Here is a 225,561-nt window from a genome sequence, read left to right on the forward strand (position 1 = left end):
GTGCCCGTTGCCCAGGGTGGCCAGGATCGAGGCCACCGCCGGCTTGCACACCGCGCACCCGGATCCGCTGCCGTACCGCGCGATCAGCTCGCTGAACGTGGAGATCCGGGTGGCCCGGACGATCTCGAACAGCTCGGCGCGGGACCGCGGGAAGTGCTCGCAGACCGCGGTGGACTGCTCCACCCCGCACAGGTCGAGCAGCTTTCCCAGCATCGGCACGCAGGACCCGCAGCCGGTGCCGGCGCCGGTGCAGGACTTCAGCGCCGGCACCGAGTCGCAGCCCTCGTCGCGGACCGCGCCGGTGATGGCGCCCTTGGTCACCGCGTTGCAGGAGCAGATCTGCGCGTCGTCGGGCAGGGCCTCCACGCCGACCCCACCGCCGGCACTGTCGGCACCGCCGGCCGGGGCGAGGATGGCGCCGGGCTCGCCCGGCAGCGTCCGGCCGACCAGCGGGCGCAGCAGGTTGTAGTCGCTCGCGTCGCCGACCAGCACCCCGCCGAGCAACGTCCGCGCGTTGTCGGACACCACGAGCTTCTTGTACGTGCCGGCCACCGCGTCGTTGACCACCACCTCAAGCGCGCCCTCGGTGGTGCCGTGCGCGTCGCCGAAGCTGGCCACGTCCACGCCGAGCAGCTTGAGCTTTGTCGACATATCGGCACCCGGGAAGGTGGCGGGCCGGTCGAGCAGCCGCGCCGCGACCACCTCGGCCATCGCGTAACCCGGCGCGATGAGGCCGTAGCAGCGGCCCTCCACCGCGGCGCACTCGCCGACCGCGTAGACGTCCGGCGCGCTGGCGCGGCACGCGTCGTCGACCAGCACCCCGCCACGCTCGGCCACGGCGAGCCCGGCGGCGCGGGCCAGCTCGTCACGCGGGCGGACCCCGGCGGAGAACACCACGAGGTCGACGTCCAGCTCGGTGCCGTTGCCCAGCCGGGCGAGCAGCCGCTCCCCGTCCCGGTCGATCCGCTCGGTCCCGGTGCCGGTGTGCACGGTGACGTCGAGCGCGGAGACCAGCCGGCGCAGCAGGCTGCCGCCGCCCTCGTCGACCTGCAGCGGCAGCAACCGCGGCGCCAGCTCCACGACGTGCGGCGACAGGCCGAGGTCGCGCAGCGCCTTGGCCGCCTCCAGGCCGAGCAGGCCGCCGCCGACCACCATCCCGGCCGCCCGGCCGCGCACCGCCGCCGCGTGCTCCGCGGCGGCCCGGATGCCGTCGAGGTCCTCGATGGTCCGGTAGACGAAGCACCCGGGCAGGTCGTGCCCCGGCACCGGCGGCACGAACGGGCGGGAGCCGGTGGCCAGCACCAGCGCGTCGTAGGGCTGCCGGTGCCCGCTCGCCGTGGTGACCACCTTCCGGTCGGTGTCCACCGCGGTCACCGGGTCGCCGAGCCGCAGCTCCACGGCGTCGTCACCGACGTAGTCCGCGTTCGGCAGGACCAGGCTCGCCGCGTCCCAGCTGTCCACATAGGAGGAAAGGGCGACGCGGTCGTAGGCGGGGCGGGCCTCCTCGGCGAGCACGACCACCCGCCACGTCCCCCCGGTGTCCTCGGCCCGGACGGCCTCCACCAGGCGGTGGCCCACCATCCCGTGCCCGACGACCACCAACGTTCGACTCATCGACACACCTTCCGCCACTCGTGCCGTCATACTCGCCAGTGCTCGTGTCCGCGCTGCTGCTGCCGCGTTGCGCCGGTGTTACGAACGGCTCCGCGCCCCGCCCGCCGCTCGGTGCGCCTCAGACGCCGGCGTGGGCCAGGCTGGGCGCACGCTTTACGGCGAAGCTGCGGCGCAGGTAGAACCACCAGGTGGTCACCACGCAGACCGCGTAGAACGCCAGGATCGCCACCAGCGCGGAGGTCAGGCTCCGGTCCGTGCCCTCGAGGGAGAACTTGAACACCAGGTTCACCAGCACGCCGCCGAAGGCCCCGACGGCGCCGGCGACCCCGACCACCGCGGCGGCCTGCCGCTTGGCCGAGGCCATCGCGGTCTCGGCGTCGGCACCTGGCTCCGCCGCCATCCGGCGCCCCTCCGCCGCGAAGATCATCGGGATCATCCGGTACGTCGAGCCGTTGCCGATCCCGGTGAGCACGAACAGCAGCACGAACGAGCCGAAGAACAGCGCGAAGTCGTGCCGCGCCACGCTCACCAGCACCCCGACCGTGCCGGCCGCCATGCCGAGGAAGTTCAGCAGGGTGATCCGCGCGCCGCCCACCCGGTCGGCCAGCCAGCCGCCGAACGGCCGGCTCACCGAGCCGATCAGCGCGCCGAGGAAGGCCAGCCCCACGAAGCTCTGGAACCCGACGAAGCTGATCTTGATCAGTGACGGGAAGGCGAACGAGAAGCCGATGAACGAGCCGAACGTTCCGATGTAGAGCAACGACATCACCCAGGTGTGCTTGTTGCGCATGGCCAGTCGGTAGGACGTCCCGTCCGGCTTGGCCTGGGTGAGGCTGTCCATGAACAGCCACGAGCACGCCGCCGACAGCACGATCACCGGCATCCACATCAGCGCCGCGTAGGCCAGATTCACCCCGGTGCTCGTGCTGATCACGATCGGCACGAACAGCTGGGTCACCGCCACGCCGAGGTTGCCGCCGGCCGCGTTCAGTCCCAGCGCCAGGCCCTTCTTGCCCTCCGGGAAGAAGAACGAGATGTTGGCCATCGACGACGAGAAGTTGCCGCCGCCGAAGCCCATCGCCGCCGCGGTGAGCAGGAAGAACCAGTACGGCGCCTGCGTGGTCACCGCGATGAGCAGCATCGCGCACGGGATCAGCAGCAGCGAGGCGCTGGTCGTGGTCCACGCCCGCCCGCCGAACCGGGGGATGGCGAACGTGTAGGGCACCCGCAGCGCCGCGCCGACCAGGTTGGGCAGGATGAGCAGCCAGAAGGTCTGGCCGACGCCGAACGAGATGCCGACGTCGCCGAGGCTGACCACGACGATGCTCATCAGGATCCACACGTTGAAGCCCAGGTGCTCGGCCAGCACCGAGAAGCCCAGGTTGCGCCAGGCGATCCGTCGCCCGCCGCCCGCCCAGAACTCGGGGCGCTCCGGCTCCCAGTGGTCGATCCACCGTCCTTTCCGGACTTTCGACGGCCGGTCGGTGGGCTGTTCCGCCACGACGGTCATGCGGAATCTCCTCTCCTGGCGGGACTCTCGGGGCGCCCGGGCAGGGAGCCGGGCCGTGGTCCGCGGCGGCGGCGACGCGGGGGCTGGAACACCGGGCAGCGCGCCCGGCGTTGGTCGTTTCGGGTGGTCGTTCGGGGTGCTCAGGCGGTGTTGATCAGGCGGTGGTGGCCAGCCAGTCGGCGATGCCGCAGACGGCGTCGGCGCAACTACCGCAGCCGGTGGTGGCCCTGGTCGCCGCGGCCAGCTCGGGGACGCTGGTCGCGCCGGCCCGCCACGCGTCGACGAGGCGTCCCTTGTTCACCGAGTTGCACCGGCAGACCACCGCCGAGGCGGGCAGGTCCACCGGGCTGGCGGCCACCGGGGTGCCGGTCGGCAGAGCCCGGCCGAGCAGCAGGCCGAGCCGGTCCTCCGGCACAACCGTGCCGCGGTCGTAGAACTGGGTGACGGTGGCGGCCGCGTCCGGCGCGCCGAGCAGGATGGCGCCGGTGACCCGGCCCTCGCGCAGCACCAGCTTGGCGTAGCGGCCGCGGGTCGGGTCGGTGAGGCACAGCACCTCGGCGGTCTCGTCGGCGACCTCGGTGTGCGTCTCGCCGAACGCGGCGAGGTCGATGTCCCTGGCCTTGAGCCGGGTGAGCACCGGGGTTCCGCGGTAGCGCGCGGCGGTGTCGGTGCCGGTGAGCAGGTCGGCGAGCACCTCGGCCTGCTCCCACGCCGGCTGCACGAGGCCGGACACCGTGCCAGGGTGCCGCGCGCAGTCACCGAGCGCGAAGATCCGGCCGTCGCTGGTGCGCAGCGCGTCGTCCACCAGCACACCGCGGTCCACGGCCAGCCCGGCGGCCTCGGCCAGCGCGGTGTCCGCGCGCACCCCGGCGGCCACGACCACCAGGTCGGCCTGCACGTGCGACCCGTCGTCCAGCTTCAATCCGCCCGCGCTGCCTGGCCCGACTCCTCCCAGCTCCGCTCCTCCCTCGCCGGGGCTGGGTCGGTGCTCGCTGGTCGTCGTCGGGCCGGCCAGATACCGGGCGGCGGTGACGCCCAGCCGCAGGTCGATGCCCAGCCCGCCGAGCGTGCGGGCCAGCACCCGGCCGGCGCCGGGGTCGAGCTGGCGCTCCATGAGGTGGCCCACCGGGTGGACCACGGTGACCAGGTTGCCACGGCCGGCCAGCCCGCGAGCGGCCTCCAGGCCGAGCAGGCCGCCGCCGAGCACCGCCACCGGCGCGCCGACCCTGGCGGCGTCGAGGATGCGCGCGCAGTCCTCCAGGGTGCGGAACGGCACCACACCGGGCGCGGGGTCGCCGGCCTCGTCGCACAGGTCCTCGACCGGTGGCAGCCACGGCCGGGCGCCGGTGGCCAGCACCAGCGTGTCGTAGTCCACAGTGGAGCCGTCGGTGAGCTCGACGGTCCGGCGCTCCCGGTCGATCCGCAGGGCGCCTACCCCGAGCCGCAGGTCGACCCGGTTCCGGTGGGCCCAGTCCGGCTCGTGCAGCCGCACCGCCTCCGGGCGCATGGTCCCGGCGACGACCGCCGACAGCAGCACCCGGTTGTACGCCGGCTCCGGCTCGTCGCCGACCACGGTCAGCGCGACCCGTTCGCCGGCGGGGTCCCGGCGGCGGATCTCGTCGGCCAGCCGCGCACCGGCCATCCCGTACCCGAGCACCACGATCCTGTGAGGACTCATCCCACTTCCTCCACTGTGGTCTTCTTGGGCTCGGCCTGGGCGATCCGGACCGCGCAGACCTTGAACTCGGGCATCCGGCTGGTGGGGTCGAGCGCCGGGTTGGTCAACAGATTCGCCCGCTGCTCGCCGGCGAAGTGGAAGGGCAGGAACACCACGTCCGGCCGCAGCGACGGCACGCACCGCACCCTGGCCGTGGCCGCGCCCCGCCGCGAGGTGATCCTGGCGAGGTCTCCCTCGGCGAGCCCGGCCCGCGCCGCGGTGTCCGGATGCACCTCCACATAGGACTCGGGGACCGCGTCGACGAGCTCGGCCACGTTGCGGGTCTGCGCCCCGGACTGGTAGTGCTGCAACACCCGCCCGGTGGTGGCGTACAGCGGGAAGTCGGGGTCGGGCGACTCGGCCGGCCCGGTGTGGTCGACCGGCACGAACCGCGCCCGGCCGTCCGGGTGGGCGAACCGGTCCAGGAACATCCGCGGGCTGCCAGGGTGGTCCTCGGCCGGCACCGGCCAGTACAGCGCCTCACCGGCGCGCAGGCGGTCGTAGCTGACGCCGGAGTAGTCGGCGGGGCCACCGCGCGAGGCGGCGCGGAGCTCGGTGAACACCGTCTCCGGGTCGGTCGGGAAGTCGGTGGCCGACCGGTCGAGCCGGGTGGCCAGCCCGGCCAGCACGTCCAGGTCGCTGCGCACGCCCTCCGGCGGGTTCACGGCGCGGCGGCGCAGCAGCACCCTGCCCTCGAGGCTGGTCATCGTGCCGTCCTCCTCGGCCCACTGCGTGACCGGGAACACGACGTCGGCCAGCGCCGCGGTCTCCGACAGCACGATGTCGGCGACCACCAGCAGGTCCAGCGCGGCCAGCCGGTCGGCGACGTGCGCGGCCCGCGGCGCGGACACCACCACGTTGCTGCCGAACACCAGCAGCGCGCGGGGCCCGGTGGCGGTGCCGAGCGCGTCGAGCAACTCGTAGGCCGAGCGGCCGGGGCCGGGCAGCGAGTCGGCGGGCACGCCCCAGACGTTCGCCACGTGCGCGCGGGCGGCCGGGTCGTCGATGCGCCGGTAGCCGGGGAGCTGATCGGCCTTCTGCCCGTGCTCGCGGCCGCCCTGCCCGTTGCCCTGCCCGGTGAGGCAGCCGAAGCCGGAGCCGGGGGTGCCCGGCAGGCCGAGGGCGAGCGCGAGGTTGATCCACGCACTGACCGTGTTCGTGCCGTCGGCGTGCTGCTCGGTGCCGCGCGCGGTGAGCACGTAGGCGTTGCGGGCTCCGGTGAGCACGGCGGCCACCCGGCGCTGGTCGGCGGCGGCGACCCCGGTGACCCGCTCGACCCGCTCGGGCCACCATGCGGCGACCGTGCGCCACATCTCGTCGAATCCAATGGTGCGCTTGTCCACATAGGATCGATTCAGGAGACCGTCGGCCGCGGCTGCGTGCAGGATCCCCAGCGCCAGCGCGAGGTCCGTGCCGGGCGCGGGTCGTAGGTGGAGGTTGGCCTGTTCCGCCGTCGGGGTGCGCCGGGGGTCGATCACCACCAGCCCGCCGGCCGCCCGCGCGGCGCGCAGGTGCTGGACGAACGGCGGCATGGTCTCGGCAGGGTTGGCGCCGACCAACAGCACGGCGTCGGCGTCGGCCAGGTCGGTGAGCGGGAACGGCAGGCCACGGTCGAGGCCGAACGCGCGCACGCCGGCCGCGGCGGCCGACGACATACAGAACCGGCCGTTGTAGTCGATCTGCGAAGTGCCCAGTGCGACGCGGGCGAACTTGCCGAGCAGGTAGGCCTTCTCGTTGGTGAGCCCGCCGCCGCCGAAGACCGCGGTGGCGTCCGGGCCGGAGGTGGCGCGGATCTCCCGTAGCCGGCGCGCCACGAGGTCGAGCGCGGTGTCCCAGCTCGCCGGGCGGAGCGTGCCGGAGGCGTTCCGGACGAGCGGGGTGGTGAGCCGGGCTGGCGAGCCCAGCAGGCTGGCGGAGGTCCAGCCCTTCTGGCACAGCCCGCCGGCGTTGGTCGGGAACTCGCGCGGCGCGACCGTCGGCGCCGCGGCCGCTTCCGTGTCGTCCGCGGCGTCCGTGGCTCGGGCGGTCACCGACATCGCGCACTGCAGGGCGCAGTACGGGCAGTGGGTGGCCGCGCCACCCGCCCGCTCGGTGCGGTCCGCGGTCAGCGTCACGGGTGCTCCTGCCGGTGTCGGGGATGTTCGAGGCCCGACGGTAGGCAGGTGGTGTTACCGGGAAGGGGCGGAATGTTTCAGGCATGCGACATTGCCCCGGGGTTCGACCGGTGTCGCGGTGAGATCCCGCGGGGTCACGCCGCCCCGAACCGCGCGGCGAGCCGGGCGTGCCGGTGCCGGAAGAGCCGGGCGACGGCGGTGCGCAGGATCGGTCCGGTGGCTGACCACCGGGGCTCGAACGTCACGCGGTCGGTGAGCCGGCAACCGCCGGCCGTGTCCTCGATCACCCGCTCGTGCTCCCAGTGGCGGGCGGAGCGCAGGCGGGACCGTTCCAGGAACCGGCGCGGCGGGTCGAACGCCACGAGCCGGATGTCGTCGACGTCCACCGGGAGGACGCCGAAGAGCAGCAACAGACTCGGTCCCAGCGCGACCGGCGGCTCGACGTCGATGGCGGCGGTGGCTCGCAGCCGGGGCGGAATCGTCATCCGGAGCAACGGGCGGAGTTCGTCGTTGATGCCAACGAAGCCGGTGATGAAGGACCAGACGTGCTCGGCCGGCGCGGCGAGCGCGACGCTGGCGTGGACGGTACGGCGGCGCGGGCTCACACCAGCTCGCTGACCTCACGCGCGGCGTGGCGCAACCCGTCCAGTGCGGCACGGGTGGAGCGGGGGTCCAGTGCGTGTGCCGCGAGCCGGAACAACATGGCGCGGAGCAGCAGCTGCGGCCACTCCGGCAGGTGTGCCCAGCGGCGGAGCAGCTCGCCGTCGGCACCACCCCAGGCGAGGGCATCGACGGCGGCCACGGCGGCGCCCCACTCGGCGGGGCGGAAGAACGGCACGAAATCGACCACGCCGGGAGGAGCGTCGCCGTCGAACAGGACGGTGCCGAACAGCTCGCCGTGCACCACCTGGTCGGGCACGCGGACCGGGCGGCGGGCGGCGGCGAGCACCTCGAACCAGCGGCCGCCCTTGTGCTCGTCCAGCTCGACCTCACGCTCGGCCCAGGCCACCCGGTCGGCGACCGCGGTGATGTCCTCCCTGGCGGCCAGGAACGGCGGCCGGGGCAGGTCGGCGGTGGTCTGGTGGAGCTTGACCGCGGTGAGCAGCACGTCGTCGTAGCGGTGCTCGGTCGCGCCGGACAGGTAGCGGAAGGCGGACCAGCCGCCGACCAGCCAACGCCCGTCGGTCGACTGGACCGGCCGGGCGATGCGCAGGTCCGGCACGCCGAGGGCGGCGAGGGTACGGGCGACCCACACCGCGCGGGCCCGGTCGACCACCGGTTTGAGCACGATGCCCGCGTACCGCCACGCCGAGCCGCCGGGCAGCGGCTCGGCGTCGGCCGGCGACGCCCCGAACGCGGCGCACACGTGGGCCGGCGGGCGCTCACGGCTGGTCGTCACGACCGGTTACGTTACCGCGCCGGCAACGCCACGAAGCCACCTTCATGGCGCCACTCGTCTCCCCCACCGCCCGAACGGAGACGCTGCGCGTCACTGTGCTCGTTCAACGCCTCCCCTACCGCGCGAGCTTCGCCGTTTCGCGCGCGGCGGGGCCACCGGTGGGCTTCGTGGCGGATGTCAGTAGGTGGGCAGGCTGGTGTCGATCTGCTTGGCCCAGGCGAGCACGCCGCCGCCGAGGTGGGTCGCGTCGCGGAAGCCGGCGTGGTGCAGCGCCGCCAGCGCCTCCGCCGACCGCCCGCCCGACTTGCAGTGCAGCACGATCGGCTTGTCCTGCGGCAGCTCGGCCAGCGCCTCACCGGACAGGATCCGGTCCTTCGGGATCAGCTTGGCGCCCTTGATGTTGACGATCTCGTACTCGTGCGGCTCGCGAACGTCGATCAGCTCGAAGTCCTCCCCCGCGTCGAACTTCGCCTTGAGCTCGGCCGGGGTGATCGTGTGCCCGCTCGCCGCCTGCTGGGCCTCGTCGGACACGACCCCGCAGAACTCCTCGTAGTCGATCAACTCGGTGATCCTCGGGGTGGCCGGGTCCTTGCGGATCCGCACCTCGCGGTACCTCATCTCGAGCGCGTCGTAGCTGATCAGCCGGCCCAGCAACGGCTCACCGATGCCGGTGATGAGCTTGATCGCCTCGGTGACCATGATCGAGCCGATCGACGCGCACAGCACGCCGAGCACCCCACCCTCGGCGCACGACGGCACCATCCCGGGCGGCGGGGGCTCGGGGTAGAGGTCGCGGTAGTTCAGCCCCTTGCCGTTCGGCGCGTCCTCCCAGAACACGCTGACCTGGCCCTCGAACCGGAAGATCGAGCCCCACACGTACGGCTTGCCGAGCAACACGGCCGCGTCGTTCACCAGGTACCGCGTGGCGAAGTTGTCGGTGCCGTCCAGGATCAGGTCGTAGTCGCGGAAGACGTCGAGCGCGTTGTCCATGGTGAGCTGCTCGGTGTGCAGCCGGACGTCGACGAACGGGTTGACCTCGGCGATCGACTCCTTGGCGGAGACGGCCTTCGGCTTGCCGACGTCGGACTGCCCGTGGATCACCTGGCGCTGCAGGTTCGACTCGTCGACCACGTCGAAGTCGATCACCCCGAGGGTGCCCACCCCGGCGGCGGCGAGGTAGAGCAGCGCCGGGCTGCCGAGCCCACCCGCGCCGATGACCAGGACCTTGGCGTTCTTGAGTCGCTTCTGCCCCTCCATCCCGACATCCGGGATGATCAGGTGCCGGCTGTACCGGGCCACCTCCTCCTTGGAGAGCTCGGCGGCCGGCTCGACCAGCGGCGGCAGCGTGCCTGACATCGGTCCTCCATCTCGCGACGCTCGCGACGGGTGCGTTGGCGGCTTCCAGTATCCACAACACCCCCAGGCGCGCGGACCTTCCCTGTCCCACCTGCTGGACACCACGAACTACCGTGTCCGCGCGTCATGCGCACGTGTCGGCGCCGCAGGACGCCAACACACGTACACAGACCGCGGACACGCGTACAGGTTTCGGTCAGCGGGCTTGGGGGTTGGGCCAGGCGTTGGGCTTGCACACCTTGCCGTCGGCCGGGACGGCGCCATAGTTGCTCGGGTCGACCTTGTTCAGGTCGGCGACGTAGTCGTTGGACACCCCGAAGCTCTGCTGCATCATCACCGGCGCCAGCGCGCCGGCCTCGGCGCACCCCTCGTGGCCCTTGCCGAGCGCGTGCCCGACCTCGTGGTTGATGGCGTACTGGCGGTAACCGGTCAGGTCACCGCTGAACGCCAGCGCGCCGCGTACCCAGCGGGCCAGGTTGATGATCACCCGCTTCTTGCCCGAGAGGTTGCACGACGACTCGTACTTGATCTGGAAGCCGCAGTAGTCCGGGCGGTGCGCGGTGTCGGGCGTGGTGAGGCTCACCCGGAAGTCCGGCTCCGGCGCACCGGCGTCCACGCGCTGCAGCGCCACCTGCCCGCCGCCGGTCCAGCTCCGCGGGTCGGACAGGATCCCCTCGACCGAGTTGGCGAAGGCGTCGTCCCCGCCGTAGCTCGCCGGGTCGATCCCGTCCTCCACCTCCACGGTGTAGGTGTAGAGCCGGCTCCCGGTGCCGGCCTTCTCTCCCCGGCCCTCCGGCACCGGCACCACGTGCCACGTGCCCTGCCCGCTCTGCGTGTACTCGCCGCCCTCCGGCAACTCGGCCGTCGGAATCGTCAGATCCACTGGTTCCGCCGGGTTCTCCTTCACCAGCGGCGTCTCCCCGCCGGGTACCGCCGCGCCGGAGTTGGCGGTGGCGGCGCCCTCGGCGGGCGTGGGTGGCGTCGTCGCGGTCTCGAACACCACGAGGGCGGTCAGCGCCACCAGGATCGGCAGGGCGTAGATCCGCCAGCCGTACGTGGAGGCCACCCGACGCAGCCGCGACTGGCGTGGCCGCTTCCGCTCCCCCGCGGGCCGCTCCGGATCGGTCTTGGGCCGCCACGACGCCCGCAGCGGTTCGGCGGCGGTCCGCCGGGTGCCGGGCCGGTAACGGTCCTCGACGCCCCGCGAGCCTCCCGCGCGCGCGAAGGGGTCGCGGCGGGTCAGCGGGTTCTCCACCCGCTGACCATCCCCACCCACGCCGTTGGTCACGCGCTCCACGGCCCCAGGGTGCCACACGCGCACGGTGACGGTCGGGGCAACCGGCGGGCCACCGGGCCTTTCCCCTCACCCGAACAGCGCAATCTCACCCGCTCGTGTCAACCGGCCGCACCCGCGCCGGACCACTCACCACCGGTCGGCGGCCACGCTCTCCCACATGCCCAGCACCGCCCTGGCCACGGTGACCGGCCGCTCCATCTGCGCGACGTGCCCGGTGCGCGGCAGCACGAGCAGCCGGCCGCGGGGCAGCAGCCGCGCGGTCCGCGCCGCCCGGCGCACCGAGATCACCTTGTCCTCGGTGCCCCACACCACCAGCGTCGGCGCGCGCACCTCCGGCACGACCGCCCACAGCGACCGGCCGCCCCGCCGGCACCAGGTTCGCAGGATCGCGACCGTGCTGCGCGCCATCGCCGGGTTGGCCCACGCCAGCCCCGCCCGCGCGCCGTGCTCGGCGGCGAGTTCGTCGAGGCGGTGCGGCGGGAACGAGTCGGGGTTGGCGAAGCACAGCCGGATGACCTGCTCGGCCCGTTCGCGCGGGCCCATCGCCGCCAGCCGCCTTCGGGCCCGCCGCCCCACGACCGGCAGGTAGGCCAGTGCCATCCGGGGGTCGGAGAGCCGGCGCGGGTCGGGTCGCAGGTCGGGCACCGCCGGCGAGACGAGCGTCAGCGTGCGCACCAGGTCCGGCCGGCGGGCGGCGAGCAGCACCGCGACCGCGCCACCCATCGAGTTGCCCACGAGGTGCACCGGGCCGGCGTCCAGCCCGGCGACGAACTCGGCCAGCGTCTCGGCGTGCGCGTCGAGGCTGAAGTCGAAGTCCGGCCCCGGCTCGGACAGCCCGAACCCGGGGAGGTCCACCGCCACCCCGCCGGACCACGGGGCGAGCAGCCCGGCGAGGTCGGTCCAGTTGGTCGACGAGCCACCGAGCCCGTGCACGTAGACGGTGGTGGCCTCGTCCGCGCCGGGGGTCCGGCGAACGTGCAGCCGCACCCCGCCGACCGACTCCTCCGCGCCGTGCCACGGCGGCCGCGTCCGGTCCAGCGGCGGCAGCGGTGTGGTCGACAGCGGCACGTGGGTCAGCGGCGGCCGGTCGCGCCCGGGGGCGCGGGTGCCGGCCGGTAGGGCGAGCATCCTGGACATCACCCCAGCATGCCTGACATGCCCCGGGCTTGGCGCGCCGGCTCTACCGGCGAGTAATCTCGACCCTGTTTCGCGTCGACGGTGACCCCGCCGGCGCCGGCGCCATACTGGAGGCACTATGACGGAGACGGCCAGACTGCACTCGCAGGGCGGTGAGAGCGCCGGCCCGGCGCAGGTCGGGCGTGGGGTTCGGCTGCCCCGCCTCGAGCGCCGCGCCCAGCTGCTGGCGGCCGCGCAGCAGGTCTTCGCCGCCAACGGCTATCACGCGGCGGCCATGGACGACATCGCCGAGCAGGCCGGGGTCAGCAAGCCGGTGCTCTACCAGCACTTCCCCGGCAAGCTCGACCTCTACATCGCGCTGTTGGAGAGCCACGTTGACCACCTGGTGAGCCGGGTGCAGGACGCGCTGAGCTCCACCACGGACAACAAGCAGCGGGTGCAGAACGCCGTCGGCGCCTTCTTCGACTTCGTCAACGGTGACGTCGGCGCGTTCCGGATGGTGTTCGAGTCGGACCTGCGTGGGGAGCCGGCCGTGCAGGCCGCCGTCGACAGGGCGACCTCGGCCAGCGTGGACGCGATCACCGAGACGATCACGGCCGACGCCGGACTCGACGAGGAGAAGGCGCGGTTGCTCGCCGTCGGCCTGGTGGGGATGAGCCAGGTGAGCGCGCGGTTCTGGCTGGCCCACCACAGCTCGATGAGCCGCGAGGAGGCGGTCGCGCTGACCTCCACCCTGGCCTGGCGCGGCATCGGCGGCGGCTTCCCACTGCAGCAGCAGGGCTGACCAACCCCGGGGCGACCCGCGGCGTCGACGTTGCGACGGAACCGCAAGTAACCATCCCCCACCCGATCCCGGGGGCCGGCCCCACGTCCATTTTACCGCTGGTCAGGGCGCTGGAGGGCCGCCGCGGAGAACTGTGGACAACTTCGGGGGTCGCGGCGGCGCGAATGGTCGCCTCGTGCCGAGTTTCCTCCGGTGGGGTGAAGAGCCGGCAGGGTCGCCCAGAGCCCGAGCGCGACCCGGGCCGCGGTGGCGCGGGAGTGCGGGAGTGGCGCGGGAGTGCGGGCGACGGCAGAACCCACCCGGCTACCGCCCGTCCTCGGGGTCCTCGGGGTTGTCGGCTCCCTCGCCACCGGCGGCGGAGTCGTCCTCGTCCTCCGGCGGGCGCTGCCGGCGGGCGACCGCGATCAGCACGGCGATCACCAGCACCGGGCCGGCGACGATGGCGATCTCGTCCCAGCCGCCCTGGTGCATCATCACCACGCGGGTCGCCAGCCGCATCCCTCACGCTCCCGAGACCAGCGCGATCCCGACGGTGGTGTACCCCACCATGACCGCCAGCATCGGGAACTGGCCCACCTTGACGTAGGCGGGGCGCAGCACCTGCAGCGCCCGGTCGTGCGCCGCGGCCACGCCCACGACGTGACCGATCACGATACCCGCGACCTGCACGAACGCGATGGTCGACGCGGACACGACCGTGTAGTCGATGCCGGCGCCCGACCCGAGCAGCAGGTACCCGGCCTGGCCCTGGAACACGGCGAACGAGAAGTAGTGCGCCACCGTGTACCCGACCGCGATCGGGATCAGCGAGTGCGCGAACGACCCGTACGGCTCGACCCCCTTGCGCAGGTAGGGCCGGGTGAGCCGGATCCCGCCGGCGTAGGCCAGCGCCACCACCGCGACGGCGCCAGCCAACCCGGCCGTGCCGAGCAACATCCCCGCCGCCCGCCCGGTCTCCCGGACCAGGTCGGTCCACACCGGCAACCGGGTCACCCCGTCGAACGCGGTGGCCCCCAGCAGCACGAGCACCACCGGTGTCAGCCCCCGCCCGCCACCGGCGACCAGGCCGTCCAGCGGGTTGCGCAGCACCAACCGCCCTTCCGTCCCGCGGCCGACCGGGGCGAGCCGCGCCAGCAGGTTCGCGTAGACCTCGAAGCCGTCGCCGCGGCCGAACCACCGCGACCCGTACACCGCGCCGGCCGCCACCTGCACCAGGGTGTAGCCGGTGAGGAACACGGCGATCGCGCGTGGCGAGTCCGACCGGTCGTACACCAACTCCAGCCAGAGGAACGCGAGCAGGCCGGCCACCGCCGGCCAGTACCCGAGCCGCGCGGGCAGCGGCAGGAAGGTCCGCCGCGGCACCAGCGCGGCGAGCGTGCGCAGCGGGTTGGCCAGCCGCCACGCCGGCCCGAACAGCAGGGACAGCGGCACCAGGCCGACCCAGAACCAGACGTAGAACCACGTGCTGGCCGGGTTGATCGCGGAGCTGTCCGGCCCGAGCCACGCCGCGGCCAGCAGCACCAGCCAGCCCACCAGCCCGGCGCCGCGCAGCACCCGGCGGGTGAGCGGCGCGTCGGCCACCCGCCGCACCCCGCCGGGCAGCGGGTGGCCGGCCTCGGCGCCGCGCAGCTTCGGCCTGGTCCAGAACGCGGTCAGCGCGAAGAACGACACCAGCACCGCGAACGCGCCGGCGTAGAGCGCCAGCCACAGCGGCACCGGCAGGTCGGCGCGCCCACCCAGCCCGTGGGCCAGGATCACCCGCCCACCCGCAGCTGGGTCAGCAGGAGCTCCTGGTGGTGCAGCTCGACCTCGAACACCCCGGGGATCTGCGCGGTGAACGCGACCCGCGCCGGCACGCCGGGAACCAGCTCGGCGGTGCGGTCGTAGCCGTGCACGTGCAGCTCGTCGGCGGTGTCCGAGGTGACCTCGATGAGCACGTCGGCGCCGACCGGCACCTCGACCCGATCCGGCCCCTCGGCGCGGGCGCCGCCCCGCACGGCGAACCGGGCGGTGGGTGCCTCCTCCTGGACCGTGGTCGTGGTGGTCGCCGCCGGTGGCGTGGAGGTCCCCGGTGACTGCCCCGCGGAGTCACCGGAGTCCCCGCAGCCGCTCAGCGCGAGCAGGGCCACGGCCGTGCCCGCCGCCATGCCCGCGAGGAATGCCCTACGCACGCCGTCCCTGCCTCTCGGCCACGGTGCGCACCAGTGTGACCAGCCGGGCGGCCACGCCGGCGGCCCGCTCGTGGGCCAGCATGTGCCCCGCGCCGGGGTAGCGGACGAACCCGGCCTCGGGCAGCTCGGCCGCGATCGCCTCGGCGTGCGGGAGCGGACAGAGCCGGTCGCGGTCTCCGGCGAGCACCACCGCCGGTTTGCCCCGCAGCCGCGCCAGCGCGACCCGCCGGTCGTGCCGGGAGATCGACTGCTGGAAGCCGCCCACGCTGGCCGGATGCGCGACGAGCAGCTGGGCCGCCACGTCCCGCACGTCCGCGCGCCGGGGGCGGCGGCCGAAGACCAGCAGCCGCGTCCCCGGGTACACGGTCGCGGGCCGCAGCGGCAGCCGGTCCTTGCGATGCCGCAACAGCAGCGCGGCGAGCCGGCGCTCGAACGCCGCCGCGCCGGTGCCCAGCACACCGGGAAGGCCGAGGGTGATGCGGTCCATCGAGCCACACGAGGTGGCCACGAACGCCACGCCGGCGACCCGCCGCTCGACCAGCTCGGGGTGCCGCTCGGCGAGCGCCATGATCGTCATGCCACCCATGGAGTGCCCGGCGAGCACGAGTGGGCCGTCCGGCACCCGCGCGGCCAGCAGCTCGGCCAGGTCGTCGGCCAGCTGCTCGATGGTCGCGGTGCCAGGGCGCGCGGGTGCCGAGGCGCCGTGCCCGCGCAGGTCGTAGCGCAGCATCCTGGCCGGGGTGTCGCCCATCCGGTCGAACTCGTCGACCACCCTGTCCCACGTGCGGTGGTCCTGGGTCCAGCCGTGCACGAGGACGAGCGTGAGCGGGGCGGCCGCCGGCCCGCTCGACCTGACGTGCAGCGCCGTGCCGTCGCTGGTGACGAAGCGGTGCTCGCGCACCGGGTCCCAGGGGGCCGGTGGCCGCCCGGCGACCGGCCTCGCCTCGATCGCGGTCATCGTCGACCTCGCCCCGCTACGTCGCCGGCAGCAGGTGCGAGTGGCGCCACAGGTGCATTCCCGGCGCGCCAACCAGGCCGTTCTCCTGCAGGAACGGCATGATCTTGCCGCCGGCGTAGCGCATCGTCTCGTGCATGTGCGGGTTGCTCCACGCGGTCCGGAACCCCTCCCGCGGGCTGATCCCGACGGACAGGTACACCCGCGGGTTGATCAGCGACCGGGTGATGGCGAACGACACCAGCGCGATGAGGTAGCGCTGGTAGAGCAGCTCCGGCTTGCTCAGCTTCGCCATGCCGCGCTCGACCTCCTCGCGGGCGAAGGTGACGTGCCGGGCCTCCTCGAGCACGTGGATCCGGTTCACCATCCGCACGAGCGGCTGGATGTCCGGGTCGTTCATCTGGTCGCGCTGGAGCCGGTCGAGGATCTCCTCGGCGACCAGGATCGAGCCGTACAGCGCCGGCCCGTAGCCGATGGTCGGCAGCACCTTGGCCACCTCGCGCAGGAACCGCGTCGGGCCGTACACCGGTACGCCGAGCCGCTCGGACATCCGCCCGAACATCGTGGAGTGCCGGCACTCGTCGGCGACCTCGGTGAGCGCGTACTGCGCGTGATTGGTGGTCGGGTCGCTGTTGTAGACGACCTTGAGCAGCATCTGCATGAGCAGCACCTCGAACCAGATGCCCGAGGTGGCGATGCTGGCGAGCTCGTGCTTGCCCAGCTCGATCCGCTGCTCGGGGGTGAGCCGGTCCCACAGGTGCGTGCCGTAGAGGCTGCAGCGGTGCTCCGGGATGAAGTGTTTGCCCTCCACCAGCGGCGCGCCCCAGTCGATGTCGACCTCGGGGTCGTAGAACTTGTTCGCCGAGGACTTGAGGAGTCGCTCCGCGGTCCTCTCGCGGGTGGGGTCCTTGAGCGTCCGCGTCAACGCCGACACCGCCTTCCAAGAGTTTCGACACCCAGATCGTGTGTAACCTCTGGTAACAGTTACCTCTGGTAGCATGCTGCCTCATGGTCGACCGTGTCAAGCGCAACAGGAAGCAGGCCAGCGCCCGCGACGGCGTGCCCACCGGCGACGCCCGCAAGGACCGCTGGCGCAAGCACCGCGTCGCCCGACGGAAGGAGTTCGTCGAGGCCGCGCTGCGGGCACTGGACGAGCACGGACCCGACCTCGGCATGGACCACGTCGCGGCGGCGGCGGGGGTCACCAAGCCGGTCTTGTACCGGCACTTCGAGGACAAGGCCGACCTCTTCGTCGCGCTCGGCCAGCGCGGCACCGAGATCCTGCTGGAGCGGCTGATCCCGGCGATCAACACCGAGCTGGCGCCGCTGCCGCGGATCCGGATGGCCATCGACGCCTACTTCACCGTGATCGAGGAGCACCCCAACCTGTACCGGCTGCTGGTCCGGAAGTCCTTCGCCGAGAAGCCGGTGGACTCCGACATCGTCGCCGAGGACAAGGAGCTCATCGCGACCGCGCTCACCGCGCTGTTCGGCGACTACATGCGGATGTTCGGGATGGACTCCGGCGCCGCCGAGCCGTGGGCGTACGGCGTGGTCGGCATGGTGCAGAACACCGGCGACTGGTGGTTGGAACGCCGGTCGATGAGCCGGGACAGCGTGGTGGAGTACCTGACCCAGATCATCTGGGCGGCCATCGACGGGCTCACCCGCGCCCAGGGCGTGGTGCTCGACCCGAACGTGCCGCTGGAGGAGAACAAGGTCGTCCGGATGAGCCGGCAACGCGACCGGACCGACCAGAACGACCAGACCGAGGCCGGCTGAACCCCGGCGAGCGGGCCCCGACGAACGACCGAGGAGACGACGATGAGCGAGCACGACGAGGACGGCTACACCGGGCCGGCGACCCTGGTCGTCGAGGACACCGAGATCCCGGTGGAGGTGGAGCTGCGCGGCCACTTCCAGCCGATCGACGGCTACTACCACTGGTACGGGCGGGTGAAGGCGAACGACCGGTTGGCCGAGCTGGCCGGCGGCCGCAAGAAGCCGGCGGAGATCCACACCCCGGAGGGCAGCGCGAAGGGCGAGGTGTCCGACCCCGACCCGTGGGACCGCTACCGGATCATGGGCACCAGCACGCCCCCGTTCGCCGTGCCGCGCTCGCTGGACGAGATCGAGGCCACCGGGTAGGGAAACGGCGCGTGCCCGGCCGTCGGGGACGGCCGGGCACGCGGGGATCGAGGAAGCCTTCTGGTGACGGCCTGGCTAGTTGCCGACGACGAAGCCGACCTTGCGCACGTTCGACGGCGCGACCTCGACATAGGCGATCCGGTCGGCGGGGACGAGGAACTTCCGGCCCTTGTCGTCGGAGAGGCGGAGCAGGGCGTCGCCGCCGCTCAAGGCCTCCGAGACCAGCGCCTCGACCTCGTCTTGCGACTGGCCGCTGGACACCACCAGCTCGCGCGGGGTGTCCTTGATCCCGATCTTGACCTCCACGTGCAACCTCCGCCTGAGAACATCCGTGCCGGTACAGGCTATCCGAGCCCGAGCACCTGCATCCGCTTGGTGTGACCCTGCTGCAACCGCCGGAACAGCCCGGCTATTCCGGACAGGTCCCCCGAGCCGGCCACGATCAGCTCGGCGAGGCCGTCGCGCTCGGCCACCACGTACTGGGCCTGGGTCAGCGCCTCGCCGAGCAGCCGACGCCCCCACAGGGCGAGCCGGTCGCGCTGCTTGCCGTCGGCGGCGATCGCGGCGGCGACCTCCCGTTCGGCGAACGCCGAGTGCCCGGTGTCGGCCAGCACGGTGAGCACGAGCTCCTTGGTCTCCGGATCGAGCCAGTTGGCGATCTCCCGGTACAGGTCCGCGGCCAGCCCGTCACCGACATAGGCCTTCACGAGTGATTCCAGCCACGATCGCGGCGCGGTGGAGGCGTGGAACGAGTCGAAGTGGCCGACGAACGGGCGCATCGCCTCCTCCACGTCGACCCCGTGGTCGGCGAGGTAGCGCTCCAGCAGCCGGTAGTGGCCGATCTCGGCGGCGGCCATGGACGCCAGCGCGGCACGTCCACCCAGCGTGGGGGCACCGCGCGCGTCCTCGGCCAGCCGGTCGAACGCGGACAGCTCGCCGTAGGCCAGCACGCCGAGCAGGTCCACCACACCCTCGCTGATGTTCGCCGCTGCCTCGCTCACGGAAGCCACCGTAGAGCAACTCCGCGCACCGGCGATCACCGCGACGCGCGCGCCGGCTCACCGCGTGCCGCCACCGTCGCGGTACACTGCACGTGATATTGACCGAGCTTCCACGCTGCGGCTCCTCCTTCGTCCGGGAGAGACACCCGACGAGGAACGTCGACATGGCCCGCGGCATGGAGACAACGTGGGGACGACCGGCCGCCGGCAGCAGACCTGCATCCGCCCGGACCGGACGAACCCGCCGCGCGGACCCGCGCCGGGCGACCCCACAGGAAGACAGTGCGCGTGCACGCCTCGAACGGCATTCCCGCCGGCGGTGGCCCGGCTCCTCGACGAGCCGGCACCCGGGTGGTCGAGTGTCGCGCGACGACTGGCCGTGCGCGCTGGTACCGAGAGAGGCGATCACCCTGACCGCGAACACCCCACAGCCCGAGCAAGATCCCACCATCGACCCGGTCGAGCTGGAGCACAGCGAGATCGGCGTCCCCGACACCGACCCTTCGCACCCGCTGCGGGCCGACGCCCCGGTGGAGCCGCAGGCCCCCACCTTCGAGTCGTTCGGCGTGCGCCCGGAGATCGTCCGCGCGCTGCGCGAGGCCGGCATCGAGCGCACCTTCGCCATCCAGGAGCTGACCCTGCCGCTGGCGATGGGCGGCGAGGACGTCATCGGGCAGGCCCGCACCGGCATGGGCAAGACGCTCGGCTTCGGCGTCCCGCTGCTGCACCGGCTCGAGCTGCCCGGCGACGGCACCCCGCAGGTGCTGGTCGTCGTGCCGACCCGCGAGCTGTGTCTGCAGGTCACCCACGACCTGACCGACGCCGCCAAGCACCTCGGCGTGCGCACCCTGGCGATCTACGGCGGCCGCCCGTACGACACGCAGATCGCCGCGCTGCGCAAGGGCGTCGAGGTGGTCGTCGGCACGCCGGGCCGGCTGCTCGACCTGGCCGAGCAGCGGCACCTGGTGCTCGGCAAGATCAAGGGCCTGGTGCTGGACGAAGCCGACGAGATGCTGGACCTCGGCTTCCTGCCGGACATCGAGCGGATCCTGCGGATGGTGCCCGAGCAGCGGCAGACCATGCTGTTCTCGGCGACCATGCCCGGCCCGATCATCACGCTGGCCCGCACGTTCCTGCACCAGCCGACGCACATTCGCGCCGAGGAGAACGACGCCGGCGCGGTGCACGAGCGCACCACGCAGTTCGTCTACCGGGCGCACTCGCTGGACAAGCCCGAGGTGATCGCGCGGATCCTGCAGGCCGAGGACCGCGGCCTGACGATGATCTTCACCCGGACCAAGCGCACCGCGCAGAAGGTAGCCGACGACCTGGCCGAGCGCGGGTTCGCCGCCGCCGCCGTGCACGGCGACCTGGGACAGGGCGCCCGGGAGCAGGCGCTGCGCGCGTTCCGCAACGGCAAGGTGGACGTGCTGGTCGCCACCGACGTCGCCGCCCGCGGCATCGACGTCGATGACGTGACGCACGTCATCAACTACCAGACGCCGGAGGACGAGAAGACCTACGTGCACCGGATCGGCCGCACCGGCAGGGCGGGCAAGACCGGTGTCGCCATCACCCTCGTCGACTGGGACGACGAACCGCGGTGGAAGCTCATCTCCGACACGTTGGGCCTGGAGATCCCGGAGCCGGTGGAGACCTACTCCACCTCGCCGCACCTGTACTCCGACCTGGGGATCCCCCCGGACGCGACCGGGCGGCTGCCGCTGGCCAAGCGCACCCGCGCGGGCCTGTCCGCCGAGCACGAGGAGGACATGGGTGGCCGGCGGCGTGGCCGGTCCGGCCCCGACACCCGGTCCCGCTCGCGGAGCCGGCGCCGGACGAGGGGTGGCGGCGAGTCGACCGCGCGGGCCGAGTCGGCCGAAGGGGCTCCGGAGCAGCGCGGGGACGGCGCCGGCTCGGGGGAGCGCCGCCGGCGGCGGCGGACCCGCGGGGGCGCCAGCAGCAAGCCGAACGGCGAGCCGTCGAGCGGGCCCGACAAGGCCGAGGCCGGGTCCGGGGAGAGCGCCGAGCGGCCGGCACGGCGTCGTCGGCGCCGGCGGCCGGAAGCGGCCAACAGCGCCAACACATCGCCCTCGGCAGACTGAGCGCGTCAAGCGTCGTCCGGCGTCAGGGGTAGGTGTTCGGTGAGCGGGTGGAGGCGTGAACCCGACGGCACCAGGGCCACCACTGGCTCGTCGACCGGGCGGCACCGGGCCCCGGTCCGGCGCGTGCCGCGGAACGGGCGGTCGCCGTGGAACCGCCGGCGCGACCGGGTGTTCGCCGCGTTGATCGTGGTGGTGTGCCTCGGCGCGGCCGTGGCCGTGTGGTCGGTGAGCGACCAGCGCGGCACGGTCCAGCGGACGGCCGCGGCGCCCGCGCCGCGGCCCCCCGCGCCCGGTTCGGTGCCCGGCGCGCTCACCGAGATGTGGTCCGCGGCCAGTCCGGCCACCCCGGTCCCGGTGGCCCAGGGACCGACCGTGGTCAGCGCCGAGGGCGGCGAGGTGCTCGGCCGGGACGCGGTGACCGGGGAGGTGCGCTGGCGCTACGCGCGGGACCTGGAGCTGTGCACGGTCGCGCTCGCGTGGAAGCGGGTGCTCGTGGTGCACCGCAAGGAGCTCGGCTGCAGCGAGGTGACCCAGCTCGACCCGGACACCGGCCGGCGGACGGCGCAACGCAACAGCGACGCCGAGCTGGGCACCCGGCTGGTGGACGGCCGCGGTCAGGTGACCACCACCGGGCGGAGGTTGCTCGTCTCCTGGCGCGACGACCTGGTCAAGACCAACGAGTACGGCGAGGTTCCCGCGCTGGTGAACCCGGGCCGGCAGCCGCGTACCGGGTGCACCTACGGGTCGGTCGCGGCGACCAGCGGGCGAATCGGCGTCGTCGAGCGGTGCCCCGAGGACCCCGGTGACCGGTTGACGGTGCTGAAGGCCGTGCCGGAGAAGAGCGACAAGCCGGAGCAGGTGTTCACCGCGGTGCTCGCCGGGCGCGACGCGAAGGTGGTCGCGATGTCCGGTGATCACACCGCGGTGGTGCTGCCCGAGCAGCGGCTGCTGGTGATCTACGGCGCGGAGGGCGACCAGCGGGCCGCGTACCCGCTGGACCTGCCGGCGGCCGACCTGGGGGGTGACCCGAAGGGCGGGGTGGTGCCCACCAACGAGGGTGCCGTGGGGATGTTCTGGTTCACCGGGTCGACCACGGTCGCGCTCTCGCGGTCGGACCTGACGCCACTATGGACACTGCGTGGCACGCTCGGGCCGGGCACCCGGTTCGCCGGGCAGTACGTGCTGCCGATCGAGGGCGGGCTGGCCGTGGTGGACGAGGGCACCGGCGCGACCGTGCGCACGGTGGGGGTGGATCGGCACGGTTACGCTGGTCCGGTGCGACTCGACTCGACCGGGCCGGTGGTGCTGGAGCAGCGCGGCGACCAGCTGGCGGCACTGAAGTGACCCGGGCCGCGGTGATCTCGGCTGCGGTGACGGGGGCCCGACCGGTGTGGTCCGGGCCGGGGTGACCGGGCGATGACGGAGGCGCGTCCCGGTCAGGTGGCCAGCCAGCTGACCGCGCACCATGGTGACCGGGTGGAGCTGCCCGGCCGGTACGGGCCGGTGGCCGCGCTGCGCGGGCCGCGGCCGAGGCGGCCGCTCGCGACGGTGCTGCTGGTGCCGGGCTACACCGGGTCGAAGGAGGACTTCGCGCCGCTGCTGGATCCGTGTGCCGAGGCGGGCTTCCGGTGTGTGGCGATCGACCTGCCGGGGCAGTTCGAGTCGCCGGGACCGGACGAGGAGGAGGCGTACCTGCCGGCGCCGCTGGGTGCGGTGGTCGCCGAGCTGGTGGAGCGGATCGCCGGCGAGGGGCCGGTGCTGTTGCTGGGGCACTCCTACGGCGGGTTGGTGGTGAGGGGCGCCGTGCTGGCCGGCGCGCGGGTGGCCGGGTTGACGTTGCTGGACAGCGGCCCGCACCGGTTGCCGCCGGGGTACCGGCTGACCGCCTTGGAGGCCGGGGAGCCGGTGTTGCGGACCGAGGGGGTCGCGGCGGCGTACGCCGTGCGCGAGGCGGTGTCCGCGCAGTTCCCGGCCTGGGCGACGATGGCGAGCGAGCTCAAGGAGTTCTTCCGGGACCGGTTCGTCGCGTCGAACCCCGCCGGCCTGCTGGGCATGGCGCGAGGGCTCCACGACGAGCCCGATCGGGTGGCCGAGCTGGCGGAGACGTTGCGCCGCGGGGGCATCCCCTGCCTGGTGGTGGCCGGTGAGCACGATGACGCGTGGAGCGTGCCGGCCCAGCGTGACATGGCGGAGCGGCTGGGCGCGCCGTTCGCCACCGTCGCCGGCGCGGCGCACTCCCCCAACACGGAGAACCCGAGTGGCCTGCTGAAGGTGCTCCTTCCCACCTGGCGCGGCTGGGTGACCGGCACACCCGACCGCACCGGCTGAGCCCCAGCCGCCCGCCGCGGCCGGCCGACACGGCGACGCGGCCGGCGAACACAGCGACGGGAACGACGAACACGGCGACGGGAAGCGCAAACACGCGCGCACAGCACGCGGACACACGCGCACGGGGTGGGGGGGTGGGGGGTGGGGGTTACTGCCACCAGAAGAGGGTGAGGGTGAGCAGGGTCAACAGCGCGACCGTCGCTCCCGCGGCGCCCGCCGGGGTGCCGCGCCGGCGGTCGGCGACGTACTGGGCGGCGAGCGCGAGTGCCGCCGCGACGCAGTGCCCGACGACCGGAAGCGCACCTGGTCCCGCATAGCCGCCTGCCCAGGCGATCACCTGCGCGACGAGCACGCCGACCGCGAGCAGCGCGAGCCCGGCGGCGAGCGCGCCGGTCAGCCCCCGCCACCAGCGGCGGGCCGGCCGTGGCTCGGCCGGCACCGGGTTCCCGATGGAGCCGGCCGCGGGTACGCGCTCGAGCTTCGTGGTGTCCGGTCCGTGCATTCGACCCCCGATCGCTGTCCGTCTCCCGATCCCGCCGGCGGCTCGCCCGTCCGCCGAGTACCCCGCGTTGCCCTTCTCGACACCGCCGATCCCCACCGGCGCCGGTCCCACCGGCCCCGACCCCGAATCCGGCCGCTGCCGATCCCGGCCAGCGCCGATCCCGGCCAACGCCGGCCTGGCGGCGTCCAGCCCTACCTGCCCCGAACCCGACCGTCGCCGGAGCCGATCGGGGCAGAGCCAGGCCACCGACGAGACCGACCGGAGCAGGCCCTACCGGCGACGAGTTCAACCACCACCGAAACCCTACCGGCGCCGGGCTCGCCACCGCCGCCATCGGCTGCCGCGAGCCCACCGGCGCCGCGACCGGCCACCACACGCCCACCCAGCACCCGGTTCGGCCACCACAAGCCCACCAGCGCCAGAGGAGGCGACCCACCCCGGGATCGGTCGCTGCCGCGGCGCTACCGCGTGCGGACGCCGCCACCACCGGCTTCGGCGCGCGCCGACACCCCGCCGGGGACGAGCACCGCCGAGGGGTCGGCGGCGCGGCACCGCCGCGTCGACCGTCCGCGCCGCGTACTCCGCCGGCACCCGCCGCACCACCGCCCGGCACACCGCCGTGCCGGGTCAGCGGGACGAGGTGTCCGCCCGATCGGCCGGGTGCCCGCCTCCGCGCTCGGCGGCCGGCTGCCCACCCCGGGGCTCGGTCCCGGCCACGTCCTGCTCGGCCGGGTGCCGCGTATCCCGCTCGTCGGCGGGCTCCTGGCTGGCCAGCAGGTCCCACGATCGGGCGGCGGGCGCCGCCTGCTGACCCGCGGGGCAGCTCGGCCGGAAGTCGCACCACGAGCAGTGCGGCCCGGTGCGCGCCGGGAACACCTCGTCGGGGGCGCCGCCGGCGGCCAGGGTGTCCGTCGCCGTCTGGAGGTCGGTGGCGGTCTCCTCGGCGCGTCGCAGGTGCCGGGCCAGGCTCTCCGGGGTGTGCTCGGCCGCGGCGACCGTGCCGGTCGGCACGTGGTGCAGCTCGACCAGCCGGCACGGCCGGCGCAGCGTGCGGGCCGCCGCGACCGCGTACATCGCCAGCGCCTGCGCCCCGCGCGCGTCGTAGGAGTCCGGCGGCCGACGCCCGGTCTTGTAGTCCACCACGACAAGCTCGCCGTCCCGCTCGTCGATCCGGTCGGCCCGACCCTCGACGATCATCGACGGCGGTCCCTGCGGGCCCTGCCCGCTCGCCGGCGCGGACACCCACCGCTCGACACCCACCGGGTCGCCGCCGAGGTCGTGCCGGTCGACGTACTCGGCCACCCACTGCTTGGCCCGCTCCCGGTAGCGCGCGGCCTGCCGCTCGTCGAGGAAGCCGGAGTCGCTCCACTGCTCACCGACCAGCGCCGCGGCCCTGGCCGGGGTGCGCCGGTCCGGTGGCAGGTCGAACAGCGCCCGCAGGGCGTTGTGCACCACCGCACCCAGCGTGCTGTGCGCCCACGGCCCGGTGCGTTGCGGCGGCGGCCGGTCGAGGTAGGCCATCCGGTAGCGGCGCGGGCAGTCGTTGAAGGTGGCCAGTCGCGCCGGCGTGACCCTGATCAGCCGCCGCTGCTGGACGCCGAAGTCGAACCCCAGCTGTGCCATCGGTCCAGCCTATCCAGTGACCCCGACACTACGCTCCGATGATGAACCCGCGCACCGAGTCGGCGATCAGCTCGACCGCGATCGCGGCCAGCAGCAGACCCGCGACCTTCGCCAGCAGTGTGATGCCGCTCTCCCTGATCACCCGGATCACCACGCCGGAGTACCGCATGAACAGGAACAGCGCGAGGTGCACGGTGACGATCGCCAGGCCGAGCGCGATGTAGGCGCCGGGCCGGCCCTCGGCCTGCCGGACGAACACGATCGTCGCCGCGATCGCGCCCGGCCCCGCCAGCAACGGCGTGCCGAGCGGCACCAACGCGACGTTGACGTCCTCGGTCGCCTCCGGCGAGGCACTGTTCTTGCCGGTCAACAGGTCGAGCGCGATGAGCAGCAACAACAACCCGCCCGCACCCTGCAGCGCGGGGATGCCGATGCCGAGGTAGGCCAGGATCGCCTGGCCGGCCACCGCGAACAGGGTGATCACCAGCAGCGACACCAGGACGGCCTGCCGGGCCGCCCTGGCGCGGGCCGGCACGGGCTTGCGCCCGGTGAGGCTGAGGAACACCGGCACCGTGCCCGGCGGATCCATGATCACCAGCAGGGTGATCGAGGCCTCCATGAACAGCTTGGCGTCGAAGAGGTCCTGGACGTTCATGCGCGCACCGCGATCGTGGCCCCGGTGGCCCGCTCGACCAGCCGCGCGAACACGTCCGGGTCGGTCGTCTCCGCGCCGAGCTCGATCGCCTTGTTCGTGCCGTGGTAGTCGCTGGAGCCGGTGCGCAGCAGCCCCAGCTCGCCGGCGAGGCCCCGCAGCTCGGCCCTAACCCGCTCGTCGTGGAGGGGGTGGTCGACCTCGATGCCGGTGAGCCCGCGCGCGGCGAGCTCCGCGATCGTCTCCGGGCCGACCGTGGGGCCGCGCACTCCGGCGAAGGGATGCGCGAGCACGGTGACTCCGCCGGCGGCGGCGATCATGTCGATGGCGTCCTCGACCGGCGTGTCCTCGCGTGGAAGGTAGTACCCGCGGCCGTTGCCCAGGTAGGTGGCGAACGCGTCGTCGACCGACTCGACCACCCCGGCCCGCACGAGCGCCTGCGCGAGGTGCGGCCGGCCGGCCGGCGCGTCCGGGTCGAGCAGGCCCATCACCTCGTCGGGGTCGACCGGCAGGCCGTCGGCGGCCATCCGCACCGCCATCGCGCGCAGCCGAATCCGCCGCTCCTCCCGCAGCCGCCGCTGCTCGGCGACGATGGCGGGGGAGCCTGGGTCGAACAGGTAGGCGAGCAGGTGCACGCTGATCGGCCGCCCCGGCTCGGCCACGGACACGCAGGACAGCTCGGCGCCCGGCACCAGCCGCAACCCCGGCGGGAGCGCGGCGATCGCCGGCGCCCAGCCGGCGGTGGTGTCGTGGTCGGTCAGCGCGATGACGTCGAGGCCGGCCCGTGCCGCGGCAGCGACCAGCTCGGCCGGGCTGTCGGTGCCGTCCGAGACCGAGGAGTGGGTATGCAGGTCGATGCGCACGGGCTCATTCTGGCAACCCGGTGGCCGGGCCGCCCGGGCCGGTGGGACGCGGCGAGCCGGGTCAGCCGACCATCTTCTTGCCCCGGGCCGCCCGCTGCGCCTTGATCATGGAGAACCGCTCGGCCTGCTTCTGCTTGTCGCCGAAGACCAGGTCGGAGATGGTGTCGTAGAACTCCTCGGGGTTGGGCAGGTAGGAGATCCGGTTCAGCGCCTGGATCTGCCCGGCCGACTCGACGACCATCGTGCCGTAGCCGAGCATGCGCCCCCAGAAGGAGCGCTCGTAGGTGAGGTCGGTCACCTTGGTGATCGGCATCATCAGCACCTTGGTGGTCCACACGCCGGTGGTCATGATGAACCGCTTGTCGGTGACCACCAGGCGCTCGACCCACCACTCGATCACCGTGTAGGCGAACCGCAGGACGATGAGGAGCGCGACGTACCAGAGCAGGTTCTGCAGCACCCACCACGAGGGTGGCAACAGGTACGACACCATCACGCAGATGGCGATCAGCGCGATGGCCTCGAAGCTGTCCCAGGCAAGGCTGGCCCAGTGCCGCCGGATCCTGATGACCCTGCGCTCGGTCTCGAGAAGGTACTCGTCCGGATCCCGTGGCGCGAACATGGTCGAAGACTAGCGGTTGTCAGGTGAACACGGTGCTGACGAAGGTGATCACCGACTCGGCGGCGTCCCGGAGGAACCCGAGGATGTTGGTCACCAGGCCGGCCGCGTCCTGGGGCCGGGCGATCACGAAGAAGAGCACCAATCCGATCCCGGCAATAGTGAGGAGCTGCTTCATTTTCACGTCGCTCCGTCCCGTCTTGTCGAAGTTGACCTGCGCTGTCGGTTGGCTGTCGGACGTAACCAATATGTTTGTACCGCACCGCGCTCCGTTACGGGAGACAAGTCCCGCGCATGGGTCAGCCGGCAGCGGACATCCTGCCAGATCACGACGCTCCGTGATCAACTGGCGGGGTGGTCGACGCGAGCAGCGCGGCGCTCCGCTCGGCGGCCTCCGGAGTCAGCAGCCCGACGAGGAACCGGCGGATCAGCATCGAGCTGTCGGCGCGGACCCGCGGCTTCGCCTCCTCGCTCGCCTCGGCGAGCTCCGTGCCGGCCGCGCCGAGCAGGGCGAACGCGTACCGAGTGGTCAACGCGAGCGGGACGGACCTCAGGTAGCCCGACTCGACCAGGCCCCGCACCAACCGCTCGGTCACGCCATAGGCGTACCGCTCCTCCAACTCGATCCAGCGGTGCCAGCCCAACGCCAGCGGGCCCTCCCGCCAGCACAGCCGGCCGTACACCGGGTCGCAGCAGTGGTCGAGGAACACCTCGAGCCCGACGAGGGCCGCGCGCAGCGCGTCCGGCCCCGCGGTGGCCCTGTCCAGGACGTCCTGCACCACCCGCAGCTCGACGCGCTCCAGCACCGCCTCGAAGAGCACCTGCTTGCCGGCGAAGTGGTGGTACACCGCGCCGCGGGTGACCCTCGCGGCGGCCGCGACGTCCTCCAACGTCGTGCCGGTGAAGCCCTGCTCGTAGAACAACCGGGTCGCGGCGTCGAGCAGCGCCGCGCGGGTCGCCTCCGAGTACTCCTCGCGCCGGCTCTTCGCTTGTGCCATGCTGGGAGTGTATTACATACTCTGAGTATGTGACAGTCGCAGTGACGGTTGCCGGCACCGGTTCGGGTCGGTGGTGCGCGCCGTTCGGCGAACAGGAGGCAGCCATGACCGAGGCCACCACCGGGGAGCAGTTCGTCTTCGATCCGTTCCAGCCAGGGTTCACCGACGACCCGTACCCGCACTATGCCGAGCTGAGGGAACGCGCGCCGGTGCACCGCCACCCGTTCGGGTTCTGGGTGCTGTCCCGCTACGCGGACATGTTCGCGCTGCTGCGCGCCGGGCTGTCGGTGGACCTGCGCCACGTCTCACCGGACACGCTGCCCGACGGCCGCGACAGCGTCACGGGTGCCGTCGAGCCGGTCAGTGGGCTGTCCATGCTGGACGTGGACCCGCCGGACCACACCAGGCTGCGCCGGCTGGTGTCGAAGGCGTTCACCCCGCGCGCCGTGGCCGCGCTCGAGCCGGAGATCGAGGATCTGGTGGACGGCGCGCTGCGGGAGATCGCCGGTGCCGGCCGGGTCGACCTGGTGGAGGCGCTGTCGTTCCCGCTGCCGTTCACCGTCATCTCCCGGATGCTCGGCATGCCCTCGACCGACCACGAGCGGCTGCGCGAGCTCTCCGGCACGCTGGTCCGCTCGCTGGAGCCGATCGTCGACACCGAGCTGGCACGGGCGGTCGAGGCCGCGGACGCCGAGATCGCCGCGATGACGGCGGAGGCCATCGCGTGGAAGCGCCGGCACCCCGCGGACGACCTGCTCACCGCGCTCATCGCCGCCGAGGACGGCGGTGACGTGCTCAGCGACGACGAGCTGGTCGCCCAGGTGGTGCTGCTCTACCTCGCCGGTCACGAGACCACGGTGAACCTCATCTCCGGCGGGGTGCTGGCCCTGCTGCGCGCGCCCGACCAGCTGGCACTGCTGCGGCGGGAGCCGGAGCTGGCCGGCAACGCCGTCGAGGAGCTGCTCCGCTACGACAGCCCGGTGCAGAGCAGCCGGCGGATCACCCTGCGGCCGTACGAGGTGGACGGGCGGGAGATCCCGGCCGGGTCGTTCGTGATGGCCAGCCTGGCCTCTGCCAACCGGGACGAGGCATTCTGGGGGCCGGACGCCGAGCGGCCGCGGCTGGACCGGGAGGGAGCCCGGCAGCACCTGTCGTTCGGCGGCGGACCGCACCACTGCCTCGGCGCGTCGCTGGCGCGGCTCGAGGGCCGGGTGGCGATCGGCCGGCTGGTCGAGCGGTTCCCGCGGCTGGAGCTGGACGGTGAGGTGGAGTGGAACGGTCGGATCAACCTGCGCGGACCCGAGCGGCTGCCGATCCGGGTCTGATCCGCTGCGTCGGCGCCGTGGTGCACGACGCGGCCGGGCGGTTGCTGCTGGTCCGGCGCCGCCGTGCACCGGGGCGCGGGCGGTGGTCGCTGCCCGGGGGGCGGGTTGAGCCCGGGGAGTCCGACGCCGTCGCCGTGGTCCGCGAGGTGCGCGAGGAGACCGGGCTGCTCACCGAGCCCGACGCGCTGGTGGGCACGGTGGTGCGCGGGCCGTACGAGATCCACGACTACGCCTGCGTCGTGCTCGGCGGCCACCTCGTCGCCGGCGACGACGCCGACGCCGCCCGCTGGGTCGACCTGGCCACCTTCACCGACCTCGACGCCGCCGACGCCCTCGCCCCCGAGCTCGCCGAGACCCTCCGCACCTGGAACACCCTCCCCCGCTGACCCGCCCCACCCCACGCGTCCGCGCCCCGTGTACGCGTGTTTGCGCTCCCCGTCGCCGTGTTCACCGTTCCGTCGCCGCGTTGGCTGATGGCGTCGAGGCGAGGAGTGCTACCGCTCAGGACGTTCGAGCTGACCTATCCCTGCACCCGCGTGTCGCGGCCGGACCACTCGCGCTCGCGCAGCTGGAACTTCTGGATCTTGCCGGTCGAGGTCTTAGGGAGCTCGGGCACGAACTCGACCTCGTCGGGCACCTTGTACCGGGCGAGCTGCCCGCGCACGTGCTCCCGCAGCTCCTCCGCGTCCACGGCGGCGCCCTCGCGCGGCACGACGAACGCCTTCGGTCGCTCGCCCCACCTCTCGTTCGGCACGCCGACCACCGCGACCTCCAGCACCGCCGGGTGCGAGTCGATCGCCGCCTCGACCTCGATCGTGGAGATGTTCTCCCCGCCGGACACGATGATGTCCTTCGCCCGGTCCCGCAGCTCGACGTAGCCGTCCGGGTGCCACACGCCGAGGTCGCCGGAGTGGAACCAGCCGCCGCGGAAGGCGTGCGCGGTGGCCTCGGGGTCGGCGAAGTACCCGGACATCACGTTGTTGCCGCGCATCACCACCTCCCCCATCGTGCTGCCGTCCCTCGGGACGTCGCGCATCTGCTCGTCCACCACGCGCACCCCGTCGGTCACGACCATCCCGACGCCCTGCCGCGCCAGCAGCCGGCTCCGCCGCTCCACGTCCAACCGCGCCCAGCCGTCCTGGTACTCGCACACCGTGTACGGCCCATACGTCTCGGTCAGCCCGTACACGTGCACCAACCGCGCCCCCAGCGCCTCCATCCGCCGGATCACCGTCGGGCTCGGTGGCGCCCCCGCGGTCGTCACCAGCACCTCCCGCTCCAGCCGGTGCGCGTCGGGGTGGTTGGCGATCGTGTTGAGCACGGTCGGGGCGCCGTTGAGATGGGTCACGGCCTCGGCGTCCAGCAACCGCCAGATCCGCCCGCCGTCCACCGCGCGCAGACACACGTGTGTCCCACCGACCGCGGTGACGCCCCACGTCGTGCACCACCCGTTGCAATGGAACATCGGCAAAGTCCACAAATACCGCGACTCCGTGGTGTGCCGGGAGTGGACCACCTCGGCCAGCGCGTTCAGGTACGCCCCGCGGTGGTGATACATCACCCCTTTGGGCTTGCCGGTGGTGCCGGACGTGTAGTTGATCGAGATGGTGTCCCGCTCGTCGGCGACGGCCCACGGCAACGGCTCGTCCGAGCCGGCGGCGAGCAGCTCGGCGTAGGAGGTCCCGCCGACCGCGGCGTCCGGCTCCGCGCCCACCGCCGGGTCGGTCACCGTCACGACCTCCAGCCCGCCAAGGTCGCCGAGCACCGGCGCGACCGACGGGTGCAACGCCGCGTCCACGACCAGCACCTTCGCCCCGGAGTGGGCCAGGATGTACCGGATCTCGGCCGGCGCGAGCCGGGTGTTGACCGCCACCAGCACGGCACCGGCCAGCGGCACCGCGAAGTGCGCGACCAGCATCTCCGGGATGTTCGGTAGCAGGTAGGCCACCCGGTCGCCCGGCCCGACGCCACGGGCCCGCAGCGCGTGCGCCACCCGCGTGGCCTCGGCGGCGAACTCCCGGTAGGTGACCCGCCGGTCGCCGTGCACGATCGCGGTCTTGTCGGCGAACACCTCCGCGGACCGCGCGAGGAAGGACAGCGGGGTCAGCGGCGTGTACCAGGTGGCGTCGTTCCCGGCCATGTGGTCATCCTCATCGCCGCCGGCCGCCGCGCGCAATCTCTCCCTGGAGACCCGGAGGTCCCACGAAGGTCAGGGCACCCAGGTCATCCGCTGCCCGTGCGACGACGTGCGGGCCAGCACCTGCGCGCGCAGCTCCCCGTCGACCCACGTCGCCAGGCCCAGCACCGACCGCCCGGTCCGCGCGAGCGCCAGGTCGTCCCGCCCGGGCAGCACGTGCGCCATCGCCGCCTCGTAGCCCTCGTCGCTGATCCACCACAGCGGCCGCCGGACGGCCAGGTCGCGCAACGCGCCGACGAACTCCACCCGGCGCCGCTCCGGCAGGTACGGCAGCACATGGCTGGTGATCACCAGCAGCGGCAGCTCCGCCGGCAACCGCCCGGCCGCCGCGGCCAGGTCGTCCACCGCGTCCCCGGCGACCAGCTCCGGCGGGTCCTTCCGCTGCGCCAGCGCGGCCGTGCGCAGCAGCCGGATGCGCTCGGGCTGGTCGGCCCACACGCATGCCTCCAGCCAGGCGAGCTCCTCCTCGTCGCCGGCGTCCACCGGCGCGCGGTCCAGCCCGAGCCGCGCGCCCACGGACAGCTTCTTCGGCAGCTTCGGCGGCGCCGCCCCGCCGGCCACCTCCAGCGCGCAGTGCAGGCCGACCGCGGCCTTGGCCGGCCCGGCCACCAGCTGCTCCCCGCCGGGGCAGTGGTACCGGTAGTTGAACCGGTCCAGCCCGAGCAGCAGCCCGGCGCTGCACCCGACCTCCAGCAGCGCCACCCGGCCGCCGGCCTGGCGGGCGGCCAGCGACACGGCCGGGTACAGCAGGGCGGCCCTGCGCACCTCGTTGGTCTGGGTGAACCGGGTGGACACCAGCTCGCGCACTTTGTCGGCCCGTTCCAGCAGGAACGCCCGGAACAGCGGCCAGGTCTGCCCGTCCACCCCGTCCGAGCCGCCGAGCGACGGGTAGTACCGCGACAGCGGGTGCGCGGGCTCGGCCTGGACCAGCCGGTGTGCCGCGGCCAGTAGCAGCGTCGGCCGGGCGTCGGCGGGCGGCGCGGCCGCGAGCAGGCTCGCCACGGCGTCGTCCTCGGCGGCCCGCTCGGCCAGGTGCTCGTACAGCGGCGAGGCCCCGGCCGCCTCGGTACTGGCGAACTCCCGCAGCCGGTGTCGAATCTCGGCGAGCAGGTCACTCATGGGGCACCGGACGGCCCGGTTGCTCGCCGCCCCTGGCCTCGCCGTAGGAACGTCTCGGCACCATCACCTTCCGCCGGAAGGTGCACACGACCGTGCCGTCCTGCTTGTAGCCGCGGGTCTCGACGTACACGACCCCCCGGTCGTCCTTCGACTTCGACGGCGTCTTGTCCAGCACCTCGGTCTCGCCGTAGATCGTGTCGCCGTGGAAGGTCGGCCTGACGTGCCGCAGCGACTCCACCTCCAGGTTCGCGATCGCCTTGCCGGAGATGTCCGGCACCGACATCCCCAGCAGCAGCGAGTACACATAGTTGCCCACCACCACGTTACGGCCGAAGTCGGTGGTCTCCTCGGCGTAGTGGGCGTCCAGGTGCAGCGGGTGGTGGTTCATGGTGAGCAGGCAGAAGAGGTGGTCGTCGTACTCGGTGACCGTCTTGCCCGGCCAGTGCCGGTAGACGGCACCGACCTCGAACTCCTCGAAGTACCGCCCGAACTGCACGAAGACCTCCCTGGAACGCACGCGGCCGGCGCCGTGCCGAGTAACACCGCACCGACCTGGAACGACATCCTTCGACATCGAGGAGTACCCTTGACCATCGGTGTCCGCTCCGTCAACGCGAGCGGCGACACTCGGCCCCGTCCCCCGATCGGAGGAGGTGAGGAACGCACGATGAGTAGTGGCGATAGTCCGCTTCCTAGTACGTCAGCCAGCGTTCCCGCCACGCCGGTCGGCGCCAGCTCCCGCTGGTAACCAGCTTTCTCTCGAAGCTCGCCGATCTCGGCCCGAGCGCTGGCCGTCCCTTCCGGGACCACTCTGCCCGCGGGCGACCCCGCGGGCACGTCGTCCGATCCACGACGTCAGGAGAAGCCATGCCAGCGATCCCCTCCCTCGGCGGCCTGCGCGGCCGCGGCAACGGGCGAGTCAACCGGGTCGAGCCGCCGGTGCCCGTGCCGGTGTCCGCGTACGTCGTCGACTGCGCCGTCTACGTGGACGGCAAGCGGCAGCCGGGGCGCTGGACGCACACCGCCGCCATCCAGGAGGTCCGCCGCCGCGGTGAGGGCTTCGTGTGGATCGGGTTGCACGAGCCGGACGAGCAGCAGATCCAGGGCATCGCGGAGACGTTCGGCCTGCACGAGCTGGCGGTGGAGGACGCCGTGCACGCGCACCAGCGGCCGAAGCTGGAGCGCTACGACGACACGCTGTTCATGGTGTTCCGCACGGTGCGCTACATCGAGCACGAGTCGCCGACCACGGCCAACGAGATCGTCGAGTCCGGCGAGCTCATGGTGTTCCTCGGCGCCGACTTCGTCATCACGGTGCGGCACGGTAACCACTCCGGCCTCGCCCGGCTGCGCCGGGAGCTGGACGCCGATCCCGAGCGGCTGAAGCCGGGCCCCGCGGCCGTGCTGCACGCGATCGCCGACCACGTCGTCGACCACTTCCTCGAGGTGACCGAGCGGATCGAGGACGACATCGACGAGATGGAGACGCAGGTGTTCGCGCCGCGCTCGCCGGTGACCTCGGAGCAGATCTACCTGATGAAGCGCGAGGTGCTGGAGCTGAGGCGCGCGGTGATGCCGCTGACGACGCCGCTGCGCCGGCTCGCCGAGGGCTACACCCGACTGGTGCCCGACGAGGTGCGGTCGTACTTCCGCAACGTGCACGACCACCTGACCAACGTCGCCGAGCGGGTCGCCGGCTTCGACGAGCTGCTCACCACCCTGGTCGACGCCACGCTGGCCAAGATCTCGCTGCAGCAGAACACCGACATGCGCAAGATCACGGCCTGGGCGGCGATCATCGCCGTGCCCACGGCGCTGGCCGGGATCTACGGCATGAACTTCGACTACATGCCCGAGCTCAAGATGCGCTACGGCTACCCGGTCACGGTGGCCGCGATCCTCGGCATCTGCCTGCTGCTCTACCGAATATTCCGGAAGAACAAGTGGCTGTAGGCCCTGCGCCCACGCCCACGCCCACGGACCACCTTGTCCTTCCTCGACCGATGGGGGTATTCGCCATGCCGCGCATGCTGACCAGCCTGAAGTTCTGGGCACTCACCTTCGCGCTCGCCTGGATCCTGACCGTGACCTACATCATCGCCAAGTACCCGGACTTCGCCTACGTCCCCCAGTGAGCGAGCTGACCATCCGACCCAGCAGCCCGGCGAACGCCACCGACGAGCGCCAGCGAGGAGGGGACGTGCGGCGGGCGAGCCCGACGAGCACGGTGCCGCGGTGATCGTGGCGTCGTAGGCTGGGCCCATGCCGACGGCGCTGGTGGTGGCCGACGAGGTCGACGAGCGGCTGTGGACCGGCGCGGTCCGCGGCCAGGCGGTCGACCTGGTGCTGGGTGCCGGCGACCTGCCGTTCGACTACCTGGAGTTCCTGGCCGCGGCGCTGGACCGGCCGCTGGTGTTCGTGCCCGGCAACCACGACGCCGACCTGGCCGGGTTCACCCGCTACGGCGGGCTGTCGATGCGCGGCGGGTTTCCCGAGCCGTGGCCGGGACCGGCCGGCGGGGTCAACGCCGACGGCAAGGTGGTGGACGTCGCCGGGTTGCGCATCGCCGGCCTCGGCGGCTCGGTGCGCTACACGGACGGGCCCAACCAGTGGACCCAGGGGCAGCAGTCCCGGCGGGCGCTGCGGCTGGAGCTGCGCGCGTGGGCCCGCCGGCTGCGGGACGGTCGGGGCGTGGACGTGCTGCTCACCCACTCGCCGCCCCGCGGCGTCGGCGACCGGGAGGACCCGGCGCACCGCGGCTTCGAGTGTCTACACCGGACAGTGCGCCGGCTGCGGCCGGCGTGGCTGCTGCACGGTCACGTCCACCCGCACGGTGAGCGGCCGCCCGAGCACCGGATCGGGCACACCAGGGTGCGCAACGTGGTGGGCCACCACGTGTTGGAGATCGGTGCCGTGTCGACGGAGCGAGCATGAGCAGGGAGACGGGATTCCCCCGCGCCGACGCCGAGCACGACTTCCTGCGGGCCCGGCGCCGGCAGGTGCTGTCCCGGCTGGCGACCTGGCTGCGCCGGGAGCCCGACGACGTCAACATCATGCTGCCGTTCCACGAGGTGGTGGAGGCGCTCGGCTGGGTGGGCGAACGGCGGATCGGGCCGCGGGTGATCAGGCTCGACTCGATCGTCGGCAGCGTGGACCGCGGCCGGGACTTCGACCGGCGGTTCCGGCCCACGTCGGGCCGGGTGCGCGAGCGATGGGAGCGGCTGGCCAGAGCCGCCCGGCGCGGGGAGAGCATCCCGCCCATCGACGTCTACCGGGTCGGCGAGCTGCACTTCATCATCGACGGCCACCACCGGGTCTCGGTGGCGCACGCGCTGGGGCTGGACACCATCGAGGCGTTCGTCACGGAAGTGCGCACCAAAGTGGACGCCAGCGGGATCCGCTACCGGGGCGACCTGATCGTCAAGGACTACCGCCGGCTGTTCCTCGAGCGGGTGCCGCTGCCCGGCGAGGCCAGGGCGGCGATCGTGCTCACCGACCCGTGGGACTACGCCGAGCTCGGCGAGCACGTCGAGGCGTGGGGATTCCGACTGATGCAGGACGAGTGCCGGTTCCTGGACCGGCAGGCGGTCGCCGCCCGCTGGTACGCCGACGAGTACCTGCCGGTGGTGCGGATGCTGCACCAGGCCGACCTGGTCGGCGACCGCACCGACGCCGAGGCGTACATGTGGGTCGCCGGGGAGCGGTACCGGCTGATCCGCACGCACCGCTGGGACGACGAGGTCATCCGCGCGCTGCGTGTGGACCGCCGGCGCTGAGCCACGGCGGGTGCGGCCTGACCGGCCCGCTCAGCGCAGCACGCCGGCCCGCCGCAGCCGGCGCGCCGCGGCCTCCGGGTGGTGCCGGGCCAGCACCAGCACACCGGCCATCGCCACCACCCCGCAGGCCAGCAGCGTCGCCCGCACCCCGGGGCCGAGCCCGGCGGCCTCGTTCAGCAACGTCAGCCCGATCACCGTGGCGACCAGGGGGTTCACCACGGTCTGCGAGCCGACCACGACGTCGGGAGGCCCGCTGTCGTAGCCGAGCTGGATGAGCCACGAGCCGACCAGGAACGCCACCGCCAGCCCGGCCGCGGACAGCACCGGCAACTCGGTGAGGCCGCCCAGCCTGACGCTGTAGGCCACGTCCCGAACCAGCACGGTCACCAGGCCGTAAGCCGCGCCGGCCGCCATCGCCAGCGCGACGCACCGGACGTTGCCGCTGGTCAGCACCGCGACCAGGCCCAGCACCACCATCGCGCCGCCGACCAGCCGGCCCGCGGCGAGCACCGCGTCCGGCGGGATGCGGGCCTCCTCCGCGAGGTGGGCCGAGACCGCGACGAACACGGCCACCGCGACCGAGGTGGCGACCACGGCGACCCACGCGGCGGCGTCGAGCGTCGACTTGCCCGCGTAGGCGTTGAGCAGCGCCACCATGGGCAGCGCGAGCACCACGATCGGTGCGACGACCGTCACCGGCGCGAACGTCAGCGCCAGGATCTGCAACACCGCGCAGGCGAACAGCACCAGGAAGCCGCGCACCCAGCTGGGGTTGCGCACCAGCCGGCCGAGGGTGCGCAGCCGCAGCCGGCCGTCCTTGGTGGCGCTGGTCTCGCTGCGCACCCCGGTGTGCTGCAGTTGCGCCCCGATCGCGGCGCACAGCGCGCCCAGCACCGCGCAGGCGATCGCCACGGACACCATCGGCCGCTGACCTCCTCCAATGTGAGGTACGTGTCAAGCCAACGCGACGATACTGCCCGCTGTTCCCTGAGAAATCGCTGATGATCCGGGCAAAGGCCCGGAAGACCCACCCGATCGGGCCTCCCGGGCCACTCTCGTTCAGCCGGTGAACGTGAGGTTCTTGCCGGAGGACGGGTCGAACAGGCGCAGGTTGTCCGGGTCGAACCACACCTCGAGCGGCTGCCCCTCCCGTGCGGAGGACGCGGCGGAGAGCCGGGCCACCACCGAGGCGCCGCCACCCCCGAGGTCGGCCGAGCCGGCGTCGGCGGCCAGCTCCTGCAGCTCCGAGGTGGCCGCCGCCTCGCCTTCCAGCGTGAAGTGGGCGTACTTCTCCGAGCCCATCGACTCGAGCACCTCGATCTGGGCGGTGAAGGTGGCGCCGGAGGTCCGCAGGGCCTCGTCGACCAGCGCGGCGTCCTCGAAGTGCTCCGGCCGGATGCCGGCGATCACCTCACGCGGCGCGTCGGCCTGCTCGAGCAGCCGACGGACCCGGTCGGTCAGCGGCACGGCCCCGAACGGGCCCCTGATCTGCCCACCCTCGACGGTCACCGGGACGAAGTTCATCGCCGGCGAGCCGATGAACCCGGCGACGAACAGGTTGGCCGGCTGGTCGTAGAGGAACTGCGGGGAGCCGATCTGCTGGACGTGACCGGCGCGCAGCACCACCACCCGGTCGCCGAGGGTCATCGCCTCGGTCTGGTCGTGGGTGACGTAGAGGGTGGTGGTACCCAACTGGCGCTGCAGCTTGGACAGCGAGGTGCGCATCTGGCCACGCAGCTTGGCATCCAAGTTGGACAGTGGCTCGTCCATGAGGAACGCCTTGGGGCTGCGCACGATCGCCCTGCCCATCGCGACCCGCTGCCGCTGCCCGCCGGAGAGGTTGGCCGGCTTGCGGTCCAGGTGCGGGGTCAGATCGAGGATCTTGGCGGCCTCCTCGACCTTCTGCCGCACTGTCGCGTCGTCCACCTTGGCCAGCCGCAGCGGGAAGGCCATGTTCTCCCGAACGGTCATGTGCGGGTACAGCGCGTAGGACTGGAACACCATCGCGATGTCGCGGTCCTTGGGCGCCTTCTCGTTCATCCGCTGCCCGTCGATGCGCAACTCGCCGGTGGAGATGTCCTCCAGCCCGGCCACCATGTTCAGCGTGGTGGACTTCCCGCACCCGGAAGGGCCGACCAGGATGATGAACTCGCCGTCGGCGATCTGGATGTCGACGTCCTGTACCGCGAGCGCACCGTCCGGGTAACGCTTGCTCACCTTGTCGAGAACGATTTCAGCCATGCTTACCCCTTGACGGCGCCGGAGGTCAGCCCCGCGACGATGCGGCGCTGGAAGAACAACACGAACAGGATGATCGGAACGGTGATCACCACGGCGGCTGCGGACGTGGTGCCGGTCGGGTCCTCGAACTGCGAGTCACCCGTGAAGAAGCTCAGCGCCACCGGCACGGTCCGCGAGGCCTGCGTGGAGGTCAGCGTGATGGCGAACAGGAAGTCGTTCCAGGCGAAGATGAACACCAGGATGGCCGTGGTGAACACGCCGGGCGCGGCCAGCGGGGTGATCACCCTCCAGAACGCCTGCCCGGGGGTGGCCCCGTCCATCTTCGCCGCCTTCTCCAGTTCCCACGGGATCTCCCGGAAGAACGCCGACAGCGTGTAGATCGCCAGCGGCAGGGCGAAGGTGATGTAGGGCAGGATCAGCCCCGGCCAGGTGTCGAACAACCCCAACTGCTGCTCGATGTTGAACAGCGGCGTCACCAGCGAGATCTGCGGGAACATCGCGATCAGCAGCGACACCCCGACCAGCGCCCGCTTGCCGGGGAAGTCCAGCCTCGCGATGGCGTAGGCCGCCATCGCCCCGAGGACCACCGCGATCAGCGTCGCGATGACGGCGATGCCGATCGAGTTGATCAGCGGCCGGATGAACTCGTTGGTGGCGAAGATGTCGGCGTAGTTCTGCAGTGTCCACTCGCGCGGGATCAGGTTGCCGTCGGACAGCGTCTCCTTCGCCTTGAACGACAGCGACGCGATCCACAGCACCGGCACCAGCGCGTACACCACGATCACGACATCCAGCAGCGCCCAGCGGGTGACCCGTCCCCTGGTCGCCATCGTCGGAACGGCCATCAGCGCCGCCTCCCCTCGTCACTGCCGGGCGCGGCGGTGCCGAAGCCCTTGATGAAGATGAACGCGATGATCGCCACCGCGATGAAGATCAGTACCGACATCGTGGAGGCGATGCCCAGGTTCGCGCCCTTGATCAGGTTGTTGTAGGTGATCATCGACACCGACGACGTGTCGTTGGCACCGCTGGTCAACACGAAGATGTTGTCGAAGATCCGGAACGCGTCCAGCGTGCGGAACAGCAGGGCGACCAGGATCGCCGGCTTCATCACCGGCACGGTCACCTTCAGGAACCGCTGCCACGCGCTGGCGCCGTCCATCGACGCGGCCTTCAACAGGTCGTCCGGCACCAGGGCGAGGCCGGCCATCAGCAGCAGCGCCATGAACGGCGTGGTCTTCCACACCTCGGCGAGGATGATGAGGAACAGCGACGGCCACCGCTCGGTGAGCGGCGCGGCGCCCTCGGCCAGGAGGTTGGCCAGGTAGCCGGTGCCCGGTGTCCAGGCATAGCGCCAGGAGAACGCGGCCACGACGGTGACGATCCCGTACGGGATGAGCGTCACCGTGCGGACCAGGCCCCTGGCCACCAGGGTGCGGTGCATGATCAAGGCCAGCGCCATGCCGAGCACCAGCTCGATCGCCACCGACACCACCGTGAGGAAGACGGTGGTGCCGAACGCCGACCACCAGTACGAGTTGGTCAGCACGGCGACGTAGTTGTCCAGGCCGACGAACTCCCGCTCCAGCGGTAAGCGGAGGTCGTAGCGCTGCAGGGACAGCCAGATCGAGTAGATGATCGGCCAACCGGTGACGGCGATCATCACCAGCGCGGCGGGGGCGCACAGCAGCAGTCCGAGCCGCCGTTCCGCCTTCTTGCCCTCGGAGAGTTCCGGCTTCGGCCGCTTCTTGCCGGCCGCCGCCGCCGCGGGTATCTCGGTTGCCGCCTGGGTCATGGGATGATCCCCTTCGACTCGAGTGCCTCACCCATCTCCTCCCGCAGCCGCTCGGCGGTAGCCGGCGGGTCGATGGCCGACGGCGGGGAGAGGACGTGCGCGGTGATCGTGGACAGGGTCTGGTACGCCGGGGTCTCCGGGCGCACGGCCGCCTCGGCCAGCGCGGCGCGGATGGCGTCCTTCATCGGGTACTTGGTCGCCATCGTGGGGTTGTCCGCCGGGTCCGCCGGCTGCGAGGGGTCGAGCGGGGTCGGGTCGTCGTAGACCGTCTCCACGGTCGGGGGCACGCCGCTGACCAGCGCGGAGAACTTCTGGTTCTCCGGGCTGCGTAGGCACAGCGCCGCCTCGAACGCCTGCTCCTTGTGGCGAGAGTGGGAGCTGACGGCGAGGTTGTAGCCGCCGATCGTGGACCTGCTCTGGCCGTCGGCGCCGACCTTCGGGAACCTGGTCCACTTGAAGTGCTGGAGCTCGTCGGGCTTCTCCTCGGCGTAGGAGGCGTAGACGAACGGCCAGTTCAGCTCGAAGGCGCCGTTGCCGCTCTGGAAGGCCCGGCGCACCTCGTCCTCCTTCATGTTGCTGAGGGAGGGGTCGGTGAGGCCGGAGGAGCTGACCTCGTTCAGGATCTCCAGCGCGCGGACGGCGCCCTCGTCCATGACGACCGACTGGCCGTCCTCGGCGAGGATGTGCCCGCCGGCGGACTCCACCAGCGAGTTGAAGACCACCACCAGGCCCTCGTACTGCGCGCCGGTGAAGAGGATCTGGTATGGCCTGCCCTGCGCCTTGAGGTCGCGGGACATCGCGATCATCTCTTCCCACGTCCGCGGTGGGTTCGGCGTGATCCGGTCGTCGTACCAGAGGAGTTGGACGTTGGTGTTCTTCGGCGCCGCGTAGAGCTTGCCGTCCCAGGTCGCCGTCTCCAGCGGGCCGGGGAGCACGTTCTCGGTCGCCTCGGCCTTGTCGGCGCCGGTCCACTCCTCGGCCCAGCCGGCCTCGGCGAACTCGGCGGTCCAGGTGACGTCGAGGCCGAGGATGTCCAGGGTTTTGTCGCCGGCGGCGAGGCGGCGCATCATCTGCTCGCGCTGGCCGTCGGCGCCGCGGGGGAGCTTGTGGTAGACGATGTCGTAGCGCCCGTTGGCCTGGGCGTTGCACCGGTCCACCACCTGCTCGAAGCCGTCCTCGGGCGCGTAGTACAGGTTGATCTTCAGGCCCTCGTCGGAGCCGCAGGCGGTGAGCGTTCCGGCGGCCACCGCGGTGGCGCCGAGCATGGCGGCCATGCGGGAGGGTGACCGTCCCCGGCGCGAGTTGACCTTCCCCATCAAGTCTCCTTCCCAGTGCGCACGGTGCGGCGCGGGTGCCGGGTGGGGCGCCGCGGCGCGGGAAGGCCACGCCAGCACCCCGTCGTGCAGGACGGGTTGGGTGGGACCGCTGGGGCCCCGCCCAACCGGTGCCGAGCAACCTATTCCCGGGGGTCAACGGAAGCAAGCAACCTCGGTAACGATTCAGCGGGTGTCGCGGTCCGGTGGCCAGAGCTGCAGGTCAAAGGGGATTTTTTAGGGTTTCGTGAGGCTGGTGGTACGGGTGGGGTGGCGAGCTGGCCGCGATGGGTCGGTCAGGAGCCGGGGGCGCGCATGGCGAGCCGGGCGAGGAGATCGCGACCCCGCTCGGCGTTGCGGGGTTGGCAGAGGACGTCGTAGCGGCCGGCGACGAGCTGGCTGGCGGAGGAGAAGTCGCGGCGGCCGCGGGTGGAGGCGTAGCTGATGGCGGCGAAGACGAGGCCGAACAGGACGCCGGAGAAGAGGCCGACGAGGATCGGGGCGTAGCCGACGCCCTGGCTGCCGAACATGCCGAGCAGCAGGCCGACGAACAAACCGAACCATGCGCCCGAGACGGCGCCCGTGCCGAGCACCTTGCCCCAGCTCAACCGACCGATGACCCGCTCGACCAGCATCAGGTCCACGCCGACGATGGTGACGTCCTGCACCGCGAAGTCGTTGTCGGCAAGGTAATCGACGGCGCGCTGGGCTTCCTCGTAGGTCTCGTAGGAGCCGATCGGCCACCCGGTCGGCGGAGTCGGCAGCCGCGGCTGCCCCGCGGGTCGTCCCGACGAAAACGGACCGGTCACGCGCATCACCCATGCCTCGTTGGAGCTGATGCCCTCCATCCTGCCAAGCCCGCCGTAACCACGCGAACCCGGCACTCCACTCTCGGTCGCCTCCGCAATGTGACCACTGAAGCGCGTCAAAACAGCAGGCACTGCGTCGCCACCTCGGACAACGGCAGCTTCACGACCCCCAGCCCTGCCAGCAGCAACAACACCCAGACAAGCATTCGGATCGGCCACCGCAGCCGGCTCGACCACTCGAATCCCCACAGCAACGCGAAGAAGGCACCGAACAGGATCGCCGGCTGGACCACGGTCGTCACGGCAGGGTGTGGGCCGTACGGGCCGAAATCCGCGGAGCAGTACGTCGTGGCCGGAATCGACATCTGCACGAAGTGGATCACGATCGCCAGCACGGACGCCAGCCCCGCGAACCCGACCGCCAACGAACACCCCGGCGAGGGACGGCCGCTACTCGTATCCCACACCGGGAACGCACTCCCTCTCACCCTACCCGAGCCGACGCCTCCGCAAAGAGTCCAGTGAACAAACTGCATGCTCTGACTCAATCCGGCACTGTTTGTCGATCACGCCTTTCGTACGAGCGCTGGCGATCCTACCCAGCCGAACGATCGCACACGTCCATACTCTATATCAGACACGGCGCCAGGATATATGCGAATTTGGCAGTGTTCACCTCCGCCTTGTCGCGATCCCGCACCGAAACAAACGACAGAACTGGTCGCACCTGTTCGGCGTTCAACAGGTAGCCATCAGGGGTCGTCATGCTGATTCCAAGGGCTTGCTCGAGCTTTTCGCGGTCCACGTTCTCCAGTTGAATCTCATCGACCAGTGAGTCATCCGAGTTGCAGTATACTTCCAGCTCCCACCCGCAATCACGCTTCCAGGCGCAACTCATCTCCCCACCCTTTCGACCCTGCGCTGAGCCTTTCATCATGTAACCGCTATTCGAAGGCCACAGCCGAGCGGCACCCCACCCCTATCGTGGCCATGGAACCGGAACCGGGTCATCAGCGCGGTGTGGGAAGGTCGACGCTCGACTCAGTCGCGGGTCCTGTACTCGCGGAGGAGGCCCCTGCTGATGATGGTCTTCTGGATCTCGCTGGTGCCCTCGCCGATGAGCAGGAACGGCGCCTCCCGCATCAGGCGCTCGATCTCGTACTCCTTCGAGTACCCGTACCCGCCATGAATGCGGAACGCGTCCTGGGTCACCTCGGCGCAGTACTCGCTCGCCAGGAGCTTCGCCATCCCGGCCTCCACGTCGTTGCGCGCGCCGGTGTCCTTCAGCCGCGCGGCGTTGACCATCATCAGGTGCGCCGCCTCGACCTTGGTGGCCATCTCGGCCAACCTGAAGGCCACCGCCTGGTGCTCGGCGATCGGCTTGCCGAACGTCCGCCGCTGCTGCGCGTACTCGATCGCCAGCTCGAACGCCCGGATCGCGATCCCGCACGCCCGCGCCGCGACGTTGACCCTGCCGACCTCGATCCCGTCCATCATGAACGCGAACCCGCTGCCCGGCCGCTCGCCGAGCACCCTGTCCGCGCCGATCCGGTAGCCGTCGAACACCGCCTCGGTGGTGTCCACGCCCTTGTACCCCATCTTGTCGATCTTGCCGGGAATGGTCAGTCCCGGCGCCACCTCGCCGAACCCCTCGGGCTTCTCCACCAGGAACGTCGTCAGGTTCTGGTGCGGCTTGGGCGCCCCCTCGTCGGTCCGCACCAGCAACGCGATCAGGTTCGCCGTGCCCCCGTTGGTCAGCCACATCTTCGTGCCGTCGATGACGTAGCCGTCGCCGTCCCGGGTGGCTTTGGTCTTGATCGCCGCGACGTCCGAGCCGAGATCCGGCTCCGACATGGAGAACGCGCCCCGCACCTCACCGGTGGCCATCCGCGGCAGGAAACGCTCCCGCTGCTCCGGCGTGCCGTGCCGGCTGACCATGTGCGCCACGATGAAATGCGTGTTGATCACCCCGGAGACGCTCATCCACCCCCGCGCGATCTCCTCCACCACCAGCGCGTACGTCAGCAGCGACTCGCCCAGCCCGCCGTACTCCTCGGGAATCGTCAGCCCGAACAGCCCCATCTCCCGCATCCCCGCCACGATGTCGGCGGGGTAGACGTCGCCGTGCTCCAGCTCCTGCGCGTACGGAATGATCTCCTTGTCCACGAACGCCCGCACGGTCGCCAGGATCTCCTGCTGCACGTCGGTCAAGCCTGCGGTCTGGGCGAGGCGGGCCATGCCAGCTCCTGTCACTCGGCGCGGACGCCGGCACGCTCGACCGGCGCTGGGTTACCGATGAGTATGACGGGGACCGGGCTGGTCGGCGGGGACAGGGTGGCCAGCGACACGCCCGACCTCCCGCGCCTGCTCGGGCCCCGGTTGCGCCGGCACCTCCGGGTCCCGCTGGGACGACCGGTCGAGGAAACGCAACAGCTCCACCGGGAACGGCAGCACCAGCGTGGAGTTCTTCTCCGCGGCCACCTCGACCACGGTCTCCAGCAACCGCAGCTGCAACGCCGCCGGGGTGTCGGACATCGTCGCCGCCGCCTTGGCCAACTTCTCCGACGCCTGCAGCTCGCCCTCGGCGGCGATCACCCGGCCGCGCCGCTCGCGCTCGGCCTCCGCCTGCCGCGACATCGCCCGCTTCATGGCCTCCGGCAGCGCGACGTCCTTGATCTCCACCCTGTCGATGTGAATGCCCCAGCCCAGCGCCGGGCTGTCGATCATCAGCTCCAGCCCCTCGTTGAGCCGCTCCCGGTTGGACAGCAGGTCGTCCAGGTCGCTCTTGCCGATGATCGACCGCAGCGACGTCTGCGCCACCTGCCCCATCGCGAACCGGTAGTCCTCCACCCCGACGATGGCCTGCACCGGGTCGATGACCTTGAAGTACACCACCGCGTCGACCCGCACGGTGACGTTGTCCCTGGTGATGCCGTCCTGCGCGGGCACCGGCAACGTCACGATCTGCATGTTCACCTTGCGCAGGTGGTCGACGCCCGGGATGACCATGGTGAGCCCCGGCTGCCTCGGCTGCCGGTGCACCCGGCCGAACCGGAACACCAACCCGCGTTCGTACTGCTTGACCACCCGCAGGCTCGACCCGAGCAACAACGCTCCGGCGAGCCCCACGGTGGCCAGGATCTCCGCCAGCATGGCACCTCCCGGGTGCTCACCCCTGTCGATCCATGCTACGCCCGGGACCGGCGGCCGGAACCGCCTCGGCACTGGCAGGCTGGGAACGTGATCGTTCCCCAGTCCTTCGCCGACCACGTCGCGGCGGCCGCCGGCGCCCCGGGCCGCGCCTGGCTGGCCACCCTGCCCGCGCTCGCCGGCGCCTACTGCCGCCGGTGGTCGCTGACCCTCGACGGCCCGGCCATGCACGGATACGTCGGGCTGGTCCTGCCGGTGAGCCGCGTCGACGGCACCCGCGCGGTGCTCAAGCTGAGCTGGCGGGACGAGGAGACCAGGGACGAGCCGGTCGCGCTGGCCGCGTGGCGCGGCGAGGGCGCGGTGCGACTGCTGGCCAACGCACCGGAGGACGGTGTGCTGCTGCTGGAGCGGCTGGACCCGGAGCGGACCCTCGCCGGCGTCCCCGTCGCGCCGGCCACCGCCGTCGCCGCCGGGCTGCTCCGCCGGCTCGCGGTGCCGGCACCGCCGCTGAGCCGCGCGCTCCGGGCGCAGGCCGCCGAGTGGGTCGAGGAGTTGCCCGAGCTGTGGGAGGAGCTCGACCGCCCGCTGCCCCGGCCGATGCTCGACGCCGCGGTGGAGGTCTGCCGCACGCGTGGCCCCGCCGCCGGTGACCTGCTGGTGAACGAGGACCTGCACTACGACAACGTGCTCGCCCGCGGGAAGGACCCGGCGACGTGGGTCGTCATCGACCCCAAGCCGATCGCCGGCGACGTCGAGTTCGGCGTGATCCCGCTGCTGTGGAACCGGCTTGCGGAGTCCACACTGGACGAGCGGTTCGGGTGGGTGGTCGCCGGCGCGGAGCTGGACCCGGCGCTGGCCAGGGAGTGGACGCTGGTGCGCGCGGTGATCAACTGGCTGTGGTGCCTCGACGAGGACGACGAGGACGACGAGGACGACGAAGGCGAGGACGGCGCGGACGAGCCCGACGATCCTGACGGTCCCGACGGCGAGGAGGACTGGCTGCTCGCGGCCGTGCGGCGGATCGCCGGATGGGCGTACTCCGGTGGCGCTGGCTAGTCTGGGCCACATGCCCGCCGTCAACCGTGTTTTCGCAGCTCAACTGGCTGGTTTGCCGGTTTTCGGCCCGGACGGCGAGTCCATCGGCAAGGCGCGTGACGTGGTGGTGGGCCTGCGCCTCGACCAGCAGCCGCCGCGGGTGCTGGGGCTGGTGGTGGAGCTGGGCACCCGCCGCCGGGTGTTCGTGCCGATGCTGCGGGTCACCGCCATCGACGCCAGCGCGGTGACACTGGCCACGGGGTCGGTGAACATGCGCCACTTCCATCAGCGCCCGCACGAGGTACTCGTGCTCGGCCAGCTGGTCGACGCGCCCGCCCGGATCGCGGCCACCGACGCCAGGGTCGCCGTCGTGGACGCGGCCATGGAGCCGACCCGCACCCGAGACTGGGTGCTCGCCAGGCTGGCCGTGCGGGAGCGCGGTGGCCGGCTCGCGCTCGGTCGTCGCCGCTCGACCCTCCGCGTACTGCCGTGGTCCGAGGTCGCCGGGCTGGGCCTCGCCGACCTCACCGGCCAACCGCAGGGCGCCGGCCGGCTGCTGATGTTGTTCGACACCATGCGGGCCGTCGACGTCGCCGCGACGCTGCGCGACCTGCCGGTCAAGCGCCGGCACGAGGTGGCCGACGCGATGGACGACGAGCGGCTGGCCGACGTGCTCGAGGAGCTGCCCGAGGAGGACCAGAAGGAACTGCTCGCCTACCTGCCCGAGGAGCGGGCGGCACGCGTGCTCGAGGTGATGAGCCCGGACGACGCCGCCGACCTGCTCGGCGAGCTGGCACCGGCGGACAAGAACCGGCTGCTGGACCTGATGGAGCCGGCGGAGTCGGCGCCGGTGAAGCGGCTGCTCACCTACTCGGCGCACACCGCGGGCGGGCTGATGACGCCGGAGCCGGTGGTGCTGCCGCCGGACGCGACCGTGGCCGAGGCGCTGGCACACATCCGCAACCCCGAACTGCCCTCGCCGCTGGCGAGCATGGTGTTCGTCTGCCGGCCGCCCACCGAGACGCCCACCGGCCGCTACGTCGGCTGCGTCCACTTCCAGCGGCTGCTCCGCGACCCGCCCGCGGAGTTGGTGGCCAGCGCGGTGGACACCGACCTGCCCACGCTGGCGCCGGCGGCGCCGCTGGCCGAGGTCACTCGGTACTTCGCCGCGTACAACCTCGCCTGCGGGCCGGTGGTGGACGCCGACGACCACCTGGTCGGGGCGGTCACCGTCGACGACGTACTCGACCACCTGCTGCCGGAGGACTGGCGGGAGACCGGCCTGCGCGACCGCACCGGCGGAGACACCGAGGAGGTCATCGACCGTGCCTGAGCTGCTCACCCGGCGTCGGCTGGACCAGCCGCGCAGCCACCGCAGGGTCACCATCAGCGTCGACCCGGACACGGTCGGCCGGATCTCCGAGCGGCTGGCCCGCTTCCTCGGCACCGGCAAGTACCTGTTCTGGCAGACGCTCGTGGTGATCGTCTGGATCGTGCTCAACCTCACGGCGGCGCGGCTGCGCTGGGACCCGTACCCGTTCATCCTGCTCAACCTGGCCTTCTCCACCCAGGCGGCCTACGCCGCGCCGCTGATCCTGCTCGCGCAGAACCGGCAGGACGACCGGGACCGGGTCGCGCTGGAGGAGGACCGGGCGCGCGCCGCGCAGACGAAGGCCGACACCGAGTACCTCGCCAGGGAGCTGGCCGCGCTGCGGTTGGCGATCGGCGAGGTGGCCACCCGCGACTACCTGCGCGGCGAGCTGGACAAGCTGCGCGAGGACCTCGACGTCGCACGCCGCGGGCCGAAACCGGGTGGCGCTACCAGTCCGTAGCATGGTGGTGCACACCCGTTCGTCTGGTTAGAGAAGGTCGGTGCTCCAGGAGTGACCAGCACGCAGCAGCTCCCCACCGTCGACGAGGTCCGCACCGCGCTGAAGGACGTGCACGACCCGGAGATCCACAAGCCGATCACCGAGCTCGGCATGGTCAAGGACGTGCGGGTGGACGACGACGGCCTGGTCACCGTGGCCGTGTACCTCACGGTCGCCGGCTGCCCGCTCAAGGACACCATCACCAGGGACACCACCGAGGCGGTGCGCAAGCTGTCCGGGGTGCGGGACGTGCGGGTCGAGCTGGACGTGATGAGCGACGAGCAGCGCGCCGAGCTGCGCAGGTCGCTGCGCGGCGACGCGGCCGAGCCGGTCATCCCGTTCGCCCAGCCGGGCTCGCTGACCAGGGTGTACTGCGTGGCGTCCGGCAAGGGCGGGGTCGGCAAGTCCAGCGTGACGGTGAACCTCGCGGTGGCGATGGCCCGGCGCGGGCTGTCCGTCGGCGTGGTGGACGCCGACATCTACGGCCACTCGGTGCCCCGGATGCTCGGGGCGCGGGAGAAGCCCACCAAGGTCGAGAAGATGATCATGCCGCCGCAGGCGCACGGGGTGAAGGTCATCTCGATCGGGATGTTCACCCCGGGCAACACGCCGGTGGTGTGGCGGGGGCCGATGCTGCACCGGGCGCTGCAGCAGTTCCTCGCCGACGTCTTCTGGGGCGACCTGGACGTGCTGCTGCTCGACCTGCCGCCGGGCACCGGCGACATCGCGATCTCGGTGGCGCAGCTCATCCCGAACGCGGAGATCCTCGTGGTCACCACGCCGCAGCAGGCGGCGGCCGAGGTGGCCGAGCGGGCCGGGGCGATCGCGTTGCAGACCCGGCAGCGGCTGGCCGGGGTGATCGAGAACATGTCGTGGCTGGAGACCCCGGACGGCTCGCGAATGGAGATCTTCGGATCCGGCGGCGGGCAGACGGTGGCGGACTCGCTGTCGAAGGCGACCGGTGCGACCGTGCCGCTGCTCGGCCAGGTGCCACTGGACCCGCGGCTGCGCGAGCAGGGCGACGCCGGGGTGCCGCTGGTGCTCGCCGAGCCGGACGCCCCGGCGGCGAAGGTGCTCACCGAGGCGGCGGCGGCGCTGTCCACCCGGGCCCGTGGCCTGGCCGGCAAGATGCTGAACGTCACCCCCGCCGGCCGCTGACACGGCTGTCCATGTCGTGTCCGCGTTCGGTGCGCGCGTGTCCGCGCCGTGCGGCGCGATCGCGTGATCGCGGGGCGCGGACACAGCGGGATGGGTCAGGTGGCGTCGGGGTCGACGGGGGGTTTCTCGCCCGGTTTGAGGGGCTCGGCGGGTTGCGGGGTGGGGCCGGTGTAGCCGTTGGACGCGGGGTAGCCGTTGGGCTTGGGGCCGCCGTTGCCGTTGATCTCGTTCAGCCCGAGCGGATCGTGGTCGCCGTCGAACAGGTGCTGGGTCACCGCCCGCCGCGGGTCGAAGTTGCGCAGCCCGCGCAGGTCCTCCAGCGGCTTGCGGAACTCGTCGAACTCCGGCCCCATCTCGTCGCGCAGCTGCTGCCGCGCGCCGGTGGCGAAGTCGCGGACCTTCCGCACGCTCCGGGCGAGCCAGGCCGCGGCGTCGGGCAGTCGCTCCGGGCCGAGGATGAACAGGCCGGCGACGATGAGCACGAGGATCTCACCCCAGCCAACGCTCTCGAACACCTGCGGACCTCCGCCTCACCCGATCCGTGCGACGCCAGCGTACCCGCCCCCGGCGGCACCTGGGTACCGCACGACGGCCCCGCTCAGTCGCTGCCCAGCGTCACGTCGACGGTCAGCGGGGTGCCCTGCCGGACGATGCGGACCGGCACCACGTCACCGATCTCGTGCTCCCGCACCGCGACGACGAGCTCCGCGGCGTTGCGCACCGCCCGGTCGCCCACCCTGGTGACCACGTCGCCCTCGGCGATGCCCGCCCTGTCCGCCGGCCCGCCGGCCACGACGTTCTGGATCTGCGCGCCCTCGGACGTGTTGGCCGCGACCGACGCGGCGTTGACCCCGAGGTCGGCGTGCTTGACGTGGCCGTCCCGGATCAGCGACTCGCTGATCCGCACGACCTGGTCCACCGGGATGGCGAACCCGAGGCCGATGCTGCCGCCCTCACCGTCGCCGCCAACCGTACGGATCAGCGAGTTGATCCCCACCAGCGCGCCGGTGGCGTCGACCAGCGCGCCGCCGGAGTTGCCAGGGTTGATCGCCGCGTCGGTCTGGATGGCGTCGTAGGTCACCGGCGGGTCGCCGTTCTCGCCCGGCGCGGTCACCGGCCGGTGGAGCGCGCTGACGATCCCCTGGGTCACGGTGTTCTCCAGCCCGAACGGCGAACCGACGGCGATCACCGTGTCACCCGGCGCGAGGTCGGCCGACTTGCTGACCTGGATGACCACCGGGTTGGCCACGTTCACCTTGAGCACCGCGAGGTCGGTCTTCGGGTCGGTGCCGACGACCCGCGCCTGGCTTCGGGTGCCGTCGGTGAACACCGCGGTGATCTCGGTCTCCGGGTCCTTCACCGCCTGCGACACCACGTGGTGGTTGGTGACGACGTAACCCTGCCGGTCGAGTACCACTCCGGAGCCGACCCCACCGGACTGCCCGGCCTTCACCTCGACCGACACGACCGCCGGCGCCACCCTGCCGGCGACGTCGGCGACCGACCCGGCGGGCCGCTCCTTGGCCGCGGTGGCCTCGGCGATGTTCAGCTCGCCGGTCAGTGAGTCACCAGCGCCGGCGATCGCCCAGCCGACCAGCCCGCCCGCCGCGCCGACCAGCAGCGCGACCACGCCGAGCAGGGCGAGCGCGGTGGGCTTGACCCTGCGGCCGAACAGCACCTCGGGCAGGCTGAGCAGCGGCCCCCGCGGCCGGCCCGCGGAGTCGTCGTCCCGCTCCTCGGCCGGCACGGCGGGGCCGCCGAGCACGGCGCCGGCGCCCGGGTCCCGCCACGGGTCGGTCGGCTCCGCCCACAGCGGTGCCTCGGGCTCGGTGGTCTCGGCGGGCGCGATGTCGTCCTGCGGGCGCTGGAGCACCACGTCCTCGGCGCCGGGTGGCCGGCCGAACGCCTCGGCCAGGGACTCCGGCGGTGGTGGCGCCGCGACGCCGTTGCCGGAGCGGGTGCCCGGTGCGGGCAGCCGGTCGAACGCGCCCGCCACGCCGCGGGGCCGGCCGAACGTGGCGGCCAGCGCCGGGTCCACGGCGGGCCGCTCGATCGGCCGGGGGCCGAGCCGCCGCTCCCGCGCGGCGGGGTCCTCCTGGTCCGGCTGGTCCGAGTTCGGCTGGTTCATCGTTCCCCGGGCTCGAGTCGTGCGTTCAGGTCCTCGGGCGTGCGCAGGATGCACGCCGGGCACGGGAACAGTGTGCCCCCACGACGGTGAAGTGGCTGTGGGGGTGGTCAGAAGGGCCGGGGACCGGCGACGACGGGGGTGGTGGTGGACACCGGCGGTGTGCTCGGCGTGAGGCTCGGGGTCTGCGGGGCGACGCCGAACTGCGCGCGGAGCACACTGGCGGGCGGCTCGCCACCGGGTTCGGGGGTGCCGTCCTCGTCCAGGCTCGCGGTGACCACCAGCGCGAGCGCGCTCAGCACGATCCCGGAGACGACCACGCCGGCGCCCTGCGCGGTGCGCCGGCGGGCGGCGCCGAGCCGGGGCCCGTTGCCCAGCACGTTCGCCGAGGTGCCCAGCGGCGCCCCGCCGCCCAGCGGCTCGGTGGAACGCAGGCCGGCCACCCGCTCGGGCCGCTGGATGGCGACGAGCTGGCCGTCCTCGGTGACGGCGAGGTTGTCCGGGGCGCTGGGCAGGTCGGTGTGCTCGGGGATGGCGCGGAGGTTGGCCAGCAGGTTCGCCGGCACGGCCGGCGCCTCGGCGCGGCGGACCACGGCCCGCGCCTGCCGCTGGGCGGCGACCTCGGCGGCGCAGGACGGGCAACGGACGAGGTGGGCGGCGGCGCGTTCCCGCGCGCCGAGGGAGAGCTCGCCGTCGACGAACGCGACGACGGCGTCCGGCAGCAGGTGCGACTCGGGGAGTCCCCAGCCCCGGAGATCGGTCATACCCGGACCTCCGACTCGTGCCGAAGCGCCTTGCGGCGTTCCAGCGCGGCCCGCAGGGCCTGCCGCCCCCGGTGGATCCGGCTCCGCACGGTGCCGAGCTTGACCCCGAGGGTGGCGCCGATCTCCTCGTAGGAGAGCCCTTCGACGTCACAGAGTACGACGGCGGCCCGGAACTCCGGCGGCAGCTCGTCGAGCGCGGCCTGCAGGTCCGGGTCGAGGTGGGCGTCGGAGTACACCTGCTCGGGGCTCGGGTCGTCACCGACGATGCGGTCGGTGTCCTCGGGCAGCCCCTCCATCCGCACGCGGGAGCGGCGGCGGGCCATGTCCAGGAACAGGTTGGTGGTGATGCGGTGCAGCCAGCCCTCGAAGGTGCCCGGCTTGTAGGAGGCCAGCGAGCGGAACACCCGAATGAACGTCTCCTGGGTGAGGTCCTCGGCGTCGTGGCTGTTGCCGGCGAGCCGGTACGCCAGCCGGTACACCCGGTCGGCGTGCTCGCGCACGACCTCGTCCCAGGACGGCGGCGTCCACGCCACCTCCCCGGCCTCCACGGGGGCACCGACCACTGGGGGCTCGGTCATCGGGCTCTTCTGCATGGGTGGCGAAGGCACCTCCATCGGCTGGCTCCCAACTACTTCCCCCAACGCGCGGGCGGCGTGGCGTGTTCCCCGTTGTCGAGACCGAGTGTCTCCCGTGTCCTTATGGTTCTAGTGAGACCGGACTGAGAGGAGCCTGAGAACACCGGCGAGTGGCGAGTCGCCCGGGACGGCCGGCCGCGCAGTAACCTCTCCGCGTGACCTCCGAGACCCACCTCACCGGCGTCGCCGACGGCGGCGAGCTCGTCGAGGGTTGCCTTCCTGACGACGAGGCGCTGGTGACGGTGCGCACCAGGGCGGCGGAGCTGGGCTGCGCCGCGGTGGACCCCGCCTGCGGGGGCGTGCTGTCGTTCCTGGCGGCGGCGCTGCGGGCCAGGGCAGTGGTGGAGGTCGGCACCGGGGCCGGGGTGAGCGGGCTGTACCTGCTGCGCGGGATGGTCGACGACGGCGTGCTCACCTCGATCGACCTGGAGCCGGAGCACCAGCGGGCGGCCAGGGCGTCGTTCGTCGAGGCCGGGTTCCCGCCCGGCCGCACCCGGCTGATCCTGGGCCGCGCGCTGGACGTGCTGCCCCGGCTCACCTCCGGCGGTTACGACCTGGTGTTCGTCGACGCCGCGCTGGTCGAGTACCCCGGTTACGCCACGCACGGTGTGCAGCTGCTGCGCCCCGGTGGGGTGATCGTGTTCCACAACGTGCCGGGGGTCCCGCCGGCCCGCCGCGACCCTGAGGCGCTGGCGCTGCGCGAGGTGGCCCGCGCGGTGCGGGAGGACGAGCGGTTGGTGCCGACGCTGCTGCCGGTCGGCACCGGGCTGCTGCTCGCCGCGGCCGTGCGCTGACGCCGTCACCGGCGCACCGCGAGGATCGCCAGCGCGGCCAGGCCCAGCCACCCGGTGATCGCCCCGACCAGCCAGCCCCACCCGGCGTGGCCGTAGACGACGCCGCCGATCGTCCCGCCGACGCTGCTGCCCAGGTAGTAGGCCAGGGTGTAGGTGCCGGACACCTGCCCGCGAGCCTCGGCCGGCGCGGCGGTGGCCGCCCAGCCGTTGGCCACGGTGTGCGCGGCGAAGAAGCCGCCGGTGAACACCACGAAGCCGAGCACGACCAGCGGCAGCGAGTCCGGCAGGGTGAGCGCCGCGCCGCTCACGGTGACCAGCAGCGCGGTGACCAGGCAGCGGGCCCGGCCGAACCGGTCGACCACCCGGCCCACGGCGACCGACGACACCGAGCCCATCGCGTAGGCGAGGAACACCAGCGAGGCCACCGCGGGGCTCAGCGCCAACGGTGCGGCGGTGAGCCGGAACCCGGCGGCGTTGTACAGGGCGACGAAGGAGCCCATCCCCAGCAGGGCGACGCAGTACTGGGCGAGCAGCACCCGCCGGCGCAGCGCGGCCGCCAGCCCGGCGAGCACCCGGGGCCGCTCCCGGGGGGTCGGCCGTGTCGCCGCGGGCAGCGCGCGGACGGTGACCGCGGCGCACACCAGCGCGAGGCCGGTGACCACGGCGAGCGCGCCGTGCCAGCCCAGCGGCTCGGCGGTCAGCCCGGCGGCGAGTCGACCGGCCATGCCACCCACCGTGTTGCCGGCCACCAGCGCGCCGACCGCGGCGGCGACGCCCGCGCCACGGCGGTCCCGGCCGAGCTGCTCGGCGAGGTAGGCGGCCGCGACGCCGGGGAAGCCGGCGATCGCCGCGCCCTGCAGCGCGCGCAACGCCAGGAACACCGGCCAGGACGGAGCCCAGGACAGTGCGGCGGCGAGCAGCACCGAGCCGACCACCGAGCCGACGATGACCGGGCGCCGGCCGATCACCTCGGACAGCGCGGCGAGCGGGACCACCGCCACCGCCAGCGCGCCGGTCGCCACTCCGATGGCCAGCGAGGCGCCGCCGGGGTCCAGCGCGAACCGCTCGGCCAGCTGGGGCAGCAGCGGCTGGGGCGCGTAGAGCAGCGCGAAGGAGGCGATGCCGGCCGCGGCCACGGCCGTGGTGACCCGGCGGGCGTGGCGGGCCGGGGATGCCGCCGGTTCCGGCGCGAGGCGCGCGTCCGAAGTCACGTGCCAGGACGTTAATGCGGGCACGACTCATACGTCCAATACAGTGCTAGTGGATAATCCATACCATGTCGCATGAGAAGGAGGACGCCCAGCTCGCCGCGGAGCTAGCTCCCGCGCTGGCACTGCTCGGGGCGCTGGCGGAGACGGCGAACATCACCCGTGCGGCGGAGGTGCTCGGCATGCCGCAGCCGACCGCGAGCCGGCGGCTGGCCGCGCTCGCCGAGCGGGTGGGCGCGCCGCTCACCGTGCCCGCGGGCCGCGGGGTGCGGCTGACCAAGGTGGGGGCGCTGCTGGCCGCCAGCGCCGAGCGGGCGCTCACCACCCTGGCCGGCGGGCTGCGGCAGGTGCGCGCGGAGATCGACCCGGAGCGGGGGCGGGTGGTGCTCGGCTTCCTGCACCTGCTGGGCCGGTCGCTGGTGCCCGAGTTGGTCCGGGGGTTCCGGGCCAGTCACCCACACGTGCGGTTCGGCCTGGTGCAGGGCTCCCGGCAGGACGTCCTCGACCGGCTCCACGGCGGCGAGATCGACCTGGCGTTGGTGTCGCCCCCACCGGCCGACGGCGCGCTGACCACGGTGGTGCTCGCCGAGGAGGAGCTGTTCCTGGCGGTCCCCTCCGGGCATCGCCTGGCCGGCCGGCGGCGGGTGCGCTTCGCCGAGCTCGCCGGCGACGACTTCGTGCTGCACGAGCCGGGCTACGGGCTGCGGCGGATCACCGACGAGCTGTGCGCGGAGGCCGGCTTCCGGCCGAGCGTCGCGTTCGAGGGGCAGGAGTCGGACACGGTCCGCGGGCTGGTCGCGGCCGGGCTGGGGGTGGCGCTGCTCACCCGGTTCGCCCCGGAACCGCCGGCGGGGGTGGTCGAGCTGCCGCTCACCCCGAGGGTGGCGAGGGAGATCGCCCTGGTCTGGCCGGCCGCCGATCCGCTCACTCCCGCGGTGCGGGCCTTCCGCGACCACGTACTCGAATGGCCGGGCTCGAATGGTCTCGAATGGTCGGGCGAAATCTCCGGTGATCCCGGTGATCCTCGGTGAAGCCTCCCCACCCCGGTCGCCCAGTGTGACAGCGGCCGACGCCACCGTCCGTACGGAGGCTCAGGATCGGCACGGGGCAGGGGAATGGATGCAGGCGCCTCGGGTTGAAGCACGGAAGCAGCCACACACTACATTCGAGCCAACACAAGCGCACCGACCCGGCCCTCCCGGGCTTCCCAACCCAACCAAGACGACCCCTCTCGTGACGAGAGATCCGCACCGAAACGACCACCGAAGTCGGCCACCCACCCAAAGCGACCATCGATTCCCGGGCCGGACGGGTGATTCCGTGGCGACCACCAAAGCAGGCCGACCCGCGGGTAGGAATCACCCGTCCGGAATGGTTCTTGGACTCAGCCCACTACGGACACCCGAAGCAGAGCCACAACACAAGACGAACGAGCTCGCCGTGCCCTTTAACGTAGAACTCGCCGTCCCGAACGTAGATTCACGGCCCCGAACGTCGATCTCGCGGTTCGGAACGTAGATCTCGGGTCAGGTGTATCCGGCGGCCAGTTCCACCAGCGTCCGCGCCGCGAAGCCGGTGCCGCCGGGGACCACCTCGGCGTAGGGCTTCTCCGCGCGGGCCGGGCCGGCGATGTCCAGGTGGGCCCACGGGAGCCCGTCGGTGAACTCGCGCAGGAACAACGCGGCGGTGATGCCGCCGGGACCGGGTGGGGTCTGCCGCACGTCGGCGATCTCACCGCGCACCTGCTCGGCGAGGTCGTCCGGCAGCGGCATCCGCCACCACGCCTCGCCGGCCCGCTCCCCCGCCGCGCGCACCCGGTCGGCGAGCGTGTCGTCGGTGGCGAACAGCCCGCCGGTGCGCAGCCCCAGCGACACCTTCATCGCGCCGGTCAGGGTCGCGACGTCGACCACCGCGTCCGGGCGGAACCGCCGCACGCCATAGGCCAGCGCGTCGGCGAGGACCATCCGGCCCTCGGCATCCGTGTTCTGCACCTGGGTGGTGGTGCCGCCGTAGTGGCGAACGACGTCGCCGGGCCGGTAGGCGGAGCCGGAGACGTGGTTCTCCGCCGCCGGCACCAACGCGGTCACCCGCACGCCCAGCCGCAGCGCGGCGATCGTCCACACCGCGGCGATCACCGCGCCACCGCCGGCCATGTCGGTGCGCATGAGGTGCATCCCCTCGGCCGGCTTGACCGAGATGCCCCCGGTGTCGAAGCTGATGCCCTTGCCGACCAGCAGCAGGTGCGCGGCGGCCCCGCGCGGCTGGTAACGCAGCTCGATCAGCCGCGGCGGGCTGGCCGATCCGCCGCCCACCGCGAGCATCCCGCCGAACCCCTGCTCGGCCAGCCACCGCCGGTCCCGGATGGTGGCGGTCAGCCCGGGCGTGTCGCCGGCGAGCCGGCGGGCGACGTTGGCCAGCCACTCCGGATTCTTGACGTTGGACGGCATGTTGGCGAGGTCGCGGGCCAGCGCCGTGGCCGCGGCGAGCCGGCGCGCCCTGTCCACCGCGCCGGTGCGCGCCGGAACGGCCGCCTCGTCCGGGGCCAGCAGCCGCAGGGTGCGCACCCTCGGCTCCGGCTCCCGCGCGGTGACCCGGAACCGGTAGCCGCCGAGCATCGCGCCGGTGGCGAACTCGGCGTAGTCCCCGGCGTCCGCGCCGGCGGGCAGCTCGACCTGCACGGCCCGGCTCCGACCGGCCGCCACCACGGCGTCGGCGACCCGGACGAAGGCCGCGCCGGCCGCCCGGTAACTCCCCGGATCACCGTCGCCCACACCGACCAGCCACCGCCGCGCCCCGGGCACGGCGTGCACCTCGCCGGCCTTCCCGGTGGCCCCGAGCTCCTCGGCGAGCTCGGCGTGCGGTCCGGCGACCACCGCACCGTCGGCACCCCGCCGGATCACCGTGGCCAGCGGCGCGCTCGGCCGCGGGACGGCGGCCACCTCGACGTCGAGCAGCCGGGTGGGCACGGTGGGCAGCGGCGTACGCGCCATGTGGGATCCTCCAGACAGGGAAACGTCGCGCCCGGTTTCCGGGCGCGACGGACCGGCCAGGCCGCGTCGGGTGGCGACCCTGGCCGCAACGGGTCAGCGGCGGGTCAGCTGGTGGCCTCCTGGAGAGCGGCGCCGAGGTCCTTGGCCTCCTCGGCGGACAGCTCGACGACGAGGCGCCCACCACCTTCGAGGGGTACGCGCATCACGAGGCCCCGACCCTCCTTGGTCACCTCGAGGGGCCCATCTCCGGTCCGGGGCTTCATGGCCGCCATAAGCGTTCCCTTCCGTCTCAACCGGCGCGCCCGGGTCGCGCCCGCCAAAGCAACCGGGTTGTGACCATTCTCCCTCATCAGCGAGCGGCCGCGAACGCGGACCGATCTTTTGGTGTTGCATAGGTGCTGGTATGCGGCTCGCCCGGCTGCCAAACTCGCCCAGCAGCCCCGATACCAGCCCTGACAGACTCGACAGGCAGGAGAAACCGTGACGACCGAGGACGTGTTACCGGTCACCGACGCCGACGGCGTCCGCACGCTGACGCTCAACCGGCCGCAGGCCTACAACTCGCTGACCGTCGAGCTGAAGGAGCGGTTGCTGGCGGCGCTGCGGGACGCCGCGGCCGACGACGCCGTGCGCGCGGTGGTGCTCACCGGCACCGGCAAGGCGTTCTGCGCGGGCCAGGACCTCAAGGAGCACGTCGGGCTGCTGAAGGCGGGTGACCCTTCCCCGCTGCGGACCGTCGCCGAGCACTACAACCCGATCGTTCGGACGATCACGTCGATGCCGAAGCCGGTGGTCGCCGCGGTGAACGGGTCGGCCGCCGGAGCCGGCGCCGCCTTCGCCTACGCCAGCGACCTGCGGATCGCGGCCCGCTCGGCGAGCTTCCTGATGGCCTTCGCCGGCGTCGGCCTCGGCCCCGATTCGGGCGCGTCGTGGACGTTGCCGCGGCTGATCGGTTACGGCAGGGCGCAGGAGCTGATGCTGCTCGGCCGCAAGGTCGACGCCGAGGAGGCGCTGCGGATCGGGCTGGTCGGCGAGGTCGTCCCGGACGAGGAGCTGGCCGACCGGGCGCACCGGGTGGCCGCCCAGCTGGCCGCGGGCCCGGCGGCCGCCTACGCCAAGATCAAGGACGTGCTGGCCACCGCGGCGCACGGCACGCTCGACGAGGCACTGGCCGCCGAGGACGCCGCGCAGACCGCGCTGGGCGCCACCGCCGACCACACCGAGGCCGTGGAGGCGTTCGTCGCCAAGCGGAAGCCCGACTTCACCGGCCGGTGACACCCGCGCGCCAGCAGCCCTCGACGTGGTCGTCGACCATGCCGGTGGCCTGCATCAGCGCGTAGCACGTGGTGGGGCCGACGAAGACGAACCCCCGCTTCTTCAGTGCCTTGGCCATGACCGTCGACTCCGGTGTGACCGCGGGGACGTCGGCCATGGTGCGGGGCCGGGCACGGCCGGCGGCGGGCGGCGCGAACGACCACAGCAGCTCGTCCAGCGGCTGGTCGAGCCCGGCCACGGCGCGGGCGTTGGCGATCGTGGCGCGGATCTTCGCCCGGTTGCGGACGATGCCGGAGTCGGTGAGCAGCCGCTCGACGTCGGCGTCGGTGAACTCGGCGATCCGCTCCGGGCGAAAGTCGACGAACGCCCGCCGGAACGCCGGCCGCTTGCGCAGGATGACCAGCCACGACAGGCCGGACTGGAACGCCTCCAGCGACAGCCGCTCGAACAGCGCGGCCTCGCCGCGCAGCGGGACGCCCCACTCGGCGTCGTGGTACTCGGCGTAGTCGGGCGCGGTGTTGCCCCAGGCGCAGCGGGACAGACCGTCGTCGCCCCGCAAGGCGTCGGGCGCGGCGGGTGCCGTCATGCGGCGCCCACCGAGTACGACTCGGCGAAGCGGGCGAACCGGCGCAGTGAGTAGCGCAGGCCGAGCAGGAACGCCGGCTTCACCACCGGCCAGCCGAGCCGGCCGAGCGGGCCGAACGGCAGGGCCAGCCGCTCCGACCAGATGAGCACCGAGCGGTCCGGCCCGCGGTCCTGCACGTGGAACGCGCCGCTGCCGCGGACCACCTTGCCCAGGTGCCGCACGGTGCACCGGACCGGGGGCTCCCAGCCGGTGATCTCCATGGTGTCGGTGACGCCCACGCCGCCGACGCCGGTGAACGCGGCCAGCTTGGAGCCCACGCTGCGGCCGTTGCCCTCGACCACCCGCACGTCGGTGCCGAGCATCCACTCGCGTTGCCGGGGCCAGTCGGTGAGCGCGAGCCAGGTGGTGCCGGCCGGCGCCGCGACCTCGACGGACACCATGATGTCGGTCACCGAGCGTCCTCCCGCTCCGTCTCCCGCATGGCCTCGTGCTCGTTGTCGTGCTCGTTGTCGTGCTCGGGCTCGGGCCGTTCGGCCTCCAGCTCGGCGATCCTGGCGCGCAGGCCGTCGATCTCCCCGGCCAGCCGCGCCAGCACCCAGTCGACCTCGGACATCTTGTACCCACGCAGCACGAGCTGGAACCTCACCGCGGTGACGTCCTCGCCGGTGATGCCCTCGGCGGGCAGTCGGGTGGGCGAGCTGCCGGGGGCCAGCGGGGCGAGCTCCTCGCCCCGGCCGAAGACCAGCGAGGCGAGCAGGAACACCACGGCCGCCACGAGCACCATGACGACGAGGTAGATCAGTGCGGTGGTCACGTCCCGATCGTGACACACCCCACCGGCGGGCGCGCTCAGCGACCGGGGCCGCGGGCGGCGAGCACCTCGTGCATCGGCGGCCGGTCGGCCACCTCGACGTCGGTGGTGTCCGGCAGCCACTCGCCGGCCACCTGGACGAACTGGGTCAGCGCGGCGGGGCCGGGCGTGTCGACGCCGCAGCGGGCCAGCGCGGTGCCGAGGATCTGCCGGGCCATCACGCCCAGCTGCAGCAGCGAGCGGTTGCGGTGCTTGCGAACGCCGAGGTTGACCTGGGCGAGCGCGGCGAGCCCGAAGCGGCGCTCGGTGTCGAGCAGCAGCCCGATCTCCACCCCGTAGCCGGGCGCGAACGGCACCGACTCCAGCAGCTCCCGGCTGGCCGCGTACTCGCCGCCGAGGGGTTGCACCAGGCCGGCCAGCTCGGGGCGGAGGGCGCCGAGCACCGGGCGGGCGAGCAGCTCGGTGACCCGGCCGCCGCCGGTGCCCTGCTCGGCGGTCTCCAGCCGCAGTGGGCGGCGGTAGAAGCCCTTCACCAGGTGCACGCCCGGCTCGGTGAGCAGCGGGCCGAGGAGGGTGGGCACGAACGCCGGGTCGGGGTCGACCAGGTCGGAGTCGAGGAACACGACGAGGTCGCCGCGGGTCGCGGCGAGCGAGCGCCACAGCACCTCGCCCTTGCCCGGCCGGGGGGCGAGGTCGGGCAGCACGTCCTCCCGGCGCACCACCCGCGCGCCGGCCGTCGTGGCCGCGGCCACGGTGCCGTCGGTGGAGCCGGAGTCCATCACCACCAGCTCGTCCACCAGCGACCCGAGCAGCGGGCGCACCGAGCCGACGACACCGGCCACGGTGTGCTCCTCGTCGAGCGCGGGCAACACCACCGACACCGTGCGCCCGCGCTTGGCCGCGCACAGCTCACCGGCCGTCCACCGTGGCGCCTGCCACGTCCGTCGGGCGAACCAGTCGCTGATCTCCGGGGTCACGCCGTCGATCGTGCCATGCTGGGATGTGGGACCCGACCCGGTGTGGAGGAGACGTGCTGCAGCTGCTGACCCGGTCGGTGCTGGGCCCGCTGGCGCGGGCCGTGTACCGGCCGGTGGTGTCCGGCGCCGAGCACGTCCCGGCGGAGGGACCCGTGCTGCTGGCCGCGAACCACCGCGCGGCGGTGGACACCGCGGCGCTCGGGCTGGTGTCGCCGCGGCCGGTGCGCTTCCTCGGCAAGGCGGAGTACTTCACCGGCCGGGGCCCGCGCGGTCGGGCGATGGCCGGCCTGGTGTCCGCGCTCGGGTACGTGCCGGTGGAGCGCGGCCACGCGAAGGCCGGGCTGGCCGCGCTCGAGGCCGCCCGACGGGTGCTCGAGGCCGGCGAGGTGTTCGGCATCTACCCGGAGGGCACCCGCTCCCGCGACGGCCGGCTGCACCGCGGGCACACCGGGGTGGCCGCGCTCGCGCTGGCGACCGGGGCGCCGGTGGTGCCGGTGGCGCTGTCCGGAACCGACCGGGTGCAACCGGTCGGCGCGCGGCTCCCCCGGCTGGCCAGGGTCGAGGTGCGGTTCGGCGCGCCACTGGAGTTCTCCCGCTACACCGGACTGGCGGCCGCGCCGGCGATCCGCCGCGCGGTCACCGACGAGGTCATGGCCGCGATCCTGGACCTGTCCGGCCAGGAGTACGTGGACACCTACCACCCGCGCCCGGAGCGCGACGCCGCCTGAAACCTACGGCTGGCCGAGCTCGCGGTGGAAGCGGCGAACCTCCTCGGCGAACGCCGCCGGGTCGTCCTCCGGCGAGAAGTGCCCCGCGCCGGGGATGAACCTGAGCTCGGCGTCCGGCAGCGCGGCGGCCAACTCGCGCGCCTTGTCCGCCGGGAACCAGGCGTCGTGCTCGCCCCACAGCAGCCGGGTCGGGACCGCCAGCCGGTCGAGCCGGGACACCAGTGGCGCCGCCAGGTCCTCGTCGTAGCGGGCGACCACCCGCCAGTACGCGGCCACCCCCTCCTCGCCGCGCCACGGCGCCAGGTAGGCCGCCGCCGTCTCCTTCGCCATCGGCCGGTGCGTGGTACGCGCCAGGTGCGCGGCGATCATCCCCTCGGCGACGTGGACGGGCAGCGCCCGCATCGTGCCGATGTTCTCCCTGGCCAGCCGGGAGAAGTCGGTGACGAACGGCGGGATCACGGCCGCGTCGGCGAGGACGAACGCGCCGACGTCGAGCCCCTCCAGGAGGTGCGCGCGCAGGGCGAAGACGGCCGCGAAGTCGAACGCCACGACCATGGGGGCGTCCAGGCCCCAGTGCGCGAAGAGCTCGGGAAGGCGGCGCGGCTGCTCGTCCCAGGAGATGTTCTGCCCCGCGAACCGGTCCGAGCGGCCGAAACCGGGCCAGTCGAACACGTACACCTGGTGCTCGGAGGCCAACGACGGGACCACCTTGCGCCAGATGTAGGACCAGTTCGGCGTGCCGTGCAGCAGCACGATCGGCGGGCCGGAACCGAAGACGTCCCAGTGAACGGTGCCCTGGGGCGAGTCGACGGTGCGGGACAGCGCCCAGCCGGCGGGGAATCCGGAGAGTTCGTTCGTCGTCATGAGGTCGATGCTGGCCGTTCGGGACCTCGTGCTCGACCGGCGCCGACGCCACGTTTCGTTAAGATCGCGCCATGGGCGGGGACGTGGGCGCGGCACCCCGGCGCACCGTGTCCGTGCTGGCCTACGACGGCATGTCCGCGTTCGAGACGGGCATCGCCATCGAGGTGTTCGGGCTGCGGTGGCCGGAGCTCGACACCGACTGGTACGAGTTGACCGTCTGCGCGGAAAGGCCCGGTGCGCTGCGGGTCCTCGGCGGCGCGACGCTGTCCACCCCGCACGGGCTGGACGCGCTGGCGAGCGCGGGGACCGTGGTCGTCCCCAGCGTCTCCGACGTGACCGCCACGCCGAGCCCGCGGCTGGTCGCCGCCCTGCGCCTGGCCCACCGCCGCGGCGCGCGCATCGTGTCGATCTGCTCAGGGGCGTTCGCGCTGGCCGCCGCCGGCCTGCTGGACGGCCGCAGGGCCACCACCCACTGGCGCTACGCGGAGCTGTTGCGCTCGCGCCACCCCCGCGTCGAGGTCGACCCGGACCCGCTCTACATCGACGACCACGACGTGCTGACCAGCGCCGGCTGCGCCGCGGGCCTCGACCTGTGCCTGCACATCGTGCGCACCGACTTCGGCGCGGCCGTGGCCAACGCGGTCGCGCGGCGGCTCGTCGTGCCCGCGCACCGCGACGGGGGCCAGGCGCAGTACATCGAGGCTCCCGTGCCGCCGGCCCCGGACGACGACCGGATCGCCACGTCCATGGCATGGGCGCTGGCCCACCTCGCCGAGCCCATCACCGTGCGCATCCTGGCCCGCCGAGCGGCCATGTCGCCGCGCAGCTACCTGCGGCACTTCACCAGGACCACCGGGACCACCCCGATTCGCTGGCTCACCGACCAGCGGGTTCGGGCCAGCCTGCGGGCGCTGGAGACCACGACGGCCTCGATCGACGTGGTCGCCCGCGGTGTCGGCTTCGACAGCACGGCCACGTTCCGCCACCACTTCACCAAGGCCATGCGCACGACGCCGTCGGCTTACCGCAGGGCGTTCCGTACCGGGGATTCGCCGGACGTCAGCCGGTGAACTTGTCCAACAGCACGGCGGGGTCGGGGTCGACGGCGATCAGGTCGCGGTTCTCCGGCCGGAGGAAGCCCTCGGTGACCATGTGGTCGACGAAGGCCACCAGCCCCCGGTAGTAGCCGTCGACGTCGACCAGCCCGATGGGCTTGCGGTGCAGCCCGAGGGTGGCCCACGTCCACACCTCGAACAGCTCCTCCAGCGTGCCGGCCCCGCCGGGCAGCGCCAGGAAGGCGTCGGACAGCGCGGCCATCGTCGCCTTGCGCTCGTGCATGTCGGCCACCACGCGCAGCTCGGTGAGGCCGTGGTGGGCCACCTCCCACTCGACCAGCTGCCGCGGGATCACCCCGTACACCTCGCCGCCGGCGGCGAGCGCGGCGTCGGCCACCACGCTCATCGTCCCGACGCTGGCCCCGCCGTAGACCAGCCCGATCCCGCGCTTGGCGAGCAGCCCGCCGAGCGCGGCGGCCGCCTCGACGTAGCCGGTGCCCCTGCCGTCGGCCGAGCCGCAGAACACGCAGATTCGCCGCATCAGTGGGTGTCCTCCCACGCCTTGTACGCGTCGAGCACCACCTGCACCGCGTCGTCGATGTCGTCGGTGACGTAGAGCAGCTCCGCGTCCCGCTCGCCGATCTTGCCCTCGCCCAGCACGGTCCGCCGGACCCAGTCGTGCAGGCCACCCCAGTACGCGCTGCCGAACAGCACCACCGGGAACTTCGTCACCTTCTTGGTCTGCACCAGGGTGAGCGCCTCGAACAGCTCGTCCAGCGTGCCGAACCCGCCGGGAAGACAGATGAACGCCTGCGCGTACTTGACGAACATCGTCTTGCGGGTGAAGAAGTACCGGAAGTTCACCCCGAGGTCGACCCACGGGTTGAGGCCCTGCTCGAACGGCAGCTCGATGCCCAGCCCGATGGACAGCCCGCCGGCCTCCGACGCGCCGCGGTTGACCGCCTCCATCGACCCCGGCCCGCCGCCGGTGATCGCGGCGAACCCGGCGGTGGCCAGTGCCGCGCCGATCCGCCGGCCGAGCTCGTACTCGGGGTGGTCGCGCGGGGTGCGGGCGGAGCCGAACACGGTCACCGCGCGCGGCACCTCCGCCAGCGCGCCGAAGCCCTCGACGAACTCCGCCTGGATGCGCAGCACCCGCCACGGATCGGTGTGCACCCAGTCGCTGGGGCCACGCGAGTCGAGCAGCCGTTGGTCGGTGGTGGAGTCCTCGACCTGCCGCTCCCGACGCAGCACCACCGGCCCGCGGTGCCGCTCCGGCGGGTGTTCCTGATCGTCGATCCCCTGTTCCGTCACGGCGCCCAGCCTAGAGTCCGCGCGGTGTGCGCGGGGTCACGGCGCCAGGAAGGCGCCCAGCACCTCGGCCACCCTGGTCACCTCCGCGGCGGCGATGTGCTCCTCCCGGGTGTGCGCCAGCGTCGGGTCGCCGGGGCCGAAGTTCACCGCCGGCATGCCCAGCGCGGCGAACCGGGCCACGTCGGTCCACCCGAGCTTCGCGGCGACCCGCCCACCGGCGGCGGCCACCAGCTCCGCGGCCGCCGGCGCGGCCAACCCGGGCAGCGCGCCGGCCGCCGAGTCCACCACGGTGAGGTCGTACCCGGCGAACACCTCCCGCACGTGCGCCTCGGCCTCGGCGGGGCCGCGGTCCGGCGCGAAGCGGTGGTTCACCGCGAGCACCGCCTCGTCGGGCACCACGTTGCCGGCCACGCCGCCGCTCACCCGCACCGCCTGCAGGCCCTCGCGGTAGGTGAGCCCGTCGATCACCGGAGTCCGCGGCCGGTACTCGGCCAGTCGGCGCAACGGCTCGGCCAGCGCGTGGATTGCGTTGCTGCCCATCCACGCCCGCGCGGTGTGCGCCCGCGCCCCCGCGCAGCGCAGCTCCACCCGCAGGGTGCCCTGGCAGCCGGCCTCGACCACGGCGTTCGACGGCTCCCCCACCACCGCCAGGTCGCCGCGCAGCCACCCCGGCAGGGTGCGCTCGATGCGGCCGAGGCCGTTGCGCGCGGCGTCGACCTCCTCGCAGTCGTAGAAGACGAACGTGACGTCGTGCCGCGGCGCGGGCACGGTCGCGGCGAGGTGCAGGAACACCGCGTCGCCGCCCTTCATGTCCACGGTGCCCAACCCGTGCAGCACCTCGCCGGCGCCCGACCCGGTGCGACGCAGCGGCAGGTTCTCGTTGACCGGGACGGTGTCCAGGTGCCCGGCGAGCACCACCCGCGACGACCGCCCGAGATGGGTCCTGGCGAGCACGGCGTCGCCGTCACGGACCACCTCCAGGTGCGGGGCCTGCGCCCGCAGCGCCGCCTCCACCGCGTCGGCGATCTCCCGCTCGGCGCCGGACTCGCTGGCGATGTCCACCAGCGCGGCGGTGAGCTCGACGGGGCCGGTGCGCAGATCGAGGATGGGCATGCCGGCACGGTACTGGCCGGTGCGTACGGTGGGGGCGTGCGCATCCGTGTAGCCACGCGTGTCGGGGTGCTGGCCGTGCTGCTGGCTGTGTTGTCGGCACTGTCCGGCTGCTCGAACGAGGCCGGCCCGGCCCCGAAGCACGCGCCGCGGGACCCCGGGCCCGAGGCGCTGCGGACGAAGCTCGCCGCGCTGACCGTCGACGACTGCTACCGCGCGCCCGAGGCGCAGGATCCCGCGGGCTGCGCGAAGTACGTCACCCAGCTCGGCAGCATCCCGGGCCGGGCGGAGAAGTACGCCGGGGACGCCCATCCCGAGCTGGCCGAGCACGGCAGGGCACTGGCCGCCGGGATCGAGTCCTACCGGCGGGCCCGGTGTGACCAGCCCGACACCGCGGGGCAGCCGGCCTGTGCCCAGGCGCTCACCGACATCGCCGCCGCGCTCGGCGCGGTCCAGGACGCGCTCGTCACCATGCTGGACGGTCCGGCGGCGTCCCGGTAGGTCCCGACAGTCGGCGGGTACGGTGTCGGCCGTGAGCGAGCTGAACCCGAACCCCGAGACGACCGGCGCGCAGGGCGTCGGGCTGGCCACCGTGACCGCCGACGGCGCCGTGCTGGACACCTGGTTCCCGCAGCCGAAGCTGATCGACGCCGGCGGTGATCTCAGCGGTGGCACCGAGCGGCTGGCCGAGGCCGACGCCGTGGCGGCGCTCGGCGAGTCGGTCCGCCCGCTGCTCGGCCCGGACTCCGACCGCGGGGTCGAGGTGGTGGCGGTGCGCACCACGGTCGCCGCGCTGGCGCAGGCCCCCGCCGACGCGCACGACGTGTACCTGCGGCTGCATCTGCTGTCCCACCGGCTGGTGCGGCCGAACGAGCAGAACCTCGACGGCGTGTTCGGGCTGCTGAGCAACGTGGTGTGGACCAACCACGGGCCGTGCCCGGTGGAGGGCTTCGAGTCGACCCGGCTGCGGCTGCGCGGGCGGGGCGCGGTGACGGTGTACGGGGTGGACAAGTTCCCGCGGATGGTCGACTACGTGGTCCCGGCCGGGGTGCGGATCGGCGACGCCGACCGGGTGCGGCTCGGCGCGCACCTGGCGCAGGGCACCACGGTGATGCACGAGGGGTTCGTGAACTTCAACGCGGGCACGCTCGGCGCGTCCATGGTGGAGGGTCGTATCTCGCAGGGCGTGGTGGTCGGCGACGGCACCGACATCGGTGGCGGCGCCTCGATCATGGGCACGCTGTCCGGCGGCGGCCGCGAGGTGATCTCGCTCGGTGAGCGCTGTCTGATCGGCGCCAACGGCGGGGCGGGCATCTCGCTCGGCGACGACTCGGTGGTGGAGGCGGGGCTGTACGTCACCGCCGGCACCAAGGTGGTGGTCGAGGGCAGGACGGTGAAGGCCCGCGAGCTGTCGGGGATCTCCGGGGTGCTGTTCCGGCGCAACTCCACCACCGGCGCGGTCGAGGCGGTGCCGCGCGACGGCAGGGGCGTCGAGCTCAACGCCGCATTGCACGCCAACGACTAGCCTGGCGGCGTGAACGGGCCGGTCCCCTCCGCACCACTCCCGGCGCAGGTGGACGCGCTGGTGGACGCGCTGCTGGCGCCCGAGCCGGGGGCCAGGGACGGCGCCGATCCTGAGGAGCTGCACCAGATGCGGGTGGCGGTGCGGCGGTTGCGCGTGCTGCTCAAGGTGTCCGGGGACCCGCTCGGGCCGGCGGTCGGCGGGGTGCGCCGCGAGCTGGGGTGGCTGGGCTCGGTGCTCGGCGAGGTGCGCGACCTCGACGTGCTGATCGAGCACCTGCGCGAGGTGGTGCGCGGCTTCGACGAGGTGGACCGCGAGCCGGGCGAGCGGCTGGTGGCGGAGTTCGGCGCGCGGCGGGAGCGAGCGCGGCGGCGGATGATCGCGGCGCTGGACGGCGACCGGTACCCGGCGCTGGTGCGGGACCTGCGGGCGCTGTCCGGAGGCGACGTGGCGGACCGGGGCCCCGGCGGTGATCTGGTCGCGGCCGTGCGCAGGTCGTACCGGAAGCTGTGCCGGGCGGTCGCGGCGTTGCCGGACGACCCGCCGGACGCCGACCTGCACGCGCTGCGGATCACCAGCAAACGTTTGCGGTACGTCGCGGAGGCGGCCCGGCGGGCGGCCGACCCGAAGCGGGCGCGGCGGCTGAAGCAGCTGGTCAAGGCGTGCGGCCGGCTGCAGGCGGTGCTCGGTGAGCACCAGGACGCCGTGGTGTGCGCGCGGCGGGTGCGCGAGGTGGCGGGCGACGACCCGGCGGTGTGCTTCGTGGCCGGCCGGATCGTGCAGCACGAGGCGGCGCGCCGGGCACGTGCCAGGGCCCGCTGGCCGGAGACCCTCGACGACATCCACGCCGCCGCGGCCGCCCTCGGCCTGGAGTAGTCGACGGCGTGGCGGTTTCGGCGACCTCGGCGCGTTCGAATACCGGGATCGCGTATCGCTCGAATCAGTTCTCGTTGCACGACCAGTACGGTGCGGAGGTGTCGATCAGCACCGAGGACGGAACCGTGCTGTCGCTGACTACCGGCTGCCATCCCACGGAGAGCGCCGTGCGACAGACCGGGCAGGCGAACTAGCCCGACGGAGTGGGTTGGTCACCGCGATCCGGTGGTGGGGATCAGGGGCGGGTGGCGCGGTCGGTGAGGGTGGCGAGGAAGGCGCGCCAGGCCCGTGGGGTGAGCCGGAGGTGGCCGGCGGTCGGGTTCTTGGAGTCGCGCACCCCACCTCCCTGGCGAAGGCCACCTCGACGCAGTCCTCTCTCGACTAGCTGTGGGAACTCGTTCGCCAGGTGTCGGGCGCGCGCATTGTGCTGCTCATTCGGGCCGGTCGTAGTCGTTTGCCACGCGGGCAAGGAACTCCCGGGACTGCCGCTCGTCCAGGGCCTCGTCCGCGAGTTGTCCGAGAAAGGTCCTCGTGCTGGCGATGTCCTCGCGATTTTCCACGAACAGGCCGGCCACGCGTGTCTCCGCGAAGAGCACCGAGCCGTGCGCCGCGAAGCCCATCAAGGTCATGTGCCCTCCACAGAGGTTGCCCAAGCCAGCGGAGGACGGAAGCACGCGGATCGAGACGTTCGGCCGCTCGGCGACGAAGCCCAGGTGGAGGAGTTGCTCGTTCATCATCCGATTGCTGCCGAGCTTGAAACGCAAGGCCCCTTCACAGAGATAGAAGGTGAACTTCGGTGCATTCCACCGGTAGAGCAGGTTCTGTCGGTCCCGTCGGACCTGAACCCGAATCGCGACTTCGGACTCGTCCAGGTCATCCATGGCATGCATGATCGCTCGGGTGTAGTCCTCCGTCTGGAGCAGCCCCGGGACGACGAACGGCGCGGCCGTGGCGAAGCTCCGAGCCGTGTTCTCGTGAAGGACAAGGGTGCTCAGCGGGGTCCGGCGAACCAGGTAGCCCTCCTCGGTCTCTCTTCCCAGGTGGAGGACCTCGGCGATGTCGTCGCTGGACTGGCCGCAGTGCGCGAGGTGGACGGTGATGCCCACCTCCGAGTAGCCGGCCAGCCCGGACTCCATCCGGGAGATCTTGGTGATGGAGAAGCCGGTGCGGTCGGACAGTTGCGCCAGGGTCAGGTCCGCGGCGACCCGGCGTTTGCGGAGTTGGTCGCCCACCTCGCGGCGGCGGGCATCGGAGAACCTGTCAGCCATGCGGACGAAACTAGCGCCGCCGACCCGGAAATCCCCACCGGAACGCGCCGGTTTCCACCCCAAAGAAGCACGCTTTGCGAACCGGGAAAAACCACGACCTCTGCCCGGTTTCCGGGCGTGGAAAACTACTCATCGCTTCGGTGGGTCGTACTCCTCACCCGACCCGAGTAAGGCCGCCGCCCGCGCGACCTGAAGGGCGCCCCATTCGAACAGTCACGGATCGTCCACCGCGAGGTTCCGCCGTTCGGACCATTCACCCCGAACGGCTCAGCGTCCCGGAACGGCTCAGCGCAGGGTGGCGGCGAGCACGGCGCGGTGGGTCTCCTTGGCCTCCCGGTAGCGCCGCCACCCGGCCTCGGTGAGCGCGACGAAGATCCCGCGCCGGTCCATCTCGCACATCGCCCGCTGGACCAGACCGTCCTTCTCCATCCGGGCGATCAGTCGGGACGCGGCGCTCTGACTCAGGTGCACGGCCTCGGTGAGCTCGGAGCCCCGGCACTTCCCCCGTTCGCGGCAGGCCAGCCATTCGAGTGCCTCGAACTCGCTGACCCCGATCCCGTGCCGTTGCCGCAGCTCGGCCTCGAGCGCCCCGCACACGGTCGCGTGGCGGGCGAGCAGCTCGCGCCACTCGGCCACCAGCTCGTGCTCGGCGACATTGCTCACGCGGAGGACCCTAACATGCAGAGACATCTTATGCAACCGGGTTAAATGCGTTGGCATTAGATGCACCTGCATGTAGTCTCCTGGTCCATGAGCTCTTCCACTCACCTGTCCACGACCTCGACCCGATGGGACGCGCGGCTCTGGGGTGTGCTGCTGACCGTGTCCCTCGTGGTCGGCCTCGACGCGCTCGACGTCTCGATGGTCGGCGTCGCCCTCCCGTCCATCCAGGCCGATCTCGGCCTGTCCACCAGCGCCCTGCAGTGGGTGGTCAGCGGCTACGTCCTGACCTACGGCGGGCTGCTGCTGCTCGGCGGCCGCACCGCCGACCTGCTCGGCCGGCGCCGGGTGTTCCTCACCGCGGTCGCCGTGTTCACCGTGGCCTCGCTGCTCGGCGGCCTGGTCGACGACGGCGTCCTGCTGATCGTCACCCGCCTGCTCAAGGGCATCGCCGCCGCGTTCACCGCGCCGGCCGCCCTGTCGATCATCACCACGACCTTCGCCGAGGGGCCCGCCCGCAACCGGGCGCTGGGGATCTTCGCCGTCTTCGGCGCCAGCGGCTACTCGGCCGGCCTGGTCTTCTCCGGCCTGCTCACCGAGGTCGGCTGGCGGTGGACCTTCTTCCTGCCGGTGCCGATCGCGCTCGTCGCGCTCGTCGCCGCCATCCGGGTCCTGCCGAAGGACCGGGGCACCGGCCAGGCCGGCAGCTACGACCTGCCCGGGGCGATCACCGGCGTCGCCGCGATGCTGCTGCTCGTCTACACCGTGGTGGAGGCCCCGGAGGTCGGCTGGGCATCGCCCCGCACGCTGCTCCAGTTCGTCGCCACCGCCGCACTGCTGGCCGCGTTCCTGGTGATCGAGACCCGCAGCCGCCACCCGCTGATCCGGCTCAGCATCCTCCGGTCCGGCCCGCTCGCCCGGGCCAACGCCGGGGTCACCGTGTTCTTCGGCGCCTACCTGGGCTTCCAGTTCCTGGTGATGCTCTACCTGCAGTCGGTGCTGGGCTGGTCGGCGCTGCAGACCGCGCTCGGCTTCCTGCCGGCCGCGCTGATCGTGGCGTTCGGCTCGCCGCGGATGGACCCGCTGATCGAGCGGGTCGGCACCGCCCGCACCATCGCCGGCGGCGTGGTCGCCCACGTCATCGCCTACACGCTGTTCCTGGTGGTCGACCGGGACGCCCCGTACGTGGTGGGTGTGCTGCCCAGCATGATCCTGCTCGGCGTCGGGTTCACCCTCGCGTTCGCCTCGTTCAACATCCAGGCCACGGCCGGCATCCCGGACGAGGAGCAGGGCCTCGCCGGTGGGCTGCTGAACACCTCGCTGCAGGTCGGCGGCGCGATCGGGCTAGCCGTCGTCACCGCGGTGCTCACCGCCAACGGCGAGGGCCGGACCGGGCCGGACGCCCTGCTCGCCGGCTTCACCCCGGCGCTGTGGGTGATCAGCGGCTTCGCCGTCGCCGGCCTGCTGATCGCGCTGACCGGCATCGTCCGCCGCCGGCCCCGCCGGGAGCGGGTGGAGGAGCCGGAGCTGGCACTGGCCGCCGCGGACTGAGCGTGGGGTGAACGGAAGCATCGGTGCGCGGCTCGCGTCGGGGGCGGGCCGCGCACCGGTGTGTTCAGGCAGGTGTTCAGGCGGTTGTGTTCAGGTGGTTGTGTTCAGGCGGCCGTCCAGACGCCGCCGACGTAGCCGTCGGGGCGCACCAGGACCCGGCCACCCTCGGTGACGTCGTACGCGGCGAAGGCGTGCCCGCCGACGTCCACCACCGACCGGCCGTCCGGCTCCCGCACCACCGGGTACACCCGGACGCCGGCCGCCCGCTCGGCCGGCGACACGCCGCCGAACGCGAGCAGCGTGGCGTGCGGGCCGCGGAACAGGTCGAACAGCCGGACCGGTGCGCCCGACGCGTCGCGTACCGGCGCGTCCGGGGCCCGGTCGCCGGGCCGCACCCGGCCCGCGGCGGGCGGGTCGGTCCGGTAGCCGAGGTCGAGCTGCCGCGTCCGCGCGTCGCGCTCGTGGGCGTCGGGGTCGCCCTCGACGTGCCGGCGGAGCAGCTCGGTGCTCAGCCCGAGCACCTGCGCCGCGACCGCCCTGCGCTCGGTCTCGTAGGTGTCGAGCAGCTCCGGCGTCCCGTCGGCGAGCTTCCAGCCCAGGTTGTGCGCGTCCTGCACCCCGGTGTTGAGCCCCTGCCCTCCGGTCGGCGGGTGCACGTGCGCGGCGTCGCCGGCGAGGAACACCCGGCCGACCCGGAACCGCGCGGCCAACCGCACGTTCGGCCGCCACACCGTCACCCAGGCGAGGTCGGTGACCCGAAGGTCGCTTCGCCCCGAGCACCGGTCGAGCAGATCCCGCAGGGTCGCCAGGCTCGGCTCGGCATCCCCGGCCAGCGGAGCGGCGAACTGGAAGTGCCGCCCACCCGGCAGCGGACTCAGCGCGACACCGGCCTTCGGGTCGTCGGCCGGCGCGAACCAGTACCCGCAGTCGTGGTCGAGCGCGTCCACCCGGACGTCGCCGAGCAGCATCCGGATCGAGGGGTCGGTGCTGCCCTCGAACGGCACGCCGAGTGCCTTGCGCACCGTGCTGCGCCCGCCGTCGGCGCCGACGAGGTAGGCGGCCCGGACCCGCTGCCCGCCGCCGAGGGTCGCGGTGACCCCCGCGGAGTCCTGGGTGAAGCCGGCGAGCTCGGTGCCGAACTCGACGCGCACCCCGAGCTCGGCCAGCCGGGCCCGCAGGATCGCCTCGGTCCGCGACTGCCCGAGCACCCGCGGGTTCGGGTACGGCACGTCCGGCGTCGGCTCCAGGACCGGCGCCATCCGACGCTCGCCGACGAGCTCGCCACCGACGTACGCCCGGATCGGCGCCGGGGGCATCCCCTCGGCGAGGACCGCGTCGAGCACGCCGAGGTCGTCGAACACCTCGAGGGTGCGCGGCTGCAACCCGTCGCCGCGCGACCCGGCGAACGGTCGGAGCGCCTTGTCGACCACCCGCACCGGCACCCCGCGCCGGGCGAGGTCGATGGCGAGGGTCAACCCGGTCGGGCCGGCTCCCGCGACGAGCACGTGGACATCCATGCCGCCTCCTTACTGAATCGTATTTCAGTGAACTGATATTCAGTGAATCAATTGCTAGCGTGCCCGTCAAGCGAGGAGGTGGACGTGACGACGACGCGCAAGGAGCGGGCCGCGGAGACGGAGGCCGCGCTCAAGGAGGCGGCCCGGCGCGTGTTCTCCCGGCAGGGCTACCTGAACACGAAGATCACCGACATCACCGCGGAGGCGGGTCGCGCGGCGGGGTCGTTCTACAACCACTTCGCCAGCAAGGAGGAGCTGCTGGAGGCGCTGCTCACCGACCTGTTCGCCGCGGCCGACCAAGAGGTCGACGCCGACCCCCGGCACACCGCCGACTTCACCGACCGCGACTCGGTCCGCTGGCACGTGGCGGCGTTCTGGCAGTTCTACCGCGCCCACCTGCCCGAGCTGGTCGCGCTACGGCAGGCGGCGATGGTCGACGAGCGGTTCCGGCGGCGGCTGCGGGATCTCGTCACCGCGGACCGGGCGCATTTGGCCGACCACCTGGCCCCGGTGCGGCACCTGCCCGGCCCGCCACACCTGGTGCTCTCGGCGATGTCCGGCCTGCTCGACCAGTTCGCCTGGACGTGGCTGGTCGAGGGCGACACCGAACACGCGCTGGACGACGACGAGGCCGTCGAGTTCCTCACCGAGTTCCTGCACCGCGCGCTCACCCGCGGCGGGTGATCCGTCAGCGACCCCGACCTGTGTCGCCCAACGCCATGAAGGTGGCCTTCATGGCACGTCAGGCGGTCAGGCGGTGGGCGGCGGCCTCGACTCGCTCGTCGGTGGCGGTCAGCGCGACGCGCACGTGCTCGCCGCCGCGCGGGCCGTAGAAGGAGCCGGGCGCGGTGAGGATGCCCCGGCGGGCCAGCCGGTCGACGGTCGTCGCGGCCGGCTCGCCCAGGGTCGCCCACAGGTAGAGCCCGGCCTCGGAGTGGTCGATGCGGAAGCCGGCGCGCTCCAGCGCCGGCCGCAGCACCACGCGCCGCGCCGCGTAGCGCTCACGCTGGGCCGCCAGCGCGGCGTCATCGGCCAGCGCGGCGACCATGGCCTGCTGCACCGGCCTGGGCACGATCATCCCGGCGTGCTTGCGCACCGCGAGCAGCTCGGCCACCAGCGCGGGGTCACCGGTGACGAACCCGGCGCGGTAACCGGCCAGGTTGGCCGACTTCGACAGCGAGTGCACGGCGAGCAGCCCGTCCAGCCGGCCGCCGTGCACCTCCGGATGCAGCACCGACAGGGGCTCGGTCTCCCAGCCCAGCGCGAGGTAGCACTCGTCGGACACCACGACGGTGCCGCGCTCGCGGGCCCAGTCGACGACCTTGCGCAGGTGGGCGGCGCCGAGCACCCGTCCGGTGGGGTTGGCCGGCGAGTTCAGCCAGAGCAACGCGGGCCGTTCGGGGCCGAGCGCGGTGCGGCCGTCCACCCTGCGGACCGCCGCGCCGGCCAGCAGCGCGCCCACCTCGTAGGTCGGGTAGGCGAGGTCGGGGATGGCCACCGTGTCGCCGGGGCCGAGGCCGAGCAGCCGGGGCAGCCACGCCACCAGCTCCTTGGACCCGATCGTGGGCAGCACGGCCGCCGGGTCCAGCCCGGCGACCCCGTGCCGCCGGCGCAGCGCCTCGACCGCGACCTCCCGCAACTCGGGAGTGCCGTGCGTGGCCGGGTAGCCGGGCAGGTGCGCCGCCGACGCCAGCGCCGCCCGGATGGACTCGGGCACGGGGTCGACCGGGGTGCCGACCGAGAGGTCGACGATGCCGTCGGGATGCGCCCGCGCCCGCGCCGTCTGCTCGGCCAGCGAGTCCCACGGGAAGTCGGGCAGCGGGACGCGGGTCATTCGCCCTGCGGGGGCAGGTCCTTGATCCACTGCGGGTCGTGGCCGGTCTTGCCCACCTTCGACGCGCCGCCCGGCGAGCCGAGCTCGTCGAAGAAGTCGACGTTGGCCTGGGTGTACCGGCTCCACTCGTCCGGGACGTCGTCCTCGTAGTAGATGGCCTCGACCGGGCAGACCGGCTCGCAGGCACCACAGTCGACGCACTCGTCCGGGTGGATGTAGAGCATCCGCTCACCCTCGTAGATGCAGTCGACGGGGCACTCGTCGATGCACGCCTTGTCGAGCACGTCGACGCAGGGCTCGGCGATCACGTAAGTCACTGGGCTCTCCTGCTGTTCGTCTGTGGGTCCGACCCGCCGCCGGACAGTACGCGGTGACGCTCGGCTTCCGGTCGTGAGGCCACCTTATGCCGCAGGCCGGAGTGGCGTACTACTGGTATGCGGGCGGCGCGGCTACCGGTCGCGCTTCGGGTACCGCCGGTCACCGGTGACCACGAACCGCGGCGGCGCGGCCGTTCCCTCGGTCCCGGTGTCCTCGGTGTCCGCCCGCTTCGCGGCCACCGTCCGGTTGAAGCTGTCGGAGATCTCTCGCGCGAGGTCCTCGTTGTGCCGGTCGTCGCGGCGTGCCACGCTCATCGGTCCTCCCTGCTGGTGGCCGCTTTCGTTACCCCACAATCTAACCCGTGCTCGACGCCGAACGGTTGGAGATCGCCTGCGCCGACGCCTGGCCGGCGCTGGTGGACCGGCCGCTCGGCCAGTGGCGGCTGCGCGCCGCGGACGGTTTCACCGGTCGGGCCAACAGTGTGCTGGCCGTCGGCGACCCCGGGCGACCGGTGCCGGCGGCGCTGGCGGCTGGATGTGAGTTCGCCCACGCCCACGGGATCCCGCCGATGGCGCAGGCCGTGGTGGGCGGCCCGGTGGAGGCCGCGCTGTCCGCGGCCGGCTGGGTGCCGCACGTCGAGCATCCGGCAGGTCACGAGGTGTCCGTGCTGGTCGGCCCGCTGGTGCGGGGAGACAAGGGCACGGCCAGGGTGCTGACCGCGCCGATCGGGCCGTGGTGGGAGCTGGTCGCCGGCGGCGCGGCGCCGAGCCGGGCGCAGCGGCACGTGCTGGCCCCTCCCGGCACCGGGTTCGGGGTGGTCACCGAGGGCAGGGCGACGGTCGGCGCGGTCCGCGCGACACCGACCGGAGAGTTGCTGCACCTGGCCCGGTTGGCGGTGCGCCCGGAGCACCGCCGGCGGGGCCTGGCCACCGCGCTGGTCCACGCGGCCGGCGGCTGGGCCCTCGAGCGCGGCGCCACCCGCGGTGTCCTGCAGGTCGCCGTGGGCAACACCGCGGCGCTGTCGCTGTACCGCGGGCTCGGGTACGTCGAGCACCACCGCTACCGGTACTGGGTTCCGGGCCCGAACGTGGCGACGGCGTGGAAGGATTCGGCGGTGTGAAGGTTGTCGTAGTTGTCGGCGGGGTGGGCGGCGCCCGCTTCCTGCTCGGCGTGAAGGCCGCACTCGGACTGCCCCCGGTCGGGCCCGTGTCGGACGGTGCCGCGCACCAGGTGACCGCGCTGGTGAACACCGGGGACGACGTGTGGATGCACGGGCTGCGGGTCTGCCCCGACCTGGACACCTGCATGTACACCCTGGGCGGCGGGATCGACCCGGCGCGCGGCTGGGGGCTCGCCGGCGAGACGTGGACGGTCAAGGAGGAGCTGGCCGCCTACGGCGCCGAGCCGAGCTGGTTCGGGCTCGGTGACCGGGACATCGCCACCCACCTGATCCGCTCCCGCATGCTGCGCGCCGGCTACCCGCTGTCCGCGGTGACCGAGGCGCTGTGCGCGCGGTGGCGACCCGGCGCGCGGCTGCTGCCGATGTCCGACGACCGGGTGGAGACCCACGTCGTGGTGGACGACCCGGACGACCCGGGGCAGCGCAAGGCACTGCACTTCCAGGAGTGGTGGGTGCGGTACCGGGCGGAGCTGCCGGCGCACTCGATCGTGCCGGTCGGTGCCGACGAGGCCGCCCCCGCGCCCGGCGTGCTGGACGCGATCGCGGAGGCCGACGCGGTCCTGTTCGCGCCGTCGAACCCCGTGGTGTCGGTCGGCACGGTGCTGGCGGTGCCGGGGGTCCGGGAGGCGCTGCGCAAGACGGAGGCCGGCGTGGTCGGGGTGTCTCCGATCATCGGCGGGCGGCCGCTGCGCGGCATGGCCGACGCCTGCCTGACCGCGATCGGGGTGGAGACCTCCGCGGAGGGCGTCGGGCGGCACTACGGCTCCCGGCAGACCTCGGACGAGGGCCTGCTGGACGGCTGGCTGGTGCACACCGGCGAGAAGGTGGACGTGCCGGGGGTCGCCGTGCGCGCCGTCCCGCTGCTCATGTCCGATGTGGACGCCACGGCGGAGATGGCCCGTGCCGCGCTCGAGCTGGCCGGAGCCGACGTTGACTGAGCACGGCGACCACGCGGCGCACCGGGACCACGCGGCCAGGAAGGTGGAGATCCTGCCGGTGGAGGGGTTGCCCGAGTTCCGCCCCGGTGACGACCTGACCGGTGCCGTCGCGGCGGCCGCGCGGTGGCTGCGGTCGGGCGACGTCGTGGTGGTCACCAGCAAGGTGGTGTCCAAGATCGAGGGCCGGCTGGTGCGGGTGCCGGAGGACCCCGCGGCTAGGGACGCCGCCCGCCGCGCGCTGGTCGACCAGGAGGCCACCCGGGTGCTGGCCAGGGTCGGCCGGACGGTGATCACGCAGAACCGGATCGGGGTGGTGCAGGCCGCGTCCGGTGTGGACGCCTCGAACGTCGCCGGCGACGAGGTGGCGCTGCTGCCCACCGACCCGGACGCCTCGGCGCTGGCGCTGCGCGACGGGCTGCGCGAGCGGCTCGGGGTGGAGGTCGCGGTGGTGGTGACCGACACCATGGGCCGGGCGTGGCGGGTCGGGCAGACCGACACGGCGATCGGCGCGAGCGGCCTGCGGGTGCTGCACTCCTACGCCGGGGCGGTGGACGGGCAGGGCAACGAGCTGGCGGTGACCGAGGTCGCGGTGGCCGACGAGGTGGCCGCGGCGGCGGACCTGGTGAAGGGCAAGCTGGGCGGGGTGCCGGTCGCGGTGGTGCGTGGGCTGTGGCCGGTCGACGACGGTTCCACCGCGCGGGACCTCGTGCGCCCGGTGGAGGAGGACCTGTTCCGGCTGGGCACCGCCGAGGCCATCGCCCAGGGCCGCGCGCAGGGCCGCAGGGAGGCGGTGCTGGTGCGCCGGTCGGTGCGCGCGTTCAGCGCCGAGCCGGTGGACCCGGACGTGCTGCGCCGCGCGGTCGGCGCCGCGCTCACCGCGCCCGCGCCGCACCACACCAGGCCAGTGCGGTTCGGCTGGCTGCGCGACGCGCCGCGGCGGCGCAAGCTGCTCGACGCGATGCGCGACGCGTGGCGGGCCGACCTGCGCGGGGACGGGTTCACCGACGAGCAGATCGCGAAGCGGCTGCGCCGCGGCGACATCCTCTACACCGCGCCGGAGGTCGTCGTGCCGTTCCTGGTGCCCGAGGGGGCGCACACCTACCCGGACGAGCGGCGCAACGCCGGCGAGCGCACGATGTTCACGGTCGCCGGCGGCGCGGCGGTGCAGGGCCTGCTGGTGGCGCTGGCCGCGGAGGGGCTGGGGTCGTGCTGGATCGGCTCGACGATCTTCGCGGCGGACGTGGTGCGGGAGACGCTCGGCCTGCCGGAGAGCTGGGTGCCGCTGGGCGCGGTGGCGATCGGGCACCCCGCCGAGGGACCGGCGGAGCCGCGTCCGCCGCGGGAGCCGGCCGAGGGGTTGGTGGAGTGGTGACCGGCGTGGCGGCGGGCCTGGTGGACCTGCACGGGGATGTCGTGTCCACTCTGGACGCCTGGCGACCGGCGACGGCGGCTCAGGAGTCGCTGCGGCAGGCGTACCTGGGCTTCCTCGCCGCACGGCCGGACGGGTGCGCCCGGTCGTGCGCGGCGGGGCACGTGACCGCGTCGGCGGTGGTGCTGGATGCCGCCGGGGAGCGGGTGTTGCTCACCCTGCATCCACGGATCGGGCGGTGGGTGCAGCTGGGCGGGCACTGCGAGCCTGGCGACGGCACGCTCGCCGCCACGGCGCTCCGTGAGGCCACCGAGGAGTCCGGAATGGACGGTCTGCGAATCGATCCGGACCCGGTGCACCTGGAGGTGCATCCCATCACCTGCTCGCTGGGCGTGCCCACACGCCACTTCGACGTGCGGTTCGTGGTGCACGCCCCGGCCGGGGCGGCGCCGGTGCGCAGCACTGAGTCCGATGACCTGCGCTGGTGGCCGGCACGGGAGTTACCGCCGGGCACCGAGGACCTCACCGAGCTGATCGCCACCGCGCTCGACCGACGCTGACGGTTGACTTTGTACCTATATCCGTGTCACCTTTGCTGTACAAACCGCAGTACAAAAGGAGGTGGCGGCATGGGTTCCGGCGCGGGGCGCGATCCCTTGGCGGTGACCGAGAAGGAGCTCGCCCATGCTCGGGACTGGCTCGCCAGGCGCGGCGCGAGCGGGTACCCGCCGAGCGGCTTGCTCGCCGCGCGGCTCGCCGCCAGGGCGCGGGCACGGCAGCTGGAGATCCTCCTGCTCACCGGGGTCGGCCTGCTGGTCATCGGCTGGGCGTTGCTCGTCGAGGTCATCGACTTCTCGCTCGAACTGGGGCCAGGCGGCACCGAGCTGCGCGGGCCGTTGGAGATGTCGGTGGCCTACCTGCTGCTGACCGTGGTCGTCTGGCTGGCCTACCAACGGCAGCTGGCGGCCGAGCGCCGCATCGCGGAGGCGCTCCCCCGGCGCGCCGCGCACAGCGCCCGGCACGGCGTGGCCGAGGTGGTGGGCAGGCGGTGGCTGAGCGCCGGCGCGGTGACCTACCTCGGCGGGGTCACCGTCGGGCTCGGGCTGGCGATCCTGACCGACGCCCAGGCCAACCGGGTGGTCGGCCTCGTCGTCGCGGCGGGAACACTCGTCTTCGCGGCACTGGACGCGGTGCTCACGGCCAAGGCGGTGCGCCGTCCGGCCTTCGCCGAGGACGAGGCCTCCCTGCGCGTCGACGACCTGCTGCGCACCGCGGACGCGCGCCGCGTCCCGCCGTTCCCACTGGTCGTCGCGGCCGTGGCGGCGCTGAACGCCGTGGTCACCCCGGCGGCGATGTGGGCCCTGCTCGGCTACGCCGCGGTCGGCGCGCTCGCGTGGCTACCGGCGGCGCTGGAGCGGCCCGGCAGGCGAGACGCGGTGGTGGGTGCGGCCGGATGATCGTCGAAGTGGACAGCGGCTCGCCGGTGCCCCCGTTCGAGCAGGTGCGCGCCGGGCTCGCCCGGCAGATCAACGACGGCGCCCTGCCGGTGGGCACCAAGCTGCCCACCGTGCGCCAGCTCGCCGCCGACCTCGGCATCGCGCCGAACACGATCGCCCGCGCGTACCGGGAGCTGGAGGAGGCGGGCCTGATCGAGACCCGCGGCAGGGCGGGCAGCTTCGTCGGCGCCGGCGGCGACGAGAGCCGGCGACGCGCCCAACTGGCGGCGGCCGACTACGCCGCCACGGTCCGACGACTGGGCCTGTCCCGCGACGAGGCGCTGGCCATCGTCACCGCCGCACTGGACGGAACCACCCCTGGCCGACACCGTGGTCAGCGGTAGGCGAAGGCGGAGCGGTAGGCGAGCACCCGGCCGACCAGCCAGGTCGCCGGGTGCGGGCAGGGGCGCACGGCGGTGGCGATGGCGTCCTCGTAGGTGTCGAACCCGGTGCGGGCCCCGCCGGACTGCCGGATCAGCACGTACGCCGACCCGCAGCGGTCCCGCCACAGCCCGGCCGGGCGTAGCCGGCCGGGCAGCCGCCGGGTCGCCGACGCGTGCCCGGTCTCCGGCCACTCCCGCAGGACCACGCCGTTGACCACCACGGCCAGCTTCTCCAGCAGCGACACCGACTTGTACGGCAACGGGATGACGTCGTGGATGCGCCCCGGCGGCGGCGCCGGCCACGACCGTCCCGCCACCCACGCGCGCGACCAACCCCCGGCGTCGTAGAGGTGCTGCGTGCGCGGCTCCTCCACGTCGAAGGGGTCCAGCCCACCCGCCGGGAAGTCATAGGCCACCTTCGTCGGGCGCAAGCGCGGGACGGTCACGGTCCCGAAACTTATCGTCACCCGTGCCCGTCGTACAGCCAGCAAAGTATTGGGCCAAACGGGCTAACCCGTTCACTCAGGGCAACTGGAACTCCGCGTCCCGCGCGTCCGTGACGGCCATGTGCCCCGGCGCGTGGGCGATCGCGAACGGCGGCCTCGACCGCATCACCGCGGCCTGGGGCGTCACCCCGCAGGCCCAAAACACCGGGAGCTCCCCGGGGCGCACCGGCACCGGGTCGCCGAAGTCGGGCCGGTCGAGGTCGGCGATCCCGAGCCGCGCGGGCTCGCCGACGTGCACCGGCGCCCCGTGCACGGCCGGGTAGCGGGCGGTGACCCGGGCCGCGGTCGGCACCAGCTCCGCCGGGACCGGCCGCATCGACACCACCAGCGGTCCGGCCAGCCGCCCGGCCGGCCGGCACTCCCGGTCCGTCCGGTACATCGGCACGTTGCGGCCCACCTCGAGGTGCCGCACCGGCACCCCCACGGCGAGCAGGGCGGCCTCGAAGGTGAAGCTGCAGCCGACGAGGAACGACACCAGGTCGGCGCGCCAGTGCGCGGTGACCTCGTCGACCTCGGCGACCAGCTCGCCGTCCCGGTACACCCGGTAGGCCGGCAGGTCGGTGCGCAGGTCCCCGGCGAACAGCGCGGCGGCGGTCTCCCCCGGCTCGGTCACGTCCAGCACCGGGCACGCCCTCGGGTTGCGCTGCGCGAAGAGCAGGAAGTCGTAGGCGTACTCGCGGGGCAGGCACAGCAGGTTGGCCTGTGTCCACCCCGGACACAACCCGGCGGTCGGCACCCGCCACCCCGCCCGGAACCGGGTCCGCGCCTCCTCCGGCGACCATGGGTCCTCCGCCCGCCGGCCAGCTGTGCTCGACACCTCGCTCACGGCCCCAGCCCTTCGCGCGACTCGTCCCGCCCCGACACGATCCGACACCCGACACCGAGGTGCCGAGATGGGCGTGCGCGGCTATGGTCTCGGGTATGACAGCGCAGAGCTCCCCCGATCCTCGGCGCCACGCGGGAACGCCGTTCGGCGGTGCGTCCCCCGCCGAGATCCGTGCCGCGCTGATCCCCGAGGAGGCGGCGGAGTTCGACCAGCAGTGGCGTGCCGTGATGGCCAGGGCCACCGAGACACTCGACCTGTCCGAGGTGCTGGAAACGCTGGAGTCCTGGCGCCGGGTGGCCCGGTTGACCACCGCCCGCGGAACGGAGGCCCACCGTGGCATGTACCGGCGCGCCGCGGAGCGGCTGACGGGTGCGGACGTTCCCGCCGACGAGCCGCTGCGGCGGACCAAGGCCAGGCTGGGCCTGTAGCGGGTCTACGACGTCACCACCGACGAGCAGTCCCGGCAACAGATCGACGCCCTCCCCTCGTCGGCGCTGGCCCCGTTCGCGGAGGCCCGCACCGCACTCGAGCTGGCACCGTGGAACGGCGCGCCCTACCACCGGCATCGACCGAACAGTCCCATGCGCGCCCTGACCTTCGGGCCCCATGATGAGGGCGACATCGTGTACCTGATCCTGGAAGAGCAGCGCAGGGTGGACATCCTCGTGGTGGTCTGGTTGGCCTGACTCGGTGATCACGGGGTGCCCTCGCCTCCTCACCCCGACGGTGGTGGGGCGAAGGGCGCCAGCGGGATGCCCTCGGCGCGCAGCCGGTCCCGCACCGCCGTGGCGATCGCCACCGCGCCGGGGCTGTCGCCGTGTACGCAGATCGACTCGGCACGCACCACGATTCGGCTGCCGTCCACCGCCTCGATCGGCTCGCCCGCCGCCAGCCGCACGCACCGCAGCGCGATTTCCTCCGGGTCGTGCAGCACGGCGCCGGGCTCGCGCCGGGACACCAGCGTGCCCTCCGGCGTGTAGGCCCGGTCGGCGAACGCCTCCCGCACCGTCCGCAGCCCCGCGCCCTCGGCCAGCCGCAGCCACGCCGACCCGGGCAGGCCGAGCACCGCCAACCCCGGGTCGTACTCGCGCACCGCGCGCACCACCGCGCCGGCCTGCTCCTCGTGGTGCACGATCGCGTTGTACAGCGCGCCGTGCGGCTTCACGTAGGTCACCGAGGTGCCGGCCACCCGCGCCAGCCCGGCCAGCGCGCCGACCTGGTACAGCACGTCGTCCGTCAGCTCCGCCGGCGCCACGTCGACGAACCGCCGGCCGAACCCGGCCAGGTCCCGGTAGCCCACCTGCGCCCCGACCGCGACCCCGCCGGCCACGGCCAGCTCGCACGCCCGCCGAATCACCCCCGGATCACCGGCGTGGAAACCGCACGCGACGTTGGCGCTGGTGACGATCCGCAGCAGCGCCGCGTCGTCGCCCAGCTCCCACCGGCCGAACCCCTCGGCCAGGTCCGCGTTGAGATCCATCGGCTCCACCTTCACCTCCACAGCGCGGCGATGCCACTCAGCGAGTTCCACCCCAGGTACAGCGTCAGCAGCCAGGCCAGCACCCCGACGCCGAGCAGCCAGCGCGGGTAGCGGTAGCCGCCGAGCAGGTCCCGCCGCCGCGCGGCGACCCACAGCAGCACGCCGAACCCGACCGGCAGGATCAGCCCGTTCAGCGCGCCGGCCAGCACCAGCAGCGTCGCCGGCGCCTGGTTCAGCAGCAGGAAGATCCCGGTGGACAGCGCGATGAACCCGATCACCAGCCAGTTCCGCCGCCGGGCCAGCGCCGGGGAGAACGTCACGAGGAACGACACCGACGTGTACGACGCGCCGAGCACCGAGGTGATCGCCGCGGCCCACAGGATCATCCCGAACAGCCGCAGCCCGACCTCGCCCGCGGCGTGCCGGAACGCGTCCGCCGTCGGGTTGTCCGCGGCCAGCGCGACGCCGCCGGCGACCACGCCGAGCACCGCGAGGAACAGCACGATCCGCATGACCCCGGTGACCAGCAGCGCGGTCACCGAGCCGCGGCTGACCCGAGCGACCTCCGCCGGCCCGGTGATGCCGGCGTCGACCAGCCGGTGCGCGCCGGCGTAGGTGATGTAGCCGCCCACGGTGCCGCCGATCAGGGTGGTGATCGCCAGGAAGTCGATGGTGTCCGGCCACACCGACTGGCGCAGCGCCGTACCCAGCGGCGGGGCGGAGGTGGCCGCGACGTACAGCGTCATCCCGATCATCAGCACGCCGAGCACCACCACCAAGCGGTCCATCGCCACCCCCGCCCGCCGGCTCAGGAAGATCGCGACGGCCACCAGCGCGGAGAGCGCGCCGCCGACCTTCACGTCGAGCCCGAGCAGCGCGTCCAACCCGAGTGAGGTGCCAGCGACGTTGCCGATGTTGAACACCAGCCCGCCGAACACCACCAGCGCCGCCATGACGTAGCCGAGGCCGGGCAGCACCCGGTTGCCGAGGTCCTGCGCGCGCAGCCCGGAGACGCCGATGATCCGCCAGACGTTCAGCTGCACGGCGATGTCGATCAGGATCGACAGCAGGATCGCGAAGGCGAAGGCGGCGCCGAGCCTGATGGTGAACTGGGTGGTCTGGGTGATGAAGCCGGGACCGATGGCGCTGGTGGCCATCAGGAACACCGCGCCGAGCAGCGTTCCGCGCCGGAGTGCCGTGCCGGTGGTGGTCTGGTCGGCCATGGGGGACTCCCCTCTTCCGTTGGCCAGGAACGGTACCGAGTTGTTGAACAATCCGGCAATACCCTTGTGGAACCTTGTCGCTACGATCATTGTGGAAGCCTCGTGACGTCAGGAGCCCGATGACCGCCACCGACCCGTGGGTGGACCTGCTCGCGGGTGACCGCGCACTGCTCGACCGCACCAGCACCGCCGAGCGGGTGGCCGACGTGCTGCGGCAGCGCATCGTCGAGGGCCTGCTCCGGCCGGGCACCCGGCTGTCCGAGGAGAGCGCGGGGCGCGCGCTGGCCGTCTCCCGCAACACCCTGCGCGAGGCGTTCCGGCTGTTGGTGCACGAGCGGCTGCTGGTGCACGAGTTCCACCGCGGCGTGTTCGTCCGGGTGCTGACCGCGGACGACGTGGCCGACCTGTACCGGATCCGGCGCATGCTGGAGACCGCCGCGCTGCGTGGGGCCGGGGACGCCGGCGCGGCACGGATCGCGGCGGTGGACGCCGCGGTGACCGCCGGCGAGCGGGCCGCCGCCGAGCGCCGCTGGCTGGACGTCGGCACCGCGAACATGCGCTTCCACCAGGCCATCGCCGGGCTGGCCGGCAGCCAGCGGGTGGACGAGATCATGCGCCAGCTGCTCGCCGAGCTGCGACTGGCGTTCCACGTGATGGCCAGGCCGGAGGAGTTCCACGCCCCCTACCTCGACCGAAACCGGGAGATCACCGGGCTGCTCACCCGCGGTGCGCTGGCCGAGGCCGAGCGACGGCTGGAGGAGTACCTCGACGTCGCGGAGGCCCAGCTGGTCGGGGCGTTCCGCCGGCTGGAGGCCGGGGAGGGTCAGACCGCGCGGTAGTCGCGCACCGGGTACCGCGGCCCGAACCGGGGGCGGGTGAAGCCGGCCGCCTCCAGGTACCGCACCACCCGCTGCCGCTGCGGCGCGTACGGCGCCAGCTCCGCCAGCATCCCGGCGTCGTCCAGCGCGCTGCCGACCAGCGCGTGCCCCACGATCGCCGGGATGTGGAAGTCGCCGACGCTCACCGCGTCGGGATCGCCCCACGCCCGCTGCGCGACCTCGGCCGCGGTCCACACCCCGACGCCGGGCACCTGGCGGAGCAGCCGCCGGCCCGCGGTGCCGCCGAGCTCGGCGGCCCGCTCGAGCCGGCGCGCCACCCGCGCCGCCGCGACCAGCGTGGTCCGCCGCTTCAGGTCGACCCCGGCGCGGTGCCAATCCCAGTCCACAACGGAGCGGATGGCGGCCGGGGTGGGTGGCACCCGCAGCCCGGCCGGGGCCGGGCCCGGCGCCGGCTCGCCGAACCACCGGCACAGCTCGCGCCACGAGCGGCGGGCCTCCACGCCGGTGACCTTCTGCTCCAGCACGGCGGGCACGAGCGCGTCCCAGACCCGGCCGGACGCGCCGATCCGCAGCCCCGGCATCCGCCACCGCACCCTGGCCACCACGTCGTGGTGCGCGACGAAACCCGTGTCGTCGTCACCGGCGCCCAGCAGCGCCGGCAGCCGGTCGAGCAGGAACGCGGCCCCGTCGCCCCACGCCGCCGCCTCCACCTCGCCGTCGGCCCGGCGCAGCGCGAGGGTGCCGGGCCCGTCCGGGGTGTTGCCGGCCAGCCACGCCAGGCCGTCCGCGTCCCGGCGCACCGCGGGGTCACCCTTGCCGCGCTGCAGCGGCGCCAGCACCGCCGGCAGGTCCAGCGGGAACGGTGGGCGCCAGCGGCGGCGCAGCTCAGGCATCACTGGAGAACCGCACCGCGCCGTCGGAAAGCTCGGCGCCCGGCCACACCCTGGCGCCGGCCAGCAGCTCGCAGCGGGCGCCGATCCGGGCGCCGTCGCCGAGCACCACGCCGCGCAGCACGGTGCCGGCCCCGACCCGCGCGCCGCGGCCGAGCACCGAGTGCTCCACCACCGCGTCCTCGCCGATCTCCACGTCGTCGAACAGTACCGACCCGTCGACGCGCGCGCCCGCGCCGACGACCGCGCCGGCGCCGACCGTCGCGCCCCCGGTCACCGTGGCGCCGTCGGCGACCGTGGCGCCGGCGAGCAGCAGGGCGTCGCCGCACGCGCCGGGCAGGGCGGCGGTGGGCGCGACGCCGCGCACCAGGTCGGCCGAGCCGCGGACGAAGGCGTCCGGGGTACCGACGTCGAGCCAGTAGGAGGTGTCGACGAAGCCGTGCAGGTGCGCGCCGGCGGCGAGCAGTCCGGGGAAGGTCTCACGCTCGACCGAGACGCGGCGGCCGGCGGGGATGGACTCGATGACCGAGCGGCGGAAGATGTAGCAGCCGGCGTTGATCTGGTCGGTCGGCGGGTTCGGGGTCTTCTCCAGGAAGGCCGTGACGCGGCCCGTGCCGTCGGTGGGCACCGAGCCGAACCGGCTGGGGTCGGCCACCCGCTGCAGGTGCAGGGTGACGTCGGCGGCCGCCGTGCGGTGCGCCGCGACGAGCGCGCCGAGGTCGGCGCCGGAGAGGATGTCGCCGTTGCACACCACCACGTCGTCGGCGCGGAGTCGCTCGTGGACGTTGCGGATGGCGCCGCCGGTGTCCAGCGGCTCCTCCTCGACGACGTACTCCAGCTCCAGCCCGAGGGCCGCGCCGTCGCCGAAGAACTCCTCGAAGACCTCGGCTCGGTAGGAGGTGCCGAGCACGACGTGCGTGATGCCGGCGGCGCGGAGCCGGGAGAGGAGGTGGCTGAGGAACGGCACGCCGGCGGTCGGCAGCATCGGCTTCGGCGCCGACAACGTCAGCGGCCGCAGCCGCGTTCCCTTGCCACCGACGAGGACGACGGCGTCGACAGCTCCCCCGGACACCTTCACGGCTCGCGACCCCTCCCTGCGATGATCATTGCGCGGAACAGGCGACAGACCGCGGGAAACACTGACGGTTGCCGCCCGGAGGGCATACCCTAGACATTACGGCTGCGGCCCCGGTCGGAGAGGGCCTCGGGTGAGGTACGGGAGGCGAGGGCATGGACCCCCGCGAGCGAGCCGACGTGCTGCTCTCCCGCGCACGCGCGCGCGGGGGTGTGGTGACGCCGGACAACATGACGTCGCCGATGGATGCCGTGAACACGCAGCAGATCCCGAGATCCGTGGTCACCGAGATCGACCGCGGGCAGGACCCGGACACCACCACGAAGCTGCCGTCGTCGGTGATCGAGGCCTCCGACACCACCGACCGGATGCCGGCGCCGAGCAGCCGACCCGCGCCCGGCGGCGCGGGGGGAGCGGGCGAGCCGCTCACCGAGGTCGAGGAGCAGGAGGTCGACGGCCTCATCCCGACGATCAAGACCCGCTCGGGCCAGTCCGAGCTGTCCCGCCGCCTCGAAGGACTGTGACACCAACCACCGCGACCCCGGCTCGAGCCGACTTCGGTCGACCCCGGACCGCCCCGGTTGAGGTCGGCTTCGGCTGACCCCGGTCGCCCCGGTTGGTCGTGAGGCGCCCCTTGGCACAGCCCCCACCGACTCCGGCGGGGAAGCTCACAGCGATGCCAGTCCGGCCCCGGAACGAACCGGAGCCTGTCAAGTCGCTCGCCAAAAATACGTACACCTAATCATGCGTCGAAACGCTCCCCCTGCCATCGGAGAAAACAGGGGTGCCACCAGTTAAGAGGGAAAGGAGAAACCGTATCCTGCGGGCGGGAGGCGCCATGTCGACTCGAACGGCTGCCGGTGACCCCGGCGAGCGCGTGCACTCCGAGCTACGCCAGGCGTTGCGGACGGGGCCGTTCCCCGCCGCACTGCATCTCGCGATCGAGGCCAGCGGGTTCACCCTCGACCAGCTACAGGTCTGGCTGGCCGAGCACGGAGCCAGGGTCAGCGTGCCGACGCTCAGTTACTGGCGGCGTGGTCGCAGCAGGCCCGAGCGCCCCGGCTCGATACACGCCGTTCGGCTGCTCGAGCAGGTACTCGAACTCCCCGCCGACTCCCTGGTCTCCTTGCTCGGCCCGCGCAGGCCGCGTGGACGCTGGATCGGGCACACCCCGGGCAGCCTGGACGTGGGCATGCTCTGGGACGACACCCGCCCGATCGAGCTGCTGAACGCGGTGGGCGCTCCCCCACGCAGCGTACTGAGCAGGATCAGCGCCCAGGTCACCATCACGATCGACGGTGAGCGGCGCGCGCGTTCGGTCCACCTGCGCGAGCTCGTCCGGGCCAACGTGGACAGGGTGTCCAGCTGCGGGGTGCTGTACTGGGCGCACGAGGACCCCGCGAACCCGCCCGCGCTGTCCGGTGTCCGGTACTGCCGAGTGGGACGGGCCCAGGTCGACCGGCCGGTGGGCCTGATCGCGGCCGAGCTGATCCTGGACCGGATGCTGGACGCCGGGGAGCCCGCGCTGCTGGAGTACGAGTGGCACTTCTCCCCTGGCGCGCCAATGGTGAACTACGACCACCGCGTCCCCGAACCGGTGAAGGAGTACGTCCTCCAGGTACGCTTCGAGCCGGGTGCCGTCCCCGCGCGGTGCCGTCGGTACGAGCGGCGCACGGTGACCGCGCCCGAAGACGGCGGGCGCGAGCTGTGGATCGGCGGGTCGAACACCGCACTGGTCGCCGAATGGGACCTGCCTGCCGGGATCGTCGGCATGCGGTGGAGCTGGCCCGACGCCGGTCTGGTGAATTGAGTGGCAACTTAACAGTATTGCCGGACCGAATTCGCGAACCGATTTAACGAGTCTGTTCGGCCAGCGTTCCACCGACTTACCTTCCTCCGTGGCAATCCCGACCACAGGAGGCGAAGTTGAGAAAGTGGAGATCGCGCGCCTGCGCATCCGCGCTCGCCGTGGTGGCGAGTGCGGGACTCGCGCTCACGCAGACGGTGACCGCCGCCGCGGCGCAACCCGAACAACCGGTCGTCAGCAACGTCGAGCACCCGGTCGAGGGAACCTACCTGGTCACCCTGGCCGCGAGCAGCCAGGCCGCGCAGTCGGCCGCGGGCACGGAACGAGCCGCACGCTCCCTTGCCCAGGAGTACGGGGGCACACTGGACGCCGTCCTCACCGCGACCATGCGGGGCTACGTGGTGGCGGACCTGCCGAAGCGGCAGGCTCGCCGGCTCGCCGCCGACCCCAGGGTGGCCGAGGTGCGGCAGAGCGGCCGTGCCGGGATCGGTGGTACTGGTGGCACCCAGCCGAATCCCCGGAACTGGGGTCTGGACCGCATCGACCAGCGGGACCGACCCCTGGACGACAGTTTCACCTATCCCAATGACGGGGAGGGCGTGACGGCCTACATCGTGGACACCGGCATCCGCTACAGCCACCAGGAGTTCGGCGGCCGGGCCTCCTTCGTGTGGACCTGCACGACAACCCCAACCAGGGCAATGACTGCAACAACCACGGTACGCACGTCTCCGGGATCGTCGGCGGGGAGACCCGTGGGGTCGCCAAGGCGGTCGACCTCGTCTCCGTTCGTGTCCTCGGCTGCGACGGCTTCGGCAAGGACGTCGACGTGATCGAGGCGGCCGAGTGGATCACCAAGAACGCGGAGAAGCCGGCGGTGGCCAATCTCAGCGTCTACACCGACGATCCGGACATCGCGGCCGAGGCCATCAGCAACTCGATCTCATCCGGCATCCAGTGGTCGTTGATCACCGGGAACAACGGCCGTGACGCCTGCGACCACGGGCCGGGCGGCCAGGTCCCTTCCGCGCTCCAGGTCGGGAACTCGACCAGCAACGACACCCGGCGCTTCGACTCCAACCACGGGCGCTGCATGGACCTGTTCGCCCCCGGCACGGACATCAACTCGGCCTACCGCAGCAGCGACTCCTCCTACGGCACCCTGAGCGGCACCTCGATGGCCGCACCGCACGTGGCCGGCGCGATGGCGCTGCGGTTGCACGACGCTCCGAGCAGCAGCCCGGCGCAGTTGCATTCGTGGGTCATGGACAACGCGAGCACCGGCAAGCTGTCCGGGCTTTCCGGCGACACCCCCAACAAGCTGCTGTACGTGCCGAACGATGGTTCCCAGCCACCGGGCGACCCGGTCGCCCAGTTCACCGCTTCCTGCTCCGACGATTCGCTGACCTGCACCTTCGACGGCTCCGGGTCCTCCGACCCCGACGGCGGCATCACCTCCTACACCTGGGACTTCGGCGACGGCACCACCGGCACCGGAGCCACCACCAGGCACACCTACCTCGGCCACACCACCAACTACACCGCGACCCTCACCGTCACCGACAACGATGGCAACACCGCAACCACCCACCGCACCATCCAGTGCTGGAGCTTCGGCACCAACCAGGGCTTCTGCTTCGGCAGCTGAGCCCCGTACCGGGGGAGGCGTGGGCGGGGACGCCTTCCCCAGTACCTTCCCCCGTGCGCGCTCAGCCGAGATCCGGCCCCTTGACGCGCAACTCGTCCACTGTGCTCAGCCCAGTTCGCGGGCGTAGTCGGTGAGCGAGCGCTGGTAGCGCGGCAGGTGCGGGACCAGCGCGGTCAGCGCGACCGACACCGCCTCCCGCTCCCTGCCGGCGCTGGTCAGCGCCAGCGCCAGGAACGCACGCACGGCATCGTCCAGCTCGTCCGAGCCGCGGTCCAGCTCCTCGGTGAGCAGCCGCACGCTCTCCTCGGCCTGCCCGAGGTTGCGCAGCGAGCTGGCGAGCTGGATCACCGCCTGCCGGCGCAGCGACCCCGACAGCCCATTGGCCAGCGCCCGCCGGTACCGCTCGACGGCCTGGTCCGGCTGGTCCGTGGAGTCGAACGCCGACCCGTGCTCGTACAGGCCGACCGGGTCGTCCTCCGGCACCTCGGCGACGAGCTTCTCCATCTCCCGGAGGAAATCCACGGGACTCCGCTCGTCGAACGAGTCCCACAGCAGCGCGACCCGCCGCTCCCAGTCAGTGTTGGTCATGCCCGCCAGTCTGGCACGGCCCCACCAGGCAACCGGCTCGCCTCGGCACCACGACGCCGAAACACCGGCGCACCTCACCGAAACCGAAGCGGCCGGGCAGGCTCACTGACCGCGGGTGGCGAGCTTCAGCCGCAGCGCCAGCCCGGCGCGGATGGCGAGCAGCACCGGCTTCCACAGCGGCCCCCGGTGCCGGTCGGCGAGGAAGCGGTACGCGCTCTCGTGGTGCACGGCAAGCATCTTCGCCGGCGCGCGGGAGGTGGCCTTCCCGCCGAGGTGCATCACCTCGGCCGAGGGCGCGTACACGTTCAGCCAGCCCGCCTTCGCCAGCCGGTCGCCGAGGTCGACGTCCTCGAAGTACATGAAGTAGCGCGGGTCGAAGCCACCCACCGAGTCGAACGCGGCCCGGCGCAGCAGCAGGCACGACCCGGACAGCCAGCCGGCGATGCGCTCCACCGGCTCCGCCCGGTCCTGCCGGTACGCCCGCGTCCACGGGTTGCCCGGCCACACCTTGCCGAGCACCGCGTGCCCGATCCCCCTGCCCAGCGACGGCACCAGCCGCGCCGACGGGTACACCGCGCCGTCGGCCTCCCTGATCAGCGGCCCGAACGCACCTCCCCGCGGCCAGCCCCGCGTCACGTCCAGCAGCGCGTCGAGCGACCCCGGCTGCCACTCCAGGTCCGGGTTGGCCACCACCACCCAGCCGACCTCGTCGCCGAGCGTCGCCACCCCGCGGTTGGCCGCCGTGCCGTAGCCGACGTTCTCCCCCATCCGCACCAGCCGCACCCCGGGGCGCTCGGCGGCCCGCTCGGGCGCGCCGTCGGCCGACTCGTTGTCGGCCAGCACCACCGGCACGTCCCGGGTCGTGGCCTTCTCCAGAGTGTCCAGGAACCGGTCCAGCGTCTCGCCGGGGAAGTAGGTGACGACCACCACGGCGACGTCGTCACCGTAGGTCTTCTCAAGTGTCGGCTCGGTCACGCCGCCATTGTGCCCGCCCTCACCGCGCGCGCCGCCGATGGGCCGCCCACGCCTTCGCGTACGCCTCCCGGTGCCGCTCGGCACTGGTGGCCCAGGAGAACTCCTTCGCCCTGCGCTGCGCGGCCGACGCCAGCACCGCCCGCCGGGAAGGGTCGGCGAGCAGCTCGGCCAGCGCGGCGGCCACGTCGCCGGCGCCCACCCCGCAGTAGGCCACCGCGTCGCCGCCGACCTCGGGCAGCGACAGCCGCCGGGTGGTGAGCACGCACGCCCCGCACGCCATCGCCTCCAGCACCGGGAGGCCGAACCCCTCCCCGAGGCTCGGGTAGGCCACCAGCTCGGCCCCGCCGAGGAACCCGGCGAGCGTGTCGAACGGCAGATACCCGGCGCGGATCACCCGCAGCCGGTGCGGCACGGCGTCGAGCGCCCTCTCCACCTGCGTGTCCCACCCCGGCTGCCCGGCGAGCACCAGCGCCGGCGGGTCCGGCCGGCCGGCGACCGCCTTGGCGAAGCCGCGGATCAGCGCCGGCACGTTCTTCCGAGGCTCGAGCGCGCCGAGGAACGCCACGTACGGGGTGTCGCCGAGGCCGACCGCGGCGCGGGCGGCCCGCACCTCCTCCGGCGCCGGCGGGTGGAACCGTTCGGTGTCCACGCCGTGGTGGATGACCTCCAGCCGGGCCGGGTCGGTCCTGGTGACCCTGCCCAGCTCCCGCGCGGTCGCGGCGCTGGGTACGACGCACAGTGTGGCCCTGCGCAGCGCGGTGACCGTCCAGGCCCGGAAGAACCGCGCCTTCACCCCGGCGTGCAGCACGGCGTCGGTGAAGAACGTCCCGTCGTGCAGGGTGACCACCGAGGCGGCGGGGCTGGCCAGCGGCATGGTGTAGTGCGGCGAGTGCACGACGTCCACGCCGAGCCGGCGGACCAGCATCGGCAGCGTGGTCTGCTCCCAGGTCAGCCGGGCGGTGCGGGTCGCGGTGGACTGCGCGGTCGGCAGCACCCGGGAGCGCGGCGCCAGCCGGCCGTACAGCTGCGCGTCCCGCGGCTGGCAGACGACCGTCGGCGGCGCGCCGTCCTGGTCGAGCGCGGCCACCAGGGAGTCCACGTAGCGGCCGACGCCGCCGCGGTCCGCCGGCACGGCGGTCGCGTCGATCAGCACGTGTGGTTCGGCTGCCACCCGAGCAGGGTACGACCGATCGGGTTCACGAGGGTCGGGAACCGGCAAACTGGTGCAGGGCCCAAATCCGCTCGGCCGCGCCGCGCCAGGAGAACTCCGCGGCCCGTGCCCGCCCCGCGGTGACCAGCCGTCCGGCCAACTCGGGCGAGCCGAGCACCGCCCGCAGCGCGCCGGCCAGCGCGGCCGGGTCCCGCCGGGGCACCACCACCCCCGCGCCGCCGGCCACCTCGACCAGCGCCGGCGCGTCCGAGTGCACCACCGGCACCCCGCACGCCATCGCCTCCAGCAGCGGGAGGCCGAACCCCTCGGCGAGGCTGGGCACCGCCAGCACGCTCGCCCCGCGCAGCACGTGGGCCAGCACCGCGTCGGGCACCCCGCCGAGCACCCGCAGGTCGGCCAGCCCGTGCTCGGCGGCCAGCGCCACCGGGTCGAGCCCGCCCCAGCCGGGCTGGCCGGCCAGCACCAGCGCAACGCCATCGAGCCGGCTCACCGCGTCGACGAGCACGTCGACCCCCTTGCGTGGCTCGAGGGTGCCGACGAACAGGACGTACCGGTCGGGCAGCGGCTCCGGGGGCGGCTCGGGCGCCGGCAGGTCGGCGACGCCGTGCCCGATCACGTGCACCGGCACCGGTCCGGGGGCGTGCCGAGCCAGGTCGTCGGCCACCGCCCTGGTGGGCACCACCACGGCGCCGGCCCGCCGGGTGGCGCGAGTGACCATCGCGCGGTGCCAGGCCGCCCCACGCCGGGTCAGCGTCTCCGGGTGGGTCCACGGCACGGTGTCGTGCACGGTGACGGCGAGACTGTGCCTGCCCCACTGCCTGCCCCACTGCCTGCCCCACTGCCCGCCCCACCGGGCGCGGGCGGGGCGCGGCGGGGCCAGCGGGGTGGGCGCGTGCACGGCGTCGCCGCCCGGCCACAGCGGCAGGCCGGCCTGCCACGCGGCGACCAGCGCGCGGGGCGGCAGCGGCAGCATCCGCGGCCCGCGCACGCCGGGGATCCGGGCCGGCTCGACATCGGCCCTGCGGGCGACGGCGCTCGCGACCGTCCAGCCCGGTGGCGCGGTCACGGCCAGCGCGCGGAGCAGCTCGGCGGTGTAGCGGCCGGTGCCGCCGGGCACCGGCGCCAGGAGCTGCTCGGCGATCACCACGAGTTCCGGCACGCGGGCCATTGTGCGCCGTGCCGTTCGGTCCCGGGTGACTGCCGGCCCAGTAGGCTGCTCGCCGTGCCCGGGGCCGTCTCCACCACCGTCGTGGTCGTGACCTGGCGCGGCGCCGACCACGTCACCGCCTGCCTGGACGCGCTGGCCGCCCAGGACCGGCCGCACGCCACGCTGGTGGTGGACAACGCGTCGCGGGACGGCACCGCCGCGCTGCTGGCCGCGCACCCCAGCGCCCCGACCGTGCTGCGGCTGGACCGCAACGTGGGCTACGCCGGCGCGCTGGCCGCGGCACTGGCCCGTGTGGACACCCCGTATCTGGCGTGGCTGAACGACGACGCGGCGCCGGCGCCCGGGTGGCTGGCCGCGCTGGAGAACGCGCTGCGGCCGGGGGTGGCGGCGGTGGCCTCCCGGCTGGAGCACCCGGACGGCACGATGCAGTCCGCCGGCGTGCGGCTCACCCGCGACGGCCACGGCGCGGACATCACCGCCGAAGCACTCCCTACCGCTGAGGCGGCATCCAACACCGCCGAAGCACTCCCTCCCGCTGAGGCGGCATCCAACACCGCCGAAGCACTCCCTACCGCTGAGGCGGCAACCAACACCGCCGAAGCACTCCCTCCCGCCGAGGCGGCAACCAACACCACCCAAGCGTTCCCTCTCCCTGAGGCTGCGTCCGGCACCGCCGGGAACCCGGAGCCGTTCGGGTTCTGCGGTGGGGCGGCGCTGCTGCGCACCGACGTGCTGCGGGCCGTCGGCGGGGTTCCGGCCGCGTTCTTCTGCTACTACGAGGACACCGACACCGCGTGGCGGCTGCGGCTGGCCGGACACCGGGTCGTCCTGGCGCCGGCGGCGCGGGTGCGGCACCTGCACGGCGCGTCCACCCGGCCCGGCTCGACCGGCTTCCACCGCTGGAACGAGCGCAACCGGCTGCTCATGCTGCTGCGCTGCGCGCCGGCCGAGGTGGCGCTGCGCGAGCTGGCCCGGTTCGCCGCCATCACCGCCGCACTGCCACTGCGTCGGACACTGCCCCGGACACCGCGCCGGGCGGTGCCGGACGCGGCCAACTTCCGGGTCGGGTTGCGCTGCCGGGTGCTGGTCGAGGTGCTGGGCAGGCTTCCGGCGTCCCTGCGGCAGCGGCGAGCCATCGGCCGGCGGGCCACGGCGGGTCGACGCGCGGTCTGGCGGACCTGGGCCGGCCGCTAGGCTGCACGTCTCGAACGGCGCTCGAGGGTGGACGGCGCTCGGGAGTGCGCGGGAAGGAGCACGGGTTGGTCCAGGGGGAGACCGCACGGCCGCTGGTGTCGGTGATCGTGGTGAACTTCCGCGGCGCCGAGGACACGATCACCTGCCTGCGCGCGCTCCGCGACGAGCTCGCCTACCCGAACGTGCAGCTGAGTTGCGTGGACAACACCCCTGGCGGTGACGACGCGCGCCGGATCCGCGCCGCGGTCCCCGAGGTGGAGCTGGTGGAGGCGGGCGAGAACCTCGGCTTCGCCGGCGGCTGCAACCTCGGCGCCCGGCACGCCCGCGGCACCGTGCTGGCCTTCCTGAACAACGACGCCCGCCCGCACCCGGAGTGGGCCAGCGCCGCGGTGGCCGAGCTGCGAGCCGACCCGACGGTCGCCGCGGTGGCCAGCAAGGTGGTCGACTGGGCGGGCGAGGCCGCCGACTTCGTCGACGCCGGGCTCACCTGGTTCGGCATGGGCTACAAGCGGCACGCCGGCACGCCGCTGGCCGACCTGCCGGCGGCCGAGCACGAGATCGCCAAGGACGTGCTGTTCGGCACCGGGTCGGCGCTGTTCGTGCGGGCCGCGGTGTTCGCCGAGCTCGGCGGCTTCGACGAGCGGTTCTTCATGTTCTACGAGGACGTGGACCTCGGCTGGCGGCTGAACCTGCGCGGCTGGCGGGTGCGATACGTGCCGGAGTCGGTCGCCTTCCACCGGCACCACGCCACCATGGCGCGGGTCGACACCGCGGACACCGGCAGGGAGACGTTCCTGCTGGAACGCAACGCGTTGGCCGCGCTGTACAAGAACCTCGCCGACGAGACGCTGGCCCGCGCGCTGCCGGCCGCGCTCGCGCTCGCCGTGCGCAGGGCCACCGCCCGCGGCGAGCTGGACCCCACCCATCTGGACCTCCGGAAGGCGACCGCCCCGGAGACCGACCCCGTGCCGGTGCCCCGGCCCGCGCTGGCCGGGCTGCTGGCCATCGACCAGTTCGTGGAGCTGTTGCCGGAGCTGGCCGAGGCCCGCGCGGTCGAGCAGGCCGCGCGCGTCCGCACCGACGCCGATCTGGTGCCGCTGCTGCGCAAGGCGCTCGAGCCGGCGTACCCGCTGCCGCGCTACCTCGCCGCGCACGACGTCCTCGTCGAGGCGTTCGGCCTCGATCGCGACTTCGGGCGGCGGCGCAGGGTGCTGGTGCTCACCGGCGACGCCATCACCGAGCGGATGGCCGGCCCAGCGATCCGGGCGTGGAACATCGCCTCGGTGCTGGCCGGCGAGCACGACGTGCGGCTGGTGACGGTGAACCCGCTGGCCGACCCGCCACCGGCGCCGTTCCCGGTCGGCGCCGCCCGCCGCCGCGACCTGGCCGAGCCGATCACCTGGGCCGACATCGTGATCCTGCAGGGCCACGTCCTGGAGATGGCGCCGGCGCTCAAGCGCGAGCACGCGCACAAGATCGTCGTCTGCGACCTGTACGACCCGATGCACCTGGAGCTGCTCGAGCAGAGCAGGGACACCCCGGACGACCGGAGGGCCGCCGACCTCGCCGGGGTCACCAAGGTGCTCGACGCGCAGCTGGAGCGCGGCGACTTCTTCCTGTGCGCCTCCGAGCGGCAGCGACACCTCTGGCTCGGCCACCTCGCCGCGCTCGGCCGGCTCTCCCCCCGGCTCTACGACGCCGACCCGACCACCCGCTCGCTGCTCGCGGTGGTGCCGTTCGGCCTGCCGGCGCAGCCGCCGCGGCGCACCGGGCCCGGGCTGCGCGCCACGCTGCCCGGCATCGCCGACACCGACCACGTGGTGCTCTGGGCGGGCGGCGTGTACAGCTGGTTCGACCCGCTGACCCTGGTCCGCGCGGTCGACGCGCTGCGCCGGCGGCGCGGCGACCTGCGGCTGGTGTTCCTCGGCATGCGCCACCCCAACCCGGAGGTGGCCGAGATGGACATCGGCACCAGGACGATGCGGCTGGCCGACTCGCTCGGGCTCACCGGCAAGCACGTGTTCTTCAACGAGCAGTGGGTGCCCTACGACGAGCGGCAGAACTGGCTGCTCGAAGCCGACTGCGGGGTCACCACGCACTTCTCGCACGTGGAGACCACGTTCGCGTTCCGCACGCGGGTGCTGGACTACCTGTGGGCCGGGCTGCCGATCGTCACCACCGACGGCGACGCGCTCGCCGACCTGGTCCGCACCGAGGAGCTCGGTGTGGTGGTGCCGGCGGAGGATCCGGACGCGCTCGCCGCCGCGCTGGAGCGGGTGCTCTACGACGCCGAGTTCGCCGCGGCCTGCCGGGCACGGATCGAGGCGGTGGCGCGGCGGTTCACCTGGCCGCGGGTGCTGGCGCCGCTGGTGGAGTTCTGCCGCGACCCGCGGCCGGCCGCCGACCGGTTGCCCGGCGCCGGCGACCTCACCGCCGAGGAGCCGGTGCGCGGGGTGCGGCTGCTCCGCAGGGACCTCGCGCTGGTGCGTGAGTACCTGGCCGAAGGGGGACCGCGCGAGCTGGCCCGCAGGGCGGCCGGCCGGGTGCTGCGGCTGGCCAGGGGCGGACGCGGCGGGACGTGAGCGCGGTGGAATCCCGTCCGCTGCGGGTGTTGCTCGACGGCACTCCCCTGCTCGGAGCGCGCACCGGGGTCGGCCGTTACACCGCGTCGCTGTCCGAGGAGCTGGCCTCGCTGTCCGGAGTGGACACCCGTGCGGTGGCGTTCACCCTGCGCGGCTGGCGCCGGCTGCGCACGGTGCTGCCGCACGGGGTGCGGGCCAGGGGGATTCCGGTGGCGGCGCGACTGTTGCGGGCGTGCTGGCTGCGCGGCGAGTTCCCTCCGGTGGAGCTGTTCGCCGGGCGGACCGACATCGTGCACGGCACGAACTTCGTGCTGCCCGGCACGCTGCGCGCCGCGGGCGTGCTGACCATCCACGACCTCGCCTTCCTCGACGCGCCGCACGAGCTGCCGCCGAGCGACCGGGAGCTGCCCCGGCTGGTGCGCCGCGGCGCCGCGCGGGCCGACGTGGTGTGCACGCCGACCGCGGCGGTGGCCGACGCGGTGGCCGAGCGGTTGGACGTGGACCGGGACAAGATCGTGGTGACCCCGCTCGGCGTCGACCCGGCGTGGTTCACCGGCAGGGCACCGAACGACGACCTGCGCCGGCGGCTCGAGCTGCCCCGGGGGTACCTGCTCTTCGTCGGGGCCGGTGGGCCGCGCAAGGGGTTGGACTGGTTGACCCAGGCGCACGGGACCGCGCCGGAGCTGCCGCCGCTGGTGTTCGCCGGGCCCGGCCCGCACCCGGCCACGGCGCGAAGCCACCACCTCGGCTACCTGTCCGATGTGGAGCTCCGCAGCGTGGTGGCCGGGGCGGCCGCGCTGGTGCTGCCGTCCCGGGACGAGGGCTTCGGCCTCCCGGTGTTGGAGGCCATGGCCTGCGACGTGCCGGTGGTGTGCTCGGACATCCCGGCACTGCGCGAGGTCTCCGGCGGGCAGGCGGCGCTGGTGCCCTACGGCGACGTGGACGGGTTGGCCGCGGCGATGCGGGCCGCGGTGGGCGACCCGCATGCCGCGTCGGCCTCGGCACGCCGGCGGGCGCACGCCGCCGGCTACACCTGGCGCCGGTGCGCCGAGGCCACGATGGCGGCCTACCACCGAGCCGCCGCCCGCTGAACCAGGCCGGTGGCGGGGCTGGCGAGGGGTCACCGGGACCCGAGGGGGTGGGACGGCCTGGCCGCCGCGATCAGCCGGGGAAGCCGGCGAGGATCCGGGTGAACTCGTACTGGCCCTGCGCGATGCCGCTGCACGTCGGGGACACGCCGCCGCCGGCGCACGAGCCGTTGTCCCGGCCCACCGACCAGAACGCCAGCAGCCCGATCCGGTTGGCCCGCGCCCAGTCCACCAGCTGCCGGGCGTGCGACTGGGTGAAGATCTTGCCGTTGAAGTTGCGGCCGATCATCGGGGTCACGCCCAGTCGCCGCTTGAGCTCGGCGTCGCCGCGTCCCGGCCAGATCTGCCGCATCTGGTTCAGCGTGGCCTGTGCGGCCGCGATCACCGCGTCGCCCCAGTTCGCCCTGGACGAGCCGAACTCCATGGTCATCGGGTTGACCAGCACGTCGACGCCGTGGGCGGCGGCGCTGCGCAGCACGGTGACCGAGTACGGGTCGACGCCGTAGTCGTCGCCCTGCACCCGCAGCGTGTAGGTGACCGTCGTCCCGCGCTCGGCCTGCAGCCGGGCCAGCGCGGTGTTGACCATGTCGTGCGGGATGGGCGCCTCGACGTCGACGTCGAGGTGGTTGGTGCCGACGGTGTCCAGGATCTTCCGGTACGCCGCGGTGAGCGACGCCGCGTCCCGGCAGTTGTGCTCGAGGTAGGGGCCGACCGCGCCGCCGGTGGCGACGACCACCTGGCCGCCCATCGCCCTCAGCCCCCGGATGTCGTCGATGATCCGCGAGTCGGTGAGTGGGATGGTGCCGCCCCAGGACGGGTTGCAGCCGCTGTGGTCGCCGAGCACGAACGCGAGGGTGAAGACGCGGTGTCCCGTGACCCTCGCGACGTCCACAAGGGACGGTCGGGACATGGTGATGTCGATATAGGGCGCCGATGTCGGCGCCGGCGCCGCCGCGGTGAACGGATCGCCCTTCTGGTCCGCCGCCGCCGTGGTTGGGGCGCCGAGCACCGCCAGCGCCAGCGCGGCGGCGAGTACGCCGCTTCGGATCCGGCCGGTTCGCATGGTCGACCACCTCGTCTCAGAAGTCGAGACCTGCAGGGAGTGGACGCCGGAGCGTCCCTCCCGGAGGGTAAGTGGTCTAGACCAGATGTGCGTAGGGCCGGTCGTCGTGGGCCGTCCGGGTCAACCGTCCGAACGGGCGCCCTCGCGCAGCGCGTCCCCGTGCGCGGCGAGGAACGCCGACAACGCCTCCCGCCACGGCCGCAGCGGGGTCAGCCCGGCCTCCCGCCACGCGCGGTCCGACAACACCGAGTACGCCGGGCGTGCCGCCGGCCGCGGGAACTCGGCCGTGGTGCACGGCCGCACCCGCTCCGGGTCCGCGCCCAGCTCGGCGAAGATCGCCCTGGCGAAGCCGCACCAGGTGGTGTCGCCGGTGTTGGTCAGGTGCAGCACCCGCTGCTCGGGGCCCTCGCCGGCGGCGACCCGGCCGGCCAGCTCGAGCAGCCCGCGGGCCAGGTCGGCGGTCCACGTCGGCGAGCCGCGCTGGTCGTCCACCACGGACAGCGTGTCCCGCTCCCGCTCCAGCCGCGTCATCGTGGCGACGAAGTTGCTCCCGCCGGCCCCGTACAGCCACGCCGAGCGGACGATCCACGCCTGGGCACCCGAACCGAGCACCGCGTCCTCCCCCGCCGCCTTGGTGCGCCCGTAGGCACCGCGCGGCAGCACGCGGTCGGCGGGCTCGTAGGGCCGGTCGGCGTCGCCGGGGAAGACGTAGTCCGTGGAGACGTGCACCAGCGGCACCCGGCGCGACGAGCAGGCCGCGGCGAGCACCCTGGGCCCGTCGACGTTCACCGCGAACGCCCGCTCCTCGTCGGTCTCCGCGGCGTCCACGGCGGTGTAGGCCGCGGCGTTGACCACCACCGCGCGCCGGCCGGACTCCCGGGCCCGGCGGGCGAGGTCGGCCACCGCCTCGATCACCGCACCGGCCGAGGTGAGGTCCAGCTCGGCGGAGCCCGGCGCGACCACCTCCACGGACGCGTCGCTGGCGGCGGCCAGGTCACGGCCGAGTTGCCCACCACCGCCGGGCACCAGCACGACGAGACCGTCCACGGTGGTCACGCCCCTTCCAGCGCGGCGCGCTTCTTGAGCGGCTCCCACCAGGCGCGGTTGTCGACGTACCAGCGGACCGTCTCGGCCAGGCCCTCGTCGAACGGGATCCGCGGCGTGTAGCCCAGCTCGCCGCTGATCTTGGTGATGTCCACGGAGTAGCGCCGGTCGTGGCCCTTGCGGTCGGTCACCCGCCGCACCCGGTCCCAGCCCGCGCCGACCGCCCGCAGCAGCCGGTCGGTGAGCTCCCGGTTGGTCAGCTCGGTGCCGCCACCGATGTTGTAGGTCTCCCCGGCCCTGCCCTTGTCGGCCACCAGCTGAATGCCGTGGCAGTGGTCGTCGACGTGCAGCCAGTCCCGCACGTTCATCCCGTCGCCGTAGAGCGGCACGTCCTCGCCGTCGATCAGGTTGGTGATGAACAGCGGGATGACCTTCTCCGGGAACTGGTACGGGCCGTAGTTGTTCGAGCACCGGGTGACACACACCGGAAGACCGTAGGTGCGGTGGTAGGACCGGGCGATCAGGTCGGCGGACGCCTTCGACGCGGAGTACGGCGAGTTCGGCTCTAGCGGGTGCTCCTCGGTCCAGGAGCCCTCCTCGATCGACCCGTACACCTCGTCGGTGGACACGTGCACGAACTTGCCGACGGAGGCGTCGAGCGCGGCCTGCAGCAGGGTCTGCGTGCCGGCGACGTTGGTCAGCACGAAGTCCGCGGCGCCGAGAATGGACCTGTCCACATGCGACTCCGCGGCGAAGTGCACCACGAGGTCCACCCCGCGCATCAGCTCACCCACCAGCTCGGCGTCGCGGATGTCGCCCTGGACGAACCGCAGCCGGGGGTTCGCGGCCACCGGGGCGAGGTTCTCCCGGCACCCGGCGTAGGTCAGCTTGTCCAGGACCACCACCTCGGCGTCGGCGACCGTGGGGTACCGCCCGGTCAGCGCCTGGCGCACGTAGTGCGACCCGATGAACCCGGCTCCCCCGGTGACCAGGACCCGCATGTGCATTCCACCCTCTCGTTACCGGTGACGCCCGCAGTGTGCCACGGTCCGCTCTGGCCTCATTCGACCAATCCACCCCACATTCTCGGCGAAGTCAGTAATGTGGGAGGAAAGCGCCCTGCGGAGGTTGCGGAACGCCCTTCGTCCGGGGTACGCGCTGACCGCGAGGCCATCTGGGAGGAGCGCGCGTGACGGACCGGCCGCGGCCTGTGATCGGCGAGCCGGTCGCCCGTCGTCGAGGGGGCGCCGTGGGCCGGGTGGTGCTGCGTGGCGGCAAGGCGCTGCTCACCGCCGTCTCGGTGGCCGTGCTCGCGCTGGCCTGGTACGGCTGGCAGTTCGTCGGCGACCTCAACGAGGGGCTGGCCACCACCAACGTCTTCGACGGCGAGCCGAAGGCCAAGCCGCTGGACGGGGCGATCGACATCCTGCTCGTCGGCCTCGACAGCCGCACCGACGCGCACGGCAACCCGCTTCCGCGCGAGGTACTGGACATGCTGCACGCCGGGAAGGCCGACGGCGAGCGGCAGACCGACACGATGATCCTGGTGCACATCCCGCAGGACGGCACCCGCGCCGTGGCGGTCTCCTTCCCCCGCGACACCTGGGTCGAGCTGGCCGGCGGCTACGGCAGGCACAAGCTGAACAGCGCGTTCGTCTACGCCTACAACGACAAGCACCAGACCCTGCTCGCCCAGGGCGAGACCGACCTGCGGAAGGTGCAGCGGCAGGCCACCCTCGCCGGCAGGAAGAACCTGATCGCCACCGTCGAGCAGCTCATCGGCCGGCCGGGCATGATCGACCGCTACGCCGAGGTCAATCTCGCCAGCTTCTACGAGATCACCAAGGCCATCGGCGGCATCGAGGTGTGCCTGAAGGAGCCGGTCCAGGAGTACCGGTCGGGAATCGACCTGCCCGCCGGCCGGCAGACCGTCGAGGGCGTGCAGGCGCTGGCGTTCGTCCGGCAGCGCTACGAGCTGCCGAACGGCGACCTCGACCGGATCGCCCGCCAGCAGGCGTTCCTGTCCGGCCTCGCCCGCAAGGTGCTCTCCACCGACGTGCTGACCAGCCCGAGCAAGCTCAACGAGCTGGTCGCCGCGGTGAAGAAGTCGGTGGTGCTGTCCGAGCAGTGGGACCTGTGGGAGTTCGCCGCGCAGATGCGCGGGCTCACCGGCGGCAACATCGAGTTCCACACCATCCCGGTGGTGGGTGACGCCAGGATCGGCGGGGCCTACGTGCTCCGGATCGACGTGGCGCGGGTGCGCTCGTTCGTCGCCTCGCTGGTCGGGGAGCCCGAGCCGGCACCGGACGACACCGTGTCCGGCGCCGCGGACATCACCGTCACCGTCTACGACGGCTCCGGAGGCAGCGGGCTCGGCCGGCAGGTGCGGGACCTGCTCACCGACAGCGGGTTCGCCGGCACCGGGGTGACCAGGACCGCCGCCAGGTCCACCACCGTGGTGCGGCACGCGCCCGGCGACACGGCGACGCTCACCGCGATCCGGCAGGCACTGGGCGAGGTCGAGGTGGCCGCGGAGCCCGATCCGGACGTGCCGACCGGGCAGGCACGGGTCCTGGTCGGGCGGGACTTCCGGCCGACCACGGCGGCCTCGCCGTCCAACGCCGCTGGGCAGCGCAATCCGGCTCCGGCCGCCAGCTCAGGGCCGGGATCGGCGTCGACCTCCGCCGCGCCGCCCGCGGCGCCGCCGATCACGGCCGGCGGCGTCCCCTGCGTGAACTAGCGTGTGAACTCGCGCTCCCGTACCGGCTCGACGGCTTCGGACGAAGCGCCGGTGGCCTAGCCTTGAGTAGGCATGGTGGACGTCGGAAACGAGGTGGGGTGGGGACGTGACCGGCGGCGACGACGGCCCGGAGCGCGATCCGGAGCGGGAGGGGTCCGGAGAGTCGGAGGTCGGCGACACCGGCACCGCGGACGAGCACACCGCGGACCGGGGTGACGCCGGCGAGGACGCCGCCCACGACGACACGGGCGAGCACGGCGCTGCCCTCGAGGACGCGGCCGAGCACGGTACGGCCGAGGAGGACCCGGCGGGCGGCGCCGGGACCGCCGAGGACGGCGGGGACTCGGCTGCCGGCGAGAGCACCACTGCCGAAGACCACGAGGATTACGAGGACCACACGGCCGAGGGCGGCGGCGGAGCGGCCGCGTCGCCGCGGCGGTTCGTGCCCTCGCCACACCCGCGCTCGGCGCCCCCGGCCAGCGAGTCCCGCCTGGCCGAGCCCGCCCGGTCGCGGCGGGGGCGGCGGGCCGGGCACGCGGTGGGGCGGGTGCTGCTGGCGTTGCTGTCGGCGGTGGCGCTGGTGGCCACCGGCTACGCCTACACCCGGCTCGACGACCTGCGGGACAACGTCCACACCACCGACGCCCTCGACCTGCACGACGAGGACCCGGTGGCCCCGCCAGCCGACGACGGGGCCACCGACATCCTGCTGGTCGGCACCGACGCGCGCACCGACATGCAGGGCAACCCGCTGCCGCTCGACGTGCTGAGGGCGTTGCGCACGGAGAGCAAGGCGGGGATCAACACCGACACGTTGATCCTGCTGCGCGTCCCGAAGGACGGCGGCCGGCCGACCGGGGTGTCGATCCCGCGGGACACGTGGGTGAGCGTGCCCCAGGGCGGCCACGCCAAGATCAACTCGGTGTACGGCGTGGCGAAGGCGGCCGCGGCCGAGCGGCTGCGCCGGGAGGGGGCGCGCGACCAGGCCGCGATCGAGCGCGAGTCCGACCAGGCCGGGCGCCGCGCGCTGGTGAAGACCGTGCAGGAGTTCACCCAGGTGCGGATCGACCACTACGCCGAGGTCGGGCTGCTCGGGTTCTACCTGCTCACCGAGGCACTCGGTGGGGTCAAGGTGTGCCTGCGGCACGCGACCGAGGACAAGGACTCGGGGGCCGACTTCCGCGCCGGGCCGCAGGTGGTGTCCGGCGGCGAGGCGCTGTCGTTCGTGCGGCAGCGGAAGAACCTGCCGCGCGGCGACCTGGACCGGATCGTGCGGCAGCAGGCGTTCCTGGCGTCGGCGCTGCACCAGGTGCTGTCCGCGGGCACGCTGACCAACCCGGGCAAGCTGGACCAGCTCACCGACGCGGTGCACCGGTCGCTGGTCACCGACCCGGACCTCGACCTGTTGAAGTTCGCCGAGCAGGCGAAGGACATCGCCTCGGGCGACATCGAGTTCGTCACCATCCCGGTGGTCACGGTGGGCGCCCGCAGCGAGGACGGGCAGAGCATCGTCGAGGTGAACCTCGCCGAGGTGCGCCGGTTCATCGCCGGCCTGGTGCCCACGGACTCCGGAGCCACCGGAGCCGCCGAGGCCACCGCGGGTGTCCGAGGGGGTGGCGGCGCCGCCGGGAGCAACGGCGCCGGCGGTGGCGCCGCGCGGCAGATCACCGCCGAGGACGTTCCCTGCGTCAACTAGCGCACGTCGGTGGCGGTGCGCCGGCGGACCTGCCCTGTCCACTCTGGACGACTTGAGACAACCCCGCGCCCACCTCCTGAGAGCTCCTGGCAGCGGTACGGGCCTGCCCGTTCCGCGCCCGTTGGTGCGCGAAGGGCGAGTTCCGATGGACGAGCTCGACCCGCGTGCGGGCCTTCTCGGTATGACCGAGCTGGACACGGGCGGACTGCGCGAGATGCTGGACGTGCCGCCGCCCGGCGAGTTGCCCGGCGTGGTCGCGGCGGCCGCACGTCCGGGAAGCGGAAGCGGAAGGGCAGGTAGCACCACGGTCATCGGCCGCGGTGGCTAGTGTCGGGGCCATGAGCATCACCGAATGGCTGCTGCGTCCACTGCTCGCCACGGCCGCGGCCCGCCCGCTGATCACCCACTACGACGACGCCGCCGGGAGCAGGATCGAACTGTCCGTCGCCACCACCGCGAACTGGGCCGCCAAGACGGCGAACTGGTTGGTGGACGAGCACGACGTGGAGCCGGGCGACGAGGTCGCGGTGAACCTGCCGGCGCACTGGCAGACCGCCGGGGTGCTGCTGGGCGCGTGGTGGTGCGGGGCCCACGTGGTACGGGAGCCGGCGGGCGCGCGGGTGGCGTTCGTCGGGCCCTCGGCCGGGGCGAGCGAGGGCGCGGAGGTCGTGGCCGTGGTGGCGCTGGACCCGCTCGGCCGCGGGCTGCCCGCGCCACCCGCCGAAGGCGCGATCGACTTCCTCACCGAGGCCCGCCTCGCCGGGGACGACTTCACGCCGCTGCTGCCGGTTCCCGGCGACACGCCCGCCCTCGCCGGATCCACAGTGGACGAGGTGTTGGACCGGGCCGCGGCCGATGCCACGGCCGCGGGCATCGGCACCGGCGACCGGGTCCTGTCCACACTGGACTGGGACTTGCCGGAGGGCGTGCTCGCAGGGCTGCTGGCGCCGCTGTCGGCCGGGGCGCACCTGGTGCAGGTCACCGCGGCCGACCCGGCGAGGCTGACCGACCGCCGGCGCACCGAGCGCACGACGGTCGACCTGCTCCGCTGACGGTGGCCGCTGCCCGTGCTGGTACGGCGTTCGGCCGGAAACAGAGGCGTGCCAGGCACACCCCAGAACGCCTCATCGTTGAACCGGCCCCGAACGTCCTCGGCATACCATGTCAGCAGGCGGTCCGCGCCAGCGATCAACGGGACCAGCCGGACCTTCGGCCCGCTGCCGTTGGCGTCCTTGCCGAACCGCACATGGAGCTTGCCGAAATCTTGCGCAGAAGTTCAAGTCGAGGTACACGCCACTCGGCTTCAGCGACCAGGCGAACCTCGACGATGGCGCCATGTGGCCAACCGCGTTCGCCCTGACGGAGTTGACCCCGCCGACGAGGCACGGATCAGCGCATTGGTCAAGCAAGCGGCGAACTGAGGGCTGGCAGCGACCACACCGTCGCGCCGCAGCAGATCAACGACCATCGCTCGAATCGTGAACAGGAGACCTCACGCCATGCAACCCCCACCCCGGCCCCCCGAGCAGCGCAAGAACGACACACTGCGCCGACTCGAACACGACGTCGACGCCTGGGTGGCCACCGCCGACCCCGCGGGCACGCCGTATCTAGTACCCCTGTCGTTCCTTTGGGACGGCGAGACGCTCCTGATCGCGACACCGGCCACCAATCCCACAGCCCGGAATCTCCGCGCCAGCGGGCGGGTCCGCCTCACGGTCGGGCCGCCCCGCGACGTGGTGCTCATCGAGGGATTCGCGGTGGTCGTCGAGGAGGTCGCGCACGACGTCGGCGACGCGTTCGCGGCGAAGACGGGGTTCGAACCCCGGAAACAGCGGAACTGCCCGTACTTCCGTATCCGGCCGGAGCTGATCCAGGCCTGGCGCGAAGCCAACGAGATCGTGGGCCGGGATCTGATGGTCGCCGGCGAGTGGCAAGTGTAGCGCTCCTTCACGATCCGCACAGGACGGTGCCCGCACCACCGTTGGGACGGACACGCCTGGGTGTCGAGACCTTGCGGCACAGCGCTGACCGGCCCAACGACGGAGTGCGCACCCGTGTGCTAGGCCGTGCTCGTCCCAACGCGGTGAAAGAATCTTGACGCGGGATGTCGAAAGAGTGGGCTGCCGTGCGACGCGTTGACGACACCACCGACAGCGAAGGAGACAACGAGATGGGCAAGGTCACCACCGGCGCCACGATGTCGCTCGACGGCTACATCGCCGGACCAGGAGAAAGCGGCTTCGATCTGCTGTTCCAGTGGTACGGCAACGGCGACGTCGAGATCCCTTCGGCCAGTCCCGACGTGCCGCCGCCCCACATCTCCGCGGCGAGCGCCGAGCTGATCAAGCTGGAGTGGGAGAACACCGGCGCGTTGGTCGTCGGCCGGCACCTCTACGACATGACGAACGCCTGGGGCGGGCGTCACCCAATGAACGTGACCACGGTCGTGCTCACCCACCGGCGCCCCGACGACCGTCCGGAGGACGACGAGAACTTCGTCTTCGTCACCGACGGCATCGAGGCGGCGGTGGCCAGGGCGAAGGAGCTGGCGGGGGACAAGCACGTCGTCGTCAACGGCGGCCAGATAGCCCGACAGTGCCTGGAGGCCGGCCTGCTCGACGAGGTCGGCATCGAGTTGGTACCGGTCGTGCTGGGCGGCGGGAAGACGCTGTTCGGCGAGCTCGGCCCCACACCGGTGCAGTTCGAGGGACCCATAGCGGTGGTCGAGGGCATCGGCGTTACCCACCTGCGTTACCGGGTCAAGAGATAGTTCTCCGGCGACGACGCCGCCTTTCGGGTGAGCGGACCCGGCAGGGAGGGTCGCCCCGCGGCCCGGTGTTCCTCGCAATCCCCGGGCGTTCCCGACCTCGACCAGGCCGCCAAACATCTCGGCTCCAGAAAAGCCACTCTTGTCCGCCGAGTCGCCCAACTCGACCACGCCGCCGGCGCCACACTACTGGCAGCCACACCTGACGGAATCAAATGACTCCCGCCGGAAGTAATTCACACAGGGCGTACTTCCGATCTTGCCCATGATCGACCGAACCGGCAGGGGACCGCGCCGTATCACCCCAGAACATACTGAACCGCCCAGGAAAGGCAACAGAAATGAGACTGATCCTGAACGACATCACCATGAGACGACAGCAAATCGCGCCGGTGGTCGGTTGGCGAATCACCTTGGCAAACTGATTTCCCGGGCAGGAGCAGGCTCGAGCCCGCCAGGGTGGAAGACCCCCACCGACGTCGCCAGGCATTCAGGGACGCTCGATCAGCGCCAGCAGGCTCACTATCGTCGACCAGGAGCAGCATCGGGGAAGGCTGGGGGCATGGCGTGCCGGTTCGGCTCTGTTCGTCCAGGCCGCGCGCTTTGGCTGGGCTTGCACCTCACGCGACGTGAGATTCTACGATCGGATCCATGACGAAGTCGAGGGACGACACGTCCCAACGTGACGCCGGTACCGCCGGCAAGGTCGGCGAGCTGGCGGCCACGGCCGGGCTCACCGTGCGGACGCTGCGCTACTACGACGAGATCGGACTGTTGTCGCCGTCACAGCGGACCAGCGCGGGACACCGGTTGTACTCGGCTCAGGACGTGGAACGGCTTTATCGCATCGGGCTGCTGCGGCAGCTCGGGCTGCGGTTGGACGAGGTCGCCGCCGCCCTGACCGATCCCGACTGGAATCTGCTGGCCACGATGAACCGGCACATCGCTCGGCTCGATCAACGGCTGGGCATCGAGCACCGACTGCGAAACCGGCTGGCCGCGATGGCCGACACCCCTGGCCCACCATGGCGAGCCCGACACTCGCGAACTTCTCGAGACCTTGGAGGACATGGCCATGCTCGACACCAATATCCGGCGCCGCATCCCGACCCTGGTCTACCGTGATATCCCTGCGGCCCACGAATTCCTCACCACCGTCTTCGGTTTCGAACCGGGGCGCATCGCGCGGGCGCCCGATGGCACCGTCCACCACGCCGAGGTCACCGCCGGTGATGGCGTGATCTGGCTGCATCCGGTGTCCGAGCGGTTCGGCCTGCAGTCACCCGAGGCACTGGACGCGTGCACCGAGGGAATGTCGATCGTCGTCGACGACGTCGATGCCCACTATCGACACGCCGACCAGCACGGCGCGGACATCGTCCACCCGCCCACCGACCAGCCCTACGGATACCGCGAATACATCGCCCGCGACCTCGAGCAGCGGCTGTGGTCGTTCATGTCGCCGCTGACCTGACGCACCACCGAAGCACCACGCCAAGGTGCTGGCGGGCAAGCAGCGACTGCTCGCCGATCAGCAGCCGCGATGCACCCTGACCCGGCACGCGGCCGACCTCACCGACCCGATGGCTCACCGCAACCTACTCACGGACGCTCTTGCCGGGACAGACTTGCGGCTGACACGGTGCCTCGCCGCCATCGACACCGGTCCGATCGCCGCACCCGCTCGGCTGGCACCCGGCGACTCCCGATCCCCGGTTCTGACGCTGGCCGCGCTGATCGCCGAAAGCGGGTAGTGCGCCGAATGCGGTGATGCCAGACTGGGGCCGTTTCGCGTCGGGGCGCCGTGATCATGAGGAGAAGCCCATGTGCGATCAGCGTGGTACCGCCCGTCCGAGCCGACGTCCGCTGACTCGCGCCCAGTTCCTCCGCATGGTCGGCGCTGGGCTGGCCGTCACGGCCGCGCCGAACGTCTTGGCGTCGTGCGGCAACGCCCAACCCACCGCCTCGGGCCCCTCGGAGGGCAGGCTGTTGCTGGACAACGTGCGTGGTCACACCTTCGCCGCGGGCACCTTGCGCGAGTTCCGCAGCCTGCTGGTGGGCGATGACGGGCGGGTCGAGGCCCTCGATCCGGGCAACACCGACGGGGCGCGCCGGGTCGACGGCCGGGGCCGGGTGTGCCTACCGGGCCTGCACGACGCACACGGGCACATCTGGGGGTTCGGTGCCAATGCCACCCAGCTGAACCTGTCCGGCACGCGGTCGCTGGAGGAGGCCATGGCGGCGCTCGGCCGTTACGCCCGAGAGCATCCCGACCTCCCGTGGATCGTCGGCCGTGGCTGGAACGAGGTCGTCTGGGGCCTCGGCCGGCGGCCCACCGCGACCGATCTGGACACGGTGGTCGGCAATCGGCCGGTGTGGCTGGTGCGGGTGGACGGGCATGCCGGGGTGACCAACACCGCGGGTCTGCGCGCGGCCGGAGTGGACGCCGGTACGCCGAGCCCGCCGGGCGGAGAGATCGTGCACGGACCGGACGGCCAGCCGACCGGACTGTTCGTGGACGCCGCGCAGGATCTGGTGGAGAAGCACCTCCCACCGGCCGGGCCGCGGGAGCACGACCAACGGTTGGACGCCGCGCAACGCAGGCTGAACGAAGTGGGTCTGACCTCGGTCAGCGACGCGGGCACGGCGGCTGACGAGCTCGCGGTACTGCAGCAGCGGGTGACGGCCGGCTCGCTGACCCTGCGGGTGAACGCGTTCTTGTCGTGGGACGCGTTCACCGAGATCGGCAAGGATGTCCGCGCCGATTCGGTGGCCGGTGACATGCTCAGGGTGCGCACCGTGAAGATGTACATCGACGGCGCGTTGGGCAGCAGGGGGGCGGCGTTGCTCGAACCGTACGACGACGCGCCGGGCACTCGCGGCTTGCCGCAGCTGTCGGCCGAGGAGTTGAACGCGCGAGTGCGGCGCGTTGTCGACGCCGGGTACCAGGCCGCCGTGCACGCCATCGGCGACCACGGCAACCGGCTGGTGCTGGACGCGTTCGCCCACGCCCTGCCCACCAGCCCGCAGCCCCCGATGCGGCACCGAATCGAACACGCCCAGGTGGTCGCGGTCGAGGACATCCCGCGTTTCAAGCAGCTCGGATTGATCGCGTCGATGCAGCCCGTGCACGCCACCGACGACATGAACATGGCTGAGCAGCGGGTCGGTCACGATCGGATCGCCGGCGCGTACGCCTGGCGTTCCATGCTCGACCAGGGCACCGTGCTCGCTGCCGGTTCGGACTTCCCGGTGTCGTCCGAAAGCCCGTTCGAGGGCTGGCACGCCGCGGTGACCCGTACCGACAAGGAGGGCAGGCCGGCCGGTGGTTGGTATCCGGAGCAGGCGATGACGGTCGCCGAGGGCCTGCGTGCCTTCACCTTGGATGCCGCGTATGCCGCCCACCAGGAACACGCGCTCGGCTCGCTGGAGCCCGGTAAGTGGGCGGACTTCATCCTGGTGGACCAAGATCCTTTCGCGCTGGAGCGAGACCGCGCGCTGTGGCAGACGAAGGTGCTGCAAACCTGGGTCGGGGGCCGCCGCGTCGGCGAGTACGGCCAGTTGTAACGGCTGTCGCGCGAGGAGCCTCGCGACCCTGGCGAGGTGCCAGCGGGAGCGAATCGTCTCGCCCCGCGGGGACACGGTCTGAACCTGGACATCGAATACTGGCGACGAGCGTGCTCACCCGCTGGCCGCTACCGGGCGGGAGTCGGCCTCACGGCGGCGCCGGTAGCTCCCATTGGGCCGCCAACACTCACTCTGCAGCGCCCGGCGCCGGTAGCCTGGGGCGACCGACCGAAAGACCTCGAGGTGGCGGACAGCAGGACGGATGAGGCCACGATGGCTCTGGCGACGACACGGGTCAGCGGGCACCGGGACGCGCTGCCTCGCCTGGCGCTGGGACCGGTCGGTGCCGTCGTGGTGGCCCAGGTCGCGGTGCTCACGGCGCTATCCGGCCGCTACGGCTTCCACCGGGACGAGCTGTACTTCCTGGCCGCCGGGGATCGGCCGGCCTGGGGCTACGTGGACCAGCCGCCGATCACCCCACTGCTCGCCAGGGCGGCCGCGGCGCTCTTCGGGACAACCCGAGCGGTCTGCGGGTCGCCGCCACCCTGATCGGTGCGCTGACGGTGGTGCTGTCCGCGCTCGTCGCCAGGGAACTGGGCGGCGGGCGGGCGGCGCAGGTGCTGACCGCGGCGGCGACCGCGCTGTCCACGTTCGTGTTCGTCGTGTCACACATGTTGTCCACGACGACGGTGGACCTGCTGATGTGGACGCTCATCGACCTGCTGGTGTTGCGGCTGCTACGCACCGGTGACGGTCGTTGGTGGGTACCGACGGGTGCTGCTGGGCGCGTGGTGGTGCGGGGCCCACGTGGTACGGGAGCCGGCGGGCGCGCGGGTGGCGTTCGTCGGGCCCTCGGCCGGGGCGGACGAGGGTGCGGACGTGGAGGCCGTGGTGGCGCTGGACCCGCTCGGCCGTGGACTGCCCGCGCCACCCGCCGGCGGCGCGGTCGACTTCCTCACCGAGGCCCGCCTCGCCGGGGACGACTTCACGCCGCTGCTGCCGGTTCCCGGCGACACACCGGCCCTCGTCGAGTCCACAGTGGACGAAGTGCTGAACGGGGCGGCGGCCCGTGCCGCGGCCGCGGGCATCGGCACCGGCGACCGGATACTGTCCACACTGGACTGGGAGCTGCCCGAGGGCGTGCTCGCCGGGCTGCTGGCGCCGCTGTCGGCCGGGGCGCACCTGGTGCAGGTCACCGCGGCCGACCCGGCGAAGCTGGCCGACCGCCGGCGCACCGAGCGCACGACGGTCGACCTGCTCCGCTGAGCCGCACCGGGTGAGGTCATGATGTCCGGCGCGCGGTGGTCCTCGCGGTGCCGCCCCTGACCGTTGCCGCGCGTCCGGCTAGGCCGGCTGCACCTCGGGAGCGCGGCGCCGGCGGGTGAAGAGCACGTGGTCCAGCGCCAGGCGGCCGCCGTTGAAGCCGAGGGCGAGGCCGGCGAGGGCGAGCACCAGCACCAGCTCGTAGCCGCCCTGCCCGGTGAGGCCGTTGTCCAGGTGGACGGTGAGGATCGCGCCGATGCCGACCACGGCGTAGCCCAGCCCGACCAGCGGCAGCGCGAGGCCGAGCAGGAACGCGATCGAGCCGAGCACCTCGACGGCGATGGTGAACAGCGCCGCGACCGTGGGCAGCGGCACGCCCATCCCGGCGAACATGTCGGCCGTCGCGCCCACACCGTTGTCCCACTTCTGCAGGCCGTGCGCGAGGAACACGACGGCCACCCCGATCCGGCCGAGCAACGCGGACACGTCCCGTACCCGTTCCAGCATGAGACCCTCGCTTCCATTGAATATTCAACTAGGATCGGGACGCTAACCGGAGCTCCTTCAAGGACCTGTGAGGCGAGCGACCGCGCCGGTGGCTCCGTGCCCGCGTCATCTCGGGCCGCGCGCGGTGTGACCGCAGGACCAGGGACGTGGCGAGCCGGTACACTCCCCTGGGTCAGCGGCCCCGCGGGACACCAGACCTTCGTCGCATCGCGCCCCGGCCGCCGATGAGTTCCGGGGCCGGACGAGGTCCACCCGGGTGAGGAAGTGAACACCGAGGAGGACCGGATGACGATCGAACACGTGCTGGCCGTGGTGCCCGTCGCCGACATCACCACCGCGCGGGAGTGGTACGAGCGGCTGTTCGGCCGGGCGCCGGACAACCGGCCGATGGAGTCGCTGGCCGAGTGGCGGCTGACCGGCTCCGGGTGGCTGCAGGTGTGGCAGGATCCCGACCGCGCGGGGAACGGGCTGGTCAACCTGGCCGTGACCGACCTGGCCGCGCACCGGGACGAGCTCGCCGCGCGGGACCTCACCGCCGGCGAGATCCAGCAGGTGAACAAGGGCGTGGAGGTGTCGGCCCTCACCGACCCCGACGGCAACCGGATCACCCTGATCGGCGACTTCCGCGTCGACTACTGACCACCCGGGCGATCACCAGCGGAGTACCGCGAGGCCGTAGCGGAGGCACGCCGATGGGAATCCGCACTGCGGAGTGACCGATCGACGGCGCACGCCGAGCCGCGGCGGGACAGCTCCGCCCGAGGCGACGGCCTGATCGCACGGCATCGATGGGACGGAACCAGCGTCCCGAGGTCAACTCAGCCCTTGAGCAGCGACCGGGCCATCACCAGGCGCTGGATCTGGTTGGTGCCCTCGTAGATCTGGGTGATCTTGGCGTCGCGCATCATGCGTTCGACCGGGAAGTCCCGGGTGTAGCCGGCGCCGCCGAAGAGTTGGACCGCATCGGTGGTCACGTCCATGGCCACGTCGGACGCGAACTGCTTCGCGGCGGAGGCCATGAAGCTCGCCCTGGCGTCACCGCGCTCGGTGGCCGCCGCCGAGGCGTACACCAGGTGCCGCGCCGCCTCGATCTTCGAGGCCATGTCGGCCAGCATGAACTGCACGCCCTGGAACTCGGCCACCGCCCGGCCGAACTGCTTGCGCTCCTTCACGTACGCCACCGACGCGTCCAGCGCCCCCTGCGCGATCCCCAGCGCCTGCGCGCCGATCGTCGGCCGGGTGTGGTCCAACGTCCGCAGCGCCGTCTTCAACCCCGTCCCCGGCTCGCCGATGATCCGGTCGGCCGGGATGGCGCAGTTCTCGAAGTAGACCTCCCGCGTCGGCGAGCCCTTGATCCCCAGCTTGCGCTCCTTGGGCCCCACCGAGAACCCCGGGTCGTCGGCGTGCACCACGAACGCCGAGATTCCGTTCGCCTTCTTCTCCGCGTCCGGGTCGGTGACCGCCATCACGGTGTACCACATCGACTCGCCGGCGTTGGTGATCCAGGCCTTCGTCCCGTTGAGCACCCAGGTGTCGCCCTCGAGCCGCGCCCTGGTGCGCATCGACGCCGTGTCCGACCCGGCCTCCCGCTCGGACAGCGCGTACGACGCCGACGCCTCGCCCGCCGCGATCGACGGCAGCACCAGCTTCTTCAACTCGTCCGACGCCGACAGCAGGATCGGCTGCGTCCCCAGCTTGTTCACCGCCGGGATCAGCGACGCCGACGCGTCGACCCGCGCGACCTCCTCGATCACGATGCACGCCGCGACCGCGTCCGCCCCCTGGCCCTCGTACTCCTCGGGGATGTGCACCGCGTGGAACCCGGCCCTGACCAGGGCGTCCCGCGCCTCCGCCGGGTACCGCTCCCGCTCGTCGACCTCGGCGGCGTACGGCGCGATCTCCTTCTCCGCCAGCGCCCGCACCGCGGCCCGCAACTCCTCGTGCTCGTCGGCCAGCCGGTACAGCTCCACGCCGTCGGTCACCTGCGTCACCTCTTCCCTCCGCGGATGTCGCCCCCGATGTTAGCGCTCGCTTACTAGGACGTCCTTGTGTTCTTGCCCGCATTCTCCCTACTGTCGAGTAGTGCCGATCACCCCGCCCGGGCTCCCCAGGTCACTCACCTATCCCGAGGTCCCGGTCGGCGCGCTGCTGGCCGGCGCGGCCACCCGGTTCGGCGACCGCACGGCGTTCGCCCACGGGCCCGACGCGCTGAGCTACACCACGCTGGTGGAGTCGGCCTGCCGGTTCGCGCACGCACTGGCCGCGCGCGGCGTCGGCCGCGGCGACACCGTGGCCCTGCACCTGCCCAACTGCCTGACCTACCCGGTCGCCTACTTCGGCACCCTGCTGGCCGGTGCGACCTTCACCCCGGCCAACCCCCTGCTGCCCGCGCCGGCGCTGGCCGCGCAGCTCGCCGACGCCGGCGCCAGGGTCACCGTCACCGCCGGCAGGGCCGCCGCCACCCTGGCCGAGGCCCGCTCCGCCACCGCCGTCGAGCTGACGATCACACCCGACCCGGGCGGGCCCGGCGAGCTCGACCTCGCCGCGTTCACCGCCGACCAGCCGGCCACCCCGCCGCCGGTGGCCGTCGACCCCGCCGACCTGGCCCACCTCGCCTACACCGGCGGCACCACCGGCCGCTCGAAGGGCGTGCGGATCCCGCACCGCAACGTCGTGGTCAACGCGCTGCAGTGCGCCTGCTGGACCACCGGCTGCGTGCCGGACACCGACGCCGCCGGCAACCCGGTCCTGCGGCAGACGGGCCCCGCCGAGGAGTGGCCGGAGCAGGTCGGCACCGGCGTCGCGCTCAACCTCACCCCGTGGTTCCACGCCATGGGCACGGTGGGCTCGCTGGTCATCCCGCTGCTCACCGGCACCACGATCGTGCTGCACGACCGGTTCGACCCGCCCGCCTACCTCGCCGACGCCGAGCGGTTGCGGGTGACGCGGATGGGCGGTGCGCCCACGCTGTTCGCGGCGCTGCTGGCCTGCCCCGACATCGCCACCCGCGACCTGTCCGCGGTGCGACTGGTCACCTCGGGCGCGGCCCCGCTGCCCGCGAGCACGATCCGGGCGCTCCAGCGGCACCTGCCGAACGCGGTGGTCGCCGAGGGCTACGGCCTCACCGAGGTCACCATGGGCGCCGTCTTCTCCCCCGCCTGGCGTTCCGGCACGCGCAGGCCCGGCTCGGTGGGCGTGCCGCTGTTCGACACCGAGGTGGCGGTCCGGCCGCCGGACGGCACCGGCGGCCCGCTGCCACCGGGCACCCCCGGCGAGGTGTGGCTGCGCGGTCCGCAGGTGATGGCCGGCTACCACCGGCGGCCGGACGAGACCGCGGCGGTGCTGGTGGACGGGTGGCTGCGCACCGGCGACATCGGGGTGCTCGACGCCGACGGCTACCTGTCCATCGTGGACCGCACGAAGGACATGCTCATCTACAAGGGATACAACGTCTACCCACGCCAGCTCGAGGAGTTGCTGCTGGCCCAGGCCGGGGTGGCCGCGGCGGCCGTCGTGGGCCGACCCGCCGGCGATGTGGGCGAGCTGCCGGTGGCGTTCGTGGTCCGCACGCACGACGGCGTCACCGCCGACGAGCTCCTCGCCGCGGTCAACGCCCAGGTGCTGCCCTACCAGCGGCTGCGTGAGCTGCGGTTCGTCGAGTCCATCCCGGTGTCCGCGGCCGGCAAGGTGCTCAAGCGCGAGCTGCGCGAGCGGCTGGGCGCTACTCGGCTGGGCTGAGCCCGACCCGCTCGCGCAGCGCGGCGTCCTTGTCCAGCACGAGCCGCTCCAGCCCGGCCTGGAACTCGGCCATCCGCCGGCGCAGCCCCTCGTCGGCCGCGGCGAGGATGCGCACCGCGAGCAGCCCGGCGTTGCGCGCGCCGCCGACGGACACCGTCGCGACCGGCACCCCGGCCGGCATCTGCACGATCGACAGCAGTGAGTCCATGCCGTCGAGGTACTTCAGCGGCACCGGCACGCCGATCACCGGCAGCACGGTCGCCGCGGCCACCATGCCCGGCAGGTGGGCGGCACCGCCGGCGCCGGCGATGATCACCTGGAGGCCGCGCTCGGCGGCGGTGCGGGCGTAGTCCAGCATCCGCTGCGGCGTGCGGTGCGCGGAGTACACGCCGACCTCGTACGACACCCCGAACTCGTCGAGCGCCGTCCCGGCCGCCTCCAGCACCGGCCAGTCCGAGTCGCTGCCCATGATCACACCGACCCGCGGTGCCATGTCTGCCTCCCGGTCCTGAGTAGAGTCAGTAGACTTCAGCGAAGTCCTCAGTGGACCGAGTAGCGGTCCAGCCACTCGGCGTGCGACAGCCAGTGCGCGGCCAGCCGGGCCCGCTCCCGCAGCGGCTCCATCCGCTCGCCGAACACGTTCACGTGGCCGAGCTTGCGCCCCGGCCGCTCCTGCTTGCCATAGAGGTGCACCCTGGCGTCAGGGAACCGCGCGAACAGGTGGTGCAGCCGCTCGTCCGGCCCCATCCGCGGCGGGCTCGGCGCGCCGAGCACGTTGGCCATCACGCAGGCCGGCGCGATCGGCTCGGTGCTGCCCAGCGGGTAGTCCAGCACCGCGCGCAGGTGCTGCTCGAACTGCGAGGTGCGGGCGCCGTCCATCGTCCAGTGCCCGGAGTTGTGCGGGCGCATGGCCAGCTCGTTCACCAGCGGACCCGCCTCGGTGTCGAACAGCTCCACCGCCAGCACCCCGACGACGTCGAGCTCGGCGGCGATCCGCAGCGCGAGGTCCTGCGCGGCGTGCCCGGCGTCGTCGGCCAGCCAGGGGGCCGGCGCGAGCACCTCGGTGTTGATGCCGTTCACCTGCACGGTCTCCACCACCGGCCAGGCCGCGCCCTGCCCGAACGGCGACCGGGCGACCAGCGCCGACAGCTCCCTGCGCATCGCCACCCTGGCCTCCACCAACAGCGGGGTATCCGCGGCGAGCAGCTCCGGCACCAGCTCGCGGGTGGCGGCCTCACCGTCGAGCATCCACACCCCGCGGCCGTCGTAGCCACCGCGGGCGGCCTTGAGCACCACCGGCCAGCCGTGCTCGGCGGCGAACTTGCGCACGTCGTCGACCTCGGCCACGGCGGCGAACGCCGGGCCGGGGACGCCGAGCTTCGCCAGCCGCTCGCGCATCACCAGCTTGTCCTGGGCGTGCCGCAACGCGCCCGCGCCGGGCCGGACGACGACGCCCTCCGCGGCCAGCGTGCGCAGGTGCTCGTTCGGCACGTGCTCGTGATCGAAGGTGAGCACGTCGACCCCGGCGGCGAACGAGCGCAGCGCCGCCAGGTCGGTGTGGTGGCCCTGGACCACCTCGCCGGCGACCAGCCCGGCGGAGTCGTTCTCCCCGGCGGCGAGCACACGCAGCGACTGGCCCAGCGCGATGGCCGCCTGGTGGGTCATCCTGGCGAGTTGGCCGCCGCCCACCATGCCGACGACGGGAAGCCCGGTACGAGTGTCCATAACGCACCCGAGCCTACTGTGCCGGTGGGTACCACTCCGATCGGAAGTAGCCGTCACCACTGGTGACAGCGGCAAGGCGTCCCGCCACCGGTCTGCTCGGCCAGAAGTCCCGCGACCGCTCAGCGGGCCAGGCCGGCGTCGGCGAGCTCACCCGAGCTGTCTCCGGGGTCGTCGGTCGGTACCGCGACGCGGGCGGCCCTGCGCCGCCAGATCGCGCGGGCGGCGAGCACGCCGATCAGCACGACCGGCACCAGGAGGTAGGCGCTGCCCACCACGAACTGCCAGAACTGCCAGTGCAGCTCGATGCTGCGCCCGTTCGGCAGGACCAGCAGCACGCAGCTGAGGAACACCGCGACCACCGCACCGGCCGCCAGCCAGCGGCGCCAGGCGGTGGCCGGGGTGCCCTGCGGCAGCCGGGACACCAGCAGCACGGTCAGCGGCACCGCCCACACCCAGTGGTGCGACCAGGACACCGGCGACACGATCAGCACGTAGAACCCGGTGACCAGCAGCGCGGCCAGCGCCTGGCCGCGCCGGTGGAAGCGCAGCACCAACCACAGCGCGGGCAGGCCGAGCAGCGCGCCGATGGCCAGCGCCGCCGGCGACGCCCACGGGGCCAGCCCGGTGAGCCGGTTGAGCAGGCCGTTCAGCGACTGGTTGCCGGCCCAGTGGATGGGGCCGATCCGGCCGGTGTCGAACAGGGTGTGCGTCCAGAACCGCGCGGCGTCGCCGGGAATCAGCAGGAACATCAGCCCCTGCAGGCCGGCGAACGTGCCCAGTGCCCTGCCCGCCGCGGCCCGCTGCCCGGTGAAGAACAGGTGCGGGATGAACACGAACGGGGTGAGCTTCACCGCGGCCGCGACGCCCACCAGTACCCCGCTCCACCTGCTGTTCCTGGCGCCGATGACCAGCACGTCCAGCATGATCATCGCCATCAGGATCAGGTTGATCTGGCCGAGGAACAGCGTGCGCCACACCGGTTCGAGGCCGAGCAGCACGACGGTGAACACCAGCGTGGCTCGGGCCGGCGACGCCCAGCGGGGCAGCTCGCCACGTGGCCGGGGCAGCGAGCCGATGGTGACGCGGATCACCAGCGCCATGGCCAGGATCGACACCGCCGCCATGACGCCCCAGGCGACCTGGACGGGCAGCAGCGCCAGCGGCACGAACAGCAGCGCGGCGGTGGGCGGGTAGGTGAACGGCAGCAGCGCCCACCACGGCTCGGGGCCGAGCGTGTTGGCCTCGTACAGCGGCTCGCCGTGCAGCAGGGTCAGCGCGCCGGCGCGGTACACGGCGCTGTCCACCCCGAGCCGCCAGTCCAGCAGCCAGCCGACCACCCCGGCCACCAGTGCCAGCGCGGGGACGGCGGCCAGCAGGGCGATCGAGCGCGGCCGCAGCGACAGCCGTTCCAGTGAGGTCCGCAGGGACAGCCGCGGTGGCGGTGCGGGAGGTAGCTGGCTCACCCGATCAGGAAATCACGAACCAGTCTCCGCTCGCCGCCAAGCCCCACGAGAACTCCGCGCCGTCGCGCCACCACGGCCCCCGTTGGCCCTCGCCGCGCGGCAATGGCGAAGCCCGCGCGGTAGGGGAGCGTCGAGCAAGCCAGGCACGGTGATGCGCAGCATCTCCCGTTCGTGTGGTGGGGGGCGTGGTGGCGTTGACGGCGGGGCGTCAGGTGCGGCGGGCGGTGGCCAGGGTGGCGCAGGCCGCGTCGTGGGAGACCGGGAGCCGGAGCACCCGCAGCCGCGGGGTGCCCACCTCGCACAGGTCCCGGTCCACCGCCAGCCGCTCGGTCAGCTCCCGGCGCAGCCGCACCGCCTGGTTGGCCAGCCCGGCGTCGCGGGGCAGCAGCGCGCCAACCGTCGAGGAGCCGAGCACCGCCAGGCTCTCCCCGCCGGTGAACACCGATCGCAGCGCGTCCGCGGCCAGGATCATCCCGGTCAGCCGCGTCCAGCCGGGCGCCCCGGTGAAGTCCATCGCCACCACGAGCAGCGCGTACCGCTCGCCGGCCGGCCAGCCCTCCCGCGCGGCCTGCCGGTACACCTCGGCGAGCCGGGTCCGCAGGTAGGCGGCGGTGGGCAGCCCGGTCAACGGGTCGGTCACCTCCGCGCGGGCCACCTGCTCGAGCGCGGCGTCCGCCCACCCCTCCGCGGTGACCCTGAGCAACCGGGACGGTGTCGTGTCGACGTCCGGGGCGACGAACCCGTCTATGCCCTCGGGCCGGGCCAGCACGGCGTGCAACGCGGCGAGGTCGGCGAGCGTCTCGCCGAGCCCGGCCCCAGCGACCGCCCGCGCCCTGCCGAGGCCGGCGAGCGCGGCGTCCGGGGCGCCGCCCCGGACGACCACCGCGCACACCGCGTCGACCTCGGGCAGGGCCCAGTCGCTGGGGAAGCGCCACCCCGCGGCCATGCTGGCCGTGCGCCAGCGAGCCCGCAGCGCTCGCATCGAGCGGTCCTGCCCGTCGGCCACCGGTTGCCGGTCGGCGCCGTCCGAACCGGGCGCCGCACCCGTCGCCGGTACCTCCACTGCGAACCGCCTTCCCGGTCGTCTGTCCGATCAGGTGACGGCACCGGCCCCGGGGCGTGACGGCGAACGAGGAGCCGTCGTTGCGCCCTCCGGGGCACCATCCGACCTTCGACGTGACGTGCATCCCACCGTCCGTCACACTGAGTTCTGCGCGACGTCAGGGTAGTGAGGCGGCGAGGGGGCCGCAGCTATCCCGGAGGAGGAGGCCCGTGTCCACCGTCCCCGCCGATTCGAGCGGCCAGAGCGACGCCGAGCTCATCACGTCGGTGCGCCGCGGCGAGCTCACGGCGTACGGCACGCTCTACGAGCGGCACGTCCGGGCGGCGTACAACCTGGCGCGGCAGCTCGTCCGCTCCCCCGCCGAGGCCGACGACCTGGTCTCCGAGGCGTTCGCGAAGGTGCTCGACACGCTGCGCGGCGGCAAGGGCCCGGACAGGGCGTTCCGCGCGTACCTGCTCACCGCGCTGCGGCACACCGCCTACGACAAGACCCGGCGCGACCGCAGGGTGGACCTCAACGAGGACATGACCGAGGTCGGCGGCGCGGCCGGGGACGCGCTGACCGTGCCGTTCTCCGACACCGCGGTCGCCGGCCTGGAGCGCACCCTCGCGGCCAGGGCGTTCGCCCGGCTGCCGGAACGCTGGCAGGCGGTGCTGTGGCACACCGAGATCGAGCAGCAGTCGCCGGCCGAGGTGGCCCCGCTGCTCGGGCTCACCCCCAACGGCGTGTCCGCGCTGGCCTACCGGGCCAGGGAGGGGCTGCGGCAGGCCTACCTGCAGGTGCATCTCGCCGAGACCGCCGCGACACGCTGCCGCGCCACCGCCGAGCGGCTGGGCGCGTGGACCCGGGACGGGCTGGCCAAGCGGGAGCGCGCCCAGGTGGAGGCGCACCTCGACGAGTGCGACCGGTGCCGGGCGCTGGCGGCCGAGCTGGCCGACGTCAACGGCAGCCTGCGCGCCGTGGTCGCCCCACTGGTGCTCGGCGGCGCGGCACTCGGCTACCTGGCCGCGGTCGGCGCCACCAAGGCCTCCGCCGCGACGGCGGGTGCGGCCGCCGTGGGCGCCGGCACCGCCGCCGGCGCCGCCGGTGCCTCGGGCGCGTCGGGGGGTGGTGGCGTGGCGACCGCCGGGCCCCGCCAGTTCCTCGGGGTGGCCGCCTCCGGTGTGGCGCTGGCCGCCGCGATCGCCGTCGGGCTCGCCGCCGGCGGTGGTGGGCAGGACGTCCCGGCCGCCGCGGAGCGACCCGCGTCGCGGGTGCACGCGCCGGAGCCGGTGGCCCCGCCGGTGCCACCCGCGCCCCAGCCGCCCGCGCCGCCCGCGCCCGAGCCGCCGGCACCACCCCCCGCGCCCCCACCCGCGGAGCCGGCACCACCGCCGGTGCCGCCACCAGCCCCGCCGGAGCAACCCCCGGCGCAGGAGCCTCCCGCGGAGCAGCCCCCACCGCCGGACCAGCCGGAACCGGCGCGGCTGACCGCCGAGCGCCCCTCGGCCGACATCGAGCTGGTGCCCGACGGTGATCCCGTCGAGCTGCCGATCACCGTCCGCAACGACGGCGGCAGCGAGTCGGAGCCCGTCGAGGCGACGCTCACCCTGCCGCCGGGGGTGACCGCGACGGGCCCCGGCCACCGGATGGCCGGGCCGGCGCCGCTGCGGCTCAACGCCGCCCAGCCGGGCACCCCGCGGGTCGACTGCCCCGGCGGCGAGGGCCGCACGGTCACCTGCACCTCGCCCGAGGGCCTGGAGCCCGGGGAGTCGGTGGTGCTGGTGTTCCGGCTCGTCGCCGGCGAGAACGCCAGCGGCGGGCAGGTCACCGGCACGGTCAGCGCGGGCGCCGAGGTGCGGATCTCCGTGTCGGTGCCGGTGGCCGTGCGGGCCCTCCGCGACGAGGTCGCGCTGCGAGTCGAGGAAGAGAAGAATTGGCCATGGGCGCTCCCCTGGAGCCGGTGGTCGGTGTTCAAGGTCGTGGCCAGGAACACCGGGGAGAGCACCAAGCCGATCACAGTCGAGATCGACATGCGGGGCCAGGTGACGTCCGACTGGTGGGCAGTGCGATGCGACAGCGGCAGGACGCTGTCCTGCACCAGCAGGGAGGCTGTGGAGCCAGGGAAGGAGCTGCGGCTTTCGGTCCTGCTGCACCGTGGCCTCGCCGACGACACCGCGACGGTGACCGCGCGGCTCGGCTCAGATATCGCGACCCGGTCGGCCACCGTCCCGTGCGCGTTCCCCTGCCGCTGGCCGGACCGCCCGACACCCACGCCCGAACCGAGCATCAGCCCGGACCGGGCGCCGTCCTCACCGGACGTGCCCGGTGGCCGGCGACCGGGCAAGGGCACCGGGCCGAAGGACACCGAACCCGCGCCCTCGACGCCGGCGGAGCCACACCTCCCGCTGCCGGTCCTGCCCTCCCCCTCTCCACCGCCCTCTCCACCGCCGACCAGCACCTCCGCGCCGGACGGCGGGCCGAGGATCGACCTGCCACTGCCGTGGGACTGGTGGCCACGCATCGGCTGACCGGCGCCGGTCCCTAGACTGCGCCGGGTGCCACCGGACCACCCCGAGCCACACCGGCCGCCGAGCTGGGCGCGGGCCGCGCTGTTCCGGCACCGCCAGCTCCTGCGGTTCGCCGTGGTGGGCGGGATCTGCTTCGTCCTCACCAACGCGGTCAACTACGCGCTGAAGCTCACCGTGCTCACCGCCCACCCGGTGACCGCGCTCGGCGTCGCCGTGCTGGTGGCGACCATCGTGTCCTACGTGCTCAACCGGGAGTGGTCGTTCCACGACCGCGGTGGCCGGGAGCGGCACCACGAGGCGGCGCTGTTCTTCCTCATCAGCGGCGTCAGCCTGGGGCTCAACGCCGCGCCGCTGGCGGTCTCCCGGTACCTGCTCGGGCTGCGCACCCCGGCCGTCGACCTGCTCACCCAGGAGGTCGCCGACTTCGTCAGCGGGATCGTGATCGGCACGCTGGTCGCGATGGCGTTCCGCTGGTGGGCGCTGAAACGCTGGGTGTTCCCGCGGGCCGGGGTACGGGTCGTGCGCGGGGGCGGCGAGCGGCCCGCGCCGACCGGGAAGTCGCGGGACCGGGCCGCCTGAGCTGCCGCGCTACGTACACTGCGGTCGTGGCCGTTGTCGAGACCGTGCTGACCAGAGTGCCGGAACCGTTACGCTCGGTGCTGATCAGGCATCGCGAGATGCTGAAGTTCGGCATCGTCGGCGGCACGACGTTCGTGGTCGACAACGGGATCTGGTACCTGCTCAAGCTCACCGTGCTCGAGCCCAAGCCGACCACGGCGAAGGCCATCGCGATCATCGTCGCGACGATCGTGAACTACGTGCTCAACCGGGAGTGGTCCTTCCGCACCCGTGGTGGCCGGGAGAGCCACCACGAGGCCGCGCTGTTCTTCGCGTTCAGCGGGATCGCGATGGTGATCAACCTGATCCCGGTGTACGTGTCGCGCTACGTGCTCGACCTGGAGGTTCCGCACGTCTCCCGGCTGACGCAGGAGGTCGCCGACTTCGCCGCCGGCTCGGTGATCGGGATGCTGCTGGCGATGGCGTTCAAGTTCTGGGCGTTCAAGAAGTGGGTCTTCCCGGACGAGCTGGGTCACCGGCGGCGCCAGGTCGCCGAGCTCGTCGAGTAGAGCGTCGTCACCAGCTCGACGAGAGCCGCCGACCGGTGCTGGTCCACGCCCGCCGCGCCCAGCGCCCGCCCGCGCGCGGAGCTCGCACGTGGGGCCTGCGGGGGGCTCCCCCGCAAGACTCAGCGCGGGACGCGTTCGGCGGGCCAGCGGACGCCGGGGACGTCGTCGGGCCGGGGGACGCGCAGGAAGAGGCTGAACGTGGCCGGTCGGCGGTTGGACAGCTCGAGCCGACCGCCGTCGGCCTCGGCCAGCGCGCGGGCCAGCGCCAATCCGACACCGGTGGAGCCGCTGCCGGAGAAGCCCCGGTCGAAGATGTGCGGCGCCAGCTCGTCGGGCACCCCGGGGCCGCCGTCGCTCACCTCGACCACCACGGTGCCGTCCGCGTCGCCGCGCCGCGCGGACAGCGTGACGTTCCCGCCGCCGTGCCGCAGCGCGTTGTCCAGCAGCACCCCCACCACCTCGCGCAGCCGGCCCGGCGTCGCCCGTGCCATCAGCCCGTCCGACACCCGCAGCCGCAGGCCCCTGCCCTCCGCGCGGAGCATCTGCCGCCACTCCTCGGCGATCACCGGCAACACCGAGGCCAGGTCCACCGGCTCGGCCCCCACCTCGCTGGCCGCCCGCGCCGCGGCCAGCAGCTCGTCGAGCACCTCGGCCAGCCGGTCGGCCTGTTCCTGCGCGGAGCGGGCGTCGTCGACCACCTCGGGGTCGGGGTGCGTGGCCAGCGTCTCCAGCCGCAACTGCAGCGCGGTGAGCCTGCTGCGCAGCTGGTGCGACACGTCCCCGACGAGCTGGCGCTCCCGCTGCACCAGCTGTGCCAGCGCGGTGGCGGAGGCGTCCAGCGCCTCGGCCACCATGTCCAGCTCGGCCACGTCGTAGCGCTTGGCGTCGGGCCGGAAGTCGCCGCCGCCGAGCCGGGCCGCACGCCCCGCGACGTGCCGCAGCGGCCGGGCCAGCCGGCGGGCGGTGACCGACGCCACCAGCGTCCCGGTGCCCACCGACAGCACGACCAGCAGCACCACCACCAGCAGCATCTGGGTCTGCCGGGTGCGCAGCGGCCCCGCCGGGATGACCAGCTCCACCGTGCCGGCCTTGGCGATCGGCACCTCCTCGGACACCCGGTTCGGCCCGGGGTCGGCGCCGTAGCGCAGCGTGACGTCGCCGGCCTGGCGGACGAGCAGCAGCCCGTCCTCCGGCACGGCGACCCGCACGTCGTCGAGGTCGAGGGGCCTTCCGTTGGCCAGCTGGTCGTCCAGCGTCGCGGCGATCTGCTGCGCGCTGGCCGCCAGCTGCTCGCGGGTGATGTTCTCCACCAGCTGCCACGCGGTGATCCCCAGCGGGATCCCCAGCGCCACCGCCGTGACCGCGACGGCGAGCAGGATCGCCAGCAGGATGCGTCGGCGCACGGGCCGTCAGTCCACGTTGAACCGGAAGCCGACGCCGCGCACGGTGGCGATCCGCCGCTCGTCGCCGGGCCGCACCGGCCTGGTCGGGTCCGGCTCGGCGGCGACCGCGAGCTTGCGGCGCAGCCAGGACATGTGCATGTCGAGCGTCTTGGAGGTCTTGGACTCCAGGTCGTTCCACACCTCGGCGAGGATCTCGTCTCGGCTCACCACCTGCCCCGCCCGGCTCATCAGCACCCGCAGCAGCTCGAACTCCTTGTTGGCCAGCTGCACCTCGCGGCCGTCCACGGTCACCAGCCGCGCGGCCAGGTCCATCCGGACGCCGCCGGCGTCGAGCACCTCCGGGGCCCTGCGGCGCAGCAGCGCGCGGATCCGGGCGAGCAGCTCGGCCAGCCGGAACGGCTTGGCGACGTAGTCGTCGGCGCCGGCGTCGAGGCCGACGACGAAGTCCACCTCGTCGGTGCGCGCGGTCAGCATCAGCACCGGCAGCTCGGTGCCGGCCGCGCGCAGCCGCCGGCACACCTCGAGACCGTCCATTCCGGGCAGCCCGAGGTCGAGCACCAGCAGATCGACCCCGCCGGTGCCGGTGCGCTCCAGCACCGTGGGCCCCTCGGTGACCACCTCGACGCAGTACCCCTCCCGCTGCAGTGCCCGGGAGAGCGGATCGGCGATGGCCGGGTCGTCCTCGGCAAGTAACACCACGCTCACCTCACCAACTCTACGGCCGCGCGGCGTGCGACGATCCTGGTCGTGTCCCACGATCCGAGCGACCTGACCCTGGCCCTGCGGCTGGCCGACGCCGCCGACGAGATCACCACGACCCGGTTCCGGGCGCGGGACCTGAGCGTGCGCAGCAAGCCCGACCGGACCCCGGTGACCGACGCCGACACCGCGGTCGAGGACGCGGTGCGCGCGGTGCTGGCGGTGGAGCGACCCGGTGACACCGTGGCCGGCGAGGAGCGCGGCGGGACGGCCTCCGGCACCGGACGGACGTGGGTGCTCGACCCCATCGACGGCACGAAGAACTTCCTCCGCGGATTACCCGTCTGGGCTAGCTTGCTCGCGTTAGTGGTGGGCGGCACGCCGGTGATCGGGGTGGTCAGCGCGCCGGCGCTGGGCCGGCGCTGGTGGGCCGCGGCGGGCGGTGGGGCGTGGGTGCGTGACGCGGCCGGGGAACGCCGGCTCGCGGTGTCCGGGGTGGCCCGGCTGGCCGACGCCTACCTGTCCACCACGCACCTGGGCTCGTGGGTCGAGTACCACTCGCGGGAGGCGTACCTGGCGCTGGTGGACGCGTGCTGGGAGAACCGCGCGTTCGGCGACTTCTGGCAGCACTGCCTGGTCGCCGAGGGGGCGATCGACGTGGCGGCCGAGGCGATCGTGAACCCGTGGGACGTCGCGGCCGCGCAGGTGCTGGTCACCGAGGCCGGCGGGCGGTTCACCGACCTGGCGGGCAAGCCCCGCTTCGACGGCGGCTCGGCACTGTCCACCAACGGCCACCTCCACGCCGAGGCACTGGCCCTGCTGAACACTCGTAGCACGACGGGCTACGGGGGGCTACAATCGTCTTCGTGAACACGATCTCGCAGCGTGAGCTGCGGAACAATTCCGCGGCGGTGATGGACGCCGTGGAGGCCGGGGAGAGCTACGTCATCACCCGGAACGGGGTCGAGGTAGCGGAACTGCGTCCCGTCCGCCGTCACCGGAAGGTGACCGCCGAGGAGTTGGTGGCGCAGCACCGTCGGCTGCCGCGCGTGGACTACGCGCAGATGAGGCGTGAGGCGGACGAGATATTCGGCGAGGACCGAGTCGGCGACGAAACCGACCTGTTCCGTGGCTGATCAGGACAAGCACGGTGTGCTCGACACGAGCGTCTTCATCGACCTGGCCTTTCTCGATCCCACGGCCCTGCCTGTCTTCCCCGAGATCACCACGGTCACGCTGGCCGAGCTGCACCAGGGTGTCGCCATGGCTCGGGACTCCCATACCAAAGCGGCTCGCATCGAGCAGCTCGGTGCGGCGATCGCCAGCTTCGACGCATTGCCGTTCGACAAACCCGCCGCGGCCCGTTACGGGACGCTCGTCGCACTCACGATCGAGGCCAAGCGTGATCCACGCCCGCGCCGAATGGACTTGATGATTGCGGCGGTGGCCTCCTGCCACGATCTGCCGCTCTACACGCGCAACCCCACCGATTTCCGCGGACTGGACTCAGCGGTCCGGGTGGTGGCGGTGTGAGAGGCATCCGTGGTCAGGGCAGCACGCCGACGGCGCCGCGGGCGACCTGGGCCCAGGTGAGTCGGCCGAACAGGTAGTGGCAGGCCACCTGCTCGTTGCTGAACCGCGCCCAGTCGTAGCGGTTGCCCTGCTCGCGCCAGAACACCTCCCAGGCCACGCCGCACTCGGCGTCGGGCTCCTCGATACGCAGCAGGCACCACGTGTTGTCCGCCTCCGTACCGATCGAGACCACCTCCGGCGGCACCCCGACCGCCGCGAGCCAGCGTTCGATCGACTCGATGTTCATGCGTCCTCCTGGAACGTGATGTCGGCCAGGTATCCCAGGGTCACCAGCTCCGCCGCCGAGTAGACCGCGCGCAACCGGGTACCGCCGCCGGGCTGGCCGAACCACCCCGCCGACACGCTCCGCCACACCGGCAGCTCGCGCAGCACCCGGTAGCGGCGGTACCCGGCCGACAGGTGGGTCGGCGGCAGCGATCGCTCGGCGAACGGCGTGCCGCTTGGCGCGAACACCCGGCCCGCCGCCGTGCCGAACCGGTCGATCACGGTGCCCTCCGGCAACGACACCGGGTCGCCCGGCGCGCACCCGCCTTCCGGGTACCGCTCCCCCGGTGGCCAGGCGTGCTCCGGAGCGCCGCGGTCGGTGTGCACCAGGTACCGACGGTCCCACTCGCGGCGGACGAGCCCGCCGAGCGGGTCGTGGCCGACGGTGAGCGCGGCCGGCGGGCGGGGCAGCACCCCGGCCGGTGGCGGGGCCGGGTAGCGTCGGCCCTCGCGGATCCGGTCGAGCACGGGGCCGGGGTCGATCGCCGCGGAATCGGGGTGGTCGTGCGGCGGGAACCGCAGCCCGGCCGCGAAGTCGGCCTCCGGCGGCGGCAGCGGGAGCTGCCGGGCCGGGCGGTGGCGGGCCACCGGCAGGTGCCCGATCGGGAACATGTGCACCAGGAACAACGCCACGACGCTGTCCCGCTCCTGGCGCGGGGTGCCCACCGGCACCGGCAGCGGCCGTGCCTCGCCCCGGTCCGGCCCCGGCCGCGGTTCCGGCTGGCCCGGTGGTACCGGTCGTTCCGGCTGGCCGGCGGAATGCTGGCCCGGTACCCGGGAGGTGGCCGGCGGCACGCCGGGCCCGGAGGCGGGCGGCGCGGCACCGACCGTGTGGTCGGGAGGCGCGACTCCGGTCCCCCCGTGGCGGGCGGGCGGCACCGCGCCGGCGGCCGACCGACCGGGGGACGGTGGAACCCCCGTGACCGGCGGGCTCCCGCCCGTGCGGGGCCGGACCGGCTGAGCGGCGCCGGCCCCTGGCTGGCGGGTGAACGGAACCGCGCTCGCGGCGGGCGGAGCCGCACCCGGCGCGAGAGGGGCGGGCCGATTCCCGAAGGGATGGCCGCCCGATCCCAGCAATGGGCCGGCCGGCATCGGGTGGGCCACTGGCGCCGGTGCCGGCGCCCCACGCGCGTCGGGGCCGGCGGGTGCCCACGCGCCGCCCTGCGGACCGGCCGGCGCGGCGCCGGGCGGGAGCGGGCCGGCGTTCGGCACCGCCGCGAACGAGCCCCCGGTGAACCCGGCGGCCACGGTGTGCTCGGGAGCCCGCGGCAGTCCCGCGGGCGGGGTCGGCGCGTCCGAGTACGCCGGACCGGCCACGTCGGCGCGCGGCCACTGGCGGGGCAACACGATCGGCCCGGTGCCCTCGTCAACCGTCGGCGCCGCCGGGCCGGGCGGATGCTCCGGCCGCGCGCCGGGGGACGCGTCGCCACCCTCGCTGACCCCGGCCGGTGTGCCCGCCCCCACCAGCCCCGATCCGCCGTCACCGGACTCGACCCGACCACCTCCCGGCACCACGTCACCGACCTCGCCGGGCGCACCACCCGCCGGCGGCCCCCAACCGCCGGCGCCCGCGCCCACCGCGTCCGGCACGCCCCCGGCCGCCCCCGCGACCACGCCACCAACCCCACGCACCACCCGACCCACGTCCGACCCGCCGTCACCGGACTCGACCTCGCCGGTCAGGCCACCCGCCGCGTCCACCAGTGCCCTCGGCACGGTCCCGACCGGCCCCAGGTCGCGGAGCGGGCCGGCCGAATCACCCGCGGGCGCTGAGTCACCACCCGACCCGGTCAGCGCCAGCGCCGAGTCGAGGACGGCCGGTGGCAGGCCGGTCACCGCCGCGAGCAGACCGCCCTGCCCGTCCGTCGTCCGGGCCCCCGGCGCGGACACCGCCACGTCGGCCAGCGCGGCCACCGGCGACCCGCCCCCCGGTCCGACCGCCGCGGCGAGCCCACCGGACAGCGCGGCCAGGTTCGCCGCGGCGCCGCGCAGCACGGTGTCCACCCCGAGCAGCGCCGCCGGGTGACCGGCCGCGGCCGCCGCCCGCGCCGCCGCCACGTTCTCCGCCGCCGCCACCAGCCGGCGCACCATCTCGACCTTCGCCGCGCCCACCTGCTCGGCGGCCGCCGCCAACCGGGCGGCGGCGGCGTCGGCGGCGCGGGCCAGGTCGGCCACCGCGCCCCGGTCGGGGTCGGCCAGCTCCGCCCAGCGCGTCCTGGCCGCCTCGCCCGCCGGTCCGGACATCGCGTCGAGCACCCCGACCCGGTCGGCGTCCTCGGCGAGGACCTCCAGCCGGCGCCGCGCCTCCCGCCACGCCTCGGCCTGCGCCCGCATCGCGTCCTCGTCCGCTCGCGGCCAGCGGAGCCCCACCGCCGCCGCGATCTCGGCCAGCTCGGCCGGCAGCTCGACGCCCATCAGCCGAGCCCCGCGCCGGCGTCGGTCACGTCACGCTCCGCGGCGTCCTCCCCGGCCGCGTACGCCGCGGCGGCGCCGGCGAGCCGGGCACCGAAGTCGGCGAACCGGCCGCCGAGCCCCGCCAGCCCGGCCAGCGCGTCCTCGGCGGGACCGGCGTGCGCCGCGGCGAAGCCCTGGCCCACCGCGTCGTCGCCCCACACCGGGCCGGCCGCCAGCGCCTCCCGCAGCTCGGCGGCGATGGCACCGGCGCGCTCGGCGAGGGCGGCGACCTCCTCGGCGCGGGCGGCCACCCGGGCGGGGTCGGCCGCGAAGCCGCCGCTCATCGCGCCTCCTCCAACCAGCTCTGGTCCTCGAGGCTCTCGTCGTCGTCCGCGGCGGCCGCGGCGGCCGCGGCGCCCATGGCCGTGACCTCGGTCGCGGCGAGGTCGCCGGTGCCCAGCAGGAGCGCCTGCGGATCGGTGCCGTCGGGCAGCGCGGGCGCCAGGACATCGGCCGCGCCACGCAGCGCCCGCACGGTGGCCGCGGCGCTGACCCGCACGATCTCCCTGGCCAACTCGGCCGGCCGGTACCGCTGGTAGGCCTCGTCGGCGATGACCAGCCCGGTCAGGACGCCCCGGGCATTCACCGTGGCGGTGACCAGCCCTTCGGCGCTGCTGGCCGACTCGGTGACCGCCGCCAGCTCCCGCTGCGCCTCGGCCAGCTGGTCCCGGCTGCGCCGGTAGCCGGCGAGCAGCTCCGCCACCTGTGCGCTGTGCTCGGTCACGGCGCCCTCCCCGATCCGACACGTCCGCGGGTGTGCGCGATACCGCGCACCAGCTCCGACGTGCCGGACGGCCGCGCGGTTCCGGCCGACGCGCAACCGTTGCCGGATCGGGTGAGCCGCTCAACCGGTCAGCGCGCGCACCACCCGCGACGGGCTGGGCCTTCCCAGCCGCTCGGCCATCCACGCGCTGGTGGCCACCAGCGCGTCCAGGTCGACGCCGTGCTCGATGCCGAGGCCGTCGAGCAACCACACGAGGTCCTCGGTCGCCAGGTTCCCGGTGGCCGACTCGGCGTAGGGGCAGCCGCCGAGCCCACCGGCCGAGGAATCCACAGTGGACACACCGCGGCGGAGCGCGGCGAGGGTGTTGGCCAGCGCTTGACCGTAGGTGTCGTGGAAGTGCACGGCCAGCACGCTCGGGTCCACCCCGGCGTCGGCGAACGCCCGCAGCAGCGCCTCGACGTGGCCGGCGGTGGCGACGCCGATGGTGTCGCCGAGGGAGAGCTGCCCGCAGCCGAGGTCGAGCAGCCGCCGCCCGGCCCGCACCACCTGCTCGACCGGCACCGGGCCCTCCCACGGGTCGCCGAAGCACATCGACAGGTAGCCGCGCACCGCGAGCCCCTCCGCGGTGGCCCTGGTCACCACCGGCGTGAACATGTCGAACTGCGCGTCCAACCCGCTGTTCAGGTTGCGCCGGGCGAACGCCTCGGTCGCGCTGGCGAACACCGCGACGTCGCGCACCCCGGCGGCGAGCGCGCGGCCGAGTCCCTTCTGGTTGGGCACCAGCACCGGGTAGCGCACGCCGTCCCGGCGGGTCAGCCCGGCCAGCAGCCGCTCGGCGTCGGCCAGCTGCGGCACCCACTTCGGGTGCACGAAGCTGGTGGCCTCCAGCACGGACAGCCCGGCGGCCGCCAACCGGTCGAGGAACTCCAGCTTGACCTCCACCGGCACGGTCGTCGCCTCGTTCTGCAACCCGTCGCGCGGCCCGACCTCCCAGATCGTGACCCGCTCCGGAAGGCCGTCGGCCGAGGGCACCCGCATGGGCAGGCCCAGCTTCCGTGTGGCCACCACTCACCTCCTGCCGCGCGACCGGGGCCCGGCCGGGTCGGAGTCGAACCCGGCGTCACCCTGCCGGCCGTAGTCGTCGTAGGGGTTGTCGTTGACCTCGCGGTAGATGTAGGTGTGCACCTTCTCCACGCTCGGGATGTCGTCGAACCGCAACGCCTGCTCCGAGGCCGACTCGATGATGAGCGTTCCGCAGCCGAAGATCCGGTCGACGAGACCGTGCTCGAACTGGACGCTGTTGATCCGGGTCATCGGGATGTCGATGCCGGTGCGCTTCACCACGCCCTCACGGGCGATCACCCGGTCGGAGGTGACGATGAAGTGCGTGGTGCGCCAGCGCACGAACGGCGCCAGCACCAGCCAGGCGACCAGCAGCAGCGCCACGGCACCGAGCGCGACCAGCGACACGAGGTCCCACGGCGGGGTGAGGTCACGGGCCAACAGCGCGAGCCAGCCGCCCCCGGCGAGCACCACCAGCAGCACGACGACCGGCCAGAACAGCATCTTGGTGTGCGGGTGCTTGTGCACCACGACGTACTCGCCCTCACTGAGCAGGTCGTCCGGATAGGCCACCTCAACGCTCCCCGTGCCGTGCGGTGCTGGTGGGCTAACCGTACTCGCGATCGGGCGCCCGCAGGTGGATGACGTCGCCGGCCAGCACGGTGCGGCGCACCCCCTCGACCGACTCCAGCACCAGTTGCCCCGAGGCATCGACGTCGACCGCCGTGCCCAGCTGGGCCGCGCCGTCGGCGAGCACCACCTTCACCTGCTGGCCCAGGGTCGCGCACCGGGCGCGGTAGTCGGCGAGCTGCCCGGCGGCGGCCAGGTCACCGCGGGCGTCCCGCCAGCTCCGCTCCCGGTCGGCCAGCGCGGCCAGCAGCAGCGCGGCCACCTCCGTGCGGTCCACGCTCCGCGCGCCCGCCTCGACCAGCGAGGTCGCCGGCAGCCCGCCCGGCCCCGGCGGCACGTCCGTGCCCAGCGGCTGCACGTTCAGCCCGATGCCGAGCACCACGGCCGTCTCATCGCTCGCCACCGACTCGGCCAGCACGCCCGCGCACTTGCCGCGGTCCGGCCCGGCGAGCACGTCGTTGGGCCACTTCAGCACCGCGTCGACATCGAGCGCGGCGGTCACGTCGGTGATCGCCAGTCCGGCCACCACGGCCAGCGACCCCAGGTCGGCGAACGCGACACCGGCCGGGCGCAGCAGCACGCTGCAGTACACCCCGCTGCCCCGCGGCGACACCCAGCCGCGGCCACGCCGCCCGGCGCCGGACGTCTGCTCCTCGGCGAGGAGCACCGTGTAGTCGGCCGCGCCGGCGACCGCCGCCGCGCGCAGGTCGGCGTTGGTCGAGCCGGTGCTCGGCACCACGTCGATCGCCGCGTAGGGGCCGGCCGGGGCGAGCAGCTCGGTGCGCAGCGCCGACGCGTCGACGCGCTTGCGAACGGTCATGTGGTGAGCCTAGGACGCGGGGTGACGGTGACGATGCGGCCTACGCCACAACCCCGAAATCGGCGAACAGTCGTTAGGCTGCCGTTTCATGAGTGCGACGGAGCCGATCGGGACGCCGCCCGACGCAGAGCCGGACATCCACACGACGGCCGGCAAGCTCGCCGACCTCTACCGGCGGTACGACGAGGCCGTGCACGCCGGCTCGGCGCGCGCGGTGGAGCGGCAGCACGCCAAGGGCAAGAAGACCGCGCGGGAACGCATCGACCTGCTGCTCGACCCCGGCTCGTTCGTCGAGCTGGACGAGCTGGCCCGGCACCGCTCGACCAACTTCGGCCAGGACCGCAACCGGCCGTATGGTGACGGCGTGGTCACCGGCTACGGCACGGTCGACGGCCGGCCGGTGTGCGTGTTCAGCCAGGACGTGACGGTGTTCGGCGGCTCGCTGGGCGAGGTGTACGGCGAGAAGATCGTCAAGGTGATGGACCTGGCGATCAAGACCGGCCGGCCGATCATCGGGATCAACGAGGGCGGTGGCGCGCGCATCCAGGAGGGCGTGGTCTCGCTCGGCCTCTACGGGGAGATCTTCCGCCGCAACACCCACGCCTCCGGGGTCGTCCCGCAGATCTCGCTGATCATGGGCGCCAACGCCGGCGGGCACGTGTACTCCCCGGCGCTCACCGACTTCGTGGTGATGGTCGACAAGACCTCGCACATGTTCATCACCGGACCGGACGTGATCAAGACGGTGACCGGCGAGGAGGTCACCTTCGAGGAGCTCGGCGGCGGCAGGACGCACAACACCAAGTCCGGCAACGCGCACTACCTCGCCTCCGACGAGGAGGACGCGATCTCCTACGTCAAGGAGCTGCTGTCCTTCCTTCCGGCCAACAACCTGTCCGACCCGCCGGTGTTCCCGGCCGTGGAGCCCAGCGGGCAGTCCGTCGCCGACGGCGTCACCGACACCGACCGCGAGCTGGACACGCTGATCCCGGACTCGCCGAACCAGCCCTACGACATGCACGAGGTGATCACCCGGGTCCTGGACGAGGGCGAGTTCCTCGAGGTGCACGAGCTGTTCGCGCCGAACGTGATCGTCGGGTTCGGCAGGGTGGACGGGCACAGCGTCGGCGTGGTGGCCAACCAGCCGACGCAGTTCGCCGGCTGCCTCGACATCGACGCCTCCGAGAAGGCCGCCCGGTTCGTGCGCACCTGCGACGCGTTCAACGTGCCGGTGCTGACCTTCGTCGACGTGCCCGGCTTCCTGCCCGGCACCGACCAGGAGTGGAACGGCATCATCCGGCGCGGCGCGAAGCTGATCTACGCCTACGCCGAGGCGACCGTGCCGCTGGTCACCGTGATCACCCGCAAGGCCTACGGCGGCGCGTACGACGTGATGGGGTCCAAGCACCTGGGCGCGGACGTGAACATCGCCTGGCCCACCGCGCAGATCGCGGTGATGGGCGCGCAGGGCGCGGCGAACATCGTGCACCGCAGGACGCTGGCCGCCGCGGCGGAGAGCGGCGAGGACGTCGAGGAGCTGAGGGCGCGGCTGATCCAGGAGTACGAGGACACGCTGTGCAACCCGTACGTCGCGGCCGAGCGCGGCTACGTCGACTCGGTGATCCCGCCGGCGCACACCCGCGGCTACGTGGCCAGCGCACTGCGGCTGCTGCGGGAGAAGCGGGAGACCCTTCCACCGAAGAAGCACGGCAACATCCCGCTGTGAGCGCTGGTGAGGTCGCGATGAGTGACGAGCAGGTTCGCCCGCTGCTGCGGGTGGTACGGGGCGCCCCGGAGGAGACCGAGCTGGCGGCGTTGACCGCGGTGGTGGCCGCCGCGGCGTCGGCCGTCCCCGAGCCCGCGGCACCGGTGGCCCGCTCCCGGTGGGCGGACCGCGCGGCACTGGTGCGCGCGCCGCTGCACCCGGGCCCCGCCGCGTGGCGCGCGTCCGCCGACCCCAGGTAGCCACTCGCCACGGAACCGCCACCACCCCACGCCACCGTGTCCGCGGTTCCCGTCCGCGTGTCCGCGGTTCCCGTCCGCGTGTCCGCGGTTCCCGTCCGCGTGTCCGCGGTTCCCGTCCGCGTGTCCGCGGTTCCCGTCCGCGTGTCCGCGGTTCCTGTCCGCGTGTCCGCGGTGCGCGTCGCCGTGTTGGCCGTTCCCGCCGGCCGCCGTGGTGACGACCCGGCTCGTGTCGGGCGGCTCCGCCGGCGCTCCCGTCACCGGGGCGGCCGAGCGCACCGGTTACGCTGCGCGCCGTGCGTCTCGTGCTGGCCTCCGCCTCCCCCGCCCGGCTCGCCGTGCTGCGCGCGGCCGGGGTCGAGCCCAGCGTCGTGGTGTCCGGAGTGGACGAGGACGCCGTCGCCGCCGGGCTGCCCGACCCCACGCCCGAGGAGCTGGTGACCGCGCTGGCGAGGGCGAAGGCCGAGGCGGTGGCCGACACGCTGACCGGTGGCCACACCGACACCGTCGTGGTGGGCTGCGACTCGATGCTCTCCATCGGCGGCGAGGTCGTCGGCAAGCCCGGCACCGCCGAGGTCGCCCGCCACCGCTGGGCGGCGATGGCCGGGCGGACCGGGGAGTTGCTCACCGGGCACGCCGTGCTCCGCCTTCCCGCCGACGGCGGGCCGCGGGCGGTGGCCAGCGGCACCCAGGTCACCACCGTGCGGTTCGGCACGCCCGAGCCGCACGAGCTGGACGCCTACCTCGCCACCGGGGAGCCGCTGGCGGTGGCCGGCGCGTTCACCCTGGACGGCCGGGGCGGCTGGTTCGTGGAGGGGGTCGACGGCGACCCGTCCAGCGTGATCGGGATCAGCCTGCCGCTGACCCGGCGGCTGCTGGCCGAGGTCGGGGTGTCCGTGGTGCACCTCTGGCAGCCTCCCACCGCTCCCTGACCCAGCTCGCCATCAGCGCCATGAAGGCCACCTCCATGGCGCTGGACGCGATGAAGGTGGCCTTCATGGCATTCCCACATGGTGGGAGCCGCTGAGAGTTGGTTCACGGCGGGAAGGGCACGCGGAAGGGTTGCCGGGCGCGGGGCGTTGTCCTCGTTCGGCGCACATCGGCAACACCTGGGACACCGCGGAGCTGACCTTGTCATTCGTACGCACCTACACCCGGCCGAAGGTCTTCGGTCTCATCGTGGTCGCGAGCCTCGTCGTCGGTGCCCTGCTGGGCTTCCTGGCCCGGCGGGCCGGGCTGGACTGGCTGGCGACCGCCCTCGAGACGATCGGCGGAGTGTTCACCGACCTGCTGCAGGTGACGGTGCTGCCGCTGATCTTCACCGCGATCATCCTCGGCATCACCAGCCTGCGGCGGCTGGGCGGCGCGCGCACCGCGGCACGGCTCGGCGGCAAGACGGTGCTGTGGTTCGCGACGACGTCGCTGATCGCCGTGCTGATCGGGATCGCCGTCGGCCGGGTGGTCAACCCGGGTGCGGGAATCTCGTTGCAGCCCGACCCGGCCGCCGTCGACCGGTTGGCCGAGCGGGAGCAGGGCTCGTGGCTGTCGCTGCTGAACGGGTTGGTGCCGGACAACCTGTTCGCCGCGTTCGCCGAGGGCGAGATCCTGCAGGTGGTGTTCGTCGCGCTGGCGGTCGGGATGGCCTGCTACGCGCTCGGCGAGCGGGCGGAGCCGTTCGTGCGGGTGAACCAGGCGGTGTTCGACATCGTGCAGAAGGCGTTGAGCTGGATCATCCGGCTGGCGCCGCTCGGCGTGCTCGGCCTGATCGGCAACGCGTTCGCCAACTACGGCGGTGACTTCGTGCGGCCGCTGCTGTCGCTGACCGCGGCGGTGTACGTCGGCACCCTGCTGGTGCTGTTCGGGGTGTACCCGCTGCTGCTGCGGTTCGTCGGCAAGGTCAGCCCGGCGAGGTTCTTCGGCAAGGCGTGGACGGCGATCCAGTTCGCGTTCGTGTCCCGGTCCTCCGGCGCGACGCTGCCGCTGAGCCGGCAGACCGCGGTGAACCTCGGGGTGGACCCCGGCTACGCGAGCTTCGCGGTGCCGCTGGGCACGACGACCAAGATGGACGGTTGCGCGGCGGTGTACCCCGCGGTGGCGACGATCTTCATCACGAACCTGTTCGGGATCCAGCTCGGCCTGGTGGACTACCTGCTGATCGTCGTGGTGGCCGTGTTCGGCGCGATCGCGACCGCCGGCGTGACCGGATGGTTCACCATGCTCACGCTGACGCTGAGCACGCTCGGCCTTCCGCCCCAGGTGATCGCCACCGGGATCGCCGTGGTGTACGGCATCGACCCCATCCTGGACATGATCCGCACGGCGACCAACGTCACGGGGCAGATCGCGATCCCCACGTGGGTCGCCCGCACCGAGGGCCTGCTCGACGACGAGGTGCTGAACACCCCGAGCGCCCCACCGCTGCTCGACGACGCCGGCACCACCCACCGACCAGCCGCCACCGCCAGCGCCTGACCCGACCCCGCCGGCCGCGGAACGCCCCGCGGCCGGCGGCGATTGCAGCGGAACCGGCCCGGCGCGACACTCGTCCCAGTCCTGCGACTCGCTCGCGACTGCAGGGGGTGGAACCTTGTCCGAGAACGCCACGACGCGCGAACCCACGCCGATCCCACCGGACTTCCCTCCCGTCGTCTACCTGCCCTGCGCCACACCCGCCGCCGATCCGGCTGAGGCCGTGGTGGAGATGCGCAGGACCAGGGACGGCAGGATGGCGCTGCTGGCCTACTCCGCACTCGACCGGCTGAAGTACTGCTGCGGGGAGCAGCAGCCCTGGATGGTGGTGCCGACTCCGATGCTGGACCAGATCCAGCGGGCCCGGCCCTTCGAGCTGTTGCTGCTGGACGTCGTCATCCCGGCCGAGCACCGGCACGGAGCGCACGATGCCTGACGGGGGATTCCGCGCGGAGCCGGGTGTGCTGGACGGCATCGCCAGCACCCTGCGCACCGCCGCCGGTCGCCTCGACGAAGTCGGGAACAGCACGCCGCCGACGCCCGACGCGGGGGACGCCAGCGCCGCGGTGGCGGTCATCCTGGCCAAGCTGACCGACAGCGCCGGGCAGTTGGTGATCGGAACGGCCGCCGCGGGCGATGCAGTCGCCGACGGCGGGGCGACATACGCCGAGACCGACGCGTCGGCGAACGAGGCGGTCCGGTCGGCGGGAGGGCGGTGAGCGATGCCGATCGACACCAGGATCGAGGGTGACCCCGGCAGCGTGACCGCGGCAGCGACATGGGTACGGGACTCGCTCGGAAGCCGGGTCACCGACACCGCCAGCCAGATCTACCAGGCACGCAACAGCGCGGACGCCGGCTGGCACGGTCCCGCCGCGCATGCGTTCCGTGACCGGATGACGCAGGGGGCCCGCGTCACCGACGAGTTCGCGGCGACGGCCCGGTCGATGGCGCAGAAGTTCGACGACCTCGGCGCCGACCTGCGGCGCGTCCAGTCCGACATGGCGCGCATCCGCAGGGAGGCCGCGGCCGCGGGACTGACCGTGGCCGGCGACGTGATCAACGAACCGGGCCCGGCACCCGCGGACCCGGGACCGGCGCCGACCGGCGAAGCGGCGACCTCGGACGCGGTCCGGGCACATAGTGAGGCCGTCCAGGCGCAGCAGGCCCACCAGGCGAAGGTCGCGGCCTACGAGAAGGCCCGTACCGAGGCCGAGGCCACCCGGCGGACGTGGCAGGGCAGCGTCGAGACGATCGCCGCAGAGGCGAACAGCGTCGGTCCCAAGGCGTGGCTCACCGTCTCCGATGTCGCGGGCAACACGATCGCGGCCGCGGCGGGCGCCAAGTACGGCTCGTTCCTCCTCGAAGGCGCCCGGATCTACGCCGATGACGCCGCGCAGGCACTGCGCCATGTCCGCGCGTACGGCGAGGTAGTGCTGGATCACAAGGGCTTCTACGCCAACCTGGACCGCGCCCAGGCCAGCACCCGCGCCGCCAGCGCCCTTGCCGACGACGCCACTTCAGCCCAGCAGCGGGCGAAGCTCGGTGGCCTCAAGCTCGGCGGCGCACTGGCCGTCGGGGGCATCGTGTACGACGTCGCCCACGGAAAACCCGTCGACCAGGCCATCGTCTCCGGTGGCGTGGGTTTCGGCGCGTCGGTGGTCGCCGGCGCGGGCGTCGGCACGCTCATCGGCGGGCCGGTGGGTACGGCGGTGGGCGCCCTCGTGGGAGCCGGGGTCGGCGTGTTCACCTCCGGTATGGTCGATTCCCTGTACGAGAACGGTATAGGCGCGGTTGGACAGGCCATCGAGGATGGGGCGAAGGCGTTGGTCGACACCGGCGAGGTCGTGGTCGACGGCATCGGCGACGCGGCGGGCGCCGTTGCCGGGGGCGTGAAGGACGTGTGGGATGCGGTTTTCTGATCATCTTTCCCGCCCGCCTGAATGGCCCGGCCGTCCCGAGCCCCGGCATGTGCTGGCCATGTCCGTCACCGTCGTGGTCCTGGTGGTGGCACCACTCGTGCTCGCCGGCTTCTTCGCCACGCGGGGCCAGCCGGTGGTGGCGAGGTACTGCCTTGCCGTCGCGCTGGTGGGGCTTCTCGCGACCTGGCTCGGATACGAGACCCGCATCCGGCGTTTCCACGATGCCGACGCGGTCACCAGCTCGCGGCTCGACGACGGTTCCCGGCAGTTGGAGATCCCTTATTCCAGGAACATCTATCTCGGTTATGCCGCACTGATGGGCACCATCGCCCTCGTCTTCCTGGTCGCGACGGTCGACGCGGCCTGGAGCGGGGACGGTGAGCGGGCCCGTGGGGCCTACCTGTGGGCCCCACTGGCGCTGGTCTTCGGCTCCCTGCCCGTGCTGATGGCCACCGGTCGGTTCGCTCGTGGTCACCTGCGCCTGTCGCCGGACGGTGTCCACCAGCGGGGCTGGACGTTCGAGTCGTTCCTGCCGTGGTCGGGCATCGTGGGCGCGTGGCCACGGTACGCCGACGGCCCGGTCGTCGTGCTCGTGGGCGACCCCGACACGCCGTGGCAGCGCCGCAGCTTCACCAGACTGTGGCGGCAGGACCGGCTCCCGGACGTCAAGGATCGCGGACGAACGGTGCCGACCATCGTCATCCCCGGCAAGTTCCTCGCCGTCGACCCCGTGCTGGTGTACCACCTGCTCGGCTACTACCTCGAGCGTCCCGCCGCCCGCGTGGAGCTCGGCACGGAGGCCGCCGTGCGACGGGCGCGCGCCGCCGCGTTCGAATGAATCAGCGTCGGGTGAGTCAGCGTTCGGGTGAGTCAGCGTTCAGGTGAGTCAGCGTTCGGGTGAGTCAGCGTTCGGGTGAGTCAGCGGCAGTCGCGAAGGTCGGAGCGGCGAACCTCGACCTCGGGCCAGCCACGCAGGCCGCTCGGCGCGGTGTGCCGGCGGGTGCAGCCGACCTCCGTGCCGCCGAGGTCGAACACCTGCGCCACCACCGGCGCCACCCGGCACCGGGCCGGCGCCGCGTCCGGGGCGCAGTCGTGCCGGACCACCACCACCTCGGCCACCCCGTCACCGGTGACGTCGTCCAGCGAGAGGTACCCCGCGTCGGAGAAGTACAGCCGCTCCGCGGCGCGCCACGTGCCCTCCCCGGTGCCGGCCGATACCAGCACCTCCCCCACGGCGCCGCCGTCCACCGCGCCGCGCACCAGGCACACCGGCCGGGCGCCCTCGGCACACCGCAGCGAGTCGCCGGTCAGCCGCGCCCCCATCGTGGTCACCATCGTCTCCACCACGAGCCCCCGCGCCTGCCCGCCGAACCGCACGCGGCCCGACCCGCCGTCGGAGTCCGCCAACAACGCCACCACGGTGCCGGCCACCTCCGTCGACGCCAGGACCTGGCACGACTCGGGTGGGCAGCGGGCATCGACCGCCCTGGTCGGCGCGCCATCGGGCGGCCGGGCGTCGTTCGGCTGGGCGCCCGGCCGCAGCACGACGGCTCCCCCCAGCGCACCGGCGGTCACCAGCGCCGCCACGACGGCGGTGACCAGAACCGACCGGGGCACCCGCGTCCGGCCCACGGCCGTCAGGGTATGTCACCCGACCGGGTAACGCAGTGCCACGGACTATGTTGGCGTCGTGACCGAGACGCCGAAGTTCACCGTCCCGCCCGGGTTCCCGCCCGCGGTGTACGTCCCCTGCGGTCAGTACCCCGCCGGCGACGGCGGCAGCACCACGGCCGTCGAGCTGCGCCGCACCGACGAGGGCAAGCTCGCCCTGCTCACCTACTCGGCGATGGACCGCCTGGTCCGCTGCTGCGGCCCGCACCAGCCGTGGGTCCTCGTCTCCACCGAGGAGCTGCACCACGTCTACGACGCCCAACCGTTCGACGTGATCATGCTCGACACCGAGCTGCCCGAGGAGCTGCGCCACCGCCCGGTGCCGTCCACCTCGGCGTGAGCGGGCTTCCGCCAACCTGCGCACTCGGCTCGGGGTGAGCCGGCTCTCATCACATACCTACTCCTCGGTCCGTAAACTGCTCCGAGGCCCCCGGCGGGTTCCGCAGCTCGAGGACGAGGAGGCAGGCGTGCCCGAAGCAGCCAACGCGACGCAGAGCGGACCGGTGACCAAGGTGCTCGTCGCCAACCGAGGTGAGATCGCGGTCCGGGTGATCAGGGCCGCCAAGGACGCCTGGCTGGGCAGCGTCGCGGTATACGCCGACCCGGACCGGGACGCGCCGCACGTCACGCTCGCCGACGAGGCGTTCGCCCTCGGCGGCACCACCGCCGCGGAGAGCTACCTCGTCTTCGACAAGCTGCTCGACGTGGCCCGCCGCGCCGGCGCCGACGCCGTACACCCCGGCTACGGCTTCCTCTCCGAGAACGCCGACTTCGCCCAGGCCGTCATCGACGCGGGTCTCACCTGGATCGGGCCGAGCCCGCAGGCCATCCGGGACCTCGGCGACAAGGTGACCGCCCGGCACATCGCCACGAAGGCCGGCGCCCCGCTCGTCCCCGGCACCAAGGACCCGGTGGACTCGCCCGAGGAGATCGTCGCGTTCGCCGAGGAGCACGGGCTGCCGGTCGCGATCAAGGCGGCGTTCGGCGGCGGCGGCCGCGGCCTGAAGGTGGCCCGCACCCTCGAGGAGATCCCCGAGCTGTTCGAGTCGGCCACCCGCGAGGCGGTGGCGGCGTTCGGCCGCGGCGAGTGCTTCGTGGAGCGCTACCTGGACAAGCCCCGGCACGTCGAGGCCCAGGTGCTCGCCGACATGCACGGCACGGTGGTGGTGGTCGGCACCCGCGACTGCTCCCTGCAGCGCCGGCACCAGAAGCTGGTGGAGGAGGCCCCCGCGCCGTTCCTCACCGACGAGCAGCGGCACACCATCCACTCCTCGGCCAAGGCCATCTGCCGCGAGGCCGGCTACCACGGCGCCGGCACCGTCGAGTACCTCGTCGGGCTGGACGGCACGATCTCCTTCCTCGAGGTGAACACCCGGCTGCAGGTGGAGCACCCGGTGTCGGAGGAGACCACCGGCATCGACCTCGTCCGCGAGCAGTTCCGCATCGCCGAGGGCGGCCGGCTGCCGTTCACCGAGGATCCCACGCCGCGCGGCCACTCCATCGAGTTCCGGATCAACGGCGAGGACGCCGGCCGCAACTTCCTGCCCGCCCCCGGCACGGTGACCCGGCTGATCATGCCGGAGGGCCCCGGCGTGCGGGTCGACTCCGGGGTGCACGCCGGCAGCGTCGTGGGCGGCCAGTTCGACTCGATGCTGGCCAAGCTGATCGTCACCGGCGCCGACCGCAACCAGGCGCTGGAGCGCAGCCGCCGCGCACTGGACGAGATGGTCGTCGAGGGCCTCGCGACCGTGGTGCCGTTCCACCGGGTGATCGTGCGCGATCCCGCGTTCGTCGGCGACGAGAACGGCTTCTCGGTGCACACCCGCTGGATCGAGACGGAGTTCGACAACCAGATCGAGCCGTTCACCGACATCGCCGAGCCGGCCGAGGAGGAGCCCCGGCAGAACGTGGTGGTCGAGGTGGGCGGCCGGCGGCTGGAGGTCTCGCTGCCGGGTGACTTCTCGCTCGCCTCCGCCGGGAGCCAGGGCAACGCCGGCGCCGCGACCAAGGCCCGGCCGCGCAAGCGCGGTGGCGGCGGCAAGGCCGCGGCCAGCGGCGACGCGGTGACCGCGCCCATGCAGGGCACGATCGTCAAGGTCGGTGTCGAGGAGGGCCAGCGGGTCGAGGCCGGCGAGCTGGTCGTGGTGCTCGAGGCGATGAAGATGGAGAACCCCGTCACCGCGCCCAAGTCCGGCACGGTCACCGGCCTGAACGTCGAGGTCGGCGCCGCGGTGAGCCAGGGCGCCGTGCTCCTGGAGATCAAGGACTGAGTCGACGACCCCGGCGAGCGGCGGCACCGCGACGCGGGGAGCGCCTAGGATCGACGGTGTGCGCGCGGACCAACCGAACCTCCGGCTCAGCGATGCCGAGCGCCAGGAGGCACTGGACGCGCTGTCCGAGCACGTCCGCTCCGGGCGGCTGGACCTCGTCGAGTTCGAGGATCGCTCCGGACGGGTGGCGACCGCCCGCCGCCGGCACGAGCTGGTCGGCGTGTTCGTCGACCTGCCCGAGCCGCGGCCGGCGTTCCTGGTCGAGCACCCGGTGGTCGCTCGGCCGGCGCGGGAGGCGGGTGGCCGGGTGCCGTCCGGCGTCGCGCTGGTCGCCGGGGCCGCGGGGGTGATGGTGCTGTCGCTGCTGCTGCGCAACCCGTTGCTCGTGATGTTCGCGCTGGTTGGCCTGGCGGTGGCGGTGCTGTGGCTGTTCGGCGGGCGGCGGCGCTGAGATGGAACCGGTGGAGATCAACGCGGGCACCTGCTACCTGCGCCAGCTGCGCGCCGACGACCGGCTCGACGACCGGGCGGCGCTCGTCGAGGCGTTCGCCGACCCGTGGCACCGCCGGTACATCCCGGACTACCAGGTGAACGACCTCGGCCAGGCCGGCGAGTACGTGGCGCTGCGCGCCCGCCAGTGGGCGCGGGACGAGCGCTGCTCCTGGGCGATCGCCGAACCCACCACCGGGGGGCTGCTCGGCGAGGTGGTGCTGAAGAACCTCGACCTGCCCGGCGCCACCGCGGAGGCCGGCGTGTGGGTGCACCCGGTCGCCAGGGGCCGGGGTGTCGCCACCATCGCGGTGGGCGCGGCGCTGCGGTTCGGCTTCGGCGCGCTCGGCCTGCGCACGGTGACCTACCAGCACGCCGAGAGCAACAAGGCCTCGGCCGCCGTGGCCCGCCGCTGCGGGTTCCGGCTGCTGCGCGCCGAGGACATCAACACCGGCGAGCGGGAGCTGATCTGGTCCCGCGGCCCGGGCGAGGCATGACCCGCGAGTTCGACGCTCGGGAGGGTGAGTTCCACGTTCGGGACGGTGCCCGCGCCGGTTCGGATCAGCCCGCCGGCCCGGTGGTCCCGGCCCGCGCCTCCGGGGCAGCCGACCGGTCCGCGTCCGCGGTCGGGGTGGCCGAGCCGGCCAGCGTGTTCCTCACCCGGATGCTCGACGCGCTGGCCGCCGCGGGCGACCGGGTGGCGTTCGTGCACCGCGGACTGCGGATCCGCTACCGCGCCGCCGACCGGCTGCTGCGCCGACTGCACGCCGCGCTCACCACGGCCGGGGTGCGGGCCGGTGAGACGGTCGCCCTGGTCGGCGGCAACCGGCCGGAGACCGTGCTCGCCCAGCTCGCCGCGCAGTGCCTCGGCGCCACGGTGCTGCTGGTGGGCGCGTCGACCACCCGCCCGGACCGGCCGGCGGCCGTCGCCGCGGGCGGGGCCACCACACTGGTGCTCGACCCGGAGTGCGTACCGGACCCGGCGGACCTGGTCGAGCTGGTCCGCGCCGCCCGGCCCGCCAGGGTCCTCTCCCTCGGCCCGCTGCCGGGCGCGCGGAACCTGCTGGCGACCGGCGCCCCCACCCCGCACCCGCCGCACGTCTCCGGCGACAGCACCGACTCCGCCGCACCGGCCACCGCCAGCCCGCGGGACACCCGCGGCACCACCGGCTCCACCACACCCACGGTGCCGCGCGCCCTGCCGGGCACCGTGCGCACGCTGTTCACCTCCGGCGGCACCACCGGCGCGCCGAAGCTCGTCGCGCACAGCGGCATCTACGCCGGGATGGCACACATCTTCCGGCCCGACCCCGCCGGCCCCGGCCGGGTGCTGGTGGTCGCGCCGGTGTCCCACCTGACCGGCAACGCCGCCGTGCTCGGCGCGCTGCTGCGCGGCGACACCGTGGTGCTGCACGACGAATTCGACCCCGCCGCGGCGCTCGCCGCGATCGCCGCCGAGCGGGTCACCGCGCTGTCGCTGACCCCGCCCCGGCTGGCCGCCCTGCTCGACCACCCCGCGCTCGCCGGCACCGACCTGTCCGGCCTGCGGTCACTGTCGCTGGGGGCCAGCCCGCTGCCGGAGCGGCGGCTGCGCCAGGCGCTGGCGGTGTTCGGGCCGGTCGTCGGCCAGGGGTACGGGCTCACCGAGGCGCCGATGGTCGCCAGCATCACCGCCGCCGAGCTGCTCGACCACCCCCGGCGGCTGGGCTCGGTGGGCCGGATCGTGCCCGGGATGGAGGCGCGGATCGACGGGGCCCGAGCACCCGGCGACGTGGGTGAGGTGCTGGTCCGCGGGCTGGCGCTGATGGAGGGCTACGCCGGTCGGCCGGACCTCACCGCCGCCGCGTTCACCGGCGGCTGGCTGCGCACCGGCGACCTCGGCCGCTTCGACGCCGACGGCTACCTCTACCTGCTCGACCGCGCCGACGACGTGATCGTCACCGGCGAGCACGGCAGCAAGGTGTACCCGGCGGTGGTGGAGGACACGCTGGCCGACCACCCCGGCGTGCGGCAGGCCGCCGTGGTCGGCGCTCCCGGCCCCGAGGGCGCGCTGGTGCACGCCGTCGTGGTGCCCACCGAGCCCGACCCGCCGCCCGTCGAGGACCTGCGTGCGCACGTCCTGGCCCGGCTCGGCCAGGAGCACCTGGTCCCCGCCACCGTCACGTTCACCGACCGGCTGCCGCTCACCCCGGTCGGCAAGATCGACCGCAGAGCCCTCCGCCCCTGACCGCGAGAGCAACGTTCGCGACGCCGAGTCGGCGGCCACGACCCCGGACCCCACGCCCGGGGCACCAGGGCCGCGCCCGGTCAGCCCACCGGCTCGTTGATCCCGGCCCGCGCCTCCGGTGCCGCCGAGCGGCGGGCGTCCGCGGCCTCGTCACTGGGCTGGGTCTGCGAGTCGCGCTCCGCCTCCACCCGCGCCCGGTAGATCTCGACCTCCCTGGCGATGTCGTCGGTCGTCCAGCCGAGCACCCCGCCCATCAGCTCGGCCACCTGCTCGGCGCACGCCACACCACGGTGCGGGTACTCGATGGAGATCCGGGTCCGCCTGGCCAGCACGTCCTCCAGGTGCAGCGCGCCCTCGTGGCTGGCCGCGTACACCGCCTCCACCGCGAGGTAGTCGGGCGCGTGCTCGATCGGCCGCAGCAGCTCCGGTCGCCCCTCGGCCTCCGCGAGCACCTCGTGCACCAGCGAGCCGTAGCGGTCCAGCAGGTGCCGCACCCGGTAGGGGTGCAGGCCGTGCTCGGCGGCCAGGTGGTCGGCCTGGTTGACCAGCGCGTGGTAGCCGTCCGCGCCGAGCAGCGGCACCTTGTCGGTGATCGACGACTGCGCCCGTCCGGGCAGGTCCACGGCGGCGGCGTCCACCGCGTCGGCCGCCATCACCCGGTACGTCGTGTACTTGCCGCCGGCGATCGCCACCAGCCCGGGCGCCACCCTGGCCACCGCGTGCTCGCGGGACAGCTTCGACGTCTCCTCGCTCTCCCCGGCCAGCAGCGGCCGCAGCCCGGCGTAAACGCCCTCGATGTCGTCGTGCGTCAGCGGCGTGGCCAACACCCGGTTGACGCGCTCGAGCAGGTAGTCGATGTCGGACCTGGTGGCCGCGGGGTGGGCGAGGTCGAGGTTCCAGTCGGTGTCGGTGGTGCCGATGATCCAGTGGTTGCCCCACGGGATCACGAACAGCACCGACTTCTCGGTCCGCAGGATCAGCCCGGACTCGGACACGATCCGATCCCGCGGCACCACGATGTGCACACCCTTGCTGGCCCGCACCCGGAACCGACCGCGGCTGCCGGACAGCCGCTGCAACTCGTCGGTCCACACCCCGGTGCAGTTGATCACCGCGTTGGCCTGGACGTCGACCTCCCTGCCGTTCTCCACGTCGCGCACCCGCACCCCGGACACCCGGTCGGCCTCCCGGAGGAAGCCGACCACCTGCGTGGAGTTGCGCACCACGGCCCCGTAGTGCGCGGCGGTGCGGGCCACGGTCATGGTGTGCCGGGCGTCGTCGGCCTGCGCGTCGAAGTAGCGGATGCCGCCGATGAGCGCGTCGCGCTTCAGTGCCGGCACCATCCGCAACGCCCCAGCGCGGGTCAGGTGCTTCTGCCCGGGCACCGAGCGGGCCCCGCCCATGGTGTCGTACAGGAACAGGCCAGCCGCGGTGTACGGGCGCTCCCAGAACCGGTGGGTCAGCGGGTAGAGGAAGCTCACCGGCTTCACCAGGTGCGGCGCGAGTCGGTTGAGCATCAGCTCGCGCTCCCGCAGCGCCTCCCGGACCAACCCGAACTCGAGTTGCTCCAAATAGCGCAGTCCACCGTGGAACAGCTTGCTCGACCGGCTGGACGTGCCGGACGCCAGATCGCGCGCCTCGACCAGCGCCACCCGCAGGCCCCGGGTGGCCGCGTCGAGCGCCGTGCCCGCGCCGACCACGCCGCCACCGATCACCACGAGATCGAAGGTCTCGCCGCCGAGCCGCCCCCAGGACGCCTCCCGGCCCTCCGGCCCCAGCTGCGCGGGGCCGACCGCGGCCACCGCGCCAACCCGCCGCGACTTCGCCACCTGCTTCCTCCTCACCTCGTCCTCCACCCAGCATTCCATGTCTTCCCGCCGGCGCATCCCGGCCGGCGCCACGCCCGACCGATGTCGCGATTGTGACAGTCGGCTCCTGGAATGATCAGCTTCCAGCCAGTAGCGTGCCCAGGACCTGGGTCGGCAGCGGAGCCGCACGCCCGACGTCGGCCCTGCCGGTGGACCACGTCGGACTGTGGGAGGCGGAATGAGTGCGGGATCGATCTTCCTGTGGGAGCTGCTCGGTACCGGGATGCTGGTGCTGCTCGGTACCGCGGTGGTGGCCAACAACGCGTTGCGCAAGACCACCGGAAACGGCGCGGGGTTCCTCTTCATCACCATCGGCTGGGCCTTCGCGGTGTTCACCGGGGCCAGCATCGCGGCGCCGAGCGGCGCGCACATCAATCCCGCGGTGACCCTCGGCCTGGCGGTCAGCGGGCAGACCGAGTGGGTCGACGTGCCGTTCTACTTCGCCGGGCAGATGGTCGGCGGTGTGCTCGGCGCGGTGCTCTGCTGGGCCACCTACAAGCTGCAGTTCGACGACCACCCCGAGCCGCAGTACACGCTGGGGATCTTCTCCACCGAGCCGACCATCCGCAAGCCGGCGTGGAACCTGGTCACCGAGATCATCGGCACGTTCGTGCTGGTCGCGTGGATCCTGCTCACCCCGGGATTCGAGACGGGCGTGAACGGGGAGGTCCCGACCTTCGGCAACGCCGCGCTCGGCTACGCCGGCGTCGCGTTCGTCGTGTTGGTGATCGGCACCTCGCTCGGTGGCCCCACCGGCTACGCCATCAACCCGGCCCGCGACCTCGGCCCACGCATCGCCTACGCGTTCGTGCTGCCGATCAAGGGCAAGGGCAGGGCCGACTGGGGCTACTCGTGGGTTCCGGTCGTCGGCCCGCTGGCCGGCGCGGCGCTGGCCGGCCTGCTGTACCTCGCCCTGCCCACCGCCTGAGAACTCCCGTCCGCCGAGAAGGAGGCGTCCATGACGTCCTACGTCGCCGCGATCGACCAGGGCACCACGTCCACCCGCACCATGATCTTCGACCACTCCGGACAGGTGGTGGCCGCCGACCAGCGGGAGCACGAGCAGATCTTCCCGCAGGCCGGGTGGGTCGAGCACGACGCGGAGGAGATCTGGTCCAACACCAGGGCCGTCGCCGCCGGCGCCATCGCCAAGGCCGACCTGCACACCAGCGACATCGCCGCGGTGGGCATCACCAACCAGCGGGAGACCACGCTGGTGTGGGACCGCAGGACCGGCAAGCCGGTGTACAACGCCATCGTCTGGCAGGACACCCGCACCGACCAGATCGTCACCGAGCTGGGCGAGCTGGGTTCTGCCTCTGGCGCCGGCGGGCGCGGTGGCGGCCAGGAACGGTACCGGGAGAAGACCGGCCTGCCGCTGGCGACGTACTTCTCCGGGCCGAAGATCAAGTGGATCCTGGACAACGTGGACGGTGCGCGGCAGCGGGCCGAGGCCGGCGACCTGCTGTTCGGCAACATGGACACCTGGCTGCTGTGGAACATGACCGGCGGCCCGGACGGCGGGATGCACGTCACCGACCCCACCAACGCCTCCCGCACGCTGCTGATGGACCTCGACACGCTGTCCTGGGACGAGGGCATCGCCGCGGACATGGGCATCCCCCTGTCGATGCTGCCGGAGATCCGGTCGTCGTCCGAGGAGTACGGCCGGGTCCGGGCCAAGGGCGCGCTCGCCGGTGTGCCGATCGCCGGCATCCTCGGCGACCAGCAGGCGGCCACGTTCGGCCAGGCGTGCCTCGAGGTCGGTGAGGCCAAGAACACCTACGGCACCGGCAACTTCGTGCTGCTCAACACCGGCACGGAGAAGGTGCTGTCGCGGAACGGGCTGCTGACCACGGTCTGCTACAAGCTGGGCGACAAGGACACCGTGTACGCGCTGGAGGGCGCCATCGCGGTCACCGGCTCGCTGGTGCAGTGGCTGCGGGACAACCTGGGCATGCTCGGCTCGGCGGCGGAGATCGAGCAGCACGCCCGGTCCGTCGAGGACAACGGCGGCGCCTACTTCGTGCCGGCGTTCTCCGGCCTGTTCGCGCCGTACTGGCGGTCCGACGCGCGCGGCGCCATCGTCGGGCTCACCCGGTTCGTCAACAAGGGACACCTGGCCAGGGCGGTACTGGAGGCCACCGCCTACCAGACCAGGGAGGTCATCGAGGCGATGAACGCCGACTCCGGCGTACCGCTGAAGTCGCTCAAGGTGGACGGCGGCATGGTGGTCAACGAGCTGCTCATGCAGTTCCAGGCCGACATCCTCGACGTACCGGTGATCCGCCCCCAGGTGAACGAGACCACGGCGCTGGGCGCCGCCTACGCCGCGGGGCTCGCCGTCGGCTTCTGGGCGGGTGAGGACGACATCCGGCGCAACTGGGCCAAGGACAAGCAGTGGGACCCGGCCATGGACGCCGACCAGCGGGAACGGCTGTACCGCCAGTGGAAGAAGGCGGTGACCAAGACCTTCGACTGGGTGGAGTGACGCTGGTGGCACCCGCGCCGGCGGGGCCCCTTCAGTCGAGGTCGTCGTGCCGCATGAGCTGGCGACCGGCCTCGGTGATCGAGCCGGACAGCGAGGGGTAGACCGAGAACGTCAGCGCCAGGTGCTCGACGGTGAGCTGGTTCTGCACCGCGAGCGCGATGGGCAGGATCAGCTCACTCGCCGTGGGCGCCACCACCACACCGCCGACGACCACCCCGGTCGCCGGGCGGCAGAACAGCTTGACGAAGCCCTGCCGCAACCCCTCCATCTTGGCCCTGGCGTTGGTCGCCAGCGGCAGCATGATGGTGCGGGCGGGGACCTCGCCGGAGTCGATCGCCTGCTGGCTGATGCCCACCGTGGCGATCTCCGGGTGGGTGAAGACGTTCGCCGCGACCGTCTTCAGTTTGATCGGTGCCACGCCCTCGCCGAGGGCGTGCCACATGGCGATCCGGCCCTGCATGCTGGCCACCGAGGCGAGCATCAGCACGCCGGTACAGTCACCGGCCGCGTAGACGCCGGGCGCGCTGGTGCGGGACACCCGGTCGACGGTGACGAAGCCGCCGGGGCCCGGCTCGATGCCGACCCGCTCGAGGCCGATGTCACCGGTGTTGGGCACGGAACCGACGGTCATCAGGGCGTGGCTGGCCTCGATGACCCTGCCGTCGGTGAGATGGATGGCCACGCCCTTCTCGGTGCGCTCGACCCGGTCGGCCCTGGCCTTCTTGACCACGGTCGTGCCGCGCTGGGTGAAGACCTCCTCGAGCACGGCCGCGGCGTCGGCGTCCTCGTGCGGCAGCACCCGGTCCCGGCTGGAGACGACGGTGACCTTGACCCCCATCTCGGTGTAGGCGGAGGCGAACTCGGCGCCGGTGACGCCGGAGCCGATCACCGCGAGGTGCTCGGGCAGCTCGGGCAGGTCGTAGAGCTGGCGCCAGTCGAGGATGCGCTCGCCGTCCGGGACCGCGCCGGGCAGCACCCGGGGGGTGGCGCCGGTGGCGATGAGCACGACGTCGGCGTCGAGGACCTTCTCGGTGCCGTCCCGGCCCTCCACCCCGATCCTGTGCGTGGCCAGCCCGGGCTCCTCGTCACGGAACCGGGCGGTGCCGAGGACGATCCGGACGCCCTCCCGCTGCACCCTGGCGCGGATGTCGGCGGACTGGGCGAGGGCGAGGCCGCGCACCCGGCCGTGCACGGTGTGCAGGTCGATGGTGGCCTTGCTCAGGTCGGTGTTGATCCCCAGCTCGGCGAGCCCGTGCAGGTTGGCGCGGGCGCCGGAGGACGCGATGAACGTCTTGGATGGGACGCAGTCGTACAGCACGCAGGCGCCGCCGAGGCCGTCGCGCTCGACGATGGTGACGTCGGCCCCGTGTTGCGCGGCGACCAGTGCTGCCTCGTAACCCGCAGGCCCGCCGCCCATGATCACGATCCTGGTCACCAGTTCCTCCTCCTCGTTCCCCGGTCCAGCCCACCGTACGCGGCGGCCGGATTCGACCGGACGGGTGGCCGACACGGGCCATGCCTCCGTTCAGGTGACGGCAGGGCGACTACGCTGTGGCCGTGCCTTTGTATGCCGCGTACGGGTCCAACATGGATCCCGCCCAGATGGCGGAGCGAGCGCCGCACTCGCCGATGGCGGGTACCGGCTGGCTGGAAGGCTGGCGACTCACCTTCGGCGGGGAGGACCTCGGGTGGGAGGGAGCGCTGGCGACCATCGTCGAGGACCTCGGCTCCCGGGTGTTCGTGGTGCTCTACGACGTGACGCCGTACGACGAGGCCCGGCTCGACCGCTGGGAGGGCGGTGAGCTCGGGATCCACAACAAGATCCGGCTGCGGGTGCAGACCATGGAGGGTTCGGTGCTCGCCTGGCTGTACGTGCTGGACGGCTACGAGGGCGGCTTTCCCTCGGCGCGCTACCTCGGCGTCCTCGCCGACGCCGCCGAGGCCGCCGGCGCCCCCGCCGACTACGTGGAAGCCCTCCGCACCCGCCCCTGCCGAGGCATAGGCCCCTAACACCTGTGTCCGCGCCCCATGTACACGTGTCCGCGCTCTGTGTACGGGTGTCCGCGCCGTGCGGCGCAGGCACGCGGTCACAGACCGCGGACACACCGCTAGTGGGGGCGCTTGTCGAAGGCCGCGCGTAGTTCGGCCAACACCCGGCTCGGGTCGCGCAGGTCGTCGGCTCTCGCTCGCACCACGATCCAACCTCGGGCAGCCATCCGTTCGTCTCGCTCGGCGTCGTACACGGCCCGCTCCTCGTGCGCGGCGTACCCGTCGTATTCCAGGGCGATCCGGTACTGCACCCAGGCCAGATCCAGTACGTAGAGACGCCTGCCGTCGATGGTCTGGATCTCGTGCTGGGCCTCGGGGACCGGAACCCGGCCTCGACCACGATCAGCCGGAACACGCTCTCCGGCGGTGACTCCGCCTTCCCTGTCGCCAGTTCGGTCAGCATCAGCGCCCGCGAAATGCCGCGCCGATCGTCACGCCTCGCCAACCGCTCTCGCAACGAGGTGCGAAAGAGTCTCAGTTGGGCCTCGTCCATCCCGGCGCACGCTTGATCGAGGCAGGCGAACGCCACCTTCCTGTTTCCGTCGCACAAGAAGTCGGACAGCGCCAGATCGAACGTGAAGACCGGAAGCCCGTGGAGGTTGACCACGTCTTCGACCGCGAAGCAGTTCTGGTGCACGACGAGGCCTGGTCGAGAGCGAACGGATCGGGCGTACGGAACGGTGACATGAATGTCCGTGCTCACCGCGGCTCCACATCCGTGGAGGGCGACGGCAGTCGGTCCGGACAGCACCGAACGCGGCCCCGCGGCCAGTACCGCGGCGGCTGCCCGGGTTCGAAGATCGAGTACGTCCGCCGAGCGGATCACCACACCACGCCAGATCTGGGTGAGGACGCCACTGTCCAGCGCGGCTCGCAAGGCGCGCTCTCCCATCACGGAGGCGACATCCCGTCGAAGGACGGCGCTGCCGGGCCCGAGGAAGCTCATCCGCCAAGGCTGCCGAGCAGCGGTGCCCGCGCGAAAGCTAGAAATCCACAGACTGTGGATAACTAGCGGACCTGTGGATAGCTCCCGACGCGCGTGTCCGCGTCCCCTGTACAAGTGTCCGCGTCGTGCGGCGCAAACAGCCGTACACAGAGCGCGGATACACGTGCACAGGGCGCGGACACACGTGCACAGAGGGCGGACACAGGTTAGGCGAGGGTGGTCAGTGCGGTGTGGACCATTACTCGGACGCCGGCGAGGAGGGCTCGTTCGTCGAGGACGAAGGTGGGCTGGTGCAGGTCGCGCATGGCGCCGTCGCCGGACCAGACGCCCAGCCGGGCGAACGCGCCGGGCACGTGCTCCAGGTACCACCCGAAGTCCTCACCGCCGGAGGACTGCTCGGTGCCGGTCAGCGCGCCGTCGCCGAGGGCGGCCTCCGCGCCGGCCCGCAGCAGGTACGTACTGTCCGGGTCGCACACCACGGGCGGCACGCCGCGCCGGTAGTCCAGCTCGAACCCGACCCCGGTGGGCGTCAGCATCGCCTCCACGGTGCTCCGCACCAGCGGCTCCAGCTGCCTCCACACCTCGTGGTCGCCGGTCCGCAGGGTCCCGCGCAGCACCCCGTCCTGCGGCACCGCGTTCGCCGCCTCGCCGGCGTGCACCGCGCCCCACACCAGCACGGTGCCGGACCGCGGGTCGACCCGCCGGGACAGCAACGCCGGCAGCGACGTGATCACCGTGCCCAGCGCGTGCACCAGGTCGGCCGTCAGGTGCGGCCGCGAGGTGTGCCCGCCGGGCGAGGTCAGCTTCAGCTCGATCAAGTCGGCGGCGGAGGTGACCGCACCGACCCTGGTGCCCAACCTGCCCACCGGCAGTCGCGGGTCGCAGTGCAGGCCGAAGATCCGCTCGACACCCTCGAGGCCACCGGCGGTGATCACGTCCAGCGCGCCGCCGGGCATGACCTCCTCCGCCGGCTGGAAGATCAGCCGCACCCGGCCGGGCAGGTCCGCCGCCGAGGCCAGGGCCAGGCCGGCGGCCAGCAGGATGGTGGTGTGCGCGTCGTGCCCGCAGGCGTGCGCCGCGCCGTCCACCGTGGAGGAGAACGGCAGCCCGGTGGCCTCGGTCAGCGGCAGCGCGTCCATGTCGGCGCGCAGCGCCACGCACGTGGGTCCGGTGCCGACGTCGCAGATCACGCCGGTGCCGCCGGGCAGCACCGAGGGTCGCAGGCCGGCCGATCGCAGCAGCCCGACGACCAGCTCGGTGGTCGCGTACTCGCGGCGGGCCAGCTCGGGGTGGGCGTGGATGTGCCGGCGCCAGGCGATGACGTCAGCGGCATGCTCGGCCAGCCAGTGGTCGAGCCACTCCGGCCCCCGCCCCGCGCCCACGTCGGCCACGGGCGCCATGCTGACCCCGCTCTCCGTGATCAGCGCGCCGGACCCCCCGGTCGAGTGAGTCGAGGAAGTCGAGTGGGCTCGTCGAGCCGAGCGGTGCCACCCCTCGGGCTCACCTGGAGTCTCTGGTCGTGAGTCGAGCACCGTCACGCCCTACCCCCGTTCTGCACGTTGTCCACCTCGCACCGTCACCGCGGCAGGCGAGGACCGCTGGAGATCCTCCACTCCGTGATGAGAGAAGTACCCTTGTGCAGCCAGTGTTGCACCATCCAGGTGAAGCGTGGAACGAATGGCGCAATGTGGGAGACAGCCGGTAGCGGGTGTGCGTTGAACGGCTACGCAGAGTTCGGCAAGGCTGTAGCCCCCGTAGGCGAACGGCTACGGGCCGGCCTTCTTGCGCGCCCGGCGGCCGACGATGACGATGATCGCCAGCACGACCGCGGCACCGCCCACGATGAGCTTGTTCTTCGCCTTCTCGGCGTTGGCCTGCTCGCTCTCCGCGGGGTCGAGCACCGGCCCGGGCTGCGGCGTCTCGTCCTGGGTGAGCACCGGACCGGGCACGCCGGAGGCGACCGGAGCGGCCAACGCGGTGACGGGAGCGGCCAAGCCGACGACGCAGACGGCGAACACGGCGACGAGGACGGCCAACACGCGGTTCCGCATGGGCTTCAGTCTGCCGTGTCGATGCCGAACGCGCCCAGTATCCGCGCCGCGGCGAGGGTGGCGGTGAGCTCGCCAGCCCGCACGGCGCGCTCGACCTCGGGCACCACGGCCTTCACCCGCTGGTGCGCGGCCAGCCGGTCGAGCAGCTGCTCGCGCACCATGGCCCAGGTCCAGTCCACCTGCTGCCGGGCCCGCTTGCCGGCCAACTCGCCGCTGGACTCCAACGTCTCACGGTGCCGTTCGAGCTGCTCCCACACGGTGTCCAGCCCGCCGCCGGTGCGGCCGCTGCAGGTGAGCACCGGCGGCGTCCACGGCGCGTCCGGCCCGTAGATCATCCGCAGCGCGCCGGACAGCTCCCGCGCCGCGCGGCGGGCCTCCCGCTCGTGCTCGCCGTCGGCCTTGTTCACCGCGATGACGTCGGCCAGCTCCAGCACGCCCTTCTTGATGCCCTGGAGCTGGTCACCGGTGCGGGCCAGGGTGAGGAAGAGGAACGAGTCGACCATGTTGGCCACCGCGACCTCGGACTGGCCGACCCCGACGGTCTCCACCAGCACCACGTCGTAGCCGGCGGCCTCCATCAGCACGATCGTCTCCCTGGTCGCCCGCGCCACCCCGCCGAGCGTGCCGGAGGTGGGCGACGGCCGGACGAACGCCGCCGGGTCGACGGCCAGCCGGGCCATCCGGGTCTTGTCGCCGAGGATGCTGCCGCCGGTCCGGCTGGACGAGGGGTCGACGGCCAGCACCGCCACCCGGTGCCTGGCCGCGGTGAGCCGGGAGCCCAGCTCGTCGATGAATGTCGATTTGCCGACCCCGGGTACGCCGGTGACGCCGATCCGGCGCGCCCCTCCCGCGTGCGGCAGCAGCTCCACCAGCAGCGCCTGGGCCAGCTCGCGGTGGTCCGCGCGGCTGGACTCCACCAGGGTGATCGCCCGGGACAGCACCGCGCGGTCGCCTCCGCGCACACCCGTGACGTAGTCGTCGAGTCGCAGCTCGGGCATGCCGGCCTAGGACCGCGGGGCGCGCAGCTGGTCGAGCAGGTCGAGCGCGGCGTCGGCGATCACCGTGCCGGGGCCGAAGATCGCCGCGGCCCCCGCGGCGCGCAGCTCGTCGTGGTCCCGCGGCGGGATCACCCCGCCGACCACGATCATGATGTCCTCCCGGCCCAGCTCGGCGAGCTCGTGGCGCAGCGCCGGCACCAGCGCCAGGTGCCCCGCGGCCAGCGACGACACCCCGACGATGTGCACGTCGGCCTCCACGGCCTGCCGGGCGACCTCGGCGGGGGTGGAGAACAGCGGGCCGACGTCGACGTCGAAACCGAGGTCGGCGAACGCCGTGGCGATCACCTTCTGCCCGCGGTCGTGCCCGTCCTGCCCCATCTTGGCCACCAGGATCCGCGGGCGGCGACCCTCCTCCTCGGCGAACTCCGCGACCAGCGCGCGGGCCCGCTCGACGTTGTCGGAGCGGCCGACCTCCTCGCGGTACACGCCGGAGATGGTACGGATCTGCCCGGAGTGCCGGCCCCACACCTTCTCCAGCGCGCCGGAGATCTCCCCGACGGTGGCCTTGGCCCGCGCCGCGTCGACGGCCAGCTCGAGCAGGTTGCCCTCGCCGGACTCCGCGGCCGCGGAGAGCCGGTCCAGCACCGCGGCGACCACGTCGGCGTCCCGCTCGGCGCGCAGCCGGCGCAGCTTCTCCAGTTGCTGGGCGCGCACCCCGGCGTTGTCCACCTTGAGCACCTCGATCTGCTCGTCGGTGTCCACCCGGTACTTGTTGACCCCGATCACCGGCTGCCGCCCCGAGTCGATCCGCGCCTGGGTGCGCGCGGCGGCCTCCTCGATGCGCAGCTTGGGGATCCCGGCGTCGATCGCCCGCGCCATCCCGCCGGCCGACTCGACCTCGCTGATGTGCGCCCACGCCCGGCGGGCCAGGTCGTAGGTGAGTCGCTCGACGAACGCGCTGCCGCCCCACGGGTCGATGACCCGCGTGGTGCCCGACTCCTGTTGCAGCATCAGCTGGGTGTTGCGGGCGATGCGGGCGGAGAAGTCGGTGGGCAGGGCCAGCGCCTCGTCCAGCGCGTTGGTGTGCAGCGACTGGGTGTGCCCCTGGGTCGCGGCCATCGCCTCGACGCAGGTGCGCACCACGTTGTTGAACACGTCCTGGGCGGTGAGCGACCAGCCGGACGTCTGGCAGTGCGTGCGCAGGCTCAGCGACTTGTCGTCGCGCGGCTCGAACCGGCGGACCAGCTTGGCCCACAGCAGCCGCGCCGCGCGGAGCTTGGCGACCTCCATGAAGAAGTTCATCCCGATCGCCCAGAAGAACGACAGCCGCGGGGCGAACGCGTCGATCTCCAGCCCGGCGTCGAGACCGGCGCGGATGTACTCGACGCCGTCGGCGAGGGTGTAGGCCAACTCCAGGTCGGCGGTGGCCCCGGCCTCCTGCATGTGGTAGCCGGAGATGGAGATCGAGTTGAACCGCGGCATCCGGCGCGAGGTGTAGGCGAAGATGTCGGAGATGATCCGCATCGAGGGCTGCGGCGGGTAGATGTAGGTGTTGCGGACCATGAACTCCTTGAGGATGTCGTTCTGGATGGTCCCGGTGAGCCGCTCCGGAGCCATCCCCTGCTCCTCGGCGGCCACGATGTAGAGCGCCATCACCGGCAGCACGGCGCCGTTCATGGTCATCGACACGCTCATCCTGTCCAGCGGGATGCCGTCGAAGAGCTGGCGCATGTCGTAGATGGAGTCGATGGCGACGCCGGCCATCCCGACGTCGCCGGCCACCCGGGGGTGGTCGGAGTCGTAGCCGCGGTGGGTGGCGAGGTCGAACGCGACGGAGAGGCCCTTCTGCCCGGCGGCGAGGTTGCGCCGGTAGAAGGCGTTCGACTCCTCGGCGGTGGAGAACCCCGCGTACTGCCGGATGGTCCACGGCTGCGTGGTGTACATCGTCGGGTAGGGGCCGCGCAGGTACGGCACGATGCCAGGAAACGTGCCCAGGAAGTCCACATCGGACAGGTCGGCCGCGGTGTGGAGCGGCGCGACGGTGATGCCCTCCGGCGTCTCCCAGGCCAGCGCGTCGGCGCCCTTGCCGGTACTCGCCTGCAGCGCCTCCGCCCACGCGCCGGCGTCCCCCGGCTCGGGCGTGCCCAGCTCGACGTCGGCGAAGTTCGGGATGCTCATGGGGCCACTCCCAGCGTGTCGAGGGTCTCGCGGAGCACGGCGAGCGCGTCGCAGCCGGCGTGCACGAAGCGCAAACCGGCGGGGAGGTCGTCCGCCGGCTTGCCGGCCAGGTAGACGGCCTCGGCGCCGGCGGCGCGCAGCGCGTCGACCACGGTGGCACCCTGCTCGCGGTAGGCGGTGTCGGTGCCGCAGAGGCACGCGATCCTGGCGCCGGAGTCGCGGAAGGCCGCGGCCACCTCCTCGGCGGACCCGCCGGCGCCGGGGTTGACCGGCTCGACACCGCCGGCCGTGAACAGATTGGCGGCGAACGTCGCCCGCGCGGTGTGCGCGGCCACCGGGCCGAGCGTGGCGAGGAAGATCCGCGGCCGCGTGCCGTGCGCGGCGAGGTGGGCGTCGGCGCGGTCACGCAACCGCTCGTACTCCTGGGCGTAGCGGACCCGGGGCAGCCCGCCGCCCGCGCGCACCGCCGGTGGGAGGGGCGGCCGTCGCACCGGCTTCTCGTCCAGCAGCGGGAACTCGCTGACGCCGGTGATCGCGTCGGCGCGGGTGGCCAGCCGGCGCTCACGGGCGGCCCACGTCTCGGCCAGCCGGCCGGCGAGCGTGCCGGACTCCAGCACGGCCTCGATCCCGCCGTCCCGCTCGATGGCGGTGAACTCGCGCCACGCGGCCCGCGCGACCTCGTCGGTCAGCCGCTCGACGTACCACGATCCGCCGGCCGGGTCGATCACACCGGCCAGTTTGGACTCCTCGAGCAGGATCGCCTGGGTGTTGCGGGCGATCCTGCGGGAGAACGCGTCGGGAAGGCCGATCGCGCCGTCGAACGGCAGCACGGTGACCGCGTCCGCGCCGCCGACCCCGGCGGCGAAGCCGGCCACGCAGCCGCGCAGCAGGTTCACCCACGGGTCGCGGCGGGTGAGCATGGCCGGTGAGGTCACCGCGTGCTGGCGCATCCCGCGCGCCGCCGGGCTCACCCCGGCGACCTCGGTGACCCTGGCCCACAGCCGGCGCGCGGCGCGCAGCTTGGCGATGGTGAGGAACTGGTCGGCGGTCGCGGCGAGGCGGAACTCCAGCCGCGCGGCGGCGTCGTCCACGGCGAGCCCGGCGCCGGTGAGCGCCCGCAGGTAGGCCACCCCGGTGGCGATCGCCGCGCCGAGCTCCTGGGTGTCCGCGCCGCCGGCCTCGTGGTAGGGCAGCGCGTCCACCACCATGGTGCGCAGGTTCGGGTACCGGCCGGCGAGGTCGGCGGCCAGCGCGGCGGCCGCGGCAGCGTCCGCGCCGCCGGTGGCCTGCCCGGTGCGGGCGCGCAGCCCGATCGGATCGGCCCCGACGTTGCCGACCACCTCGCTGTCCGGGATGCCGCGCTCGGCGAACACGGCCAGCAGCGCCTCCGCGGCGGCCGGCTGGTCCGCGCCGGCGTCCAGCACCACGGGGGCGAGCTCGACGTAGACCTCGTGCAGGGCGTCGCCCAGCGCGTCCGGCGGCAGCGCGCCGGCGCCGACCCGCAGCCACAGCGACCGCACCCCGCCGGCGAGGTCGGCCAGCGCGGCCCGGTTGGTGGCCGCGGGGTCGGGGTCGAGATGCAGGGCCCGGACGTCCCAGCCGGTGCGCATCGCGCCCTCGGGACGGGTGCCGCGGACGAACGGCGGAAGGCCGGGGAAACCGGCGGGCGGCACGGTGTCCTCGGTGTCCTCGGTGTCCTCGGCGGTGTAGAGCGGCTGGACGGCGATGCCGTCGTAGGTGGTGCTGGTCAGCAGGGACTCCGGGGGCCCGGTGAAGCCCTCGGGCAGCGCGCCGGTCTTCCGCAGGACACCGGCGACCAGCTTCCGCCAGTCCTCCCGGTCGGGGCGGTCGAACTCGGCCGCGAGCGCCAGCTCGTCCGGTTCCCTGCCCGCCACCGGCTCCGGCACGGACGCCGTCGTCCCAGCCTCAGTCATAACTTTCGATGGTAGGGCCGCGTGGCACCCGTGACGTGTGAGGCTGGTCGCGATTCCGGCCGCCGCGGCGGATGCCGGCTGCGCCACAATGTGTCGGGTGAGCAGCTCCGAGAAGGGCCCGGTCGGCGGGGACGACACCGCCGGGTCCCGCGTCGTCGCCGGGCGGTACCGGCTGCGCTCGGTGCTCGGCTCGGGGTCGATGGGCACCGTCTGGTCGGCCTACGACGAGTTCCTGCACCGGCCGGTGGCGGTGAAGGAGGTCCGGCTGCCGCCCGGGGTGCCGCCGGTCCAGGCCGCCGAGCTGCGCGAGCGGACCCTGCGCGAGGCCCGCGCGATCGCCGTGCTGTCCCACCCGAACGTGATCACCCTGCACGACGTGGCGCGGGAGGACGACGAGCCGTTCGTGGTGATGGAGCTGCTGCCCGCGCGCAGCCTCGCCGGGATGCTGCGCGAGCACGGGCCGCTCACCGTGCCGCGGGCGGCCGCGGTGGCCGACGCGGTGGCCGCGGCGCTGGAGGCCGCGCACGCGGCCGGCATCACCCACCGCGACGTCAAGCCGGGCAACGTGCTGGTGGCCAGGGACGGCCGGATCAAGCTCACCGACTTCGGCATCGCGCGCAACGTCTCCGAGGCGACGATGACCCGCACCGGGATGATGCTGGGCTCACCCGCCTACATCGCCCCCGAGGTGGCCTCCGGTGGCGCGGTCACCCCCGCCGCGGACCTGTGGGGGCTCGGCGCGACGCTGTTCGCCGCCGTCGAGGGCCGCCCGCCCTACGACGCCGACGGCGACCCGCTGGAGACCGTCGGCAGAGTGGTCAACGGCGCGGTGCCGCGGCCGGCGCCGGGCCCGCTGGCCCCGCTGATCCGGGGCCTGATGGCGAAGGAGCCCGCGGCGCGGCTGTCGCTGCAGGAGGTGCGGCGCAGGCTGTACCCGCTGCTCGCCCAGCCGCGGCACACGCTGTTCGGGCCGGAGCTGTTCGCCGACCGGGCGACCTCGCGGGCGCCGGACCGGATCGACGGCACGGCCACCCAGGTGATTCGCGAGGTGCCGCCGGCCCCGGCCGAGCCGTCGGCCGGGACCTCGACCGAGCGCTCGGCCGAGCCGGAGCCCGGTGAGCTGGCCACCGATCCCGGCCCGCTGCCGTTCGCCCCGCCCGCTCCGGCACGGCGGCGGGCCGGCGCGGGGGCCGCGCTGCTCGCCGTGCTGCTGTTCCTGGTCGCCGCGGCCGGCGGCTTCGCCCTCACCCGGACCGTCGGCGCCCAGCCGCTGCTGCCGCCGGAGCGCCCGCAGCGCACGTCCGCGCCCACGCCGCCGCAGGGTGAGCTGGAGGCGCGCACCGGCGACGCGACCAACCTGAGCGGCGCCAAGGGCGGGCTGTTCTCGGTGCACGTGCCGCAGAACTGGACCAGCTTCGTGACCCAGCGGGCCGATCCGGGGCTGCCGCCGAGCACGGTGGTGCAGTACGTCTCCCCCGACGGCACCCAGACGCTGACCGTGCAGCGGTTCGCACCGTTCGCCGCGCCGCTGACCGTGGACGACTACCGCGGCGCGCTGGCGAAGCAGTGGGCACCGGGCGACTTCGTCGCGGTACGGGAGACCTCGCTGCCGGACCGCGACGGCGTGCGGCTGTTCTACCGGACCGTGGAGCGCGCCACCGGACCCGGCGAGGCGTCCGAGTCGCAGCTCGGCCGGTCGACGTTCGCGGAGGTGTTCCGCCACGGCACCGGGCTGTGGGTGGTCGCCGTCACCGTGCCCACCGAGCAGGAGCGCAGTGGCCAGGTCGAGCTGTTCGACCGGATCGCCCCCACGTTCCGCCTCGCCGACTAGCAGCCCTGCGCCCACCCGCACGGCGCGGTCCAGGCGACGTCCGGACCGGGCTCGGTGTGCTCCCGGCCTCGGCGCGGCGGATGAGCCCCGAGGCTTCGGGTGCACCCCCGCCCCCTTCGTGGCCGGCAGTGTTTTACGGGGGCGAACCAAGGAGGCCAACGACTCGGGTTCTCGTTGTTTCAGGTCCGTCGTGTCACACACTGACCTTGTCCCGCTTATGTCCGGGCGCACGAGGTCAGGAACCGCTCGTCTCGCACTCGGGGTCGCACTCGGGGTCACCGAAGCGGTGGGCGGAGGCGTTGAGCTGGGCCAGCCGGCGCAACGCGGCGAACAGCGGCTCGCCCAGCACCATGCCGATCACCGCCTGCTCCACGGTCTCCTCCACCGAGGGCAGCCCGACCACGGTGTCGACATCGGACTCGGCCACCAGGTCGGCCAGCTCGGCGTAGCGGTCGAGCTGGTCCAGCAGGTGGGTGTGACCGAGCTCGTTTACCGTCGCCAGCACGCCGAGCACCGCCTCGGTCACCGGCTCGTCTGGTTTGATCGTCCAACCGCGCCGCTCGGCGACCTCCCGTAGCCGTTGCGCCACCCGCTCCCTGGTCTCGCCCTCGGCGACGGCCCGCGGCGTGGTCACCGCCCGCTGGGCCACACCGAGCACGTGGTGCGGCGACGCCGGCTCGTCCAGCGCGGCCAGCACCTCGGCGACCGTCGCGATGGGCAGCTTGCCGACCTCGACCAGCGCCCGGACCAGCCGGAGCCGGCGGACGTGTGCCTCGCCGTAGCGGGCCTGGTTGGGGCTGGTCCGCTCGCCCGGCGGCAGCAGGCCGGCCCGCAGGTAGTACTTGATGGTCGGGACCGGCACTCCCGAGGCACGGCTCAGCTCGGCCATCCGCATTCGGCGGCGTCCTTCCGTCGTTCCTGTGAACCCCTCAGTATGGATAGTATAGCTTCCCGTAGTGGTAAGTGCCGCTATCCATATGAGGAGCCGTGATGCCTCCGCTACTCCCCCTGGCGCGCCGGAGCCTGTCCTGGCACCGGCCGCTGATGCTGTTCGCCGCGGCCATGGCCGTGGTGTCCGTGGTGTCGGCCGTCGGCCTCGTCGTCGACGACCGCGTCCTGGTCGGCGCGCCGATCTGGGCCAAGCCGCTGAAGTTCGCCCTGTCGTTCCTGCTCTACACGGTCACCTGGGCCTGGATGCTCACCTTCCAGCAACGCGCCCGGCGCTGGGGTTGGTGGGCGGGCACCGTGCTCGCCGGCGCCGGCACCGTCGAGATGCTGGTGATCGTCGGCCAGGTGCTGCGCGGCAAACGGAGCCACTTCAACCTGGAGACACCGTTCGACACCGCCGTGTTCGGCCTGATGGGTACCACCATCATCGTGCTCATGCTCGGTCACTTCGCGCTGGGCGCGCTGCTGCTGGCCGGGCGGTACGCCGACCGGGCCAGCGCGGCCGCGGTCCGCTGGGGCATGGCGGTGTCGGCCGCGGGCCTGCTGGTCGGCGGGCTGATGCTGGGGCCGACCGACGAGCAGCAGGCCGCCCGCGACCAGGGCCGATCCGTCGATGTGCTCGGCGCGCACACGGTCGGCGCACCCGACGGCGGGCCGGGCATTCCGGTGCTCAACTGGAGCACGGAGGCCGGCGACCTACGGGTGCCGCACTTCGTCGGCATGCACGCGCTGCAACTGCTGCCGATGGTCGCGATCGCGCTGGCGCTGCTCGGCCGGCGGCGGCCTCGGCTGCGCGACGACGTCGTGCGGCTGCGGCTGGTCCGGATCGCCGCGATCGGCTACACCGGCCTGGTCGCGCTGGTGACCTGGCAGGCGCTGCGCGGCCAGCCGGTGGTCGCCCCGGACACGCTGACCCTCGGCGCGACCGCGGCACTGGTGGCCGGCGTGGTGCTGGCCGCCGTGTTGGCCGTCCGCCGCCCCACCCGAATCGAGTTCACCCCGCGCGAGGAGGTCGCCGTCCGATGAGCACCACGCAGCTGTTCACCATCACCTTCTACCTGGTCGTGCCGTTCTGGGCGCTGATGATCCTCGCCCCGCGCTGGTCGGTGACCGTTAGGATCATCGCCTCGCCGTGGATCGCCGCGCCGCCGCTGGTCTGCTACGCGATCCTGCTGGTGCCCCACCTCGGCGAGCTGTGGGCGGTGATGAGCCGGCCGGACCTGGAGACGCTGCGCGAGTTCCTCGGCTCGCCGATCGGCGCGGCCGGGCTGTGGGCCCACCTGGTGGGTTACGACCTGTTGGTCGGCAGGTGGATGTACGCCGACTCCCGGGTCCGCGGCGTACACCCGCTGGCCATGGCGCCGATCCTGCTGGTCACCATCCTGCTCTCGCCGTTCGGCCTGCTCGCGTACCTGCTGGTCCGCTCGGCCCACCCGGGCGCCCCGACCACGGGCACACCGTCGAGCCCGCCGGCTCCGGAGGCAGAACCCAGCCCACCGGCTCCGGAGGCAGAACCCAGCCCACCGGTCCCGGAGGCCGCGACGAGCCCGCCGGCGGCCTCCGGTGACCGGCGCCCGTAGGCTTGCCGGCCGTGAGCAACGACTTCGACCACCCGATGGACATCGCCGGCACGGCGGCGAAGGTGCTGGCCGAGCGGACCGGGTTCGACCGGCACGACGTGGCCGTGGTGCTGGGCTCCGGCTGGCGCCCGGCGGCCGACGTCATCGGCCGACCCGACGCCGAGGTTCCGATGGCCGAGCTCCCCGGGTTCGCCGCGCCCAGCGCGGTGGGCCACGGCGGCAGCGCGCGATCGGTGGAGGTCGGCGGGCGGCGGGCGCTGGTACTGCTCGGCCGGACCCACCTGTACGAGGGCAATGGAGTGGCGCGGGTCGTGCACCCGGTGCGCACCGCGGCGGCGGCCGGAGTGCGCGCCGTCCTGCTGACCAACGCCGCCGGTGGCCTGCGGGAGGGCCTCCGGGTGGGGCAGCCGGTGCTCATCACCGACCACCTGAACCTGACCGCGACCTCCCCGATCACCGGGGCGAACTTCGTCGACCTCGTCGACCTCTACTCCGACCGGCTGCGCCGGATCGCCAGGGAGGTCGACCCCTCACTGGCCGAAGGCGTGTACGCCGGGTTGCCGGGACCGCACTTCGAGACCCCCGCGGAGATCCGGATGCTGCGCACCCTGGGCGCGGACCTGGTGGGCATGTCGACGGTGCTGGAGGCCATCGCGGCCAGGGCGGCCGGCATCGAGGTGTTCGGCATGTCGCTGGTGACCAACCTGGCGGCCGGCATGACCGGCGAGCCGCTCGACCACGAGGAGGTGCTGACCGCGGGTCAGGCCGCCGCCGAGCGGATGGGCACGCTGCTCCGCGACCTGCTCGCCCGCGCCTGACGTGTCCGCCGTCCGTGCGCGCGTGTCCGCGGTCTGTGCGCAGGTGTCCGCCGTCCGTGCGCGCGTGTTCGCGTCGTGCGGCGCGGACACCCGTGCGGGGACCGCGGACACATGCGCTAGTCGCGCGGGGGGCGCTTGACGGGGGTGGCCGGGGTGGAGCCGGTGGGCACGATCGGCACGTCGGTGACCTCCGGCAGCAGGCGCAGCGGGACCGTCCGGTCCGGAATCCGACTCATCGCGACCTCCCAGTTCACCGCGCGCCGGCGGTCGGCGCCCGGGGCCACCGGCACCGACGCGACACGCGACACGCGACGACAATCGAAAACGGTTGACGCGGGTGCACGAACCGTTCCGGTGGAGCGGGCGGTGACCGGTAACGCAATACGACCCGCGACGGCAATATCGGGAATTGCGGCAACGGTACCTACCCGCCGGTAGGTATCTACCGTCTCGAACTTGACGGGCGCGGACAATACCCCGATCGGGTGCTTGCGCGGAAACAGAGCGCAACCTCTCGCGCAACTGTTGTCCAGGTCACAAATCGGCCCCGGTTCTCGTTCCCGCCGCGAGCACGGCGGGTCATCGGAGGGGTTGCCCACCAACGCGGACCGAGGCACCGACCGGTCTGGTCATCCCGGCTCGCCGAGGGCGAGCAGCCGCCGCCCACGCAGCGCGACCATCAGGGCGAACCGCTCGTCGGCGTCGGTGAGCCGGTCGCCGAACAGCTCACCGATCCGCCGCATCCGGTACCGCACGGTCTGCGGGTGGATCCGCAGCCGCTCGGCGACCTCGGGCGCCCCGCCCCGGGTCTCCAACCAGGCCGACAGCGTCTCGGCCATCCGCTCCCGGGACCGCTCCGGCACTCCCAGCAGCGGCGCGAGCACCACCTCGACCAGCTGCTCGGCCAGTGCTGGGTCGTCCAGCAGGGTGAGCGTGGTGAGATGGTCCACACAGGACAGCACGGGCGCGTCCGCCAGCACGCCGCGGCGGGCCAGTGCCAGCAGCCGCCGTGCCCAGCGCAGCGAGCCACGCGCCCGGGACAGTGGCACCGGCGGGCCCACCGCGGCCCGCCACCCGGCCAACCCGGCGGCCAGGTCACGCACCGTCTCCCCGTGGACCGGCACCACGAGACACGGCGCCTGGCTCTCCAGGTCGACCAGGACGTCCGGGTCGAGCTCGGTGACAGGCTCGGCCGGGGGTGCGCCGTCGTCGTCGGCGCGGGCCAGCACCACCACCGCGATCCGCTCCGGCAACGGCCAGCCGGCCGCGGTGGCCTGGTCGGCGATCGCCCGCGCGGCCACCGGTGGGTCGGCGAGCACCAGCTCGAGCAGACGCTTGCGGCGCCGCTCCAGCGCCCCGGCCGCCCGCGCCCGCGCGGCCGTGTAGCCCTGCACGGACAGCGTGGACAGCTCGTCGGTGTAGGCGAACAGCGCGTCGGCGAGCAGGCACATGGTGGGCAGCGGCAGCTTCATCTTCTGGCCGAACTCGCTGAGCCGCTGCCAGCCGGCGCGCACCCCGATCCGGTAGGCCGACTGCAGCACGTGGATGTCCCGCCCCTCGGCGACCTCGTACTCGCCGAGCTTGCGGAACAGCTCCGCGCTGCCGTGCCGGCGTCGGGCCGCCGGGTCCGCCAGCCGCTCGACGAACTCCAGGATGCCCCGCTCCACCCCGGCGACGATGGCTTTGCCGAACGCGCCCTCGATCGGCCGCGCGTACTCGGGGATGTTGCGCTGGATATCGTGCAGGATCTCCCTGGCCACCCTGCCGCATTCGGTCCGCAGAATGGGCGCCAGCTTCGTCGGCAGCCGGGCGAGCAGCAGTCTCGTCTCGAGACCGCCCGCGCCCCCGGCCGCCGCGCCCGCGGAAATGCGCTTCAGTGTCCTGGTCAGTTCCTCGTAGGCGTCCCGCAAGGCCGCGTCACTGGGTGCGCGGAAAACCGAGTCGTCGCTGACCACGCCGGCGCCACCTCGACCGTACCGGGGAATACGCAGGGCAATTGTCATCTGTGTACAGCGCGGGTGATCCGGGCGGCAACGAACCGGGAACGGAACGGGATCCCTTGTCATCGGTGTGACAAGACGACGGGTCGCCGTCGTGGCCCGGTGACAACAACCACCCGGCTACCCTGGCGGCCGTGCGCGAGCCCCGACTGACCCCCGCCCTGCGCGACGCCACGTTCCGCTGGATCGCCGACGACGTCGACCCGGAGAGCAGGGCCGAGCTCCAGAGCGTGCTGGCCGCCGCGATGGGCGGCGACCCCGCGGCCGTTCCGGACCTGGGCGACCGGATGGCCGGACCGCTGCGGTTCGGCACCGCGGGGCTGCGCGGGCCGGTGCGGGCCGGACCGAACGGGATGAACGTGGCGGTCGTGGTCCGGACCACCGCCGGGGTCGCCGAGTGGCTGCGCCGGCACGGCCACGCCGGCGGCACCGTGGTGGTGGGCCGGGACGCCCGGCACGGCTCGGCCGCGTTCGCCGCCGCGGCCGCCGAGGTGCTCACCGCGGCCGGGTTCGCCGTGCGGACGCTGCCCGGCCCACAGCCGACCCCCGTGCTGGCCTTCGCCGTCCGCCACCTCGGCGCGGTGGCCGGCATCCAGATCACCGCCTCGCACAACCCGCCGGCGGACAACGGCTACAAGCTGTACGACTCGACCGGCGCGCAGATCGTGCCGCCGGCCGACACGGAGATCGAGGCGGCCATCGAGGCCGCACCGGCCGCGGTGAGCGTGCCGCGGGCACCGGGCGTGGCCGAGCTCGGCGACGAGCTGGTCGCGGCCTACCTCGCGACCGTGGCGACCCTGCCCCGTGGCACGGCCAGGGCCCTGCGCGTGGTGGCCACCGCGCTGCACGGCGTCGGCGCGGAGCCGCTGACCAGGGCGCTCACCACCGCCGGGTTCGACCCGCCGCGGCTGGTGGCCGAGCAGGCCGACCCCGACCCGGACTTCCCGACGGTGGCCTTCCCCAATCCGGAGGAGCCGGGCGCGACCGACCTGCTGCTCGCGCTGGCCGAGGCCGAGGACGCCGACCTCGCCGTCGCGCTGGACCCCGACGCGGACCGCTGCGCGCTGGGGGTCCGCGACCGAGACGGCCGCTGGCGGATGCTCGGCGGCGACGAGACCGGGGTGCTGCTCGGCGAGCACGTCCTGAGCACCACCGGCGCCCCCGACCCGCTGGTGGCGACCACCATCGTGTCGTCGTCGCTGCTGGCCGACATCGCCGCGGCGCACGGCGCGCGCTACGCGGAGACGCTCACCGGCTTCAAGTGGCTGGCGCGGGCCGGCGAGGGCCTGGTGTTCGCCTACGAGGAGGCCATCGGGCTGTGCGTGAACCCGGAGTTCGTCCGGGACAAGGACGGCATCGGCGCCGCCGTGCTGGCCGCCGACCTGGCCGCCACGCTGCGGGAGCGGGGCCGCACGCTGCTCGACGCGCTGGACGACCTCGCCGTGCGGCACGGGGTGCACCGCACCGGGCAGGTCGCGCTGCGGGTGGACCGACTCGACCGGATCGGTGAGCTGATGACCGCGCTGCGTTCCCGGCCGCCGGCCACGCTCGGCGGCGCGGGGACCGAGGTCGACGACCTGCTCCCGGACGCCGACGTGCTGCGGATGCGGGGCGAGGGGCTGCGCGTGGTGGTCCGCCCTTCCGGCACCGAACCGAAGCTCAAGGCCTACCTCGAGGTGACCGAGCCGGTGGCCGACCCGGCGGGGCTCGCGGCGGCCACGGCGGCGGCCGAGCGACGGCTGGCCGACCTCACGGCCGAGGTCCGGGCGTTGCTGGGGGCCTGACCCGGTTGCCCGCGCGGCGGTGGCGCGGCAGGCTCCGGAGGCGTGTCCACCTTGTTGATCGTGCACCACACGCCGTCACCGTCGATGCAGGCCATGTTCGAGGCGGTCGTCTCGGGGGCGACCGACCCGGAGATCGAGGGCGTCGACGTCGTCCGCCACGCGGCGCTGGCCGCGACCGCGCCGGACGTGCTCGCCGCCGACGGTTACCTGCTCGGCACTCCTGCGAACCTCGGCTACATGTCCGGCGCGCTCAAGCACTTCTTCGACCAGGTCTACTACCCGTGCCTGGACTCCACCCGCGGCCGGCCGTTCGGCTTCTTCGTGCACGGCAACAGCGACGTCTCCGGCACCGTCCGGGCCATCGAGCGGATCACCACCGGGCTGGGGTGGGAGCAGGCCGCCGCGGCGGTCACGATCACCGGCGAGCCGGGCAAGGAGGACCTGTCGGCCTGCTGGGAGCTCGGCGCCACCGTCGCCGCCGGCCTCATGGACTGAGGGACCGAGCCGGGGAACATCCTCCGGACGTCGGTTGTGGGGAACCAACCAACCCGGGAAGTATCCAGTCGAACATGCACCGACACGGCCGCTGGGGGCACGGATGCCGGCACCACCTCAGTCGAACCTGCCCGGAACCGGGCACGACCACCCGCGGCACCGCCGCCGCGCGGTGTTGCGGGTGGCGGCGCTGGCTCCCGTCGCGGCGGGGCTCGGGTGGGTCGCCGGCGCCACCCGCGCCGACGTCTGGACCCGCGCCCTGCGTCCCGGTCACCGCGGCGGCGACGTCCACGAGTTGCAGATCCGGGTGGCCGGGTGGGCGGCCGACGCGCCGAGCCGCGCGTTCGTCGCGGTGGACGGCGAGTTCGGCACGGTGACGGAGGCCGCGGTGCGGCGGTTCCAGCGCGCCGCCGGCCTCCCCGCCGACGGCGTCGTCGGGACGCGCACGCTGACCGCGCTCGCCGCGCTGACCGCCGAGGACGGGTCGACCGCGCACTTCGCGTTCGCCGAGTTCACCTCGCCCGACGGCGCCGGCTTCTCCGGCGGCGCCGTCGGGACGGGCGACGTCGTCGAGAACGTCCGGCGGCTGATGCACCGGCTGGAGGCGGTGCGCCGCAAGGTCGGCGACCGCCCGGTGCGGATCGTCCGCGGGTTCCACTCGCGACCGCACTCCGCCGCGCTCGGCGGGCCGGCGAACAGCCAGCACCGCTACGGCATCGCCGCGGACGTGGTCGCCCCCGGCGTCCCCCCGGACACACTCGCCGCGGCCTGCGCCACGGCCGGGTTCTCCGGGCTGCACCGCTGCCCGCACGGCCTGCACGTCGACAGCAGGGTCGAGCACCCGTACGGCGCCCAGACCTGGTCCTGGGACACCGACCGGCACCGCTAGCCGGCGCGCGACGTGCCACCGAGGCCCCCTTGGTGGCACGCCGCGCGTCTCCCCCACCACCCAAACGGGGATGCTGCGCGTCACTGTGCTTGTTCACTGCTCCCCCACCGCGCGGCTTCGCCGTTGTCAGCGGGGCCCGCCGGGGCCATGGTGGCCAGCGGGGAGGTTCTACTCGGCGTGGCGCGGTCAGCGGCCGAGGAGGCGCATGGCGTCGGCGGGGTAGCGCTCGCCGGCCACCGCGTGGGCCGGCACCGCCGCCTCGATCGCGGCCAGCTCGTCCGGGGTGAGCTCCAGCTCGGCCGCCGCCACGTTCTCCTCCAGGTACCGGCGCCGCTTGGTGCCCGGGATCGGCACCACGTCCTCGCCGCGGTGCTGCACCCACGCCAGCGCGAGCTGCCCCGCGGTCACGCCCCGCTCGGCGGCCAGCGCCCGCAGCGCCTCGACCATCGCCAGGTTGCGCTCCAGGTTGCCGCCGGCGAAGCGGGGCTGCCCGTTCCGACGGAAGTCGTCCGGCGCGAAGTCGGCGGTGGAGCCGAACCGGCCGGTGAGCACGCCGCGGCCGAGCGGCGAGTACGGCACGATGCCGATGCCCAGCTCCCGGCAGGCCGGCACCACCTCCGGCTCGAGGTCGCGCGACCACAGGCTCCACTCGGTCTGCACGGCGCTGATCGGGTGCACGGCGTGCGCCCTGCGGATGGTCCCCGCGCCCGCCTCGGACAGGCCGAGGTGGCGCACCTTGCCCTCCCGCACCAACTCGGCCATGGCACCGACGGTCTCCTCGATCGGCACGGTCGGGTCCACCCGGTGCTGGTAGTAGAGGTCGATGTGGTCGGTGCCGAGCCGACGCAGCGACCGCTCGACGGCCTGCCGCACGTAGCCGGCGTCGCCGCGCACCCCGCGCGCCGAGGAGTCGTCCGGGTCGCGCACGACGCCGAACTTCGTGGCCAGCACCACCCGGTCCCTGCGGTCGGCGATCGCCCGCCCGACCAGCTCCTCGTTGCGGCCCATGCCGTACATGTCGGCGGTGTCCAGCAGGGTGACGCCGAGGTCGAGCGCCCGGTGGACGGTGGCGATCGACTCGGTGTCGTCGGGCGTTCCGTAGAACTCGCTCATGCCCATGCAGCCGAGGCCCTGCGCGCCGACGGTCAGCCCGCCCAGTGTCCGTGTCCTCATGCCGGTACCCCCCGCTCCCGCGGGGCGGCGATGTCGACCATCCCGCGCTCGATCCGCTCGTAGTTGGTGATCTTGTAGTCCAGGACGTCCAAACAGGACTGAAGCTCGGCGATCCGCTCGGTCACCGCCTGGCGCTGCTCGACGAGGATGGCCTTGCGCCGGCCGGCGCTCGCCGCGCCCTGCGCCCGCAGCGACGCGTACTCGCGCATCCGCCGGATCGGCATTCCCGTGGTGCGCAGCTTGGTCAGGAACGACAGCCAGGCGAGGTCGCCGTCCGAGTACGCCCTCCGGCCGGCGGCGTCCCGCGCCGGCGGCTCCAGCAGCCTGATCCGCTCGTAGTAGCGCAGCGTGTCGATGGACAGCCCGCTGCGCCGCGCGGCCTCGGCGATCGAGTAGCTCATGGCGGCGACAGTACGACCTGGAGCGCGCTCCAGGTCAAACCCGCGTTACCGTGCGTCCATGCCGCGACCGAGGACGCACGACGAGGCGCTGCGGCTGCGGTTGCTGGACCGCGCCGGCGAGCTGCTGTCCGCGGAGGGCGCCAAGGCGCTGAGCCTGCGCCGGCTCGCCGCCGACGCCGGGACCTCGACCACGGCGGTGTACTCGCTGTTCGGCAGCAAGCCGGAGCTGGTGAACGCGCTGTACGTCGAGGGGTTCCGCCGGTTCGCCATGCGGCTGCGCGCGGTGGAGCGCACCGGCGAGCCGGTGGCCGACCTGGTGCGGCTCGGCCTCGCCTACCGGGCGAGCGCGCTGGCCGACCCGCATCTCTACGCGGTGATGTTCACCAAGGCGGTGCCGGGCTTCGAGCCCAACGAGGAGGCCGCGGCACTGGCCCGGTCGACGTTGGACCCGCTGCTGGAGACCGTGCGCGCCGGCGTCGCGGCGGGCGTGCTGGCGGACACCGAGCCGGAGGTCATCGCCGGCGGCTGCTGGGCGACGGTGCACGGGCTGGTGTCGCTGGAGCTCGGCGGGACCCTGCCGGCCGCGCTGCGGGACCCGGAGGCGTTCGCCGCCGCGCTGCGCGCCACCGCCACCGGCTGGCTGCGCCGTTCGGGGGACTGACCGGCCGCCTCCCATGTGGCACCGTGCGGGAACCGGCGCCGAGGGCGGACCGTCCGACCGGGCACGGAGAGCCGAACGAGCGGCCGGCGAGCACGACAAGCGGAGGACGGAGATGGGCAGTCCCGGTGGGGGCTACGGCGTCGAGCCCGAGGAGCTCGACCAGCTCAAGAAGACGCTCAACGAGGCCAGCGACGCGTTGAACATGACGGACTTCCCGCAGCGGGCGTCCCTCGAGGGATTCCTGACCACGCAGGACGTCAGCCGGTACGAGCAGGTCGAGGAGACGGTCGAGGAGATCGTCCTGAAGCTCACCGAGTTCGTCGACCGGAAGTACCCAAGCGTGGTGGACGCGATGAACAACTTCATCGCCAGGGCACACGTCACCATCACCACCACCGCCGACGGCGTGGCCAGGGCGGGCTCGGAGTACCAGATCACCGAGGACCAGGTCACGGCCTGGCTGCGCCGGCACCAGCCCAACTGACGACCGGGGGTCTCCCATGGCACTGAAGGACCTGATCGACGAGGGCGTGCTGGCCGACGCCCGGAAGATCGACGACTTCCTCCGCGAGCGCGGCCAGTCGCTGCCGTCGGTGGAGAACACCCTCCGGCTGGTTCGCGACATCGACAGCGACCAGCTCCGGAAGGTCGGCAAGGAGGTGTGGGGCACCGGGGGCGAGGACGGCGAGGGGCTGATCAGCAAGCACTTCGACCAGTGCGTCGAGGACCTCGACCGGGCCAACCGACAGACCGCGGCATGGACCGGCGACGCGAGCAACGCCTACGCCACCCGGGTCGACAAGATCAAGGCCGGGATCAACGACATGCGCCGACCGTCCGCCGACGTCGGCGACGCACTGGTCTCCCTCGCGGACGCGTGGGACCAGGTGTTCGGCCGCAGCTTCGGCGACATCCTGGCGATCATCGGCCTCATCCTGTCGATCATCGGCGTCATCGTCGCGCTGGTCGTCGAGATCGCCGCCGGCTGGACCGGGATCGGCGCCGTCGTCGGGCTGGTGATCGGGGTGCTGAGCATCCTCGTCGGCGCGGCGTCGATCTGGTGGACCCTGCACAGCCAGGAGCAGGCCAAGATCGACGCGCTGGAGGCCGCCGGCGAGGAGGCCACCGAGACGATGACCTCGGCCAACCAGACCAAGCTGTGACGAGCGGAGTGGCACGTGACGAGTCCGGAGCAGGTCGAGGCGCTCAAGGCCCGGCTGCACAAGATCAAGGAGAATCCGCGGCAGGCGCTGTTCAGCGAGTTCAGGGGAACGTCGCGCAGCGGTGCGGTCACCGTGTGGGTGGACCTGCTGGGCCGGCAGAAGCGCGTGCACATCGCGCCCAACACGGTCCGGGAGGGCGACGAGCAGTGGCTCACCGAGGAGATCAACAGCGCCTACGAGTCCGCCCGTGAGGCCGCCACCTTCCTCGACTTCGACGTCGCCGAGCTCGCCAGGGAGCTGAGGGACGCGGCGGCCGTGGCGCAGCGCCCACCCGCGCCGCCGGCACCCGACCCTTCCGCGGCCCGCCCCGCGGAACCACCGACGCCGGCCACGCCGCCGCCACCGGGCCCGCCGCCGGCCGCGCCCCGCCCCGAGCGGCGGCGCCCCCCGGACGACGACGAGTTCTTCGACGGTTTCAACGTCCGGCGATGAACCGGCGGGGCGGGATCGGCGCGGTGCGGGCGTCGGTGTGGCTGCTGGTCGTCTGGACGCTGGCCGCGCAGACCGCGGTGCTGCTGGCCGGGCTGATCGGCTTCGCCGAGGTGCGAGCCTCCTGCGCGGGCCCCGCGGAGCTGAGCTTCCGCGCCGCGATCTCGGTGCGCTGCGCCGACGGCCGGGAGATCCCGATGAACGGCGTCGCCGCGGTGGTGCTGTTCGCCGGGTTCGGCCTGGTCGTCACCGTCCTGCTGGCCGTCTTCCACGCCGCGGCGCGGGCGGCGGAGCGGCGGGCGGTTCCGTCCACGGGGGAACGCGGCCACCGGTCGGACCACGATCGCGACGGCTAGGTCCGGTCATGCCCCGAGGATCCGGAACTGGCCGCGCTGGTGGGTGAGCTGTCGGTCAGGAGCGAGGACTTCCGCCGATGGTGGGCCGACCACAACGTCACCGACAAGACCAGCGGGCGCAAGGTGCCGCACCACCCGCTGGTCGGCGAGCTCGTGCTGGACTACGAGTCGCTGCGGCCGCCGGACGAGCCCGACCAGGTGCTCGTCGCCCACACGGCCGCGGCGGGGACCCCGACCGAGACCGCGCTGCGGCTCCTGGCCAGCTGGCGGACCGCGCCGGACCCGGTGACCGTCGAGCGGCCGAGCCAGCCGCGCTAGACGGCGCCGTACTGCCGGTCGCCGGCGTCGCCGAGACCGGGGACGATGAAGCCGGAGTCGTTGAGCCGCTCGTCGACGCTCGCGGTGACCACCCGCACCGGCAGCCCGGACCGCTCCAGGTGGGCGAGCCCCTCCGGCGCGGCCAGCGCGCAGATCGCGGTCACGTCGGTGGCGCCGCGCTCGGTGAGCAGCCGGATGGTGAACTCCATCGAGCCGCCGGTGGCCAGCATCGGGTCGAGCACCAGCACCGGCCACCCGGCGAGGTCCTCCGGCAGCGACTCCATGTACGGCGTCGGCCGCAGGGTCCGCTCGTCCCTGGCCAGCCCGACGAACCCCATCCGCGCCTCCGGGATGAGCTTGTGCGCCTGGTCGGCCATGCCGAGCCCGGCCCGCAGCACCGGTACCAGCAGCGGCGAGTTGGCCAGCCGGTAGCCGTCGGTGCGGGCCACCGGCGTGTGGATCCGCTCGACCCGCACCTCCAGCTGCCGCGTCGCCTCGTACATCAGCATCACGGTCAGCTCGTGCAGGGCCGCGCGGAACGCCGCACTGTCGGTGCGGGCATCGCGCATGGTGGACAGCCTGGCCTTGGCCAGCGGATGATCAACCACGTGCACGTCCATGGCCGGACACAGTAACGGGCAGGGCCACGGGCCCGGCGCTTCCGCCCCACGGCCGGCCGCCGCGGCACTAGGCTTCCAGCCGTGACCGACCTGCCCGACCGCAAGCAGCTGCGTGCCTCCGACGCCGACCGGGAGCACGTCGCCAGGATTCTGCACCAGGCCATGGGCGAGGGCCGGATCACCCTCGCCGAGTTGGAGGAACGGCTGGACGCGGTGTACTCGGCCAAGACGCTCGGCGAACTCGAGCCGGTCACCGCCGACCTGCCCGACGCCGGCGTCCCCGGCCTGGCCGTCCAGCCCACCCCGAGCCGGCAGCCGGCCGCTCCCGACTCCCGGGTCGGCGGCACGCCCGGCTCGACCACCTCCATCGCGGTCATGTCCGGCGCCGACCGCAAGGGCGTTTGGGTGGTCCCGCCGCAGCACACCAGCTTCGCGTTCTGGGGCGGCGTGGAGATCGACCTGCGCCACGCCCGGTTCGCCGAGCGCACCAGCACCATCACCGCGGTGGCGATCATGGGCGGCGTCGACATCGTGGTCCCCGACGACATCATCGTCGAGGTCAACGGCGTCGGGTTCATGGGCGCGTTCGAGAGCCGGGACAAGGCGAGGGGCAAGCAGCTGCGCCAGCCGGGCCCGGACGCCCCGGTGGTGAAGGTCAACGGGCTGGCGTTCTGGGGCGCGGTCACGGTGATCCGCAAGCCGGCCCCGGAGCGCCGGGGGCTGCCGCCGGCGACGTGAGGCCAGGGCCGCCGCCGTCCCGCGCGGTACCCTCGTCGCCATGGCGACACCTACCGCGGTGCCTGGCCTCGTCGACGCCACCCGCGACGACGCGAGCCTGCGCCGCTTCCTGCACGGGCTGCCGGGCGTCGACCAGGTCGGCGTCGAGCAGCGGGCGGCGAGCCTGGCCACCCGCAGCATCAAGAAGGCGGCCAAGCGCTGGGCGATCGACACCGCGATCGGGATGGTCGACCTGACCACCCTCGAGGGTGCCGACACGCACGGCAAGGTCCGCGCGCTGGCGGCGAAGGCCAAGCGCCCCGACCCGGAGCACCCGGACACCCCGCGGGTCGCGGCCGTCTGCGTGTACCCCGACCTGGCCGGCACGGCCGTCGAGGCACTGGCCGGCACCGAGATCGGGGTGGCCAGCGTCGCCACGGCGTTCCCGTCCGGCCGCTCCAGCCGCCAGGTGAAGCTGGCCGACGTCGAGCTGGCCGTGTCCGCCGGCGCCACCGAGGTCGACATGGTGATCGACCGGGGCGCGTTCCTCGAGGGTCGCTACGGGCAGGTGTTCGAGGAGATCCAGGCGGTGAAGGCGGCCTGCGGGTCGGCGCACCTGAAGGTCATCCTGGAGACCGGCGAGCTGGCCACCTACGACAACGTGCGCAGGGCGTCGTGGCTGGCGCTGCTGGCCGGCGGGGACTTCGTCAAGACGTCCACCGGCAAGGTCTCGCCCGCCGCGACGCTGCCGGTGACCCACGTGATGCTGCAGGCCGTGCGCGACTGGTACACCGCGACCGGCGAGCGGCGCGGCGTCAAGCCGGCCGGCGGCATCCGCACCACCAAGGACGCCATCCGCTACCTGGTCGCCGTGCACGAGGTCGCCGGCCCCGAGTGGCTGACCCCGGCACTGTTCCGGTTCGGCGCCTCCAGCCTGCTCAACGACCTGCTGCTACAGCGGCGCACCCAGCTCGACGGCCACTACAGCGGCCCCGACTACGTCACCCTGGACTGACATGACCGTGCCCAACCCACCCGTGTGGGAGTACGCCCCTGCCCCGGAGTCGCGGGACATCGCCAACCTCAAGCCCGGCTACCGGCCCTTCGTCGACGGCGAGTTCGTCGAGGGTTCCGGCGAGCCGTTGAAGTCGATCAACCCGGCGACCGAGGAGGTGCTCGCCGAGGTGAGCACCGCATCGATGTCCGATGTGGACATCGCGGTGCGGGCGGCCCGGCGGGCCCACGACGAGGTGTGGGGCCCGATGTCGGGCACCGAGCGGGCCAAGTACCTGTTCCGGATCGCCCGACTGATCCAGGAACGCGCGCGCGAGCTGGCCGTGCTGGAGACGCTCGACAACGGCAAGCCGATCAAGGAGTCGCGCGACGCCGACATCCCCACCGCCGCCGCGCACTTCTTCTACCACGCGGGCTGGGCGGACAAGCTGGAGTACGCCGGGCTCGGCCCCGACCCGCGCCCGCTGGGCGTGGCCGGCCAGGTCATCCCGTGGAACTTCCCGCTGCTGATGCTGGCCTGGAAGATCGCGCCCGCGCTGGCGACCGGCAACACCGTGGTGCTCAAGCCGGCCGAGACCACGCCGCTCACCGCGCTGGTGTTCGGCGAGATCTGCCAGCAGGCCGAGCTGCCGCCGGGCGTGGTGAACATCCTGCCGGGCGCCGGCGACATCGGCGCCGCGGTGGTCGAGCACCCCGGGGTCGACAAGGTCGCGTTCACCGGCTCCACCGAGGTCGGCAAGATCATCCAGCGGGCGGTGGCCGGCACGCCCAAGCGGCTGACCCTGGAGCTGGGCGGCAAGGCGGCCAACGTCGTGTTCGACGACGCGCCGCTCGACCAGGCCGTCGAGGGCATCGTCAACGGCATCTTCTTCAACCAGGGCCACGTCTGCTGCGCCGGATCGCGGCTGTTGGTGCAGGAGTCGGTGGCCGAGGAGCTGCTGGCGAAGCTGCGCTACCGGGTGTCGACGCTGCGGCTGGGCGACCCGCTGGACAAGAACACCGACGTCGGCGCGATCAACTCGCGCGAGCAGCTCACCAGGATCCGCGAGCTGGTCGAGTCCGGCGACAGCGAGGGCGCCCGGCGGTGGACCAGCCCGTGCGCGCTGCCCGAGCGCGGCTTCTTCTTCGCCCCCACGGTGTTCTCCGACGTGCACCAGTCGATGCGGATCGCCCGCGAGGAGATCTTCGGCCCGGTGCTGTCGGTGCTCACCTTCCGCACCCCGGACGAGGCCGTGGCCAGGGCGAACAACACGCCGTACGGCCTCTCCGCCGGGATCTGGACCGAGAAGGGCTCCCGGATCCTGTGGATGGCCGACCGACTGCGCGCCGGGGTGGTGTGGGCCAACACCTTCAACCGCTTCGACCCGGCCGCGCCGTTCGGCGGGTACCGGGAATCGGGCTTCGGCCGTGAGGGTGGCCGAGCCGGACTGGAGGCCTACCTCGATGCCTGACCGGAAGGCGACAGAGCGGAAGGCACCCGCGCGGGTCGCGGTCGCCAAGACCTACAAGCTGTTCATCGGCGGGAAGTTCCCGCGCTCGGAGTCCGGCCGGTCCTACCCGGTCACCGGCGCCGGCGGGGAGTTCCTCGCCAACGCCGCGCACGCGTCGCGCAAGGACCTGCGCGACGCCGTGGTCGCCGCGCGCACGGCGTTTCCCGGGTGGTCGGGCGCCACGGCGTACAACCGGGGCCAGGTGCTGTACCGGGTGGCCGAGCTGATGGAGGGCCGCCGGGAGCAGTTCGTCGCCGAGGTGGCCGCGAGCGAGGGGCTGCCGGCGCGCGCCGCGCAGGCGACGGTGGACACCGCGATCGACCGGTGGGTGTGGTACGCCGGCTGGACCGACAAGATCGCCACCGTGCTCGGCGCAGCCAACCCGGTGGCCGGGCCCTACTTCTCGTTCAGCGTGCCCGAGCCGACCGGCGTGGTCGGCGTGCTCGCGCCGCGGCGGTCGTCACTGCTGGGCCTGGTGAGCGTGCTCGCGCCGGTGCTGGCCACCGGGTGCACCGCGGTGGTGGTGAGCAGCGCGGAGCGGCCGCTGCCGGCGATCACCCTGTCCGAGGTGCTCGCCACCTCCGACGTGCCGGCCGGTGTGGTCAACCTGCTCACCGGGCGGGCCGCCGAGCTGGGGCCGTGGCTGGCCGCGCACGGCGACGTCAACGCGCTGGACCCGACCGGCGCCGACCCGGCCGACCGCGCCGAGCTCGCCCGCGCGGCGGCCGGCACGGTCAAGCGGGTGCTGCGGGTGCCGGACGAGGAGCCGGACTGGACCCGGCGGCCGGACGTGGCCCGGCTGCGCCGGTACCTGGAGGTCAAGACGGTCTGGCACCCGATGGGCGGTTGACCGCTCCCCCGCGTCGGGCGCGGCCACCGGCCGGGTCAACAGCCGTGGGGCACCACCGCGGCGCGCACCTCGGCCAGCAGCCGGCGCATCGCGTCCTCGGCGAGCTCGATGTTCCCCTCGGCCACCGCGCGGGCCACCGTGTCGTGCAGGTCCAGCGCCTCCGGCACCGGGCTGCGCGGCATCAGCCCGAGCTGGGTCCGCCCGCGCAGCACCGCGGCCACCACGTCGGTCAGCGCGGCGAACATCTCGTTGCCGCTGGCCCGCAGCAGCAGGGTGTGGTACTCGATGTCCAGGTCCAGGAACCGGGTGAGGTCGCCGGCCTCCCCGCGCTCGCGCATCCGGTCGGCGAGCACGACGATCCGCTCCCGCTCCTCGGGCGTGGCCCCGCGGGCCGCGGCACCGGCCGTGAGCGGCTCGACCGCGATCCGCAGCTCGGTCAGCGAGCGCAGCTGCGCGTCGCGGCCCGAGCCGGCCAGCCGCCACCAGATCACCCGCGGGTCGAAGACGTTCCAGGTCGACCTCGGCTGCACGATGATTCCCACCCGGCGACGCGAGGTAACCAGTCCCATGGACTCCAGCACCCGCATCGTCTCCCTGGCGACGGTCCGCGAGACGCCGAACCGTTCCTGGATACCGTCCAACGTGAACACGTACCCGGCCGGCAACGACTCGTCCGCGATGCGCAGCCCGATCGTGTCCAGGACCGTGCTGTGGAGCGCTTCGACGCTCATGTCCCTCCCTGCCTCGGCCCAGCCCACCTCGAGCCTAGACCCGACACCAGGGCTTCCCAGCACGTCTTAATGGTGATACCTTTCCGCCGCCGTCCCGCCGCCGAGCACGCGGGCGGGGGCACCGAGAACCACGAGAACACCCAGGAGACGAGATGCCCGACCCCGCTCCCGCCACCGCCCTCGTGGTCATGGGCGTGTCCGGGATCGGCAAGACCACCGTCGCCGCCATGCTGGCCGACCGGCTCGGCTGGCCGATGGCGGAGGCCGACGAGTTCCACCCCGCCGCGAACATCGAGAAGATGACCTCCGGTGTGCCGCTGACCGACGCCGACCGGGTGCCGTGGCTGGCCGCCATCCGGAACTGGATCAGCACGCGGGCGGCGGCCGGCGACAGCACCGTGCTCACCTGCTCGGCCCTGAAGCGGTTCTATCGGGACCTGCTGCGGGAGGCGGACGCCCGGGTGCGGTTCGTGCACCTCGACGGCACCCAGGAGGTGGTGCGGGAGCGGCTGGCGGGCCGGTCCGGCCACTTCATGCCGCCGTCGCTGCTGCGCTCGCAGTTCGCCGACCTGGAACCACTCGGCCGGGACGAGGACGGCGTGGTGGTGGACGCCGCCGCCTCGCCGGAGGCGGTCGTCGACTCCGCGCTCACCCGGCTCGGGCTGGCCTGATGGGGGACCCCGTCGGAGCCGCCCTCCGCCACCCCGGTGCCCACTGACGGCGCGTCCCTGTCACCGAGCAACGGAGCTGAGGCATGAACCAGACCGACGAGTGGGTGCAGACCCTGGGCACCGGACCACTACTGGGCATCGCCGCCGCCGCGATCGGCGTGCTGCTGGTGCTGATCATCTGGCTGCGCGTGCACGCCTTCCTGGCGCTGGTGCTGGTCAGCCTGCTCACCGCGTTCGCCACCGGCATCCCCGCCGGCGATGTGATCGACACGCTGACCACGGGCTTCGGCCGCACGCTCGCCAGTGTGGCGCTGCTGGTCGGGCTCGGTGCCATGCTCGGCCGGCTGGTCGAGGTCACCGGCGGCGCGCAGGCGCTCGCCGACACGCTGGTCCGCCGCTTCGGCGACCGGCGGGCGCCGTTCGCGCTCGGCGTCGCGTCGCTGATCTTCGGCTTCCCGATCTTCTTCGACGCCGGTCTCGTGGTGATGCTGCCGATCGTGTTCACCATCGCTCGCCGGCTCGGCGGCGGCGTGCTGCGCTACGGCCTGCCCACCGCGGGCGCGTTCTCGGTGATGCACATCTTCGTCCCGCCGCACCCCGGCCCGGTGGCGGCCACCGAGCTGCTCGGCGCGGACGTGGGCCTGGTGGTCGCGCTGGCGCTGGTGGTGGCCATCCCCACCTGGTACGTCACCAGCTACCTCTACGGCCTCTGGGTGGGCCGGCGGATCGTGCTGCCGGTGCCGGACATCCTCTCCGGTGGCAAGCAGGCCGAGCACGACGAGCACCCGCCGCGCACGTCCACCGTGGTCGCGTTGCTGCTGCTGCCGCTGGTGCTGATCTTCGCCAACACCGGGCTCGACGCCGCCCGCGCGGCCGGCTGGGTGGACGGCGACGCCGGCTGGTACGCGGTGGCCCGCGCGCTCGGCTCCACCCCGGTGGCGCTGCTGGCGACCGTGCTGGTCGCGTCCTTTGTGCTCGGAACCCGGCGCGGGCGGGGCAAGGACACCGTGGAGAAGCTGCTCGACTCCGCGCTCGGCCCGGTGTGCGCGATCATCCTGATCACCGGCGCCGGCGGGATGTTCGGCGGGGTGCTGCGGGCCAGCGGCATCGGCGACGCGCTGGCCGACACCTTCTCCGACATCGGCATGCCGACCATCGTGGCCGCCTACGTCATCGCCACCGCGCTGCGGATCGCGCAGGGCTCGGCCACGGTCGCGCTCACCACGGCGGCCGGGCTGATCCAGCCGGTGGTGCTGGCCGGCACGTACAACGGGGTCGAGCTGGCGGCGATCGTGCTGGCGCTGGCCGCCGGCTCGGTCACCGCGAGCCACGTCAACGACTCCGGCTTCTGGCTGGTCGGCCGGTTCATGGGGATGGACGTCAAGACCACCCTCAAGACGTGGACCGTCATGCAGACCACCATCGGCCTGATGGGCTTCGGCATCGCGGCGCTGATCTTCGTCATCGCCGGCGCCGGCTAGCGCGCACCGTCCGACCGCTCCAGCGGTGCGCGCGCCTCGCCCATGCCGCGCGCACCGCTAGAGCTGGTCGACGTCGACGATGCGGACGACGGCGTGCCCGGCCTCGTCGGAGGCGGCCAGGTCGATCTCGGCGCTGATGCCCCAGTCGTGGTCACCGGCGGGGTCGTCGAAGATCTGCCGCACCCGCCACACGTCCGGCTCCCGCTCGATCAGCAGCAGCGCCGGTCCCCTGGCGTCGGCGCCGGTGCCGATCTCGTCGTGCTCGGCGAAGTAGTCGTCCAGCGCGTCCGCCCAGGCCTCGGCGTCCCACCCGGACCCCGCGTCGAGCTCGCCGAGCGTGGTGTGATCGCGGCGGGCGGCCAACTCCACCCTGCGGAAGAGCTCGTTGCGCACCAGCACCCGGAACGCCCGCTCGTTGGCGGTGACCGGCGGCGGGCCCTCGGGCAGCGCCGCCCGGTCGGGCGGTCCCGCGGTGTCCGGGTGCCGCAACGCCTCCCACTCGTCGAGCAGGCTGGAGTCGACCTGGCGGACCAGCTCGCCCAGCCACTCGATGAGGTCGCGCAGGGGCTCGGTCTTCGCCTCGTCGGGCACGGTGTGCCGCAGCGCGTCGTAGGTGTTGGCCAGGTAGCGCAGCACCAGCCCCTCGGACCGGGCGAGCTGGTAGAAGTTGACGTACTCGACGAAGTTCATCGCGCGCTCGTACATGTCGCGCACCACGGACTTCGGGGACAGCTCGTAGTCGGCGACCCAGGGGTGACCGCGCCGGTAGGTCTCGTACGCGGCGCGCAGCGGCTCCTCGAGCGGCTTCGGGTAGCTGACGTCCTCCAGCAGCGCCATCCGGTCGTCGTAGTCGAGGCCCTGCGCCTTCAACTCGGCCACGGCCTCACCGCGGGCCTTGAACTCCTGCTGCGCCAGCACCGGCCGCGGATCGTCCACAGTGGCCTCGACGACGGAGACGACGTCGAGCGGGTAGCTCGGTGACTCGCGGTCCAGCAGCTCGATCGCGGCGAGCGCGAACGGCGACAGCGGCTGGTTGAGCGCGAAGTCGAACTGCAGGTCGACGGTGAGCCGTACGGTGCGGCCCTGCTCGTCGGACTCGGGCAGCCGCTCCACCACCCCGGCCGCCAGCAGCGCCCGGTAGATGGCGATCGCCCTGCGGATGTGCCGGCGCTGCGCCGGCCGCGGCTCGTGGTTGTCCTCCAGCAGATGTCGCATGTGGACGAACGCGTCGCCGGGCCGGGAGATCACGTTGAGCAGCATGGAATGGCTGACCTGGAAGCTCGACGTTAGCGGCTCCGGCTCGGCGGTCACCAGCCGCTCGAACGTGCTCTCCGTCCAGTTGACGAACCCCTCGGGCGCCTTCTTCCGAACGATCTTGCGCCGCTTCCTCGGGTCGTCGCCGGCCTTCTCCAGCGCCTTGGCGTTCTCCACCACGTGGTCGGGCGCCTGCACCACCACGTAGCCGTCGCTGTCGAAGCCGGCCCTGCCGGCGCGCCCGGCGATCTGGTGGAACTCGCGGGCCTTCAGGTGCCGCTGCCGGGTCCCGTCGAACTTGGTCAGCGCGGAGAACAGCACGGTGCGGATCGGCACGTTGATGCCGACACCGAGGGTGTCCGTACCGCAGATGACCTTGAGCAGGCCGGCCTGGGCGAGCTGCTCCACCAGCCGGCGGTACTTCGGCAGCATGCCCGCGTGGTGCACGCCGATGCCGTGCCGCACCAGCCGGGACAGCGTCTTGCCGAACCCGGCGGAGAACCGGAAGTCGCCGATCGCCTCCGCGATCGCGGCCTTCTCCGCCTTGCTGCACACGTTCACGCTCATCAGCGCCTGCGCCCGCTCGGCCGCCGCCGCCTGCGCGAAGTGCACGACGTAGACCGGCACCTGCCCGCCGTGGAGCAGCTCGTCGATCGTCTCGTGCATGGGCGTGGTGGCGTAGCGGAAGGTCAGCGGCACCGGGCGCTGCGCGGAGGTGACCACCGCCGTGCCCCTTCCGGTGCGCCGGGTGAGGTCCTTCTCGAAGGAGGTGACGTCGCCCAGGGTCGCCGACATCAGCACGAACTGGGCCCTCGGCAGTTCCAGCAACGGCACCTGCCACGCCCAGCCGCGATCGGGCTCGGAGTAGAAGTGGAACTCGTCGGCCACCACCTGCCCGACCGGGGCGTCGGCGCCGTAGCGCAACGCGATGTTGGCGAGGATCTCCGCGGTGCAGCAGATGATCGGGGCGTCGGCGTTGACGCTGGAGTCGCCGGTCATCATCCCGACGTTGTCCGCGCCGAAGACGTCCACCAGCGCGAAGAACTTCTCCGACACCAGCGCCTTGATCGGCGCCGTGTAGAAGCTGCGCCGGCCCTGGGCCAGTGCGGTGAAGTGGGCGCCGACGGCGACCAGGCTCTTGCCCGATCCGGTCGGGGTGGACAGGATGACGTTGGCCCCCGACACCACCTCGATCAGCGCCTCCTCCTGGGCCGGGTACAGCTCGACGCCCTGCTCGGTGGTCCAGGAGGAGAACGCGTCGAAGAGGGCGTCGGGATCGGCGTCGGCGGGGATTCGGCTGGCGAGGCTGGCAGTCATGATGGGTCAATCGTGCCATCCGGCGATCCGGACACCGGGGGTGATCGCGGCCCGGAGGGGAAACCCGTAGGCTGCCCGCAGGCGCAGTCCGGCGGGACCACCCCTGCCCGCGCATACAGGCGGTACTCCGGAGGGTCGTAATGGCACAGGACATCATCCCGATCGAACTCGGGCTGCCGCAGGGTGACCTGGTGACCCTGTGGGCCCCGCGGTGGCGGGAGGACGGCGAGGAGTGGGAGGCCTTCCTCGGCGACGACGAGGACCTGTACGCCTTCCCCGACGCCGCGCACCTCGCCGCGTTCGTGCGCACCGCCGAGCAGCACGACCTGATCGACCATCCGGCGTGGCAGGTGGTTCCGGCGCTGAACGTGCCAGAGCTGATTCCGGACGACGACCACTCCTACGACCTCGTCGGGGTGCCCGAGCTGGTCGCCGAGGAGCCCGACTCGTGGACCATCGGCGAGCTCGCCGAGATCGTCGCCATCGTGCGCTCGCTCGCCGACGTGTGCGAGCTCGACGAGGTGCACGAGGTGCTCGACGGCTGCGAGGGCTTCTCCCTGCTGGAGCAGGGCAGGCTGCCGTTCACCGGCCGCGAGGGCGAGCGGCTGTGGACCGACCTGTCCCGGGTGGTGTCGGAGAAGTGGGACACCGTCCTCGACGCCATCGACTCGCTGGTGACCGTGCCCGAGGTGGACGCCGCCATCCTGGAGCAGACCGCCGAGGAGCTCGCCGCCTTCCACGAGGAGTCGGCCGAGGCCGAGGCCGGCGTCGACACCGAGGGCGAGGACGACCTCGACACCGACCTGGACACCGACACCGACTCCGATGCCGACGAGGACGAGGACGACGAGCCGGTGGGCTTCTGGGGCGAGGTGGGCATCGACCCCATCAAGATCGTCACGACCGGCGCGGAGTACTACACGCTGCGCTGCTACCTCGACGACGAGCCGATCTTCCTCGGCTCGGACGGCCGGATCGACGTGTTCACCTCTCCCAAGGCGCTGGCCCGCCGGCTGGCCGACGGCAGGGACCTCGCCGACACCGACCTGGCCGAGGTGACGACCTGGGACGAGGTGTTGGCCAGGGCGACCGCCGGCGAGCTGGAGGTCGAGGTCGACCAGGAGAACACCTACGTGCTGGCCGGGCTCGACGAGGACATCGCCGAGGGCGTGAACGCCATCGACCCCACGCAGCTGGAGCTCGCCGTCGAGCTGCTCACCGACGCCGCTGACTGGGCCGACGACGACTCGGTCGCCAACGCGCTGTCGACGTCGGAGAGCCTCGGCTGGCTGGTGTCGTTCGTGCTGCGGCCCGACCCGAACCGGCTCGCGCCCAGCCCACCGTTCGACGCCGAGCAGAGCGCCTGGCGCAAGCTCGTCGAGCAGTTCGAGGACCGCCTCCGCACCCACTGAGGTCTCTGGGGGCGACCCCCAGACCCCACGTTGCCAGGTTCCCACCCTGGCGGGCGCTGGTGGCGTCCTGGTTGAACCAACATCGGGCCGTGCGGGTCTGGGTGCGGGCTCGCTCGTGCGTCAGGTGTCGGCAAGGCGCTCGGCGTGGACCGGCACCATGCGGATCGCCAGTAGCGGGAACACCGCGGCGACGGCGAACGCCAGCGCGTAGCGGGTGTCGCCGATCAGCAAACCGAGCAGCGGCGGGGTCAGTGACGCGGCGATGTTCTGCGCGGTGTTCTGCGCACCCAGTGCCCGGCCGGCCCAGGCACGGCCGGCGAGCTCGGCGGACGCGGTGAAGCCGAGTCCGTTGTCGCTCACCGTGATCACCGCGGCGAGCACCAGCGCGACGACCACCCACACCGTCCCGCTGACGTCGCCCCACGCGACCAGGACCATCACCACCGCGCTGGCCACCGCCAGCAGCCGCATCGGGCGCAGCCGGCTGCGCACCCGGTCCGACCAGTACCCGGCGCCGAGCCGGCCGAGTGCGCCGAGGCCCTGCACGGCGGCGAGGAACCAGCCGGCGGCCACCGGGGTCCACCCGTGGGCGGTGACGAGGTACACCGGTGCGAACGCCGCGACGGCGAACTGCGGCACCACGAGCAGCGCGCTCGCACCGTGCACCCGCCACAGTGCCGGGCTCCGGTACGGCGAGACCGGCCGCGCCGCGCCGGGAGCCGGAGCCGGCGGCCGGGGTGGGTCGGTGACCAGCCACGCCACCAGCACCGCGGCCACCACCGCCAGGCCCGCCGGGAACAGCAGCGCCGCGCCGACGCCGGCGTGCTGGGCCAGCGGGGGCAGTGCCAGCGCCGCGATCCCCACGCCGAGGGGTTGCGCGGTCTGCCGGATCCCCATGGCGAGGCCCCGCTCGGCCGCGCCGAACCAGCCCAGCACCACGCGCCCGCTCGCGGCGTTCACCGCGGCGGTCGCCGCGCCGGCGAGCAGCAGCAGGGGCACCAGCCGGCCGGGCGAGTGCCCGCCGAACCCGGCGACGACCAGTGGCACCGCGGACGCGCCCAGGCCCAGCGCCATCACCAGCCGCTCGCCATAGCGGTCGGCGACGGCACCCCAGGCGATCAGGGTGAGCAGCAGCCCGACGCTCGGCGCGGCGACCACGGCGCCCGCCTGCGCCAGCGACAGGCCCTCGGTGGCCAGCAGGGCCGGCACGAGGAACGGCATGCCGAAGAGGAAGACACAACTGGCGGCCTGCGCGCCGAGCCCGAGCGCGAGGATCAGCCACCGGCGACCGGGCGGACGCGGAGCGGTCCGCAGCGTGCCGTTCTCGACGCGGCCTTTCTCGACGTGGCCTCGTTCCACCATGGCACGTCCCAACATACGGGATAGATTTCCTACTATGTTGGATTTTACTTCGCATACCTAAGCAACCACAACTCCGCGGGCGGGAGCGAGCGGCGACGTGCCTCGGTGAACAGGGCGACCAGCCGCGCGAGACCGCCGGTGATCACCCTGCGCAATTAGCTCAATCGGGTGAAAAACGCTTTTAGTCGAGCAACTCCGCGTAACCGGGCTTGATGACCGTGTTGATCAGTTCGAGCCGTTGGTCGAAATCGAGGAAGGCGGATTTCATCGCATTGATGGTGAACCACTGCAGGTCCGCCCAGCCGTAGCCGAAGGCGTCCACCAGTGCGGCCAACTCGGAGGACACCGTGCAGCCGCTCATCAGCCGGTTGTCGGTGTTCACGGTGACCCGGAACCGCAGCCGGGCGAGCAGCCCGATCGGGTGCTCAGCGATCGACCGGGCGGCGCCGGTCTGCACGTTCGACGAGGGGCAGATCTCCAGCGGGATTCGCCGGTCGCGGACGTAGCTGGCCAGCCTGCCGAGCTGAACATGGCCGTCACCAGCGGTTTTGACGTCATCGACGATCCGGACGCCGTGGCCGAGCCGCTCGGCGCCGCAGTGCTGGATCGCCTCCCAGATCGACGCGAGCCCGAACGCCTCACCGGCGTGAATCGTGAAGTGCGCGTTGTTGCGGCGCAGGTACTCGAACGCGTCCAGGTTGCGGGTGGGCGGGTAGCCCTCCTCGGGGCCGGCGATGTCGAAACCACCGACGCCGGCGTCCCGGTAACGCACCGCGAGCTCGGCGATCTCCAACGCCCTGGCGTGCTGCCGCATCGCGCACAGCAGGGTGACGACGCGAATGTTCCGACCCCGCTCGGCGGCCCGCCGGGCCCCTTCCGCGAACCCCTGCTGCACGGCCTCCACCACCGTGTCGAGTGACAGGCCGCGCTCCACGAAGAGCTCCGGAGCGTAACGAACCTCGGCGTAGACCACGCCGTCGTCGGCCAGGTCCTCCGCCGCCTCGGCGGCCACCCTGACCAGGGCCTCCTCGGTCTGCATCACCCCGCAGGTGTGCGCGAACGTCTCCAGGTAGGTCTCCAGCGACCCGGAGTTGGCCGCCGCGATGAACCAGCGACCCAGCTCGTCGGGGTCGGCGGTGGGCAGTCCGGCATAGCCGGTGGCCGCGGCGAGCTCGACGACGGTGCGGGGGCGCAGACCGCCGTCGAGGTGATCGTGCAGCAGGACCTTGGGGACGCGGCGGATGGCCTCGAGGGTGGGGACGCCTGGCATGCCGCAACCCTACCCGCGGCGGGTGCGCCCGGCGTCGGCCGAACGGCCCCCGTCGTTCACCTACACGGCCCACCCGCTGCGTGGATCCGACCAAGTCTCAGCCTCGACTTAACCCTCAGCTCGCGTGGTGGGAGCGCATTGGGCCATCGGGGGTGCCCATGTCATTCCGTTCGCCAGCGGGGGCGATACCCACAGCAATTCCGGACTAGATAAGCTGCGGCCCACGTCCCATCCTTTTCCCCGCCGATGAAGGACACCGCAGTGACCACTGACAACCACCTCGCAGCCCCGTCCTTCGACCGGATGCGCAACATGCTGGTGCGCGCGGCCGAGGTCCGAGAGAGCGAGCAGCAGCAGATCTTCGACGCCCTCGACGACATCTACGCCAGGCTCGCGCCGGTGGACTCCCTCGGCGCGGTGCGCAAGCGCCTGTCCGAGCTGCCCGACCGGACCGAGGTCGGCGTGCTCGCCGAGCGGCTGGACGAGGCGATGTCCCGGCTGGAGGCGCAGGACAACGCCATCGCCGACCTGGCGAGGGCCGTGGAGGCCATCGTCGACAAGCTGGCGAAGCCGTTCGCCCAGCTCGACGGCCGGCTGGACGGCGTGGGCGCGCGCTTCGAGGGCGTCGCGGGCCGGATGGACGGCCTCGAGGACAAGCTGGAGAGCATCCACCGCAGGCTGGACGAGCTGGGTACGCACCTGGACAAGCAGGACAGCAGGCTGGAGTCGCTGCCGGCGGCCGTGCACGGGCCGGTGAAGGAGCGGATCGAGCTGTCCGAGTCCGTGCTCCGCGACCGGGTGGAGACGCTGGACACCGCGACCAAGGAGCGGCTCGACGCGCACACCGACGCGCTGCGCACCGCGGTGGCGGAGACCGGTGAGATGGTGGACCCGGCGGCGCGGCTGGACGGCCTCGGCGAGCGGCTCGACCAGGTGACCAGCCGGCTCGACGACCTGGCCGGCCGGCTGGAGACGGTGGAGGGCAACGTCGCCGCGCGGATCGGCGAGCTGGACGGCTCGGTAAAGAGCGGGCTGACCAAGGTCGAGGGCACCGTCGCGCAGCGGCCGGACACCGAGACGGTCACCTCGCTGGTGAAGAAGAGCAACGAGGAGTCCGAGCGGCGGATCGGGGGCCAGCTGGACGAGGCGATGGCCACGTTCGCCGAGCTGATGCTCGGCGGTGGGCCGGCCCCGCAGCCGGTGCCGGCGCCGCCCGCGCCGCGCCAGCCGCGCCGCTCGCGCAACGGTCGGGCCCCGAAGGCCGCCGACAAGGCCAAGTCCGGCTCCGACGCCACCGACGACACCGACTGACCCTCGCGTCACCCACGAGGTGCTTGCCGTGAAGGCCACCTTCATCGCGCTCAGCGCGATGAAGGTGGCCTTCATGGCGGTGGAGGTAGGCCGCTAGCTCAGGCGTCGCCACTCCACAGCGGCTGGTCGTCGACCGCCAGTCTTCACGAACTCGGCCAGAACCGCCCGGAACTGGTCCAGCGGCAGACCCGAGCCGCCGGGAAACTCGACCTCCGACTCGACCGGCGGCGAGGCGGAGACACCGGCGCTGACGGCGGACTGGTCCAACCCGTAGTAGCGCAGGTAGCCATAGCCGTCCTGGACGTGCGCCTCCAGCACGGCCATGCCTTCCCCAGCTTGGAGGGACGCCGTGTACACGCCTGGCTCGACGAGCAGTGTCACCAGCCGGTCCACGTCCTCTTCCGTGCTGACCGGGACGTCCTCACCGCCGGCGACACCATCCCGAAAGGTTGGCACGGCCGCACGGTAGGTCGCGGTGTGGGTCATGACGGTGAGCCTCCTTCGTACACCCGGATCGTTCCGTCTCCCTGTACCACGCGCAATCGCGCCCCTGGCGCCAGGAACTCCGATAGGTACCGGTCGCAGGTGAACGAGTAGTTCCGCCGCCGGTCGAAGTCGCGGGTACCGCAGACCTGGCGGTCGATGACCACCGTCTCATCAGTCAGACCTTCCCGGCGCATAGCCATCGCGACCTTGACTTCCACGTGCCGGGCGAGTTGCTCGGCTGGCCGCTTGGCGGGCGGAAGGTGATCCAGAACGAACCGCTGGCCCGCCCGGAAGTGCTCGTCCGAATCGCCACTGGCCATGCGCACGGTCCAGCCGTCCGAGCGGAGCCACTCACCCCGTGCCGGCACGGTTCCGGGCGGCCGCTGACCGACCCGGGCACGCGACCGTTCCACCCGCTCGGCGAGGTGCGGCGGAACCTCCGTCGATGTGCTCTTCACGGGGCCGGCCGACATCGGCGCGGTGGGGTTGGACGGTGGCGGTCGGGTGGCGCCGAGCCGGTCGAGGTAGGCGCGGAGGTGCCGGTTCACGGTGTCGAGCGGTTCGGTGAGCCGGTCGAGGTCGGCGGCGCTCCGCGCGGCCACGGCGGGGAGCTGACCGAACTCGCAATCAGCGGTGCCTCGCGTCAGGGGCTCGAGGACGGTCCCGGCTTCCTCGAGTGCGGCGGCCGCCTCGCGCAGCGCGACGCGGCACCGCTCGACCAGGGTGAGCACGGCCTCGACCGCCGCCGCCAGGTTCCCGACCGACTTCGACACGCGCACCCCTCCCCTCGGCCGATCGTGGGTCTTGCCGAGGTGGGAAGGGACCGCCGGACGGGTCACACCGAGTAGAGGTCGACCAGGGTGGCCGGGTCGATCGGCGCAGGCTCCGGGTTGGTGGGCGGCAGTGCCCACAGGAACACCTCACCCGGGTGCGCCCCAATGGCGGCGCAGACCTGCACGAACTGGGTCAGGGTCAGCGACCGCCGACCGACCTCGAACCGGCACAGCGTGCTGTTGGACAGCCCGGTCCCGGCCACCGCCTCCACCTGGGTCCGCCGCTGCCAGCGGCGGAACTCGGCGAACGTCTCACCGAGCTGCCGCACCGCCAGCGCGGCCCACTCCCGATCCACCAGGCCAGCCAGCTCGACACGACCGCGCCGGGCCGGCACCGCCGCCCGCATGATCCCGACCACGGTCATCACCGGCCCCCACGGTCGTGAACGTCCCGCCACGCGCTGGGTAGGGAACGCGACGGACGACACGGCCATCCCGTACAGGCTCTGCCGGATTGATCGTCCAGGTCTTTCGGGGTGCACAGCTCCGTGTGACCCGTGGCTTCCAGGCGCACCGGGAACGTGATGCTGTCCCACTGACCCTCGTAGAACTGGACCACACCCCACCCGCCGCGCCGCAATCGCACCCGGGTGCCCGGCCGGGGCCGACCGTGCCGGCCGGTGCCCTCGTGGGCCGACCACCATGTAGCGCCATCGAACCAGTCCGAGTCGCCCTTACGCGCATCCATGCTCCGTCACCTCCCGCAACTGGGAAGGGACGCTAGGAGCGGATGCGGTGCGGACTTGTCCCTTGAGGACACGCCCCGCCGGTTCACCCGACCGGGGCAACACCCATTCGCCATGCCAAGGCGCGCAGCTCGCGCCCCTCGGCATCACGCCGAACGCGGCGAAGTGCGTTCGCCACCGCCTCGCGGGCGAAAGCGTTGGCGCGCACCTTCTGTGGCGCGAGCTGCTCGGCGCGCAGCAGGGCGGCGATGCCACGGTCGCGGTAGCGCGGCTCGGCCAGCAGCGCACGGCCGAAGTCGATCCAGAACGCCGCCTGGCGGTGGGGCACCGGGAGGGTCTCCGGTGGGCGCACCGAGGCCGCCACCTCCGCGACCTTCGCGCCGTATCCGAGCTCGACCGCGATGGACACCCGCCAGATGCCCACGTTCGTCCGGGTGAAGTCCGTCCTCGTCCACGGCCGGTCGTCCGTGTCGATCACCCGCGCGAGCGCCTCGGCCTCGTCGAGTCGCCCCAGTGCCACGTCCTCCCGCCCCTGAGTGGCGGCGGCGAGCGCCGCCACCAGGTGTGCCATGCCCCGGACGTGGTAGGGGGCCTCGCTGTCCGCGGTCGCCGCGGCCAGCTCGTACTGCCGTGACCGGTTGCCGCCGCTGAGCAGTTGCGCCCGGCGCCACGCGACGTCGGCGACCACCTCGGGATCACCGAGCGACTCAGCCGCCTGGTGCATCCGGTCCGCCGCCAGGATCGGCAACGCCCTGATCCCGAGGTCGAACCCGACGTAGGCGACGGACTTGTAAGCGCCGATCAGGCCCATGAGCGCCGACCGCCGGAGTGCGGGGTCGGCCGCGGCCGCGAGAAGCTCACGGAGCAGGGGCGGCAGCAGCTCCGCCTGCTCACGGTATGCCGCGCGGGGACGCAACGCCCTGTTCAGCCGATCCAGGTCGGCCCGCACCTCCGGCCACGGCCGGCGCGGACCTTCGGGCACGTCGCCGAGCCACCAGGCAGCCACCGCGTCCTCCACGGCCTGGATCGCGGCGACGGTCTCACCGTCCGACCGGTCCACCGGTACGTACGGCTTGCCGGTCAGCTCGACCGGTGAGACCCGCAGGGCGTTGGCCAGCGCCTCCAGTGTCTTCCGGCTGTTGACCGCCTTCTCACCACGCTCCAACTTCGCCAGGTAGCCGTACGAGATCCCGGACAGCTCGGCGGTCACTCTCAATGACATTCGCCGCCACGACCTGATCTCCCGCAGGCGCCGGCCGATGTCACTCATGTCCACCTCGCTCGCGGTTGGCCGCAGGGGCAACATCAGGGTAGCCACCCGACCACATGCTGAACACGTCCCGGAGGTGGCTCAGCCGCGGAGGATGTCCAGGACGATGTCGCCGGTCGGGGGGACCTCGGTGTCGGCCAGTGTCACGGCGTCGCGCAGGGCGGCCAGTGCGTCGGGCACCCGCTCCGGGGTGTCGGTGTGCAGCTCCAGCAGCGGCTGCCCGGCGGACACCCGCGCACCCGGCTTGGCCAGGCACAGCACCCCGGCCGCGGACTGCACCGGCTCGCCGCGGCGCGCGCGGCCGGCCCCGAGCCGCCACGCGGCCACGCCCACGGCGTAGGCGTCCAGCCCCGCCACCACGCCGTCGCGGGCCGCGGGCACCGTCTCAACGTGCCGCGGCGCCGGCAGCGGCGCCTCCGGGTCCCCGCCCTGCGCGCGGATCATCCGGCACCACGTCTCGTACGCCGCGCCGGAGGCGAGCACCTCCGCCGGGTCCGCGTCGATCCCGGCCAGTGCCAGCATCTCCCGCGCCAGCGCCACCGTCAGCGCCACCACGTCGGCCGGCCCGCCGCCGCGCAGCACCTCCACCGCCTCGGCGACCTCGACCGCGTTGCCCACCGCCCGGCCCAGCGGCGTGTTCATGTCGGTGAGCACGGCCGTCGTCGCCAGCCCGTGCGCCGCGCCGATCTCCACCATGGCGCCGGCCAGCTCCCGCGCCCGCTCCTCGGTCTTCATGAACGCGCCGGACCCGACCTTCACGTCGAGCACCAAGCCGGACGAGCCCTCGGCGATCTTCTTGCTCATGATCGAGCTGGCGATCAGCGGCACCGACTCCACGGTCGCCGTGACGTCGCGCAGGGCGTAGAGCTTGCGGTCGGCCGGCGCCAGCGCCGGCGTCGTCGCGCAGACCACCGCCCCGACGTCGGTCAGCTGCCGGACGATCTCGGCGGTGTCCAGCTCGGCCCGCCACCCGGGGATGGCCTCGAGCTTGTCCAGCGTCCCGCCGGTGTGCCCGAGCCCGCGCCCGGACAGCTGCGGCACCGCGGCACCGCACGCCGCGACCAGCGGCGCGAGCGGCAGGGTGATCTTGTCTCCCACCCCGCCGGTGGAGTGCTTGTCCACCGTCGGCCGCGGCACGTCCAGCGTGAGCCGCTCCCCGGAGTCGATCATCGCGCCGGTCCACCTGGCGGTCTCGCCGGCGTCCATCCCGCGCAGCAGGATCGCCATGGCGAGCGCGGCCATCTGCTCCTCGGCCACCTCGCCCCGGGTGTAGGCGTCCACCACCCAGGCGATCTGCTCGTCGGACAGCCGCCCGCCGTCCCGCTTGGTCCGGATGACGTCCACCACCGCGAACCCGCTCACCAGCTCCCCCTTCACTCCGGCAAGTCCGCTGAGCCGAAGGCGTCCGGGAGGACCTCCGACATCGGGAGCACCCCGCGCGGGGTGTCCACCTGGCACTCCGGCCCGCCCAGCTCCCACAGCAGCTGCCGGCACCGCCCGCACGGCATCAGCAGCTCACCCTCGCCCGATCGGCAGGCCACCGCCACCAGCCGCCCGCCGCCGGTGAGCCGCAGCTGCCCGGCGAGCGTGCACTCCGCGCACAGCCCGAGCCCGTACGAGGCGTTCTCCACGTTGCACCCGGTGACCTCGCGGCCGTCGTCCACGACGGCCGCCGCGCCGACCCGCAGCCCCGAGTACGGCGCGTAGGCGTGTCGGGCGGCGCGGACCGCGCTGGCCCGCAGCGCTTCCCAGTCCACAACGGACGCACTGGATCCACCGACCACAGTGGACACCTAGTCACCCTCCCCACGCCGGTACTGCCGGCCGATCGACCGCGGTGGTCGCAGATTCTGCGCGGAGACCGCCAGCACGATCAGCGTGACGAAGTGCGCGGTGTACGGGATCAGGTCGCGGGGCAGCTCGTCGTTGGCCCAGTACACGTAGTACAGGATCCCGGCGCCGGCGGCGGCCAGCAGCGCCGGCACCCACTTCCGCCGGACCACCTGCACCACCAGAATCACCAGCAGCAGGATCACCACGCCGTAGAGCAGCCCGAGCACCGCCTCGCCGCCACCGGAGAGCTGCAGGCCGTCGGCGTAGCCGAACAGCGCCGCGCCGCCGAGCAGCCCGCCGGGCCGCCAGTTGCCGAAGATCATCGCGGCCAGGCCGATGAAGCCGCGGCCGTTGGTCTGCCCCTCGAGGTAGTCGGCCCCACCGGGCAACAGCACCAGTGACGCCCCGCCCATGCCGGCCAGCCCGCCGGACACCACCAGCGCGCTGTACTTGTGCAGGTACACGTTCACCCCGAGCGACTCGGCGGCCACCGGGTTCTCCCCGCAGGACCGCAACCGCAGCCCGAACCGGGTCCGCCACAGGACGAGATAGCTCAGCGGCACCAGCAGCACCGCGAGCATCGCCAGCGGGGTGACCTGCGTGACCAGGCCGCGCAGCAGCCCGGCGACATCGGAGAGCACCACCCGCTGGGCGTCCTCCAGGTCACCGAGCCAGTCGGACAGGAACGTCGCCGAGTAGGTGTCGAACTTCGGTACCGGCGGTGACTGCCGCGGGTTGCCGGAGATCGGCTCGAAGATCAGGTTGGCCAGGTACTTGGTCAGCCCGAGCCCGAGCAGGTTGATCGCCACGCCGGAGACGATGTGATTGACGTTGAACGTCACCGTCGCGACGGCGTGCAGCAACCCGCCGAGCGCCCCGAACACGATCGCCGCGAGCAGCCCGGCCCACACCCCGCCGTGATAGGCGCCCCACGCCGCGCCCCAGGTGCCGAGGATCAGCATGCCCTCGAGCCCGATGTTGATCACACCGGCGCGCTCGGCCCACAACCCGCCCAGCGCGGCCAGCAGGATCGGCAAGGCCAGCCGCAACGCGGTGTTGGCGGTGTTGCTCGAGGTGAGCACCGGCATGTCGGTGGCGTAGGAGGCGATGGACACCACCCCGACGGCCGCGGCCGCCCAGAGCGCGGCCCGGGCCCAGCCCGGCAGCCTCCGCTTCGGCGCCCGCCCGGGTGGTCCGGTCACCGGGCTCGGTGAGTCGATCACCGTGTTGGTCACACCGCACCGCCTTCCCGCACGCTCGCCGACCGGCCGTTGCGCGCCAGCGCCCGCCCGACCCGGCGCTGCTCGGCGGCCAGCTCGGCGCGCTTGACGATCTCGTAGGCCACCACCACGGAGAGCACGATCGTGCCCTGGATGATCGTGGCGATCTCCTTGGGCACCTGGACCTGCTCCAGCGACACCGCCGACTTGTCCAGGAACGCCCACAGCAGGGCGCCGAACGCGATGCCGGCCGGGTGGTTGCGGCCGAGCAGCGCCACCGCGATGCCGGTGAAGCCGTAGCCCTGGGTCGCGGTGATGCCGTAGCTGTGGTCACGACCGAGCAGCTCGGGCAGCGCGATCAGGCCGGCCACCGTGCCGGAGAGCAGCATCGCCGCCAGCACCATCTTCTTCGCGCTGACCCCGCCCGCCGCGGCCGCCGTCGGGGACTCGCCGCTGGCCTTGAGCTCGAAGCCGAACCGGGTGTAGGTCAGCATGTACCAGTAGCCGACGCCGACCAGCGCCGCGATGAACACGAAGCCGAACAGGGTGCCGGCGTTGCCCAGCGGGATCCCGGGAATCCACCCGCTCGGGTCGATCTCCCGCGTGCTCACGTTGTTGCCGCGCTGCACGCCGAAGTGGTCCGGGTTCACCAGGAACGCGATGATCCCGCCAACGATCGCGTTGAGCATGATCGTGGAGATCACCTCGCTGACCCCGCGGGTGACCTTCAGGATCGCCGGGATCGCCGCGTAGGCCGCGCCGGCGAGCGCGGCGACCAGGATGATCGCGAGCGTGTGCAGCACCGGGGGCAGCGCCAGCGCGCCACCGGCGATCGCCGCGATGATGGCGGCGAAGCGGTACTGGCCCTCGACCCCGATGTTGAACAGGTTCATCTGGAAGCCGATCGCCACCGCGAGCCCGGCCAGGTAGTACACGGTGGCCAGGTTGACCGTGTCCACCGCGGTGCTGCCGCGGAACAGCTGGCGCACCATGGTGCCGAACGCCACCAGCGGGTCGGCGCCGGAGATCAGCAGCGCCACCGATGACAGCAGCAGCGCGAACACCACCGCCAGCAGCGGCGGCAACAGCGCGGTCCGCCAGTGCCTCACGACTCGTCCTCCGTGGCGTCGGCGGGGGCCGTCCCGGTCATCGCGCAACCGAGGTCCTCCGGCGTGACGGTGGCCGGATCGGCCTCGCTGACCAGCCGACCGCGCAGCATGACCCGGATCGTGTCGGACAGCCCGATCAGCTCGTCCAGGTCGGCCGAGACCAGCAGCACCGCGAGACCCTCGGCCCTGGCCCGGCGGATCCGCTCCCAGATCAGCGCCTGCGCGCCGACGTCGACCCCGCGAGTGGGATGCGCGGCGATCAGCAGCACCGGGTCGCCGGCGAGCTCCCTGCCGACGACGAGCTTCTGCTGGTTGCCGCCGGACAGCGCGGCGGCCGGCACCTCGATGCCGGGAGTGCGCACGTCGTAGTCCTCGACGATGCGCCGGGTGTCCGCGCGGGCGCCGGCGAGGTCGAGCAGCGGGCCCCGAGCCACCGGGGGGCGGGTCTGGTGGCCGAGGATCCGGTTCGTCCACAGTGGCTTGGTCAGCAGCAGCCCGTGCCGGGTGCGGTCCTCGGGGATGTAGCCGATGCCGGCCTCCCTGCGGGCCAGCGTGCCGAGCCTGGTGAGGTCGTGTGCGGTGCCGTCGGTGACCAGCTCCACCGTGCCGCCGGTCGCCCTGCGCATGCCCATGATGGTCTCGACCAGCTCGGTCTGGCCGTTGCCCTCGACACCGGCGATGCCGAGCACCTCGCCGGCGTGCACGGTGAACGTGACGTCGTCGAGCACGGCGCGCTCGGAGCCCTCGGCGACCAGCCGCAGCCCGCGCACCCGCAACACCTCGCGGGAGGTCACGGTGGACTCCCGGGCCCCCGGACTGGGCAGCTCGCTGCCGACCATCATCTCGGCGAGCTCCCGCGAGGTGACCTCCTTCGGATCCACGGTGCCGACGGTGGTGCCGCGGCGGATCACGGTGACCCGGTCGGCGATCGCCCGAACCTCGTCGAGCTTGTGCGAGATGAACAGGAAGGTGAACCCGTGCCGCCGCATGTCGCGCACCGTCTCGAACAGCGCGTCGACCTCCTGCGGCACCAGCACGGCGGTGGGCTCGTCCAGGATGACGATGCGCGCGCCGCGGTAGAGCACCTTCACGATCTCCACCCGCTGCCGGTCGGCGACGCCGAGCCGCTCCATAAGGGTGTCCGGGTGGACGTGCAGCCCGGTGCGCTCGGCCAGCTCGGCGATCCTGGCACCGGCCGCCCTGCCGATGCCGTGCAGGCCCTCCGCGCCGAGCAGCACGTTCTCCCGCACGGTGAGGTTGTCGGCGAGCATGAAGTGCTGGTGCACCATGCCGATGCCGGCGCGGATGGCGTCCTGCGGGTTGCGCAACCGCAGCGTCCGGCCGTTGACCGCGATGGTGCCCTCGTCGGGCTGCTGCATCCCGTACAGGATCTTCATCAGGGTGGACTTGCCCGCGCCGTTCTCGCCGCAGATGGCGTGCACCTCGCCCGCGCGCACGGTGAGGTTGACGTCGGAGTTGGCGACCACGCCGGGGAAGCGTTTGGTGATCCCGGTCAGCTCGACGACCGGTGTTCCGCGCGGTGGCGCGGCTTCCACAGTGCTCATTGTCGTTGGAGGCTCACTGTCGTGAAGGGCTCGTGGGGGTCGGTTCCGCGTTGGTACCACGCCGGCGGGGCCCGGGAGAGGAATCGCCCTCCCGGGCCCCGCCGACGTGGGGCCGCCGGCTAGTCCTGAGTCTTCTCGGAGACCGTGATCTGGCCGTCGATGATCTGCTGCTTGTAGCCCTCGAGCACCGGCACGATGTCGTCGATCTTGCCGCCCGAGGTGGAGTAGCCGACCCCGTCGACCTTCAGGTCGAACCGCTCGGGAAGCGAGGAGAGGTCGCCCTGCGCCACCGCGGCGATGTAGTCGTACACCGCCACGTCCACCCGCTTGATCATCGACGTGATGATCACGTCGCGGACGTCGACCAGCGTCTTCTGGTGGTACTGGTCGGAGTCGACGCCGATGGCCTTCGCGTTGGCCCCCTCGACGGCCTCGAACACGCCCTTACCGGACGCGCCGGCCGCGTGGTAGAGCACGTCGGCGCCGCGGGAGAGCTGCGCGCTGGCCTTCGCGTTGCCCTTGGGGGGGTCCTGGAAGCCGGAGATGTCGCCGGCCGGGGTGAGGTAGTCCCGCTCGATCTTCACCTTGTCCGACGCGGCCTCGGCGCCCTGGACGAACCCGGCCTCGAACTTCTCGATCAGCGGGGTGTCCACGCCGCCGACGAAGCCGATGTGGCAGTTCGCGCTCTCGTACACCGCGGCGACGCCGACCAGGAACGAGCCCTGCTCCTCGGCGAACACCAGCGGGGTGACGTTCGGCGCCTCCACGGAGGCGTCGTCGACGATGGCGAACTGGGTGTCCGGGAACTGCGGCGCGACGGCGGCCAGCGCCTCGCTGTAGGCGAAGCCGACCGCGATGATCGGGTTGAAGCCCTCGCTGGCCATCTGGCTCAGCCGCTGCTGCTTGGACGCCTCGTCCTCGGTCGCGGCCGCGGTGCTCTCGGTGACGTCCGTGACGCCCATCTCCTCCTTGGCGCGGTCCACCCCGGCCGCGGCGGCGTCGTTGAACGAGGCGTCGCCCCGGCCACCGACGTCGTAGGCCAGGCCGACCCGCAGCGCGCTGGCGTCGACGTTCTCCCCCGCCCGGCTCTCGGTGGTCGCCCCACCCGCCGGCGCGGGTGGCGCCTGCGCGGTGACGCAGTCGCCGGCATCGCCGGACTGGTCGCCACCGGCGTTGCCGTTGTTGCCGGAGTCCTTCGCGCACCCGGCCAGCGCCAGCACGCTGGCCGCGGCGATGGCTGTGATGGCTCTGAGCGCGCTACCCCGCGATCGACGCACGGTGTCTCTCCCTCCCCGCTGTTCCAGCGGATGAACCGAGAACGGCCCGACTCCAGTTGTCGGGCCGACTGGCGAACGGTACCCGGCTGGGTCAACACCGTCATCAGCGAATACACCCCAAGTAACCCAAATGTTCACCCACGGCGCCGCTCGGCGACAAGTCGAACACTTTGTGTGACTGCTCCTCGAAGGGCTGAAATCGCGTCCCACGGAGCGGTGAAAGGAGGAGAGACCTCTACCACAGCGGGGGGTGTCTGGTCCATCACACCGGACAACCCGAGGTTGAGTGCCCTCGTGAGCACGGGTCTAGCATCCCAACCATCCACGCTCGATGACCATGACCCCGGCACCGGCGCCGACTGGAGTCCCAGGTGGACGCCGCCGGCGGGTGGTGGGAGTTCTGATCAGCCGGGCTCAGTCCAGCCACGACGTTGGAGGCCGTTCACCGATGTCCACCACGGCTAGCACCGCCGGCGAGGCGGTGGCGAGCGATCGGGCGGGTGCCTCGCGCCGGACCGGAACGTTCTACCGCGGCGACCCCGGAATGTGGTCCTGGGTGCTGCACCGGATCACCGGCGTGCTCACGTTCTTCTTCCTGTTCGTCCACGTCCTCGACACCGCGCTCGTCCGGGTCTCCCCGAACGCCTACGACGAGGTGATCGAGACCTACAAGACCCCGCTGGTCAACCTACTCGAGGTGGGCCTGGTCGGCGCGGTGCTCTTCCACGCCCTCAACGGCATCCGAGTCATGCTGGTCGACTTCTGGGCAAGGGGACCGCGGTACCAGCAGGTCATGCTGTGGACGATCATCGGCGTCTGGCTGCTGGTGATGATCCCCGGCACCTACTTCATGCTCGAACGCACGGTCAGCGAGCTGTTCGGAGGGGGACACTGATGACCTTGGGCAACGCTGAGGCGCTCTCCCTGGACAAGCCCCGCTCCCCGCGCCGCCCCGCGGCCCGCCGCAGCAACTTCGAGCTCTACAGCTGGCTGTTCATGCGCATCTCCGGCCTCGCGCTGGTGGTGCTCGTGCTGGGCCACCTGTTCATCATGAACATCCTCGATGGCGGGGTGCACCGCATCAACTTCGCCTTCGTCGCCGGCCGCTGGGCCTCGCCGTTCTGGCAGTTCTGGGACCTGACGATGCTGTGGCTGGCCCAGCTGCACGGCGCGAACGGGCTGCGCACGATCATCGAGGACTACGCGCGCAAGGGCAGCACGCGGTTCTGGCTGAAGATCCTCCTCTACGTCTCGACGGTGCTCATCCTGGTCGTCGGCACGCTGGTGATCTTCACGTTCGATCCCGACATCCCGGCCAGCTAACCCACCACGGGAGTTCCCTGATGCAGTTCCACAAGTACGACGTGGTGATCGTCGGTGCCGGTGGCGCCGGCATGCGCGCCGCCATCGAGGCCGGGCAGCGCACCCGCACCGCGGTGCTCACGAAGCTCTACCCCACCCGGTCGCACACCGGCGCGGCGCAGGGCGGCATGTGCGCCGCGCTGGCCAACGTCGAGGAGGACAACTGGGAGTGGCACACCTTCGACACGGTCAAGGGCGGTGACTACCTCACCGACCAGGACGCCGCGGAGATCATGGCCAAGGAGGCCATCGACGCGGTGCTCGACCTGGAGAAGATGGGCCTTCCGTTCAACCGCACCCCGGAGGGCAGGATCGACCAGCGGCGGTTCGGCGGGCACACCCGCGACCACGGCAAGGCCGCGGTCCGCCGGTCGTGCTACGCGGCCGACCGCACCGGCCACATGATCCTGCAGACGCTGTACCAGAACTGCGTCAAGCAGGGCATCGAGTTCTTCAACGAGTTCTACGTCCTCGACGTCGCCCTCACCGACACCGCCGACGGCCCGGTCGCCTCCGCGGCCATCGCCTACGAGCTGGCCACCGGCGAGATCCACGTGTTCCAGGCGAAGTCCATCGTGTTCGCCACCGGCGGCTTCGGCAAGGTCTTCAAGACCACGTCCAACGCGCACACCCTGACCGGCGACGGCATGGGCATCTACGCGCGCAAGGGCCTGCCGCTGGAGGACATGGAGTTCTACCAGTTCCACCCGACCGGGCTGGCCGGGCTGGGCATCCTGCTCACCGAGGGTGCCCGCGGCGAGGGCGCGATCCTGCGCAACGCCGACAAGGAACGGTTCATGGAGCGCTACGCGCCCACGATCAAGGACCTCGCGCCGCGCGACATCGTCGCCCGCTCGATGGTGCTCGAGGTGCTGGAGGGCCGGGGCGCGGGGCCGAACAAGGACTACGTGTACCTGGACTGCACCCACCTCGGCGCCGAGGTCCTGGAGACGAAGCTGCCGGACATCACCGAGTTCGCCCGCACCTACCTCGGCGTGGACCCGGTGCACGAGCTGGTGCCGGTGTACCCGACCGCGCACTACGCGATGGGCGGCATCCCCACCAACGTGCACGGCGAGGCGTTGCGGGACAACGACAACGTCGTCCCAGGGCTGTACGCCGCCGGCGAGGTGGCGTGCGTGTCCGTGCACGGCGCGAACCGGCTGGGCACGAACTCGCTGCTGGACATCAACGTGTTCGGCAAGCGGGCCGGGATCGCCGCCGCGGAGTACGCGCTGGGCCACGACTTCGTCGAGCCGCCGGAGAACCCGGCGCGCACGGTCGAGAGCATGGTGGGCCATCTGCGCACCGCCACCGGCGGGGAGCGGGTGGCCGACATCCGCACCGCGCTGCAGCAGACCATGGACGCCAACGCGGCGGTGTACCGCACGGAGGACACCCTCAAGCAGGCGCTGCACGACGTGCAGGCGCTGAAGGAGCGGTACGGCCGGATCGCGGTGCAGGACAAGGGGAAGCGGTACAACACCGACCTGCTCGAGGCCATCGAGCTGGGCTTCCTGCTGGACCTCGCGGAGCTGCTGGTCAACGCGGCGCTGGCGCGCAAGGAGTCGCGTGGCGGGCACGCCAGGGAGGACTACCCGAACCGCGACGACGTCAACTTCATGCGGCACTCGATGTCGTACAAGATCCTGCCGGAGAAGGGCAAGGACACGGCCACCGAGGCGCCGTTGGGCATCGACGGTTTCCTGGCCGACATCCGGCTGGACTACAAGCCGGTGACCTTCACCCGGTACGAGCCGATGGAGCGGAAGTACTGATGACCGCGGTAGCTGACAACAGCGTGCACGACACCTCCCAGATTCCCGCGCCGGAGGGCTCGATCACCATCACGGTGCGGATCCTGCGGTTCAACCCGGAGCTGGACACCGAGCCGCACTGGGAGTCCTACGACGTTCCCGCCCTGCCCACCGACCGGGTGCTGAACCTGCTGTTCAACATCAAGAACTACGTCGACGGCACGTTGGCGTTCCGCCGGTCCTGCGCGCACGGGATCTGCGGCTCGGACGCGATGCAGATCAACGGGATCAACCGGTTGGCGTGCAAGGTGCTGGTCAAGGACCTGCTCGGGAAGAAGGACTCCGCGGGCAAGCCGGCGGTGGTCACCATCGCGCCGATCAAGGGCCTGCCGACGATGAAGGATCTCTATGTCGACATGGAGCCCTTCTTCGAGGCGTACCGGGCGGTGAAGCCGTACCTGATCGCCTACGGCAACGAGCCGACCAGGGAGCGCGTCCAGTCGCCGGCGGACCGGGAGCGCTTCGACGACACCACCAAGTGCATCCTGTGCGCCGCCTGCACGTCGTCGTGCCCGGTGTACTGGGCGGACGGGTCCTACTTCGGCCCGGCGGCGATCGTCAACGCCCACCGGTTCATCTTCGACTCCCGGGACGAGGGCGCCGAGGAGCGGCTGGACATCCTCAACGACGCCGAGGGCGTGTGGCGCTGCCGCACGACGTTCAACTGCACCGACGCCTGCCCGCGCGGCATCCAGGTCACCAAGGCGATCCAGGAGGTCAAGCGCGCCCTGCTCTTCAAGCGCGTCTGATCCCTCTCGGCCGGAACGCCATGAAGGCCACCTTCATCGCGCTGGGTGCGATGAAGGTGGCCTTCATGGCATGGACCGGCGGCTACCGCACGGCGTCGAGGGCGTTCACCAGGCCCTTGCCGTAGAAGGAGTTGTTGCGGTCCGGGCCGGTGCAGTTCGCCGCGTCACCGCACGGCACCGGGTCGGCCTGGGCACCGAGCAGCGCCCGCAGCGCCCACGGCGGAGCGTGCCGGTACCGGCTGGCCAGCAGCGCGGCCACCCCGGCGGCGTGTGGCGATGCCATCGAGGTGCCGCACTTCGCGCCGTACCCGCCGGCGAGGATGGTCGACAGCGGGCAGGCCGGACCCTCGCCCTGCGGCGGTACCTGCGCCCGGTCACCACCCGGCGCGGTCACCGTGACCTGCCGCAGCCCGTAGTTGCTGTACGACGACTTGGTCCCGGCGTAGCCCACCGCGGAGACGGTCACCACGCCCTCGATCCCCTTCGGGAGGATCTTGCAGCTGGCGTCCACCTCGTGCGGCCGGTTCGGGTCGAACGTCGGGTTGGCCAGGTCGAAGTTGCTGTTGCCGGCGGCCGCCACGTTGAGCACGCCCCGGTCGGTCGAGTACCGCAGCGCCCGGCGGACCGCCTCGTAGGCGGCCGCGTCACCCGGCTGCCTCGGGCAGTAGAACATGCCCGGATCGATGTAGTAGCTGTGGTTGTTGACCTGGAACCGGTGCTTGGCGCTCCACATCAGACCGCACACCGCGGACTCCGGGTAGATGTAGCCCTCGTCGTTGACCACCTTCACCGACGCCATCCGCACGCCCGGCGCGACACCGGTGAACCCGGTAGCCGGGTCCCTGCCGGCGATCGTGCCGGCGACGTGGGTGCCGTGGTCGGACGTCGTCGGCACCCAGGCCGCCGGGCTCGGGTCGGCGGCGCCGGTGACGCAGCCGGCCGACACCTCCGGGCGCAGCGACGCCACCAGCGCCGGGTGGGTGGGCTCGATGCCCGAGTCGACGACCCCGACGGTGACCGCCTTGCTGCCGGGGTTGACGGCGTTCGCCTCCGGCGCCTTGATCGCCCGCATGTCCCACTGCTGAGCGCTCAGGTCCTGGGTCGCGGCGACCTCGGTGGTGCGCTCCACCTCCTTGTCGGCGGCGGCCCGCGCGGCCGCCCGCGCGCTCGCCGCGGCCGTGGTCGGCGGCTCGGCGATCTCCCGCTCGCCCGAGTAGGCGCGGAACACGCCGATCCGCTCGGCGAAGTCGGCGTCGCGGGAGGCGGCCACGGCGACACCGATCTCCCGGTAGTAGGCCACCCGCTCGCCGCAGTGCCGGCGCAGCTCGTCGGTCACCCGGGGCTCCGGCGTGTGCGGCTGGTAGATCACCACATAGGTGTACCGCGGGCTCGTCGGGTCGCACGCGGCCGCGGCGGGCTCGGCGGCCGCCACGGGCGCCGTCAGCACACCGCTCGCGCCCAGCGCGACGGCGGTGACCGCGGGCAGCCACCTTCTGGTCCGGAACATTCCACCTCCAGCTCACGGGCGTTCCCGGCCGGAGGCGGTCAGCCCCACCGGACCCGCCCAGGTCGGATCGACCCGGAGAACGTTAGGCAGCGTCACGGGGAAGCACCGCCCGCCATTCGGAGCAATCACTCGGTCGGGGACTCCTGCGATGTCGGAGTTCTCCGGAGCGCGCGCAGCCCGCGCCAGCCGAGCACACCGATGATCGTGCCCAGCACGAGCGAGACCACGGTCAACACCGCGTGCACCACGAAGAACGCCGTGGGCGAGCCGTCGGCGGCCCAGGAGTCCTCGCTCGCCCACAGATTGCGGGCGAAGGTGACCCAGATGACCCAGGACCACACCCCGAAGAGCAGCAGGAAGAGGGAGACCGGGCGGGACATGCGCATGCCCCGCAGTATGCGCGCCCGCCACCGATCCACCCGTTCCGGGCACACCGACGGCCTGAAGATCAACGGAACGGGGGAGAACGGGCGGGTGAGCCCGGGTCCTGCCGGGGACTCCGCGGCCGCCGGGTTAGCCTGCTCGGGTGCGTTGCGTTCCCTCCCGCCCACTCGGCGTCGTGCTCACCGTCGTGCTGTCCGCCCTGCTCGCGGCGCCGCTGCCCGCGGCGGCCGCTCCTCGCCAGGGTCCGGACCAGCCGGCGGAGTGCGCGAACCGGGAGCTGCCTCCCCCGCCGGTGGACACCTCGGAGCGGCCGCCCCCCGGGCAGCCCTCCCCCGCGCCGCTGCCGGTGCCGGAGACCCCGGTCGGCGGGGAGCGGATGGGTGAGTGCGGCCTGGTGCTCCCGCCGGGCGCGCCGCGGCCGCCGGAGGAGCTGACCGCGGCGTCGTGGGTGGTGCAGGACCTGGAGACCGGCGCGATCCTGGCCGCGAAGGACCCGCACGGCCGGCAGCGGCCGGCGTCGCTGGTCAAGTCGCTGCTGGCGCTGGTGGTGCTGCGTGACCTCGAGCCGGGCCAGGTGGTCGTGCCGACCGAGTTGGACGCCAGCCAGGAGTGCACCTGCGTCGGCATCGTCCCCGGCGGCCGGTACACGGTGGACCAGCTGCTGCACGCCCTGCTGATGCGCTCGGGCAACGACGTGGCGCACGCGCTGGCCACCGCGCTGGGCGGGGTGCCGGAGGCGCTGCGCAGGATGAACACCCTCGCCGCCCGGCTGGGTGCGAAGGACACCAGGGCCGCGTCACCGTCCGGACTGGACGGCCCGGGGATGTCCAGCTCGGCCTACGACATGGGCCTGGTCTTCCACCACGCGATGCGGCAGCCGGAGTACGCGGCGGCCGTGGCCACCCGGACCATGGAGTTCCCCGGGTGGGGGGACAAGCCGGCGTTCCCGATCTACAACGACAACAAACTGCTCGGGTCCTACCCCGGCTTCCTCGGCGGCAAGACCGGCTTCACCGACGACTCCCGGCACACCTACGCGGGCGCGGCCGAGCGGAACGGCCGGCGGCTGGCGGTGGTGATGCTGCGGGGTGAGCAGCGGCCGACCCGGCTCACCGACCAGGCCGCCGCGCTGCTGGACTACGGCTTCGCCCTCGCCGCGGCGGGGACACCGCCGGTGGGGCGGATCGACTACTCCCCGACGGCGCTGACCGCTCCCACGGCCGAGCCGGAGCCGGCCGGCACGGGCGGGACCGCGCTGGCGACGGCGACGGAGGACCCGTTCGGCACCACCGGCTGGATCATCACCATCGTGGTCAGCGTGCTGTCGGTCGGCATGGTGATCACGCTGCACCGGCGGCGGCAGGCCGCGCAGTCGTAGCGCTCACCGGCACCTGCTGGGGCAGTCCAGGCCGCAGCGGTCCTCGACGACGGCGTCGCGAGCGGCGTGGTCCTCCTCGCCGGGGCCGCGGCGGGGCAGGGTCTCGGTGGCGAGGATCCAGGTGACCAGCGCGACGGCGGCCACGCCGCCGGTGAGCCAGAAGGCCGCGCCATAGGACCACTGCTCGGCGATCGCGCCGGCCGCCAGCGGGCCGAGCACCGCGCCGACGTCGGCGGCCATCTGGAAGCCGGCGAGCACGGAGCCGCCGCGGGCCTTGGCGCCGAGCACGTCGGCCACCGCTGCGTTCTGCGCGGGGTTGACCGCGCCCGAGCCGAACCCGGCGATCAGGGACGCGACCAGGAACAGCCAGGGGGAGTCGGCCTGGCCGAGCAGCACGGTGCCGACGGCCAGCAGCGCGAGCCCGAGCAGCGCGGGCGGCTTGCGCCCCCGGGTGTCGGCGAAGCGGCCGGAGATCAGCAGCACGGCGGCGTTGGCCGCGGCGAACACGGCGAGCGCGACGCCGGTGAACTCCTCACCGCGGAGCAGGACGGCGGTGACGAACAGCGGGATGAGCGACATGCGCACGCCGAACACGACCCAGCCGTTGGCGAAGTTGGAGGCCAGCGCGGCGCGGTAGGTGCGGTGTCGCAGGGCCTGGCGGAAGGTGAGCACCGGCTCGCCGTCCTCGTCGGCGCGGGAGACGAGCGTGGAGCGGCGGAGTTGCCACCAGACGAACGCGGTGGTCAGCAGCAGGGCGAGGCCGTAGGCGAGGAAGGGGGCGCGCAGCGAGACGGCGACGAGGCCGCTGCCGACGATCGGGCCGGCGATGCCGCCGAGCAGGAAGCTGGTGCCCCACAGGCCGGAGGCGCGGCCGCGCAGGTGCGGCGGGGCGATGCGGATGAGCAGGCCGACGGCCGAGACGGTGAACATGGTCGAGCCGACGCCGCTGAGCGAGCGGAACAGGAGGAGCTGCCAGTACTCCACGGCGGCCGCGGTGGCCAACGTCCCCGCGGCGACGATCAGCAGCCCCCAGAGGTAGACCGGGCGTTCCCCGAAGCGGGTGACCATGCGCCCGCTGAGCGGGGCGAACGCCAGCCGGACGAACGCGAAGGCGCTGACCACGACCGACGCCGCGGTGACCCCGACGTCGAAGCTGACCGCGAAGTTCGGCAGCGCCGGCGCGATCAGCCCGTAGCCGATGGCGATGAGGAAGCTGGCCCCGACGAGGACCCAGATCTCTCTCGGCAGCGTCGTCCCGCGCGTGGGCGTGGTGGTGCTCGTCTCCGTCACTGTCTCCCCTCCCGGCCACCCGCGAGCATATGCCCCGATCATCGGATGATCTGTCGCCGCCGTGCGGAAGTACCGGCCCTGCCGGGTGGGGCAGGCCTCGCCGCTGGCCCGGAGGGTTCCACCGACCGGGCGAGCCCGGAAGCACAACGAGAGCTCCTGCCGCGCCTCGCCGTCGTCGTGGGCGAGCCCTCCCACCGGGACGGGCGCCCCTGGCCAGTCAGCGGCGTCGGGTGAGCCAGGTCAGCAGGGCGCCGGCGGCGAAGAAACCGGCGGCCGCGCGCGGGCTGACGCCCCGGTGGACCCGCACGGCCGGGCGGATCACCACCGGTGAAGGTTCCTCCACGGTGTGGGTCAGGTTCTCCCTGGAGGTGGCGGTCCACGCGGTCACGAACAGCAGGAACCGGGACACGAGGTTCGCGAAGATCAGCAACCCGAGCACCGGCCCGAACACGGCGAACGACGGCTTGTCCGACAGCCCCTTCAGGTAGAACGTGGCGACCTGCTGCAGGATCACGAACCCGACGGCCGCGATCGCCGCTCCCTTGACCGCGCTGCCGACCGCGACCTTCTCCCGCGGCAGGCGGGCGATCACCCACAGGAACACCAGGAAGTTGGCGAACAACGCCAGCACGATCGACGCCAGCCGCAGCAGGAACACCGCCCACGCCTCGTCCGCCAGCCCGACCAGCTCCAGCAGCGACCGCCCCACCCCGGCGCCGGCCGCGGTCAGCGTGAACGACACCAGCAACGCGAGCCCGAGACCGGCCAACGCGAGGAGGTCCTTGAGCACCCTGGACACCAGCGGCACATGCTTCTTCTCCTGCCCCCACTGCGCGGTGAGCGCGTCCCGCAGGTTCGACATCCAGCCGATGCCGGAGTACAGCGCCAACGCCAGACCGATGATGCCGAGCCCGCCGCCGGACTCCAGCGCGGTCGACACGATGTCGTTGACGATCCCCTTGAGCCCCTCCGGCACCGACTTGTCGATGCCCGTGGTGATCTGGTCGATGATCGCCGGGTTGCCGGCCAGGATGATCCCGGCGATCGCGAACGCGACCATCAGAATGGGGATCACCGACAGCACGCTGAAGTAGGTGATCACGGCGGCGTAGTGGTTGCCGTAGTTCTCGTTGAACGAGCCGCCCGCCCGGACCAGGTGATCGAGCCACGGGTACCGGCGGCGCAGCCGAGCCAGCAGCTTCTCGTCGTCCGCCTTGCCGGCCTTGCCGGCCTTGGCGGCCTGCGGCCCCGTCCCGTCCTGGTCTCGCACGAGCAAACGCTAACCAGGGGGGCGACGGCCCGCAAACGGAGCGTCACACCCTGCGTAGGAAGCCCACCCGCTCGTACACCGTGGCCAGCGTCGCCGTGGCGATCTCCCGCGCCCGCTCGGCCCCGCGGGTGAGCAGCTTGTCCAGCTCCGCCACGTCGTCCAGGTAGGACCGCACCCGCTCCCGCACCGGCGTGACGAACTCGATCAGCACCTCGGCGAGGTCCTTCTTCAGGTCGCCGTAGCCCTTGCCGGCGTAGGCCGCCTCCAGGTCGGCGACGCTCCGCCCGCTCAGCGCCGAGTAGATGGTCAGCAGGTTGGCCACCCCGGGCTTGCCCTCCGGGTCGTAGACGATCTCCCGGCCGGTGTCGGTCACCGCGGAGCGGATCTTCTTCGCCGACCGCTTCGGGTCGTCGAGCAGCTCGATCAGCCCGTTCACCGAGGACGCCGACTTGCTCATCTTCGCGGTCGGCTCCTGCAGGTCGTAGATCTTCGCGGTGTCCTGCGGGATGTGTGCCTCGGGCACGGTGAACGTGCGGCCGAACCGGTTGTTGAACCGCTGCGCCAGGTTGCGCGACAGCTCCAGGTGCTGGCGCTGGTCCTCACCGACCGGCACCGCGTCGGCCTGGTAGAGCAGGATGTCGGCGGCCTGCAGCACCGGGTAGGTGAACAGCCCGACGCTGGCCCGCTCGGTGCCCTGCTTGGCGGCCTTGTCCTTGAACTGCGTCATCCGGCCGGCCTCGCCGAACCCGGTCTGGCACTCCAGCACCCAGCTCAGCTGCGCGTGCTCGGGCACCTGGCTCTGCACGAACAGCGCGCCGTGCTCGGGATCGACGCCCAGCGCCAGCAGCTGCGCCGCCGAGCGGCGGGTGCGCTCGCGCAACAGCTCCGGGTCGTGCTCGACGGTGATCGCGTGCAGGTCGACCACGCAGTAGTAGGTCTCGTGCGTCCGCTGCAGGCGTACCCACTCGCGCAACGCGCCGAGGTAGTTGCCGAGGTGGAACGAGTCGGCCGTGGGCTGGATCCCGGACAGCACGCGGGGTCGCCGGGGGTCGGGCATGGCTGCATCGACGGACACGGCTGGATTCTGCCAGGCCGCCGACCGGCGGCGGTGCCGAGGGCCGGGCGGGCCAGCAGCCGGCCGGCGAACGCGGCACGACCAAAGTCGTCAACAGTTAAACAGTGAAACGGCACCTACTTCCGAGGGTTCTCCGCCCCCCGAACGCGTTCTTAACGTTCTGTAACGCACCGGATCACACTTCCGGGTACAGCGAAGGAGAACCTTCATGAAGGTACGTTCCCTGCTCTCCGGCCTGTTCATCGCCGCGGCGACCGCCTTCGCCGGGCTGGCGGTTCCCAGCACGGCCGCGGCGGACGACGTCTCGCCGTACATCGTCGGCGGCCGCAACGCCACCCAGGTCTACTCGTTCATGGTGTCCCTGCAGTCCAGCAGGGGCGGCCACTCGTGTGGTGGGTCGCTGATCAAGTCGAACTGGGTGGTCACCGCCGCCCACTGCGGCACGCCGTACCAGGTGCGGGTCGGCACGACCAACCGCACCAGCGGCGGCTCGGTGGCCAGGGTCGCCCAGCGGATCCCGCACCCCTCGGCCGACCTGGCCCTGCTGCGGCTGTCCACCTCGGTCAGCCAGACCCCGATCGAGATCGCCAGCTCGTCCGGCCCGGTCGGCACCCAGACCCGGATCATCGGCTGGGGCCAGACCTGCCCGCAGCGCGGTGGTTGCGGTGCCCCGATCACCCTGCAGGAACTGGACACCTCGATCGTGTCGGACAGCAGCTGCTGGGGCATCCGCGCCGCCAGTGAGATCTGCACCAACAACCCCGGCGGCAACAAGGGCGCCTGCTACGGCGACTCCGGCGGCCCGCAGGTCAAGCGGGTCAACGGCGTGTGGCAGCTGATCGGCGCCACCAGCCGCTCCGGCAACGGCAGCTCGATCTGCGCCACCGGCCCGTCCATCTACGTCGACGTGCCGTACTTCTCGAGCTGGATCGCCGCGAACATCAGGTAGCGCGACGGTGACGACAGGGCCGGTGGCGCCGCGCGCCACCGGCCCTGTCAGCTCGCCGCGCGCACCCGCTTGCCGTAGGTCGTGGTGCGCTGCCGGGAGGGGCGGCCGGCCAGCGCGGCGAGCCGATCCAGCTCGGCGACGGTCCGCGCCGATCCGTGCGCGGAGCCGGCCATCCGGGAGATCGTCTCCTCCATCAGCGTGCCGCCGATGTCGTTGGCGCCGCCGCGCAGGACCTGCGCGGTGCCCTCGTCACCCAGCTTGACCCAGGAGCACTGCACGTTGTCGATCCGGCCGTGCAGGCCGAGCCTGGCGACCGCGTGCACCGCCCGGTTGTCCCGCACGGTCGGGCCGGGCCGGGCCACGCCGGCGAGGTAGATCGGCGCGTTGTGGTGCACGAACGGCAGCCCGACGAACTCGGTGAACCCGCCGGTCTCCTCGGCGATCCCGGCCAGCACCCGCAGGTGACCAAGCCAGTGCCCAGGGTGGTCGACGTGGCCGTACATCATCGTGCTCGAGGACGGGATGCCCAGCCGATGCGCGGTCGTCACCACGTCGATCCACGTCCGCGCCGGCAGCTTGCCCTTGGTGAGCACCCAGCGCACGTCGTCGTCCAGGATCTCCGCCGCGGTACCGGGGATGGAGCCGAGCCCCGCGTCGCGCAGCTCGGTGAGCCACTCCTCGACGCTCACCCCGGCCTTCGCCGCGGCCGCGACGATCTCCATCGGGGAGAACGCGTGGACGTGCAGGTCCGGCACCGCCTTCTTGATCGCCCGCACGATGTCGGCGTAGTAGGTCACCGGCAGCTTCGGGTCGATCCCGCCCTGCATGCACACCTCGGTGGCGCCGGCCGCGGCGGCCTCGACGGCACGGGCGGCCACCTCGTCCACCGAGAGCCGGAAGGCGTCGGCGTCCCGCTCCCGCTGCGCGAAGGCGCAGAACCGGCAGCCGACGTAGCAGACGTTGGAGAAGTTGATGTTGCGGTTGACCACGTAGGTGATGTCGTCGCCGACGACGTCGGCGCGCAGCTCGTCGGCCAGCCGGGTCAGCGTCTCCAGCGCCGGCCCCTCGGCGGTGAGCAGGGCCAGCGCGGCCGCGGCGTTGGCCTCGTCGAGCAGCGCGGCCGGCCGGTCGGCGGCCAGCCGGAGGCCCTCGGCGACGTCGCCGTCCAGCCGCTCCGGGGCGCGCACCCGGTCCCGGAGGGCGTCCCAGTCGCCGTAGACGGTGTCGAAGTCGCCGCGCCGGTCACCGGTCCTGCCCTCGGTGTCGATGGCCGCGTGCAGGTCGGCCCTGCCGACGGTGTCCAGCCCGCCGTCCGGCTCCTGCCACGGGCGGCCCTCGACCGCGGCGTCGTCGTCGGCGAGGCCGTCCGCGCCGGCCAGCGCCGTGACGTGCGGGTGCACCCTGACGTCGAGCCACCGGTCTCGGTCCCGCACGTACCGCGGGTAGCCGGCGAGGCGTTCGCGCAACGCGAACCCGGCCTCACCGGTCCACTCGGCCAGCTCGTCGATCCGCGGCCACGGCCGCTCGGGGTTCACGTGGTCGGGCGTGAGCGGGGAGACGCCACCCCAGTCGTCGATGCCGGCGCGCAGCAGCAGGGCATGCTGGTCGCCGACGAGGTTCGGCGGGGCCTGCACGCTCACTCCCGGGGGCATGAGTAGCCGGGCGACGGCCACGGTGGCGGCCAGGTCGTGCAGGTCGGCGTCGGCGTGGTCGCGCATCGCCGTGTCCGGCTTGGCCCGGAAGTTCTGCACGATGATCTCCTGGATGTGCCGGTACTGCCGGGCGCGCTGCCGGATGGCGTGCAGCGACTCGGCCCGCTCGGTCAGGGTCTCGCCGATGCCGACGAGGATGCCGGTGGTGAACGGCACCCCGACCCGGCCGGCGTCGTCGAGCACCCGCAACCGGACGGCGGGTTGCTTGTCGGGGCTGCCGTAGTGCGGCCCGCCCTTCTCCGCCCACAGCCGCTCGGCGGTGGTCTCCAGCATCATCCCCATGCTGGCCGCGACCGGCTTCAGCCGCTGCAGCTCCTCCCAGCTCAGCACGCCGGGGTTGAGGTGCGGGAGCACGCCGGTCTCCTCGAGCACCGCGATCGCGCACGCCCTCAGGTAGTCCACTGTGGACTCGTAGCCGCGCTCGGCCAGCCACTCCGCGGCCTGCGGCCAGCGGTCCTCCGGCCGGTCGCCGAGGGTGACCAGTGCCTCCTTGCAGCCGGCGGCGGCGCCCGCGCGGGCGATCTCCAGCACCTCGTCGCGCTCCAGGTAGGGCGCGGGCAGCCGGCCGGGCACCGTGGCGAACGTGCAGTAGTGGCAGCGGTCGCGACACAGCCGGCTGAGCGGGATGAAGACGCTGCTGCTGTAGGTGACCAGGCCGGTGCGGCCCTGGTCGGCGAGGTGGGCGGCGCGGACCCGCGCGGCGGCGGCGAACAGGCGTTCCAGGTCCGCACCCCGGGCGTGCAGCAGCACCGCCGATTCGGCGACGTCGAGCGCGACGCCCTCCTCGGCCCGTTTCAACGCTCGGCGGAGTGCGCTGGAGCTGGGCTTCGGTTCCGGTGGGGTGATCGAGAGCGGTGTCGCCATGCGCCCGAGACTACGGCCGCGCCGGGGCTGCGGGGTACGCGTTCGCGATGTGAGCGAACTCGCGAGCCAACCATTCGACACAGCAGGCTCGGCGAACGCCGCCGACGAGCGCCAGCGAGGAGGAGGTGTGAGTCATCACCCGGACGGCGGGGAATAACGCCGACCCGCGGCGGCACCACGGCAAAGCCTACGAGTGTCCGCGCTCCCTGCACGCGTGTCCGCGGTTCCTGCACGCGTGTCCGCGGTCCGTGTACGCGTGTCCGCGTCGCAGGGCACGGACACGTGTTCATAACGCGCGGACACATGTGCATGGCGCGCGGACACATGTGCAGGGAGCGCGGACACGGCATGGTGTCGGCTCGAATGGCGGACGGTGCAACCGGCTGGAACTCAGCCGTGGCGGGTGGTGGTGAGCACGGGCTCGTCGGCCGGAGCCTGTGCCGTGACGTGCGGGTGCGGTGTCGCCTCGCGGGCCCGCCGGCGCTGGCGGAGCACGCCCGCGGTCATGCCCACGATGCCGATCAGCACCGCGGCCAGCCCGACCGGGCCGAGCAGCCCGAAGCTGACCTGGTTCGGCTCCACGCGGGCGGCCTGTGCCGCGGCGCCGGTGCCCGCGGTGACCAGCAGGACGGTCGACACCACGACCAGCGCCACGAGGACGCGTGCCGCGTGCGGGAGCGTTCGCGCCAGCTCACTCACTGGGTTGCGCACCGGAGTGCCTCCCGGGACGAGGTCCTTCCACCAATCCCCCAAAAGAGGGGCTTGCCGAGTTGAAAGCTACCGAGAGTGTCAAGACGTCGGCGTTTCGCCCAACTCGCCGGCAGACCATAGCGAGGCCTCCCCCGCACCGCGCACCGGGGGTACGGGCACTGGGCACGATGCGCGAGGATCAGCTCATGCCGAACGGAGACTTCCCGACCGTGGCCGCGGCGTTCACGGAGATGGCCAACCGGATGGTGTACGCCACGATGGCGACCGTGGACAGTCGGGGCCGTCCCCGCTCCCGCATGGTGCACACGCTCTGGCAGTGGGACGGCACGGAGCTGGTCGGGTGGGCCGGCGCCGGGGTGACCCCGCTGAAGCGCGCTCACCTGGCGGCGAACCCGTACGTGTCGTGCAACTACTGGGACGGCGTCGAGGCCTACGACACGTGCGTGGCGGAGTGCCGCGCCGAGCTCCTGCTCGACGCGGCGAGCCGGCGGGCCGGCTGGGAGCTGTTCGCGTCCACCCCGCCGCCGCTGGGCTACGACCCCGCCACCATCCCCGGCTGGGACAGCCCGGACTCGCCGGCATGGGGTGTGCTGCGGTTCCGGCCGTGGCGGCTGCGGGTCTTCCCCGGCGAGTTCGCCCGCTCCGGCACCGGCGAGATCCTCACCTGGCGGGAGAACTGAGCGGCCGCCCGGCACCCCACCCCAGGTGATGCCACGCGGCTCTCCCGATTCAGTGAAGATCAGGCGGAACCGAGCCCTTCCAGCTGCGTCAATTGTTACGCTGCCGCGCAATCAGGAAGGGCACTCCGATGTCGAACGGCTACGCGGTCAACGTCGCCGAACTCGCCAGACTGATCACCACCCTCGAGGACGGTGCCAACGAGGTACGCGAGGCCAACAAGACCCTGGCCGCGCAGGGCCAGCTCGACCTGCTCGGCGACGACGTGCTGAAGAACGCCGCGCACGAGTTCGAGGAGAAGTGGCGCTACGGTCTCGAGAAGCTGGACGAGGCCGCGAAAGGCGTCATCAAGCGGCTCGAATCCGCCAAGAAGAACTACGAGGCGCTGGAAGAGGAATACGCCGGCGCCATCGACAAGATCATTCCGGCCGGGACGGGTTCCCCGCCGGGCATCGGCTCCTCACCGCCGTTGGTCACGGACGGCAACCGCCCGCCCGGCATGCCCGGCGGCCCGGACTCGACGCTGCCCGGATCCGCCCCGGAGGTCCCTGACCGGTCCATCGGTGACGTTCTCGGGGGCGCCCGGTGACCGCCCCGGCGCGCGGCGGCGTCCGCGACTTCACCGCCCTTGGCTTCGACCCCGCCCCCGGTGAGCTGCCCGCCGTCCAGGCCAGCGCCGAGCAGTACCGGAAGGTCGGCACCCGGCTGGCCGCGGCGTTGCGGGCCATCGAGTCCATCATCGACCAGACCGGCGTGTGGGAGGGCGAGGCCAGCGAGGCCTTCGCCCGCAGGGTCGGCGACCTTCCCGAGTACCTTGGCAAGGCCGCCGAGTCCATGAAGCAGGCCTCGACCGCGCTCGACGACTGGGCCGGCGCGCTCGGCGACCTGCAGCAGCGGGCCGTGGAGCTCGAGGCCAGGGCCCGCCAGGCCCGCGAGGCGGCGGAGGCGGCCAGGGCGAACCCCGCCTTCGACCTCACCGGGCAGACCTTCACCGACCCGGCGGCGCTCGAGGCCGCCAACCGCGCACTGGACCAGGCGGCCCGTCAGCTCACCGCGGCCATCGACCAGCTCGAGGCGGTCCTGGAGGCGGCCAGGCGCCTGCGGGAGCAACACCACGAGCTGGCCGCACGGATCGCCGAGCTGCTCGACCGTGCGCGCGAGATCGCGCCCGACGAGCCGGGGATGCTGGCCAAGGGTCTGGAAGCGCTCGGCGACGCGGTCACCGAGCTGGCCAACGACACGCTCGACCTCGCCAGGGACGCCCTGCGGACCGTCACCGACTTCATCGAGGACAACGCCAACCTCATCGCCAACGTCTCCGACGTGATCAGCGACCTCAGCACCATGATCGGCGCCGTTGGGGACGTCCTGAACGTCGTCCCGGTGGTCGGGCAGGTCGCCGACCAGGCACTGAACGTCGTCTCGGGCACCCTCGGCGCGGTCGCCCTCACCGGGCACGTCGTGGCGAAGGCGGCTGGCGGCGACGTGCCCGACGAGACCATCGCGCTCGACGTGATCGGGCTGGTCACCACCCCCGTCCCCGGTGCCGGTCTCGGCATGCTGGCCGGGCAGGGCATCGGTGAGGCCGCGACCGGCGGCGAGGCTAGCACCATCTACGACAACCTCCGCCAGTACTGGGTGCCGCGGGACCTCCGGCAGGGAGTGCAGGGGGCGGTCAGCCCGGCGTCGGTGGCCTTCGAGAACGCGATCCGGGACGGGATCGAGGAGGACAACGCCGGGCAGGCCGAGCGTGACCGCCGACGCGCCGAGGAACGGGTGTGGCAGTGAGCAGCCCAGCGAGCACCGACCGGCCGACGGAGGGACCCGAGCTGCTCGTCGACGTCCCGCCCGGTTTCGTCGGCCTGCCGCTGCGCGGGTCGGCGGAGGACAACGCCGCGGCGATCGCCGGCCTCGCGAGCGACCTCGCCCCGCACGCCGGCGACCAGGCCGCGGAGCTCCCGCGACACCTCACCTGGCTCGCTCAGCTCCTCGCCGAGGGCTCGGTCCGGCTCTACGGCCGGTTCGCGGTGAGCGACACGAGCCTCGCCGAACTGGCGCTCGCGGTGGTGCCACTCCGGGCCGAGGACGACACCGGGCCGGCGGCGGTGCGCCGGAACCGGCACGCGGCGGTCGAGGAGCTCCGCCGGCACTACCTCGAGCGACACCCCGGGGCGGACGCGCGGATCGTCCCGCTGGGCCTTGGCCCCGCCATGGTGGCGGTGACCGCCGGCGAGTACCGGCTGCCACCTCAGGCGACCCGGACCGGACAGGCCACCGTCCTCCCCCAGCTCAGGGCCGAGTTCCAGCTGCCGGTCCCGGCGGGGACCCACCTGATCGTGCTCGTGGTGACCGGCCGGGACGAGGAGACCTGGCAGGCCGTGCTCACCGCGGCGATGCGGGTGGCGAACAGCATTCGCCTCGAGCCCGGGACCGAGTGAGAAGTGCAGACCCTGCTCCTCGGATTGGTCGCGGTGGTCGCCATCGCGGGCACGGCGACCGTGCTGCTGATCCAGGCCAGGGCGTTGCGGGAGAACGACGCCGACAGCCGGCGGGCCCACCTGGTCAGCGAGTGCTTCCTGCACCGGCAGGAGTCGGTGGTCGACCCGCGGCGATGGCCGGTGCCGGTGCCCGAGATCCGGCGGCTGGCGGCGCGCCGCGGCTACCAGGAGATGCCACCGCCCACCGCGGAGGTGCTCGCGTTCCGCTACCAGCCGACCGGCGACTCCGGACCGATTCCGCCGCCGGCGCCGGCGGCGGAACACCAGGCTCGCCGTGCCGAGCTGGCCGGCCAACTGTCCACACAGGACTTCGCCTGGGTGCGGCCGGCGGAGTTCGGCGGAACCCTCGACGACGTCGCCGGACTGGCGGGCCGGCACGGCGCCCGGATCCTGCGGGTGCTCGGCGACCGGTTCGACCCGGTGCTCCTGCTGGGCCGGCGGCCGATCGGCTCGCTGCGCGAGGCCGTCCCACTTCCGGCGGCGGGCTCCCGGAGCTCCGCGGGGCACCACCGCGCGCGGATCGTGGCGCTGGTGGCTGGGGTCGTCATGGTGGCGGCGTTGATCGCGCTCTACGTCGCCACCCGGCGGGCGGTGGTGGGCTGGACGCTCGCGCTGGCCGTGCTGGCGCTGATGGCGGCGGTGGTCGTGCCGCTGGTGGCCGGTAGCCCGCGCCGGGCGCTGACCGAACGGATGACGCGGCTGGTCCAGGAGTTCGACGGCCGTGACGTCGTGACGATCGTGCTCCGTCACGTCGGGGTCGACCGGCTCGTGTGCCTCGACGTGGCGGCCGAGCTCGGCTACGTCTACTCGACCTACCACAACTCCCTGCGCACCACGACGCGCTGGTACGAGGGGTGGATCGTCTTCGTCCGACACGACCGAGTGCGGGAGGCGGGAAGCGGATGGTGAGTCCCAGCAACGCCGAGCTCATCGAGGAGATGCGCTGGCAGGTACGGAAGATCCGGGACCGGCAGGCGGAGAACGACGCCCTGCTGGGCAAGCTCGACACGATGCGGTCGCGACTCACCGCGCTGGAGGTCAGGGTGTCCTCGCCGGACGGCACGGTGACGGTGGTGGCCGGCGCGGGAGGGATCGTGCGCGGCGTCGAGCTGGCCGACACCGCGGTGCGCGGCACCGCGAGCGCCCTCGCCGCCACGCTCAACGCGACGATCCGGCAGGCCGTCCGCGAGGCGACCGAGCGACAGCTCGAGCTCGTCCGCGGCAGCGTCGGCGCCGACGTCGATCCGGAGCGTGTCCTGGGACCGCGGGCCAAGCTCACCGGTTACGGGCTG

The 225,561-nt window shown here is 73.0% G+C and carries 227 protein-coding genes and 4 pseudogenes (2 of these 231 running past the window's edge); 109 read left to right on the forward strand and 122 right to left on the reverse strand.

Annotated features, from left to right (window positions below):
- From nirB to BM051_RS15945, 9 genes are all read right to left on the reverse strand, one after another.
- Window positions 1-1,614 carry the 5' portion of a nitrite reductase large subunit NirB gene (gene nirB / locus BM051_RS15905; RefSeq protein WP_092530954.1) on the reverse strand. It extends 915 nt beyond the left edge of the window, so the window shows 1,614 of its 2,529 coding nt (coding positions 1-1,614); it begins with the start codon at window positions 1,612-1,614; its stop codon lies beyond the left edge, outside the window.
- 118 nt (window positions 1,615-1,732) lie between these two features.
- Entirely contained in the window at window positions 1,733-3,124 is a 1,392-nt protein-coding gene (locus tag BM051_RS15910) for an MFS transporter (RefSeq protein ID WP_092530955.1), read from the reverse strand.
- 154 nt (window positions 3,125-3,278) lie between these two features.
- A complete protein-coding gene (locus tag BM051_RS15915) occupies window positions 3,279-4,802 on the reverse strand; it encodes an FAD-dependent oxidoreductase (protein ID WP_092530956.1) in 1,524 nt (507 codons plus the stop codon).
- The gene (locus tag BM051_RS15920; RefSeq protein WP_092531238.1) at window positions 4,799-6,877 is read right to left on the reverse strand and encodes a molybdopterin oxidoreductase family protein; all 2,079 of its coding nucleotides are present in this window, start codon (window positions 6,875-6,877) and stop codon (window positions 4,799-4,801) included. Before BM051_RS15920 ends, BM051_RS15915 begins: the two co-directional genes overlap by 4 nt.
- Before the next feature lie 212 nt (window positions 6,878-7,089).
- A complete protein-coding gene (locus tag BM051_RS15925) occupies window positions 7,090-7,560 on the reverse strand; it encodes an SRPBCC family protein (RefSeq protein ID WP_092530957.1) in 471 nt (156 codons plus the stop codon).
- The gene (locus tag BM051_RS15930) at window positions 7,557-8,354 is read right to left on the reverse strand and encodes a TIGR02569 family protein (RefSeq protein WP_092530958.1); all 798 of its coding nucleotides are present in this window, start codon (window positions 8,352-8,354) and stop codon (window positions 7,557-7,559) included. Before BM051_RS15930 ends, BM051_RS15925 begins: the two co-directional genes overlap by 4 nt.
- Before the next feature lie 177 nt (window positions 8,355-8,531).
- Window positions 8,532-9,710: an adenylyltransferase/sulfurtransferase MoeZ gene (gene moeZ / locus BM051_RS15935; protein ID WP_092530959.1), complete on the reverse strand. Its 1,179-nt coding sequence runs from the start codon at window positions 9,708-9,710 to the stop codon at window positions 8,532-8,534.
- Between the two features lie 196 nt (window positions 9,711-9,906).
- Complete coding sequence (locus BM051_RS15940) at window positions 9,907-11,007, reverse strand: DUF3152 domain-containing protein (protein WP_092530960.1); 1,101 nt, start codon at window positions 11,005-11,007, stop codon at window positions 9,907-9,909.
- Between the two features lie 126 nt (window positions 11,008-11,133).
- On the reverse strand, window positions 11,134-12,144 hold the full coding sequence (locus BM051_RS15945; RefSeq protein ID WP_424923282.1) for an alpha/beta fold hydrolase: 1,011 nt from the start codon (window positions 12,142-12,144) through the stop codon (window positions 11,134-11,136).
- 118 nt (window positions 12,145-12,262) lie between these two features.
- On the opposite strand from BM051_RS15945, the gene BM051_RS15950 reads away from it, so the two are divergent.
- Window positions 12,263-12,928 (forward strand): TetR/AcrR family transcriptional regulator, encoded by a 666-nt coding sequence (locus tag BM051_RS15950; RefSeq protein WP_166677734.1) that lies wholly within the window; start codon window positions 12,263-12,265, stop codon window positions 12,926-12,928.
- Window positions 12,929-13,231: 303 nt separating this feature from the next.
- On the opposite strand, the gene BM051_RS15955 is transcribed toward BM051_RS15950, so the two are convergent.
- Genes BM051_RS15955 through BM051_RS15975 form a run of 5 tightly spaced genes read right to left on the reverse strand, consistent with a single transcriptional unit; the run spans window position 13,232 to window position 16,979 of the window.
- A complete protein-coding gene (locus tag BM051_RS15955) occupies window positions 13,232-13,426 on the reverse strand; it encodes a hypothetical protein (RefSeq protein ID WP_092530962.1) in 195 nt (64 codons plus the stop codon).
- A 3-nt stretch (window positions 13,427-13,429) separates the two neighbouring features.
- The gene (locus tag BM051_RS15960) at window positions 13,430-14,686 is read right to left on the reverse strand and encodes a hypothetical protein (protein ID WP_092530963.1); all 1,257 of its coding nucleotides are present in this window, start codon (window positions 14,684-14,686) and stop codon (window positions 13,430-13,432) included.
- Window positions 14,683-15,099 (reverse strand): cupredoxin domain-containing protein, encoded by a 417-nt coding sequence (locus tag BM051_RS15965; protein ID WP_243859567.1) that lies wholly within the window; start codon window positions 15,097-15,099, stop codon window positions 14,683-14,685. The genes BM051_RS15960 and BM051_RS15965 overlap by 4 nt, the downstream gene beginning before the upstream one ends.
- Complete coding sequence (locus tag BM051_RS15970) at window positions 15,092-16,057, reverse strand: alpha/beta fold hydrolase (protein WP_092530965.1); 966 nt, start codon at window positions 16,055-16,057, stop codon at window positions 15,092-15,094. Before BM051_RS15970 ends, BM051_RS15965 begins: the two co-directional genes overlap by 8 nt.
- 16 nt (window positions 16,058-16,073) lie before the next feature.
- The gene (locus tag BM051_RS15975) at window positions 16,074-16,979 is read right to left on the reverse strand and encodes an AurF N-oxygenase family protein (RefSeq protein WP_092531240.1); all 906 of its coding nucleotides are present in this window, start codon (window positions 16,977-16,979) and stop codon (window positions 16,074-16,076) included.
- Between the two features lie 83 nt (window positions 16,980-17,062).
- On the opposite strand from BM051_RS15975, the gene BM051_RS15980 reads away from it, so the two are divergent.
- Together BM051_RS15980 and BM051_RS15985 are read left to right on the forward strand one after the other, a co-directional pair.
- On the forward strand, window positions 17,063-17,836 hold the full coding sequence (locus BM051_RS15980) for a TetR/AcrR family transcriptional regulator (protein WP_092530966.1): 774 nt from the start codon (window positions 17,063-17,065) through the stop codon (window positions 17,834-17,836).
- Between the two features lie 42 nt (window positions 17,837-17,878).
- Window positions 17,879-18,202 carry a DUF4873 domain-containing protein gene (locus BM051_RS15985; protein ID WP_092530967.1) on the forward strand — a complete coding sequence of 108 codons (324 nt, stop codon included), beginning with the start codon at window positions 17,879-17,881 and terminating at the stop codon, window positions 18,200-18,202.
- Between the two features lie 75 nt (window positions 18,203-18,277).
- On the opposite strand, the gene BM051_RS15990 is transcribed toward BM051_RS15985, so the two are convergent.
- On the reverse strand, window positions 18,278-18,508 hold the full coding sequence (locus tag BM051_RS15990) for a DUF3107 domain-containing protein (RefSeq protein ID WP_092530968.1): 231 nt from the start codon (window positions 18,506-18,508) through the stop codon (window positions 18,278-18,280).
- Between the two features lie 38 nt (window positions 18,509-18,546).
- A complete protein-coding gene (locus tag BM051_RS15995; RefSeq protein WP_092530969.1) occupies window positions 18,547-19,203 on the reverse strand; it encodes a ferritin-like fold-containing protein in 657 nt (218 codons plus the stop codon).
- 530 nt (window positions 19,204-19,733) lie between these two features.
- Here BM051_RS15995 and BM051_RS16000 point away from each other — a divergent pair.
- From BM051_RS16000 to BM051_RS16010, 3 genes are all read left to right on the forward strand, one after another.
- Window positions 19,734-21,308: a DEAD/DEAH box helicase gene (locus BM051_RS16000; RefSeq protein WP_243859594.1), complete on the forward strand. Its 1,575-nt coding sequence runs from the start codon at window positions 19,734-19,736 to the stop codon at window positions 21,306-21,308.
- A 123-nt stretch (window positions 21,309-21,431) separates the two neighbouring features.
- The gene (locus BM051_RS16005; RefSeq protein ID WP_092530970.1) at window positions 21,432-22,652 is read left to right on the forward strand and encodes an Rv3212 family protein; all 1,221 of its coding nucleotides are present in this window, start codon (window positions 21,432-21,434) and stop codon (window positions 22,650-22,652) included.
- A 72-nt stretch (window positions 22,653-22,724) separates the two neighbouring features.
- Window positions 22,725-23,636, forward strand: coding sequence for an alpha/beta fold hydrolase (locus BM051_RS16010; RefSeq protein ID WP_092530971.1), 912 nt, complete (start codon window positions 22,725-22,727; stop codon window positions 23,634-23,636).
- A 148-nt stretch (window positions 23,637-23,784) separates the two neighbouring features.
- On the opposite strand, the gene BM051_RS16015 is transcribed toward BM051_RS16010, so the two are convergent.
- From BM051_RS16015 to BM051_RS16045, 7 genes and pseudogenes are all read right to left on the reverse strand, one after another.
- The gene (locus BM051_RS16015; protein WP_243859568.1) at window positions 23,785-24,138 is read right to left on the reverse strand and encodes a hypothetical protein; all 354 of its coding nucleotides are present in this window, start codon (window positions 24,136-24,138) and stop codon (window positions 23,785-23,787) included.
- Between the two features lie 768 nt (window positions 24,139-24,906).
- Window positions 24,907-25,761 (reverse strand): annotated as a pseudogene (locus BM051_RS16020) (RecB family exonuclease); the annotation flags it as partial.
- A gap of 28 nt (window positions 25,762-25,789) precedes the next feature.
- Window positions 25,790-26,416 (reverse strand): MarC family protein, encoded by a 627-nt coding sequence (locus BM051_RS16025; protein WP_092530973.1) that lies wholly within the window; start codon window positions 26,414-26,416, stop codon window positions 25,790-25,792.
- Window positions 26,413-27,276 (reverse strand): PHP domain-containing protein, encoded by an 864-nt coding sequence (locus BM051_RS16030; protein WP_092530974.1) that lies wholly within the window; start codon window positions 27,274-27,276, stop codon window positions 26,413-26,415. Before BM051_RS16030 ends, BM051_RS16025 begins: the two co-directional genes overlap by 4 nt.
- 61 nt (window positions 27,277-27,337) lie before the next feature.
- Window positions 27,338-27,898, reverse strand: a complete 561-nt coding sequence (locus BM051_RS16035; protein ID WP_092530975.1) for a PH domain-containing protein — start codon at window positions 27,896-27,898, stop codon at window positions 27,338-27,340.
- Window positions 27,899-27,917: 19 nt separating this feature from the next.
- On the reverse strand, window positions 27,918-28,073 hold the full coding sequence (locus BM051_RS29065) for a hypothetical protein (protein ID WP_166677733.1): 156 nt from the start codon (window positions 28,071-28,073) through the stop codon (window positions 27,918-27,920).
- Between the two features lie 148 nt (window positions 28,074-28,221).
- Window positions 28,222-28,893: a TetR/AcrR family transcriptional regulator gene (locus tag BM051_RS16045; RefSeq protein ID WP_092530976.1), complete on the reverse strand. Its 672-nt coding sequence runs from the start codon at window positions 28,891-28,893 to the stop codon at window positions 28,222-28,224.
- A gap of 104 nt (window positions 28,894-28,997) precedes the next feature.
- Here BM051_RS16045 and BM051_RS16050 point away from each other — a divergent pair, with 104 nt between their 5' ends.
- Together BM051_RS16050 and BM051_RS16055 are read left to right on the forward strand one after the other, a co-directional pair.
- Window positions 28,998-30,218 (forward strand): cytochrome P450, encoded by a 1,221-nt coding sequence (locus BM051_RS16050; protein ID WP_092530977.1) that lies wholly within the window; start codon window positions 28,998-29,000, stop codon window positions 30,216-30,218.
- Window positions 30,215-30,604, forward strand: a complete 390-nt coding sequence (locus BM051_RS16055) for an NUDIX domain-containing protein (protein WP_092531244.1) — start codon at window positions 30,215-30,217, stop codon at window positions 30,602-30,604. Before BM051_RS16050 ends, BM051_RS16055 begins: the two co-directional genes overlap by 4 nt.
- Window positions 30,605-30,738: 134 nt before the next feature.
- Here BM051_RS16055 and BM051_RS16060 read toward each other — a convergent pair whose 3' ends face one another.
- The 3 genes from BM051_RS16060 to BM051_RS16070 all read right to left on the reverse strand — a co-directional run bounded on the left by BM051_RS16060 (window position 30,739) and on the right by BM051_RS16070 (window position 34,030).
- Window positions 30,739-32,358 (reverse strand): acyl--CoA ligase family protein, encoded by a 1,620-nt coding sequence (locus tag BM051_RS16060; RefSeq protein WP_092530978.1) that lies wholly within the window; start codon window positions 32,356-32,358, stop codon window positions 30,739-30,741.
- A gap of 69 nt (window positions 32,359-32,427) precedes the next feature.
- The gene (locus tag BM051_RS16065; RefSeq protein ID WP_092530979.1) at window positions 32,428-33,534 is read right to left on the reverse strand and encodes a DUF2332 domain-containing protein; all 1,107 of its coding nucleotides are present in this window, start codon (window positions 33,532-33,534) and stop codon (window positions 32,428-32,430) included.
- A complete protein-coding gene (locus tag BM051_RS16070; protein WP_092530980.1) occupies window positions 33,527-34,030 on the reverse strand; it encodes a MaoC family dehydratase in 504 nt (167 codons plus the stop codon). Before BM051_RS16070 ends, BM051_RS16065 begins: the two co-directional genes overlap by 8 nt.
- Window positions 34,031-34,401: 371 nt before the next feature.
- Here BM051_RS16070 and corA point away from each other — a divergent pair, with 371 nt between their 5' ends.
- From corA to BM051_RS16085, 3 genes are all read left to right on the forward strand, one after another.
- Window positions 34,402-35,487 (forward strand): magnesium/cobalt transporter CorA, encoded by a 1,086-nt coding sequence (corA, locus tag BM051_RS16075; RefSeq protein WP_092530981.1) that lies wholly within the window; start codon window positions 34,402-34,404, stop codon window positions 35,485-35,487.
- A gap of 309 nt (window positions 35,488-35,796) precedes the next feature.
- Window positions 35,797-36,468, forward strand: coding sequence for a metallophosphoesterase family protein (locus BM051_RS16080; protein ID WP_092530982.1), 672 nt, complete (start codon window positions 35,797-35,799; stop codon window positions 36,466-36,468).
- Complete coding sequence (locus BM051_RS16085) at window positions 36,465-37,310, forward strand: ParB N-terminal domain-containing protein (protein WP_092530983.1); 846 nt, start codon at window positions 36,465-36,467, stop codon at window positions 37,308-37,310. The genes BM051_RS16080 and BM051_RS16085 overlap by 4 nt, the downstream gene beginning before the upstream one ends.
- Window positions 37,311-37,340: 30 nt before the next feature.
- Here the strand turns inward: BM051_RS16085 and BM051_RS16090 are convergent, their stop codons facing one another.
- From BM051_RS16090 to BM051_RS16130, 10 genes are all read right to left on the reverse strand, one after another.
- Entirely contained in the window at window positions 37,341-38,231 is an 891-nt protein-coding gene (locus tag BM051_RS16090) for a DMT family transporter (protein WP_092530984.1), read from the reverse strand.
- A gap of 138 nt (window positions 38,232-38,369) precedes the next feature.
- A complete protein-coding gene (locus BM051_RS16095) occupies window positions 38,370-39,551 on the reverse strand; it encodes an ABC transporter ATP-binding protein (protein WP_092530985.1) in 1,182 nt (393 codons plus the stop codon).
- Between the two features lie 2 nt (window positions 39,552-39,553).
- Window positions 39,554-40,396 carry a carbohydrate ABC transporter permease gene (locus tag BM051_RS16100; RefSeq protein WP_092530986.1) on the reverse strand — a complete coding sequence of 281 codons (843 nt, stop codon included), beginning with the start codon at window positions 40,394-40,396 and terminating at the stop codon, window positions 39,554-39,556.
- A complete protein-coding gene (locus BM051_RS16105; RefSeq protein WP_092530987.1) occupies window positions 40,396-41,346 on the reverse strand; it encodes a carbohydrate ABC transporter permease in 951 nt (316 codons plus the stop codon). Before BM051_RS16105 ends, BM051_RS16100 begins: the two co-directional genes overlap by 1 nt.
- Entirely contained in the window at window positions 41,343-42,662 is a 1,320-nt protein-coding gene (locus BM051_RS16110; protein WP_092530988.1) for an ABC transporter substrate-binding protein, read from the reverse strand. The genes BM051_RS16105 and BM051_RS16110 overlap by 4 nt, the downstream gene beginning before the upstream one ends.
- 293 nt (window positions 42,663-42,955) lie before the next feature.
- Window positions 42,956-43,474, reverse strand: a complete 519-nt coding sequence (locus BM051_RS16115) for a general stress protein (RefSeq protein WP_092531245.1) — start codon at window positions 43,472-43,474, stop codon at window positions 42,956-42,958.
- A gap of 110 nt (window positions 43,475-43,584) precedes the next feature.
- Entirely contained in the window at window positions 43,585-43,893 is a 309-nt protein-coding gene (locus BM051_RS16120; protein WP_092530989.1) for a hypothetical protein, read from the reverse strand.
- 203 nt (window positions 43,894-44,096) lie between these two features.
- Window positions 44,097-44,366, reverse strand: coding sequence for a DUF7683 domain-containing protein (locus BM051_RS28505; protein WP_134046183.1), 270 nt, complete (start codon window positions 44,364-44,366; stop codon window positions 44,097-44,099).
- A gap of 143 nt (window positions 44,367-44,509) precedes the next feature.
- Complete coding sequence (locus BM051_RS16125) at window positions 44,510-45,706, reverse strand: acyl-CoA dehydrogenase family protein (RefSeq protein WP_092530990.1); 1,197 nt, start codon at window positions 45,704-45,706, stop codon at window positions 44,510-44,512.
- A 51-nt stretch (window positions 45,707-45,757) separates the two neighbouring features.
- Window positions 45,758-46,621, reverse strand: coding sequence for a slipin family protein (locus BM051_RS16130; protein WP_092530991.1), 864 nt, complete (start codon window positions 46,619-46,621; stop codon window positions 45,758-45,760).
- A gap of 87 nt (window positions 46,622-46,708) precedes the next feature.
- Between BM051_RS16130 and BM051_RS16135 the strand changes: the two genes are divergently transcribed.
- The 4 genes from BM051_RS16135 to BM051_RS16150 are packed head-to-tail and all read left to right on the forward strand — an operon-like array spanning window position 46,709 to window position 50,682.
- On the forward strand, window positions 46,709-47,674 hold the full coding sequence (locus tag BM051_RS16135; protein ID WP_243859570.1) for an aminoglycoside phosphotransferase family protein: 966 nt from the start codon (window positions 46,709-46,711) through the stop codon (window positions 47,672-47,674).
- A 10-nt stretch (window positions 47,675-47,684) separates the two neighbouring features.
- Window positions 47,685-48,986: a magnesium transporter MgtE N-terminal domain-containing protein gene (locus tag BM051_RS16140; protein WP_092530992.1), complete on the forward strand. Its 1,302-nt coding sequence runs from the start codon at window positions 47,685-47,687 to the stop codon at window positions 48,984-48,986.
- On the forward strand, window positions 48,979-49,485 hold the full coding sequence (locus tag BM051_RS16145; RefSeq protein ID WP_092530993.1) for a DUF1003 domain-containing protein: 507 nt from the start codon (window positions 48,979-48,981) through the stop codon (window positions 49,483-49,485). The genes BM051_RS16140 and BM051_RS16145 overlap by 8 nt, the downstream gene beginning before the upstream one ends.
- Before the next feature lie 51 nt (window positions 49,486-49,536).
- Window positions 49,537-50,682 carry an Mrp/NBP35 family ATP-binding protein gene (locus tag BM051_RS16150; protein WP_092530994.1) on the forward strand — a complete coding sequence of 382 codons (1,146 nt, stop codon included), beginning with the start codon at window positions 49,537-49,539 and terminating at the stop codon, window positions 50,680-50,682.
- Between the two features lie 95 nt (window positions 50,683-50,777).
- On the opposite strand, the gene tatB is transcribed toward BM051_RS16150, so the two are convergent.
- The 4 genes from tatB to sigE form a co-directional block, all read right to left on the reverse strand.
- A complete protein-coding gene (tatB, locus tag BM051_RS16155; protein ID WP_092530995.1) occupies window positions 50,778-51,197 on the reverse strand; it encodes a Sec-independent protein translocase protein TatB in 420 nt (139 codons plus the stop codon).
- A gap of 83 nt (window positions 51,198-51,280) precedes the next feature.
- Window positions 51,281-52,810 carry a S1C family serine protease gene (locus BM051_RS16160; RefSeq protein ID WP_092530996.1) on the reverse strand — a complete coding sequence of 510 codons (1,530 nt, stop codon included), beginning with the start codon at window positions 52,808-52,810 and terminating at the stop codon, window positions 51,281-51,283.
- 107 nt (window positions 52,811-52,917) lie between these two features.
- Window positions 52,918-53,571 (reverse strand): anti-sigma factor family protein, encoded by a 654-nt coding sequence (locus BM051_RS16165; RefSeq protein WP_092530997.1) that lies wholly within the window; start codon window positions 53,569-53,571, stop codon window positions 52,918-52,920.
- A complete protein-coding gene (gene sigE / locus BM051_RS16170; protein ID WP_092530998.1) occupies window positions 53,568-54,185 on the reverse strand; it encodes an RNA polymerase sigma factor SigE in 618 nt (205 codons plus the stop codon). Before sigE ends, BM051_RS16165 begins: the two co-directional genes overlap by 4 nt.
- Window positions 54,186-54,361: 176 nt before the next feature.
- On the opposite strand from sigE, the gene BM051_RS16175 reads away from it, so the two are divergent.
- Entirely contained in the window at window positions 54,362-55,000 is a 639-nt protein-coding gene (locus tag BM051_RS16175; RefSeq protein ID WP_092530999.1) for an O-methyltransferase, read from the forward strand.
- Between the two features lie 5 nt (window positions 55,001-55,005).
- Here BM051_RS16175 and BM051_RS16180 read toward each other — a convergent pair whose 3' ends face one another.
- Complete coding sequence (locus BM051_RS16180) at window positions 55,006-56,136, reverse strand: MFS transporter (protein WP_092531247.1); 1,131 nt, start codon at window positions 56,134-56,136, stop codon at window positions 55,006-55,008.
- Between the two features lie 140 nt (window positions 56,137-56,276).
- Between BM051_RS16180 and BM051_RS16185 the strand changes: the two genes are divergently transcribed.
- The gene (locus tag BM051_RS16185; RefSeq protein ID WP_092531000.1) at window positions 56,277-57,239 is read left to right on the forward strand and encodes a LysR family transcriptional regulator; all 963 of its coding nucleotides are present in this window, start codon (window positions 56,277-56,279) and stop codon (window positions 57,237-57,239) included.
- A gap of 495 nt (window positions 57,240-57,734) precedes the next feature.
- On the opposite strand, the gene BM051_RS16190 is transcribed toward BM051_RS16185, so the two are convergent.
- Window positions 57,735-59,198, reverse strand: coding sequence for a leucyl aminopeptidase family protein (locus BM051_RS16190; RefSeq protein WP_092531001.1), 1,464 nt, complete (start codon window positions 59,196-59,198; stop codon window positions 57,735-57,737).
- A gap of 104 nt (window positions 59,199-59,302) precedes the next feature.
- Window positions 59,303-59,470, reverse strand: coding sequence for a DUF3117 domain-containing protein (locus BM051_RS16195; RefSeq protein ID WP_009152618.1), 168 nt, complete (start codon window positions 59,468-59,470; stop codon window positions 59,303-59,305).
- A gap of 208 nt (window positions 59,471-59,678) precedes the next feature.
- Here BM051_RS16195 and BM051_RS16200 point away from each other — a divergent pair, with 208 nt between their 5' ends.
- A complete protein-coding gene (locus tag BM051_RS16200; RefSeq protein ID WP_092531002.1) occupies window positions 59,679-60,473 on the forward strand; it encodes an enoyl-CoA hydratase-related protein in 795 nt (264 codons plus the stop codon).
- Here BM051_RS16200 and BM051_RS16205 read toward each other — a convergent pair.
- Genes BM051_RS16205 through BM051_RS16220 form a run of 4 tightly spaced genes read right to left on the reverse strand, consistent with a single transcriptional unit; the run spans window position 60,460 to window position 62,847 of the window.
- On the reverse strand, window positions 60,460-61,059 hold the full coding sequence (locus tag BM051_RS16205; protein ID WP_092531003.1) for a DNA-3-methyladenine glycosylase I: 600 nt from the start codon (window positions 61,057-61,059) through the stop codon (window positions 60,460-60,462). The two genes, BM051_RS16200 and BM051_RS16205, sit on opposite strands and share 14 nt — an antisense overlap.
- Entirely contained in the window at window positions 61,056-61,511 is a 456-nt protein-coding gene (locus BM051_RS16210) for an SRPBCC family protein (RefSeq protein ID WP_092531004.1), read from the reverse strand. Before BM051_RS16210 ends, BM051_RS16205 begins: the two co-directional genes overlap by 4 nt.
- On the reverse strand, window positions 61,508-61,873 hold the full coding sequence (locus BM051_RS16215; RefSeq protein WP_092531005.1) for a DivIVA domain-containing protein: 366 nt from the start codon (window positions 61,871-61,873) through the stop codon (window positions 61,508-61,510). The genes BM051_RS16210 and BM051_RS16215 overlap by 4 nt, the downstream gene beginning before the upstream one ends.
- Window positions 61,874-61,908: 35 nt before the next feature.
- Complete coding sequence (locus BM051_RS16220; protein WP_243859572.1) at window positions 61,909-62,847, reverse strand: glucosyl-3-phosphoglycerate synthase; 939 nt, start codon at window positions 62,845-62,847, stop codon at window positions 61,909-61,911.
- A 53-nt stretch (window positions 62,848-62,900) separates the two neighbouring features.
- Here BM051_RS16220 and BM051_RS16225 point away from each other — a divergent pair, with 53 nt between their 5' ends.
- Window positions 62,901-63,575 (forward strand): lysophospholipid acyltransferase family protein, encoded by a 675-nt coding sequence (locus BM051_RS16225; RefSeq protein WP_092531006.1) that lies wholly within the window; start codon window positions 62,901-62,903, stop codon window positions 63,573-63,575.
- A gap of 3 nt (window positions 63,576-63,578) precedes the next feature.
- Here the strand turns inward: BM051_RS16225 and BM051_RS16230 are convergent, their stop codons facing one another.
- Window positions 63,579-64,439 carry an alpha/beta fold hydrolase gene (locus BM051_RS16230; RefSeq protein WP_092531007.1) on the reverse strand — a complete coding sequence of 287 codons (861 nt, stop codon included), beginning with the start codon at window positions 64,437-64,439 and terminating at the stop codon, window positions 63,579-63,581.
- A gap of 71 nt (window positions 64,440-64,510) precedes the next feature.
- Between BM051_RS16230 and BM051_RS16235 the strand changes: the two genes are divergently transcribed.
- Window positions 64,511-65,509 carry a helix-turn-helix domain-containing protein gene (locus BM051_RS16235; RefSeq protein WP_092531008.1) on the forward strand — a complete coding sequence of 333 codons (999 nt, stop codon included), beginning with the start codon at window positions 64,511-64,513 and terminating at the stop codon, window positions 65,507-65,509.
- On the opposite strand, the gene BM051_RS16240 is transcribed toward BM051_RS16235, so the two are convergent.
- From BM051_RS16240 to dapE, 3 genes are read right to left on the reverse strand one after another with little or no spacing between them, the layout of a single operon-like run.
- Entirely contained in the window at window positions 65,499-66,035 is a 537-nt protein-coding gene (locus tag BM051_RS16240; RefSeq protein ID WP_092531009.1) for an LOG family protein, read from the reverse strand. The genes BM051_RS16235 and BM051_RS16240 overlap by 11 nt on opposite strands.
- Window positions 66,035-66,808 carry an LOG family protein gene (locus BM051_RS16245; RefSeq protein WP_243859573.1) on the reverse strand — a complete coding sequence of 258 codons (774 nt, stop codon included), beginning with the start codon at window positions 66,806-66,808 and terminating at the stop codon, window positions 66,035-66,037. Before BM051_RS16245 ends, BM051_RS16240 begins: the two co-directional genes overlap by 1 nt.
- 36 nt (window positions 66,809-66,844) lie before the next feature.
- Entirely contained in the window at window positions 66,845-67,921 is a 1,077-nt protein-coding gene (gene dapE / locus BM051_RS16250) for a succinyl-diaminopimelate desuccinylase (RefSeq protein WP_092531011.1), read from the reverse strand.
- Between the two features lie 36 nt (window positions 67,922-67,957).
- On the opposite strand from dapE, the gene BM051_RS16255 reads away from it, so the two are divergent.
- The 3 genes from BM051_RS16255 to BM051_RS16265 are packed head-to-tail and all read left to right on the forward strand — an operon-like array spanning window position 67,958 to window position 70,316.
- Window positions 67,958-68,419, forward strand: a complete 462-nt coding sequence (locus tag BM051_RS16255) for a hypothetical protein (RefSeq protein WP_243859574.1) — start codon at window positions 67,958-67,960, stop codon at window positions 68,417-68,419.
- A 31-nt stretch (window positions 68,420-68,450) separates the two neighbouring features.
- Window positions 68,451-69,443, forward strand: a complete 993-nt coding sequence (gene dapD, locus BM051_RS16260) for a 2,3,4,5-tetrahydropyridine-2,6-dicarboxylate N-succinyltransferase (RefSeq protein ID WP_092531013.1) — start codon at window positions 68,451-68,453, stop codon at window positions 69,441-69,443.
- Between the two features lie 9 nt (window positions 69,444-69,452).
- Window positions 69,453-70,316: a CHAD domain-containing protein gene (locus BM051_RS16265; RefSeq protein ID WP_092531014.1), complete on the forward strand. Its 864-nt coding sequence runs from the start codon at window positions 69,453-69,455 to the stop codon at window positions 70,314-70,316.
- A gap of 235 nt (window positions 70,317-70,551) precedes the next feature.
- Here the strand turns inward: BM051_RS16265 and BM051_RS28510 are convergent, their stop codons facing one another.
- The 3 genes from BM051_RS28510 to BM051_RS16285 all read right to left on the reverse strand — a co-directional run bounded on the left by BM051_RS28510 (window position 70,552) and on the right by BM051_RS16285 (window position 72,247).
- Window positions 70,552-70,653: a DUF397 domain-containing protein gene (locus tag BM051_RS28510; protein WP_341770808.1), complete on the reverse strand. Its 102-nt coding sequence runs from the start codon at window positions 70,651-70,653 to the stop codon at window positions 70,552-70,554.
- Between the two features lie 94 nt (window positions 70,654-70,747).
- Entirely contained in the window at window positions 70,748-71,584 is an 837-nt protein-coding gene (locus tag BM051_RS16280; RefSeq protein ID WP_092531017.1) for a helix-turn-helix domain-containing protein, read from the reverse strand.
- A gap of 285 nt (window positions 71,585-71,869) precedes the next feature.
- Window positions 71,870-72,247: a MarR family winged helix-turn-helix transcriptional regulator gene (locus BM051_RS16285; RefSeq protein WP_092531018.1), complete on the reverse strand. Its 378-nt coding sequence runs from the start codon at window positions 72,245-72,247 to the stop codon at window positions 71,870-71,872.
- Window positions 72,248-72,334: 87 nt separating this feature from the next.
- Between BM051_RS16285 and BM051_RS16290 the strand changes: the two genes are divergently transcribed.
- Window positions 72,335-73,795, forward strand: coding sequence for an MFS transporter (locus BM051_RS16290; protein ID WP_092531019.1), 1,461 nt, complete (start codon window positions 72,335-72,337; stop codon window positions 73,793-73,795).
- A gap of 104 nt (window positions 73,796-73,899) precedes the next feature.
- Here the strand turns inward: BM051_RS16290 and BM051_RS16295 are convergent, their stop codons facing one another.
- The gene (locus BM051_RS16295) at window positions 73,900-75,312 is read right to left on the reverse strand and encodes an FAD-dependent monooxygenase (RefSeq protein ID WP_092531020.1); all 1,413 of its coding nucleotides are present in this window, start codon (window positions 75,310-75,312) and stop codon (window positions 73,900-73,902) included.
- 84 nt (window positions 75,313-75,396) lie between these two features.
- On the opposite strand from BM051_RS16295, the gene BM051_RS16300 reads away from it, so the two are divergent.
- Window positions 75,397-75,996 (forward strand): TetR/AcrR family transcriptional regulator, encoded by a 600-nt coding sequence (locus BM051_RS16300; RefSeq protein WP_092531249.1) that lies wholly within the window; start codon window positions 75,397-75,399, stop codon window positions 75,994-75,996.
- 58 nt (window positions 75,997-76,054) lie between these two features.
- On the opposite strand, the gene dapC is transcribed toward BM051_RS16300, so the two are convergent.
- The 3 genes from dapC to BM051_RS16315 all read right to left on the reverse strand — a co-directional run bounded on the left by dapC (window position 76,055) and on the right by BM051_RS16315 (window position 77,778).
- Window positions 76,055-77,146, reverse strand: a complete 1,092-nt coding sequence (gene dapC, locus BM051_RS16305; RefSeq protein ID WP_092531021.1) for a succinyldiaminopimelate transaminase — start codon at window positions 77,144-77,146, stop codon at window positions 76,055-76,057.
- On the reverse strand, window positions 77,143-77,463 hold the full coding sequence (gene fdxA, locus BM051_RS16310; RefSeq protein WP_092531022.1) for a ferredoxin: 321 nt from the start codon (window positions 77,461-77,463) through the stop codon (window positions 77,143-77,145). The genes dapC and fdxA overlap by 4 nt, the downstream gene beginning before the upstream one ends.
- Before the next feature lie 132 nt (window positions 77,464-77,595).
- The gene (locus BM051_RS16315; RefSeq protein WP_092531023.1) at window positions 77,596-77,778 is read right to left on the reverse strand and encodes a hypothetical protein; all 183 of its coding nucleotides are present in this window, start codon (window positions 77,776-77,778) and stop codon (window positions 77,596-77,598) included.
- Window positions 77,779-77,825: 47 nt separating this feature from the next.
- Here BM051_RS16315 and BM051_RS16320 point away from each other — a divergent pair, with 47 nt between their 5' ends.
- From BM051_RS16320 to BM051_RS16345, 6 genes are all read left to right on the forward strand, one after another.
- On the forward strand, window positions 77,826-78,584 hold the full coding sequence (locus BM051_RS16320) for a GNAT family N-acetyltransferase (RefSeq protein ID WP_092531024.1): 759 nt from the start codon (window positions 77,826-77,828) through the stop codon (window positions 78,582-78,584).
- Window positions 78,581-79,582: a 2-phospho-L-lactate transferase gene (cofD, locus tag BM051_RS16325; RefSeq protein WP_092531250.1), complete on the forward strand. Its 1,002-nt coding sequence runs from the start codon at window positions 78,581-78,583 to the stop codon at window positions 79,580-79,582. Before BM051_RS16320 ends, cofD begins: the two co-directional genes overlap by 4 nt.
- Window positions 79,518-80,954, forward strand: coding sequence for a coenzyme F420-0:L-glutamate ligase (locus BM051_RS16330; protein ID WP_092531025.1), 1,437 nt, complete (start codon window positions 79,518-79,520; stop codon window positions 80,952-80,954). Before cofD ends, BM051_RS16330 begins: the two co-directional genes overlap by 65 nt.
- Before the next feature lie 20 nt (window positions 80,955-80,974).
- Window positions 80,975-81,511, forward strand: a complete 537-nt coding sequence (locus BM051_RS16335) for an NUDIX hydrolase (RefSeq protein ID WP_177216958.1) — start codon at window positions 80,975-80,977, stop codon at window positions 81,509-81,511.
- A gap of 102 nt (window positions 81,512-81,613) precedes the next feature.
- A complete protein-coding gene (locus tag BM051_RS16340; protein ID WP_134046185.1) occupies window positions 81,614-82,408 on the forward strand; it encodes a hypothetical protein in 795 nt (264 codons plus the stop codon).
- A complete protein-coding gene (locus BM051_RS16345) occupies window positions 82,405-82,791 on the forward strand; it encodes a GntR family transcriptional regulator (RefSeq protein ID WP_092531027.1) in 387 nt (128 codons plus the stop codon). The genes BM051_RS16340 and BM051_RS16345 overlap by 4 nt, the downstream gene beginning before the upstream one ends.
- On the opposite strand, the gene BM051_RS16350 is transcribed toward BM051_RS16345, so the two are convergent.
- Complete coding sequence (locus BM051_RS16350) at window positions 82,782-83,276, reverse strand: hypothetical protein (protein WP_092531028.1); 495 nt, start codon at window positions 83,274-83,276, stop codon at window positions 82,782-82,784. The two genes, BM051_RS16345 and BM051_RS16350, sit on opposite strands and share 10 nt — an antisense overlap.
- A 76-nt stretch (window positions 83,277-83,352) precedes the next feature.
- A complete protein-coding gene (locus BM051_RS16355; protein WP_092531252.1) occupies window positions 83,353-84,153 on the reverse strand; it encodes a putative hydro-lyase in 801 nt (266 codons plus the stop codon).
- A gap of 104 nt (window positions 84,154-84,257) precedes the next feature.
- Between BM051_RS16355 and BM051_RS16360 the strand changes: the two genes are divergently transcribed.
- Window positions 84,258-84,590: a DUF6247 family protein gene (locus BM051_RS16360; protein ID WP_092531029.1), complete on the forward strand. Its 333-nt coding sequence runs from the start codon at window positions 84,258-84,260 to the stop codon at window positions 84,588-84,590.
- Window positions 84,591-84,877: 287 nt separating this feature from the next.
- Here the strand turns inward: BM051_RS16360 and BM051_RS16365 are convergent, their stop codons facing one another.
- Both BM051_RS16365 and BM051_RS16370 read right to left on the reverse strand, forming a co-directional pair.
- Window positions 84,878-85,642 (reverse strand): LamB/YcsF family protein, encoded by a 765-nt coding sequence (locus BM051_RS16365; RefSeq protein WP_092531253.1) that lies wholly within the window; start codon window positions 85,640-85,642, stop codon window positions 84,878-84,880.
- Window positions 85,643-85,653: 11 nt separating this feature from the next.
- On the reverse strand, window positions 85,654-86,865 hold the full coding sequence (locus BM051_RS16370; RefSeq protein WP_092531030.1) for an NRAMP family divalent metal transporter: 1,212 nt from the start codon (window positions 86,863-86,865) through the stop codon (window positions 85,654-85,656).
- A 119-nt stretch (window positions 86,866-86,984) separates the two neighbouring features.
- Here BM051_RS16370 and BM051_RS16375 point away from each other — a divergent pair, with 119 nt between their 5' ends.
- Complete coding sequence (locus BM051_RS16375; RefSeq protein WP_092531031.1) at window positions 86,985-87,704, forward strand: GntR family transcriptional regulator; 720 nt, start codon at window positions 86,985-86,987, stop codon at window positions 87,702-87,704.
- On the opposite strand, the gene BM051_RS16380 is transcribed toward BM051_RS16375, so the two are convergent.
- A complete protein-coding gene (locus tag BM051_RS16380) occupies window positions 87,689-88,597 on the reverse strand; it encodes a DNA-3-methyladenine glycosylase family protein (protein WP_092531032.1) in 909 nt (302 codons plus the stop codon). The two genes, BM051_RS16375 and BM051_RS16380, sit on opposite strands and share 16 nt — an antisense overlap.
- Window positions 88,590-89,672, reverse strand: coding sequence for a mannose-1-phosphate guanylyltransferase (gene manB / locus BM051_RS16385; protein ID WP_424923283.1), 1,083 nt, complete (start codon window positions 89,670-89,672; stop codon window positions 88,590-88,592). Before manB ends, BM051_RS16380 begins: the two co-directional genes overlap by 8 nt.
- A 152-nt stretch (window positions 89,673-89,824) precedes the next feature.
- Between manB and BM051_RS16390 the strand changes: the two genes are divergently transcribed.
- The 3 genes from BM051_RS16390 to BM051_RS16400 all read left to right on the forward strand — a co-directional run bounded on the left by BM051_RS16390 (window position 89,825) and on the right by BM051_RS16400 (window position 93,124).
- Complete coding sequence (locus tag BM051_RS16390; RefSeq protein ID WP_092531033.1) at window positions 89,825-90,193, forward strand: hypothetical protein; 369 nt, start codon at window positions 89,825-89,827, stop codon at window positions 90,191-90,193.
- A 314-nt stretch (window positions 90,194-90,507) separates the two neighbouring features.
- A complete protein-coding gene (locus BM051_RS16395; RefSeq protein ID WP_092531034.1) occupies window positions 90,508-91,479 on the forward strand; it encodes a hypothetical protein in 972 nt (323 codons plus the stop codon).
- 667 nt (window positions 91,480-92,146) lie between these two features.
- On the forward strand, window positions 92,147-93,124 hold the full coding sequence (locus BM051_RS16400; protein ID WP_092531035.1) for a S8 family serine peptidase: 978 nt from the start codon (window positions 92,147-92,149) through the stop codon (window positions 93,122-93,124).
- A 105-nt stretch (window positions 93,125-93,229) separates the two neighbouring features.
- Here the strand turns inward: BM051_RS16400 and BM051_RS16405 are convergent, their stop codons facing one another.
- From BM051_RS16405 to BM051_RS16420, 4 genes are all read right to left on the reverse strand, one after another.
- A complete protein-coding gene (locus tag BM051_RS16405; protein WP_092531036.1) occupies window positions 93,230-93,712 on the reverse strand; it encodes a tetratricopeptide repeat protein in 483 nt (160 codons plus the stop codon).
- Between the two features lie 102 nt (window positions 93,713-93,814).
- On the reverse strand, window positions 93,815-94,687 hold the full coding sequence (locus tag BM051_RS16410; protein ID WP_177216948.1) for a glycosyltransferase family 2 protein: 873 nt from the start codon (window positions 94,685-94,687) through the stop codon (window positions 93,815-93,817).
- Window positions 94,688-94,706: 19 nt separating this feature from the next.
- On the reverse strand, window positions 94,707-95,840 hold the full coding sequence (locus BM051_RS16415; RefSeq protein WP_092531037.1) for a glycosyltransferase family 4 protein: 1,134 nt from the start codon (window positions 95,838-95,840) through the stop codon (window positions 94,707-94,709).
- Window positions 95,841-95,883: 43 nt separating this feature from the next.
- Window positions 95,884-97,017, reverse strand: coding sequence for a glycosyltransferase family 4 protein (locus tag BM051_RS16420; protein WP_092531256.1), 1,134 nt, complete (start codon window positions 97,015-97,017; stop codon window positions 95,884-95,886).
- A 63-nt stretch (window positions 97,018-97,080) separates the two neighbouring features.
- Here BM051_RS16420 and BM051_RS16425 point away from each other — a divergent pair, with 63 nt between their 5' ends.
- The 3 genes from BM051_RS16425 (at window position 97,081) to BM051_RS16435 (ending at window position 101,893) form a co-directional block, all read left to right on the forward strand.
- A complete protein-coding gene (locus tag BM051_RS16425) occupies window positions 97,081-98,220 on the forward strand; it encodes a glycosyltransferase family 2 protein (protein ID WP_341770809.1) in 1,140 nt (379 codons plus the stop codon).
- Window positions 98,221-98,285: 65 nt separating this feature from the next.
- Window positions 98,286-100,802 carry a glycosyltransferase gene (locus BM051_RS16430; RefSeq protein ID WP_092531258.1) on the forward strand — a complete coding sequence of 839 codons (2,517 nt, stop codon included), beginning with the start codon at window positions 98,286-98,288 and terminating at the stop codon, window positions 100,800-100,802.
- Window positions 100,803-100,807: 5 nt separating this feature from the next.
- Complete coding sequence (locus BM051_RS16435; RefSeq protein ID WP_177216949.1) at window positions 100,808-101,893, forward strand: glycosyltransferase family 4 protein; 1,086 nt, start codon at window positions 100,808-100,810, stop codon at window positions 101,891-101,893.
- Window positions 101,894-101,963: 70 nt separating this feature from the next.
- Here BM051_RS16435 and BM051_RS16440 read toward each other — a convergent pair whose 3' ends face one another.
- The 3 genes from BM051_RS16440 to rfbB all read right to left on the reverse strand — a co-directional run bounded on the left by BM051_RS16440 (window position 101,964) and on the right by rfbB (window position 104,998).
- The gene (locus BM051_RS16440) at window positions 101,964-102,953 is read right to left on the reverse strand and encodes a chitinase (RefSeq protein WP_243859575.1); all 990 of its coding nucleotides are present in this window, start codon (window positions 102,951-102,953) and stop codon (window positions 101,964-101,966) included.
- Window positions 102,954-103,073: 120 nt separating this feature from the next.
- Window positions 103,074-104,000, reverse strand: coding sequence for a dTDP-4-dehydrorhamnose reductase (gene rfbD / locus BM051_RS16445; protein ID WP_092531261.1), 927 nt, complete (start codon window positions 103,998-104,000; stop codon window positions 103,074-103,076).
- A 5-nt stretch (window positions 104,001-104,005) separates the two neighbouring features.
- A complete protein-coding gene (gene rfbB, locus BM051_RS16450; protein ID WP_092531263.1) occupies window positions 104,006-104,998 on the reverse strand; it encodes a dTDP-glucose 4,6-dehydratase in 993 nt (330 codons plus the stop codon).
- 188 nt (window positions 104,999-105,186) lie between these two features.
- Between rfbB and BM051_RS16455 the strand changes: the two genes are divergently transcribed.
- The 13 genes and pseudogenes from BM051_RS16455 to BM051_RS29940 form a co-directional block, all read left to right on the forward strand.
- Entirely contained in the window at window positions 105,187-106,737 is a 1,551-nt protein-coding gene (locus tag BM051_RS16455) for an LCP family protein (RefSeq protein WP_092531038.1), read from the forward strand.
- A gap of 106 nt (window positions 106,738-106,843) precedes the next feature.
- On the forward strand, window positions 106,844-108,433 hold the full coding sequence (locus BM051_RS16460; RefSeq protein ID WP_092531039.1) for an LCP family protein: 1,590 nt from the start codon (window positions 106,844-106,846) through the stop codon (window positions 108,431-108,433).
- Window positions 108,434-108,578: 145 nt separating this feature from the next.
- The gene (locus BM051_RS28520; RefSeq protein WP_134046189.1) at window positions 108,579-108,761 is read left to right on the forward strand and encodes a hypothetical protein; all 183 of its coding nucleotides are present in this window, start codon (window positions 108,579-108,581) and stop codon (window positions 108,759-108,761) included.
- Between the two features lie 10 nt (window positions 108,762-108,771).
- Window positions 108,772-109,485: a TIGR03089 family protein gene (locus BM051_RS16465; protein WP_092531040.1), complete on the forward strand. Its 714-nt coding sequence runs from the start codon at window positions 108,772-108,774 to the stop codon at window positions 109,483-109,485.
- 447 nt (window positions 109,486-109,932) lie between these two features.
- Window positions 109,933-110,376, forward strand: a complete 444-nt coding sequence (locus BM051_RS16475) for a pyridoxamine 5'-phosphate oxidase family protein (protein ID WP_092531041.1) — start codon at window positions 109,933-109,935, stop codon at window positions 110,374-110,376.
- Between the two features lie 185 nt (window positions 110,377-110,561).
- Entirely contained in the window at window positions 110,562-111,206 is a 645-nt protein-coding gene (locus BM051_RS16480; protein WP_243859576.1) for a dihydrofolate reductase family protein, read from the forward strand.
- 648 nt (window positions 111,207-111,854) lie between these two features.
- Complete coding sequence (locus BM051_RS29415; protein ID WP_208325960.1) at window positions 111,855-112,328, forward strand: MerR family transcriptional regulator; 474 nt, start codon at window positions 111,855-111,857, stop codon at window positions 112,326-112,328.
- Window positions 112,279-112,677, forward strand: a complete 399-nt coding sequence (locus tag BM051_RS29420) for a VOC family protein (RefSeq protein ID WP_208325961.1) — start codon at window positions 112,279-112,281, stop codon at window positions 112,675-112,677. Before BM051_RS29415 ends, BM051_RS29420 begins: the two co-directional genes overlap by 50 nt.
- Window positions 112,678-112,702: 25 nt before the next feature.
- Window positions 112,703-112,957, forward strand: a complete 255-nt coding sequence (locus BM051_RS16490; RefSeq protein WP_092531043.1) for a hypothetical protein — start codon at window positions 112,703-112,705, stop codon at window positions 112,955-112,957.
- Window positions 112,958-113,093: 136 nt separating this feature from the next.
- Window positions 113,094-114,770 (forward strand): amidohydrolase, encoded by a 1,677-nt coding sequence (locus BM051_RS16495; protein ID WP_243859577.1) that lies wholly within the window; start codon window positions 113,094-113,096, stop codon window positions 114,768-114,770.
- Between the two features lie 273 nt (window positions 114,771-115,043).
- Window positions 115,044-115,319: a hypothetical protein gene (locus BM051_RS29930; protein ID WP_243859578.1), complete on the forward strand. Its 276-nt coding sequence runs from the start codon at window positions 115,044-115,046 to the stop codon at window positions 115,317-115,319.
- Window positions 115,320-115,336: 17 nt separating this feature from the next.
- Window positions 115,337-115,492, forward strand: a pseudogene (locus tag BM051_RS29935) (hypothetical protein); the annotation flags it as partial.
- 52 nt (window positions 115,493-115,544) lie between these two features.
- A pseudogene (locus BM051_RS29940) lies at window positions 115,545-116,036 on the forward strand (TIGR03089 family protein); the annotation flags it as partial.
- Window positions 116,037-116,114: 78 nt separating this feature from the next.
- On the opposite strand, the gene BM051_RS16505 reads toward BM051_RS29940, so the two are convergent.
- Complete coding sequence (locus BM051_RS16505; protein ID WP_092531045.1) at window positions 116,115-116,540, reverse strand: DoxX family protein; 426 nt, start codon at window positions 116,538-116,540, stop codon at window positions 116,115-116,117.
- A gap of 285 nt (window positions 116,541-116,825) precedes the next feature.
- On the opposite strand from BM051_RS16505, the gene BM051_RS16510 reads away from it, so the two are divergent.
- Window positions 116,826-117,179, forward strand: a complete 354-nt coding sequence (locus BM051_RS16510; RefSeq protein WP_092531265.1) for a VOC family protein — start codon at window positions 116,826-116,828, stop codon at window positions 117,177-117,179.
- Between the two features lie 179 nt (window positions 117,180-117,358).
- On the opposite strand, the gene BM051_RS16515 is transcribed toward BM051_RS16510, so the two are convergent.
- Complete coding sequence (locus tag BM051_RS16515) at window positions 117,359-118,504, reverse strand: acyl-CoA dehydrogenase family protein (RefSeq protein ID WP_166677745.1); 1,146 nt, start codon at window positions 118,502-118,504, stop codon at window positions 117,359-117,361.
- 118 nt (window positions 118,505-118,622) lie between these two features.
- Here BM051_RS16515 and BM051_RS16520 point away from each other — a divergent pair, with 118 nt between their 5' ends.
- Window positions 118,623-120,278, forward strand: a complete 1,656-nt coding sequence (locus tag BM051_RS16520; RefSeq protein ID WP_092531046.1) for a class I adenylate-forming enzyme family protein — start codon at window positions 118,623-118,625, stop codon at window positions 120,276-120,278.
- On the opposite strand, the gene purE is transcribed toward BM051_RS16520, so the two are convergent.
- From purE to BM051_RS16540, 4 genes are all read right to left on the reverse strand, one after another.
- A complete protein-coding gene (gene purE, locus BM051_RS16525) occupies window positions 120,262-120,771 on the reverse strand; it encodes a 5-(carboxyamino)imidazole ribonucleotide mutase (RefSeq protein WP_092531047.1) in 510 nt (169 codons plus the stop codon). The genes BM051_RS16520 and purE overlap by 17 nt on opposite strands.
- 47 nt (window positions 120,772-120,818) lie before the next feature.
- Complete coding sequence (locus BM051_RS16530) at window positions 120,819-122,003, reverse strand: 5-(carboxyamino)imidazole ribonucleotide synthase (protein WP_092531048.1); 1,185 nt, start codon at window positions 122,001-122,003, stop codon at window positions 120,819-120,821.
- A gap of 119 nt (window positions 122,004-122,122) precedes the next feature.
- Window positions 122,123-123,466 (reverse strand): glycosyltransferase 87 family protein, encoded by a 1,344-nt coding sequence (locus BM051_RS16535; RefSeq protein ID WP_092531049.1) that lies wholly within the window; start codon window positions 123,464-123,466, stop codon window positions 122,123-122,125.
- A gap of 208 nt (window positions 123,467-123,674) precedes the next feature.
- Window positions 123,675-124,529, reverse strand: a complete 855-nt coding sequence (locus BM051_RS16540) for a PleD family two-component system response regulator (RefSeq protein ID WP_177216951.1) — start codon at window positions 124,527-124,529, stop codon at window positions 123,675-123,677.
- A 209-nt stretch (window positions 124,530-124,738) separates the two neighbouring features.
- Between BM051_RS16540 and BM051_RS16545 the strand changes: the two genes are divergently transcribed.
- From BM051_RS16545 to BM051_RS16555, 3 genes are read left to right on the forward strand one after another with little or no spacing between them, the layout of a single operon-like run.
- Window positions 124,739-127,039 carry a sigma-70 family RNA polymerase sigma factor gene (locus tag BM051_RS16545; RefSeq protein ID WP_092531050.1) on the forward strand — a complete coding sequence of 767 codons (2,301 nt, stop codon included), beginning with the start codon at window positions 124,739-124,741 and terminating at the stop codon, window positions 127,037-127,039.
- Window positions 127,040-127,066: 27 nt separating this feature from the next.
- Entirely contained in the window at window positions 127,067-127,618 is a 552-nt protein-coding gene (locus BM051_RS16550; RefSeq protein WP_243859579.1) for a GtrA family protein, read from the forward strand.
- 26 nt (window positions 127,619-127,644) lie between these two features.
- Window positions 127,645-128,166, forward strand: coding sequence for a GtrA family protein (locus BM051_RS16555; protein ID WP_092531051.1), 522 nt, complete (start codon window positions 127,645-127,647; stop codon window positions 128,164-128,166).
- Window positions 128,167-128,285: 119 nt separating this feature from the next.
- Here the strand turns inward: BM051_RS16555 and BM051_RS16560 are convergent, their stop codons facing one another.
- Entirely contained in the window at window positions 128,286-129,569 is a 1,284-nt protein-coding gene (locus BM051_RS16560) for an ATP-binding protein (protein ID WP_092531052.1), read from the reverse strand.
- Window positions 129,570-129,575: 6 nt separating this feature from the next.
- On the reverse strand, window positions 129,576-130,268 hold the full coding sequence (locus tag BM051_RS16565) for a response regulator transcription factor (protein WP_092531273.1): 693 nt from the start codon (window positions 130,266-130,268) through the stop codon (window positions 129,576-129,578).
- A 48-nt stretch (window positions 130,269-130,316) separates the two neighbouring features.
- Here BM051_RS16565 and hisN point away from each other — a divergent pair, with 48 nt between their 5' ends.
- From hisN to BM051_RS16580, 3 genes are read left to right on the forward strand one after another with little or no spacing between them, the layout of a single operon-like run.
- Window positions 130,317-131,138 (forward strand): histidinol-phosphatase, encoded by an 822-nt coding sequence (gene hisN / locus BM051_RS16570; RefSeq protein ID WP_092531053.1) that lies wholly within the window; start codon window positions 130,317-130,319, stop codon window positions 131,136-131,138.
- A complete protein-coding gene (locus BM051_RS16575) occupies window positions 131,135-131,404 on the forward strand; it encodes a type II toxin-antitoxin system Phd/YefM family antitoxin (RefSeq protein WP_092531054.1) in 270 nt (89 codons plus the stop codon). The genes hisN and BM051_RS16575 overlap by 4 nt, the downstream gene beginning before the upstream one ends.
- Window positions 131,397-131,801, forward strand: coding sequence for a type II toxin-antitoxin system VapC family toxin (locus tag BM051_RS16580; protein WP_092531055.1), 405 nt, complete (start codon window positions 131,397-131,399; stop codon window positions 131,799-131,801). The genes BM051_RS16575 and BM051_RS16580 overlap by 8 nt, the downstream gene beginning before the upstream one ends.
- A gap of 13 nt (window positions 131,802-131,814) precedes the next feature.
- On the opposite strand, the gene BM051_RS16585 is transcribed toward BM051_RS16580, so the two are convergent.
- The 7 genes from BM051_RS16585 to BM051_RS16615 all read right to left on the reverse strand — a co-directional run bounded on the left by BM051_RS16585 (window position 131,815) and on the right by BM051_RS16615 (window position 137,815).
- Entirely contained in the window at window positions 131,815-132,087 is a 273-nt protein-coding gene (locus BM051_RS16585) for a hypothetical protein (protein ID WP_092531056.1), read from the reverse strand.
- Entirely contained in the window at window positions 132,084-134,540 is a 2,457-nt protein-coding gene (locus BM051_RS16590) for a glycohydrolase toxin TNT-related protein (protein ID WP_092531057.1), read from the reverse strand. Before BM051_RS16590 ends, BM051_RS16585 begins: the two co-directional genes overlap by 4 nt.
- The gene (locus BM051_RS16595; protein WP_092531058.1) at window positions 134,540-134,863 is read right to left on the reverse strand and encodes a hypothetical protein; all 324 of its coding nucleotides are present in this window, start codon (window positions 134,861-134,863) and stop codon (window positions 134,540-134,542) included. The genes BM051_RS16590 and BM051_RS16595 overlap by 1 nt, the downstream gene beginning before the upstream one ends.
- Complete coding sequence (locus BM051_RS16600) at window positions 134,860-135,303, reverse strand: YbaB/EbfC family nucleoid-associated protein (protein ID WP_092531059.1); 444 nt, start codon at window positions 135,301-135,303, stop codon at window positions 134,860-134,862. The genes BM051_RS16595 and BM051_RS16600 overlap by 4 nt, the downstream gene beginning before the upstream one ends.
- Before the next feature lie 120 nt (window positions 135,304-135,423).
- A complete protein-coding gene (locus BM051_RS16605; RefSeq protein WP_092531275.1) occupies window positions 135,424-136,368 on the reverse strand; it encodes a hydroxymethylglutaryl-CoA lyase in 945 nt (314 codons plus the stop codon).
- Between the two features lie 3 nt (window positions 136,369-136,371).
- The gene (locus BM051_RS16610) at window positions 136,372-136,938 is read right to left on the reverse strand and encodes a PH domain-containing protein (protein ID WP_092531060.1); all 567 of its coding nucleotides are present in this window, start codon (window positions 136,936-136,938) and stop codon (window positions 136,372-136,374) included.
- A 34-nt stretch (window positions 136,939-136,972) separates the two neighbouring features.
- On the reverse strand, window positions 136,973-137,815 hold the full coding sequence (locus BM051_RS16615) for a biotin--[acetyl-CoA-carboxylase] ligase (RefSeq protein WP_092531061.1): 843 nt from the start codon (window positions 137,813-137,815) through the stop codon (window positions 136,973-136,975).
- Between the two features lie 88 nt (window positions 137,816-137,903).
- On the opposite strand from BM051_RS16615, the gene BM051_RS16620 reads away from it, so the two are divergent.
- From BM051_RS16620 to BM051_RS16655, 8 genes are all read left to right on the forward strand, one after another.
- A complete protein-coding gene (locus BM051_RS16620; protein WP_092531062.1) occupies window positions 137,904-139,541 on the forward strand; it encodes an acyl-CoA carboxylase subunit beta in 1,638 nt (545 codons plus the stop codon).
- 17 nt (window positions 139,542-139,558) lie between these two features.
- Complete coding sequence (locus BM051_RS16625) at window positions 139,559-139,780, forward strand: acyl-CoA carboxylase epsilon subunit (protein WP_092531063.1); 222 nt, start codon at window positions 139,559-139,561, stop codon at window positions 139,778-139,780.
- A 293-nt stretch (window positions 139,781-140,073) separates the two neighbouring features.
- Window positions 140,074-140,709, forward strand: a complete 636-nt coding sequence (locus tag BM051_RS16630) for a Maf family protein (RefSeq protein ID WP_092531064.1) — start codon at window positions 140,074-140,076, stop codon at window positions 140,707-140,709.
- A 199-nt stretch (window positions 140,710-140,908) separates the two neighbouring features.
- The gene (locus BM051_RS16635; RefSeq protein WP_092531065.1) at window positions 140,909-142,249 is read left to right on the forward strand and encodes a dicarboxylate/amino acid:cation symporter; all 1,341 of its coding nucleotides are present in this window, start codon (window positions 140,909-140,911) and stop codon (window positions 142,247-142,249) included.
- Window positions 142,250-142,364: 115 nt separating this feature from the next.
- The gene (locus BM051_RS16640) at window positions 142,365-142,682 is read left to right on the forward strand and encodes an SAV_915 family protein (protein ID WP_243859580.1); all 318 of its coding nucleotides are present in this window, start codon (window positions 142,365-142,367) and stop codon (window positions 142,680-142,682) included.
- Window positions 142,675-142,965 carry a hypothetical protein gene (locus BM051_RS16645; RefSeq protein ID WP_092531066.1) on the forward strand — a complete coding sequence of 97 codons (291 nt, stop codon included), beginning with the start codon at window positions 142,675-142,677 and terminating at the stop codon, window positions 142,963-142,965. The genes BM051_RS16640 and BM051_RS16645 overlap by 8 nt, the downstream gene beginning before the upstream one ends.
- Window positions 142,966-142,968: 3 nt before the next feature.
- Window positions 142,969-144,168: a hypothetical protein gene (locus BM051_RS16650; protein WP_092531067.1), complete on the forward strand. Its 1,200-nt coding sequence runs from the start codon at window positions 142,969-142,971 to the stop codon at window positions 144,166-144,168.
- A gap of 58 nt (window positions 144,169-144,226) precedes the next feature.
- Complete coding sequence (locus BM051_RS16655; protein WP_134046191.1) at window positions 144,227-145,006, forward strand: hypothetical protein; 780 nt, start codon at window positions 144,227-144,229, stop codon at window positions 145,004-145,006.
- Between the two features lie 80 nt (window positions 145,007-145,086).
- Here the strand turns inward: BM051_RS16655 and BM051_RS16660 are convergent, their stop codons facing one another.
- Window positions 145,087-145,800, reverse strand: coding sequence for a hypothetical protein (locus BM051_RS16660; RefSeq protein WP_092531069.1), 714 nt, complete (start codon window positions 145,798-145,800; stop codon window positions 145,087-145,089).
- Window positions 145,801-145,858: 58 nt separating this feature from the next.
- Here BM051_RS16660 and BM051_RS16665 point away from each other — a divergent pair, with 58 nt between their 5' ends.
- The 5 genes from BM051_RS16665 (at window position 145,859) to BM051_RS16685 (ending at window position 150,825) form a co-directional block, all read left to right on the forward strand.
- Window positions 145,859-146,179, forward strand: a complete 321-nt coding sequence (locus tag BM051_RS16665) for an SAV_915 family protein (RefSeq protein ID WP_092531070.1) — start codon at window positions 145,859-145,861, stop codon at window positions 146,177-146,179.
- Window positions 146,180-146,306: 127 nt separating this feature from the next.
- Window positions 146,307-148,109, forward strand: a complete 1,803-nt coding sequence (locus tag BM051_RS16670) for an acetyl/propionyl/methylcrotonyl-CoA carboxylase subunit alpha (RefSeq protein WP_092531071.1) — start codon at window positions 146,307-146,309, stop codon at window positions 148,107-148,109.
- A gap of 58 nt (window positions 148,110-148,167) precedes the next feature.
- Complete coding sequence (locus BM051_RS16675) at window positions 148,168-148,560, forward strand: DUF1707 SHOCT-like domain-containing protein (RefSeq protein WP_092531072.1); 393 nt, start codon at window positions 148,168-148,170, stop codon at window positions 148,558-148,560.
- A gap of 1 nt (window position 148,561) precedes the next feature.
- Window positions 148,562-149,095 carry a GNAT family N-acetyltransferase gene (locus tag BM051_RS16680; protein ID WP_092531073.1) on the forward strand — a complete coding sequence of 178 codons (534 nt, stop codon included), beginning with the start codon at window positions 148,562-148,564 and terminating at the stop codon, window positions 149,093-149,095.
- Entirely contained in the window at window positions 149,092-150,825 is a 1,734-nt protein-coding gene (locus BM051_RS16685) for a class I adenylate-forming enzyme family protein (RefSeq protein ID WP_243859581.1), read from the forward strand. Before BM051_RS16680 ends, BM051_RS16685 begins: the two co-directional genes overlap by 4 nt.
- Window positions 150,826-150,905: 80 nt before the next feature.
- On the opposite strand, the gene BM051_RS16690 is transcribed toward BM051_RS16685, so the two are convergent.
- The gene (locus BM051_RS16690; protein WP_424923284.1) at window positions 150,906-152,693 is read right to left on the reverse strand and encodes a glycerol-3-phosphate dehydrogenase/oxidase; all 1,788 of its coding nucleotides are present in this window, start codon (window positions 152,691-152,693) and stop codon (window positions 150,906-150,908) included.
- 178 nt (window positions 152,694-152,871) lie between these two features.
- Between BM051_RS16690 and BM051_RS16695 the strand changes: the two genes are divergently transcribed.
- Together BM051_RS16695 and glpK are read left to right on the forward strand one after the other, a co-directional pair.
- Entirely contained in the window at window positions 152,872-153,621 is a 750-nt protein-coding gene (locus tag BM051_RS16695; RefSeq protein WP_092531074.1) for an MIP/aquaporin family protein, read from the forward strand.
- Between the two features lie 30 nt (window positions 153,622-153,651).
- Window positions 153,652-155,184 (forward strand): glycerol kinase GlpK, encoded by a 1,533-nt coding sequence (gene glpK, locus BM051_RS16700; RefSeq protein WP_092531075.1) that lies wholly within the window; start codon window positions 153,652-153,654, stop codon window positions 155,182-155,184.
- A gap of 31 nt (window positions 155,185-155,215) precedes the next feature.
- Here the strand turns inward: glpK and BM051_RS16705 are convergent, their stop codons facing one another.
- A complete protein-coding gene (locus BM051_RS16705; RefSeq protein WP_092531076.1) occupies window positions 155,216-156,619 on the reverse strand; it encodes an NAD(P)H-quinone dehydrogenase in 1,404 nt (467 codons plus the stop codon).
- A 122-nt stretch (window positions 156,620-156,741) separates the two neighbouring features.
- Here BM051_RS16705 and BM051_RS16710 point away from each other — a divergent pair, with 122 nt between their 5' ends.
- Complete coding sequence (locus BM051_RS16710) at window positions 156,742-157,194, forward strand: gamma-glutamylcyclotransferase (RefSeq protein WP_177216952.1); 453 nt, start codon at window positions 156,742-156,744, stop codon at window positions 157,192-157,194.
- Between the two features lie 98 nt (window positions 157,195-157,292).
- Here the strand turns inward: BM051_RS16710 and BM051_RS30525 are convergent, their stop codons facing one another.
- From BM051_RS30525 to BM051_RS16740, 6 genes are all read right to left on the reverse strand, one after another.
- The gene (locus BM051_RS30525) at window positions 157,293-157,484 is read right to left on the reverse strand and encodes a DUF559 domain-containing protein (protein WP_341770811.1); all 192 of its coding nucleotides are present in this window, start codon (window positions 157,482-157,484) and stop codon (window positions 157,293-157,295) included.
- A 901-nt stretch (window positions 157,485-158,385) separates the two neighbouring features.
- Window positions 158,386-159,717: an amidohydrolase gene (locus BM051_RS16720; RefSeq protein ID WP_092531078.1), complete on the reverse strand. Its 1,332-nt coding sequence runs from the start codon at window positions 159,715-159,717 to the stop codon at window positions 158,386-158,388.
- A 228-nt stretch (window positions 159,718-159,945) separates the two neighbouring features.
- Window positions 159,946-160,230, reverse strand: coding sequence for a hypothetical protein (locus BM051_RS16725; protein ID WP_092531079.1), 285 nt, complete (start codon window positions 160,228-160,230; stop codon window positions 159,946-159,948).
- A gap of 5 nt (window positions 160,231-160,235) precedes the next feature.
- Window positions 160,236-161,228 (reverse strand): methylmalonyl Co-A mutase-associated GTPase MeaB, encoded by a 993-nt coding sequence (meaB, locus tag BM051_RS16730; RefSeq protein ID WP_092531080.1) that lies wholly within the window; start codon window positions 161,226-161,228, stop codon window positions 160,236-160,238.
- Window positions 161,229-161,234: 6 nt separating this feature from the next.
- The gene (gene scpA, locus BM051_RS16735; RefSeq protein ID WP_092531081.1) at window positions 161,235-163,406 is read right to left on the reverse strand and encodes a methylmalonyl-CoA mutase; all 2,172 of its coding nucleotides are present in this window, start codon (window positions 163,404-163,406) and stop codon (window positions 161,235-161,237) included.
- Window positions 163,403-165,340, reverse strand: coding sequence for a methylmalonyl-CoA mutase family protein (locus BM051_RS16740; protein WP_092531082.1), 1,938 nt, complete (start codon window positions 165,338-165,340; stop codon window positions 163,403-163,405). Before BM051_RS16740 ends, scpA begins: the two co-directional genes overlap by 4 nt.
- Window positions 165,341-165,539: 199 nt before the next feature.
- On the opposite strand from BM051_RS16740, the gene BM051_RS16745 reads away from it, so the two are divergent.
- On the forward strand, window positions 165,540-167,171 hold the full coding sequence (locus tag BM051_RS16745; RefSeq protein WP_243859597.1) for a serine/threonine-protein kinase: 1,632 nt from the start codon (window positions 165,540-165,542) through the stop codon (window positions 167,169-167,171).
- Between the two features lie 235 nt (window positions 167,172-167,406).
- Here BM051_RS16745 and BM051_RS16750 read toward each other — a convergent pair whose 3' ends face one another.
- Entirely contained in the window at window positions 167,407-168,066 is a 660-nt protein-coding gene (locus BM051_RS16750) for a MerR family transcriptional regulator (RefSeq protein WP_092531083.1), read from the reverse strand.
- A gap of 95 nt (window positions 168,067-168,161) precedes the next feature.
- On the opposite strand from BM051_RS16750, the gene BM051_RS16755 reads away from it, so the two are divergent.
- From BM051_RS16755 to BM051_RS16765, 3 genes are read left to right on the forward strand one after another with little or no spacing between them, the layout of a single operon-like run.
- Window positions 168,162-169,145 carry a hypothetical protein gene (locus BM051_RS16755; protein WP_092531084.1) on the forward strand — a complete coding sequence of 328 codons (984 nt, stop codon included), beginning with the start codon at window positions 168,162-168,164 and terminating at the stop codon, window positions 169,143-169,145.
- Entirely contained in the window at window positions 169,142-169,699 is a 558-nt protein-coding gene (locus tag BM051_RS16760) for an ABA4-like family protein (protein WP_092531085.1), read from the forward strand. The genes BM051_RS16755 and BM051_RS16760 overlap by 4 nt, the downstream gene beginning before the upstream one ends.
- 35 nt (window positions 169,700-169,734) lie before the next feature.
- Window positions 169,735-170,517, forward strand: a complete 783-nt coding sequence (locus tag BM051_RS16765) for a purine-nucleoside phosphorylase (protein ID WP_092531285.1) — start codon at window positions 169,735-169,737, stop codon at window positions 170,515-170,517.
- 116 nt (window positions 170,518-170,633) lie between these two features.
- On the opposite strand, the gene BM051_RS16770 is transcribed toward BM051_RS16765, so the two are convergent.
- Window positions 170,634-170,825, reverse strand: coding sequence for a hypothetical protein (locus BM051_RS16770; RefSeq protein WP_092531086.1), 192 nt, complete (start codon window positions 170,823-170,825; stop codon window positions 170,634-170,636).
- A gap of 321 nt (window positions 170,826-171,146) precedes the next feature.
- Complete coding sequence (locus BM051_RS30355) at window positions 171,147-172,472, reverse strand: helix-turn-helix domain-containing protein (RefSeq protein ID WP_279587054.1); 1,326 nt, start codon at window positions 172,470-172,472, stop codon at window positions 171,147-171,149.
- A gap of 179 nt (window positions 172,473-172,651) precedes the next feature.
- Between BM051_RS30355 and BM051_RS16780 the strand changes: the two genes are divergently transcribed.
- The 3 genes from BM051_RS16780 (at window position 172,652) to BM051_RS16790 (ending at window position 175,685) form a co-directional block, all read left to right on the forward strand.
- Window positions 172,652-174,301, forward strand: a complete 1,650-nt coding sequence (locus BM051_RS16780; protein WP_243859582.1) for a phospho-sugar mutase — start codon at window positions 172,652-172,654, stop codon at window positions 174,299-174,301.
- 42 nt (window positions 174,302-174,343) lie between these two features.
- The gene (locus BM051_RS16785) at window positions 174,344-174,796 is read left to right on the forward strand and encodes a flavodoxin family protein (protein ID WP_092531087.1); all 453 of its coding nucleotides are present in this window, start codon (window positions 174,344-174,346) and stop codon (window positions 174,794-174,796) included.
- Window positions 174,797-174,899: 103 nt separating this feature from the next.
- On the forward strand, window positions 174,900-175,685 hold the full coding sequence (locus tag BM051_RS16790) for a peptidoglycan-binding protein (RefSeq protein ID WP_092531088.1): 786 nt from the start codon (window positions 174,900-174,902) through the stop codon (window positions 175,683-175,685).
- A 186-nt stretch (window positions 175,686-175,871) separates the two neighbouring features.
- On the opposite strand, the gene BM051_RS16795 is transcribed toward BM051_RS16790, so the two are convergent.
- Window positions 175,872-176,858, reverse strand: a complete 987-nt coding sequence (locus BM051_RS16795; RefSeq protein ID WP_092531089.1) for an aldo/keto reductase — start codon at window positions 176,856-176,858, stop codon at window positions 175,872-175,874.
- Window positions 176,855-177,259, reverse strand: coding sequence for a MerR family transcriptional regulator (locus BM051_RS16800; RefSeq protein WP_092531090.1), 405 nt, complete (start codon window positions 177,257-177,259; stop codon window positions 176,855-176,857). The genes BM051_RS16795 and BM051_RS16800 overlap by 4 nt, the downstream gene beginning before the upstream one ends.
- Before the next feature lie 58 nt (window positions 177,260-177,317).
- Between BM051_RS16800 and BM051_RS16805 the strand changes: the two genes are divergently transcribed.
- From BM051_RS16805 to BM051_RS16830, 6 genes and pseudogenes are all read left to right on the forward strand, one after another.
- A complete protein-coding gene (locus tag BM051_RS16805) occupies window positions 177,318-177,920 on the forward strand; it encodes a TetR/AcrR family transcriptional regulator (protein WP_092531091.1) in 603 nt (200 codons plus the stop codon).
- A 112-nt stretch (window positions 177,921-178,032) separates the two neighbouring features.
- Window positions 178,033-178,404, forward strand: coding sequence for a hypothetical protein (locus tag BM051_RS16810; protein WP_092531092.1), 372 nt, complete (start codon window positions 178,033-178,035; stop codon window positions 178,402-178,404).
- A 16-nt stretch (window positions 178,405-178,420) separates the two neighbouring features.
- Window positions 178,421-179,083: a hypothetical protein gene (locus tag BM051_RS16815; RefSeq protein WP_092531093.1), complete on the forward strand. Its 663-nt coding sequence runs from the start codon at window positions 178,421-178,423 to the stop codon at window positions 179,081-179,083.
- A 15-nt stretch (window positions 179,084-179,098) separates the two neighbouring features.
- Window positions 179,099-179,575 carry a YbaB/EbfC family nucleoid-associated protein gene (locus BM051_RS16820; RefSeq protein WP_092531094.1) on the forward strand — a complete coding sequence of 159 codons (477 nt, stop codon included), beginning with the start codon at window positions 179,099-179,101 and terminating at the stop codon, window positions 179,573-179,575.
- Complete coding sequence (locus BM051_RS16825) at window positions 179,572-179,928, forward strand: hypothetical protein (RefSeq protein WP_092531095.1); 357 nt, start codon at window positions 179,572-179,574, stop codon at window positions 179,926-179,928. Before BM051_RS16820 ends, BM051_RS16825 begins: the two co-directional genes overlap by 4 nt.
- A 21-nt stretch (window positions 179,929-179,949) precedes the next feature.
- Window positions 179,950-180,246: pseudogene (locus tag BM051_RS16830) on the forward strand (MmyB family transcriptional regulator); the annotation flags it as partial.
- On the opposite strand, the gene upp reads toward BM051_RS16830, so the two are convergent.
- Window positions 180,243-180,866, reverse strand: a complete 624-nt coding sequence (gene upp / locus BM051_RS16835; protein WP_092531097.1) for a uracil phosphoribosyltransferase — start codon at window positions 180,864-180,866, stop codon at window positions 180,243-180,245. The pseudogene BM051_RS16830 and the gene upp sit on opposite strands and share 4 nt — an antisense overlap.
- 81 nt (window positions 180,867-180,947) lie before the next feature.
- Here upp and BM051_RS16840 point away from each other — a divergent pair, with 81 nt between their 5' ends.
- Genes BM051_RS16840 through BM051_RS16855 form a run of 4 tightly spaced genes read left to right on the forward strand, consistent with a single transcriptional unit; the run spans window position 180,948 to window position 184,937 of the window.
- Window positions 180,948-181,604 (forward strand): DUF1707 SHOCT-like domain-containing protein, encoded by a 657-nt coding sequence (locus BM051_RS16840; protein WP_092531098.1) that lies wholly within the window; start codon window positions 180,948-180,950, stop codon window positions 181,602-181,604.
- Between the two features lie 40 nt (window positions 181,605-181,644).
- Window positions 181,645-182,598, forward strand: coding sequence for a deoxyribose-phosphate aldolase (deoC, locus tag BM051_RS16845; RefSeq protein ID WP_092531099.1), 954 nt, complete (start codon window positions 181,645-181,647; stop codon window positions 182,596-182,598).
- Between the two features lies 1 nt (window position 182,599).
- Window positions 182,600-184,048 carry an aldehyde dehydrogenase family protein gene (locus tag BM051_RS16850; protein ID WP_092531100.1) on the forward strand — a complete coding sequence of 483 codons (1,449 nt, stop codon included), beginning with the start codon at window positions 182,600-182,602 and terminating at the stop codon, window positions 184,046-184,048.
- Window positions 184,041-184,937 (forward strand): aldehyde dehydrogenase family protein, encoded by an 897-nt coding sequence (locus BM051_RS16855; RefSeq protein WP_092531101.1) that lies wholly within the window; start codon window positions 184,041-184,043, stop codon window positions 184,935-184,937. The genes BM051_RS16850 and BM051_RS16855 overlap by 8 nt, the downstream gene beginning before the upstream one ends.
- Before the next feature lie 35 nt (window positions 184,938-184,972).
- On the opposite strand, the gene BM051_RS16860 is transcribed toward BM051_RS16855, so the two are convergent.
- Window positions 184,973-185,668, reverse strand: a complete 696-nt coding sequence (locus BM051_RS16860; protein WP_092531102.1) for a FadR/GntR family transcriptional regulator — start codon at window positions 185,666-185,668, stop codon at window positions 184,973-184,975.
- Between the two features lie 152 nt (window positions 185,669-185,820).
- Between BM051_RS16860 and BM051_RS16865 the strand changes: the two genes are divergently transcribed.
- Both BM051_RS16865 and BM051_RS16870 read left to right on the forward strand, forming a co-directional pair.
- Complete coding sequence (locus BM051_RS16865) at window positions 185,821-186,339, forward strand: gluconokinase (protein ID WP_092531103.1); 519 nt, start codon at window positions 185,821-185,823, stop codon at window positions 186,337-186,339.
- 83 nt (window positions 186,340-186,422) lie between these two features.
- On the forward strand, window positions 186,423-187,820 hold the full coding sequence (locus tag BM051_RS16870; RefSeq protein WP_092531104.1) for a GntP family permease: 1,398 nt from the start codon (window positions 186,423-186,425) through the stop codon (window positions 187,818-187,820).
- A 57-nt stretch (window positions 187,821-187,877) separates the two neighbouring features.
- On the opposite strand, the gene BM051_RS16875 is transcribed toward BM051_RS16870, so the two are convergent.
- Window positions 187,878-190,391 carry a DEAD/DEAH box helicase gene (locus BM051_RS16875; protein ID WP_092531105.1) on the reverse strand — a complete coding sequence of 838 codons (2,514 nt, stop codon included), beginning with the start codon at window positions 190,389-190,391 and terminating at the stop codon, window positions 187,878-187,880.
- 140 nt (window positions 190,392-190,531) lie between these two features.
- On the opposite strand from BM051_RS16875, the gene BM051_RS16880 reads away from it, so the two are divergent.
- Window positions 190,532-191,803 (forward strand): primosomal protein, encoded by a 1,272-nt coding sequence (locus BM051_RS16880; protein ID WP_092531106.1) that lies wholly within the window; start codon window positions 190,532-190,534, stop codon window positions 191,801-191,803.
- Window positions 191,804-191,923: 120 nt separating this feature from the next.
- On the opposite strand, the gene BM051_RS16885 is transcribed toward BM051_RS16880, so the two are convergent.
- Window positions 191,924-193,165 (reverse strand): MFS transporter, encoded by a 1,242-nt coding sequence (locus tag BM051_RS16885; RefSeq protein WP_092531107.1) that lies wholly within the window; start codon window positions 193,163-193,165, stop codon window positions 191,924-191,926.
- Between the two features lie 181 nt (window positions 193,166-193,346).
- Window positions 193,347-194,435 (reverse strand): adenosine deaminase, encoded by a 1,089-nt coding sequence (locus tag BM051_RS16890; RefSeq protein WP_092531108.1) that lies wholly within the window; start codon window positions 194,433-194,435, stop codon window positions 193,347-193,349.
- Between the two features lie 261 nt (window positions 194,436-194,696).
- On the opposite strand from BM051_RS16890, the gene BM051_RS16895 reads away from it, so the two are divergent.
- Window positions 194,697-195,746 carry a PA containing protein gene (locus BM051_RS16895; protein ID WP_092531109.1) on the forward strand — a complete coding sequence of 350 codons (1,050 nt, stop codon included), beginning with the start codon at window positions 194,697-194,699 and terminating at the stop codon, window positions 195,744-195,746.
- 93 nt (window positions 195,747-195,839) lie between these two features.
- Here BM051_RS16895 and BM051_RS16900 read toward each other — a convergent pair whose 3' ends face one another.
- From BM051_RS16900 to BM051_RS16945, 10 genes are all read right to left on the reverse strand, one after another.
- Window positions 195,840-196,232, reverse strand: a complete 393-nt coding sequence (locus BM051_RS16900) for an Imm1 family immunity protein (protein WP_092531110.1) — start codon at window positions 196,230-196,232, stop codon at window positions 195,840-195,842.
- A complete protein-coding gene (locus BM051_RS16905) occupies window positions 196,229-197,005 on the reverse strand; it encodes a DddA-like double-stranded DNA deaminase toxin (protein WP_134046194.1) in 777 nt (258 codons plus the stop codon). The genes BM051_RS16900 and BM051_RS16905 overlap by 4 nt, the downstream gene beginning before the upstream one ends.
- 62 nt (window positions 197,006-197,067) lie before the next feature.
- The gene (locus BM051_RS29070) at window positions 197,068-197,430 is read right to left on the reverse strand and encodes a helix-turn-helix domain-containing protein (protein WP_092531112.1); all 363 of its coding nucleotides are present in this window, start codon (window positions 197,428-197,430) and stop codon (window positions 197,068-197,070) included.
- Between the two features lie 406 nt (window positions 197,431-197,836).
- Window positions 197,837-199,021: a helix-turn-helix domain-containing protein gene (locus tag BM051_RS16915; protein ID WP_341770812.1), complete on the reverse strand. Its 1,185-nt coding sequence runs from the start codon at window positions 199,019-199,021 to the stop codon at window positions 197,837-197,839.
- Window positions 199,022-199,102: 81 nt separating this feature from the next.
- Window positions 199,103-200,383: a thymidine phosphorylase gene (locus BM051_RS16920; protein WP_092531293.1), complete on the reverse strand. Its 1,281-nt coding sequence runs from the start codon at window positions 200,381-200,383 to the stop codon at window positions 199,103-199,105.
- Between the two features lie 11 nt (window positions 200,384-200,394).
- Window positions 200,395-200,814, reverse strand: a complete 420-nt coding sequence (locus tag BM051_RS16925) for a cytidine deaminase (RefSeq protein ID WP_424923285.1) — start codon at window positions 200,812-200,814, stop codon at window positions 200,395-200,397.
- The gene (locus BM051_RS16930) at window positions 200,815-202,077 is read right to left on the reverse strand and encodes an ABC transporter permease (protein ID WP_092531295.1); all 1,263 of its coding nucleotides are present in this window, start codon (window positions 202,075-202,077) and stop codon (window positions 200,815-200,817) included.
- Window positions 202,078-202,085: 8 nt separating this feature from the next.
- Window positions 202,086-203,183: an ABC transporter permease gene (locus BM051_RS16935; protein ID WP_092531114.1), complete on the reverse strand. Its 1,098-nt coding sequence runs from the start codon at window positions 203,181-203,183 to the stop codon at window positions 202,086-202,088.
- Entirely contained in the window at window positions 203,180-204,748 is a 1,569-nt protein-coding gene (locus BM051_RS16940; RefSeq protein WP_092531115.1) for an ABC transporter ATP-binding protein, read from the reverse strand. The genes BM051_RS16935 and BM051_RS16940 overlap by 4 nt, the downstream gene beginning before the upstream one ends.
- Before the next feature lie 119 nt (window positions 204,749-204,867).
- Window positions 204,868-206,025 (reverse strand): BMP family lipoprotein, encoded by a 1,158-nt coding sequence (locus tag BM051_RS16945; protein ID WP_092531116.1) that lies wholly within the window; start codon window positions 206,023-206,025, stop codon window positions 204,868-204,870.
- A gap of 448 nt (window positions 206,026-206,473) precedes the next feature.
- Between BM051_RS16945 and sdhC the strand changes: the two genes are divergently transcribed.
- Genes sdhC through BM051_RS16965 form a run of 4 tightly spaced genes read left to right on the forward strand, consistent with a single transcriptional unit; the run spans window position 206,474 to window position 209,953 of the window.
- Window positions 206,474-206,920 carry a succinate dehydrogenase, cytochrome b556 subunit gene (gene sdhC, locus BM051_RS16950; RefSeq protein WP_092531117.1) on the forward strand — a complete coding sequence of 149 codons (447 nt, stop codon included), beginning with the start codon at window positions 206,474-206,476 and terminating at the stop codon, window positions 206,918-206,920.
- Between the two features lie 5 nt (window positions 206,921-206,925).
- Entirely contained in the window at window positions 206,926-207,348 is a 423-nt protein-coding gene (locus BM051_RS16955; RefSeq protein WP_244894501.1) for a succinate dehydrogenase hydrophobic membrane anchor subunit, read from the forward strand.
- Window positions 207,349-207,368: 20 nt separating this feature from the next.
- Window positions 207,369-209,165, forward strand: coding sequence for a succinate dehydrogenase flavoprotein subunit (gene sdhA, locus BM051_RS16960; protein WP_092531119.1), 1,797 nt, complete (start codon window positions 207,369-207,371; stop codon window positions 209,163-209,165).
- On the forward strand, window positions 209,165-209,953 hold the full coding sequence (locus BM051_RS16965; RefSeq protein ID WP_092531120.1) for a succinate dehydrogenase iron-sulfur subunit: 789 nt from the start codon (window positions 209,165-209,167) through the stop codon (window positions 209,951-209,953). Before sdhA ends, BM051_RS16965 begins: the two co-directional genes overlap by 1 nt.
- Window positions 209,954-210,035: 82 nt before the next feature.
- On the opposite strand, the gene BM051_RS16970 is transcribed toward BM051_RS16965, so the two are convergent.
- Window positions 210,036-211,460 carry a S8 family peptidase gene (locus BM051_RS16970; protein ID WP_092531121.1) on the reverse strand — a complete coding sequence of 475 codons (1,425 nt, stop codon included), beginning with the start codon at window positions 211,458-211,460 and terminating at the stop codon, window positions 210,036-210,038.
- A 125-nt stretch (window positions 211,461-211,585) separates the two neighbouring features.
- Window positions 211,586-211,846, reverse strand: coding sequence for an SCO4848 family membrane protein (locus BM051_RS16975; RefSeq protein ID WP_092531122.1), 261 nt, complete (start codon window positions 211,844-211,846; stop codon window positions 211,586-211,588).
- Window positions 211,847-211,986: 140 nt separating this feature from the next.
- Here BM051_RS16975 and BM051_RS16980 point away from each other — a divergent pair, with 140 nt between their 5' ends.
- Window positions 211,987-213,222, forward strand: a complete 1,236-nt coding sequence (locus BM051_RS16980; protein WP_092531123.1) for a D-alanyl-D-alanine carboxypeptidase family protein — start codon at window positions 211,987-211,989, stop codon at window positions 213,220-213,222.
- Between the two features lie 3 nt (window positions 213,223-213,225).
- On the opposite strand, the gene BM051_RS16985 is transcribed toward BM051_RS16980, so the two are convergent.
- The 3 genes from BM051_RS16985 to trpS all read right to left on the reverse strand — a co-directional run bounded on the left by BM051_RS16985 (window position 213,226) and on the right by trpS (window position 216,839).
- Window positions 213,226-214,554 carry an MFS transporter gene (locus BM051_RS16985; protein ID WP_092531297.1) on the reverse strand — a complete coding sequence of 443 codons (1,329 nt, stop codon included), beginning with the start codon at window positions 214,552-214,554 and terminating at the stop codon, window positions 213,226-213,228.
- 175 nt (window positions 214,555-214,729) lie between these two features.
- Complete coding sequence (locus BM051_RS16990) at window positions 214,730-215,782, reverse strand: YhjD/YihY/BrkB family envelope integrity protein (protein WP_092531299.1); 1,053 nt, start codon at window positions 215,780-215,782, stop codon at window positions 214,730-214,732.
- A 43-nt stretch (window positions 215,783-215,825) separates the two neighbouring features.
- The gene (gene trpS, locus BM051_RS16995; RefSeq protein WP_166677747.1) at window positions 215,826-216,839 is read right to left on the reverse strand and encodes a tryptophan--tRNA ligase; all 1,014 of its coding nucleotides are present in this window, start codon (window positions 216,837-216,839) and stop codon (window positions 215,826-215,828) included.
- Window positions 216,840-217,065: 226 nt separating this feature from the next.
- Between trpS and BM051_RS17000 the strand changes: the two genes are divergently transcribed.
- Window positions 217,066-217,806, forward strand: a complete 741-nt coding sequence (locus BM051_RS17000; protein ID WP_092531125.1) for a S1 family peptidase — start codon at window positions 217,066-217,068, stop codon at window positions 217,804-217,806.
- Window positions 217,807-217,853: 47 nt separating this feature from the next.
- Here BM051_RS17000 and BM051_RS17005 read toward each other — a convergent pair whose 3' ends face one another.
- On the reverse strand, window positions 217,854-220,382 hold the full coding sequence (locus tag BM051_RS17005) for a bifunctional FO biosynthesis protein CofGH (protein ID WP_092531126.1): 2,529 nt from the start codon (window positions 220,380-220,382) through the stop codon (window positions 217,854-217,856).
- 390 nt (window positions 220,383-220,772) lie between these two features.
- A complete protein-coding gene (locus BM051_RS17010; RefSeq protein ID WP_134046198.1) occupies window positions 220,773-221,093 on the reverse strand; it encodes a hypothetical protein in 321 nt (106 codons plus the stop codon).
- A 185-nt stretch (window positions 221,094-221,278) separates the two neighbouring features.
- On the opposite strand from BM051_RS17010, the gene BM051_RS17015 reads away from it, so the two are divergent.
- The 6 genes from BM051_RS17015 to BM051_RS17040 all read left to right on the forward strand — a co-directional run.
- Window positions 221,279-221,773 carry a pyridoxamine 5'-phosphate oxidase family protein gene (locus tag BM051_RS17015; protein ID WP_092531128.1) on the forward strand — a complete coding sequence of 165 codons (495 nt, stop codon included), beginning with the start codon at window positions 221,279-221,281 and terminating at the stop codon, window positions 221,771-221,773.
- Window positions 221,774-221,901: 128 nt separating this feature from the next.
- The gene (locus BM051_RS17020) at window positions 221,902-222,360 is read left to right on the forward strand and encodes a WXG100 family type VII secretion target (RefSeq protein ID WP_092531129.1); all 459 of its coding nucleotides are present in this window, start codon (window positions 221,902-221,904) and stop codon (window positions 222,358-222,360) included.
- Complete coding sequence (locus tag BM051_RS17025; RefSeq protein WP_092531130.1) at window positions 222,357-223,559, forward strand: putative T7SS-secreted protein; 1,203 nt, start codon at window positions 222,357-222,359, stop codon at window positions 223,557-223,559. The genes BM051_RS17020 and BM051_RS17025 overlap by 4 nt, the downstream gene beginning before the upstream one ends.
- Window positions 223,556-224,209 (forward strand): hypothetical protein, encoded by a 654-nt coding sequence (locus BM051_RS17030; protein WP_092531131.1) that lies wholly within the window; start codon window positions 223,556-223,558, stop codon window positions 224,207-224,209. The genes BM051_RS17025 and BM051_RS17030 overlap by 4 nt, the downstream gene beginning before the upstream one ends.
- A 3-nt stretch (window positions 224,210-224,212) precedes the next feature.
- Window positions 224,213-225,178, forward strand: coding sequence for a hypothetical protein (locus BM051_RS17035; protein WP_092531132.1), 966 nt, complete (start codon window positions 224,213-224,215; stop codon window positions 225,176-225,178).
- Window positions 225,175-225,561: the 5' portion of a YbaB/EbfC family nucleoid-associated protein gene (locus tag BM051_RS17040; protein WP_166677741.1), read on the forward strand. Its footprint extends 90 nt past the window's final position; only the first 387 of its 477 coding nucleotides appear in the window; it begins with the start codon at window positions 225,175-225,177; its stop codon lies off the right edge, out of view. The genes BM051_RS17035 and BM051_RS17040 overlap by 4 nt, the downstream gene beginning before the upstream one ends.

The organism is Amycolatopsis arida (genome assembly GCF_900115565.1).
Lineage (GTDB): Bacteria > Actinomycetota > Actinomycetes > Mycobacteriales > Pseudonocardiaceae > Yuhushiella > Yuhushiella arida.

Bases quoted from the DNA above. Each gene is read 5' to 3' on its own strand.
- BM051_RS15910 (WP_092530955.1), bottom strand. From the start codon at position 3,124: ATGACCGTCGTGGCGGAACAGCCCACCGACCGGCCGTCGAAAGTCCGG.
- BM051_RS15915 (WP_092530956.1), bottom strand. From the start codon at position 4,802: ATGAGTCCTCACAGGATCGTGGTGCTCGGGTACGGGATGGCCGGTGCG.
- BM051_RS15920 (WP_092531238.1), bottom strand. From the start codon at position 6,877: ATGTCGGTGACCGCCCGAGCCACGGACGCCGCGGACGACACGGAAGCG.
- moeZ (WP_092530959.1), bottom strand. From the start codon at position 9,710: ATGTCAGGCACGCTGCCGCCGCTGGTCGAGCCGGCCGCCGAGCTCTCC.
- BM051_RS15945 (WP_424923282.1), bottom strand. From the start codon at position 12,144: ATGTCCAGGATGCTCGCCCTACCGGCCGGCACCCGCGCCCCCGGGCGC.
- BM051_RS15950 (WP_166677734.1), top strand. From the start codon at position 12,263: ATGACGGAGACGGCCAGACTGCACTCGCAGGGCGGTGAGAGCGCCGGC.
- BM051_RS15955 (WP_092530962.1), bottom strand. From the start codon at position 13,426: ATGCGGCTGGCGACCCGCGTGGTGATGATGCACCAGGGCGGCTGGGAC.
- BM051_RS15970 (WP_092530965.1), bottom strand. From the start codon at position 16,057: ATGACCGCGATCGAGGCGAGGCCGGTCGCCGGGCGGCCACCGGCCCCC.
- BM051_RS15980 (WP_092530966.1), top strand. From the start codon at position 17,063: ATGGTCGACCGTGTCAAGCGCAACAGGAAGCAGGCCAGCGCCCGCGAC.
- BM051_RS15985 (WP_092530967.1), top strand. From the start codon at position 17,879: ATGAGCGAGCACGACGAGGACGGCTACACCGGGCCGGCGACCCTGGTC.
- BM051_RS16010 (WP_092530971.1), top strand. From the start codon at position 22,725: ATGACGGAGGCGCGTCCCGGTCAGGTGGCCAGCCAGCTGACCGCGCAC.
- BM051_RS16015 (WP_243859568.1), bottom strand. From the start codon at position 24,138: ATGCACGGACCGGACACCACGAAGCTCGAGCGCGTACCCGCGGCCGGC.
- BM051_RS16025 (WP_092530973.1), bottom strand. From the start codon at position 26,416: ATGAACGTCCAGGACCTCTTCGACGCCAAGCTGTTCATGGAGGCCTCG.
- BM051_RS16035 (WP_092530975.1), bottom strand. From the start codon at position 27,898: ATGTTCGCGCCACGGGATCCGGACGAGTACCTTCTCGAGACCGAGCGC.
- BM051_RS29065 (WP_166677733.1), bottom strand. From the start codon at position 28,073: ATGAAGCAGCTCCTCACTATTGCCGGGATCGGATTGGTGCTCTTCTTC.
- BM051_RS16045 (WP_092530976.1), bottom strand. From the start codon at position 28,893: ATGGCACAAGCGAAGAGCCGGCGCGAGGAGTACTCGGAGGCGACCCGC.
- BM051_RS16050 (WP_092530977.1), top strand. From the start codon at position 28,998: ATGACCGAGGCCACCACCGGGGAGCAGTTCGTCTTCGATCCGTTCCAG.
- BM051_RS16060 (WP_092530978.1), bottom strand. From the start codon at position 32,358: ATGGCCGGGAACGACGCCACCTGGTACACGCCGCTGACCCCGCTGTCC.
- BM051_RS16065 (WP_092530979.1), bottom strand. From the start codon at position 33,534: ATGAGTGACCTGCTCGCCGAGATTCGACACCGGCTGCGGGAGTTCGCC.
- corA (WP_092530981.1), top strand. From the start codon at position 34,402: ATGCCAGCGATCCCCTCCCTCGGCGGCCTGCGCGGCCGCGGCAACGGG.
- BM051_RS16080 (WP_092530982.1), top strand. From the start codon at position 35,797: ATGCCGACGGCGCTGGTGGTGGCCGACGAGGTCGACGAGCGGCTGTGG.
- BM051_RS16085 (WP_092530983.1), top strand. From the start codon at position 36,465: ATGAGCAGGGAGACGGGATTCCCCCGCGCCGACGCCGAGCACGACTTC.
- BM051_RS16090 (WP_092530984.1), bottom strand. From the start codon at position 38,231: ATGGTGTCCGTGGCGATCGCCTGCGCGGTGCTGGGCGCGCTGTGCGCC.
- BM051_RS16095 (WP_092530985.1), bottom strand. From the start codon at position 39,551: ATGGCTGAAATCGTTCTCGACAAGGTGAGCAAGCGTTACCCGGACGGT.
- BM051_RS16100 (WP_092530986.1), bottom strand. From the start codon at position 40,396: ATGGCCGTTCCGACGATGGCGACCAGGGGACGGGTCACCCGCTGGGCG.
- BM051_RS16105 (WP_092530987.1), bottom strand. From the start codon at position 41,346: ATGACCCAGGCGGCAACCGAGATACCCGCGGCGGCGGCGGCCGGCAAG.
- BM051_RS16110 (WP_092530988.1), bottom strand. From the start codon at position 42,662: ATGGGGAAGGTCAACTCGCGCCGGGGACGGTCACCCTCCCGCATGGCC.
- BM051_RS16115 (WP_092531245.1), bottom strand. From the start codon at position 43,474: ATGCGCGTGACCGGTCCGTTTTCGTCGGGACGACCCGCGGGGCAGCCG.
- BM051_RS28505 (WP_134046183.1), bottom strand. From the start codon at position 44,366: ATGAGTTGCGCCTGGAAGCGTGATTGCGGGTGGGAGCTGGAAGTATAC.
- BM051_RS16125 (WP_092530990.1), bottom strand. From the start codon at position 45,706: ATGGCCCGCCTCGCCCAGACCGCAGGCTTGACCGACGTGCAGCAGGAG.
- BM051_RS16130 (WP_092530991.1), bottom strand. From the start codon at position 46,621: ATGCTGGCGGAGATCCTGGCCACCGTGGGGCTCGCCGGAGCGTTGTTG.
- BM051_RS16140 (WP_092530992.1), top strand. From the start codon at position 47,685: ATGCCCGCCGTCAACCGTGTTTTCGCAGCTCAACTGGCTGGTTTGCCG.
- BM051_RS16160 (WP_092530996.1), bottom strand. From the start codon at position 52,810: ATGAACCAGCCGAACTCGGACCAGCCGGACCAGGAGGACCCCGCCGCG.
- BM051_RS16165 (WP_092530997.1), bottom strand. From the start codon at position 53,571: ATGACCGATCTCCGGGGCTGGGGACTCCCCGAGTCGCACCTGCTGCCG.
- sigE (WP_092530998.1), bottom strand. From the start codon at position 54,185: ATGGAGGTGCCTTCGCCACCCATGCAGAAGAGCCCGATGACCGAGCCC.
- BM051_RS16185 (WP_092531000.1), top strand. From the start codon at position 56,277: ATGTCGCATGAGAAGGAGGACGCCCAGCTCGCCGCGGAGCTAGCTCCC.
- BM051_RS16190 (WP_092531001.1), bottom strand. From the start codon at position 59,198: ATGGCGCGTACGCCGCTGCCCACCGTGCCCACCCGGCTGCTCGACGTC.
- BM051_RS16195 (WP_009152618.1), bottom strand. From the start codon at position 59,470: ATGGCGGCCATGAAGCCCCGGACCGGAGATGGGCCCCTCGAGGTGACC.
- BM051_RS16205 (WP_092531003.1), bottom strand. From the start codon at position 61,059: ATGACGGCACCCGCCGCGCCCGACGCCTTGCGGGGCGACGACGGTCTG.
- BM051_RS16230 (WP_092531007.1), bottom strand. From the start codon at position 64,439: ATGACGACGAACGAACTCTCCGGATTCCCCGCCGGCTGGGCGCTGTCC.
- BM051_RS16235 (WP_092531008.1), top strand. From the start codon at position 64,511: ATGGGCGGGGACGTGGGCGCGGCACCCCGGCGCACCGTGTCCGTGCTG.
- BM051_RS16240 (WP_092531009.1), bottom strand. From the start codon at position 66,035: ATGCGGCGAATCTGCGTGTTCTGCGGCTCGGCCGACGGCAGGGGCACC.
- dapE (WP_092531011.1), bottom strand. From the start codon at position 67,921: ATGCCCATCCTCGATCTGCGCACCGGCCCCGTCGAGCTCACCGCCGCG.
- BM051_RS16280 (WP_092531017.1), bottom strand. From the start codon at position 71,584: ATGGCTGACAGGTTCTCCGATGCCCGCCGCCGCGAGGTGGGCGACCAA.
- BM051_RS16290 (WP_092531019.1), top strand. From the start codon at position 72,335: ATGAGCTCTTCCACTCACCTGTCCACGACCTCGACCCGATGGGACGCG.
- BM051_RS16295 (WP_092531020.1), bottom strand. From the start codon at position 75,312: ATGGATGTCCACGTGCTCGTCGCGGGAGCCGGCCCGACCGGGTTGACC.
- dapC (WP_092531021.1), bottom strand. From the start codon at position 77,146: ATGACCCGCGTCCCGCTGCCCGACTTCCCGTGGGACTCGCTGGCCGAG.
- BM051_RS16315 (WP_092531023.1), bottom strand. From the start codon at position 77,778: ATGAGCGTGGCACGCCGCGACGACCGGCACAACGAGGACCTCGCGCGA.
- BM051_RS16330 (WP_092531025.1), top strand. From the start codon at position 79,518: ATGTGGACGCCACGGCGGAGATGGCCCGTGCCGCGCTCGAGCTGGCCG.
- BM051_RS16345 (WP_092531027.1), top strand. From the start codon at position 82,405: ATGATCGTCGAAGTGGACAGCGGCTCGCCGGTGCCCCCGTTCGAGCAG.
- BM051_RS16360 (WP_092531029.1), top strand. From the start codon at position 84,258: ATGACAGCGCAGAGCTCCCCCGATCCTCGGCGCCACGCGGGAACGCCG.
- BM051_RS16365 (WP_092531253.1), bottom strand. From the start codon at position 85,642: ATGGATCTCAACGCGGACCTGGCCGAGGGGTTCGGCCGGTGGGAGCTG.
- BM051_RS16370 (WP_092531030.1), bottom strand. From the start codon at position 86,865: ATGGCCGACCAGACCACCACCGGCACGGCACTCCGGCGCGGAACGCTG.
- BM051_RS16375 (WP_092531031.1), top strand. From the start codon at position 86,985: ATGACCGCCACCGACCCGTGGGTGGACCTGCTCGCGGGTGACCGCGCA.
- BM051_RS16380 (WP_092531032.1), bottom strand. From the start codon at position 88,597: ATGCCTGAGCTGCGCCGCCGCTGGCGCCCACCGTTCCCGCTGGACCTG.
- BM051_RS16390 (WP_092531033.1), top strand. From the start codon at position 89,825: ATGGACCCCCGCGAGCGAGCCGACGTGCTGCTCTCCCGCGCACGCGCG.
- BM051_RS16395 (WP_092531034.1), top strand. From the start codon at position 90,508: ATGTCGACTCGAACGGCTGCCGGTGACCCCGGCGAGCGCGTGCACTCC.
- BM051_RS16405 (WP_092531036.1), bottom strand. From the start codon at position 93,712: ATGACCAACACTGACTGGGAGCGGCGGGTCGCGCTGCTGTGGGACTCG.
- BM051_RS16440 (WP_243859575.1), bottom strand. From the start codon at position 102,953: ATGCGAACCGGCCGGATCCGAAGCGGCGTACTCGCCGCCGCGCTGGCG.
- rfbB (WP_092531263.1), bottom strand. From the start codon at position 104,998: ATGCGGGTCCTGGTCACCGGGGGAGCCGGGTTCATCGGGTCGCACTAC.
- BM051_RS28520 (WP_134046189.1), top strand. From the start codon at position 108,579: ATGGACGAGCTCGACCCGCGTGCGGGCCTTCTCGGTATGACCGAGCTG.
- BM051_RS16465 (WP_092531040.1), top strand. From the start codon at position 108,772: ATGAGCATCACCGAATGGCTGCTGCGTCCACTGCTCGCCACGGCCGCG.
- BM051_RS16475 (WP_092531041.1), top strand. From the start codon at position 109,933: ATGCAACCCCCACCCCGGCCCCCCGAGCAGCGCAAGAACGACACACTG.
- BM051_RS29415 (WP_208325960.1), top strand. From the start codon at position 111,855: ATGACGAAGTCGAGGGACGACACGTCCCAACGTGACGCCGGTACCGCC.
- BM051_RS29420 (WP_208325961.1), top strand. From the start codon at position 112,279: ATGCTCGACACCAATATCCGGCGCCGCATCCCGACCCTGGTCTACCGT.
- BM051_RS16495 (WP_243859577.1), top strand. From the start codon at position 113,094: ATGGTCGGCGCTGGGCTGGCCGTCACGGCCGCGCCGAACGTCTTGGCG.
- BM051_RS29930 (WP_243859578.1), top strand. From the start codon at position 115,044: ATGGCTCTGGCGACGACACGGGTCAGCGGGCACCGGGACGCGCTGCCT.
- BM051_RS16505 (WP_092531045.1), bottom strand. From the start codon at position 116,540: ATGCTGGAACGGGTACGGGACGTGTCCGCGTTGCTCGGCCGGATCGGG.
- BM051_RS16510 (WP_092531265.1), top strand. From the start codon at position 116,826: ATGACGATCGAACACGTGCTGGCCGTGGTGCCCGTCGCCGACATCACC.
- purE (WP_092531047.1), bottom strand. From the start codon at position 120,771: ATGGCACCGCGGGTCGGTGTGATCATGGGCAGCGACTCGGACTGGCCG.
- BM051_RS16530 (WP_092531048.1), bottom strand. From the start codon at position 122,003: ATGGACACTCGTACCGGGCTTCCCGTCGTCGGCATGGTGGGCGGCGGC.
- BM051_RS16585 (WP_092531056.1), bottom strand. From the start codon at position 132,087: ATGAACATCGAGTCGATCGAACGCTGGCTCGCGGCGGTCGGGGTGCCG.
- BM051_RS16590 (WP_092531057.1), bottom strand. From the start codon at position 134,540: ATGGGCGTCGAGCTGCCGGCCGAGCTGGCCGAGATCGCGGCGGCGGTG.
- BM051_RS16595 (WP_092531058.1), bottom strand. From the start codon at position 134,863: ATGAGCGGCGGCTTCGCGGCCGACCCCGCCCGGGTGGCCGCCCGCGCC.
- BM051_RS16615 (WP_092531061.1), bottom strand. From the start codon at position 137,815: ATGACCGTTCGCAAGCGCGTCGACGCGTCGGCGCTGCGCACCGAGCTG.
- BM051_RS16620 (WP_092531062.1), top strand. From the start codon at position 137,904: ATGAGTGCGACGGAGCCGATCGGGACGCCGCCCGACGCAGAGCCGGAC.
- BM051_RS16625 (WP_092531063.1), top strand. From the start codon at position 139,559: ATGAGTGACGAGCAGGTTCGCCCGCTGCTGCGGGTGGTACGGGGCGCC.
- BM051_RS16645 (WP_092531066.1), top strand. From the start codon at position 142,675: ATGCCTGACGGGGGATTCCGCGCGGAGCCGGGTGTGCTGGACGGCATC.
- BM051_RS16650 (WP_092531067.1), top strand. From the start codon at position 142,969: ATGCCGATCGACACCAGGATCGAGGGTGACCCCGGCAGCGTGACCGCG.
- BM051_RS16655 (WP_134046191.1), top strand. From the start codon at position 144,227: ATGTCCGTCACCGTCGTGGTCCTGGTGGTGGCACCACTCGTGCTCGCC.
- BM051_RS16680 (WP_092531073.1), top strand. From the start codon at position 148,562: ATGGAACCGGTGGAGATCAACGCGGGCACCTGCTACCTGCGCCAGCTG.
- BM051_RS16685 (WP_243859581.1), top strand. From the start codon at position 149,092: ATGACCCGCGAGTTCGACGCTCGGGAGGGTGAGTTCCACGTTCGGGAC.
- BM051_RS16690 (WP_424923284.1), bottom strand. From the start codon at position 152,693: ATGGAATGCTGGGTGGAGGACGAGGTGAGGAGGAAGCAGGTGGCGAAG.
- BM051_RS16695 (WP_092531074.1), top strand. From the start codon at position 152,872: ATGAGTGCGGGATCGATCTTCCTGTGGGAGCTGCTCGGTACCGGGATG.
- glpK (WP_092531075.1), top strand. From the start codon at position 153,652: ATGACGTCCTACGTCGCCGCGATCGACCAGGGCACCACGTCCACCCGC.
- BM051_RS16725 (WP_092531079.1), bottom strand. From the start codon at position 160,230: ATGCGGAACCGCGTGTTGGCCGTCCTCGTCGCCGTGTTCGCCGTCTGC.
- meaB (WP_092531080.1), bottom strand. From the start codon at position 161,228: ATGCCCGAGCTGCGACTCGACGACTACGTCACGGGTGTGCGCGGAGGC.
- scpA (WP_092531081.1), bottom strand. From the start codon at position 163,406: ATGAGCATCCCGAACTTCGCCGACGTCGAGCTGGGCACGCCCGAGCCG.
- BM051_RS16740 (WP_092531082.1), bottom strand. From the start codon at position 165,340: ATGACTGAGGCTGGGACGACGGCGTCCGTGCCGGAGCCGGTGGCGGGC.
- BM051_RS16745 (WP_243859597.1), top strand. From the start codon at position 165,540: ATGGGCACCGTCTGGTCGGCCTACGACGAGTTCCTGCACCGGCCGGTG.
- BM051_RS16750 (WP_092531083.1), bottom strand. From the start codon at position 168,066: ATGCGGATGGCCGAGCTGAGCCGTGCCTCGGGAGTGCCGGTCCCGACC.
- BM051_RS16755 (WP_092531084.1), top strand. From the start codon at position 168,162: ATGCCTCCGCTACTCCCCCTGGCGCGCCGGAGCCTGTCCTGGCACCGG.
- BM051_RS16760 (WP_092531085.1), top strand. From the start codon at position 169,142: ATGAGCACCACGCAGCTGTTCACCATCACCTTCTACCTGGTCGTGCCG.
- BM051_RS16765 (WP_092531285.1), top strand. From the start codon at position 169,735: ATGGACATCGCCGGCACGGCGGCGAAGGTGCTGGCCGAGCGGACCGGG.
- BM051_RS16790 (WP_092531088.1), top strand. From the start codon at position 174,900: ATGCCGGCACCACCTCAGTCGAACCTGCCCGGAACCGGGCACGACCAC.
- BM051_RS16795 (WP_092531089.1), bottom strand. From the start codon at position 176,858: ATGAGGACACGGACACTGGGCGGGCTGACCGTCGGCGCGCAGGGCCTC.
- BM051_RS16800 (WP_092531090.1), bottom strand. From the start codon at position 177,259: ATGAGCTACTCGATCGCCGAGGCCGCGCGGCGCAGCGGGCTGTCCATC.
- BM051_RS16805 (WP_092531091.1), top strand. From the start codon at position 177,318: ATGCCGCGACCGAGGACGCACGACGAGGCGCTGCGGCTGCGGTTGCTG.
- BM051_RS16810 (WP_092531092.1), top strand. From the start codon at position 178,033: ATGGGCAGTCCCGGTGGGGGCTACGGCGTCGAGCCCGAGGAGCTCGAC.
- BM051_RS16815 (WP_092531093.1), top strand. From the start codon at position 178,421: ATGGCACTGAAGGACCTGATCGACGAGGGCGTGCTGGCCGACGCCCGG.
- BM051_RS16825 (WP_092531095.1), top strand. From the start codon at position 179,572: ATGAACCGGCGGGGCGGGATCGGCGCGGTGCGGGCGTCGGTGTGGCTG.
- upp (WP_092531097.1), bottom strand. From the start codon at position 180,866: ATGGACGTGCACGTGGTTGATCATCCGCTGGCCAAGGCCAGGCTGTCC.
- deoC (WP_092531099.1), top strand. From the start codon at position 181,645: ATGGCGACACCTACCGCGGTGCCTGGCCTCGTCGACGCCACCCGCGAC.
- BM051_RS16850 (WP_092531100.1), top strand. From the start codon at position 182,600: ATGACCGTGCCCAACCCACCCGTGTGGGAGTACGCCCCTGCCCCGGAG.
- BM051_RS16855 (WP_092531101.1), top strand. From the start codon at position 184,041: ATGCCTGACCGGAAGGCGACAGAGCGGAAGGCACCCGCGCGGGTCGCG.
- BM051_RS16860 (WP_092531102.1), bottom strand. From the start codon at position 185,668: ATGAGCGTCGAAGCGCTCCACAGCACGGTCCTGGACACGATCGGGCTG.
- BM051_RS16865 (WP_092531103.1), top strand. From the start codon at position 185,821: ATGCCCGACCCCGCTCCCGCCACCGCCCTCGTGGTCATGGGCGTGTCC.
- BM051_RS16870 (WP_092531104.1), top strand. From the start codon at position 186,423: ATGAACCAGACCGACGAGTGGGTGCAGACCCTGGGCACCGGACCACTA.
- BM051_RS16875 (WP_092531105.1), bottom strand. From the start codon at position 190,391: ATGACTGCCAGCCTCGCCAGCCGAATCCCCGCCGACGCCGATCCCGAC.
- BM051_RS16880 (WP_092531106.1), top strand. From the start codon at position 190,532: ATGGCACAGGACATCATCCCGATCGAACTCGGGCTGCCGCAGGGTGAC.
- BM051_RS16885 (WP_092531107.1), bottom strand. From the start codon at position 193,165: ATGGTGGAACGAGGCCACGTCGAGAAAGGCCGCGTCGAGAACGGCACG.
- BM051_RS16890 (WP_092531108.1), bottom strand. From the start codon at position 194,435: ATGCCAGGCGTCCCCACCCTCGAGGCCATCCGCCGCGTCCCCAAGGTC.
- BM051_RS16900 (WP_092531110.1), bottom strand. From the start codon at position 196,232: ATGACCCACACCGCGACCTACCGTGCGGCCGTGCCAACCTTTCGGGAT.
- BM051_RS29070 (WP_092531112.1), bottom strand. From the start codon at position 197,430: ATGACCGTGGTCGGGATCATGCGGGCGGCGGTGCCGGCCCGGCGCGGT.
- BM051_RS16915 (WP_341770812.1), bottom strand. From the start codon at position 199,021: ATGAGTGACATCGGCCGGCGCCTGCGGGAGATCAGGTCGTGGCGGCGA.
- BM051_RS16940 (WP_092531115.1), bottom strand. From the start codon at position 204,748: ATGAGCACTGTGGAAGCCGCGCCACCGCGCGGAACACCGGTCGTCGAG.
- sdhC (WP_092531117.1), top strand. From the start codon at position 206,474: ATGTCCACCACGGCTAGCACCGCCGGCGAGGCGGTGGCGAGCGATCGG.
- sdhA (WP_092531119.1), top strand. From the start codon at position 207,369: ATGCAGTTCCACAAGTACGACGTGGTGATCGTCGGTGCCGGTGGCGCC.
- BM051_RS16965 (WP_092531120.1), top strand. From the start codon at position 209,165: ATGACCGCGGTAGCTGACAACAGCGTGCACGACACCTCCCAGATTCCC.
- BM051_RS16970 (WP_092531121.1), bottom strand. From the start codon at position 211,460: ATGTTCCGGACCAGAAGGTGGCTGCCCGCGGTCACCGCCGTCGCGCTG.
- BM051_RS16975 (WP_092531122.1), bottom strand. From the start codon at position 211,846: ATGCGCATGTCCCGCCCGGTCTCCCTCTTCCTGCTGCTCTTCGGGGTG.
- BM051_RS16985 (WP_092531297.1), bottom strand. From the start codon at position 214,554: ATGATCGGGGCATATGCTCGCGGGTGGCCGGGAGGGGAGACAGTGACG.
- trpS (WP_166677747.1), bottom strand. From the start codon at position 216,839: ATGCCCGACCCCCGGCGACCCCGCGTGCTGTCCGGGATCCAGCCCACG.
- BM051_RS17000 (WP_092531125.1), top strand. From the start codon at position 217,066: ATGAAGGTACGTTCCCTGCTCTCCGGCCTGTTCATCGCCGCGGCGACC.
- BM051_RS17005 (WP_092531126.1), bottom strand. From the start codon at position 220,382: ATGGCGACACCGCTCTCGATCACCCCACCGGAACCGAAGCCCAGCTCC.
- BM051_RS17015 (WP_092531128.1), top strand. From the start codon at position 221,279: ATGCCGAACGGAGACTTCCCGACCGTGGCCGCGGCGTTCACGGAGATG.
- BM051_RS17020 (WP_092531129.1), top strand. From the start codon at position 221,902: ATGTCGAACGGCTACGCGGTCAACGTCGCCGAACTCGCCAGACTGATC.